Raw genomic sequence first — 230,686 nt, forward strand, 5'->3', positions numbered from 1 at the left:
CCGCTGCGCAAGGGCTGAGCCTTAGCGTCTTCCGGAAACGGCCGTGGGGAATCCCGCGGCCGTTTCCGGGCGTTCAGGCACGCGGCGCGTCGGCGAGCAGATCCAGCGAGAGCCGCCACAGTCGCGCAGCCGCGGCCGGGTCGGTCGCGTGGTCGGCGACGCCTCGCAGCGGCGTCTCGGGGCGGTAGGGCACCGCCTGCTCGCCATCCTCGAAGTACCGACCGCCGATGCCCTCCAGTTGCGGCCACGCGGCGAGCAGCACTGAGGTCGCGGCCCCCTGCTGCGGGGTCTTGAAGTCGTACGCCGGAAGGTTCGCGTAGTCCTCCTCGGTGAGATGCCGTCCCAGGTTGGTGGTGACCGCACCCGGGTTGGCCGCGTTGACGGTGATGCCGTCGCCGGCCCAACGCCGGTTCGCCTCCACCGCGAACAGTGCCGTGGCGGTCTTCGACTCGCCGTAGGCGAGAAGACGGTCATAGGGGCGTTCCCGGAAGTTGACGTCCTCGAAGACCATCGGGGCCTGAACGTGGGCGATGGAACTCAGCGACACCACGCGGGCCCGGCCGGCCCCGGCGAGTGCCGGGTACAGCCCGTTGGCGAGCGCGAAGTGACCGAGGTGGTTGGTGGCGAACTGCAACTCCCAGCCCTGCGCGGTGCGCATCTCGGGGGTCGCCGACACCCCGGCGTTGTTGACCAGGATGTGCAGGGGGCCGTCCCACGCGGCCACGAAGGCGGCGACGGACCGCTGGTCGGACAGGTCCAACGGCGTGACCCGGATCAGCCCGTTCGGGGCCCCGGTGCCGATCTCCCGCGCGGTCCGTTCCCCGGCCCGCACGTCCCGTACCGCCACTGTCACCTCGGCGCCCGCCATGGCCAGCGCCCGGGCGGTCTCCACCCCGATGCCCGACGAGGCGCCGGTGACGACGGCGCGCTGCCCGGTCAGGTCGACACCGGCCACGACGTCGGCGGCGGTGGAACGGGCGTCGAACGGTGTGCTGACGCGTGTTTCCGACATGATCGACTTCCTTCGGTGTGTGTCCTCACGTGGCCGAGCCGGCTCGCCGTACAGGCGTACGGTGTGCCGGCACCGCCCTCCGCACCGATCGTGCGCGGGGGTCTGCGCGGACGGCCAACACGCTCTTCCTGACGTGGCTACAGTCTGTTGCTGTGGCCACGCCTGAGCTGCGACAACTGCGGTACTTCCTGGTCCTCGCGGAGGAGCTGAGCTTCACCCGGGCCGCCGCCCGCCTCATGATCGCCCAGCAGTCGCTGTCGCAGCAGATCACCGCCCTGGAACGCGCCCTCGGGGCGAAACTGTTCGACCGCGACAGCCGCGGCACCACCCTCACCGACATCGGCGCTCTGTTCGTGCCCGAGGCGCGCGCCGTGACCGACCGCGCAGAGCAGGCCGTCGCCGTCGTGGGACGGGCCCAGCGGGGCGAGGTCGGCACTCTCCGGCTCGCCTTCCTGGCCACCATCGCCAACCACCTGCTGCCCCCGGTGGTCCGGGTGGTCCGCCACCACCTCCCCGACCTGCACCTGGCCACCGAGACCACCAGCATCGCCACCCTGGTCCAGGGCGTCCTCGACGGCCGGTTCGACGTCGCCTTCACCCGCACCCCGCTGGTTCCCGGCCTGGAGTCCAGGAGACTGACGACCGAACCGGTCTGCGCGGTGCTGCCCGAGGGCCACCCGCTCGCCGGGCGCGACGAGTTGACGCTCGCCGACCTGGCGAACGAACCGTGGGTCATGACGCCGCGCAGCTCCTGGGAACCCTGGCACCGCGCCTACGAGGAGCAGTTCCGGGAGGCGGGCTTCGCACCGACAGTCGTCCAGGAGGAGGCCGCCGTGCAGAGCCTCCTCGGCCTGGTCGCCGCCGGGATCGGCGTCACCCGGCTCGCCTGCTCGGCGGCCAGCCTCCGCCGCACCGGCGTGGTGTTCGTCCCGTTGGCCGGCGCCTACGCGTACACCGAGATGGTGTGGTTGGCGGGCAACACCGCACCCGCGCTGCACCGGTTCCTGGACGTGGTCACGGAGCTCGCGGCGACGACCGACCTCACCAGCACCGGCTGACGGTGCGTCACCCGGCTCAGCGCGTCGCGAGGTGGTGGGTGGCGCCGTCGGCGACGGCGCGCAGCTTGTCGGGGTTGGCGACGTTGTGGATGGTGGTGATGCGGCCGCCCGCGTCGACGTCGAAGGAGAGGGTGGCGACCACCCGGCCCGCACCGCTGAACACCAGCCCAGGCGCCCCGTTGATCTCGACCAGGGCGGCATGCATGTCGTGCGGCGCAACGCCCTGGTAGGGGACGGTGCTGATGGCCGCGAACCACGCGGCGACCTTTTCGGCGCCCCTGATGGGACGCAGGGCCTGGCGGACCTTACCGCCACCGTCCGTCCACAGCGTGACGTCCGGGGACAGCAGCTCCAGCAGGGTGTTGATGTCGCCGCCGGTCGAGGCGGCGAGGAACCGCTCGGTGACCCCGCGCTGCTGCGATCGGTCCGCCGTGAAGCGTGGTCGCTGATCCCGCACGTGCTCGCGAGCACGGCGGGCGGTCTGGCGGACCGCGGCCTCGGAGCGTTCCACCGCCACCGCGATCTCCGCGTGGCTGAAGTCGAAGACCTCCCGCAGGACGAACACGGCACGCTCGAGCGGGCTGAGCGTCTCCAGCACCACCAGCATCGCCATCGACACCGACTCGGCGTCGGTGACGGCGTCGGCATCGGTCAGGACGGGCTCGGGCAACCACGGCCCCACATAGGTTTCGCGGTGATGCCGGGCCGAGCGCAGGTGCTGCATCGCGAGGTTCGACACGATGCGGGCGAGGTACGCCTTGGGGTCGGCCACCTGGGAGCGGTCGGCCGAGGACCACCTGATCCAGGCGTCCTGCACCGCGTCCTCGGCGTCGGCCGCGCTGCCGAGGATCCGGTAGGCGACCGAGAACAGCAGGTTGCGATGACTGTGGAACACCTGCTCGTCGGCGTCCGGCGGGCGCGTCACCGGGCGTCCCTCAGGCGGGTGAAGCGGCCGCCGCGCGGCCAGAACGCACCGGAGGAGGGCAGCCGCGACATGCGGCGGTAGGTCGGCCAGGGTGAAGCGGTCACGGTCTCCTTGTACCAGACCGCCACCCGCCCGGTCAGATACCCGCGGCGAGGGCTGTCGTCGGGGCGGGTGAACTGCACGACCGCATCGTTTCGGCCCAGGCTCACCGGCTTGTGGTAGTAACCGAACCGGAACGGTCGGGGTTGCCTACCCCGCAGCACGCGGGCGATCGAGAGCGCCGCGTGCACGCCGGTCGGCATGCCGCTCTGGCAGGTGCCGTGCAGCATCCCGTAGCCCTGCCGGATCGCGGCCGCATCGCCGATCGCGTACACCTCGGGGTGCGACACCGACCGCAACGCGGGGTCGGTGACGACACGGCCGCGTTCGTCGACGGTCAACCCGGCGGCGGCGGCCAACGGCGCCACCCGGGTGCCTCCCGCCCAGAGGACGACGTCGGCCGCCACGGTTTCCGCGCCGGCCAGCTCGACCCCGTCGGGCCGGACCCTGGTGACCGCCGTTCCCGTGATCATCTGGACGCCGAGGCGGGTCAGCGCGGACCGCAGGTACGCCCGGGCCTTCGGGTTCATGCTCGCCCCCGGATCCTGCTGGCCCACCAGCGTGACAGCGACCTCCGGGTGCCGTTCCGCGATCTCCGCGGCCGCCTCGACCCCGGTCAACCCGCTTCCGACGACGACGACAGTGCCGGTGCCGAGCCGGGTCAGCCGGTCCGCCAGGGTGGTCGCGCCGCTCGGACTGTCCAGGACGTACGCGTGCTCCTCGACGCCCGGGACCGCCGCCGTGTCCGTCACGCTGCCCAACGCGTAGACCAGGGTGTCGTAGCGCAGCACCCGGCTGTCGTCGACGCGGACGGTCTTCGCGTGGGCGTCCACCGCCGTCACCCAGCCGCACACGAACTGCGCACCCGTCGCGGCCAGCAGCTCACTGATGTTCAGCTCGGCGAGCCGCTGCCCGGTCGCCGTCATGTGCAGCCGGAGACGCTCGGTGAATCGCTCCTGCGCGTTGACCACTGTCACCTGCACGTCGGCCCGCCTGGTCCGGGCCGCGAGCTGGGTCGCCGCGGCCATGCCCGCGTAGCCCGCGCCCAGGATCAGGACGCGGTGCGTGTCCGCCGGGACCTGTCGATGCGATGTGCTCATTGTTTCGCCTCTCTGATCGGGTGACGACCACGAGATGCGTGCCGCTCGTCGGTTCGTGACATGGCGGCCCTGTGACGCCCGCCACGGCCAGCGTGGGACGGCCGCGTTCACTACCCTTGGCGCGGTGAGCCGATCTACCGCCGCCGGTCGGGCTCCGCTCTGGCGGGACCGGACCTTCGGCACGTACTGGATCGCGCAGTCACTCTCGGCGGCGGGCGACTCGTTCGCCTACCTGGCGGTGCCGCTGCTGGTGCTCAAGGCGACCGGGTCGGTGGCGCAGATGGGTCTGCTCACCGCCGTCGCGGGTGCGGCGTCCGTCGTCGCCGGGATCTTCGGCGGGGTACTTGTCGACCGGTACGACCGTCGCACCCTGATGATCGTGGCCGACCTGACCCGGCTGCTGCTCTACGCCCTGGTGCCACTGGCGTGGCTCGCCGGCCCGCATGTCTGGCTGCTCTTCGTCGTGCTGCCGATCTGCGAGGCGGCCGGCATGGTGTTCCAGGTCGCCGCGGTGACCGCGGTCCGCAACCTCGTCGACCGGGACCGGATCACCGAGGCCAACGGCCGGTTGCAGGCGACGTACGCGGCGGCGGCCGTCCTCGGGCCACTGCTCGCCGGTGTGGTGGCGGCCCGCTTCGGCCCGGCCACCGCCATCGCCGTCAACGCGGCGAGCTTCGCGCTCTCGGCGGCCGGCCTGTGGCTTATCCGACTGCGCCCCGTCCAGGCGGACGAGGGGGTGGTTCGGCAACGCCCGCTTGCCGAGTTCCTGGCCGGGGCGCGGTTCCTGTGGCGTCAGCCCGTGCTGCGCGCGCTGACCGTCCTGTTGTCGGTCTTCATCTTCCTCACCTACGGCTTCGTCGACGTGTTGATCTACCACGTCACGCACGACCTCGGCGGCTCGGGGGGCACCGTCGGCACTGTGCTTGGCCTGGCGGCGCTGGGCACTGTCGCCGGTGCGCTGCTGGTGGCCCCGCTGCGCCGCCGGCGCGGCTTCGGCGCCACCTGGATCGGCGCGCACGCGATCTGCGGCTTCGCCGTCGCGGGGGTCGGCATCGCCACGAGCGTGCCCGCGGTCACCGCGCTGACCGCGGTGTACCTGTGCTGTCTCAGCGTCGGTGGGATCTGTTCGATGTCCCTGCGGCAGGAGATCACCCCCGATCACCTGCTGGGCCGGGTCACGTCGGCGTTCTGGAGCACGCACTACGCCCTCGGGCCGGCCGGCGCTGTGGTGCTGACCTGGGCCGCCGGCCGGTACGGTGCGCAGGCGGTCACGCTCGCGGCGGGCGCGGGTTGCCTGCTGGTCGCGGTCGGCGGCCTCTTCACCCCGATCCGCCGCGCCGGCGCGGAGTCAGCCGCCGGACAGCCCGGGCTGCGCCCGGCCCCAGCCGGCGGCTGAGCCCTCCTGGTCGATCATGGAGTTGTGGTGGGCGCGTTGTGAAACCATGCCCCTTTTGCGCACCACCACAAGTCCATGATCGACGCGAGCCGGTGCGGGCCGGCGCGGGCGCGGTCAGAACTCCTGGTACATCACGTGCAGGCCGACCCGGCCGAGGACGGGGTGACAGAACGCGCCCGGCACGGTGCCGACCACCTCGAAGCCCTCCCGCCGATACAACCGCACCGCGGACCTGTTGCTCTCCACCACGGCGTTGAACTGCATGCCGGCGTACCCCCGCTGGCGGGCCCAGGTGAGGGCGTCGCGGCACAGCGCGGTGCCCACGCCCCGGCCCCGCGCGTCGGCGGCGACCATGAAGCTCGCTGTGGACACGTGCGCGCCCGGCCCGGGCCGGTTGGTGCCCATCTTCGCGGTGCCCAGCACCCGCTCGCCGTCGACCGCCACGACGGTTCGCCCCGGCGCCGCCTCGACCCACATGCCGTACGACTGCTCGGCGGTCATCGCCGGGTCGTAGGGGAACGTCTCCTGTGCCCGGATCACCTCCTCGATGATCGGCCACACCTGCGACCAGTCCCGCTCGACGAACTCCCGAATCAGCACCCGGGGAGGTTAGGCCCTGGCCGGAGCCCGGACAATCGGTTATCCGCAGGTGCATCCGCGCGGCCTACCCGCTGCGAAGCATGGATCGTGACGAGACGTCACGGATCCGGTCGCTTCGACGAAAGGCCCGCTGATGAAGATCGCACGAATCGCCGCCCGGATGGCGGTGGGTGCCGTGGCCACCGCGCTGGCCACCACCGCGGTCGCCGTTCCGGCCGCTCAGGCCACCAGCAAGACCAAGCCGCTCGGCACGACGTCGCTCGCCCAGGTGCTCACCCGGGACAGCAGCGGCTTCGACCGCAACTCGCGTGACTTCGACGTGCTGACGGCGGCCGTGCTGGCCGTGCTGGAGGCCAAGCCGAACTCTCCGGTCAAGGTGCTCACCGACGGCACCGTGGCGCTGACCGCGTTCATCCCCACCGACGCCGCCTTCCAGCAGTTGGTCCGCGAGATCACGCAGGCCCGGAAGCTGCCGAGTGAGAGCGCCGCCTTCACCGCCGTGGCCGGGCTGGGCATCGACACCGTCGAGTCGGTGCTGCTCTACCACGTGGTCCCGGGCGCCACCATCGATCGCAAGACGGCGGTGCGGGCCGACGGCACGGACCTGACCACCGCGCTGGGCTCGTCCGTCGAGGTCGACGTGCGCACCTACCTGTACTTCTTCCGGCAGGTGCGACTGGTCGACGCCGACACCGACGACCGTGATGCGCGGGTCGTCTCGTACGACGTCAACAAGGGCAACCGGCAGATCGCGCACGCCGTGGACCGGGTGTTGCGCCCGATCGACCTGCCCTGACCGGGGGCGGGTGGCGTTCGACCACGCGTCGGACGCCACCCGCGCCGGGACGTCAGTCCGAGGTGAGCGCGGCCAGTTCCTCGTCGAGCAGGGCCGCCAGCCGGGCGTGCCGCCCGGGATGGCTACGCGCGGTCATCGCACGGCTGGGCATCTCCACAGTCATCAGCAGGTACAGGTGCAACCGGTAGAGACTGAGCCGGCGGCGCGCCGACGCGTCCAGCACCAGCGGTTCGGCTGCGGTGGCCTGGTAGCCGCGCAGCAGGGGGTGCTCCGGCTCGTCCTCGACGCGCCGGAAGAGAAGCGGCGAGACCAGGTCCAGCAGCGGGTCGCCGTAGAGGAACCGCTCGCCGTCCACCAGGCCGCGCAGCCGCAACCGGCCGTCCCGGTCGGGTGCCGCCAGCACATTGCCGTCCCAACAGTCGAAGTGCAGCAGCGCCGGGCGTCGCACCTCGTCGAGCACGTCGCCGTGCCGCCCCACCAGTGCGTGCAGGCGGTCCGGGGTCACCGGTAGTCGGACGTCCCAGTCGGCCGCGTCGGCCAGGAGCGCGTCGAGCATCGCCGTGAACGCTGCCCGCCAGGTCGGCCCGTTCGCCCGGTCGCCGTCGTACCCGAACCGTTCACCGGTGATCCGGTGCACCGCGGCGAGGGCCACCCCGAGGTCGTACCGCGCCGGGCCGTCGTCGACCGCGACACCGGTCCCGGCCAGGTCGGACAGCGACCGGCCGGGAAGCATCGCGGTGACCAACCACTCGCCGTACGCCGGGTCGGCGCCGCGCCAGAGCACCGGGGGGACGGGCACCTGCGGCGCCCGCTCCGCGACGAGCCGGAAGTACCGCTCCTCGGCGGCGCAGAGCCCGCGCTCGTAGCGCAGCAGCGGCGTTCCGGCCGGCGGTGCCAGCTTCAGCACCACCCGACGGTCGTCGTCCAGCAGCGCCCACCACACCGTCGCGTACCCGCCGCCGGCCAGCGGACCGGCGTCCCGGACCCGGGTTTGTGGCCCGAACGACGCACCGATCAGGTACGCCACGTCGGCGGGTGTGAGGGTCCGCTGGGTCGGACTGATGCCGGTCACGACGTGGTGTCACCTCGCCGTGCCCGTGGCGCGGAATTCGCGGTGGCGCGGGTGGACGGTGGGACGGGTCCGGCGGTGTCGCGGCGGACCAGCTCGGCGGGGAGCACCTCGACCCGGGGCGTCGGGGCCCCGACGCCGAGCACCAGGGACATCGCCCGCACTCCCATGTCGACCAGTGGCAGTCGCACTGTGGTCAGCGCCGGGGTCACGTCGCGGGCGATCGGCATGTCGTCGAACCCCAGCACCGAGATCTGCTGCGGCACCGGCAGCCCTCGCGCGCGCAGGGTGGCGAGCGCGCCGATGGCCATCGAGTCGTTGAGCGCCACGATCGCGGTCAGCTCCGGGTCGGCGTCGAGCAGTCGGGCGGTCGCCTCGGCACCACCGTCGCGGTCGAACTCCGCGTACCGGATGCGCCGTTCGGGCAGCTCACGGCCCTGCTCGGTGAGGGCCTGGCGGAGGCCGGCCAGCCGGTCGGTAGTGGTGGTCAGGATGCGCGGGCCGGCGACCACGCCGATCGCCCGGTGCCCCAGGCCGCACAGCTCCCGCCCGGCGAGGTAACCGCCGGCCCGGTTGTCCGGCATCACCGCGTCACCGGAGTGCTCGTGCCGGCCGATCACCGCCACCCGCCCGCCGGTGGCCTCGTACGCGGCGAGCTTCTCGTTGAGCTGCCGGGTGAACGCCTCGTCGTGGTAGCCCGAGCCGGCCAGGATCAGCGCCGCCACCTGGTGGCCGCGCAGCAGCTCCACGTACTCCAACTCGCGGTCCGGGTCCCGGTAGCTGTTGCAGATCATCAGCAGTCGGCCCTGGTCGGTGGCGACCCGTTGCAGGCCGCGGGTGATCTCGGCGAAGTACGGGTCGGAGACGTCATGCACGATCACGCCGACCGCGCTGCGGTGCGAGCGGGCCAGCAGTTGGGCGTGCGCGTTCGGCACGTACTGCAACTCGGCGACGGCGGCGAGCACCCGCTCGCGCAGCTCGTCGGTGACCGGCTTGCTGCTGCCGTTGATGACGCGGGAGGCGGTGGCGGGTGAGACGCCCGCTCGGCGGGCCACATCGGACAGGGTCGCCATGGCCCGCCCCCTCGATCTGTTGACGGCGTTTCGTCGTGCCGGCTAGCGTCACCGTACCGCAGAGAAAGCCCTTTCCCGCAGGGAGGCCCGGCCATGTCCGATCGCTTCGCGGTACTTCAACTCGACGACCTTCCCGCTCGGCGCTGCTCGTGCGGGACCACCCGCCGGGGGTTCATCGCCGAGAGCGAGGGCCAGGCCAGCGTGCATCTGCTCCAGGTGCAGGACGCGGTGACCCACCACCACCGGATCGCCACCGAGTACTACGTCGTGCTCGCCGGTGAGGGCGAGATCGAGCTGGACGGGGTCCGTCACCCCGCCCGGCCGATGTCCGCGTTCCTGATCAAGCCGGGCTGCCGGCACCGGGCGATCGGCGACCTCACCGTGCTGCTGGTGTCCCTGCCGGCAGCTGACGACACCGACGAGTACTTCGATGCCTGACCGGCCGGCGCCGCTGCCCGGCGGGATCGGGGTGTCCCGGCTGCGCGTCTACGACACGGTGGCCTCGGACGGCCTGGTCGGCGGCACCCCACACGTGCACCTGTGCTGCACCGAGGGGTACGTGGTGACCGACGGCGAGGGAGCGGTGCAGACCCTGACCACCGCCGGTTTCCGGGAGACGCCGCTGCGGCCCGGGGTGGTGGTCTGGTTCGAGCCGGGCACCGTGCACCGCCTGGTCAACGGGGGCGGGCTGAACATCGTGGTGCTCATGCAGAACAGCGGCCTTCCCGAGGCCGGCGACGCGGTGCTGACCTTCCCGCCCGAGGTGCTGGCCGACCCGGCCGCGTACGCCGCGGCGGCGGCGTTGCCCGGCGGGGGAGCGCCGGGCGCGGACGTGCACGCCGCGTACCGCCGACGGGATCTGGCGGTGACCGGCTTCCAGGCGCTGCGGTCCGGTGGGCCGGCGGCGCTGGCCGCGTTCCACGCCGCCGCGATCGCCCTGCGTCAGCCGTTGCTGGCGCGTTGGCGACAGCGGTGGGAGGCCGGCGCGGGCCGTGCCGCCGCCGACACGGCCGGGCAGCTCGACGCCCTGGAGCGGGGGGATCCGGGGCACCTGGGCGACGCCGGGGTGCACGTGGCGGCCGAGCCGGTGGAGCGCGGCCGATTGGGCATGTGCGGCCTCCTCGACACCTACCCGGCATCCAGCTGACCGTCCGTTCGGGACAGCTGCCCGGGTACCCACGCATCGGCGGAAACAGATCGAGGAAAGGCCTTGCCCGGTGCCGAGGTGCCGCCTACGCTCCATCCAGGAAAGCGTTTGCCTGATCCGCTGACCGGCCCGGTCCACGAGTGCGTGCCGGGCCCCGAGGAGGTTCCGCGTGACCGAGAACTCTCTGGACACGGCGGGCCGACAGGCCGCCGCCGAGGCGGAAAGCGGTGAGCGGAGGGCCGCCTCCTCACTCGCACCCGGTGCGCCGGCGTCCGCCGGCGGCTCGGCCTCGTCCACTGTGCTGGGAGCGTCACCCGGCGGTGGCCGTCCACCACGCCCGACGCTCGGTCGTCGGGCGGTGGCCTTCGCCGACTCACTCTGGCGCCCGGCGCTGGTGCTCGCGGTCTTCTTCGCCGCCTGGTGGTTCGTGGCGGCCCGGGAGTACGTCCCGAACTACCTGGTGCCCACCCCCGGCCAGGTCTGGGAGACGATGACCACCCAGTGGTCCGAGCTGGCCCGGCACACACTGGTCACCCTCTACGAGACGGTGCTCGGCTTCGTGCTGGCCGCCGCGTTGGGTCTGGTCACCGCGGTCGCCATCGCCTACTCCCGCACCCTGGACAAGGCGCTCTACCCGATCGTCCTGTTCGCACAGGTCATCCCGAAGATCGCCATCGCGCCGCTGCTGGTGGTCTGGTTCGGCCTCGGCCTCACTCCGAAGATCATCCTGGCGGTGCTCATCGCGTTCTTCCCGGTGGTCATCTCCGGCGTGGCCGGGCTGCGCTCCACCGACCCGGAGCTGCTCGACCTCGCCGCCACGATGGGCGCCGGGCCGTGGCGCACCTTCCGCAAGATCCGCTTCCCGAACGCGTTGCCGCACCTGATGGCCGGCCTGAAGGTGGCCGTCACCCTCGCCGTGGTCGGTGCCGTGGTCGGCGAGTTCGTCGGCGCCAGCGAAGGGCTCGGCTACGTCCTGTTGCTGGCCAACGGCAACCTCGACTCCGCGCTGCTCTTCGCTGACCTGATCCTGATGTCCGCCATCGGCATCGTCCTGTTCGTCCTGGTCGAGATCGCCGAGGCACTGCTCATCCCATGGCACGCCAGCCGCCGGGCCGGCGTGTCCCTCACCACCTCCTGACCGACCCCATCACGGAGGCACCGATGAAACGCACCGCCACCACCATCCTGGCCACTGCCGCCCTGCTCCTCGCCGCCACCGGCTGCGGTGGGGACGACCCCGCCGGCAGCACCAACGCCGACGGCAGCAAGCAGGTCACCCTCACCCTCAACTGGGTGCCCTACGGCGAGCACGCGCCCTTCTACTACGGCCTGCAGAAGGGCTACTACTCGGCCGAGGGCATCGACCTGAAGATCCTGCCCGGCAACGGGTCGGGCAACACCGTCAAGCAGGTCGCCCAGAAGCAGACCGACTTCGGCTGGGCGGACAGCCCGGTGCTGCTCAAGTCGGTGGCCAGCGGGATGCCGGTGCGCAGCCTCGGCGCGTACCTGGAGAAGGGCCCCTCCTCGGTGGAGTTCTTCACCGAGGAGAACATCAAGACCCCGGCCGACCTCAAGGGCAAGACCGTCGGCGGCACCCCCGGCGACGCCCTCTACGCGACCTTCCCGGCCTGGCTGGAGAAGAACGGCCTCAAGAAGGACGACGTCAAGGTGGTCAACGTCGACGCCGCCGGCAAGATCGCCGCCCTTTCCGAGGGCAAGGTCGACGCCATCATGGGCTTCTTCCACGACCAGGCGCCCACCATCGAGAGCAAGACCGGCAAGAAGGTCGACGTGCTGCTCTTCGCCGACTACGGGATGAACCTGCTCGGCACCGGTCTGATCGCCAACACCCAGACCCTGCAGAAGGACCCGGAACTGGCCCGCAAGTTCGTCCGGGCTACCCAGAAGTCCTGGGCCGACGCCGCCCGGGACCCGGCCGGCGCGGTGAGCGCGATGGTGGCCCTGGCCGAGAACGAGCCGGCACCCGAGGTGCTCACCAAGCAGCTCACCCTCAACATGCCGCTGATCGGCGCGGACGGCCCTCCCGGGGTGAACACCGAGGCCCAGTGGACCGAGACCATCGACCTGATGTCCCGCTACGCCGAACTGAAGGACCCGGGCGCCCCCAGCGCGTACTGGGACTCCTCGTACGCGGCGCAGGGGTGACCCGGTGACCGCCGCACCGGCAACCACCGGCACCGCCATCGGGATGTCCGGGCTGACCGTCCGGTTCACCACCCGACGGTCGCAGACCACCGCGTTGGACGACGTGTCGCTGGACATCGAACCGGGCGAGTTCGTCACGATCGTCGGCCCGTCCGGCTGTGGCAAGTCCACCCTCCTGAAGATCGTCGCCGGGTTGGTCAAGCCGACCAGCGGCGAGGTGTCGCTGTTGGAGCGCCCGGTGCGCGGCCCGCAGAAGGAGATCGGCTTCGTCTTCCAGAAGGCCGCGTTGCTGGAGTGGCGTGGCGCGCGGGCCAACATCCTGCTCCAGGCCGAGATGCGCGGCATGGACCGGGCGCAGGCCGCCCGCCGTGCCGACGAGCTGATCGAGATGACCGGCCTGACCGGCTTCGAGAAGGCGTTGCCACACGAGCTGTCCGGCGGCATGCAGCAGCGGGTGGCGCTCTGCCGCGCGCTGCTGCACTCCCCGCCGGTGCTGCTCATGGACGAACCGTTCGGCGCCCTGGACGCGCTGACCCGGGAGCAGATGAACGCCGAACTGCACCGGATCTGGCGGGAGACCGGCACGACCGTGGTACTGGTCACCCACTCCATCGCCGAGGCGGTCTTCCTCGGCACCCGGGTCGTGGTGATGAGTCCCCGGCCCGGCCGGATCATCCGCACCTTCCCGGTCGAGCTGCCGGCGCACCGCGACTACGCGCAGGTGATGTCGGATCCCCGCTTCGACCGGCTCGCCACCGACCTGCGCGGGTTGCTCGGCAGCGCTGCCGCCAACCACTGAGCGCGGATCGGCACGACCCAGCACGACGGAAGGAACACCATGACCCGCAGGTCGATCGGCATCATCGTCAACGGCGTGACCGGACGGATGGGCTACCGGCAGCACCTCGTCCGGTCGCTGCTGGCCATCCGCGAATCCGGCGGTGTGGCGTTGGCCGACGGCACCACCATCTGGCCGGAACCGGTCCTGGTCGGACGCAACGAGACCAAGCTCCGGGAGCTCGCCGAGCGGCACGGGCTGACCGACTGGACCACCGACCTGACCTCGGCGCTGGCCCGCGACGACGTCGAGATCTACTTCGACGCGCAGGTCACCCAGCAGCGGGAGAAGGCGATCCGCCAGGCCATCGAGGCCGGCAAGCACATCTACACGGAGAAGCCCCTGGCCGAGGACACCGCCGCCGCGCTCGACCTGGCCCGGGCGGCCGACGCGGCCGGCGTCCACACCGGTGTGGTGCAGGACAAGCTCTTCCTGCCCGGTCTGCGCAAGCTCAAGCGCCTCATCGACGGCGGCTTCTTCGGGCGGATCCTCTCGGTGCGCGGCGAGTTCGGGTACTGGGTCTTCGAGGGCGACTGGCAGTCCGCTCAACGCCCGTCGTGGAACTACCGCACCGAGGACGGTGGCGGCATCGTGGTCGACATGTTCCCGCACTGGCACTACGTGCTGGAGGAACTGTTCGGCCGGGTCACGGCCGTCTCCTGCGTGACCGCCACCCACGTGCCCGAACGGGTCGACGAGGCCGGTCAGGCGTACGCGGCCACCGCCGACGACGCCGCGTACGCCACATTCGAACTCGACGGCGGGGTGATCGCGCAGATCAACTCGTCCTGGGCCGTGCGGGTGTACCGCGACGAGTTGGTGGAGTTCCAGGTCGACGGCACCGAGGGCAGCGCGATCGCGGGCCTGCGCAACTGCCGGGTGCAGCACCGGGCGGTCACCCCGAAGCCGGTGTGGAACCCGGACCTGCCGGCCACCGAGGACTTCCGCGCCCAGTGGGCCGAGGTGCCCGACAACGAGGACTTCGACAACGGCTTCAAGGTGCAGTGGGAGGCGTACCTGCGGCACGTGGTGGCCGGCGAGCCGTTCCGGTGGGACTTCCTGGCCGGCGCGCGCGGCGTGCAACTCGCCGAGCTGGGGCTGCGCTCGGCCCGCGAGGGCGGCCGCATCGAGGTGCCGGAGCTTCACCCGTGAGCGCGAGGAGTGAGCCGGGTTTGCGAGCCCCGCAGTCGCGAACGAAAGGTGGTTCAGCGACCGCCGAGGTGGTGCTGCCCGGTGGACGGCGACACCGACTGGCCGGGGGAAGCGGCTTCGCCCGACCGGACGCGCCGGCGACCAGCCGGATCGCGTACGCCGCCGCGCACGTGGTCGCCGACCCGGGCGCGGAGAACGTGCCGGGTGCACCGGCGACGGTGGACTGGGACACCACACTGGCCTTCCGGCGCCACCTCTGGTCGTACGGGCTGGGGGTCGCCGAGGCGATGGACACCGCCCAGCGGGGGATGGGGCTGGATTATCCGGCCACCCGGGAGCTGATCCGGCGTAGCGCCGCCGAGGCCCGCGCGGTGGGCGGGCGGATCGTCGCCGGGGTCGGCACCGACCAACTGCCGGTCGGCCCGGCCACAGTGGCCACGGTCACCGCCGCGTACGCCGAGCAGCTCGACGACGTCCGCGCCGCCGGCGCCCGGCCGGTCCTGATGTGCAGCCGACACCTGGCCGCCGCCGCGCGCGGCCCGGAGGACTACCTGCGGGTGTACGACGAGCTGCTGAGCGCCGCCGACGAACCGGTGGTGCTGCACTGGCTGGGTCCGATGTTCGACCCGGCGTTGACCGGCTACTGGGGTGCTGCTGACCTGGACCTGGCCGCCGACACGGTGCTCGAGCTGATCAAGGCGCACCAGTCGACTGTGGACGGCATCAAGGTGTCGCTGCTGGACGCCGACCGGGAGATCGCGTTGCGCCGCCGACTGCCGGCCGGGGTACGCCTCTACACCGGTGACGACTTCCACTACCCGGAGCTGATCCGCGGTGACCAGGTGGGTCACTCCGACGCCCTGCTCGGGGTGTTCGCGGCCATCGCCCCGGCCGCCGCCGCCGCGCTGGCCGCCCTCGACCGGGGGGACCAGACGGCGTACGACGAGATCTTCGCGCCCACCGTGCCGCTGGCCCGGCACCTGTTCGCCGCGCCGACCTGGCACTACAAGACGGGGATCGTGTTCCTGGCCTGGTTGGCCGGGCACCAGGACCACTTCACGATGATCGGTGGCGCGCAGTCCGGCCGGTCCCCGGCGCACCTGGCAACCCTGCTCACCCTGGCCGACGCGGCCGGGCTATTGCCGGACGCCGACCTGGCCGCGTCCCGCGCCCGAGCCTTCTTCACCGTGGCGGGGGTGGAGCAATGAACCTGGAGCGGTTCTCGTTCAACCAGGCCACCGCCCAGCGCTGGCCGCTGCCCGAGGTGGTGGCCGGGTGCGTGGCGGCCGGCGTACCGGGCATCGGCCTGTGGCGCGAGCCGGTGGCCGAGCACGGGTTGGCCCGCTCGGCGAAACTGGTCCGCGACGCCGGCCTCGCCGTCACGTCGCTGTGCCGGGGCGGGTTCTTCTCCGCCGACGACTGGCGGGCGGAGAACCTGCGGGCCATCGAGGAGGCCGCCACCCTCGGCGCCCCGGAGCTGGTGCTGGTCTCCGGTGGGCTGCCCGCCGGCAGTCGGGACATCGACGGCGCCCGGCGCCGGGTCGCCGACGCGATCGGTGAGCTGGCACCGCACGCCGAGGCCGCCGGGGTACGGCTGGCCATCGAGCCGCTGCACCCGATGTTCGCCGCCGACCGGTGCGTGATCGCCACCCTCGGCCAGGCGCTGGACATCGCCGAGCGGTTCGACCCGGCGGTGGTCGGCGTGGTCGTGGACGCGTACCACGTCTGGTGGGACGACACGGTGTACGCGCAGATCGCGCGGGCCGGCGCCCGGATCGCCGCGTTCCAGGTCTGCGACTGGGTGACCCCGCTGCCGGAGGGGGTGCTGCTCGGCCGGGCGCTGCCCGGCGACGGCTGCATCGAGTTGCGTCGGCTGCGCGAGGCGGTGGACGCGGCCGGCTACGCCGGTCCGATCGAGGTGGAGGTCTTCTCCGCCGAGGTGTGGGCGCGTCCGGGCGCGGAGGTCCTCGACGCGGCGATCGCCGGCTACCTGCGCCACGTTGTCTGATCTCCCCGAACGGCGCTGGCCGGCAGCGGTCGGCGCCTGGCTGGGCATCGGTACCGCACCCGCCACGCTGGTGCTCGGCGCGGCGATGGCCGCCCGGCACGGCGGCGGTGCCGGTGGCCGGGCTGCTGGTCGGCGGGACGCTGATGGCGGCCCTGCTCTGGGGACAAGGCCGGATCGGGCTACGCCGGCCACTCGGTGACGGCGGGACGTTGACCGCGGTGCTGCCCGCGTACCTGGGGGACACCTCGCGGCTGCTGCTGGCGGCGGTGCTGGCCGTGTCGATGGTCGGTTGGAACGGGTTCAACGTCGGGCTCGGCGGGGCCTCGCTGGCCGCGCTGACCCACCTGCCGGGCTGGGCTGGGCCGGTGGTGCTGGAGGTGGCGGTCCTCGCCGTCTCCTGGGCGCCGGCCCGACTCGGGAACCGGGTCGCGGTCGTCACCACGCTCAGCGCGGTGGTGCTGGTCGGCTGGTGCCTGACGGTGCTGCCACCGCCCGGCGCGCCGGTCCGCCTCGCAGCCGGTGGGCTCGCCGACTCCGCCGCGCTGATCGGGTACGCGGCCATGTTCGCGCTGCGCGCACCGGACTTCAGCGTGGGCCTCGCCCGAAGGCGGGACCTGGCCTGGTGCGTGGGGCTGCTGATCGGGCCGGCGCTGCTCGGGGTGCTCGCCGGCGCCGGCCTGTGGCTGCGGACCGGCTCGGCCGACGTGGTCGCCCTGCTCGCCGCCGGGTCGGGGTTGGCCGCGTACGCGAATCTGTTCGTCGCGGTGGCGGTCTTCGCGGCGGCGCTGACCACCACGTACTCCGGTTCGTTGGCGTTGCGTGGACTGGCTCCCCGCCTGCCGGCGCGGGCGGCGATGCTGCTCGTCGCGGTGTTCGGCGGGCTGCTGGCGGTGGCGCGGTTCGACCGTCTGGTGCTGCCCTGGCTGACCCTGCTGGCCGCCGCGTTGCCGGTGCTGGTGGTGCCGATGGCAGTGGAGGCGGCGGCCCGTCGGCGGGGTCGTGTCCCGCGTACCGTGCCCGCCTGGTGTTGGGTGCCGGCGGCACTGCTCGCGGTGGCCTGCACCCTCGCCGGGGTGGGTGTCGCCCCGCTGCTCGGGCTGGCCCTGGCCGCTATGTGCACAGTGCTCTGGCGTCGTCGGGCGCGGCCCGGGTGGCCCATGGTGGGGCCTAGCGGGTGGCGTGCGGGCCGTGGTCGCTGACCTGGGCGTCGAACCAGTGGTGCAGGGCATCGCGAAGCCCTGCGTCGTTCGTGGTGTAGGTGGCGCGCGCGCCGTCGGCGATGGCCTCGTACTCGATGGTGATCCGCCCGCCGTGTGCCCGAAGCGTTGCCAGGCCGGGCATTCCGATGCCGTGGATGCGGGCGGGATCGCTGAAGTCGCCGCGCCGGAACCGCTCGACCTCCGCCGTCAGATGCTGTTGGACGAGGGTGATCTGGGTGATGTCCTGCGGGTCGTCGGCGACGACGGTCTGCACCCCGCCGGTGTCGGTCCCGGTGAAGCGGTGCGTGGTGCGGTCCAGGTCGAACGGCATGACCGACGCGCCTCGCTCGGCGACGTCGGCCTGTCGACTGGAGGTCGTCGTTGTCGGTGTCGACGGTGCGGGCTCGTCGGCGCAGCCGCTGCTCAACGCGGTGACAGCGATGGCCGCCAGGAGCAGAGCCCGTTGGGAACGAGGGCGGTCAGAACGGTTCACCGGTGGCCTCCGCGAGGGTCTGGAGCGCACGCACCACTGCCGAGCGCTGGTCGTCGGGGACGCGATCGAGCAGGGCGGTGAGCCGGTCCCGGCGGGCGTCGGCCTGCCGCGCGGCGGCAGTGGTGCCCGCGGCGGTCAGCAGGAGCAGAACACCGCGACCGTCACCCTCGGCTGCTTCCCGGTGCACCCAGCCTCGGTTGACCAAGTTGGCGACCAGGCGGCTGATGCTGCTCTTCTCCAGCCGCAGCCGGCGGGCCAACTCCACCTGCCGGAGCTGCCCCTCCCGGGCGATCTCCACCATGGCGTGTGCCTCCGACACCGGCAACTGTTGTCCGCAGGGAGTCCGGTCGGGCTGATGGAGGCCGAAGTTGCGGACGAACCGCATCAGTGCCTCCTGAGCCGCGTCGAGCTCACCATCCTGCATGGTTCGACGGTACAACCAGATGGTTCGGCCGTGCAACCATTGTGGAGAGAACTCCCATCCGAACCCCACGGGAGGCAAGGCGCATGACAACGGAGAGCGACCGCTACGTGCTCCGGCCCGGCCGAGCCAGCGACGCCGTCGAGCTAGCCCGCCTGCACGCCTCGGTCCAGCTTCAGACGGTGACCGGCGGCCAACCACACGCCGGCATCGCTGCCTGGGTGGAAGACCTGCTGGACGGCCACCCCTCCGTCGTGCCCGACGACTTCCTGGTCGCCGAGGACTCGGCCACCGGCCGCCCGGCGGGAAGCCTGGTGGGGCTGCGGCAGCAGTGGAGCCTTGCCGGGGTCCGGCTGCCGGTGGCCCAGGTCGAGCTGGTCGGTACGGCGCCGGAGCACCGCGGCAACCGGCTCACCAGGCGCAGACCGTCGCGCCGCCCTCGTGACGCACCTCGAGGTGCCCGTGCCAGCGGTTCTGACCGACTAGGACATCGGTTCGGTTCGAGGCCATCCGGTCATGACATGCTGGGCAGGGCCGGGGCCTGGGGTGAGCATCATGATCGAAAACTCCTTAGCTGGCCGAGATGGGCGCCGATAGGGTCGGCGGAGTGATCAATATGGCGGTGCGTGATGACGGCGGTGAGTTCATGGCCCGCGCCGAGGCCGGCGTGAGATGGACCGATGCGTTCGCGGATCTGGACCCCGCCGGTTTCCCGATGCTCCAGGCCTTGACTCCACGGCGATGCGGTCTTCAACCAGCGGCAAGTACCGCTGCTGTTGGCGGAACTGGACCGGCTTCCCGCCGTCCTGGGTGGCGACTGGGTCGGTCAGGCCCGCGAGTTGTGCCGGGTCGTCGAGAGGGGAACACACCTCTATCTGTGGTTCATCGGCGACTGACTACGCCTGAACGGCGTCAAGTGATGGGGCGTAGGTGCTGCTCGATCCTGTCTCGGCGGGGTCGGCGGCGCCCCGCTGCTTGGACTGGCCCTGGCTGGGGCGTCCGCCCTGCTCTGGCGGCCTCTGAAAAAAGTGATCTAGGCGCGGCCGGCAGAACGTGATCTTATACGCACCGGCGATCCGTAACACCGTGCAAACCATCGATTAACCATCGGCGGCTTAGGTGGGGGAGCGCTCCCATCAGCGGATCGCGATCGATGAAAAGCTCCACAAGGGAGCAACCGAAAGGAGCCTCGTGGCTACAGGCACGAGCGGAAACAGGCTGCGAAGACTGGCGATACCTACGCTGGTCGTCGCCCTGATCACCGGTACCACCGGTGTCGCGGGAACGGCGTCGGCGGCACCCGCAGGTTCGCCGGGTAACGGCAGTGGCGCCGGTTACTTCACCGCCGGGTCCGACCAGAAGGTCACCCTGACCGACGGGGCCGACCGCCGACCAGGCGGCAACCGTGCGGCCACGCCGAAGGCAGCCGTCGACGAGACCGGCTCCGGCATGTACGTCGTCGAGTTGGCCGAGGACCCGCTGACCACGTACACCGGTGGGGTGTCCGGTCTGGCCCGGACCCGCCCGGCGGCGGGCAACCGCCTGAACGTGACGTCGGCGCCGTCGCAGGCGTACCGCCGGCACCTCGACACGCAACGGGCCGCCGTCGCGGCCGCTGCCGGGGTCACTGTCAACGCGGTCTACGCCACCGCCTTCAACGGGTTCTCGGCGAAGCTGACCGCCCAGCAGGTGAGCACGTTGCGGGCGGACAAGCGCGTCCGCGCCGTCACCGCGTCGCGGGCGCTCGGCACTCCGGTGACGCCGCCTCCCGCGACCACTTCGACGCCCGCCACCCCGACGCCCGCCACCCCGACGCCCGCCACCCCGACGCCTGCCGCCCCGAGCGGCGCGGACCAGTCGGCGCCGACGGACCGCGCCGGCCGGCCGGCCAAGCCCGGCCCCGGCACGGGCGCGGGCATGGTGATCGGCGTCCTGGACACCGGCATCTGGCCGGAGAGCGCGTCGTTCGCCAAGAAGATGCCCGCTCCCGCGAACTGGCACGGCACCTGCCAGACCGGTGTGGCCTTCGTGGCCGAGCACTGCAACGGCAAGATCGTCGGTGCCCGGTACTTTGCCGACTCGTGGCTCGCCGGCGGTGGCTCGGTGCCCGAGGGTGAGTTCCTGTCCCCCCGCGACGCGGCCGGGCACGGCACCCACACCGCCTCCACGGCGGCCGGCCTGCCGATTGCGAACGTCACGATCGACGGGCGTCGCTTCGGTCCCGTCTCCGGCGTTGCGCCGGATGCTCAGATTGCCGTCTACAAGGTGCTCTGGGGTGGCATGGGCTACGACGCCGACATCATCGCCGGCATCGACGCGGCCGTCGCCGACGGCGTGCAGGTGATCAACTTCTCGATCGGCTCGCAGCTCGGCGACTGGGAGGCCAACACCCCCATCGGCATCGCCTTCCTCAACGCCACCCTGTCCGGGGTGTTCGTGGCGGCGTCGGCCGGCAACACCGGCATCGTGAGCGGGGCCATCAGCAACGCGGCACCCTGGGTGACCACTGTCGGCGCGGCGGTGACGAACCTCGACGAGGCGACCATCAAGCTCGGTGACGGCACGAAGCTGGTCGGCGGCTCCCTGGACGCGTTGCCCGGTGGCGACGCACGGCCGATGGTCTTCGGCGACCAGGCCGGATCGCCGGACCTGGGCGCTGTGTACTGCGAGCCGGGCAGCCTCGATCCCGCCAAGATCAAGGGCAAGGTGGTTGCGTGTGCGCTGTCCGACACCTTCGCTTCTGCCACCGAGGTGAAGGAGAAGGGTGGGGCGGCCATGGTGCTGTTCGACCCGGTCGGCAACTACCGGGTCAACTCCATCTACAACTTCCCGGTGGTCTACCTGCCGACGGAGAAGCAGGCCGGCACGTTGTTCAACTACCTGATGCGCCACCCCACCGACGCGAAGGCGTCCGTGCGCACCGGCGGTGACGGCTCCAGCGTCCCCGGCGTACCCAGCGTCGCGGACTTCTCCTCCACCGGCCCGGACAAGGTGACCTACGGCGTCTTCAAGCCGGACCTGGTCGCCCCGGGGTCGGACATCATCGCCGCGGTCTCACCGGCCGGCAACTTCGGGCGACAGTACGACGCGTACTCCGGCACCTCAATGGCCTCGCCGTACGTGGCCGGCGCGGCAGCGATCCTGCGCGCCACGCACCCGGACTGGTCGCCGGGCAGGGTCGCCTCCGCGCTGCGGACCACCGCCACCGACACCGTTGGCACCAGCAACCCCCTGGACCAGGGCAGCGGCTTCATCAACCTGGCCGGGGCCACCGACCCGGGACTGGTCATCGAGCCGACGGCGGCAGAGCTGACCACGTTCAGCGAGACGGCCGCGCCCGACGGCAAGGAACTCAACCTGCCGGCCATCTCGTTGCGCGAGTACGACGGGACCCAACCGGTGACCCTCACCCGCACCCTGACCAACGTGGGCGAGGCCCGGGAAACCTACCGATCGTCGGTGTCCGGCCTGCCCGGCATGAAGGTCACCGTGTCGCCGGCATCGGTGACGCTGGCGCCCGGCAAGTCCGCGACGGTGACCATCACCGTGCGTCGGGGTAGCGCCCCCTGGGACCGGTACGTGACCGGGTCCATCACCTGGCACGGCAGGACCCACACCGCCCGCATCCCGGTCGCCGCCCGCCCGTGGGGGATCACCGCCCGGCCGTACGGTGACGACGGGGAGGAGTTCGGCCGGATGGCCAACGGCGCCTTCGGTCTGGTCCAGCCGGGCTTCACCGGGCCACTCACCGGCCGCAGCACCGGTTACACCCCGATGCAGCGGGAGTCGTACTCGATTCCGGCCGGCGTCTACGGCGGGGTGTTCGACCCGAAGGCATCCGGCGTGAAGAAGATTGACTTCACGGTGCCGGCGAACACCGCCGGCATCGTCGTCGAAGCCAACACCGACGACCCGAACACGAACCTCGATCTCTACCTGTACAAGGGCGACACCCTGATCTACAGCAGTGACAGGTTCTGGACCAGCGCGGAGCAGGCGTACAAGTTCCTGCCCGAGCCGGGGCGCTACACCGCCTACGTCTTCGCGCAGGTGCCCGGTGGTCCGGTGGTCGATTTCGATCTGGGCTACGCCATCATCGGCCGTAACGCCAAGTACGCGGGTGCCACGCTGACGATGCCCTCCACCTCGGAGCGCGGTCAGGGCTTCAACTTCACGCTGAAGCCGAAGAAGCCGCTGGCCGAGGGCGACTTCTGGGCGTACACCGAGTACCGCACCAACGGCACGGTCGTCCCCGGCAACCTCGTCTACACCCAACAGAGTTCCTGGCAGTAACCGTTCAGCGGGTGTGGGGCGGTGCCGGTGCACCGCCCCACACCTCGACGCCAACGCGCAGGCTCTCGGTCAGTAGTCGTCCACGTAACATCAACCGACCTTCTCATGGAGCGGCACCAGAGCTGTCACGCGATCAGGGAAGCCTCCAGGTCGCGGCGGGTGAGGGCGGCGCGGAGTTGTAGCGCCTCGGCCGCCAGATTCTCACGGCCGCCCTGCTCGCGGTCGATGGCGCAGACCACTGTCTCCACCTGGGCGCCGATGGACCGTAGCTGTGCGCACGATGCCAGTAGTGCTCCGCCTGTGGTGACGACGTCCTCGATCAGTACGACACGCAACCCGTTCACCGGACCGCCCTCGGCGGCCTTGCTGGTGCCGTACTCCTTGGCATGTTTGCGCACGAAGACTGTCGGCAGCCCCGTCAGCTGCGACATCACCGTGGCGAGAGGGATGCCGCCCATCTCCATCCCCGCCAGCACATCGCACTCCGGCAGCATGGCCACCATCGCTTCGGCGACCTCGCGCAACAGGTCCGGCTGCCCTTCGAACAGGTACTTGTCGAAGTACTCCTCGCTGACCTGCCCGGATCGTAGACGGAAATGTCCGGTGAGATGGCAGGTGTCGTAGACGCGGCGCGCGAGCGGGTGAGTCACCTGCTCAGCCTCGCATCTCGCCCGGATCAAGCAATCATGGGCCTTCAGCGCAGCGGGTACGCGATGAGGCGGTCGGCGAGTTGCTTCGGGTGGCTGAGGGGGACCGCGTGGCCGCCCTCAATGTCGTCCGGGACTGTGCCGAGCCGGTCGGCGGCCACCCGGCGCTGGAAGTCCGCTGGGAAGAACCGATCCTCACGTGCGATGAGCACCGTCGTCGGCACGTCTGGCCAGGCGTCCAGGGGCCACGGCTCGTTCCCCTCCGCGCTGACCTGGTCCCGGCTGTGTGTCGCTGCCTCCGCTACCACCTCGGCGGGCACGCCGTTGTAGAACTGCTGCTCCTCGCTGAGCCCTTTCGGGCTCCGGTAACCGGTGTTGGCCCACCAGTCGCCGGGTCTCTCACCGGGCTTGGGGATCATCGGTGTGAGCAGGACGATCCGCCGCACCGGCAGCTTGTCGGCAATGAGTGGCGCGGTGAACGCACCGTACGAGTGTCCGACGACCACGAGATCTCTCCGGTCGCCGATCGCGTCGACGACCGTCTGGCAGAACTCGGGGAACCCCGCGGAGCTGTCCTCGATCGGCAGTTCCGGTACGACCACGTCGTGGCCGCGGCCGGTCAGCTCGGGGACAAGGAGATGCCAGTCCCAGGCGCTGCCCCCGCCGCCGTGGATCAGAACGAAAGTCGCCATGCCCCGGAGCCTCACACACAGGTACGACAGCCACTGCTCGCGGCCTTGCCGATGCGGCTGACGAGAGCGCTTCGGAGCAGTCACATCGAGGCTGAGGTCGGTAGGGTGCCGTCGATGGGATACCGGCCACCCCCGGAGGTCGTCCTCGGCGTGGCCCAGGCGCAATCTAGTGATTCGAAGGAAGCCCGGCATGAGCAGCCCACGCGAAACTTTCCTCCGGCTGGTGAACGGTGTTTGCGACGGTCCGTACGAAGACCTGGCCGACCTGTACGCCGAAAAAACTCATGTCATGCATCCGATCCACCCGCTCAAGCCGCCGCCGCTGCGTAGCCGCAACGAACTGCACGAGCACTTCACCGCGCCGCCTCCGGTCGCCCGGACGCTGATCCGTAAGCCGGTCGACGTGACGATTCATGAGACTGCGGACCCGGAGGTGATTGTCGCCGAGTTTGCCTATCAGGGGCGGGTGGTCGAGACAGGTGAGGCATTCACGGTGCCATGCGTCTTCGTGATGCGTATCCGCAATGGGCTCATCATCGAGTCCCGGGATTACATCGACCCCATCGCCAGCGCGCGGGCCTGGGGTCAACTCGACAGCCTCCTGACCGCGCTCCGTCCGCAGCAAAGCGCCACCATCGAGGGCACGGCCCGACCCTGAATCGCGCCCGACGCCCTGGGTGCGACTACCGCTGCCGGACGTCGCTGCTCTTCCCTTCCGTTGCGCCCCCTCCGCTCCGGGACGGCGGAACGGCCGCCGTCACCTCTCCAACGACTGCGCCGAGGAACTCCGGGATCTGGGCGGTCCGCTTGGTAGCGCCGGCGGGCGGGACGCTCCCGCCCGCCGGCGACCGGGGTCAGCTGACCGTGATGGTCAGGTTGAGCGAGCGGGTCTCCCCGCTGGTGTAGGTGACAGTCACCCGGGCGGTGAAGGTCCCCTTGCGGGGATAGGCATGGGTGGTCGACCGCAGCGTCGCCCCGTGCGTGACGGCGCTGTTGTCGCCGAAGTCCCACGCGTAGTCGGTGATGCTCTGCCCGGACGGCGCCGTCGCCGTGGCGGTGAGCGTGGTGGTCAGGGGCGCGGCGCCGCCGGTCGGGTTGGCGGCCAGGGACAACGTCCCGCCCGGCTCCTGTTTGACCCCGGCACCGTTGAACCGCAGCCAGTCCAGGGCGAGCAGGTCCGGGGTGCCGCCGACCTGGGCGGCGTTGACGAACTTCGCGTACAGGGTGGTCGTGCCGGTGGGCTTGTTGGTCAGCGTGACGGTGGGGGAGACCAGGTTGTCCCACCCGCCCGTCGAGCCGATGGTGGCCGTGCCGATCAGCGTGCCGGTGGGCGAGCCGGTCCGCAGTTCGATGGTGCCGCCGAGGCCGCCGTTGGTCACCCCGAGCGTCACCGAACCGACGTTGCGCAGGTCCGCCGGCCCGAACGCCACCCAGTCGTTGTGGTCGACCTCGCCGAGCCGCTTGCCGGCGCGGGCGGTGGCCCGGTCGTTGACCGTGACGCCGGACTGGGCGCTGAAGTGCTCGGCCTCCTTGCTCTTGGGCTGCAACTGCACGCGGGTCGAGCCGGTCAGCGCCGGTACGCCGGCCGCGCCACCGTCGGTGTACTGCGCGGTGATCAGGGTGTAGAGGTTCTGCCCCGGCCCGTGGCCGTCACCGGCGTCCGCCTCGGTGGCGAGCAGCCCCGAGCAGCCGGTGTAGACGTCCAGCGGGTGGGCGTGCGAGTCGTGGCCGAGCTGCGTCTGCACTGTCACCTTGGCGCAGTCGATGGTGGTCTCCTCCGGGTCGGTGACCGTCACCGTGTACGGGATCTTGTCGCCGAAGTCGAAAAACCCGCCGTCGGGAACGGTGATCGTCACCGTCGGTCGGGTGTTGCCGACCACCACGTCGGTGACCGCGGTGGCGGTCAACCCGTTGCCGCTGTTGCGGACTGTCAGCCTGGCGGTGTGCTTCCCGGCCGTGGCGTAGGTGAAGCTCGGGTTGGCGGCGGTGGAGTCGGTGCTGCCGTCGTTGGTGAAGTCCCAGGCGTAGCTGAGCGCCGACCCGTCACCGGCGGACGACCCGGCCGAGGAGAACGTCACCGCGAGCGGTGTACGTCCGCTGTCCGGGGTGGCGGCGATCTTCGCGGTCGGTGGCCGCCCGTTGGCGACGTAGTCGATCCGGTAGATGCCCGCGCCGGCGTTGCTGCCGCCGCGACCGCTGCCGGTGCCCTCGCCGAAATCGATGACGTAGAGCGAACCGTCCGGGCCGAACTCCGCCTCGAAGGGCTGGATCCAGCTCATGTTGCCGAAGATCCCGTTGATCGACTGGAGGTCACCCACAGCGGTCGGGCCGAAGCGAGCGTTGCTGAAGGTCTGCGCCGTCTTGTGGATCGAGAGCGTCTTGAACCACCTGCGGGTCAGCTCATACGTGATCCACTTGCCCTCGAAGTACTCGGGGAACTTCGTGGTGCGGGTGTTTGCCGGGTCGTAGTCGTAGACCGGGCCGCTCATTGGCCCGCCACCGCCGGTGCCCAGCTCGGGGAACTGCGTGGAGGCGGAGTACGCGTACCAGACCAGGGCGGACTTCGCCGCCGGCAGGGTGGTCAGGCCGGTGTTGTTGGGTGAGTTGTTCACCGGCGCGGCGCAGTTGAACTTCGCCCCCGAGGTGTTGGTGGCGAAGTTGTAGTCGTTGAACGGGATGTTGTTGCCCACGCAGTACGGCCAGCCGAAGTTGCCCGCGCTGGTGATCCGGTTGAACTCGACGGTCCCCTCCGGACCGCGGTTGGGGTCGGCCGCGCGGGCATCCGGCCCGTAGTCGGCCACCAGCACCGCGTTGGTCTGCGGCTCGACGGTGATCCGGAACGGGTTGCGCATGCCCATCGCGTAGATCTCCGGCCGGGTCCTCGCGGTGCCGGCGGGGAAGAGGTTGCCGCTCGGCACTGTGTACGTACCGTCGGCTTGTGGGGTGATCCGCAGGATCTTGCCGCGCAGGTCGTTGGTGTTGCCGGCGGTGCCCTGGGCGTCCCAGGCGGCGCGGCCGGCGCGTTCGTCGACCGGGGTGTAGCCGCTGGAGGCGAACGGGTCGGTGTTGTCACCGATCGCCGCGTAGAGCCGCCCGGCCGCGTCCATGGCCAGCGACCCGCCCATGTGCGAGTTGGCCCTGCCCTCACCCCGGTAGGTGGGGACGGTCAGCAGGCGTTTCTCCGAGGAGAGCGCGACGCTGTTGTTGGCGACAGTGAACCGGGACAGGTTGAGCTGTTTGAGGGTCTTGTCCGACCAGAGCAGGTAGATCCAGCCGTTGCTGGCGAAGTTACGGTCCAGGGTCATCCCGAGCAGCCCGTCGGACTGGTCGGTCATCGCCGAGGTGTACGCGAAGTCCAGCAGCGTGGTGACCTGCAGGGTGTCGGAGTTGACCACCTTCAGCGCGCCGGTGCGCTGGATGTAATAGACCTTGCGGTCCGGGCCGACGGCCAGCTCGAAGGGGTCGGCCAGGTTCTCGGTGACCAGCCCCACCCGTTCGAAGTTGCTGGTCTTGGTGGCCGAGCAGTCACCGGCGACCGCGCCGGCCGCCCACTCGATGCCGTAGCGCAGGTGCTCCAGAAACGTCGGGGTGCTGAACTGGGAACTGGCGTGCCCACCGGCGGTGAACCAGGACCGGCCGCCGTCGTAGCGCTGACACCAGGAGTACGCGTGGTCGACGCCCTCGTCCAGGCCGTTGATCCCGTCGCGCACCTTGATCTGGGCGAGGGTGTGCACGTTGCCGGTCGGGTTGGTCCGCCAGTTGTACCACTCCTCGCTCTGCTCCCAGAGCTCCGGCAGGTTGCGCGTCGACGGGTGCGCCCGGTCGAGCACCTTCACTCGGCCGGGGAAGGTGCCGCCGGTGGACGAGAAGTCGGGGTGGTAGTCGAAGATCGTGCCGACCAGGCCCTCGTACCAGGGCCAGTCGCGTTCGCTGGCCGAGGCGGCGTGCAGGCCGGCCCAACCACCGCCGTTGCGGATGAACGTCTGCAACGCGGCCCGCTGGCTGGCGTTGAGCAGGTCACCCGAGGTCGGGAGCGAGTTGGTGTTGTTGAAGACGAGAACGTCGAAGGTGGCGAGGTTGGCGTCCGTGAAGGCCGCCGCGTCGGTGGTGGCGACGACCTCGAAGTTGTGGGCGGCGCCGAGCTGTTGGATCGCGGCGATGCCGGCCGGGATCGAGTCGTGGTAGAAGTTGGTGATCTTGGAGAAGACCAGCACCCGGAAGCGCGGGGCGGCCTCGGCGGGCAGGGCGGTGGTGGTGCTCACCACGGTGGCGATGGCGAGCAGGATCAGGCAGAACGCACGGAGGTGTCGGGGCATGGGGGCGCTCCCTGTCGGACGGTGAGGGTCGGAAAGCGCTTTCTCGCTGCCCGCATCACGGTACTGACAGCCAGTGACGACCGTCAATAGCCCTCTGGTAAGCGGTTTCCCGGCCTGGCGGCGTCCGCGCGTCGACGGGACCCACGGACCAATGGGTACGGCCTAAGCTGTCCTCTGGATGCGTCCCGTGACGCTGCGAATGCGGCGTGTCCGATCGACCTGGGGAGGTCTCATGACGGTGCCGTCCACGTCGGAATCGCCAGAGGGCCGTGCTGCCGACCGGATCGACACCACGACTGTGCACCCGGCCCGCCGTTACAACTACTGGTTGGGCGGCAAGGACAACTTCGCCGTCGACCGGGAGTCCGGCGACCAGATCGCCGCCGTCTACCCAGGGGTGCGCACACTCGCCCGGGAAAACCGGGCCTTCCTCGGCCGGGCGGTCCGCTTCCTCGCCGAGGAGGTCGGCGTCCGGCAGTTCCTCGACATCGGCACCGGCATCCCGAGCGCCGACAACACCCACGAGGTGGCCCAGTCCGTCGCCCCCGACTCCCGGGTGGTCTACGTCGACAACGACCCGATGGTGCTGGTCCACGCCCGGGCGCTGCTGACCAGCGACCCGGCCGGCGCCACCGCGTACCTGGACGCCGACCTACGCGACCCGGAGAAGATCCTCGCCGACCCGCAGCTGCGCGCCACAGTGGACCTGTCCCAACCGGTGGCCCTGGTGCTGATCGCCGTGACGCACTTCCTCACCGACGACGACCGCCCACACGAGCAGGTCGCCCACCTGCTCGACGCGCTGCCGTCGGGCAGCTGGCTGGCGCTGACCCACTTCACCACCGACCACATCCCCGCCGAGATCGTCAAACGGATGGAGGCCGAGTTCGTCGCCGGCCGGATGAAGCAGGACGCCGTACCCCGAGACCGCGCCGAGTTCGCCCGCTTCTTCACCGGTCTGGAACTGGCCGAACCGGGCATCGCCCCGGTCACCGAGTGGCGGCCGCAGGTTCCACCGACACAGCGTCCGCCCCTGGCAGACGCCTCCATCTACGGTGCGGTAGCCCGCAAGCCCTGACCGGGTCTGTGGGCCGGCACAGCGATCGGCGGACCTGGCCGGCGTCGCGGCACGGACAGGCTCGTCCCCGGTCAGGCGAACGGCTTCGGGTCGAAGCTGATGCCACCCCGATCGGCCATCCGGAGCACCCGCGCGCCGTAACGTGGGGGTTGGCGCAGGTACAGGGTGAAGCCCGATGCCCGGAACCTCAGGTCCAGGTCGCGCCCCTCCAGGTGCCAGCAGGGCTCCCCTGACTGTGAGGGAGCCTCCTGGCGGAGGTTCTTCAACTCGAACGGCTGGCACACGGAGTGCAAGCCGCCGCCGAGGTTCCACACGCTGTGGAAGATCAGCGTTGCCGGCGCGACCCAGAAGTGGACGTCCCGCATCGGCCCCGAATCGACGCGGCGCACGATGTAGTCGAGGTCGAGGTGTAGCTGCAGCGCCGACGGCGCGGTGGGGTCGAGGTCATCCTGCTCCTGGAACTCCTCCGGGGTCAGGTCCTCGGGCGGGCCCTCGTCGTCGGTGACGGCGAGTGCGTGAATGCGGCAGTAGTCCCACGACGTTTCCATCAGATCCTGACCCGTCAAGGTGGCCTTCCGCAGGCCGGACTCACTGTGCGCAGCCGTCGTCATACAACGATTATCGCCAAGCACATCGACAGCGCCAGATGTCAGTCTGTGCGTGCCGGTTCCGCCGTCACCGATGAGGCCGCCTATCAAGCCAGCCTCGGTTGCCGGGCTGGCCGTGGCGCCGGGCACCGGGGGATGCTGCCCTTATCCACCCAACGGCGCGCGAGTTCAGACGGGAGCCCACGAGTGCAGGTCAGCCTGGCAACGAGCGCCGGCAGGGCCCAGCGGCCGAACGAGGACTTCGTCGGGGCGGTTCCCGGCTCTGTCGTCCTCCTCGACGGTGCCGGCATTCCGGGAGCCGAGTCACTCTGCCTCCACGGCGTCGCCTGGTACACGCACCGCCTCGGCGGCATGCTGCTCGGCCACCTGTCGCGCGGCGACGGGCGAAACCTCGCCGCGATCCTCGCCACCGCCATCACCGAGATTGCCGCCGAGCACGGCGACACTTGCGCCGTCGCCGACCCGAGCAGCCCGCAGGCCACCGTCGCGATGGTCCGCGTCCACCAGGACCGCCTGGAGTGGCTCCTGCTCGCGGATTCCTACCTCGTCCTCGACCGGGTCGACGCCAGCCCGCTGGTGGTCACCGATGAGCGTGAGGCGACCGCCCGGCGGGAATGCTCGGCGCCGCTGGCCGGCGTCGTCCCGGGAACACCGGAGTACGACCGGGTGCGGGTGTCCTGCGTCAGCGCGCTACGTGCCCTTCGCAACCAGCCGGGCGGCTACTGGATCGCCAAGGAGGACCCCCACGCCGCGCGGGAGGCGGTGACCGGCAGCCGACCCCTCGCCGGCCTGAACGGTGTCGCGTTGCTCAGCAACGGTGCCAGCCGCATCGTCAGCCCGTACGGTCGGGCCGACTGGCCGGGCGTACTGGACCTGCTGCGCGCCAGCGGGCCGTCCGGCGTCATCGCCCGCGTCCGGCAGGTCGAGGCGCAGGCCACCGCCGGCGCGGATGCGCAATTCCCGGACGACGCCACAGTGGCCCACTGCACGCACCTGCCGCATTGAGTATTTGTCCGCCGAGTGTCGATGATCCGATAGCCCAGGGTGTCCACACTGTACCGATGCAACAATCGCTGCGAAATGGACTGATCAGCGCCTCACCGAGGAGAGCGGGCCAATGCAGGGCGACCTGATATCGCTTGAGTTGAAGGACGAGACGACGTTCGCGGCGTTGGCGATGGAAATCGACTCTGAGGAGGAGGTCTCTCTTCAGTCGCTCAGAATCAAGCTCAGCGACGTGGCCGAACAGGTGGCGAAGGTCGCCGAGGAGATGGTGGAACACGCGCGCAAGGCCGCCCCGACGGAGATCGAGGTCACCATGCGCGTCGGCTTTTCGATCACCAACGGCAAGGCGGTGGCGCTCCTCGTCGATGGAAAGGCCGAGGGGGCGGTGGAGCTGAAGTTGGCCTGGAAGGACCTCGCTGGCTGAGATGGCTGACGTCGAGTCCGGCCGGCATCTGTGGGCGGGGCTGGTCGGCGTTCACCAGGGGTCCGTGAAGCAGACCGGCTTCATGATCGGACCGCGGGCCGTCGCCACGGCCACCCACGGGCTGGATCGGACCGGGCCGGTGAAGATCCGTCGCATCGGCCGGTCCGCCGACGCGGTCGACGAGCCGGCGACCGTCCTGCTCTGGGACAAGCAGCGCGACCTCTGCCTCCTGACCGTGGAGGAGTCGGACGAGTTCTGGTTCATCCCGGACACCCGTCCCCCCGCTCTTGCTGCGGAGTATGTGGTCGTCAGCTGCGTCGACCGGCGCGCCGAGACGACGCTCGTCGTCAACGAAGGGCTCGTCGAGGACGACGGGGTCGCCTGGCTCAAGCTGCGGTCGGGGCAGATCCAGCGGGGATACAGCGGCGCGCCGGTTCTCGACCGCGAGGACGGCCGGCTCGTCGGCATGGTCCGCGTCACGCGGGGACGGCAGACGGATCTGGGCGGACACGCCCTGCTGGGTACGGAGATCGTCCAGATCCGCACCTCGCTGGGCCTGGACACCGACGACCGCCGGATGCAGATCAGGCACGCCGCCAGCGGACTCACCTGGCCTCCGCGCAGTCTGATCCGCGGAGACGCGCCCTCGGAGCTGGTGGACCTCATCGGCCGGGAGGACGAGATCGCCGCGCTGGATTCGCGCGACGGACCCCGCCACCGGCTCGTCGTCGGTGACGCACTCGCCGGTAAGTCGGCGCTGGCTGGCGTGTGGGTGCGCCTCGCGCACATCCCCGCCGGCGACACGGCGTACGTCGACGCGGCGTTGGCCCCTCCGGTCCCCGCGCAGCATCCCGTGGTGGGGATCGTCCTCCCGGTGCTCGGTGTGACCATCCCGCAGGACCCGTTCGGCAGCCGCTCCGACGAGGAGACGCTGGCGTTGGCCTGCTGGACGATCATGCGCGACCTGCGCGGAGGTCGGCTCGTCATCGACCTCCAGCACCAGGTCGTCGACACTGCGGCCGACGCGGATCTCGCGGCGCTCATGAAGGCCGCCGAACAGATGAACGCCGCGGTCGTCCTCGTCGGTCGGGATCTCGGCGACGAGCTGTCCTGCGTCGGACTCTCCACAGCCGTCGAGGTGGGGCCGATCGGTCGTCGGGACGCGGCCACGCTGATCGCACGCGCCACCCTCGGCCGAGTGTCGCGGCAGGAGGCGGAGAACGCGCTGGAACTCATCGACCCGCGGTGCCTCCTCCCCGGGGAGATCCTGGCGGCCTGCCGACAGAACGAAGACGACGACGCGATCGACCTCGCCATCGCCCTGTCCGAACGATTCGATCTGCCCATCCTCGACCCCACCACAGGGCTCCTGGACGACCCGATCGCGGCCCTCGGCGACCCCGGGCTGACGGTCGCCGGTGTCGGAGCCGGCCCAGACGGAGAGGGCTCCCACGACGTGCCGCCGCTCACCGGGCAGGATCTCGAACAGCAGGTGCTGACCTCCGCCCACGACCCACTCGGCATCCGCGCGCCCGCGGCAACCCGCCGGGAACTGGCTCCTGGCGCGTTCAGCGCCGACGCCATCTGGCTCGACGAATGGCCGGGCACCGCCCCGTTCGTCTTCGAGGTTGACGCCCTGACGTCCGCACAGGGGCTCGCCATGCAGGACATCGCTCATCGCGTGTCCAGCCGATCCATGAGACCCGAGTGGGTGGAGTCGCTCTACCGGCAGATCGTCGAGCTCGAAGGCCGGGGGAACGAACGCGGTCCGTCGATGCGGGTCCGCCTTCGGCTGTGGCGCAGCCAGATCCACGCGGGCGACGTGGCCGCCGCCAGCCGCACGTTCACCGAGATCGGCGGGTCACGCACGGTCGACCGCATCGTCGAGACGGGGAGCCACTTCGAGCAGGTCCAGGACGCCCAGGTGCTCGTGCTGGCGTGGTGGCTGGGGGTCGGCGCGGACGATGCCGTCGGCGCCGCGCTCGGGGCGTGGATGAGTGCCGTCGTCGTCGACGAGCACCTGTCCGGCCGCGCCGACGTGCGGATCGTGCTGCACGACGTGCTCCGCGCGGTCACCATCCGGCCGTTGCCCTCCCCGGACGGCCTCCGCGCTGTCGGCGAGTGGTGCCTGTCCCAGCTGGAGGACGACCGCTCCTTCCTGGCCGACCCGGGCACCTGGACGATGTACGTCTCGCTGATCGGTCGCGCCGCCGACTTCAGTGCCGACCAGACGCTCACGGAGGTCTTCCTCACCCGGGCGCTGCGCGCGCTCACGCTGCACGTGGAACTGCTCAAGTCGCTCGCTCTGGCCGGGGACAGCCGTCCCCTGCTGGCCATCGCGCGGCAGCAGCGGCGCCTGCATCGGCTGGAGCGGAGCCGACGCACCGGGGAACCCGGGCGACTTCAGCTCGCGCGCGACCTGCTGACCTGGACCGTGCAGAACGCTCCGACCGCTGACGCGTTCCTGAGTCTGCTCGTCGCCGACTCCACGCTGAAGGTGACCCGGGAGGGCGACAACGCTGTCGACTCCGACCTGCCCGCGCACCGCTCCGCCGAAAGCCAACTCGCGCCGATCAAGCGGGCCTACCGCAGGTGGCGGAAGAGTCACCCGCAGGTCACTCCGCTCATCGTGGAGATCGAGTACCGGTTGGTGCGCACGGAGTGGGCGATCGAGGGTTCCCTGCTGAGGCAGGCGCGGATGTCCGACGAGCGCTGGTTGAACCGCCCGATCCCACACAAGCTGGCCGTGCTCGAACAGCTCGGCGAGGTACGCCGGAGGAGACTCGTCTCCCTGGCGAGGCGGTGCGGCGACTCCGTCGAGGCGGTCGAGCGGGAAGCCCACAACGAGCTCCAGCTCAAGACGGCCCTCGCCATCGTGGCGCACACCCCCCTCGACCTCCGCGCGGTCGACGAGATCCTGACCCGCGGGCGGCGGGCCTTCCCGTCCAGCCCTCGGATGGCACACCTGCTCGCGGCCCACCGCCGGCACCGGCGGCAGTTCCCCGCGGCGGCGGCCGCCTACGTCGACGCCTACCGTCTCGCGCTCGGCGATCCGCTGTTGCGCATGCGGGCCGCCGTGGGCGCGTGCGAATCGCTGTCGCAGGCCTACGCGGCGGGGGAATGCACCCGGGATGAGCTGGTGGTGGCGGCGGCACGAGCCGAACTCCACGAGTCGACGGACTTCTCCGCGTCGATCGTCTGCGCCCTGGCACGGCTCGAACTGCACGGCACCCTCTCGGAGGGTTACGGCAAGCTCGCCCACACGATCGCGCGGGTGGGCAGCTTCTCCCGGCTCGCCACCGACATGCACTCCATCCGGGACGAGATCGCGACCGCCGTCGGGCCGGAGACCGCGCCGTTGGTCGACAGGTTCCTGCACGACTTCACGGACGTCGGCCTGCTCGTCGCGCTCGGGGCGATGTTCGTCCGCTCCCACACACTGTCGCCGAGTGACGGACTTGAGCGGCTCACGGCCGCGCTCGTCCTGCTGGACGGGGTGCGGATCATGGCCGGGACCGTCTGGAACGTACCGTCGGTGAACTTCCAGCAGGGCCGCGCGCTGCTGGTGGCCTGTCAGCAGTTCCAGACGCCGAATCCGATCGGTTGGGACAAGGACCGCGAGCGATCCGACATCGACCTGGCCTTCGCGAAGTTCCAGTCCGCCGTCGACCTGTCCGTCGACTCGTTCCGCGAGATCGTGCTCGGCTTCATGCGTGAGACGGGGGAGCTGCGACAGAGGCTCGGTCGTCCGACCCCTCCGGCGCGGTGATCGGGGCCGCGATGATCCGGCTGGGCACCACCGGCGCGTCCCGGCCGGTGCCGCGCCGGTTGTCGCCGCCGGATGATTCCTCGTGGTAGTCCTGCTCCACGTTGACCGACCAGACGTCGTGGGCACTCCCGGTGGCGATGTTCTCGGCGGTGAGCATCGCGGTGAGCATCGAATGGTCCTGGTTGTTGTAGCGGTGCATGCCGTTGCGGCCCACCGGGTGCACGTTCGGCACCGCCTCGGCCAGCCAGGCCCGGATCACGTCCACGTTGTGCTGATAGCGCTCGTCGTACACCGGGTAGGCCTTGGGCATGCGCACGACGTAGCCGGCCTCCACCACGCCCTGTCGCACCAACCCCAACCGCTCCAGCTCCGCGGTGCCGAGGGCCACCAGGTCGGCATCCGGGGTACGCCACATCTCGTCGTCCTCGAACACGAAGTACTCCAGGCCCAGGCAGGTGCGGCCGTCCTTGACGAGGTACGGCGACCAGGAGCCGAAGTTCTGGATCCGGCCCACCCGTACCTCCGGGTCGTGCACGTAGATCCAGTTGTCCGGAAACGAGAACTCCGCCGGCACGACCAGGGCGACCGTCAGGAAGTCGCGGTAGCGCAGGTCGGCCGCGCAGGCCCGCACCTCCGGCGGTGCCGGCGGGTGAAGCGCGGCCACCAGCTCCGAGATCGGCATGGACGAGATCACATGGTCGGCCGCTTCGGTACGCTGCCCGCCCGCGCCGTTGACGGTCACGCTGATCGCCCGCCGCCGGGCCGGGTCGCGGTGCACGGCGGTGACCCAACTGCCGGTGGACAGCCGACCGCCCCGCTCGCGGACCTGTTCGGCGCAGCGCTCCCACATCATCCCGGGCCCGTACTTCGGGTACTGGAACTCCTCGATCAGGCTGGTCACGTCGGTGCGTCGACGCCGGGGCAGCACGGCGTTGCGGATCGCCGTGGCCAGCGACAGGTTCTTGATCCGTTGCGCTGCCCAGTCGGCCTGCAACCGGTCCGCCGGCATACCCCAGACCTTCTCCGTGTACGTCTTGAAGAAGATCGAGTACAGCCGCCAGCCGAACCGGGCCGACACCCAGCCCTCGAAGTGTGACTGGTCCCGCGGTGGCCGCAGTCGGGCGCGGGCGTACGAGCCGAGGCAGCGGGCGGCCTCCGGCAGACCCAGGTTGCGCAGCGCGTTCATGGCACTGAGCGGGTAGTTGAACAGGGCGCCCCGGTAGAAGATGCGGCTCATCCGGGGTCGGGTCAGGAAGTCCTCGTCCGGCAGGATCTCGTGCCAGAACGCCTCCACCCGGGGCACCTTGGTGAAGAACCGGTGCCCGCCGATGTCGAACCGCCACCCGTCGCGCTCCACGGTCCGACTGATCCCGCCGACCACCTCGTCGGCCTCGAACACCTGGACCGACCGGCCGTGCCGAAGCAGTTCGTATGCCGCGGTGAGCCCGGCCGGCCCCGCACCGATGATCACCGTGCCGTTCTGCTCGCTCATGCTGACGCGCTCCCTGCTCACCGCCATGATTGAGGTGCGGCGTCCACCCGTTATGGGCAGAATGTCACACTTGGCGATAGCTGGTCCTCGCTTCGGCGTGGGCGTGGCGGCGTACCACGAGAAGAGCGACCCCCGCGCGGCCCGCGGACCGGGGAAGCGGGGAAGCGGGGCGGATGGACCGGTGGCGGAGCGGCGCGGCGGCGCTGGCCGCCCGGGCGGTCGCGGCCGGCCGCGGCGGAGCGCGCCTGGCCCGTCGGGTGCCGGCACCCTGGCCGTACGTCATCGGCCTGTTCCTCGGCGCGAAGCTGCTGCTCACAGTGCTCGGGCTTCTGGTCCTGCACGCCTGGGACGGCGTCCCCGGGGCCCCGCCGGCGGACGAGGCGTTGATGTGGGCGCAACAGCGGGAGATCTCCGGACACCGGTGGATCTCCTTCTGGTTCGCCTGGGACTCGCTGCTCTACCTGCGGCTGAGCACCCTGCCCCTGACCGAGCCCTGGCGAGACTTCGGCTTCCCCCTGCTGTACCCGTTCCTGGCCCGGCCGGTCGGCGCGCTGCTCGGCGGCGACAACGCCCTGGCCCTGCTACTGATCAGCAACGTCGCGTTCCTGCTGGCGCTCTGGTACGGCCACCGGCTGGCCGAGTTGCTGCTCGGTGACGCGCACGCGGCCCGCCGGTTCACCAGGTACCTGGTGCTGCTGCCGACCGCGTTCCTGTTCCAGGCCGCGCTGACCGAGTCGCTCTTCGTCTGCCTCGCGCTGGCCGCCTTCTACTACGCCGAGCGACACCGGTGGCTGCTGGTCGGTGTGATCGGCTACTTCCTGGCCATGAGCCGGTCCGTCGGCCTGCTCGTGGTGCTGCCGCTGGCCCTGGTGCTCCTCCGGCAGCACGACTGGCGGCTCGGGCCGCGCGCCCTGCTCGGCTACCTCCGGATCGGCTGGCCGCTGCTGCTGCTCCCCGCCGGGTGGTTCACCTTCATGGCGTACTGCCGGTGGCGGGGTGGGGACTGGTTCGCCTATCAGCACGCCCAACAGACCGGGTGGGGCATCAAGGTGCAGAACCCCGTACCGGTGCTGCTGAACGGGTTGACCGGTGAGCCGCGCGACGCCGCCCGGATGTGGTTCGCCGTGGCCGTCCTGGCCGTGCTGGTCGCGGGGTTCCGCCGCCGGGAGCTGGCTTATCTGGTGTACGGCGTCCTCATGGTGCTGGTGCCGCTGTCGATGGGCCCGCCGGTGTACAAGAGCCTGCTGCGCTACCTGCTCGCCGCCTTCCCGGTGGCGCTGGTGCTGGCCCGCTGGGCCCGCCACGCCAGCGTCGACGTGTGGCTGACCGCGACGCTCGCCCTGGTGCAGGGCGTGTTGTTCGTACTCTGGCTCAGCTACTGGACCCACATGATCATCTGATTGGGCCTGCCGTCGGCCGGGCAACATGGAGGAGATGACCGAGCCACGGGTACGCCTCGACGACCTGGGCGCCTGGCTGATCAAGGGCAACGCGGACCTGGTCGACCTCGCCGCCCGGTTCAACCGTGAGCCACTGGTCCCGAGCTGATGCGTACGCCCCGGCTACCGGGCGCTGTTGATGCGCCCCGGGCAGCCGGTGGTCTTCTGGGCCAGCGGCAGCCGGAGTCGACTGCCGTACGGGGTGTGGGGCGTCGGACGCCGCGCTGCAGACCCACCTGCCGGCGTGAGCGTGAGGGCGGCGTGCCTCGACCAACGTGTCTGTGCGAGCCTGCTAGCGACGAAGCGCACTGAGTGGAGGCCCCGGTGTTCGCCCTGCCGCTGACCGAGGACGTCGAGCTGCGCCCGCTGGAGCCGTGGCGGGCCGAGGAGTTCCTCACCCACCTCGATCGGGCCCGCGAGCACATCCAGCCCTGGGTGTCACCGTCCTTCGTCGCCACCGACCTGCCGTCGGCCCGTGCCGTGTTGCGGCGCTACGCCGACCTCTGGGCCAAAGACAGCGGCGGCATCTGGGGGCTGTGGTGGCGGGGCACCCTCGTCGGCGGGGTCATGTTCGTGTCGTTCGACGTGACCCGGGGCGTCTGCGAGGTCGGCTGCTGGGTGGAACCGGCCGCGCAGGGCAAGGGCATGGTCGCCCCGGCGGTGCGACGGATCGTCGACTGGGCGGTGCGCGAGCGCGGCATCCAGCGGGTGGAGTGGCGCACCAACGCCGACAACACCCGCAGCAAGGCCCTCGCCAACCGGCTCGGCCTGCGCCTGGACGGCACGCTCCGCCAGGTCAGCCCCGGTCCGCACGGTCGGATCGATCTTGAGGTCTGGTCGGTGCTGGCCGACGAGTGGCCCGGCGCGCACGCACCGTCCACTGACGACAGCGAATAGTTGTCATACCCGCGCGGCACCATGCATCCATGGCCGTCCCCGCGCTCACCCCTCATACCGACCCGCCGCGTTCCGTGCCGCTGCGTGAGGCGCGCACCCGGTTCAGCCAGCTCGTCGCGCTGGCCGAGCTGACCGACGCGGTCACCGTCGTCACCCGCGACGGCGATCCCCGCCCGGTCGCCGCGATCGTCCCCGCCGCAGCCGCCCGCAGCGGCGCGCAGGCCCGCGCCGACGCCGACCGGCTCGCCACGGTCACTGCCGGCTGGGCCCGCCGCCTGGAAGAGCAGCACCGACGAAGCAGCCAGCGACACGCCGCCGAGCTGGGCGCGGCCCGCGCGGCATTGGCCGAGGCGTGGGCCGAGCTGGATCGCCGGGTCGTCCCGGGCAGCGACCCGACGCTGGCCCGGCTGCGCGCCGCACACGCCGACCTGCTCGCGGGCTGACCCGCGTCCGCGCCCGCGCCGCCTGGCAACACCGGCTGAGGCGGATGCCGCGCTGCCTGTGTGGCGCTGCATGTGTGGCGGTGTCGTGCCGGCTGCCGGGGTCCGCGTTGGCGCGGCGAGCCGGTCGGTGTCCGCGCGAGCCTGCGCGCCGCTGCGGGCCGGCGTCTGCGCGGGCCGGCATGCGTGCGGGTCGGCGTTCGCGCGGGCCGGCGGCGTTCGTGCGGGCCGGCGGCGTTCGTGCGGGCCGGCGGCGTTCGTGCGGGTCAGCCGGTGGCCGGGTACGCGTGGGTCTCGGTCGCCTTGACCGCCGCCCAGACCCGCTGCCCGGGGATGAGCCGCAGCTGGGCGGCTGCGGCCGGCGTGACGTCAGCGGCCACCCCGATCGGCCCGTCCAGTTGCACCCGCACGTTGTCACCGTGGCGCTGGACGCCAGCCACTGTGCCCGCCCAGGTGTTGCGCGGGCTGCCCTCCGGCCGGGCCGGATGCAGCGCCACCGCGGCCGGGCGGAACGCCACGAACGCCTCGCCGTCCAACCGGTCGGCGACAGTGAGGGTCAGCTCCGGCGAAACCCGCACCCCGTGACCGTCGGCGCGACCCCGGTACAGATTCAACCCCACCAGCCGGGCGACGTAGTCGGTGCGTGGGCGGGCGGTGACGCTCGGCCCGTCGCCCTCCTGCACCACCCGGCCACCCTCCACGATGACCAGACGGTCGGCCAACGCCAGCGCGTCGAGCGGGTCGTGAGTGACCAGCACCGTCGCACCCGCGTGCGCGGACAGGTGCCGGTGCAGCTCCGCGCGGGTGTCCAACCGGGTGCGGGCGTCCAGTGCGGCGAGCGGCTCGTCCAACAGCAGCAGCGACGGTGCCACGGCCAGCGCGCGGGCCAGCGCCACCCGCTGCGCCTGACCGCCGGAGAGCTGCCGGGGTCGGCGCTGCGCCTGCGCGTCGAGCCCCACCCGACCCAGCCACTCCCGCGCCGTGGCGCGGGCGGCCCGCCGCCCGACGCCGTGCCGGCGCGGCCCGAAAGCCACGTTGTCCAACGCGCTGAGGTGCGGAAAGAGCAGGTAGTCCTGGAAGACCACGCCGATCGACCGGCGTTCGGTGGGCACCCAGCCGCCGGTCGCCGGGCGGTCCAGGTCGACGCCGTCGAGGGTGACGTGCCCGTCGGTGAGGGGATGCAACCCGGCCAGCGCCCGCAGCGCTGTGGTCTTGCCGGCGCCGTTCGGGCCGAGCAGCGCCACCACCTCGCCCGGCGCGACCCGCAACGGCACGTCGAGCCGGAAGGTGCCCCGGTCGACGACGAGCCGCGCGTCGAGAAGCGGGTCGCTCATGCGGTGGTCATCCAGCGATCCCGCAACGCGACCAGGATGCCCACCGACACCACGAGCAGCACCAGGCTGAGCACGATCGCGGACTCCAGGTCCGTCTCCAACGCCAGGTAGACGGCGAGCGGCATGGTCTGCGTCCGTCCGGGATAGTTGCCGGCGAAGGTGATGGTGGCACCGAACTCGCCGAGCGCCCGCGCCCAGCAGAGCACCGCCCCGGCGGCCAGACCGGGTGCCACCAACGGCAGCGTGACATGGGTGAAGGTGGTCCACCGGCTGGCGCCCAACGTCGCCGCGGCCTCCTCGTAGCGGTGGTCGGCGGCACGTAGCGCACCCTCCACGGCGATGACCAGGAACGGCATGGCGACGAACGACTCGGCCAGCACGACACCCGTGGTCGTGAAGGGCAGGGTGACGCCGAACGTGGTGTCGAGCCAGCCACCGAGCAGGCCACGCCGGCCGAAGACCAGCAACAGCGCCACCCCACCGACCACCGGCGGCAGCACCAGCGGCACGGTGACCAATGCGCGTACCAGTCGACGGCCCGGAAACTCGACCCGGGCCAGCAGCCAGGCGAGCGGCACCCCGAGCAGCAGGCAGAGCGCGGTGGCCAGGGTGGCGGTCTGCACCGACAACCGCAGGGCGGTCAACGCGCCCGGCTCGGTGAGCCGCTCCGGCAGCGTCGTCCACGGTGCCCGGATCAACAGCCCCGCCAACGGCAGGACGAGGAACAGCAACCCCAGCCCGGCGGGGATCAGCAGCGCGGCCGGCACCCGCCCCCGCCGTCGGCGGGTGGCCGGGCGCCCCCGGGGTGCGTCGTGGTCGCGGACCTGCGTCACGGAACCTGGAACCCCGCCTCGGCGAGGACCGCCTGCCCCGGCGCCGAGCGGACGTACGCGACGAAGGCCCGTGCGCCGTTCGGATTCGGCCCACCCTTCAACGCGACGATCGGGTAGTCGTTTACCGCCCGCGCCGACTCGGGGAACTCCACGCCGGTCACGTCGGCGCTCGCCGCCCGCGTGTCCGTGCGGTAGACCAGTGCCGCGTCGACCTCGCCGAGCTTCACCTTGGCGAGCGCGCCCTTGACGTCCCGCTCCAGGGTGACAGGCGTCAGCGCGACGCCGGCCGCGTCCAGAGCGGTGCGGGCCGCCGCGCCGCAGGGCACCTGAGCGGCGCAGAGCGCCACCTTCACACCCGGGCTGGTCAGGTCGGCCAGGCCGGCCACTGCCTTCGGGTTGCCCCGGGGCACCGCGATCACCAGCTGGTTGCGGGCGAAGACGCTCGGCGTGCCGTCGGCGTCACCCGCCTCGACGACAGTGGTCATGTTCGCCGGGGCGGCCGAGGCGAACACGTCCGCCGGCGCGCCCTGGGTGATCTGGTTGGCCAGGGCGGAACTGCCGGCGACGTTGAGGGTCACGCGACTGCCCGGGTTGGCGGCCTCGAAGTCCTTCCCGATGCGGGTGAACGACTCGGTCAACGAGGCGGCCGCGAACACGGTCACCGTGCCGGTCACCCGGCCGTCGCCGCTGCCACCGGCCGTCCGGTCGTCGACCGCGCCGCAGCCGGCCACCGCCAGGCCGGCCGCCACCAGGACAGCCACCGCCGTACGCCTGCTCCGAGCGTTCATCCGCCCGGCCGTCCGTGCGTTCGTCCGCGCGGCCGTTCCCGTGTTCGTCCGCCCGGTCGTCCCCGTGTTCGTCCGCGCGCCCATTCCCGGGTTCGCCCGCCCGGTCGTGCCCGTGTTCGTCCGCGCGCCCGTTCCCGTGTTCATCCGGCCGACCGTCCCCGCGCCGGGGCGGGTGCGGCCCGCTCCACCACGACCGTGGTCGACTTGATCACCGCGACGGCGACCGACCCGACCCGCAGGTCGAGGTCGTCGACGGCCTCCCGGCTCATCAGCGATACGACCCGGAACGGGCCCGCCTGGATGTCGACCTGGGCCATCACCGTGTCCTTACGAACGTCGACGACGATGCCGCGCAACCGGTTGCGGGCCGAGGAGAGCTCGGCGCCCGCGTCCGGGTCGGCGGCCTGAGCGCGGGCGAACGCCGCCAGGTCGACGCCGTCGACGACCCGGTGGCCGTGCTCGTCGCGCCCGGCCGTCAGGCGCCCGGCGTCCACCCAGCGGCGAATGGTGTCGGCGCTGACGCCGAGCAGGTCGGCCGCCTCCCCGATCCGGTACGTCGTCACCCGCTCACCTTAACGCCCGCATTTGCCATGGCGGAAGGTCGGGATCGGCGGCAGCCGCGCGGACAAACGGGCGTCAAGGCCGGCAGTTGCGTCTCCCGGTTCTGTCTCAGGAAGCCGGCGAGCCCCTCAGGCGGTCCGCAAGATCGTGCTCGAACCAGGAAGTAGTGGTGTCGGTGTATCGATGAGGCCGCTACATCCTGGTTCGAGCACGATCTTGGCGTGGGCCGTGGGCCGTGGGCCGTGGGCCGTGGGCCGTGGGCCGTGGGCCGTGGACCGTGGGCCGTGGGCCGTGGGCCGGGGGCGCCCCAAACTCGCTCCCGGCCGGTCGGACGCGATGGCCGCTTTCAAGATCCGCGCAATATCAGGGATGTTGCTGTCTCATTGGGCGTCGGAGGCAGCAACATCCGGGAAGTTGCGTAGATCTTGGCGCGGGGCGCGGGGCGCGGGGCGCGGGGCGCGGGGCGCGGGGCGCGGGGCGCGGGGCGCGGGGCGCGGGGCGCGAGGCGCGAGGCGCGGGGCGCGGGATGCGGGGGTGCCAGGCGTCGTGGGGCAAAGGCGTGGTCGGGCAGGGCGTGGGGTTCGGGGCGAGCCGGGTGTGGGGATGTGGGGCGGGCGGGCTCGCGGGAGCCCGCCCGCCGTGGGTCAGCAGTTGCGGAGTTCGGGGGACTGGTTGAGCAGTTGGCCGCGGGTCGACACGAAGCGGCGGTAGCGCTCCCCGTCGACGGCCGACGGGCGGAACGCGGCGACGCGGTGGCAGTTCTGGAACGCCAGGCGTACGCCGAAGTGCCGTTCCAGGCCGGCGCGGATCGCGTCGCTGGCCAGGGCCCGGAGCAGTTGCCCCCGGTCGGCGTCGGTGGGCGGCGGGACGACGTTGTCGGCCAGGTCGTCGTCGCCGGCCTCCAGCTCGGCGACCACCCGGCTCACCGTGGCCCAGGCGTACGGGAGTGAGTCACGGACGCAGGCGATGAACGCCTCGTCGTCGATGGGGCCGCGTTCGGCGGCGTCGAGCAGGGCGGGCGGGACAGTGAGCGACATGGTTCTCCTCCGCGTCAGCTAATGATTACCGTTTTCATTAACGGTGTCGACTGAGCAGACCACGTCATCGCAGGGACGTCAACGACCCGCAGGGCGTGCCGCGTGAAAGAACCGCGATCAGAAGGAGGTCAGGGCCGGCGGGGGTGGCCCTTGAGGTGCCGGCCCAGCTCGCGGGCGATCTCCCGGTTGGCGTCGCGCTCGGCCAGCGTCTGCCGCTTGTCGTAGGAGCGCTTGCCCTTGGCGAGGGCCAACTCGACCTTGGCGTAGCCGTTCTCGAAGTACATCGACAGCGGGACCAGGGTCACTCCGCCCTCGCGGACCTTGTCCAGGATCCGGTCGATCTCGGCCCGGTGCAGGAGCAGCTTGCGGTTGCGGCGCGGGGCGTGGTTGGTCCACGTGCCGTAGGTGTACTCGGCGATGTGCAGGCCGTACAGCACGATCTCGCCGTCGCGTTCGTGCGCGAACGCGTCCACCAGCGAGGCCCGCCCCTCGCGCAGCGACTTCACCTCGGTGCCGACCAGCACGATGCCCGCCTCGTATGTGCGCAGCACCGTGTACTCGTGCCGGGCCTTCTTGTTCGAGGCGATCAACCGGCGTGCGGGCGGCTTGGACGGGGTCACCAGGCGACGATATCGGGCCGCCGGGGCGGTCGTAGCGGCCGGCTCAGCCGCGCGCCGGGCGTAGCCGCGCGGTCAGGTCCCGTACCGCGTCCGCGAACGCCTCCTGCGACTCACACGGCCAGTGTCCCAGGATCGGTGGGGGAACGCTGTCGCTGGGCGCTGGCACCACGTCCTGCGGGTCGGTCAACCGCCGGTCCACCGTCGCGGCCGGCCCGGTCAGCGTCTCGGCCTCCCCGGGTCGGTGCGAGGCGAAGATCCATCCGCCGATCGGGTCGGTGTCGCGCCACAGGTTGATCCAGCGCCAGCCGATCCGTTCGCCGATCTCGCGCAGCGCCGGCTCGTCGGCGTACGCCGGAAACAGCCGGGAGTACAGCCGGCCCAGCGGTGACCCGTAGGTCAGCAGGGCGACCCGCTCGGTGATCCGGGTGGGCAGTTGCAGGACCGTGGCGGCCAGCAGCACCGAGCCGTGGCTGTGCCCGGCCAGCAGCACCCCCTGCCCCTGCTCCACCAGGTAGGTGATCCGCTTGGCCAACTCCGGCACGGCCCGCTCGGCGTAGCAGGGCGGCGCGAACGGGTGCGCCGCCCGGGGCCAGAAGGTCCCCAGATCCCAGAGCACCCCCACGTACCGACGGAACTGCGCCGTCCGGTACGCGAAGATGCCGCCCACCACGAGGCCGAGCAGGATCGCGGCGATCGCGTAGCTACCCGAGCCGATCAGAAAGTTGACCATGCCTTCCGGCACTCCGAGGTAGCGCTGCGCCACGTCGCCCGGTAGGAGCTGGAGCAGGCCGAGCAGGCTGGTGGCCAGGCCGAGCGCCGCCAGGCAGGCGTACACCACGGAGAGCGGTTCCAACCGTTCGGTGAAGCGGGCCCGGGCCACCGCCTGCTCGACCCGCCGCAGCCGGTCCGCCGCCTGCGGCGGGGCGTCCGGGAAGTCGGCGGCCACGATCGCCCGCGCGGCCCGTCGCCGCCCGCGCCGGGTCATCCTGGTGACCAGGCCGGCCACCAGCAGGGCGGTCACCACCGCCAGGAAAAACCCGAAGATCGCCCACTTGTACGCCAGGGGAGGGCTGGTCTCCAGGCCGTCCGCGGTCGTGCCGCCGCGATCGAGCAGGTCCGCCACCCGGTAGACCAGCTCGGCGGAGAACGCCACGGCGAGCCCGGCCGAGATTGTCATGAAGACCGGCACTCCCAGCGCGCGCATCGGTGACCTGCGCTGCCCGCCACCCCGCCGCCAGATCACCAGCGCGGCGAGCACGGCCACCAGCACGGTCTGGCTGACGAACAGCCAGGCCACGATCGCGCCGTAACCGGGCAGCGCACCGCCCTGCGGCCACGGCGCCGGGCTGATGACGACGTGCACGATCACCAGCATCGTCAGGCCGCAGGCGATGGTGCGCAGCCCACGGAAGACGCCGTCCACCCGAGGCGACGGGTCGGTGCGGTCGATGCTCGGCACCACGGTGACCAGGGCCAGGCAGCTCAGCAGCACCGCCCCGGTGGCCGTCAGCAGGATCACCATCACCCACGAGCGGTGCTGGCTGGCTCGCGCGGCCAGCAGGCTGGCGCTCAGCGTGGCGAACGCCGCCGCGACGTGGACCGAGCGCAACCGGCCCACCAGCGGCTCGCCGTCCCACTGGCCGACGGCGCTCAACTGGTGCTTCGACGTCGGCGCCGACGGCGTTCGGAACGCGTCGAACGAGTGGCCCGGGCGAGCGCCCAACCACCAGAGGAGCCCGATGGCGGCGACGGGCACGAGCGCCAGCACACCCAGACGCAGCCCGGTCGGGCGCCCGCCGAGCCAGGACAGCCAGCTCCGGCCGGCCAGGCACGACGGGGTGTCCATGCAGCGCCACGCGATCAGGTCCAGCGCCACCCCGACGATGGAGAGCACGTAGAGCGCGGTGAGAGTGAGGGCCAGTACCCGGCACAGCGCCAGGATGGTGTGCTTCGCGGCACGGTTCGCCGGGCGCATCCAGAACGCCACGTTGCAGAGCATGAACGGCAGCAGGAAGACCAGCGACAGCGTCCGGACGGCCGTGCCGGACGGCAGGTCACTCCACCGGTACGCCTCCAGCGTCACCCCGTCCGTCCCGGTGGAGTCCGGATAGCCGGGGCGCGGTCGGTAGAACCCTCCGCTGCGGTCCCCGGCGACCTGGTGCACGTACGGCCGGTCCAGCACCTGGTCCGCCCCCGCGCCGGAGACACCGTGCACCCGCAACTCGACGATTCCGCTCGACGGCGTCGGTGCGGTCGGTGTCGCGTCCGCCATGGGCCCCCCGAGGTGTGCGCGGCAACCGGGCGGGTCGTCGAGGTCCGGCCACCCGCGCGGCTCCCCGGCTTACCCATCCCCGAGGCGGTCAACCGTGAGCCGGGTCCCGCGATGGTGCGGTCGACCCTCGACAGGTGATTTCATGGCGCCATGGCGAACCCGGTGATCCTGACCGTCGACGACGACCCCGTGGTGTCCCGGGCGGTGGCCCGGGACATCCGGCGCCGCTACGGCGACCGCTACCGGGTGTTGCGGGCGTCCTCTGGGCCGGAGGCGTTGGACGCGCTGCGCGAGGTCAAACTGCGCGGCGAACAGGTGGCGCTGCTGCTGGCCGACCACCGGATGCCGGAGATGACCGGCGTCGAGTTCCTGGAAGCGGCCATGGACATCTTCCCGGCCGCCCGTCGCGTGCTGCTCACCGCATACGCGGACACCGACGCCGCGATCGAGGCCATCAACGTGGTCGACCTGGACCACTACCTGCTCAAGCCCTGGCATCCGCCGGAGGAGAAGCTGTACCCGGTGGTCGATGGGCTGCTGGAGGCGTGGGCGGTCACCCCGGACGCGGCCAGCGCGGAGATCCGGGTCGTCGGGCACCGCTGGTCGGCGCCGTCGTTCAAGGTCCGCGACTTCCTGGCCCGCAACCTGGTGCCGTACCGCTGGCTGTTGTCCGACGACCCGGAGGGCGTCCGGCTGCTCGACGCGGCCGGGGCCACCGAGGCGGACGTGCCGCTGGTGGTGACGCCCGAGGGCAAGGCGTTGGTGGCCCCGAGCGAGGCCGAGCTGGCCGCGCTGGCCGGGTTGACAGTGGTGCCGGCGTGCGACTTCTACGACCTGGTGGTGATCGGTGGTGGCCCCGCCGGTCTCGGCTCCGCCGTGTACGGCGCGTCGGAAGGGCTGCGCACCGTGCTCGTGGAGCGACGGGCGACCGGCGGTCAGGCCGGGCAGAGTAGCCGGATCGAGAACTACCTGGGCTTCCCGGACGGTGTCTCCGGCGCGCAGTTGACCGATCGGGCCCGGCGGCAGGCGGTCAAGTTCGGCGCGGAGCTGCTCAGCGCCCGGGAGGTGGTCGGTCTCAGCGAGGCCGGTGGCGCCCGGCTGCTGCGCTTCGGCGACGGCACCGAGATCGCCGCGCACACAGTGGTGCTGGCCACCGGTGTGTCGTACCGGGTGCTCGACGCCCCAGGGCTGGCCGACTTCACCGGCCGGGGCGTGTTCTACGGCGCCGCCGCCACCGAGGCGCCGAGCTGCGTCGAGCAGGACGTCTACATCGTCGGCGGGGCCAACTCCGCCGGCCAGGCGGCGGTCCACTTCTCCCGGTACGCGTCGAGGGTGCACCTGCTCATCCGTGGTGCGGACCTGACCGCCTCGATGTCGCGTTACCTGATCGACCAGCTGGAACGGATCGACCGGATCACCGTGCATCCGCACACCGCAGTGGTCGGCGGGGCCGGGGACGGTCACCTGGAACGGCTCACCCTCTGCGACACCCGCACCGGGGAGGCCCGCTCGGTCGACACCTCCTGGCTGTTCATCTTCATCGGCGCGGAGCCCCGCACCGACTGGCTGGACGGGGTGTTGGTCCGCGACGGGCGTGGGTTCATCGTGACCGGTCCGGATCTGCTCGCCGGGGGTCGGCGGCCGGCCGGTTGGTCGCTGTCGCGCGACCCGTACCACCTGGAGACCAGCGTTCCGGGCGTGTTCGCCGCCGGGGACGTACGGGCCGAGTCGGTCAAGCGGGTCGCCTCGGCCGTCGGCGAGGGCGCGATGGCCGTCTCGCTCGTGCACCGCTACCTGGAGGCCCAGTGAGCCGGTCCTGCGAGCCCCCGCAGTCGCGAAGTAAGGAGACCCAGTGAGCATCGAGTCTGATCGGCTGACACCTGCGGAGTTGCGCACCCTGTTTCTGTTCGAGTCCCTCGACGAGGGGCAACTCGAGTGGCTGGCCGAGCGGGGCCGGGTCGAGCAACGTGCGGGCGGCACCCTGGTGTACGCCGAGGGGGAGCCCGGGACCTGCTTCTTCGTGCTGCTGCGCGGCGCGGTGGCGCTGAGTCGCCAGGTGCGCGGTGACGATGTCGAGGTCAGCCGGACCGATCAGCGCGGGGTGTACGGCGGTGCCGTCCAGGCGTACCTGGGTGACCAGGTCGACCAGATCTACCGCAACAGCATGCGGGCGGTGGTCGACTCGGACTTCTTCGTGCTGCCGGCGGAGGACTTCGCGTATGCCCTGCGGTCCTGGTTCCCGATGCCCATGCATCTGTTGGAGGGGCTGTTCCTCGGCCTGCGGAACAGCCAGGCCATCGTGGGCGAGCGGGAGCGGCTGTTGGCCCTCGGTTCGCTGTCGGCGGGGTTGACCCACGAGCTGAACAACCCGGCCGCGGCGGCGGTGCGGGCCACGTCGGTGCTGCGGGACCGGGTCGCCGGGATGCGGCACAAGCTGGCGATGATCGCCGATGGGCGGCTCGACGGGAGCGCCCTCCATGGCCTGGTCGCGTTGCAGGAGGAGGCGGTGGCCCGGGTGGCCACCGCGCCGAAGTTGACTCCGATGGCCACCGCCGACGCCGAGGACACCCTCACCGACTGGCTGGAGGAGCACGGGGTCGGCGGGGCCTGGGACCTGGCGCCGATCCTGGTCGGCGGTGGGCTCGACGCAGCCTGGTTGGCGCAGGTGAAGGCCGCGGTCGGGGCCGCGGACCTGGAGGCGGCGGTGCGCTGGCTCACCTACACCGTCGACACCGAGCTGTTGATGCGCGAGATCGGCGACGCGGTCACCCGGATCTCCGGGCTCGTGGACGCCGCCAAGCAGTACTCGCAGCTGGATCGCGCGCCGCACCGGGTGGTGGACGTGCACGACCTGCTCGACGCCACGCTGGTGATGTTCAAGGGCAAGATTCCCGCCGAGGTCAAGCTGGTCCGCGAGTACGACAGGGGCCTCCCACCGGTCCCGGCGTACGCGGCCGAGCTGAACCAGGTGTGGACCAACCTGATCGACAACGCGTTGGGCGCGATGGGGGAGAAGGGTGTGCTGACCGTCCGCACCGGACGGGTCGGCGACCAGTTGACGGTGGAGATCACCGACACCGGGCCGGGCATCCCGCCGGAGGTGCGTCCGCGCATCTTCGAGCCGTTCTTCACCACGAAGCCGGTCGGCGCGGGCACCGGACTGGGGCTGGACATCTCGTATCGGATCGTGGTGCACAAACACCACGGCGACATCCGGGTGGAGACCGAGCCCGGCCGCACCACCTTCCGGGTCCTGCTGCCGATCACCGACGGGCCACCGGACGGGCCTCACGACGCGCCGACTACCTAGAGACAGTGGGCGGTCGCGGGCAGTAGTCTCGGGCGGCGTTCGTGATCCCCGTCCCGAGGAGGGTCAGTGGAGTCGATGGCCCGCCAGCGCGCCGCCGCTGAGGACGACGACCAGCAGGGCGAGCCGCAGGCCGGCACGATGCTGCCGGAGCTGGAGGAGCGCGAGTGGTTGCACCACGCGCAGGAGTTCGCCCACACCAGCTTCTGGGCGGTGGCCCGACGGCTGCCCCGGCTGGTCCGCGAGGCGGTCGGGCTGGCCTGGGCCACCAACCGTCGGGACACGGTTGCCTCCATCGGCCTGAACGTCGCCGCCGGGGTGATGACCACGTTCGGCCTGCTCGCCACGACCAGCGTGCTGCGCGAGCTGTTCGCCGCCGGCCCCACCCCGGATCGGGTACGCGCGGCGCTGCCGGCGCTGGTCGTGGCGGCGGCGGCGGTGTCGGCACGCGGCGGCCTGGCGATCGCGGCCGGTTGGGCACAGGCCCGACTGACCCCACAGATCAACTATCAGGTGGAGCTGCGGCTGTTCGAGGCCACCACAGCGGTGGAACTGGCCGCGTTCGACGACGCCGGCTTCGCCGAGGAGATGGACCGGGCCCGCGACCGGGGGATGGCGGAGGCCGCGTACATCGTCGACCACACGGTCAACCTGGTCACCGGCGTGGTCGGCATGCTCGCCACCGCCGTCGCGGTGACAGTCATCCAACCGTTGCTGCTGCCCTGCCTGCTACTCGCCGCGATTCCCCAGGCGATCACCGCGGTACGGATGGCCCGCCGCGAATACCTGGCGATGCTGGCCCGGATCACCAGGCAGCGTCGGATGTGGATGCTGGCCCACCTGATGGCCAACCGGCACACCGCCGCCGAGGTGCGCGCGTACCAGATGCGCGACTTCCTGCTGACCGAGTACCGCGGCGTCATGGCCATCGAGACCCGCGCCCAGCTGCGGCTGGTGCGGGCCCAGACCGGCACGCGGGTGGTCGGCGCGACGGTGGCGGGCCTGGCCACCTTCGGCGTGTACGCGGTCCTCGGCGGTCTCCTGCTGGGCGGGATGGTCGCCCTCGCCGCCGCGGCGACTGCCCTGCTCGCCCTGCAGTCCGCGCGGACCAGCCTCGGCGTGGCGGTCATCGCCACCAACTCGCTCTACGAGGACGCCCTCTATTACCAGGACTACCGGGACTTCCTGGCCCGCGCCCACGCCCGGGTGCCAGTCGGCGGCGACCGGGTGGCCGACACGGTCCGCCTGATCGAGGCGGACGAGGTGAGCCTGAGCTACCCGGACACCGACGCCCCGGCGGTGGACCGGGTCAGCCTGACCATCCGGCGCGGAGAGGTGATCGCACTCGTCGGTGAGAACGGCTCCGGAAAGACCACCCTGGCCAAGCTGATCGCCGGGCTGTACCGGCCCACCGGTGGGGTGATCCGCTGGGACGGCGTCGACGCCGTCGAGCTGGACCCACACGCCCTGGGCAGTCAGGTGGCGGTGATGACCCAGGAGTACTGGAAGTTCCCGTTCACCGCTGGGCAGAACATCCGCGTCGGACGGCACGACCGTCCGCCGGGGCGCTCCGGCCCCACGATTCAGGAAGCGGCCGGCGCGGCCGCCGCCCACGACATGATCATTGGTTTGCCGCACAGCTACGACACCCTGCTGGACCGCGAATTCAAGGACGGCCACGAATTGTCCGGCGGGCAGTGGCAGCGGTTGGTCGCCGCCCGGGGCCTCTACCGCGACGCCGCCCTGCTGATCTGTGACGAACCCTCGGCCGCCCTGGACGCCCGCGCCGAACACGCCCTGTTCCAACACCTGCGCCGCCACCCCGACCGGGCGGTCGTCCTGATCACCCACCGGCTGGCCAACGTCCGGCACGCGGACCGGATCCTCGTGATGGAGCGGGGCCGCCTCGTCCAGCAGGGCAGTCACGACGAGCTGATGGCGGCCGGCGGCCTCTACCGGGAGCTGTTCGAACTCCAGGCCAGCGGCTACCTGACCGGCGCCGACGACGCCCTACCCCACTGACCCCCGGGAGTGCCCGCCACGCGTCTCAGGAAGTGTCGACATTCTTGGCATTGGCCTGCATGGGCGGGCAAGCACCTGTCGAATGTGCGCTGTAGCGTGCGGTGCCATGACGTTGACGCTCCGGCCCGCCGTGCCGGTCGTCGCTGATCCTCCAGCCGGGAAGGCGGGCACAACCAGAAGCAGACGCCGCCGTCGTCGATTCGCCGTGCCCCATGCTCGTCCCCAACGGATGCCCTCTGGGACGCGTCGTTTGCGGCTCCGGGTCGCTGCGGTGCTGGCTACCGCACTGTGTGCTGCCTACCTGTGGTCCGCTACCGGCCAACGCCTCGATCACGGCAACTCATGGTGGCACGGGTCGGACGCCGAGTCTCGCACCGAAGGGCCGACTGAGGTGCGATTCGCCTTCAGTCCGGGGCGGCAGGCCACCTTCGGCGCGTCCATCCGCAACCCGGGGCCATGGCCGGTGACGATCACCGGCATCAATGAGGCTCCTGCTGATCAGCAGGTCTTCACGATCGCGCGGCTGGCGGTGAACCATGCCGAGAAAGCCACTGCCGTCGTGTTCGACCCGGCTGCGGCGGCCCCGTTCCGCTCGATCAGGGTAGCGGCGGGCATGGAGCTGCCTCTCTTCATCACGATCACGATGCCGGACGTGGAGATGGCGTCCGGGTCAGGGCTCTTCTTCGAAGATCTCGTGGTCGACTACGAGGTGCTCGGCCTGCCTCGTCACCAGCGGGTGCCGATGGGCTTCCGCTTGATGGTCCACTCCGCAAACGGCTATGTGCCGCGCTGACCGCATACGCAGGGCGCGGCGAGTCCGGTCCCGTCGATCATGGAGTTGTGGTGCCCAGTTTGGCATCGGGCGGGTGCTTTGTCACCCACCACAACTCCATGATCGACAGGGCGGTGCGGGTTGACGAACAGTTGATCCGTCTGACGCAGCCGGTTGTCCTTTTTGCACCGTTGGCGCGTGGGGTTAGGCGGGGTGGCCGGGGGTGAGGAAGTCGGCGAGTACCCGGGTGTGGGTGGAGAAGGCCAACTCGACCGGGTCGGTGAGCACCAGCCACTCGGTCGCCTCCTCGGTCGGCGCCGACGGTGGCAGGTCCTCGGCCGCCCGCTCGGGCAGCACTCCGAAGACCATCATCGTCCCGCCCGCGGGTGCGCCGTGCACCGCGAACAGGCGGGCGTCCTCGGCCGCCGCGATCAGGCCGGTCTCCTCCCGCAGCTCACGGACGAGCGCGTCGGACCACTCCTCGCCGTACTCGATGAAGCCGCCGGGCAGCGCGAGCAGGCCGCGGGCCGGCTCGATGTCCCGGCGGACCACCACCACACCCAGGCCCTCGGCCGTGCGGACCGGCAGCACCGCGACCGCCACCGGCAGCGGGTTGCGCCAGATGGTTTCGCCGCAGACCGCGCAGATCCGCGGCCATCCGGCGGCCGCCGGGTAGGCGGCGCCGCAGTAGGAGCAGTGCGAGTACGGCGTGCCGGTCATGCCGCAGCACGTTACTCCGACGCTCACTCAGACCGCCGCGCCGCCGCCCCTGCGCTGGGCCGTTGCCCGGGGCCCGCTGCGCCGTCGGCCCGCTGCGCCGTCGGGCGCTCAGGCTGCCGGGGCGCCGGTGTAGAAGGCGGTGGTGCGTTCGGCGGCGGCCTTCGCCTCGTCGGCGTCGGTGCCGGCGGCGATGCTCGCCTCGCACCACAGCTGGCTGCTCAGCTCCATGGCCCGCCGGCCCTCGTCGGAGGCGGTCCACTCGGCGCCCTGCTCCGGGGTGATCCCGCTGCCGTCGCCGGCCAGGTGGGAGGCGAGGCCGAGCAGCCCGAGGTCCCAGCCGACACCGACCGCGCCCGGCCCGAACTGGGCCCACCGGTCCTGGTCGACGTGGGCGATGTGGTCCAGGTCGAAGCGGGTCCGCTCGTCGTCGATCGGGGTGAGGCGCACCTCGATCCAGCTCACCTCGCCGCCCATCTCCCAGGTGGCGGTGAAGCGGTGCGGCGGCTCGCAGCTCTCGACGGTGCCGCCGGCGTTGCCCTGGAGCTGGTACGTGCCGCCCAGCCGCAGGTCGCCGGAGATCGGCAGGAACCAGCGCGGGATGCGCTCGGCGCTGGTGCAGGCGTCCCACAGATCCTCGACCGTCGCCTGGTAGGTCTGGCTGATCGTGGTGACCCGCGCCTCGCCGGCCTCCAGGGTGCGGCTGCCGACCTTCCGCTGCACGGCGTTGATCTGCTCGGTGGCGTCGAACATCAGGTGTTCCTCTCGTCGGGTGGGTCGGCGGGCCCGCGCAGCCGACGCTCGCGTCGGCCCCGGGCCAGCTCGGTGGCGAGTGCCGCCAGGGGTGGGGTCCAGAACCGGCGGAAGTGCTCCAGCCAGCCGTCGACCTCGCGCAGTGGGCGTGGGTCGACCGCGTAGAGCCGCCGGGTGCCCTCCGGCCGCACGGTGGCGAAGCCGTTGTCGCGCAGCACCTTGAGGTGCTGGGACACGGCGGGCTGGGAGATGCCGAACTCCTCGCGGATGACGGTGCTGACCGCACCGGCGGTCTGCTCGCCACCGGCGAGCAGTTCCAGGATGCGGCGCCGGACCGGATCGCCCAGCACGTCGAAGGCGTGCACGCGACAGTTGTATCACCCTCGGCTTATTTAAGCCAAGTTTGATACTCCGATGAGCTTGTCCAGCCGGATCGGCAGCTCCCGGATCCGTACACCGGTCGCGTGGTGCACCGCGTTGGCGACCGCCGCGGCGGCGCCGACGATGCCGATCTCGCCGAGGCCCTTCACTCCGGCCGGGTTCAGCTCGTCGTCGCGCTCGTCCAGCCAGTACGCCTCGATGGACTCCACGTCCGCGCAGCCGGTGATGTGGTACGTGGCCAGGTCGTGGTTGACCCAGTCGCCGTACCGCTCGTCGAGCAGCCCCTCCTCGTGCAGCGCCATCGACAGCCCCATCGTCATCCCGCCGATGAGTTGGCTGCGCGCCGTCGTCGGGTTCACCACCCGCCCGGCCGCGAACACGCCGAGCATCCGGTTCAGTCGTACCTCGCCGGTGTCCGCGTCGACCCGTACCTCGACGAAGTGCGCCCCGTACGCGTACCGGGGCAGCGCGGGCTGCCCGCCCACCTCCTCGGTGGTGTCCGCCTCGGCGGTCACCTCGCCGGTCGGCGGCCCGCCGTCGCGCAGTTTCTCGCGCAGCGCCTGCGCGGCGCGTATCACCGCCCAGCTCCAGCTGGCGGTCCCCATCGAGCCGCCGGCCAGCGCCGCCGCCGGCAGCGCGCTGTCCCCGATCCGGATCTCCACCCGCTCCGGCGGCACCCCGAGGGCGTCGGCGGCCACCTGCCAGATCGCCGTCCGGGCGCCGGTGCCGATGTCGGTGGCGTTGATCTGGACCAGGAAACTCCCGTCGGGTCGGGCGGTGGCCGTCGCCGTGGACGGCCGGGCCCGGGCCGGGTAGCTCGAACCGGCCACCCCCGTCCCGATCAGCCAGCGTCCGTCGCGCCGGGACCGGGGCGACGGATCACGGCCGGCCCAGCCGAATCGCTGTGCGCCCTCGCGCAGGCAGGCCACCAGGTTGCGGCTGGTGAACGGGCGCCCCTGGTCGGGGTCGACAGCGGTGTCGTTGCGGATGCGCAGCTCCACCGGGTCGATGCCGACGGCGATGGCCAGCTCGTCCACAGCGGACTCCAGCGCGTACGCGCCGGGGCACTCGCCGGGGGCGCGCATCCAGAACGGCGTGGGTACGTCGAGGCGGACCAGCCGGTGTGTGGTGCGGCGGTGCGGTGCGGCGTACATGCTGCGGGTGTAGACGGCGGTCTGCTCGGCGAACTCCCGGATGGTCGAGGTCTGGCTGATCGCGTCGTGGCAGATGGCGGTGAGCCGGCCGTCGGTGTCGGCGGCGAGGCGGACCCGCTGGATGGTGGGGGTGCGGTAGCCGACCGGCCCGAACAGTTGCTGGCGGGTCAGGGCCAGTTTGACCGGGCGGTCGACGTGCCGCGCGGCGAGCGCGGCCAGCACCACCGAGGCCTTGGCGTACCCCTTGCTGCCGAAGCCGCCCCCGACGTGCTCGGCGACGACCCGGATCGACTCCGGCGGCAGCTCGAACAGCTCGGCGAGGGTGGCGCGCACCGGCGTCGCACCCTGGGTGGAGTCGTGCACCAGGAGCCGTCCGTCGTGCCACTGCGCGGTGGTGGCGTGCGGCTCCATCGGGTTGTTGTGGTAGGCCGGCGTCCGGTAGGTGACGTCCACCCGCACCGGGGCGGCCGCGTACCCGGCGTCGAAGTCGCCCTCGGCGGTGTCCGTCGGATAGCTGGGGTTGACCTGGTCCGGCTTGTACAGGCCGGGGTGGTCGTCGGTGAGCACCGTGCTGTGCGGGCCGGTGTCGTAGTCGATCCGGACCAGGCGGGCTCCCTCCCGGGCCGCCTCCAGGCTGGTGGCCACCACCACCGCGACGTACTGCCCCCGGTAGTGCACCGCCGGCTCCTGCAACAGCCGCAGCTCCGGCTGCGGGCCGGGCGCCATCCGGGGCGCGTTGCCGTGGTGCACCACCGCCAGCACACCGGGCGACGCCAGCGCGTCCGTCGTGTCGATCCGGGTGATCCGGCCCCGCACCACCGCTGCCGGGACCGCCCAGCCGTAGGTGACCCCGTCCACCGGGTACTCCACCGCGTACCGGGCCGTGCCGGTGACCTTCGCCGGGCCCTCCAGCCGCGGGTACGCCCGTCCGACCGCCCCGGTGGTCACGACGACGCCAGTTCGGTGAGCGCCCGCACGGTGATGGCCCGGGTCAGTGGCAGCTTGAAGCCGTTGTGCCGTAGCGGGCGCGCCTCGGCCAGCTCCGCGTCGGCGGCCCGGGCCGCCACCTCGGGGCTGAACGGACGACCCCGCAGCTCCTCCTCGGCCCGGTACGCCCGCCACGGCCGGTGCGCCACCGCCCCGTAGGCCAGCCGCACGTCGCGGACCACGTCCCCGTCGAGGTCCAGCACCGCGGCCACCGAGCCGGCGGCGAAGGCGAACGAGGCCCGGTCGCGCACCTTGAGGTACGTCGAGCGGCGCGCGGCCGGTAACGGCGGTAGCCGGACGGCGGTGATCAGCGTGCCCCGGGCCAGTGTGGTCTCCCGTTCCGGGTGGGCGCCGGGGGAGCGGTAGAGCTCGGCGATCGGGATGTCGCGGGGGCCGTCGGTCTCGTGCACCTCCACCACCGTGTCCAGGGCGGCCAGCGCGACGGCCAGGTCGGACGGGTGGGTGGCCACGCACTGCTCGGACCAGTCCAGCACCGCCAGGTCGCGGTTCTGGCCGTGCAGGGCGGCGCAGCCGCTGCCCGGCTCCCGTTTGTTGCACGCCTTGCTGGTGTCCTGGAAGTAGACGCAGCGGGTGCGCTGCAACAGGTTGCCGCCGGTGGTGGCCATGTTGCGCAGCTGTCCGGAGGCGGCGGCGAGCAGGGCCCGGGCCAGCACCGGGTAGTCGCGGCGCACCACCGGGTGTGCCGCGAGGTCGCTGTTGCGGACTGTCGCGCCGATCCGCAGGCCGCCGTCGGGCACCTCCTCGACGGCGTCGAGCGGAAGCCGGGTCACGTCCACCAGCACGTCGGGGCGCTGCACCCCGAGCTTCATGAGGTCGACCAGGTTGGTTCCGCCGCCCAGGTAGGCGGCCTGCGGTTCGGCCGTCAGCACGGCGACCGCCTCGGCCACGTCGGCGGGCCGGTGGTAGCGGAACGCCCTCACGAGGACGCCGTCTCGCGCACGGCCGCGACGATGTGTGGGTACGCGGCGCAGCGGCACAGGTTGCCGGCCATCCGCTCGCGGATCTCCGCGTCGGTCAGCTCGGCGGGCGTGTTCAGGTCGCCGGTGACCGCGCTGGGCCAACCCCGGGAGACCTCGTCGAGCATGCCGCGGGCGGAGCAGAGCTGCCCGGGGGTGCAGTAGCCGCACTGGAACGCGTCGTGCGCGACGAAGGCGGCCTGCAACGGGGACAGCCCGTCCGGCCCGGCCAGCCCTTCGACGGTCACCACCGACCGGCCGTCCACGGTGACAGTGAAGACCAGGCAGCTCTTCACCCGGCGGCCGTCCAGCAGCACAGTGCAGGAACCGCACTGGCCGTGGTCGCAGCCCTTCTTCGCCCCGGTCAGGTCGAGGTGCTCGCGCAGTGTGTCGAGCAGTGTGGTGCGGTTGTCCAGGGTCACCTCGCGGGACGCGCCGTTGACCTCGACCGTCACCCGGGACGAGTGGCGCTCGTCGGTCGCCGTCGCGTTCTCCGGTCCGCCCTGCACCGGCCCAGACTAGCTTTGTCGGTATATCTCAGGGCGAATAACGCAAAGGCCCTCGTACGGGAGGGGACGACGATGACCGCCGGACTGCTGCTGGCCGCCGGCGCCGGGCGGCGCTACGGCCGACCGAAGGCGCTTGTCGAGCTGGACGGCGAGCCGCTGGTGCGGCGCGCGATCCGGCTGCTCGGCGACGGCGGCTGTACGCCAGTGCACGTGGTGCTCGGCGCGGGCGCCGACGAGGTGCCCGACCTGCCCGGCGCGGTGCCGGTCCGCCACGACCGCTGGCCCGACGGGCTGGGCTCGTCGCTGCTGCGGGGCCTGGCCTCGCTGCCGGCCGACGTACCGGCCGTCGTCGTGGTCCTCGTCGACCAGCCACTGCTCAGCCCGGTGGCGGTGCGCCGGGTGCGCGCGGCGTACGCCGACGGCGCTGTCGTCGCGGTCGCCACCTACGCCGGTCGCCCCGGGCACCCGATCCTGCTGGATCGACGGACCTGGCCGCTGCTGGGCGGGTACGCCGTCGGCGACCGGGGCGCCCGTGGCCTGCTGCGCGACCGGCCGGACCTGGTGGTCGAGGTGCCCTGCGACGAGGTCGGGTCCCCGGTCGACGTGGACACCCCCGCCGACCTGCTTCGGCTGTGCCCTGTCAGCGACGGGTCAGCCAGCGGGGCAGACCCTCGCTGGTGACCGCGTGATAGGTGATCATGACGATGACGCCGATCAGGCCCAGCAACGGGCTGACGAACCAACCGAGCAGACCGCTGAGGCCGTACAGGATCAGGCCGGTGACCGGTCGCAGCCGCTGCATGCGCACGTACTCGGGGCTGACCCGGCGCTCCAGCAGCGCCGGGTGGCGGTGCAGGTAGCCGAAGAACACCAGCCAGGGGGCCGACATCAGGGCCGCGGCCAGCGCGTACAGGGCGACGGCCGCGCGTTGGTCGTCGGTGTCGCCGTGGGTGAACGCCGACGCCAGCACCGCTGTGGGGAAGGGGATGATCACCGCGCCGAAGAGCACGCCGAGGTTGATCCAGCTCAACGTGAGCGTGGTGCCACGGATCAGCCGCAGCAGCGCGTGGTGGTTGAGCCAGAGCACCCCGATGTAGACGAAGGACACCACGAAGGCCAGGTAGGAGGCGCCCTCGTCGAGCAGACCGTTGAGCAGCTCGCCCTCGTGGTATTCGGGCACCCGCAGCTCGATGACCAGGAGCGTGATGACGATGGCGAAGACGCCGTCGCTGAAGGCCGTCATCCGGTCGGTGGCGGACACCCGCCCCTTGGGATCGGGCTGCTCTACCTCGTCGCGTGCTGCGGACATTGCCGCAGGCTAGCCACTCGGCAACGCGGTCGGTGGCGGTTTCGTCCGATTGGGACGGGAACGGCCGCCCGGGGTCGACACCCCGGGCGGCCGCTCGCGCCGCCCCCGTTCAGGCCACCGGCGTCGCGGTGCCGGTGGTGCGGGCGAGCCGCTGGTGGGCGCGGATCAACTCGGCGTAGCGCAGACCGCTCGCCTTCACCGTCCGGCGCTGGGTGGTGTAGTCGACGTGCACCAGCCCGAAGCGCTTGTCGTAGCCGTACGCCCACTCGAAGTTGTCCAGCAGCGACCAGACGAAGTAGCCGTCCAGGGGAACCCCTCGGGCCACCGCCGAGGCGCACGCGGCCAGGTGCTGCTCCAGGTGGTCGGTGCGCTCCTTGTCCTCCACGGTGCCGTCGGCGGTGACCTCGTCCGGCCACGCCGAGCCGCTCTCGGTGACGATGATCCGGCCCGGCCGGTACTCCTCGTGCACGTCGACGAGGAGCCGCTCCAGGCCCGCCGGGTACATCTCCCAGCCCATCGCCGTCTCCACCGAGCCGGGCACCGGCACCTGCCGGGCGTACGGGGCCGCGCCGGTCGGGTCGTCGACCACCAGCTGGCGGAAGTAGTAGTTCACCCCGAGGAAGTCCGTCGGCGTGGCGATCACCGTGAGGTCGTCGCCGCGGACCGGCGGCTCGACCCCGTAGGTGGCGATCATGTCGGCGGGGTAGCCGCGCCCGTGGATCGGGTCCAGCCACCACCTGTTGACGTGCCCGTCGGCCCGGCGGGCCGCCGCGACGTCCTCGGGTCGGTCGGTTGCCGCCTCGATCGGGCTGAGGTTGAGCACCAGGCCCACCGAGGCCGGCCGGGTGGCGTTGGCGCGGATCGCCTGGGTGGCCAGGCCGTGCCCGAGCAGCACGTGGTGCGAGGCGTGCACCGCCCGGGTGAGGTCCCGCTCGCCGGGGGCCATGTTGCCCTCCAGGTGCCCGATCCAGCACACGCAGAGCGGCTCGTTGACGGTGCACCAGTCGGCGACCCGGTCACCGAGGCGGGCGGCCACCACCGCCGCGTAGTCGGCGAACGCCTCGGCGGTGGCGCGCTCCGGCCAACCACCCCGGTCCTGGAGAACCTGCGGCAGATCCCAGTGGTAGAGCGTGACGAACGGCCGGATCCCGTCGGTGAGCAACGTGTCGACGAGCCGGTCGTAGAAGTCCAGCCCGGCGGCGTTGACCCGCCCGACGCCGTCGGGCATGACCCGCGGCCAGGCCACCGAGAACCGGTACGCGTCCACGCCGAGTCGGCGCAGCAGCGCCAGGTCCTCCGGCCACCGGTGGTAGTGGTCGCACGCCACCGCGCCGGTGTCGCCGTTGTCGACAGTGCCGGGGGTCGCCGAGAAGGTGTCCCAGATGGACGGCGCCCGGCCGTCGACGTCGACGGCCCCCTCGATCTGGTATGCCGCCGTGGCGACACCCCAGAGGAAGTCGGGTGGCAGCTTGGACAGGTCGGGCACGGGACGGTTCTCCTCTGGGGTTGGATGACTCACTTGACCGCGCCGGCGGTGAGGCCGGCGACGAAGTAGCGCTGCAGCGCCAGGAACCCGACGACCACCGGGATGCTGACCACCAGGGAGGCGGCCATGATCTGGTTCCAGTAGACGTTGAACTGGGTGGAGTAGCCCTGCAGGCCGACGGCCAGGGTGCGGCTGCCCTCGTCGGTCATCACCGACGCGAAGAGCACCTCACCCCACGCCGTCATGAACGCGTACACGGTGACCGCGACGACGCCGGGCACGGCGGCCGGCAGGATGACCTGGAACAGGGTGCGCAGCGGACCGGCGCCGTCGACCTGCGCCGCCTCGTCCAGACCCCGGGGGATCGAGTCGAAGTAGCCGACCAGCATCCAGATCGAGAACGGCAGCGAGAAGGTCAGGTACGTGATGACCAGGCCGGTACGGCTGGCGTACAGCTCGATGCCGGTGGCGTTGCCCAGGTTGACGTAGATGAGGAACAGCGGCAGCAGGAACAGGATGCCGGGGAACATCTGCGTGGACAGCACCGTCACCGAGAAGACACCGCGACCGCGGAACCGGTACCGGCTCACTGCGAACGCGGCGAAGATGGCCACCGCCACCGAGCAGACCGCCGCGATGCTGGACACCACAAGGCTGTTCACCAGGTACCGGGCCAGCGGCACGGTGCTCCACATGTCGATGAACGGTTGCAGGGTGGGCCGGCTGGGCCACCAGGTGAAGCCGTTCTGCACGTCCTGCAACGGCTTCGCCGCAGAGGTGACCATCACGTAGAGCGGGATGACGACGAAGAGGGTGAGCAGGGTCAGCACGATGCGCCGGCCCCAGCGCTCACCGGCGGTCTCACGCATGGTCGTCCCTCCGACGGTTGGTGATCAGCAGGTAGGCGGCCGAGACGACGAGCAGGAACAGCAGCAGCGCCACCGACATCGCCGACCCGGAGCCGAAGTCCCAGGTCTTGAAGGAGCTGCGGTAGATGTGGATGGAGATCAGGTCGGCCTGCTCCGGCGCGGAGCCGCCGAACAGCACGAACGGGGTGTTGAAGTCGTTGAACGTCCACAGGAACAGCACCAGCAGCAGCACCAGGTTGACCGGTCGCAGCATCGGCAGGGTGACCGACCGCAGACGGCGCCAGAACCCGGCGCCGTCGATCGCTGCGGCCTCGTACAGCTCGCCGGGCACGTTCTGCAACCCGGCCATCAGGCACAGGAACGCGAACGGCCAGTTGCGCCAGACCGACACGACCAGCAGCGACCAGAAGCTGTTGTCGCCGATCAGCCAGAACGGCCGTTCGTCCATCAGCCCGAGCTGGTCCACGAGCACGTGGTTGACCAGCCCGGTGTCGCGTTGCAGCAGGAAGCTCCAGGTGATCACGGCGGCGTAGACCGGCAGCGCGTACGGGGTGAGGAACAGCGCCCGCAGGATCGCCCGTCCACGGAACGGCCGTTGCAGGACGACCGCCGCCGAGATGCCCAGCAGCCAGGCGAACCCGACCGAGAGCAGGCTGTAGGCCAGGGTGATCCAGAACGAGTGCAGCAGTTCCTTGCCGGCGGCGCTGTTCAGGTCGAGCGTCGCCCGGTAGTTCTCCAGCCCGATGAAGGGCGCTGTGGACCAGTCGCGGATGTGGAACTGGGTCAGCTCCAGCAGGCTCATCCAGACCCCGACCACCATCGGGATCACGTGGATGGCGAGTTCCAGCACGACGGCCGGTGCGAGCAGCAGGTACGGCAGGAGCGAGCGGCGGGGGCCGCGGGGCCGGCGGGCCGGCCCCCGGGCCGGCGACCCGGCCCGGGGTTCGCGCCGGTCGGCGTCCGGCGCGGTGGTGCTGGTTGCCATCGGGGTCCTCTCGGAGGCGGTGGCCGTGGCCGGGCTCAGCGCCCGACCACGGCCACCGGTGACGCCTGGGTCAGCGCATCTTCTGCTGCGCGTCGGTCAGCTTGGCCTTCACCGACTCCTCGGTTACCGGCTTGCCGCTGGCCGCGTCGGCGAACAACTCCTTCATCGCGGTGCCGACCAGGGTCTCGAAGGTGCTCTCATCGGGCACCTGCGGCAGCGGGGCCGCGGTGGTGACGAGGGTCTCCTGGATGGTCTTCTGCTCGGTGGCGCTGAACGCCGGGTCGGAGGCCGCGGTCTTCACCGCCGGCAGCGACCCGTACGTCTTGTTGAGGATCGTCTGCTCCTCGTCGCTGGTCATGAACTTGACGAAGCTCAGCGCGCCGTCCTTGTTCTTGGTGTGCTTGAAGACCGCCATGTTGATCCCGGCGACCATGCTGTTGACCTTCTTGCCGCCGGCCGGCGGGCTGGCCAGGAACGGCACCGGGGCCACCCCGTACGCGTCGGCGGGCATGTTCTGCGTCTTCAGGTTCGACCCGGCGGACTGCCAGAGCAGCATGGCGGCCTTGCCGTTGGCGAAGTCGGAGACCGACTGGTTCTGCGCGTACTCGGCGTTGCTCGGGTTGGTGATCTTGTCGGCGGCCATGAAGTCGATGTACCGCTTGATCGCCGAGACGTTCTGCCGGGTGTCGAAGGTCGGCTTGCCGGCCGAGTCGAACCACTCGCCGCCGTACTGCTGGCTGAAGGTGAAGGCGTGGTGGGCGTTCTCCGACGGGTTGGCCCCCTCGATCGCCAGGCCCCACTTGCCGCCGGTGCTCAGCTTCTTGCCGTACTCGGCGAGCTGCTCCCAGGTGGTGGGCGGCGCGGTGATGCCGGCGTCGGCGAACGACTTCTTGTTGTAGTACAGGCTGTACGCCATGCTGTAGAGCGGCACGGCGGCCGGCGGCTTGCCGGGGGCGCCGGCGGCGGCGAGCGCGGCGGGCACGATCCGGTCCTTGCCACCGACGGCCTGCAGGGCGGCGTCGTCGAACTCGACCAGCGCGCCGGTTGCCTGCAACGACGCCGACCAGGTGTTGCCGATGTTGACCACGTCCGGGCCCTTGCCGGAGGCGGCGGCGGCCAGCAGGCGGTTGAGGAGGTCCGACCAGGGGACCACCTCGACGGTGACCTTGATCCCGGTCTGCTTCTCGAACTTGTCCAGCTCGGGCTGGAGGATGGTCTTGTCGGCCTCCAGGCTGGCGCCCTGGTTGCTGGCCCAGTAGGTGAGCGTCTTGGGCGATGCGGCGGAGTCGTCGCCGGAGCCACCGCAGGCGGTCAGCGAGGCGGCCGCCAGTACGGCGGCGGTGAATATCCCGAGGTGTCGTCTCGACACGGGTCAGCCCTTCCGGTGCGTGGTGGGGGTCCACCGACCTTCGTCGCCGATAGGGGTTGGGCGACGGTGGCCGGCTGCGGACAGGGTTCGGGGGTGTGCCGTCGGGGTCCGTCGGCGTTTCCCGGGAGTTACATCACGGCTTAAATTATGTCGTCATTAAAGTTGCTGGCCGGTGGGTCGTCAAGCACGAGGCGGTTACAGTCGCCTCGAACGGCCGACGGGAACGAGGTGACGAGTGGAGCTGGCGCGTGCCACCAACCGCAGCGTGCGGCTGCGCAATCGGTCCGCCCTGCTGACCAGGCTCTTCCTGGACGGCCCGCTCACCCGGCAGGACCTGGTGCGCAGCACCGGGCTGAGCCAGCCCGCGGTCAGCAACGTGGTGGCCGACATGATCGACGAAGGGCTGGTAGCCGAGGCCGGCGCCGCCGAGTCCGACGGCGGCCGGCCCAGCATGCTGCTGCGGATCGCGCCCCGCTTCGCCTTCCTGATCGGCGTAGACGTCGGCGAGACCCGGGTCCGGGTGGAGCTGTTCGACTTCGCGATGACCCTGCTGGGCAGCGTCGAGTACCCGCTCGACCCGGCCCGTACCGAGCCCGACCTGGTGGCCGGGCACGTGCTGGCCGGCATCGACGCGGTCACCGGGTCGGCCGGGGTGGCCCCCGGCGACGTGCTCGGCGTCGGCATCGGCGTCTCCGGCGTGGTCGAGCAGGGCGCCGAGGCCGTCGTGCACGCCCAGGCCCTCGGCTGGGACCGGGTGCCACTGGAGCGTCTGATCGGCGCCGGCACCGACCTGCCGCTGCACATCGACAACGGCGCGAAGACCCTCGGTCAGGCCGAGATGTGGTTCGGCGCCGGCCGGGGCGCCCGGCACGCCGTCTTCGCCCTGGTCGGCTCGGGAGTCGGCGCGTCGGTGGTGACAAACGGCGCCACCTACCGGGGTGCGTCCAGCAGCGCGGGGGAGTGGGGGCACACCACCCTGGTGTACGGCGGTCGGGCCTGCCGGTGCGGCGCGCGCGGCTGCCTGGAGGCGTACGTGGGGGCGGAGGCGATCATCGACCGCTACCGGGAGGCGCGTCGGGGTCGACCGGTCCCGGGCGAGGACGAGGAGTCCCAGATCGCCGCGCTGGTCGCCGCCGCCGAGACCTCGGCCACCGCCCGACGGGTGCTGGACGACACCGCCGGCTACCTCGGCGCCGGGGTGGCCAACCTGATCAACCTGTTCAACCCGGAGCGCGTGGTGCTCGGTGGCTGGGCGGCGATGGCCCTCGGCGACCTGCTGCCGGCCGTGCGGGAGGCGGCCGGCCGGCAGGCGCTGCGCCAGCCGTACGAGCAAGCGTCGATCGAGCTGTGCCGGCTCGGGGTGGACGCGGTGGCGCTGGGCGCTGCCACCCTCCCGATCGCCCGCTTCCTCACCGAGGGTGGCGTCCGCCGCTGAGCGGGGACGACTGCGGAGCCGTCGGCAAATTACCCAAAAAGAATCCTCGGGATAAATAACGAAGTTATAGATCGATGTCTTGACGCCGTCGCAATCTCGCCGCAACACTCCTACGAGAGCGCTCTCCGACCCGCGACGCCGCATCGGCGGCACCACCCACGGCGCCACGGGGCGAGCCGATCCCATCCGCGCGGCACCCCCGTAACCCCCTATCGACAGGCGATGTCATGACATCTCGTGCAACATCCGTACGCCCGCGTCCTCGGCGCGCCGTCCGGCACCTGCTCGTCGGGCTCACCGTGGCCCTGGTCGCGGCGCTCACCTCGACCGGTGCCACCACGCCCGCGCAGGCCGCCCCCACCCTGCTGTCCCAGGGCCGCCCCGCCACCGCCTCCTCCAGCGAGAACGCCGGCACCCCAGCCTCCGCCGCCGTCGACGGCAACACCGGAACCCGCTGGGCCAGCGCGTTCAGCGACCCGCAGTGGCTCCAGGTCGACCTGGGCGCCCGCGCCACCATCAGCCAGGTCAACCTGCTCTGGGAGGGCGCCTACGGCCGGGCCTTCCAGCTCCAGACCTCCGACGACGGGGCCACCTGGACGACGATCTACTCGACCACCACCGGCACCGGCGGCACCCAGAACCTCACCGTCACCGGCGCCGGCCGCTACGTACGGATGAACGGCACCGCCCGGGGCACCGGCTACGGCTACTCGCTCTGGGAGTTCCAGGTGTACGGCGAGACCGGCGGCACCACGCCGACCTGCGGCAGCACCAATGTCGCACAGGGCAGCCCGGCGACCGCGTCGTCCAGCCAGGACGCCGGGCTCGCGGCATCCGCGGCGGTCGACGGCAACCCGGGCACCCGCTGGGCCAGCGCCGCCAGCGACCCACAGTGGCTGCGCGTCGACCTGGGCAGCACCCGCACCATCTGCCGGGTGGTGCTCACCTGGGAGGCCGCGTACGCCCGTGCCTTCCAGCTCCAGACCTCGGCCGACGGGGCCACCTGGACCACCGTCTACTCCACCACCACGGCCACCGGCGGGACGCAGTCCCTCACCGTCGCCGGCAGCGGCCGCTACCTGCGGATGTATGGCACCGCCCGGGGCACCGCCTACGGCTACTCGCTGTGGGAACTGGCGGTGAACACCACCGGCGGCACCAGTGAACCCCCGGTCGGCACGACCGACCCGTACAACCCCAACCTCGGGCCGAACACCTTCGTCTTCGACCCGAGCACGCCGACGTCGACCATCCAGGGTCGACTGAACACCCTCTTCACCCAGCAGGAGACCAACCAGTTCGGCCCGCAGCGCTACGCGGTGCTGTTCAAGCCCGGCAACTACACCGCCGACGTCAACCTCGGCTTCTTCACCCAGGTCGCCGGCCTCGGCATGAGCCCCGACGACGTCAACCTCAACGGCCACGTGCGCGCCGAGGCGTTCTGGTTCGGCGGCAACGCCACCCAGAACTTCTGGCGGGCAGCCGAGAACCTCTCGGTCACCCTGCCCGCCGGGCAGACCGTGGAGCGCTGGGCGGTGTCCCAGGCCGCACCGTACCGGCGGATGCACCTGCGCGGCGCGCAGAACCAGATCCAGCTCTGGAATGGCGGCGACGGCTGGTCCAGCGGTGGCCTGATGGCCGACACCCGCATCGACGGCCTGGTCGTCTCCGGCTCGCAGCAGCAGTGGTACTCCCGCAACAGCGAGTTCGGCAACGGCTGGACCGGCTCGGTCTGGAACATGGTCTTCCAGGGCGTCAACGGCGCCCCCGCGCCGAGCTTCCCCAACCCGTCACACACCGTCATCCCGCAGACCCCCCAGGTCCGGGAGAAGCCGTTCCTGTACGTCGACGGCAGCGGTGAGTACCGGGTCTTCGTGCCGGCGCTGCGCACCAACTCCACCGGCACCAGCTGGTACAACAAGAGCCCGGCCGGCTCGTCCATCTCGCTGTCGCAGTTCTTCGTGGTCCAGCCGGGCACCAGCGCCGCCACCATCAACGCGGCCCTCGCCCAGGGGCGGCACCTGCTCTTCACCCCGGGCGTGCACCACGTCACCGAGCCGATCCAGGTCAACCGGGCCGACACTGTCGTCCTCGGCCTCGGTCTGGCCACCATCCAGGCCGACAACGGCGCGGTGGGGATGCGGGTGGCCGATGTGGACGGCGTGAAGGTCGCCGGCCTCATGTTCGAGGCCGGCACGACGAACTCGCCGGTGCTGATGGAGGTCGGGCCGTCCGGCTCGTCCGCGAGTCACGCCAGCAACCCGACCTCGCTGCACGACGTGTTCTTCCGCATCGGCGGTCCGCACGTCGGCAAGGCCACCAACACGCTGACCGTCAACAGCGACAACGTGATCGGTGACCACATGTGGCTGTGGCGGGCCGACCACGCCGCCAGCGGAGTGCCGACCGGGTGGACGCTGAACACCGCCGACACCGGGCTCACCGTCAACGGCGACAACGTCACCATGTACGGCCTCTTCGTCGAGCACTACCAGAAGTACCAGACCATCTGGAACGGCAACGGCGGGCGGACGTACTTCTACCAGAACGAACTGCCCTATGACCCGCCCAACCAGGCGGCCTGGATGAACGGGTCGACCCGGGGCTACGCCGCGTACAAGGTCGCCGACTCGGTGACCAGTCACCAGGCGTTCGGGCTGGGTAGCTACAGCTACTTCAACGTCAACCCTGCGGTGGTCGAGGAACGGTCCTTCGAGGTGCCCACCAACCCGAACGTGCGCTTCACCAACATGGTCACCGTCTCGCTCGGTGGCGTCGGCACCATCAACCGGGTGATCAACAACGCCGGTGGCACCGCGAACGCGGCCAACCAGCAGGTGTACCTGACCACCTACCCCTGACCGGGGCGCCCGCGTCGGCCCGGTCCTCCGAGACCGGGCCGGCCGGGTAGCACCCAGGGCCGTGGCCGGCCCGGTCCCGCCGAGACCGGGCCGGCTCGGTCGTGCCGGTTCAGCCGGCCAGCACCTCGGCCGCCGCCCGCTCACCGGCGCGCACCGCGCCCTCCAGGTAGCCACTCCAGCGGGTGGCCGTCTCGGTGCCCGCCCAGTACACCCGCCCCACCGGCGCCCGCAGGTGCGGACCGTACGTCCGCCAGGTGCCCGGGGTGAGCGCACCGGAGAAGCAGCCCCGGGTCCACTCGTCGGCCGACCAGTCGTACTCCACGAGGTCCACCGGGTCCTCGGCGCGCGGCCCGACCACGCTGGCGAACGCCTCCAGCAGGCACTGCCGACGTCGTGCGAGGGACATGCCGCGAAGCGCGGCGGCGTCCGTGGAGTAGCTGAACCCGGTCAGCACCCCGAGCGGCGAGGTGGGGGTGGAGTTGTCGACCGTCTCGGTGAGCGGACCGGCGCTGCTGGTGGCCACCCCGGAGCGCCCGTCGGCCCGCCAGAACGGCTCCGGATAGACGGCGTGCACCTTCAGCGCCGACCCCATTGGCATGCGCTGGGTGAGCCCGTCACGCAGCGGGGGCAGCGGCGGGTCGTACCGGATCCGTCCGGCCAGTGCCGGGGCCAGCGCGACCACCACGGCGTCGCCGTCGACGCGCCCGGTGTCGGTCCACGCGGTCGCGCCGCCGGCGGTCTGTTCGATGGCTCGCACCGGCGCGGCCAGCGTCAGCGTGCCCGGCGGCAGGGCGGTGGCCATCCGCTCCGCCAGCGCAGCCGGCCCGCCCACGATCCGGTCCTGCTGCGCGCCGCCGGCCATCCCCAGCAACGGCCCGGTCCCGCCAGCGCTGCGCAGGTAGAACAGCAGGTGCAACAGGGACAGCTCGTCCGCGCCGGTGGCCAGCAGCCCGCCGGCGAGCAGCCGCCCCAGGTAGTCGGCGGTGTCGTCGTCCCCGGCCGTGGTGGCCAGCCACCCGCCGAGGGTCGTCCGGTCCCACAGGGCGGCCTCCGGCGTCGCCCAGGGTGCGGCCGGGTCCAGACGTGCGGCGTACTCGTCGAGCAGGCCGAGCACCCGGCCCACCTGTGCCGGCGGCTCGGCCCGGCGCTCACCGGCCCAGAGCAGTGAGGGCGCGCCGACAGATGCCGAGGCGAAGGTGGCCAGCCCGTGCTCGGCGACCAACGCGTACATCCGGTCCTGGGTCGGTCCGATCCACTGCGCCCCCAGGTCGAGCTGCGTGAGCTCGGGCAGCCAGCGGGTCACCACTCGCCCGCCCACCCGGTCACGGGCCTCCAGCACCCGCACCTGGGCGCCGGCGCGGGTCAGCGCCAGCGCGGCCGCGAGACCGGAGAAGCCGGCGCCGACCACGATCACCCGCAAGCCGTCGACCACACCGGGGTCTACCCACAACCGTCGCAGGCATGACTACCGGCTCCGGTCGCGGCACTGGCGGACCGTACCCCCGTCCCCCGTTCTTCGTCCTTTGCTCTGCACCCGCCGACGCGCCAGCCGTGCCTGCGCACCCGTCGCATCCGCGGGTGCAGAGCAAAGGACGCCAACACCGGGCCGGGTCGGACGCCGAGAATTTTCCGCCGGCCTGTCGATCTGGGCGGCGCCCGATCGTGTGGAGGATGAGAGGTCGGCGACGGGCCGGCCCCCCGCGAGGAGGAACGATGACGCTGTACCTGCTCAGCCTTCACCAGCCGCAGGGTGAGCTGCCCCCGGACCCGAAGTTTCTGGCCGGGGTGATGCGCCAGCTCGGTGAGCTGCGCGCCGAGTTGGCCCGCACCGGTTCGTGGGTCTTCGGTCAGGGACTGCACGGCCCGGAGACCGCCACAGTGCTGCGCGCCCGCGACGGCGACGTCCTGGTCACCGACGGCCCGTTCGTGGAGGGCAAGGAGTACCTGGGCGGCATCACCATCATCGACGTGCCGGACCTGGACGCCGCCCTGCACTGGGGTCGCCGTTACGCGCTGGCCACCACCCTGCCGATCGAGGTGCGCCCCTTCCAGGGCGGGGCCGGCGACTGACAGTGCCAGACGTGGAGGCGGTGTTCCGCGCCGAGTACGGCCGAGCGGTCGCCGTCCTGGTTCGCCTCCTCGGCGACATCGACCTCGCCGAGGAGGCCGTCCAGGAGGCTTTCGTCGTCGCGGTGGCGCGCTGGCCGACGACCGGCCTGCCGCCCAGTCCGGCCGGCTGGATCATCACCACGGCCCGGAACCGGGCGATCGACCGGCTGCGCCGCGACGCGTCCCGGGTCGACCGGCACGCCCAGGCGGCCCTGTTGTTCGCCGCCGACAGTCCCGTCGAGGAGGGACCGGTGCACGACGACCGGCTACGGCTGATCTTCACCTGCTGCCATCCGGCGCTCGCCCCGAGCACCCGGGTCGCCCTCACCCTGCGGCTGCTCGGCGGACTGGGCACCGCCGAGATCGCCCGCGCCTTCCTGGTGCCGGAGCCGACCATGGCGCAGCGGCTGGTCCGTGCCAAGTCGAAGATCCGAAACGCTCGGATCCCGTACCGCGTGCCGCGCGACGCCGACCTGCCCGACCGGCTGCACGCTGTTCTCGCGGTGCTCTACCTGATCTTCAACGAGGGGTACACGGCCAGCGCCGGGCGACAGCTGGTCCGCGCCGAGCTGTGCGTCGAGGCGATCCGGCTGACCCGGCTGCTGGTCGAGCTGATGCCGGACGAGCCGGAGGCGCTCGGTCTGCTCGCGTTGATGCTGCTCACCGAGTCCCGCCGCGACGCGCGGACCAACGCCGAGGGTGAGCTGGTGGCGCTGCCGAGCCAGGACCGGGCCCGGTGGGACGCCGAGCTGATCACCGAGGGGCAGGCGCTGGTGCGCCGCTGCCTGCGCCGCGACCGGCCCGGCCCGTACCAGATCCAGGCCGCGATCGCCGCCGTGCACAGCGCCGCGCGGCGCGCCGCCGACACCGACTGGGCACAGATCCTTCAGCTGTACGACCAGCTGACGGTCGTCGCCCCCAGCCCGGTGGTAGCGCTGAACCGGGCCGTCGCGGTCGCCGAAATGTCCGGACCGGCGGTGGCGCTGACCGAGGTGGACCGCCTCGACCTGGTCGGCTACCACGTCTACCACGTGGTCCGCGCCGACCTGCTGGCCCGGCTCGGCCGGGGCGGGGAGGCCGTCGAGGCGTACCGGACGGCCGTCGCCCTGACGGACAACGCGGCCGAACGGGCCTTTCTCACCGCACGCGCGACGGCCGTGAGCGCGTGTCTGCCACCGGGGTAGGCCGGGAATCGAGGGAAGCTGTCAACTGATCCAAGCCCAGCGAACCCAGCTCCAGCGCGTGACGATGGAATGCGCGCCGGTCGCCGGGGAAGGACGAGCGGCCTGCCAGCCACACCCGCTCACCCGCCTTGTAGGCCAGCGCTTGCCCCGGCCGCCCCAGGTAGCGCCCGAGCTCGGCGGACGCGTAGGGCCCCTGGTGACAGCGGTCCCGCAGCAGCTGCAGCGCAGCATCAGGCGTCCACACTGCTCCGCCACCGGAGGGCATCGGCAGTCGCAGGTGCAGGCCGATGTCGAGCACGACCCGGGCTGCCCGCAGGAGCTGCATGTACAGGTACCCCAGTCGAGCGCCCGGCTCTTCATAGAGCCCGAGCTCATCCATGAACCGCTCGGCGTACAGTGCCCAACCCTCCTGACTGCCGGAGAGGCCGCCGAGCAGGTTGAGTCTCTGCCCGAGGCCTCCCTGGCAGACCTCGGAGCCGAGGTGGAGGTGGTGGCCGGGAACACCCTCGTGATAGGCGGTGCTGTAGGCGTACCAGGTGGGGAAACTCGTCGCGTCCTCGGGGATGGACCACCAGACCCGGCCCGGCCGCGTCAGGTCCCGCGACGGCCCGATGTAGGCAATGCCGGACGACGTGGTCAACCGCGACTCGATGCTCCGCAGCGGGGCGGGGATGTCGAAGTACACGCCGTCCAGCCGCTCGACGGCGGCTTCCAACAGCTCCTGCAGCCACGCGGCGAACGCCTCCCTGCTGTGCAGGGCGCCTGGTGCGTCGGGGCTGGCGAGCCGGGCAAGCACCTCGGGCACGCTCCCGCCCAGGGCCTTCGCCTCCGCGATCAGCTCTGCCTCAGTCGCTCGGAACTCGTCCCAGCCCCAGTCGTACAGCTCGCGCACATCAGGTTGGGCCGCGAGGAAGGCGCGCACCCAGAGTGCGTACCGCTGCTGGCCGAACGCCTCCTCCTCAACGGCCCGCGGTGCCAGGTCTGCGCTCAGCATCTCGGCGAGTTTCTGATACGCCTCTCGCGCGCCCGTCGCTGCGGCCTGCAACGACGCCCGCTGACGCCCCTCGCCGTAGCAATTCACCACTGCCGCGTCGTTGTCGATCCAGTTTCGGCAGCGCTGCGTGACGAGCTCCACCTGGCGCCGCGCCGGCAGATTGCCGCGCTCCGCGGCGACTAGGAGGCTGCGGGCGTACCCGTCCAGAGCCGCGGGGATCGCGGCCATGCGTGCGCCGACACGAGCCCAGGCCTCCTCGAACGCCGCGCCCTCGGCGCCAGGGCCGGGTACCGCGGCCTCGACGGCCTGGCGGATGAGCTGGAGCGGGCCGGTGGCCGCCGCGTGCAGTTCGCGTAGATCCTCGCCGGCGTCGTGGAAGGCGATACGCGTATGCAGCCGTTCGGCGAGGTGGGAGTACAGCGGGCCCACGGCCGTCAGTGCGTCGCCCAGGGTCTCCAGCTCGCACAGGGCGCGGACTGCGAGGTCGGCGCGGGCCTGGTGGCCCTCCGGGCTGTAGTCGGTAAGCGCGTCGACGTCCTGCTCGCCAGCCTCGACGACCGCTGTGCAGGGGTCGAGGCTGGCCATGTCGCACAGGAGCCGATCCGCGAAGTCCTCGATCATTGGAGCAATGCTAGGGCGCTACCTGGCCTCCGCGTGTTTGTCATCGGGGTAGGCCGGGAACCCGAGGCACCGCCGCAGCAGGGGATGGGAGGGGCCATGGCGTACCGTCCGACGGCCGTCGACACCGCACCCGACCTGTCCACCCTCACCCTCGGCGTGGAGGAGGAGTACCTGCTGCTCGACCCGGGCAGCGGCCGGAACCTGCCGGTCGCCGACCAGGTGCTCGCCGCGCTGCGCGGCCCCGCCCGGGACCAGAGCCGCCAGGAGTTCCGGCACAGCATGGTGGAGATGGTCACCCCGGTCTGCGCCGACCTCACCGAACTGCGCGCACACCTGGTGGCGCTGCGCCGCTCCGCCGCCGAGGCCGCCACGGCGGCCGGGGCCCGGCTGGTGGCGGTCGGCGCCACTCCGGTGGCCGAACCGCAGCGGACGGTCCCCGACGAGCCGCGCTACCACGCGATGTCGCGCCGGTACGGGCCGGTGGCGCACGACCCGGCGGTGTGCGGCTGCCACGTGCACGTCGGACTGCCCGACCGGGAACTGGCCGTGCAGGTCTGCAACCACCTGCGGGTGTGGCTGCCGGTGGTGCAGGCGATCACCACCAACTCGCCCCTGCACGACGGGTACGACACCGGGCACGCCAGCTGGCGCTCGATGCAGCTGGAACGGTGGCCCAGCATCGGACCGACGCCGTACTTCGACTCCGCCGCCGACTACGACCGCACTGTCGACCAGCTGATCGCCGCCGGCATCATGCTCGACGCGGCGATGGTCTACTGGTACGCCCGGCCGTCGCCGACGTATCCGACGGTGGAGGTGCGCGTCGGTGACGTCTGCACCGAGGTGGACGACGCGGTGCTGGTCGCCGCGCTGGTCCGGTCCCTCGTGGCCACCCTCGTCGACGACGTACGCGCAGGGGTGACCGCCCCGGACGTCCGGGACTGCCTGGTCGCCGCGGCGCACTGGCGGGCCGCCCACGACGGTCTCGACGGCGATCTGATCGACCTGCGTGCCGGTGGCACCCGGCCCGCGTGGGCGCTCGTCGACGAGCTGATGGCGGTGATCGCCCCGGCCCTGCTGCGCCACGGCGACCTCGGGTACGTGTTGGCGCAGCTCGCCCGGCTGCGCCGCGACGGCACCGGCGCCACCCGGCAGCGGCAGGTGCTGGACCGCGCCGGTGACCTGCGCGCGGTCCTCGACGACCTGGTCGTCCGCACGGCCGCCGGCTGACCGCGCGTGTGCGGCGGACCGATGCCTCAACGGATGTCGTGGGTCTGGAGCCACAGCTCCAGCAGGCCGAGCTGCCACAGCTTGTTGCTGCCGGCCGCCGCCTCCGCCCGGTCCGGCTCGGCGAGCAGGTGGGCCACGTACTCCGGGCGGAACAGCCCTCGCTCGCGCGCGGCCGGCGCCTGCAACGCCTCGGCGACCAGCTCGCGCACCGGACCGTCCACCTTGCGCAGCGCCGGCACCGGGAAGTAGCCCTTCGGCCGGTCGATCACCTCGGCCGGCAGCACCTCCCGGGCGACCTCCTTGAGCACGCCCTTGCCGCCCTGGGCGACCTTGTGCTCCGGCGGGCAGTGCGCGGCCAGGGTGACCAGGTCCTGGTCGAGGAAGGGCGTACGCACCTCCAGACCCCACGCCATGCTCATGCTGTCCACCCGCTTGACCGGGTCGTCCGGAAGCATCAGGTGGGTGTCCAGACGCAGCACGGCGTCCAGCGCGGTCTGCGCCCCAGGTGCGGCGAGGTGCCCGGCGAGCAGGTCCCGGCTGGCGTCGTGCTCCAGCGCGTACGCCGGGCCGACGATGCGGCGCAACTCGTCGTGGTCGCGGTCGAAGAACGCGGCGGCGAACGTCTCGGCGGCGCCGTGCCGGGGCGCCTCGACCAGTGGCTGGTGGTAGCCGTAGCCGGCGAACACCTCGTCGGCGCCCTGCCCCGACTGGGCCACCTTCACGTGTTGCGCCACCTGCTCGGAGAGCAGGTGGAAGGCGACCACGTCGTGGCTGCCCATCGGCTCGGTCATCGCCAGCACGGCTCGTCGGACGGCGGGCACCAGGTCGTCGTCGGCCAGTCGGATCCGATGGTGGTCGGTGTCGTACGAACGGGCCACCAGGTCCGAGTAGTGGAACTCGTCGCCGGACTCCCCGTCGTGGCTGTCGAAGCCGATGCTGAACGTCCGCAGGTGTTGCTGGCCGGCCTCGGCGAGCAACGCGACGATCAGGCTGGAGTCCAGTCCGCCGGAGAGCAGCACTCCCACCGGCACGTCGGCGACCAACCGTCGGCGTACCGCCGCACGCAGCGCGTCGCCGATCGCGGCCCGCCAGTCGGCGGCGTCCATCCCCGCGTCGGCGGGCTCCCGCACGTAGTCGGGTCGCCAGTAGACCTCCTCGCGGCTGCGCCCGTCCGCCTCGATCACCCGTAGGGTGGCCGGTGGCAGCTTGCGCACGCCGCGCAGCACGGTCCGGGGCGCGGGCACAATGGAGTGCCAGGACAGGTAGTGGTGCAGCGCCACCGGGTCGATGCCGGTGTCGACGTCGCCGGCCCGCAGCAGCGCGGGTAGGGTGGAGGCGAACCGCAGCCGGCCCGGTGTCTCGGCGAGGTAGAGCGGTTTGATGCCGAGCCGGTCGCGGGCCAGGATCAGTCGCCGCCGGACCCGGTCGACCAGCCCGATCGCGAACATGCCGACCAGGTGGTCGACGAACCGTTCACCCCAGTGGGCGTACGCCACCAGGATCACCTCGGTGTCGCTGGTGGAGTGGAAGGCGTACCCGGCCCGGCGTAGCTCCTCGCGCAGCTCCGGGTAGTTGTAGATGCAGCCGTTGAAGACCAGGGCCAGGCCCAGGTCATCGCGGACCATCGGCTGCCCGCCCGCCTCGGACAGGTCGATGATGGTCAGCCGGCGGTGCCCCAGGGTCACCCAACCGTCGGCGAACAGCCCCTCGTCGTCCGGGCCGCGTGAGCGCATCGCCTCGGTCATCCGGGTCACCGCCGCCGCGTCGGGCGAGTGGCCGTCGAACCGCGCCTCCCCGCTGATCCCGCACATCAGCCGGGCCTCCCGTCACCTCGCCCCGACCGGTGCCGGCCGGTCCCGCCGACCGGACGGGGGCGCTGGCTACCCGTGCGCGCGGCGGGCAAACCCGTCAGCCGCGCAGGGTGCGCAGGATGCGGGCCAGCTCGGCGCGGTCGGTGTCGTTGAGGTGGCCGAAGAAGCGGTCGGCCTCGGCCCGGCGCGCGGCCCGGATGGCGGTGCTGACGCGGTCGCCCTCCTCGGTGAGCGCGACAAGTGTCGCCCGGCGGTCGCCCGGGTCGGGTCGGCGCTCGACCAGCCCTCGGGTCTGGAGGTCGTCGACGACCTCGGTCGCCGAGCGGGGCGCGATGCGCAGGTGCTCGGCGAGGGTGCCGGGGCGTACCTCGCCGTGGCGGGCCAGCACGCCGAGGGCTCGGGACTGGCTGGGGGTGACATCCCAGGGCGCCAGTGAGTCGCGGGTCTGCCGGCGCAGACGGGACGCCACGGCCCAGAACGTCTCCGCCAGGCTCTCGTCGTCGGCGCTGTCGACGGTGTGCTCGGTCACCGGAATACGGTAGCAGGATATGTGGTTGCTCCCTCATGATGAGGTAACCTCAGCAATATTGCCGACGAAAGGTAGTGCCCCCTTGGAACCCACCCCGAAGGGCCGCGACCGCGGCCACCGCACCCTCAGCGCCGAAGAGAAGGCCCAGGCCCGTCAGGTGTCGCTGCGCCGCATCGGTCGCCTGTTCACCCCCCACCGGCCCGCACTGGCCGCCGTCACCGCGATCATCGTGGTCTCCTCGATCATCGCGATGGCCAGCCCGTTCCTGCTGCGCGCCGTGATCGACCGGGCCCTGCCGCAGGGCGACGTGACGCTGCTGGTCTGGCTGGTCCTCGGCATGGTCGCCGTCGCGGCGGTGACCTCAGCCCTCGGCGTCGTGCAGACCTGGATCTCCACCCAGGTCGGCCAGCGGGTCATGCACCGGCTGCGTACCGACGTCTTCAGCCACCTCCAGCGCCAGTCGCTCGGCTTCTTCACCCGCACCCGCACCGGCGAGGTGCAGTCCCGCATCACCAACGACATCGGCGGCATGCAGTCGGTGGTCACCTCCACCGCCACCGCCGTCGCCGCCAACCTCACCACGGTGGTCGCCACAGTGGTCGCCATGGTCGCGCTCTCCTGGCAGCTCTCCCTGGTCTCGCTCGTGGTGCTGCCGCCGGCCATCTGGCTGACCCGACGGGTCGCCCGGATGCGCCGCGAGATCACCGCCCAGCGGCAACGCGAACTCGCCGACCTCAACGTCACAGTCGAGGAGGGGCTCTCGATCAGCGGCGTACAACTGGCGAAGACCCTCGGCACCGGCCCCGCGCTGATCGACCGGTTCACCGCCTCCTCGGCCCGCCTGGTCGACCTGGAACTGCGCAGTGAGCTGGCCGGCCGCTGGCGGATGGCCTCGATGAGCATCATCTTCGCCGCCGTACCGGCGGTCATCTACCTCGCCGCCGGGCTGCCCGGCACCGCCGGCACGCTGAGCATCGGCACCCTGGTCGCCTTCACCGCCCTGCAGGGCGGCCTGTTCCGGCCGCTGATGGGGCTGCTCAACGTGGGGGTCTCGCTCACCGCGTCGCTGGCGCTCTTCGCCCGGATCTTCGAATACCTGGACCTGCCGGTCGACGTGGCCGACCCCGCCGAGCCGGTCCGCCTCGACCCTGCCCACGTGCGCGGCCACCTGCGCCTGGAGGACGTCACCTTCGGCTACCCGGGCAGTGACACCGCCGCCCTCGCCGGGGTCACCCTCGACGTGCCCGCCGGCACCAGCCTCGCCCTGGTCGGCGAGACCGGCTCCGGCAAGAGCACCCTCGCCGGGCTGGTCAGCCGGCTGCACGACCCGACCGCCGGCCGGATCACCGTCGACGGCGTCGACCTGCGCGACCTGCGCCTGGCCGACCTCGCCGCGATCGTCGGGGTGGTCAGCCAGGAGACGTACCTGCTGCACACCACCGTCCGGGAGAACCTGCGCTACGCCCGGCCGGAGGCCACCGACACCGAGATCGAGGACGCCGCCCGCGCCGCCCAGATCCACGACCTCATCGCCGGGCTGCCCGACGGGTACGACACAGTGGTCGGTTCCCGCGGCCACCGGTTCTCCGGCGGTGAGAAGCAGCGCCTCGCCATCGCCCGGACGCTGCTGCGCGACCCGCGCATCCTCGTCCTCGACGAGGCCACCAGCGCACTGGACACCGAGACCGAACGCGCCGTGCAGCGGGCGTTCGACGTGCTCGCCCAGGGGCGCACCACGATCACCATCGCCCACCGGCTCTCCACCGTCCGCGACGCCGACCAGATCGCGGTGCTCGACCACGGTCGCATCGTCGAGGCCGGCACCCACGACAGCCTGCTGGACCGCAACGGCCGCTACGCCACGCTGGCGGCCTGAGTTCCCGACTCACAACCGTCTCGAAATAGTCTTGAAACCGTCTCATTATTGTGTGGTCAGGTGGCGGTAGACGGTGGCCCGCGAGACACCCAGTGCGGCGGCGATGGCGTCCACCGAGTGGGTGCCCGCCGCGTGCATCCGCCGGGCCGCCTCGACCTGCTCCCGCCCCAGCGCGGACGGCCGTCCCGGCCGTCGACGCCGGCCCGCCGCTCCGCCGGCCGCGTCCGATGGCGTCGCCGGGGTCGTGTTCCTCGGTGCGGCGTCCCTCCCGGTCCCGGGCGCCGGGGTTTCGCGCGCCGACGCCGGGACCGTCGTGGTCCCGCGCGGCCCGGCCGCGAGTTCGGTGCGCGCCCCGGCCGCGGCGTCCGCGTGCGGTCCGGCTCCCGCGTTCGCGTGCGGCCCGGCTGCCGCGCTCAGGGGCGGCGGGGCTGCGGCGTCCGTGGGCGGCGGGGCCAGCAGTCGGCGTACGCCGTCGAGCATGTCGGCGCGCAGCACCTCGTCCGGCACGTCGGTGAAGAGAACGATCGGATCGCTGCACGCGGCGACCGCCTGCACCGCCCGGACCCGCTCCCGACGCCCGGCGTCCGGCCCCGCGATGACGTCGTTCGCCCGCATCGCAATCGTGATCAATCGATGGTATGTGTCGCCCCGACCGACAAGCGCGATGTCGTGATAGAGCATGCCGAGCGGTCGGCGGTGGGCGAGCATGACGTCCACCCAGCCCTCCAGCACCGTCCACCGGGCCTGCTCGGTCGGCTGTCCCTGTGTGGCGTCGAGCAGCCTCTCCAGGTCGGCCAGCAGTGGCTCGATCAGGGCGGCGAGCAGGTGCTCCTTGGCCGGGAAGTGGTACAGGATGGCGGTCTTGGTCAGCCGTAGCCGCTCGCCGATCTGCCGCAGCGAGGTCCGCTGGTAGCCGTGCTCGGCGAACAGGTCGAGCGCGGCGCGCAGGATCCGGGTACGGGTGTCGTCCGCGGGATCGGCCGTCATGCCGGCCAGCCTAGCGACGTCCTGACCGGTGGGCACGATCACCGTTGATTCTACTGACCAGCGGTCAGTACAGTGGTGACTCTCGACGCAGCCAACGGCAGGAGGGGTCATGCCCGTCATCTCGATCGGCAACCTGGTCAAGACGTTCGGCGCCATCCGGGCACTCGACGGGCTGGACCTGAACGTCGAGCAGGGGGAGGTGCACGGCTTCCTCGGGCCCAACGGCTCCGGAAAGTCCACCACCATCCGGATCCTGCTCGGGTTGCTCCGCCGCGACTCCGGCGACGCCCAGGTGCTCGGCGCCGACCCGTGGCGCGACGCGGTCCGCCTGCACCGCCGACTGGCGTACGTGCCGGGTGACGTCAGCCTCTGGCCCAACCTCACCGGCGGGGAAGCCATCGACCTGCTCGGTCAACTGCGCGGTGGCCTCGACCGGCGTCGCCGCGACGAGCTGCTGCACCGCTTCGACCTGGACCCGACCCGCCGCTGCCGCACCTACTCCAAGGGCAACCGACAGAAGGTGGCCATCGTCGCCGCCTTCTCCTCCCCGGTGGAGCTGTACGTGCTCGACGAGCCGACCTCCGGCCTCGACCCCCTCATGGAGGCGGTGTTCCAGGACGAGGTCCGGCGGGTCAAGCAGGCCGGCGCCACAGTGCTGCTCTCCAGCCATGTGCTCGCCGAGGTCGAGGCGCTCTGCGACCGGGTCAGCATCATCCGCGAGGGCCGCACCGTCGAATCCGGCACCCTCGCCGAGCTGCGCCACCTCACCCGCACGGCGGTGACCGTCGAGACCGCCCGCCCGGTCACCGGTCTGGACGCGCTGCCCGGCGTGCACGACGTGCACGAGGTCGACGGTCGTACCCACCTGGAGGTCGACCCCGCCCACCTCGACGAGCTGCTCGGCCAGCTCATCCGCTTCGGCGTCCGCGCGCTGACCAGCACGCCACCCACCCTGGAGCAGCTCTTCCTGCGCCACTACGGCGACGACCCGGCCGCCGCTGCCTCGGACGCCGGCGCCTTGGACGATCCCGCCGCTGGCGCCTCGGCTGCTCCGGCCGCTGGCGCGTCGGCCGCCGATGCGCACGCTGACGCCCCGCAGGGCGGTGCCCGGTGAGCGCCCTCACCGGCACGACCCGGCTGGCCCGGCTCGTGCTGCGCCGCGACCGGATCCGCCTCGCCATCTGGATCCTCGGCACACCCCTGCTCGGCTACGCCCTCGCCGGCAGCGTCGCCGGCATCTACCCGGACCAGGAGGCCCGGCTGGGTTACGCCACCACCTCGGCATCCAGCCTGGTCGCCCGCGCCTTCAACGGCCCCATCCACGGCACCGACCTCGGTGCCGTGGTGGTCGCCGAGACGTACGTGACGCTGGCCCTGATCGTCGCGCTGCTGAGCACCTTCGCGGTGACCCGGCACACCCGGCAGAACGAGGAGACCGGCCGCGCCGAACTGCTGGGCGCCAACGTGGTCGGCCGGTACGCGTCGCTCACCGCCGCGCTGCTCGTCATCGTCGCGGCGAACACAGTGGCCGCCGCCCTGCTCGCGGTCGCCCTGGTCGGCGCCGGTCTACCGCTCGCCGGCTCTGTCGCGGCAGCGGCCGCGATCGGCGGCGTCGGGGTCGCCTTCACCGCGATCGCCGCGGTCACCGCCCAGCTCTCCGTCACCGCACGCGGCGCCAACGCGCTCGCTGCCGCCATCGTCGGGCTCTCCTTCGTGCTACGCGCCGCCGGGGACGTGCTCGGCGACCAGAGCGCCGACGGCACCCGGGTACGCAGCGCCTGGCCGTCGTGGATCTCCCCGCTCGGCTGGGGCAACCAGGTACGAGCCTTCGACGGTGAACGCTGGTGGGTGCTCGCCCTGCCCGTCGTACTGCTGCTCGCCGGGGTGGCGCTGGCGTACGCCCTCGCCGAGCGACGCGACCAGGGCGCCGGCCTGATCGCCCCCCGGCGCGGGCCGGCCACCGGCGCGCCACGGCTGCTCAGCCCCACCGGGTTGGCCTGGCGGATGCAGCGCGGCACACTGCTCGGCTGGGCGATCGGCGTGGCGGTGCTCGGCCTCTCCATGGGCGTCGCCGCCGACGAGTTCGACGACATGATCGACGCGAATCCGGCCGCCGCCGAAGCGATCAACGCGATGGGTGGCGGAGCCGACCTGATCAACGCGTACCTGGCCGCGATGCTCGGCCTCTTCGCCCTTACCATCGGCGCGTACGTCGTGCAGGCACTGCTGCGCGTCCGCAGCGACGAAGCCGACGGGGTGCTGGAGGCGGCCCTCGCCACGGCGGTCAGCCGTACCCGCTGGCTCGGCACCCAGGTGCTCGCCGCGACGCTCGGCGCTGTCGCCCTGCTGCTCCTCGCCGGCGTGACCACCGGCCTCGGCTACGGCATCGTCACCGGAGACCCGCTCGGCCAGGCCGTCGAGCTTGGCGGCGCCGCGCTGCTGCGCCTGCCCGCCCTCCTCGTGATCGCCGGCGTGGTGACCGCGATCTTCGGGCTGCTGCCCCGCTGGTCGGTGGTGCTGTCCTGGACGGCGCTGCTGGTCTTCCTGCTCCTCGGGCAGCTCGGCGCGGTGCTGGAACTGCCGCAGGCCGCGCTCAACGTCTCGCCGTACACCCATGTGCCGGCCGTGCCCGCTGTCGACCCGACGGCGCTTCCCCTGGTGGTGCTGGCGGCGGTCGCCGCGGCCCTGCTCGCCGTCGGCGTGGCCGCCTTCCGCCACCGCGACGTCCCTTCCTGAGCCACGGCTCGGGCGTCCCGATGATCGCTGGCAGCTCAGCGACTCGACACGCCGACGCCGGCCCTGCTGAGCTGCCACCGATCACCTGATTTAGCACACGAGGGTTCCGGCCGGGCGTTGTACACAGGTCGGTGGCTGTCCACAGAGGGCCGGCTCGTGCGGTTGCGGAGGGCTGGGGTGAGGCTGCACGGTTCCGTGCGTGAACTCGGTGCTTCGGGAACTCGTGGAGCTTGGCGGAGGGCTGGTGACGCTCGGAACGGCCGGGCAGGTGGTGCCGTCATGGACGCTTCAGCAGGCGTGCCGTAACGGCGAGTTGGTACGGGTGCTACCCGAGGTGTTCGTGGCGGCGCACCTCGTCGGTGGGCGACCCGGCGTTCCGGTTCTGAGTCGACTCGATCCTGCGCTGAGTCAGCGGGCGGCTCTCGCCTGGACCGGCGGCTACGGCGCGCTCAGTCATCTCAGCGCGCTCGCCGTGTGGGGATTGCGCCCCGAGGCGGTTGGTGACCTCGTGCACCTGAGTGCGCCGGCGAGCGCGAGTCTGCGCACCCGCCCCGGGGTGATCGTGCATCGACGCCGTGGCCTGACCATCGAAACGCCGCAGGTGACAGTCCGGCGGGGCCTGATGGTCACCCGCCTCGAACAGGCCCTCGTCGACTCGTGGCCGACGGTGCCGCCCGCCGACCGGCAGGCGTTGGTAATCCGGGCGGTCAACGACTGGCTGACGACCCCCGAACGGCTGTCGGCAGCCCTGGAGCGGGCACCGAAGCTGATCGACCGTGCGGCGCTCCGGCATCTGCTGACGAAGCTTGCCGACGGCTGACGCAGCCCGCTCGAAATCTGGGCACACGAGCACGTCTTTACCGGTCCCGGGATGCCGCCGTTCCGCCGGCAGGTGCCGGTCCGTGTCGGGCGCCGCTTGGTGTATCCCGACATGTTCGCCGACCGGGAACGGGTCAACATCGAATTGGACGGGGCCACCACCCACGGCAGCCCAGGCCAGCGGGAGATCGACCTGCGCCGTGATGCCCTACTGGCGGCCGTCGGGATCCTGGTCGTCCGCTTCGCCCACCGCCGCCTCGTGCACGACGTCGACGAAGTACGCCGGGAAACCCTTGCTATCTTGGCGACCCGTCGGACCTGACGCGATGGGCCGGGACGGACGAGGGTTGCCCGGGGCTGGCAGCCTCGACCGCGTGAACGATCTTCTGACGCAGCTTCCGGCGCTCCTCGGCGTCCTGGTTGGCACCCTGGGCACGATCCTCGCCACCTCCCTCGCCGACCGCGCGCGGTGGCGGCGAAGCCAGAGCGTCCGCTGGGACGAGCGGCGGCTCGACGCGTACGTCGACTACGCGCACGCCCTCAAGGAGAGCCACGCGGTGGCGCTGCGCCTGACGGCCGACCACCGGCCGGGATCGCGGAGCCACCCCATCGACCGCGAGGAAGGGCTGGCCCGGCTGGCCGAGGCGGACGCTCGGCGCACCATCGTCTGGGAGAACCTGCTGCTGCTCGGCGACCAGCCGACGGTTGCCGCCGCCGCCACCTGGCGGGATGCGATCTGGCAGGTCGAACGGCTCGCCCGGGGAATCGTCGAGCCGCCGTCGGACGTGATGGAGATGCTGACCCGCGTCGACGAGGCCCGCGACGGTTACTACCGGGCGGCCCGGCACAGTCTCGGGGTGAGCGGGGGATCGGTGGAGCAGTCCGCCACGCTGCGGCAGGCATTGGTCGACCGGTCCACCGCGACGCCGCAGGTGCCTGCCAACTGAGCGCGCCGAGCCGGAGGCGTGTCCTGGCGGTCGTGGCGTCCCGACGGCTGACGTCGACTGACGGGTACCGGACAGCATCGACGGCCGTGCAGGCGGTTTGTCGCACGCTACCGCGACACTGAGGCTTCCTCGACGGAGGAGGTAACTCGTGCCGTACGTCAGGTCCCACACCAGGAAGGGTGGCGCGCGGGTTCGGGCGCACTACCGAAGGCGGCGCACGGGCAGCGTTCGGCGCAGATCGACGGTCCGCCGCGTGGCCGGTGGCGGCAGATCTGCCAACGGCTGGGCTCTGGCGCTGTGCGCCGTCGTCGGCTTCGTCCTCCTCCGCATGGTCATCGATTTCGTGCAGCGGCATCCATACTGGTCCGCTCTCCTGGTGAGCCTCGTCGTAATGGCGGCGGCCACGGTCGGTCTTCTCATCTCGAAGCAGCGTGCCCGCGAGCGGGCCGATCAGGCCCAGCGGGACAGGCTGATCGCGGTGACCGACACGATGAGCGGCCCCGAGTTCGAGCAGTGGTTCGCCCGGATCCTGGTCGCGTCCGGGTTTCGGAACGTGACGGTGTGCGGCGGCCCCGGTGACCGGGGAGCGGACGTCCTGGCGATCGCCCCCGACGGCCGACGCGTCGTGGTGCAGTGCAAGCGGCAGAGCCCCAGTAACCGGGTGGGCAGTGCCGCGATCCAACGGTTCGCCGGCACCTGCCGGGTCATCCACGGTGGCGACATCTGCATGCTCGTGACCAACAGCTTCTTCACCGCGGGCGACGGAATTCAGATAGCCCGGCAGCTCAACATCACGCTCGTCGACCGGGATGCGCTGGAAATGTGGGCCTGGACGGGGAGACCAGCGCTGGGGTCCATCGCGGGAGGCGGATCGCATTGAAGCGCCGGGAAGCGGGTCAAGTCACCGGGCATCTCCGAGTTGCTGATCCGGGTCACCACCGAGGCGCGACGGCTGCTGCGCGGCGCTACTGCCCAAGCTGGGCGGTGCGGGTGGGCGACAACGAGTAGATCAAGTGTGAGGAGGTGTTTCGTCACCTGACGATCGTCGAGTGTCAGGGCCCGCCGTGCACGGCCGATTTCCCGACAGCGTCCGCAGTCCCAACGGCGTACCGTCCCGGGTCAAGTATGGGAGGAGTCGGATGAGTTTCCTGCAGCAGGCAGAACAGTCACCGGACACCGAGCGGATGTTCGATACCGACACGAAGGCGATGGGCTACCTGCCCAACTACACCAGACTGTTCGCCCACAACCCGGCCGTGTACCTGGCATGGCAGCAGCTCAACGGTGCGGTGAAGGCCGGGATGGAGCTGCGCCGCTACGAGTTGGCGACCCTCGCCGCCGCCCGGGCCCTGAAATCCTCCTACTGCGGCCTGGCACATGGAAAGGTCCTACGCGACAAGTTCTTCGACGCGCCGACCGTCGCCGCCATCGCGTCAGACCACGGCAGCGCCGGTCTCTCCGCGCAGGAGGTCGCAGTCGTCAACTTCGCCGGAAAGGTCGCGGCCGATGCGAACTCCGTCACCGAGGCCGACGTCGCGGGCCTGCGTGGCCACGGTCTCGATGACACGGAAATCTTCTCCGTGATCCTCGCCGCTGGCGCCAGATGCTTCTTCAGCACCGTCCTCAGCGCTGCCGGGGCCGAGCCCGATCCGCAGTACAACGAGAGCCTGGACGTGGATCTGCGGCAGGCGCTGAGCTTCGGCGGTTAGACCCAGAGAGAACGCACCGACCGTCCGACATTCCGGCGGCCTGGCGGTTCTCGCCGAGCCAGTGCAGATGACCTACCTTTCTTCAACCTGACCGACTGGTGCTCGGTGATTGCCCCACCAACAGGGTGTCCGACCTGACGCCCACACGTGGCACGGCGGCTGACGCGTGTTCAGGGCGGATGCCCATTCGACGGAGATCGCGGGCGGATCGTCGCGGTAGCGCCGCCGATTGTCGGGAGCCGAATCGCACGCGCCCATGCAAGCCTTCACTGTCACGAACTTCGATGTCCTGGCCTCGGCTCGGCGCGGCACCGATCTGCACTGTGGACATCTATCTGGAGGAGGCTTCATGCGCGGACGCAGATGGGCGACCCTGGTGACGGCGGTGGCGCTGGCGCTGGGCGGATTGGTCGGGTTCAGCGCCGCTCCGGCTGCGGCGGATCCGCCAGGCGGCACGCTGCGCAACGTCTACTCCGACGGTCAGTTCTGCAACAGTTACGGCAGTGAGGGTGTTCGGACCGGCCTGTGGAGCTGGTACTACTGCGAGTACCGCCAGTACGGCCCCAACGCCCCCGGCTTCTATTTCCTCTGGACCTTCACCTACTAGCGCACGCACCTGCTTGGACCGGCGCTCCCGGACCCGATTGGCCGTCGCCGGGGTCGACCAGACCGGCGGCGGCCTTCTGCCATGGGTAGGTAGCTGCCCAGCTGGTCCGTCGGTGCGGGGCGCTCAGCGGCGCGTACCACAGCTGGGTAGGGCTCGGGCCGTCATCCACAGGTGCTTCTGTTGTCCACAGCAACCCCCGCGGGGGTGACGCTCGACGGCAGGGTGGGCCGGTGGACGCGCGCTTGCAATCCCTGCTCGACCGAGGCGGTGGTCTGGCTACCCGACGGGACGTGCTCCGCGTGGCGCCGCCGTGGACACTCCAGGGCGCGTGCCGGGCCGGTCGAGTGGTCCGGGTCCTGCCGGAGGTCTACGTCGATACAGGGCTCGTCCGGGATGTCGACCCTGATCTGCCACCTCTCGCGCGGATCGAACCGGAGCTGGCTCGTCGGGCCGCGCTGGCGCATGCGGGAGGGCGCGGGGCGCTCAGTCGACTGACCGCGCTCGACGTGTGGGGTCTACGGCGTCAACCATCGGGTGAGCCGGTGCATATCGACCTGTCCACCGAATCGGGCATGAGGAGCCTGCCGCATCTCGTGATGCGGCATCGGCCCGGCTTGGCGGTGGAGCCGCCGCACGTGGTGATGCGGGGAGGGTTGCCGGTCACCCGGCTCGACCGGACCCTGGTGGACTGTTGGCCCCTGCTGCCGCCGGTCAACCGATCCAGCCTGCTCATCCGCGCGGTCAACGACCGGCTGACCACGCCGCAACGCCTCGCCGCCGCTCTTGCCGAGGTGCCGAGGTTGCCCGGCCGCGCGGCGGTGCGCGGGTTGGTGGATCGCCTCGCCGCCGGTTGCCGCAGCCCATTGGAGATCTGGGGCCACGACCACGTCTTCACCGGGCCGGGAATGCCGACGTTCACCCGGCAGGCACGGATACGGGTAGGTGCCCGGACGATCTACCTCGACATGTTCGCCGAGGCGGAACGGGTCAACATCGAGCTGGACGGCGCGACCAGCCATGGCGATCCTGCCGAGCGCGAGATCGACCTCCGCCGCGACGCTCTGCTCGCCACCGTTGGCATCCTCGTCGTCCGCTTCAGCCACCGTCGCCTCACCACGGATCCGGCCACGGTCCGCCAGGAGACTCTGGCCATCCTCGCCAACCGTCACGGAAGCCCATGATCACTTGATGCTCAGTAGTTCTCGACAGCCCCGAACAACTACTCACCATCAAGTGATCTTGAAGACGCTTGTGGGGGGACCCGGGTGGTCGGGTCGCTCGAGGGGTTGGCGTGGCGGTGGAGGAGTTCGGCGATCCATCGTGCGGCTTCTCGCTGCGCGGCGAGCATGTGGTCGCGGGCGTCGGCAAGGTCATCGTCGTCCGCGTGATCATCGAGGATCGTCGCCCACTGGCGGCTGAGTTCCTCGGCGTACCGGGCCTTTCGGATCTGCTCGTCGAACTGGTATTCCAGCTTGACCAGGCGGTCGACGTGTGGCTGGAGCGCCGGCATGATCCGTTCGTCGAGGCGTACGGCGGCGTCGGGGCGGCAGGTCAGCGTGATGTCGCCCCGCTGGTAGTGCCACAGGGGATCCTCGGCGAGCGCCCGCTGCAACGCCACCTCCAGGTCACCGGCCCGGTGCGGGGGCAGGTCCCGGGCGGCGTCGGCGGCGAGCCGGGTCAGCCGTTGGATGGCGTTGGCTTGGAAGTACTGCACGTACCAGCTCAGCACCTCCGACCGCAGGCTCGCCGGCGACGACCAGGCGAACGTGGCGCGGATGTAGAACGAGTACACGTAACCGCGTGCGGGGACCGCGATCAGTCGGGGCGCGTCGCGTTGTTCGACGAGGGGACCGGACGGCGACGGCGCGGCAGCGGAGCCGACGGGTGCCTCGTCCTGGAGTGCGGCGACCAGCCGGTCCCAGCTTCGCGCCCACCACCGCCAGCCGCGCACACCGGCGTCGCGGGCGATGGTCAACCCTCGTACACCCCGGTGCCGCCACTGGTCCGCGGGCCTCGGCCTCCCGTCGGGGGCGTCCGTCATGGCACCCCTCCACGGTCACGGATCCGCGTTTCACGCTAACAACCGGTGACCGATATGCCGGTCGCCACGCCGTCACCGAGCAGACCGCATATCGACACGAACCAGACCATGCACCGTCGATGGCGGGGCGGCCGCGCCGGTCCGACATCGCGCCGTCGCCTGCTGATCGTCCGCACGTCGGGTGGCGGTCAGCCGCGGACGACATCCTGCCCGGGTGCGCACACTGCCGACCGTCGTCGCGTACCGGCTGCTCGGGGGCGTCGGTGCCACAGTGTTGTCCGGCGCCGGCCTGGCCGCCGGGGCGCTCCCGGTCGGCGCGCACACGGCCTGGTGGAGCGGGCTGCGGCAGCTCGCGGGGCCGGGTCTGCTCTGCGGGTACGCCGGCCTGACCCTGCTCGTGGCCGCCTGGTGGTGGGCGGGCCGACACCCGCACGCCCCCGACGAGGTCGTCGACCGGCGCTCCGCCGCGCTCACTCTGCTCTGTTGGGCGGGGCCGTTGCTGGTGGCGCCGCCGCTGTTCAGCCGCGACGCGTACAGCTACCTGGCGCAGGGCGCGATGGTCCTCGCCGACATCGACGTGTACCGGCACGGGGTGGCCCAGTTGGGCGGCGCGTTGGCCGGTGAGGTGCCGCAGATGTGGCAGCAGACGCCCGCGCCGTACGGGCCGGTGTTCCTCGCGGTGGCGGCCGTGGTCAGTGGCGTGACGGGCGGCAAGCTGGTGCTCGGCGTGCTCGGTCTGCGCCTGGTGGCGCTGGCCGGGGTGGCGCTGTTGGTGGCGTACCTGCCCCGGTTGGCGCGGCACTGCGGTGTCGACCCGGCTGCCGCGCTCTGGCTGGGCGTGCTCAACCCGCTCGTACCGTTGCACCTCATCGCGGGCGCGCACAACGAGGCGGTGATGCTGGGGCTGCTGGTGGCCGGGCTGAGTCTCGCCTTCGAGCACCGCTACGGCACGGCCACCGTGCTGGTCACCCTCGCCGCGCTGGTCAAGGTGCCGGCGGTGGTCGGGCTGCTGGTGGTCGGGTCGCTCGCCGCGCGCCACCGCGGGCTTCCGGCCTCGGTGGCCCGCACGGCCGGGTTCGCGGTGGGCACCGCCGCCGTGGTCACCTGGGCCACCGGCATCGGGTACGGGTGGGTCGGCGCGCTCGGCACCCCCATGTACCGGCACAGCTGGTCGATCTCCAGCGCGCTGGGTCGGGTGGCGTCGCGCACGGCTGGGCGGTTCGGTCTGCACTTGGGCGACGCCCCGATGCGGTTCTGCCTGGCGCTGGGCGTGGCCGTCGCACTGGCCGTGGCGCTTGGGGTGTGGTGGCATCGGCGACGGCTTGGCCCGGCGTACGCGCTGGGGTTGGTGTTGGTGGCGGCGGCGCTGCTCGGCCCGGCGACCCGGCCCTGGTACGCGCTCTGGGGTCTGGTGCTGCTCGCGGCGGCGGCGCACGGGCGGGCCCGCCCGGCGGCGGCGCTGGGCGCGGTGGTGCTCGCGTTCGTGGCGCTGCCCAGCGGCTTCGGACCCGACGTGGCGCAGGCGGTGCTGGCCGCAGCCGGGGTGCTGGTGGGGTTGCTCGCGGTCGGCTCGCTGCGCCTGCTGGTGCCGCCCGCCACGGTGGGGCTGGCCCGATGAACGTGGGTCGGCGGCGGGTGGCGACGGTGTTCGGCCTGGTCACCGTGCTGGCGGTGGCGATCGCGCTGCTGCCCGGGCATCGGGGCTGGTTCGACGTCGGTGTCTACCACGGCGCGGTCGGGCACTGGGTACGCGGCGGTGACCTGTACGACTGGACCACCGGCAACGGGTACGGCTTCACCTATCCGCCGTTCGCCGCGGTGACCATGCTGCCGATGGCCGCGCTGGCCTGGTACCCGACGATCGTGGCGAACCTGCTGCTCACCGCGCTGGCGGTCGCGTTCCTGTTGCACCTGCTGGTGGACCCGTTGGCCCGTCGGCACGGGTGGACGCGCTGGTACGCGCTGGCGTTGGCCTGCTGTCTGCTGGCCGGGCTCAACCCGGTGCGGGACACTGTCAGCTTCGGGCAGGTCAACCTGTCGCTGGTGGCGCTGGTGTATGTGGACCTGTGGTTGTTGGAGCGGGGCAGTCGGCTGGCCGGAGTGGGGGTGGGGCTGGCCGCCGCCGTCAAGCTGACCCCGGCGATCTTCATCGGGTATCTGCTGGTCACCGGGCGGTGGCGGGCCGCTGCCACGGCCGCCGGCACACTCGTCGGCGCCACAGTGGTCGCGGCGGCGCTCGCGCCGCAGGCCAGCCGCACGTTCTTCGCCGAGGCGTTGTGGGACACCGACCGGGTCGGTGACTTGGCGTACGTGTCGAACCAGTCGCTGCTCGGCCTGGTCGCCCGGCTCGACCCGGCGCACCCGGACCGGCGGGTGTGGCTGCTGCTGGTCGTGGCCGTGTTGGCGGTGTGGGCGGTACGGGCACGCCGGGCGGTGCGTGACGGCGACGAACGGGCCGGCTTCGCGCTGACCGGCGTTGCCGCGTGCCTGGTCAGCCCGGTCACCTGGGTGCACCACCTGGTGTGGCTGGTGCCGGGGCTGGTGGTGCTCGCCGCGTCCACGCTGCCGTGGCCGCCGGTCGACGCGGCGGCTCATCGTCGGGCGCGTGCCGGTGCCGCCGGTTACGTCGTGCTGTGCAGTGGGCTGGTCTGGGTCTTCGCCAACGGGTCGGACGGGCCGTGGGGGTTCGTGGGCGCCAACGCGTACGTCTGGGTCAGCCTCGGCATGCTCGCGTTGCTCCCGATCGGGCGCGCCGAGACAGGTGATCATCCGGGGTTCACCGAGCATTGTGGAGCAGTTGGGGTGCCGAGGGGTGTTGCCGTCGACCGGCAGCGGTGAGACTGGGTCCGGTCCGACACTCACGCGGATCAATGGATCGGATGGTCTGGAGGCAGCCTGTGTCCACCCTCGTGTCCCCACTGGCCACGCTCGGCGCGATCCGCCGGCGTACCACCACGCTCGCCCTTCTCCTCGCCATGGTCGCCGCCGCGCTGGTCGGCCCGTCCGTGGTCTCCCCCCGGTTGACCGACCCGGCCTCGGCGTCGGTCTACAGCTCCTGCACCATGAGCCGCTGCGCGGACGCCCGCACCGCCCGTTCGGGCTGGTCCGCCAAGGGGTTCCCGACCAGCCGAGGCTGGTACTCCTGGAGTGGCGGGAAGTTCAACTTCGCCGGCGGCCAGTTCTACAACTACGAGGGCCAACTGCCCACCAACGCCACCTACTACGAGTACGACGTCTACCCGCGCACCCAGGGCGCCGCCCGGGACGCGTACCGGATCGTGGTGAACCGCAGTACCGGGGTCACCTGGTTCTCGCCCAACCACTACACCGACTTCTACCGGCTCTGAACGTGATGGTCGACGAGCAAGCAGGTCGGGTGCCCGATTGGCTGATCACCTGCCACGACGGCGGCCTCGACGTGCCCGGCGCGGTGGTGCTGGCCGGAGCGACGACGCGGACCAGGGCCGGGCTCTTCGCCGCGCTCGCCGCCGTGCTGGCCCTGCCGGCCTACCTGGGGGAGACCTGGGACGCCCTCTCCGACGTGCTTCGGGACCGGCTCGACGCCGGTCCGCTCGCAGTGCTGATCACCGACGCCGGCCAACTGCTCGTCGACGAGCCGTCCGATCAGTACGGTCTGCTGCTCGCCGTGCTCGGCGACCTCGCCACCAGTGCCCCGCACGCGTTGCGCGTCATCCTCGACGAGGCCGCGCCGTCCTGACCGCCGACGCGACCCCGTCTTCGGCGGCGGTGCCCGGCGGTGCGGGTGGCGTCACCCGCACCGCCGGCCATCCCGGGTCAGTGCGTCGCGGGCGGGATGCTCTGCTCGTACTGGAAGACGTTGTGCGGGTCGTACTTCGCCTTGATCTTGCGCAGCCGGGGGAAGTTGTGCCCCCAGTAGGCCTTCTCCCACTCGGCCATGCCGATGTTCGGCACGTTGACGTAGGCGCCGTCCACGTAGGGCCGCAGCGCCTGGCTGAACTCGGCGATCCAGGTCTGGGCGATCGGGGTGACGGCGTCGTCGCTGTCGGGTTCGCCGCGGGTGCCCCAGCCGACGCCGGGCTCGGAGTAGAAGAGCGCGTCGCGGTGCGGGAAGGCCGCGCCACCGAACGGCTCCTGCCGTTGCGCCCCCCTACCGAAGGCCTGGGTGAAGAAGTTGCTGTCGGGTGAGGGCGACTTCTCCATGAACTCACGGACGATGCTGACCGCCTTCTCCGGGAACGGCTCGCGGGTGAACTGGGAGAAGAACTTCCACTTCGCCGGCTCCTCCTCGTTGGGGATCTGGAAGTCTGCGTAGACGTCGCCCCAGCCGCCGATCTGCACGGTGACAGTGGGGTTGCCGATCGACAGGATCGGTGCCAGCAGCTTCCTGGCCTCCGCCTCGGAACCCTCCGCGAGCACCGCGAACAGCAGGATCTCGTCCGGGTGGACCTCGACCTGGGTGCCGAGGCGGGGGTCGGTGAAGGGTCCGACACGCTGCCAGGCGTCGAAGACCTCGTGCAGGTCGCCGAGACCGGGCCAGGTCACCTGAAGGTAGGCGACGCTGGTGAGCGGGGCGACCTTGTAGGTCAGGGACGTGACGATCCCGAAGTTGCCGTTGCCCGCTCCGCGCAGCGCCCAGAGCAGGTCCGGGTAGTTCCACGGGTCCACCTCGAGCACCTTCGCGCCGTCGGCGCCCGCCGCGACGACGATCTCGGCGCCGATCAGGTTGTCGCAGGCCATCCCGATGTAGCGGGTGAGGAAGCCGAAGCCGCCGCCGAGGGTCGCGCCGGAGAGGCCCACGGTTCCCTCCGTGCCCGTCGTCGCCGCGAGGTCGTGCTCCCCGAGGGCGGTCACCGCCTCCGACTGGGTGAGCCCCGCGCCGACCTTCGCCGTGCGGGTGGCGGTGTCGATGTGGACGTCCTTCAGCTCGCTGACGTCGATCACGATGCCGTTGTCGACGTTCGACCAGCCCTCCAGGTTGTGCCGGCCACTGCGTACCCGCAGCGCGACGTCGTGCTGCCGCGCCCAGGTGAGCGCGTTGACCACGTCCTGGGTCTCCTGAGCGAAGACGATGACCAGCGGGTAGTGCACGAACAGCTCGTCCCAGCCGAGGCTGGCCTCCGCGTAGTTGGGACTCTGCGGGCGGACGATCCGGCCGGTCAGCTGTGCCGGTGGGAACTTCGTGTCGGAGGGCCACCCGGGACCGTCGGCCGCGATGGCCGAGCTGCCGGAGATCATGCTCGGGATAGCGACCGCTCCGGCGCCGACGGCCGTCGCCCTGAGCAGATCACGACGGGAAAGGTCGCGCATGGTCAGAATCCTCTCGATTGGTGACACGGCCGAAAGACGAACCGAGAGGGGCATTTCCTCTCATTCGGCGCAAAACCAACCGTAATGCCCGAGGCTTCCGAACAGATCTGAGAACTTGTCACGGAACCCGGTCGGGTGATCCGGGGACGGGTCAGTTCGGGGCGGGCTGGTCCAGGATGGCGCTGAACCGCTCCTCGGCAAGATCCAGCTGGCCGAAGATGTGCCGCTTCACCGCAGGCGACAACGGCGTGTCCGGCCGGCCGATCAGGTCCCGGAACAGCGGCACCAGCGGCCGGTACTTCCGGGCCGACGAGACCACCTTCGGCCCGACGGTGTGGATCACACCCACGCCGTTGTCGGTGAAGTCCGACACCTTGATCACCCGGGCCCAGGGCTCCCGGTCCAGGCTGACCGCCAGGTGCTCCCGGTACTGCTCGTTGCGGTCCCGCTCGGGGTCGTACACCGGATTGGTGACCGCGGCGACCAGGGTGGCCACCCGTGGTCCGAACCGCGCGGCGAGCGCGGCCAGCGCGGCCCCGGTCGGGTCGGTGCCCGGGTCGCCGTCGGCCAACTCGGTCGGATGGTCCTCCACGGCGTCGTGCAGCAGACCGGCGACGATCACGTCCACGTCGCGCACCTGGTAGTGGTGCATCAACCGGATCGCCACCCGCAGCAGGTGGTTCAGGTACGGCTCACGGACGCGTCGATCGTCGCGGTGCAGCTCGGCGGCGAGGTCGAGCGCGGCGGTCAACCGCGCCCGGGCCTCGTCGTCGAACTGCTGGACCTCCAACCGGAAACGTTCCAGCAGGCCCGGTTCGCCGTGGATCTCGGTGATCGCGTGCATCGGCATGCTGCCCAGGTGCGGCGGGAAGTCCATGCGTCACTTATAGCCGATCTTCACCACATCGATGAGCCCGTACGTCGCCGACCCGACCGCGAGTCGCGGGCGGCCGCTATCCGGTCAGCTCGGCGCGGTACGCGCCGGACGCCCACGGCACCGACAGCTCGCTCGGCAGCGCCCCCCGCTCGGCCGCCCGACGCAACACGTCGACGACGCCCCGCAGGTGGCGGACCCGCTCCCCGCCCTCGCCGAGGGTGGTCACCAGATCGCCGTCGAGCAGCCGAGGCTCCGGCGCGGACCGCAACGCGTCCAGCAGGGCGGTGAACGGCGCGGTACGGGCCAGCGGCGCGATCAATGGCACGCCCGACGGGTCGTCCCGGTGGGCGAGCAGGTTCTCCAGCAACCCCAGCCGCCCCGGCACCCGGCGGGTCACCACGTCGCCAGGCAGGCGCAACCGGTCGGTCGGGTACTCCAGCACCGCCTTCCCCGTCGTACCGGTCACCACCACCTCGCCGGCCACGAACTCCTCGGCGGCCAGGGTCACCGCCACCAGTACCGGCGGCCCGGCCCGGAACCGGACCCGCAGCACTGCGGTGTCCTCCACCTCGATCGGCCGGACCCGGTAGCGTTCCACCTCGATCGCGACCGGCCAGGGCGTCGCCCCGGCGAGCGCCTCGGCGATCGCCAGGCACTGCATCACCGCGTGCGCGAGCGGGTTGGCGAGCGCGCCGTCCAGCACCGGCCGGCCGTCCAGACTCCGTCGACCGGCCCAGGCGGAGCGGGCGTAGTAGGCGTCCGGCCGTTGCCAGGCGGCGACGGTGGAGATGCCGGTGACAGTGCCCAGCCGGCCGGCGGCCAGCGCGTCGGTCAGCGCGGTGAGAGCCGCCGAGCCCAGCGCCTGGAAGCCGACCTGGGCCACCCGGCCGGCGGCGGTGAGGGCCCAGGTCAGCTCCTCGTGCTCGGCCAACGACAGCACCGGCGGCTTCTCCAGCAGCAGGTCCGCGCCGGTGGCCAGGGCGTCGCGGGCGATCGCCAGGTGGGTGTGCGGCGGTGTGCAGATCACCACCACCTCCGGTCGGGTGGCGGCGAGCATCGCCCGGTGGTCGGTGAAGACCGCCACCCCGGGCGGCACCGGGGCGGCCGGGTCGTCCTCCACCGGCCGGACGTCGACCAGGGCGACCAACCGCAGCCGACCGGCGGCGTGCAGGGGCGCGATCACCCGCCGGTGCCAGCGACCGTGCCCGTTCGCCCCGATTACCGCCACCCGGGGCGGCGGCGTCGCCGCGTTCACCACCGACCGGCCCGGGTCGACCCGGTCACCGGCCACCGGCCAGGGTGGCCTCGACGCCGTGCCGCTCCAACGCGGTCAGCCAGGCGATCACGTCGGCGCGGACCTCGTCGTCCTCGGCCACCTCCACCGGGATGACGTCGCGCAGCGCGAAGACCGCGTCGACAGCGCCCGCCGGGCTCTGCACCCCGGCGTCCAGCGCGGCCCGGATCGGCCCGGCCAGTGGGTCCTGGAACGGCAACGGCCGGCCGTCGTCGGCGTACCCCAGCGCGAAGCGCAACCAGGACGCCACGACCAGCGCGCCCCAACGCGCGGACCGCCCGGCCGCACGCAGGTCGGCGATGGTGTGCAGGACGCGCTGCGGCAGCTTCTGGGAGCCGTCGATCGCCACCTGGAAGGTGCGGTGGTGGATCGCCGGGTTACCGAACCGGGCCAGGGCCTGCTCGCCGTAGTCGACCACCCGGACCCCGTCCGGCGGGGTGAAGCTGGCCGCCACGTCCTCGGCGATCAGTCGGCGCAGCACGTCGCGCAGGTGCGGGATCTCCAGCGCGTCGGCGATCGTCTCCCGACCGGCCAACGCTCCGAGGTACGCGGTGGCCGAGTGCACCCCGTTGAGGGCGCGCAGCTTCAACCGCTCCCACGGGCCCGCGTCGTCGGTGAGCACCGCCCCGGCGAACTCCCAACCGGGCCGACCGCCCGGGAAGTCGTCCTCGATCACCCACTGCGCGTACGGCTCGGCGGCCACCGCGGCCAGGTCGGTCACGCCGAGCGCCCGCCGGGCCGCCTCGATCGTCTCCGGGGTGCTGGCCGGCACGATCCGGTCCACCATCGTGCCCGGGCAGGTGACGTTGCCGGCCACCCAGTCGACCAGCCCGGCGGGCACACCGCCGGCCCGCTCGACCGCCTGGTCGAGCATGCCGCGCAGCCGTCGACCGTTGGCGGGCAGGTTGTCACAGCTCACCAGAGCCACCGGCCCGGCGTCCGCCGCGGCCCGGGCGGCCAGCCCGCGCAGCAGCAGCCCCGGCACCGTGGTCGGGGGTCCGCCGCCGGCCAGGTCCGCGGCGAGCGCCGAGTCCGGGGAGAGCTGGCCGGTCACCGGGTCGAGTTGGTACGCCTTCTCGGTGACGGTCAGGGTCACCACGCGCACCGCCGGGTCGGCGAGCAGCGCCACCACGGCGTCCGGGTCGCTGGGCGCGTGCCGGACGCCACTCAGGGCGCCCACCACCCGGGTGGCGCTGCCGGCGGCGGAGAGGGCGCTGACGCTGAACAGGTTGTCCTGCGCGGCGATCGCCTCGACCACGGCGGCGCTGCGCGGGGCGACGGCCACGATGCCCCAGTCACCGCCAGCCGCGCCGACCGCCGCCTCGGTGAAGACCGCCTGGTGGGCCCTGTGGAACGCGCCCAACCCCAGGTGTACGACGCCGGTCGGCACGGTGCCCGGCCGGATCAGCGGGCGGGCCTCGGCGGGCAGTCGGCGCAGCATGCCCAGGCCCAGCCGGGAGGCCCCGACGGTCACCGCCATGCCGGACCGTCCGGGAAGCGGAACTCGGCGATCGACGCGGGCTTCATGGTGGCGCTGTAACCGGGCCGCTCGGGCAGCAGGTAGCGGCCGTCGCGGGTCCGCACCGGATCCACGAAGTGCTCGTGCAGGTGGTCGACGTACTCGATCATCCGACCATCCAGCCCGGTGCCCACCCGCAGGTAGTCGAAGATCGCCAGGTGCTGGACGTACTCGCAGAGGCCCACCCCGCCGGCGTGGGGGCAGACCGGCACGCCGAACTTCGCCGCCAGCAGCAGCTCGGCCAGGACCTCGTTGACGCCACCGACCCGGCAGGCGTCGATCTGCATCACCCCGATCGCCTCGGCCTGGAGCAGCTGTTTGAAGATCACCCGGTTGGCGGCCACCTCACCGGTGGCCACCCGGCAGCGGCCGGCGGTCAACTCGTCGACAGCGCGGGCGATCCGGGCGTGCCCGAGGATGTCGTCGGCGTGGGTGGGCTCCTCGATCCAGTACGGGTCCACCTCGGCCAGCGCCGCCATCGCGGTGATCGCCTCGTCGACGTCCCAGACCTGGTTGGCGTCCATCATCAACAGCGCGTCCGGGCCGATCTCCTCCCGGATGATCCGGGCCCGCCGCAGATCGTCGGCGAGCGGGCCGCCGACCTTCATCTTCATCGCCCGCCAGCCGTCGGCGTACGCCTGCCGGGTCAGCGCCCGCACCTTGTCGTCGGGGTAGCCGAGCCACCCGACCGAGGTGGTGTACGACGGGAACCCACTCTGCTCGAGTTCCGCGAGCCGGCCATCGGATCCGACCAGTCCCTTGTCGAGGATGGCGGCCGCCTCGTCCGGAGTGAGCGCGTCGGTGATGTGCCGGAAGTCGACGCTGGCCACGAGGTCGTCCGTGGGCAGGTCGGCGAGGAAGCGCCACATCGGCTTGCCGGCCAGTGTGGCCCGCAGGTCCCACACCGCGTTGACCAGCGCGCCGGTCGCCATGTGGATGACGCCCTTCTCCGGGCCCAGCCAGCGCAGCTGCACGTCGGCGCTGAGCGAACGCCAGAACGCCACCGGCTCGGCCACGATCTCCTCGACCGTGCGCCCCCGCACGTGGTGGGCCAGGGCGCGCACCGCCGCGCAGGTGATCTCGTTGCCCCGGCCGTTGGTGAAGGTGAACCCTGCGCCGGTCGGGCCGGCGTCGGTGCCCAGCTCCACGTACGTCGCCGAGTAGTCACCCCGATTGATCGCGTCGGAGCCGTCGCCCCGGGCGGCGGTGGGGAACCGCACGTCGTGCACCTCGACAGAGGTGATGGTGACCGTCACTGAACCTGTCCTCCGAAGTTGAAGACCCGCCTGGGCAGCCGGTACGCCAGGTCGACGATGGTCTCGGCGGCCTCGTCCATCGGCAGCCGGTGTTCGGCGACGAGCCGGGCCAGGAAGCCGGCGTCCACCCGGCGGGCCACGTCGTGGCGTACCGGGATGGAGCAGAACGCCCGGGTGTCGTCGACGAACCCGGTGGTGTTGTAGAAGCCGGCGCTCTCGGTGACCGCCTCCCGGAACCGGCGAAGCACCTCAGGGGAGTCCAGGAACCACCAGGGCGCGCCGAGCAGCAGCGCGGCGTACCCGCCCGCGAGGGGCGCCAGCTCGCGGGTGAAGGTGTCTTCGTCGAGCGTGTAGAGCACCAGTCGCAGCCGGGGGTCGTTGCCGTAGCGCTCCAGCAGCGGGGCGAGCGCGTGCACGTACTCGGTGGCCTGCGGAATGTCCCCGCCGACGTCGCGGCCGTGCCGGGCGTGCAACCACCTGTTGTGGTTGCGCACCGCGCCGGGGTGCAGCTGCATGACCAGGCCGTCGTCGAGCGACATCCGGGCGAACTCCATGAGCATGTGCGCCCGGAACGCCTCCGCGTCGGCGGCGTCGGCCTCGCCGCGCCGGCCCCGGTCGTAGAGCCGCTCGGCCTCGGCCGGGGTCAGGTCCAGGGTGCGCGCGGTGGGGTGGCCGTGGTCCGAGGAGGTCGCGCCGGCGGCGATGAACGCGGCGCGTCGGGCCCGCAGCGCGGCCAGGTAGCCGGCGTACGTGCCGGTGTCCTCACCGGCCCGGTCCCCGAGGCGGTCCACGTTTGTCGACCAGCCCTCGAACTCCATGTCCACCACGTCGTCCGGGCGGAACGTGGTGACCACCCGGCCGCCCGGCCCGCCCCACCCGTCCGCGGCGAGCTTGGCGTGCTGCGCGAGGTCGTCCAGCGGCGACTCGGTGGTCGCCAGGACCTCGATGTTGAACCGCTCGAAGAGCGCCCGGGGCCGGAAGTCCGGCTCGGCGAGCCGGGCGGCGATCTCGTCGTAGACGGCGTCGGCCGTGCTCGGGCGAAGCGCGGTATGCACCCCGAACACAGTGCGGAAGGTCTGCTCCAGCCAGAGCCGCGACGGGGTGCCCCGGAACAGGTGCCAGTGCGCGGCGAACCGTCGCCAGATCACCCGGCCGTCGGCCTCCACCGGGCTTCCGTCGCGGGTGGGCACCCCCAGATCCGCCGGGGGTACGCCCTGACTGAGCAGCATCCGCGTCAGGTAGTGGTCGGGCACGATGAGCAGCTGCGCCGGATCGGGGAAGGGGCGGTCCTCGGCGAGCAGGGCCGGGTCGACGTGCCCGTGCGGCGAGATGATGGGTTGCGCCGCGGCCAGGGCGTACAGCTCCCGGGCCAGCGCGCGCTGGCCCGGTTCGGGCGGCAGGAGCAGGTCGGTGTGGTCGAACGTGGGCACGGGGTGGGGCTCCTCGTCTCCTGTGTCAGCGGGGGGTGAGCAGGTCGGCGACGCGGACGGGTTGGCCGGTCTCGAAGGACCTGTTGGCGGCCAGGCCGGTGAGCAGGGCCAACGCGCCGTCGTCGGCGGTCGCGGCGCGGCCCAGCGGGTCGGGTTGACCGCCGAGGAGCACCCCGGTCATCCGGGCGTCCGCGCCACCGTGCCCGTGCCGACTGCGACCCTCCACCGGGATCTGCCGGGGCGGGGCCCAGAACGGGCGCAACGTCAGCGTCGCACCTCCGCCCTCGGCCGGCGCCTCGGCACCGTGCAGGGCGGCGCCCTTGACCGCGCCGGCGGTGCCCCGGTCGACGAAGTCGTTCTCGGCCACGTCCAGCTCCAGTCGGCCCCGGCTGCCGTTGACCATCACCCGGTAGCCCTCCCAGGGCGCGTACGCGGTGAGGTGGTAGGTCATCGTGGCGCCGGTGGAGTAGCGGGCCAGCACCGCCATGTCGTCCTCGATGCTCACCCCGGGGGCGAAGACGTTGCGGTCGCGCTGGTAGCCGTCCTCGGCCTCGGCGTCGAGGTACAGCTCTCGCAGGCGAGGGTGCGCGTCCAGCCGCAGCGCGAACGGGTCGTCGGCGGCGGCGGGGGAGCCGTGCGCCCGGTCGTAGTCGCGGGCGTACCCGTGCCGGCGACCGTCCTCACCGTAGAAGAAGAGTCGACCGGCCGCGTACACCTCGACGGGTGTGGCGGCCAGCCACCAGTTGACCAGGTCGAAGTGGTGGCTGGCCTTGTGCACCATCAGCCCACCGGAGCTGGCCTTGTCGCGGTGCCAGCGGCGGAAGTAGTCGGCGCCGTGGCGGACGTCGAGCAGCCACTCGAAGTGCACCGAGCCGATCTCGCCGACCGCGCCCTCGGCGAGCAGCCGGCGAACCTGTTCGTGCAGTGGGTTGTAGCGGTAGTTGAAGGCGACGGTCACCCGACCGCCGGTCTCGGTCACGGTGTCCAGGATCCGCCGGCAGCGGGCCGCGTCCACTGTCATCGGCTTCTCGGTGACGACCTGCCGGCCGGCGCGCAGCGCGGCCACCACGTACTCGTCGTGGGTGACGTCCACGCTGGTGACCAGAACGACGTCGACACGTTCGGAGTCCAGCATGGCCGCGAAGTCACCGGCCGGGTACGTGGGCACCGGGCGGTGACCCAGCTCGCCCAGCCAGCGGTTGTGCGCGTCCATCCGGGCCTGGTTGACGTCGGCGAAGGCGACCAGCTCGGTGGTGTCGGCGTGGTCGAGCACCAGCGCCCGGACGAACATCTCGGCCCGCGCGCCGGTGCCCACGACGGCGTACCGGGCCCGTGCGGCGGCTCTCGGTGACATGCGGTCACCTCCCGTGATCCTGCAAAGGTTTGCAATGAAGTAATCACGATCGATCCGATCGCGTCAACGACGCCAGCGGGATCGGGGTCATATGTCAGCGTTTGGGAGGTAGCAGGTCACCATGGGGAGCGTTGGTGCAACGAAGCCGTAACCATTGACCGTTGACACTGACGCAACCGTTTGCATTAATGGGCCACACCTGCGTGACCGCCACCACATCGGACGAAGGGGCCGCCGTGCCAGTCACCATCCGGGACGTCGCCCGAGCATCCGGTGTGCACATCTCCACCGTGTCCCGCACCTTCTCCGCACCGCACCTGGTCAACCCGGAGACCCGGGTCCGGGTGCTCGCCTGCGCGGAGGATCTGGGCTACCGGCCGAACCGTGCCGCCCGGGCCCTGATAACCGGGCGGACGCACAACATCGGGCTGATCATCGCGGACATCGCGAACCCGTTCTTCCCGCCGCTGATCAAGGCGGCGGAGAGTCAGGCCCGGCACCGCGACTACCACGTCTTCGTGGCCGACACCAACGAGGACCCGACCGCCGAGGAAGAGCTGGTCCACGCGCTGGCCAAGCAGGTGGACGGAGTGCTGCTCTGCAGCCCTCGGATGAGCAACAGCCTGATCGAGCAGCTCAGCCGCGAGGTGCCACTGGTCGTGGTGAACCGCCAGGTGACCGGCCTGCCCTGCGTGCTGATGGACGTCGGGCAGGGCGCCCGCTCGGCGATCGAGCACCTGGTCGGCCTGGGGCACCGCAGCATCGCGCTGCTCGGTGGCCCACGCAGCTCGTGGACCAACCGGGAGATGCGCCGTGCCGCCGGCGCGGCCGCCCGAGCCGGTGGCGCAGAGCTGACACTGCTCGGCCCCAACGCGCCCACCGAGGTCGGCGGCTCCGCCGTCGCCGAGCAGGTGAAACGCAGCGGCGTGTCGGCGGTGCTCGCCTACAACGACCTGATGGCGATCGGCCTGATCGAAGGGCTGGACGCGCTCGGGGTCCGGGTGCCGCAGGAGGTGAGCGTCGTCGGGGTCGACGACATCACCCTGAGCCGGCTGACCCGCCCCAAACTGACGACGGTGGCCACACCCACCGGGGCCGCCGGCCGGACGGCCGTCGACATGCTGCTGCAACAGGACATCGAGTCACCGCGCGGTGCGCGGGGGTCCGGTGCCGGCACGGCGCTCGGCGTCCGTCGTACCACCGCACAGGTAATGCTCCAGACCGACCTGGTCATCCGCGACTCGACCGGCCCGGGCCCGTACGCCCGACCGGCACGTCCCCTGGCCGCACCACGTGGCCCGGGCCCGCATTGCCCTGCGGACCCGGGCATCCCGACTGCGGCCACCGGTGACGCCGTCGCCTCCTAATGCCGAGGAGTGAGCGCACATGCACCCCGCAACGCCCCCCACCACTGACGCGCCCGTCGGGCGCGCCCACCGTACCCCGCTGCCCCGGCGGCGCCTGCTGCGTGGCCTGCTCGCGGTGACGGTCGCCGCACCGCTGATGTTCGGCGCCGCCGCCTGCGGCGACGACGACGGTGGCGCCGCCGACCCGAACGCCCCGGTGAAGCTCTCCATCTTCTGGTGGGGCGGCGACGCCCGGGCCAAGCTGACCGAGGACGCCCTCGCGCTCTACACCAAGAAGCACCCGAACGTGACCTTCGAGAAGACCTGGCAGGCCAACCAGGGCTACTTCGACAAGCTGGCCACGCTCACCGCCGGCGGCAACCCGCCGGACCTGTTCCAGATCGACGACAACTACCTGGCCGAGTACGCGGCCCGCAACAGCACGCTCGACCTGACCTCGTACCAGAAGTCCGGAAAGCTGGACACCTCCAAGTTCCCGGAGAGCCTCTGGCAGTACGGCGTGGTCGACGGCAAGCTCGCCGGCCTGGCCGCCGGGGAGAACACCCAGGGTCTGGTCTACAACAAGACGCTGCTGACCACTAACAACCTGCCCGAGCCCACGACCGGAATGACCTGGGAGGAGCACATCGCCTGGGCCGAGCAGGTCACCGCCAAGACCAAGGTGCCCGGCACCCAGGACCCGAGCGCCGACTACAAGGCCTTCTGGGTCTGGCTGCGACAGCAGGGCAAGGACCTCTACCAGGGCAAGGAGCTGGGCTTCACCGCCGAGGACGTGACCAAGTGGTTCGACCTGTGGAAGGGCGCCCGGGACCGCAAGGCCACCCCGACCGCCGACGTCATCCACGAGGGCAACTCCAGCGACGTCACCAAGCAGCTGGTGGTCACCGGCAAGTCGGCGACCTCCTGGGTCTGGGCCAACCAGATGCCGGACCTGAAGAAGAACACCAAGGACGAGCTGGGCGTCATCGCCTACCCCGGCGACCCCAGCGCCCAGTGGGCCCGGGCCTCGATGTACTGGTCGGTGTTCAAGGGCAGCAAGCACAAGGACGTCGCGGTCGACGTGATCAACTTCCTGAACAACGACGTGGAGGCGGTCAAGCTGCTCGGCACCGACCGGGGCCTACCGTCCAACCTGGACCTGCGCCGCGTGGTCAGCGACGACACCACCGACCCGGCCATGAAGCAGTCCATCGCCGTCGAGGCGGAGCTGACGCAGAAGTTCGGCAAGTCGCCGCAGGTGCCGATCAAGGGCCACAGCAAGGTCAAGTCCGAGCTGGTCAAGGCCGCCGAGAACGCCCAGTACGGCCGGACCACTCCCGCCGAGGCCGCCGCCCAGTTCGTCGAGGCGTGCAAGTCCGCCATCGCCTGACGCCGTCAAGGCGAGGAGAGGAGCTGTTCGTGGCGTTGACCACGGCTCCCGACCCGACCCGACGCGGCCCCGGATCCGACCGGGCCCACGCTGAGCGGCGTGGGCCCGGACGCTTCCGGAACAGCGAAGGTCTGGCGGGGTACGTCTTCCTGTCGCCGTGGCTCATCGGCCTGATGGGTGTCACGGCAGTCCCCATGCTGCTGTCGCTCTACCTGAGCTTCACCAACTACGACATCCTCACCCCCTTCTCCGAGGTGGAGTGGGTGGGGCTGGCGAACTACGAGCGGATGTTCACCGCCGACCCGTCGTACTGGCACGCGGTGCGGGTGACAGTGACCTTCGCGCTGATCGCCGTACCGCTGAAGCTGGCCGCTGCGCTCGGCGTGGCGCTGCTGCTCAACCGCGCCTGGCGCGGCGTCGGGCTGTTCCGCGGGTTGTTCTACCTGCCGTCCCTGCTCGGCGGCAGCGTCGCGCTGGCCATCGTCTGGGTCAACATGTTCAACCGCGACGGCGCGTTCAACTCGCTGCTGAGCCTCTTCGGCATCACCGGCAAACCGTGGGTCAACGACCCCGACTGGGCCCTCGAAACACTGATGGTGCTGGCCATCTGGCAGTTCGGCGCACCGATGGTGATCTTCCTGGCCGGGCTCAAGCAGGTGCCCACCGAGCTCTACGAGGCCGCGTCGGTCGACGGGGCCGGCCGGTTCCGCCAGTTCCGCAACGTCACCCTGCCGATGCTCTCGCCGGTCATCTTCTTCAACCTGGTGCTGGAGACCATCAACGGCTTCCAGGGCTTCACCGCCGCGTTCGTGCTCAGCAACGGCACCGGCGGCCCTGTCGACTCCACCCTGATGTACACGCTGAACCTCTACATCACCGGCTTCACCGACCTCAACATGGGCTACGCCTCGGCGATGGCCTGGGTGTTCCTGCTCGCCATCGCGGTCATCACCGCGATCTTCTTCAGCACCGGACGGTTCTGGGTGCACTACTCCGACGGGGAGGACCGGTGATGGTGACGGTGACCCCGACGACCGCGGCGCCGACCGCAGCGCCGCCGAACGCGCGCCGACGGCCCGGCGGACGGCCCGTGCTACGACTGCTGATCCTGGTGGCGATCGTCGCCGTGGTGCTCTACCCGCTGATCTGGATGGTGGGCACCTCGCTGAAGTCCCAGGAGGAGATCGTCAACAACGTCGGGCTGCTGCCCGAGCGGTTCACCCCGGGCAACTACACCGCCGGGTGGTCCAACTTCGACGTCAGCTTCGGCCGGTTCTTCCTCAACAGCACCATGGTCAGCCTGCTCACCGTCGTCGGCAACGGGCTCTCCTGCCTGCTGGCCGCGTACGCCTTCGCCCGGCTGCGGTTCCGGCTGCGCGGCATGTGGTTCGCCGTCATGATCGGCACGCTGCTGCTGCCCCAGCACGTGCTGATCGTTCCGCAGTACATCCTGTTCCGCACGCTCGGGCTGGTCGGCGGTGACTGGCCCTACCTGCCGCTGCTCATCCCGCAGTTCCTGGCCACCGAGGCGTTCTTCGTCTTCCTCATGGTGCAGTTCATGCGCGGCGTCCCCCGGGAGCTGGACGAGGCGGCCCGCATCGACGGCGCCGGACCGTTCGGCATCTTCCGGCACATCATCCTGCCGCTGAGCCGTCCGGCGCTGGTCACCACGGCGATCTTCTCGTTCATCTGGACCTGGAACGACTTCTTCCGGCAGTTGGTCTTCCTGTCCCAACTGGAGGACTACACCGTCCCGGTCGCGCTGACCCTGTTCATCGACTCGACCAGCCAGAGCGCTGTCGGCCCGATGTTCGCCATGTCGGTGCTGTCGCTGCTGCCGGTCTTCCTGTTCTTCGTCGCGTTCCAGCGGATGCTCGTCGAGGGGATCAACACCAGTGGCATCAAGGGCTGAACCGGTCGACACCGGCGGGCGGCGGGACTGGCGCGACGTCGCCCGCGACGCCGCCGACCTCGCACTGCTCGGCATCCTGCTGACCCTGGCGGCGGCGCCCCTGCTCACCGCCGCCGCGGCGGCGGGCACTGCCAGTGCGGCGGTGCACGACTGGACGCGCACCGGCAGCTGGCCGTCGGCGCGCACGACAGTGCGCCGGTTCGGCCGTTCGGTGCTGCCCGGTGTCCCGGTCAGCCTGCTCGCGCTCACCGGCGCCGCGCTGCTCGCCGCCGACCTGGCGGCGCTGGCCACCGGCCGGGTGCCGGGCGGCCCGGCGGCGCTGCTGGTGACGGCGCTGATCGCTGCCGGCCTGGCCGGGTACGCCGGGCTGGTCGTCGTCGAGGTGGGCGGCAACGGGGGAGGGCGGTGGCGGGCCTCGGCCCGGTCGGCCGCCCGCGCCTGCCTCGACGCGCCCAACCGCTGGGCCGCGCTCACCGGGGTCGTCGCGCTGGCCGGGCTGCTCGCCGTCCTGGTCACCCCGGTCGCGGTGCCGATCCTCGCCGGCTACACAGTGGCCGCCCTGCACGCCGTCGCCGCCCGCCGGCCGGTCCCGGCCGATCCCACCGCCGGCCGGTCGGTCCCGGCCGCCGCAGTCGGCCGCCGGGAGCTGACGTGAGCGGGGAACCGGTGCGGCTGACGGTCGATGCCACGGAGGTGGCGCGGTACGTGCTCGAACCGGCGCTGGACCCACGGCACGGGCCCCGACCGTACCTGCACCCGGTCCGCACGCTCGGCGGAACGGTGGTCACCGACGCGCTCCCCGCCGACCACGTATGGCACCTCGGCGCGTCCCTCGCGGTGCAGGACGTCGACGGCAGCAACCTCTGGGGCGGGCGCACCTACGTCCGCGACGTCGGCTACACCTGGCGCGACGACCACGGCGTCATCGCGCACACCGGCGAGGTCGAGCGGTCCCCGGGTCGGTACGCCCACGATCTCCAGTGGCGCGACCGGGCCGGCGGGGTGCTGCTGACCGAACGACGAGGGCTCGCCGTGTCGGCGGTCGCGCCGGGCACCTGGCGGCTCGACGTGGACTCCGTCCTCACCGCCCCGGTCGACCGGGAGGTGCGCCTGGGTAGCCCGGCCACCAACGGCCGGCCGGGCGGGGCCGGCTACGGCGGGTTCTTCTGGCGGGCGGTCGCCGACGGCGAACCGGCGGTGTTCACCGCCGACGCGGCGGGGGAGGAGACGGTCAACGGCAGTGCGGCGCCGTGGCTCGCGCTGACCGGGGCCGGGTCGGGCGGCGGGGCGTACACCCTGGTCTTCGCGGGCCTCGGGCCGGACGACCGCTGGTTCGTGCGGACCGGGATGTATCCGGGGGTCTGCGTGGCGTTCGCGTTCGACCGCCCGGCGGTGGTGCCGGCCGGTGGACGCCGGCACGGCCGGTACCGGGTGTGGGTCGCCGACGGAACCCTCGACCGGGAAGGTGCGGCGGCAGTGGTCGCGACGGTGCCGTGAACCCGCGCGGCCCCGGTGGTCAGCTGGACCGGTCGATCAGCTCACGGATCGCCACCTGGTACGCGGCCTGGGTGTGGTACGGCCAGTGGCCTTCGATCGGCGGCGGCACGGTGTCCGCCGGGTCGATGGTCAGGCTGCGGGGATCACGCAGTCGCATGAAGGGCAGCAGCAGCATCGAGGCCGTCCGTACCCCCCGCGCCGGCGGTCAGCGAACCCCAGCGGTACGCCTCGACGGCGACCCCGTCGGTGGCCCCGCCGGCGGTGCCGCTGCCCGGCCGGGGCCGGAAAAAGCCCGCGTGCGTGATCCCGGCGACCCGGGTCACGACCGGGTGGTCGAGGATCCGTTCGCGGTGCGATGAGATGACGTACGTTGCCGGAGGAAGTCGTCAGTGGGGCAGTCACGTCCACGGGGGGTTCCACGATCGTGATGAGGACCAACGCCGCCATGCGGAGCCTGGTCGGCAGCGCGGCCTTCGCCGCCGACCAGCCGACCGTTCCCGAGCTGGAGCAGGACACACTCGACGCGGGCTGGACGGTGGAACCGAGCGGCGCGCTCCTCCTCGTGGCGCATCGGCCGAAGCGCGTGCACGACATCCCGGCGGAGGCGCTCGGGGAAGGCGAGTACGAGATCAACGACGTCCACGTGTCTCTTGACGACCTGGGTAGGGAGAAAGTCGAGTTCCTCCCCAGGGCGGCGTCGCGTGGCCTGTACTTCGCCCGCCGAATGCTGGCGGCGGCGCGTGGCCTGCCGGGCTCGGCGACGCTCCAGGCGGCGGTCGCCATCCACGTCGACGTGGATGACGAGGACTTCGCCCTCCAGGGCGCCACGATCCGCTTCTTCAGCCGGCGGGGGTCCTATCCACAGTGGTTCGAAGACCTGGAGGTCTACACCCATGAGGCGATCGCCGTGCTGGACCTGTCCGCCTCGACAACCTGATCCCCGTCAGGCCCGGCTCCCGAGGGGCGGGTGGTGGCGTCAACGGGTCGGTAGGGCGGCGGTGACTCGGATGGCCTTGACGATCGCCGGGATGGAGCCGATCAACAGCACCAGCCCCCAGATGATCGCGATGATCGCGAAGACCAGCGCCGCCACGTCGTCGACGATGCTGACCAGGATCACCGGCACCAGGTTGTGCAGGAACTCCAGCACGACAGTGCACAACAGGGTGGTGAGGATCAGCAGGACGAGCCCCTTGTTCTGCAGGAAGCGCGGCTGGGCCAGCACCAGCATCCCGGCCCACACCAGTTTGAGTAGCAGCACCAGCCCGAGCAGCATCGCCGCCTCGCCGACCGGGAAGAAGCCCCACAGCGCCAGGTACGCCAGGGTGCCGAACGGGACGGCCAGGAACAGCGACACCATGATGGACAGCTCCACGAACGCGACGACCAGCGCGATCAGCCCGACGATGATCAGGATGATCGAGAAGATCAGGCTGGCGACGCCCTGTACCCGACCCTGGACGCGTTCGGGCAGCAGCAGGCCCAGGCAGAACAGCCCGGTGCTCCAGACCGCCACCGCGTCGATCAACGCCAGGTAGCCGGTGCCCCGGCCGGACGGTTCGCTGACCCCGGACACGTCGTCGAGCTCCACGTCCAGCGCGCCGGCGCTGTCGGTGAGGGCCGCGCCGGCGTCGGCGCCGCCGAGCAGCAGCCCGGCGCCGAGCTCGACCCCGATCGCCAGGACGATGGCGAGCATGGCCAGCAGCAGGAACGGCTTGCGCAGGTCACCCACGGCGGCACCTTCCTTTCCAGTCCGGGTGGGGCCAGGAACGACTCAGGAGGTGGTCACGACGACAGTGCAACCGCCCAGGCCGGGGCAGACCAGGCCCACCTCGGTGGCCTGGTCGACGGCGATCTTCGCCACCGCGCCGGTGCCGTCCGCCGCCGGCTCGACCTCGTCGCGGATGGTGAGGTCGGCGTCCCCGGGAGCTGGGGCGACGACAGTGAACCGGGCCGTGCTGCGCAGCACCAGCGTGCGCAGTCCGCCGGGGTCCGCCACCCGCACCAGGCAGTTGCCGGAGAACGCCAGCCGACCCGTCTCGTCGGCGCAGTCGGCGCTGACCGTCGCCGGATCCACAGCGGACCGCTCGCCGGCCAGCGCGCCCAACCGGTCGACGAACCCGTTCCGGGCCCCCGGATCACCACTGTCGTCGCGGCCCGCGCCGACCGCGACCACGAAGAGCGCCACCAGCAGGACGGCGAGCAGCCCCAGCAGGGCTTTCTGCCGACCACTCATCGCGCCACGGCCTGCGCCAGGATCTCGGTGAACCGGAACGTGTCCACCCCGGCGAAGTAGGAGTTCGTGCCCTGCGTCTTGCCGACCACCAGCAGGGTGACCTGGTGGGGGCCCTTGGTGAGCCGGACCGTGCCGACGTCCAGGAACTCGGTCTTTCGCACAGTCGGCGTGAAGCCGAGGAACGTGCCGCCGACCTGGTTGCCGTCGATGGCGAAGACGGTGTTGGCGTAGTCGAGGGCGGTGGTCCGTACCGTGGCGAAACGCCAGGTGCCGTCGGCCGGGATCTGCACCGTCACGGTGACCTGATCGCCGATCGCCAGCCCCGTGAAGAAGAGCTGCTTGTCACCGGACCAGGTCACCCCGCAGCAGTTGGGCTGCGCGCCAACGGCCGCTTTGCTGTTCTGCGGCGACTTGATCACCGCGCCCTCCACCAGGCTCTCCGCCTCGACGGTGACCACCCGCGGCTCGCCGGGGGCCGGCTCGCCGTCGCGGGTCAGCAACACCACCCCCACGGCGACCACCACCAGCACCAACGCCGCGGCGGCGGCGATCCACAACCACGGGGTACGCCGTGGCGGCGCGACCGCCCGCACCTCGTAGGTGACCCGGCCGCTGGAGCGGGAACTCTCCTCCGGCGCGGTGTTCGCCGAGTACGCGAACCCGGTCATGTCGTAGCGGCGGGGCGGGGTGCCGGCCGGCACGGCGAGCTTGACCAGGAACGACACCGACCCCTGGCCGGGTACCACCCGTTGCGGCTCGGCGACGGTGAACCAGGCCCGCTGGGAGCCGTCGCCGGGCGCCACGTCGAACACCACGGTGTCCGGCGCGTTGCCCGGGTTGGAGACGGTGAAGGTCAGCTCGCCGCTGTTGCGCGGGTCGACTGTGAACTGCTCGGCGGCGGCGACGACCGCCCACTCGGTGGTCATGGCGACTCCTCTTCCAGGACGATCTCGACGGTGGCCGAGGCGGGTTTCTCCGCCTCGACGATGCGGGTGATCACGGCGAGCTGATCGGCGGCGGCGACCGGCACCCGCACCACGACGTGGAAGGCCCGCTCGGCGGGCTCGTCGATGGCGAAGCCCGACATCCCGGTGGCCAGCTCCAGGGCCCGGCGCAATCCGTACGGGGTGCCGCGCCAGCGGGCCAGCAGGGCGGCGTTGGCCACCAGGTCGCGCAGCCGACCCACCGGCAGCGGCAGCGGGGTGTCCGGCCGGGGCGAGGCCACCACGTGGTCCATCGCCACCCAGCGGGTCAACCGCACCACCAGCCCGTCCGGTGCCCGGTACGGGTCGAACAGCGCATCCACCTCGGCGAGGATCGCCTCGTCCGGGGCGTGCAGGCCCTCCATCACGTCCAGCAGCGCCCACAGCACGCTGCCCGGCACGCAGGCCCGCTGGTAGGCGGCGGGCAGCAGCCGTTCAATCGCCGAGCGTCGCATCCTGGCGCACCACCTCGATGTCGTGCTCGCCGGAGCAGAGCAGCCAGGTATCCGGGACGGTCACCACATCGGCGGTGGCCTGGTTGGCGCTGGGCGTCCAGGTGACGGCGTCGGCGCTGCGGTGCACGCCACGTTCGCCGCTGGCCAGGATCAGCCGCTCCGTCGCGCCGGTGCCGCCGGCGGTTGCGCTGCCGGCCGGTGCGCCGCCGGCCGTCGGGCCGCTCACCGCGATGGCGTCGACCGGCACGAACCGGGTCCGGTCCCGCAACGGCAACCCGCAGTTGACCGACACCGCCTGCCACTGCGGCTGGGCGGCCAGGGTGTCCAGCCGCAGCACCCCTCCGCTCTGCGTGGCCGCCACCGCCTGCTGACCGGCGAACGCGAGGTCCCGGCAGGTGCCGCCGATCCACCCGGCCTGCATCGCCTGCCACTTCACGTCGGACTCGAACAGCCGGGTGCGATGGCAGCCCTGGCCGGGCTTCTTCGGGTCCGGTTCGCCGGCGCCGCTCCACAGCAGGGTGGCCGGGCCGTCGTACTGCACGGCGAGGACCCGGTTGTCCACGTTGGCCAGACCGACGTGGGTGAAGCTGCCGGGTCGGCCACCGCTGGTCGACAGGTACACCCCGAAGCTGGCCTGCGCCGCCACCGCAACGCCCGGCGCGCCCCGCTCGGAGACGAACGTGCGGACCGCGTAGAAGCCCCGGTCGGCGTCGGACGGGTCGACCAGGATCTGCAACGGCACCGCCCCGGGCAGCAGCGACACCTCGTACAGGCCGGTGTCGGTGGCCACCAGCAGCGCGCCCGCGCCGTCGCGGTCCAGCCAGGCCACGTCAGTGATCCGCGAATCCAGGTCGGTGAGCAGCGACCACGTATCACCCAGGTCGGTGCTCAGGTGCACCCGGGAGCCACCCGATTCGCGAAGCGTCACCACGGCCACCGAGCCGGGACGGGCGACGATGCCCGGCCGTACCGGGGCAGGTGCGGGCGCCACCCGCAGCACCGTCTCGTCGTCGAAGCGACCGGCCGGTTCCCAACCCGCGCCGCCGTTGCTGGAGCGGAACAGCACCGGGCCGCGCCCGGCGTACCAGGTGCGCGGCTGGTACTGGTCCACGGCGAGGGCGCGGACGTCGGCGTCGGGCGCCTCGTCGACCACGAACCGTACCGACTCGACGTAGCGCACCCCCGGCTCGGCGTGCTCCAGCAGCCGGTACACGTTGGACGCCCGCAGTGGCTCGCCGAACGGCCAGCCGGTCGGGTTGAGCGCGGTGGGCAGCGGGCTCAACGTCTGGTGCAGCCGGTCGTGGATGCGGCGACGGACAGCGTCCACGTCCTCCTCGCGACGGACCACCACCCGGGCCCGCACCGACACCGCTTTGAACCGCGCCCAGCTGGCCCGGGAGCGGATGCCGACCATCCGGCGTTCCTCCAGGTCCGCCTCGACCCGGTGCCGCGCCTCGGGCACCTCGTGTTCGCGCAGCACCGCCACCGGCAGCCGACCGCCCGGTCGGGCCGCCTCCGGCACGTACGGCACCAGCACCACCTCGACCTCACCCGGCCGGGCGAAGCTGTACACCGCCGCGCGGGTGAAGGCCCGCGCCCGCGCCACCGCGCCGGAGCTGGTCGCGAGGACCTCGAAGTCGCGGGCGGTGACCGCGCGCTGCTGGGCGAAGAACTCGTACGGGCCGCGCAGCAGCACCGATTCCAGCGCCTCCACCTCCCGGCCGCCGGCCGCCGGGGCGGGGTTGTCGACGCGTACCCCGGGTAGTGGGTCGCGCAGGCTGGTCAGGGTGCCCGCCGCCACGTTGCCGGTGGGTCCGCCACCGGCGCGGTACCAGAGCCGGATCTGTCGTCCGGCCGGCGGCACCGCCGCGACTGTCACAGTGCTCGCCGGCGTGGCCGTGTCGGCGGTGACCTCGCCGGGCGGGGTCGCCCCGGCGGGGGCCCGCAGGTCGAGGGCCGGGGCGAAGATGACAGTGCCCGAGCAGCGGTCGACCAGGTACGCCTTGGCCTGCGGGCCGAGCCCGGCGAAGCTCTCCACCGGCTGCCAGATCTCGAACGTGCGACCGTCGTGCTCGCGGGCCGCCGCGCCCAGCTCGACAGTGCCGGCCGGCACCTCCACCCCGAGCAGCAGGTCCAGTGCCTCGGCGGTGTGCGTCAGCGGCGCGTGCGCCGCGCGCAGCACCTGCCCCGGCTGGCCGGTGCCCACCCCGAGCAGCTCTGCCTCGACCGGTTCGCAGTGGTGCATCCGTACCGTCACCGACGTCTCGTCGGCGGGCAGCAGCGTCGGTTCGGTGGTGACGAACACGACCGGCCGGGGGTCCGCGCCCCGGGCCGCCGCGACCCGCAGCCCGGCCGGGATCCGGACCGCGCCGCGGTCGGTGCCGGTACGGGTGAACCGGACGTCCGCCCAGGCCGCTGTCGGCGCGTGCCGGGTGACCCCGAGCAGGTTCAGGAACGAGACGTACGCCTTCTCCGGCAACTGGTTCAACCGGTAGATCATCACCTCGGTGAGGTGCGCGAACGTCTCCACCAGCGCCATGCCGGGGTCGTGCGCGGACAGGTCGGTCCACGCCGGGCAGGACTGCCGGATCCGTTCCCGGGCCTCGGTGACCAGGTCGAGGAAGCCGCGATCGTCCAGGTGCGGCACGGGCAGCGTCATGAGGGTCCTCCCTGGGCGGGCTCGTCGGCCGGGAGCAGGTCCACGGAGAAGACCAGTTGCCCAGGTGTCAGGCTGGCCCGCACCCGGTAGTCCAACCGGATCACCAACCGCCACGCGTCGTCCGGGTCCGGCCCGGCGTCCACGTCGATCACCTCGACCCGGGGCTCCCACCGGGCGATGGCCTGCCGGACGTAGTGGATGGCCAGACCGGCAGTGGTGTCGTCGTTGGGCGCGAAGACCAACCGGTGCAGCCGGGAGCCGTACCCGGGTCGCATCAGCCGCTCGCCCGGCGTGGTCGACAGGAGCAGGAACAGCGCCTGCCGTACGCTCTCGTCGCCCTCGGTCATCGCCAGGCCGCCGGCCGCGGTGAGCGCCAACCCGCCGGTACGGCCGGCGTCGAAGCCGGCGCCGACGAAGCGGAACGCCCTCATCGGTCCGCCCCCAGGAACTGCTGGCGGGGGTCGCGCACCGTGTGCTTGACCAGCCCCGGCGGTGTGCCGTTGGTGAACCCCTCCAGGTGCGACAGCACCACCCGGTGCCCGTCGATCCGGAGCCAGTCGCTGTAGCCGACCCGGACGGTCAGCGTCGTCGTGCACGGCTTGATGGTCGGGCCGTAGTTCGGGCAGGCGGTGATCGTGCGTCCCTCCGGGTCGTCGTCGACGAGCACGGGCACGCCGGTGACCGTCACCCACTGCCGCGAGGGTCGGTTCTCGACCCGGCCGTCGTGATCGCAGGTGATCACGGAGTCACTGTGGATCCAGCGCATCAGCCGCCTCCTTGGTGGTGGGCGCGGGCGAGCGAACGGGCCTGCTCCGCCGCGGTGGTCGGGTCCTCGGTCGAGTCGGCGTGCAGGAAGTCCACGCTGCGGGCGCGTACCACCATGGCCCGGCCGGGTGCGGAGATCACCAGGTCGGACGCCGCGTGAAGGGTGGCCAGGTCGGGGGTCAACTCCAGGAAGCTGCCGCCCTCGGTGGCCAGCCGCAGGCTGCGCCGCACGTCGTCGACGACTATCGACTGCCCGCCGGCGGTGCGCATCGTCCAGCGGCGGGCCTTTCCGTCGTCGATGCCCGCGTCGTACGGCTCGACGGCGCCGAACAGCGAACCGAGCACGATGCCCGAGGCCGGCTCGCCGCCGGGCAGCACCACCAGCACGGTGTCACCCGGATCGGGCAGCGCCACCAGGCCCTTGCCCGGCCCCGCCCCTGGGCAGAGCACGGCGAGCCAACCGGCGTCCAGGTCCCCGTACGCCGGCAGGGTCAATCGGACCCGGCCCAGCCCGTCCGGGTCGGCGACGTCGGTGACGGTGCCGAGGGTGACCACCGCCCCGCCGGTCGGGGTGGCCGCTGTGGCCGGCGGCACCGTGGAGAAACGGGTCAGGTGCCCGTTGCCGTCCACCGTGTGCACCACCTCGGTCAGCACGTACGTCCCGGAGACCGGGTCGGGCACCCCGCCGATGTCGACGCGGCGGCCTGGCCGGAGCGCCGGATCGCCCTCGGTCACCCCCTCGGCCGTGACCAGCGTCGCCGCCCGGGTGTCCAGGCGGGCCTGGGCCAGCGCGGCCAACTCGTCGTCGCTGCGTCCGGGCTGGTCCACGGCGGTGCGAACGCCGTCGGCACCCACGTCGGCCGGGTCCGGGCGGTCCTCGGCGGGCCGGCCGCAGCGCGCCTCGTCGACCTGCTGGCTGATCACCTCGGCCCGCTGCGGGTGCCAGCCCAGGGCCGCGCTGGCGCCGCTGGCCTGGTCGGTGTTGGTGGACAGCCGCAGGGTGTGCACCTCCGCGCCGAGCGTCAACGCGACAGGCTCCCCGTAGCCGGCGAGCGTGACCAGCCGGACGCCGTCGCCGTCGGCGACCAGGTGCAGCCCGGCCCGGCCGGCCACCTCGCGCAGCAACTCCAGATCGCTGTGCCGGTGCTGGAGCAGCCGCTCCAACCGAGGGCCGTCGGCCTCGGCGGTCACCGCCAGCCCCACCGCGCCGCACAGCTCCCGGGCCAGCTCGACGGCGGTCACCGAGGTGAAGACCCGCAGCCCCTGCCGCTTGCGCAGCCGGTGCAGCGGGTCGTACGCCCGCAGCCGCAGCACCGCCGCCCCGTCGGCGGCGTACTCCACCTCCACGCAGGTGACCTCACCGGTGAACAGGGCGTCCGCGTGGTCGGCGAGCCGTACGTCGAGCGTCGTGCCGGGGCGTACCGCCGGGTCGAGCGCGCCGGGCCCGACCGTGGTGGCGAGCACCAGCTCGGCCTGGGTGGGCTGGTCGAGGCGGGCCGCCACCCGCAGCGAGCGGACCCGCTGACGGGCCGCGCCGACCAGTTCGGCACCGTCGAGTGCGACGATCAACGCCCGGGGCGCGATGCTGGTCACGGCGTACCGCCGGGGTTTCCGAAACCACTCGCGGTCGGGCCGACGGCCGCGTCCCGCGGCGTGCCGGCGATCGAGGCGCCCACGGACGACGCTCCCGCGCCCACTGCACCGGCCACCGCCCGCGCCAGCCCGGTCACCGCTCCGCCGATGGTCGACCCGCCGCCGGTGCCGGCAGCCGGTGGGACGGCGAGGGTGGTGCCGGCCGGCACGGCGAGGGGATCGGTGATCCGGTTGTGTTCGGCCAGCAGTCGCCACCGCAGCGGCGAGCCGAGCGCGTCGTTGGCCAGCAGGTCGAAGCGCACACCCGAACGACCCGGCTCGGCCGCCCCGTCACCGGCGGCGATCACCGCGCTGCCCGGCGCGGCGGTCGGTGTGCTCGCGGCGGCCAACTCCTCGGCGAAGCCGGCCTCGGCCTGATCGGCCGTCTCTGCCGCGCGGATCAGTTTGAGCCGCAGCCAGGACCGTCGCGGCGACCCGGTGCCGGTGAACGCGTCGAACCGTTCCGCCACCGCGATGATCACACCGGGCACGTTCCAGGTCTTGCCCCAGACCAACCGGACCAGCGGCGGTCGCAGCCAACCGTGCTCGGCGGTGGAGTTCTCCGCCAACATCCACAATGGACGGGTGAGCACCCGGACGTCGGCCGGACGCAGTTGCGCCTCCACGAAGTCGACATCGAAGAGCAGGTCGAGCACCAGTTCGGTGCGGCCACCGCCGGTGAAGACCAGCGGGTCGTCGGCCAGGCCGGCCCCGGTGAGCTGCCCGCCACCGGCACCGCGTTGGCGTACGCCGGCGAGCCGGGTCACCTGAACGGTCTCCGGGTTGAGCAGGCAGTCCACCCTCTCGCCGGAGGAGTCGATGAGGAAGGCGACGCGTTCCATCAGTCGCCCGCCTGTTCCCGGTCCAGCCGGGTCAGCTGGGCGGTGTCCACCGCCGCACCGGCGACCGACCAGAGTGCGGTGTCGTCGGGCAGCGCCGGCCACGGGTCGAGCGCCGTCGTGTCGGCCTGGAACGCCGCGCTCTCCGGCCCTCGCCCGACGCCCGGATCGCGGTGCGCCGAGCCAGTCCACGCGGCACCTGCGGCCCTCGCGGCTGACCCGTTCCGGTCTCTGGCGCCTGGTCCACATCGCTCGCCGACCCGCTGCCCCGACCGTGCCCGATCGTCCGGAAGGGCCGGCCACAGGCCGTCGCCGGTCACCGCCACGCCGCCGGCCGCCGTCATTCCGCCCTCGGTCGACCCCCAGCCTGTGTCTGCCTCGCCGACAGTTGACCGCCCGTGCCGACCCACCCCCCGGTCGGGACTCGCCCCGGCGACGCCGGCGGAGTCAGTCGTGGACCTTGGAAGGTAAGTGCCCCTGGAAGGGCCGAAATCTTCCAAGATCTCGACAGGGGCGGTATGGGCGGTGGGGGTCGGAGGGCTCGCCGGGGAGGTTGGCTCCCCGATTCGGGGCAGCCCTCTCGAGTCGGCGGCCGGGGTGCCGTCCCGCGCCGGTCCTGTCGCGGCGACCCGTCCGAATGGCGGACGCAGACGCCAACCGTCCAGCAGCCGGCCCGGCGAACGTCGGCCCCAATCCGACGCGAGCGGTACCTCGGCGGTCAGCGCGACGGCGAAGGCGTCGCTGCTGCCCCGCGGGCCGGCACCGCTCATGCCTGGGCCGCCGGACCGGTCGGCTGCGCTCGACGGGTGCGCCGACCTCCCGGTTTCGCTCGTCGAGTGCGACCCGTCCGGCCCTCCACCCCCGGTCGCCATCTCCGGCCCGTCGACCCCGTACGCCGTGTCCACCGTTGCGCCGTCACCCACCGTGGCGCGCGTGGCGGACGCCGCGCGGCCACGCCCGTCGGGGTCCCCGGCCAGGCCAGGCCCACTCGTGCTGGTTGCGCGGCCGGGCCGACTACCTACCGTGCCGGGGGCACGACGACCCACGGTGCCGGGGGCACGACCATCCATCGAGTCGGCGGGGAACCCGGCGTCCTCCCCGACGGGCTGCGCCGGTCGGGTCACCGCGGTCCACCGGTCCGGACCGTCCTGATCGAGCCGATCGCCGAAGCCGGGGCCGCCGGCGGGTTCATCGCGCCCCTCCGTCGGTTCCGCACCGGGCGGGTCGAGGTCCAGGTCGTGCAGGAGGCCGGGCGCGTGGGCGGCGACAAGGTCCAGCCAGTGCTGCGGAGGCTCCCCGAAACGGCGTGGTGTCGCCACGGGCGCCTGTGACGGCGGCGAAAGGTGGCCGGCGGGCTCGACCCGCCCGGCGAGGCGCTGCACCGCCCCGGCCGCCGAGCGCAGCCGGCCGGCCAGCCAGCTACGCGGGCGTCGGCGCGGTGGCACCGCCGGTCTCCAGCTCCAGGCCCTCGTAGCGCAGGGTCAGCGAGGCGATGGCGATCTCGTGGCTGAGGGTGTTGAGGTGCGCGCCGCGCCACCGGGTCGGCCAGGCGTCGATCAGGTTCCAGCGCAGCACCTCGGCGGTGCCGACCGAGTCGAGCAGCACCACTGAGACGTTGCGGCGGTTGAGGGTGCCCTGGGCGGTGGCGTTCACCCAGTCCCACAACTCGCGGGAGGCGGTGAGGCCGAAGTGCAGCGTCACCGGCTCGTACTCTGCCTGACCGGGCACCATCCGCATCCGACCCAGGCCGTGCTCCCGGTACGGCTGCCCGGGGATGTTCACCTCCAGGCCGGTCATCTCGGTGAAGTGGCCGTTGGTGACGCCGTTGATGAGCAGCCGGAAGTTGTACGCCCGGTACGGGTCGACCGGGGCCCCGGGTTGCGGGGTGGCGGTGGTGGGCATGTCAGCCTCCGATCGTCTCGGTCTCGGTGCCGCCGGCCCACTGGCTCAGCTTGAACACCACGAATTCGGCGGGCTTGACGACCGCGATGCCGATGTGGGCGATCACCATGCCCGCGTCGCGGACGTCCACCGGGTTGGTCTCCTCGTCGCACTTGACGAAGAACGCCTCCTCGGGGCTGCGTCCCAGCAGCGCGCCGTCCCGCCACACCCGGGTGAGGAACGCCCCGATGTCGCGCCGGATCGAACGCCAGAGAGTGAAGTCGTTGGGCTCGAAGACCATCCACCGGGTGCCGTTGGCGATGGCCTGCTCGATGGCGATGCTGAGGCGTCGGACGTTGAGGTAGCGCCACTCGCTGGCCTCGGCGGCGAGCGTACGGGCGCCCCAGACGCGGATGCCCTCGCCGGCGAAGTAGCGGATCACGTTGACGCCCTTGGGGTTGAGCACGTCGTGTTCCGGTCGGGTGACCAGGTAACCCAGGTCGACGGCGCCGCGCACGGGTTCGTTGGCCGGGGCCTTGTGCACCCCGCGCAGGGCGTCGGTGCGGGCCCAGATGCCCGCCAGGTGCCCGCTCGGCGGGGTGAGTTCCAACTCGCCGCTGATCGGGTCGCGGACCCGCAGCCAGGGGTAGTAGAAGGCGCCGAACTCGGACTGTCGCGGCCGGTACGCGGCCCCCTCGTGGCCGCCGGAGCCGCCCGGCTGGGCCGCGCCGCCACCGGGGCCGGCCGCGCCGCTGCCCGTACCCTCGGCGGGCTTTGGGGGTTTGCCGGAGGACGGCGTGGCGACCCGGGTCAACGCGGAGATGTCGTCGATGTCCGGTGCCGGGTCGCAGATCGCGACCATGGTGCGGGTGCGCTCGGCCATGCTGAGCAGCGCCTCGTGGGACACCACGTCGTGGAAGCCGGGCGCGGCGATGATGGAGATCTCGTCGACGGCCTCCAGCAGTTGCAGGCCGCCGCGCCGCTGCCCGGTGCCGGTGATCGCGCCACCCTCGCCGACGTTGACCACCCAGCAGCGGGCACCTCCGTTGTCCAGGAAGCCGAAGACCGCCCGGGCCAGCGGGGTGCTCTCCACCCGCTCCCCACCGGCGAAGAGCCGCAGGAACTCCGTCCAGTTGTTGACCGGCACCGCCTTGCCCAGGTGGGCGCCGCGGTCCGGGGCGACGCCGACGAAGGCGGCGATGCTGGTGCTCGCCGGCCCGATCGGTCGGGCGCCGCTGGGGACCTCCTCGACATAGATGCCGGGGGAGAAGTAACTGGGCATCGGTCCTCCTGTGCCTGTGGGTGTCAGTGGGTCGGTGGCGCGCAGACGATGACGATGTCGTCCTCGGCCGGGTCGACGTCGGCGGTGAGGACGAGCCCGCGTCCGGTCAGCCGCAGCCGTACCGGGCTCGGGTGCTCGGGGTCGTGCGGGACGCCGACGATCAGGAACCGGCCCTCGGTGTCGGTGCGGGTGGCGGACCCGGTGGCGGGCAGCTCGACCCGCATCGCGGCCAGTGGCTGCTCCTGGGGGCCGACCACCCGCCCACCGAGACTGCGCACGTCGAGTTGCCGCAACCGCAGCGGTTGCAGCACCGGCGGCGCGGCCGGAGTCGGGTGGTCCACCTGCGCCGCCACGTCGATCAGCAGCGCCGGTCGGGGTGCCGTGCCGAAGGCCGTCCACAGTGGGTGGTCGCCGGCCTCCAGCACGACCGGGTAACTGCCGTCGCTGGTCGCGGCGGTGAGCACCCGGTCCAGCCGGGGCAACCCGGCCGGCCCGGTCACGCAGAGCAGGTGGCGGACCGTGAACCGGTACGGTTCGCGGACCGCGCCGCTGGAGCGGGTCTGGCGGGCCGGGCGCAGCTCCATCGGCCAGAGGGTGAGCCCGTCGGCGTCGTCGCACGGGCGGGGCGGACCGACCGGGACGGGTTCCCCCGCCGCGCTGGTCACCCAGGCGACCAGTTCGGCGGTGGCGGTCTCGATCGGTCCGCGCCCGTGGGTGCTCATCGCGGCGGCGTCCCCTGGATCCGGTACGCGATGGCCTCGTTCCACACGTGCGGGTAGACGCCGATCTCGAAGTACCGGGTGAAGCGGTTGATCGGCGCGTTGGTGTGATCGTGGTAGAGCAGCCACACCGGCGCGATGGTGAACAGGACGTAGTTGGCGAGCACCAGCGGGATGTAGAGCGGCCCGAGCAGGCGACCCTGGAAGATGTGCACGTCCTCGTGCCGCTGGATGCCCGAGCTGGAGCCGGCGCAGACGGTGCCGATGGTGGTGGCGTACCGGGGGGAGACCCCCTCCACCACGCTGACCCGACCGCTGTTCAGTGACGTGGGCCGGTCCAGTGAGTGCCCGAAGATCAGGTGCACGGTCAGGTAGATGGCGCCGACGACCGTGTTGAGCAGACTCCAGGTGTGGTCGACGACGAAGAGGAAGATGCCGCGGGCGTCCGAGGCGTACACCCCGGCGGAGGCCACCGACCAGCCGAAGACCGCGCCGACCACCAGGCCCACGACGGCGCCGATCAGCAGCCCGATGGGGCCACCGGCGAGGAAGCCGAGCAGGGCGCCGAAGCCGACCTGAACGGCCGCGCTGAGAATTCCGAAGACCATGACGACACCCCTCAGACCCAGGAACGGAAGACTCGGGGTTCACGACCCTGTGCGACCTGGGTCGGCGACGGTTGGGTCGCCTGCCGGTTGCCGGGCGGGAACTGGTTGACGCCGAGCGCGGCGGAGAAGATGACCAGCGCGTTGAAGAACGCGATGACCCACTTCTCGCCGCCGGCGTCGTCGGCGAACGCCGCGGTCAGGTAGGACAGCAGCAACGCGATGGCGATGGCGATCCACTTGCGGAGCTTGTCGCCGCTCGGGCCAAGCAGCCCGCCGATGACGTTGGTGGCCAGCAGGGTGGCGGCGCTCGCGCCGGCGATGGTCCCCAGGGCTGCCCAGGTGAAGAGATCGTTCATGACGATCCCCCTTCTGCGATGGTGCGACCGGGATGTAGTGGTGGTGGTGAGGTCCGGTGCCCCGCGGGGGAGCACCGGGACCGGTCGCCGTCGTTTCGGGGGCGGCCGGGGCCGGGCGTGGCCGGCTGAGCCGGCCACCAGATGGATCAGCCGGGCCCCGGGGCGCCGGCGGGCGGGCCCGGCGACGGGGTCGGACCGGGCGCAGCCGGCGCCGCGGGGTGACGGCGGCGAACCAGGAGTACGCCCACCGCGGCGAGCACCAGCAGGAGGAGGACACCGCCGACGAGCAGCAGCCAGGGGAACCCGTCGTCCTCCTCGCCGGCGGCAACCGGCGAGGTGGACGGTCGAGGTGGCGCCTCGGCCACGGCCCGCAGTTCGGCCGGCTTCTCCTGGTTGGGGTCGACCTTCCAACTGACCGAACGGCCGTTGACGGTGCCATTGCTGTCGATCACCCGGCCGGGAAATGTCACCGAGATCTCGAACGACATGAGCTTGAGGAACGCCTGTTGGTTTTGCGGATTCTGCTCCGCGACCTTTCCGCCATATTTTTTCGGGTCGAGCGGCAACGTGAAGCGGTACAGATCGCCATCCCTGACCAGTTTCACGCTCTCGGTGTCGAAACCGGCCAGCGGCGCCTTGCGGTAACTGATCTGGGAGCCGTAGAAAGTGTCGTCCTGGTAGAGGGTCTCCTCGCCCGCCGGTAGGGCGGGGATGTTCTGCCGCAACTCCGCGAAGGCCAGCGGGATGTTCTTGTTCCGGGCGGTCAGCACAGACTTCTGGGCCGTCAGCAGGAGCTGCCCGTCGACCGTGTCGTCGGCGTTGACGGTCAACCCCATGTTGAGTTGCATGCAGCCGCTCAGCGCGGCGAGAAGAAGGAGGCACACCGCGACGCGGAGTGCCCTGCCGCGGTTGACTCTCCTGTTCATGGGCTCAGTGTGTGTGATCGCTTTCACCATCAGCAGTCAGCGATCGGTCACAACGAAGTCGCCGATTGTACCGGCGCACTGTCGCCTTTGATTAGCCCCGACGACGACCGGAATGACTATTCTGGAGCTTTGGGGCCACGACGGTTCCTCGTCGGCCGTAGTCTGGTCGGATGAGAATTGTCGCGTGCGTCATGCTGGTGGATCCCGACGGGCAACTGCTGTTGCAACTGCGTGACGGCGACGCGACGCACCACCCGAACGTGTGGGGGCTGCCCGGCGGCCACGGCGAGCCGGGGGAGACGCCGGAGCAGACCGCCGAACGGGAGCTGTGGGAGGAGACCGGCCTGCGGGCCGACGGGCCACTGCACCCGGTCGCCGTGCAGACGCTGCCCGAGCTGGACCGGGTGAAGCACTACTTCCTCGGCAGCACCCGGGCCCGGCAGGAGGACGTGGTGCTCGGCGAGGGTGCCGCGATGCTCTTCGTTCCCGGTGCCGAGGTGCTCGACGGTCGTCAGTGGACGCCGGGCACCGTGGAGGTGTTGACCGAGTTCCTCGCCTCAGCGGAGTACGCCGCCCTGGCCAGCGGCCGGATCGCCGGGCCGGCTCAGCCCGCCGGCGGTCGCCAGTCCGCGTAGCGGGCCATGCTGCGCAGGGCCACCCGGCCCGGGATGAGTCGCAACGCGATGGTCCGCATCGCGAAGGCGATCGGGTTGTGCAGCTGCTGTCCGAACCGCCCGGCGACGTAGGAGGCACGGGCAACGGACTGACTGCGTGGTCGACGCTGCTCGTCGTACGCGGCCAGGGCGGCGGGCACTCCCTCGGCGCCGCCGGCGCAGACCGCGCCGAGCACCGCCGCGTCCTCGATCGCCTGCCCGGCGCCCTGCCCGAGGTTGGGTGTCATCGGATGAGCGGCGTCGCCGAGCAGCGCCACCCGACCCCGCACGTACGAGGGCAGCGGCTCGGCCAGGTAGTGGATGTCGTTGCGCAGCACGACGTCGGGTGGGGTTGCCGCGAGAAGCGCCGGGATGGGGTCGTGCCATTCGCCGAAGTGCTCCCGCACGGCCGCCAGCTCGTCGGGGGCTTGGCCGCCGGGCGGGGCGTTCAGCGCGCCGTACCAGTAGAGCTGGCCGTCGCCGATCGGCACCATGCCGAACTCGGCTCCCGGCCCCCAGGTGATGGCGGCCGGGATCGGATCGGGAAACGCGATGGCCGCCCGCCACGTCGTCGAACCGGCGTACACCGGGCCGGGGTGTTGCGGCCAGAGCTGGGTGCGGACCTGGCTGCGCAGGCCGTCGGCCCCGACCACCAGATCGGCGGTGAGGGTGTGCGGGCCGTCGGGCGCCTGGTAGCGCACCTCGGCGCGGTCCGGGCCGGACTCGACGTGCTGCACTGTGGCGTTGGTGTGCAGGGACGAGGCGGGCAGGGCCTCGCGCAGGGTGCGGTGCAGCGTGGCCCGGTGCACGCCGAGCGCCGTGGTGCCCAGCTGCCGGATCATCTCCGAGGCGTCCACCCGGGACAACCACCGCCCGTGCCGGTTGCGGATTCCACCGGGCGCCTCGCCGTTTCCACCCCGGCGCAGGGCCGGGCCGAGGCCGAGGGCGTCCACCCCGCGTACGGCGTTGGCCATCAGGCTCAGGCCGGCGCCGACCTCACGCAGCTCCGGGGCGCGCTCCAGCACGGTGACCCGCCAGCCGTGCCGGTGCAGGGCGAGCGCCGCGCTCAACCCGCCGATGCCGGCGCCCACCACCACCGCGTGTGAGTCGTCCATGGCGATCCTCCTTCTACATCTGTAGAAGAGCGATACTACCTGCGGACCCCGGAAAGGAGGAGTGCCATGACGGCGCGGGCGAACCGGATCGCGACGCTGACCGACGCGGCCATCGAACTGATCGCCGACGGTGGCATGCGAGCCCTGACCCACCGGGCGGTCGACGCCCGCGCCGGGATGCCGCCGGGCACCACCTCCGCGTACCTGCGGACCCGTCAGGCCCTGATCGAGGCGGTGGTGGGACGGCTCGCCGAGCGGGACCGGGCCGACCTGGCGGCGTACGACCTGCCGACCGGCCCGCCACCCCCGACGCCGGCCCCCCGGCTCGACGGCGACGACCTCGACGCGCTCGCCGCCGGCGTCGCCGAGGTGCTCGACCGCTGGTTGAGCGTCGGACGCAGCCGGAGCCTCGCCCGCTACGCCTGCCTGCTGGAGGCGGTGCACCGGCCCGAGCTGCGCGGCATCCTGCAGCACGGCACCGGCCTGCGGGTGCAGGCCAGGGACCTGCTGACGCGGGCCGGGGCGACCGACCCCGAGCGGCAGGGCGACCAGTTCGTCGCGTTCGTGGACGGGCTGCTCTTCGACCGACTGGCCGGCGCGGGCGCGCTCAGCGCCCCACAGCCCGGCAGCGCGGCCAGCCGCGCCGACCTGAGCGCTGCCGTCCGTACGCTGCTGCGCGCCCTCACCGGAACCTGACCCGACCGCCGCTGGTCGTCGTCGAGCAGGGGCGGGGAGCGGCCCGGTGATCAGGTCCGGCGCGTGATGGGAGACGATCGCCCAGGGATGCCGTGGGCCGCGGCATGGTGCCATGGGCCGGCCCTTTGGAGCTGAATCGTTTACGACATCGAGCCTGATGCGTCTACGGCATCAGCTCGAAAGGGGGAGCGGACTCCATGCTGCCGGAGACCTGCGGCGTGGTGTCGCGTTGGCGGTGTGCCGCCGTGAGCGAGTGTCTGTTGCGACCTGACGGTGCCGTGCGTGATGCGGCGGCGGCGGTGCGGTGGTGTGGTGTCGCGGGTCGGCGGTGTGCCGGCGTGAGCGGGTGGCGAGTGTGGTGAGCTGGCGGCCTGGCGTCGGGCCGGAGCGCGGCGGGCCGGCCGGCGGGGGCGGGAGAGGTTGGGCGATGGTGCGGTTCAGCGGCCTGCGGACGGCCGGCGGGCGGTTGCGGCACGGCTGGCGGCCGGTGCTGGAGGCGACCGTCGCGGCTACCGTGGCCTGGCTGCTGGCCACCCGGCTGCTCGGGCACCCGCAGCCGTTCTTCGCGCCGGCCGCCGCGCTGATCGTCCTCGGTCAGGCCCGGGGGCAGCGCATCCGCCGAGCGGTCGAGGTCGTCCTCGGGGTCGCCGCCGGGGTGCTCGTCGCGGACCTTGTGGTGCAGGCGCTCGGCCCGGGCAGCACCTGGACGGTCTTCACCGTCATCCTGCTCACCGTCCTTCTCGCGGTGGCCTTCGGCGCCACCGGCGTGACGCTGGTGCAGGCGGCGGTCTCCGCGCTCTACCTGGTGGTGGTCGCACCGCCGGACGGGTCGTTGGTGCCGTTCCGCTTCGTCGACGCGCTGGTCGGCGGCGCGGTTGCGCTCGCGGCCAGTCTGCTGGTCGACGCCCGGCATCCGCTGGCCCCGCTGGTCGCCGAGGTGCGGCGGACCTTCGACGAGTTGGCCGGGCTGCTGGGCGGGATCGCCGACGCGCTGGACGACCGCGACGAGCCGGCGGCGGTCGCCGCGCTGAGGCAGGCCCGGGGGATGGACGCCCGGGTGGACGGGCTGCGCGACGGAGTGCTGGCCGCCGGTGAGGCGCTGCGGCTCAACGTCCGTCGACGCCGGCACATCGGTCGCCTGCGCTCGGTGGACGAGTCGATCCGGCAGATCGACTACGCGGTCCGCAACGTCCGGGTGCTGGCCCGTGCGGGCGTGACCCTCAGCCGGCTGCACGCCCCGGCCCCGCCCGAGCTGGGTGCCGCCCTGCGGTCACTGGCCGAGGCGGTCCGTCAGGCCGGTGCCGCACTCGCCGCCGACCTGAACGGGCAGGAGGAGGAGACCGCCGACCAGCATGCCACCCGGGCCGACGAGTCGGCGTTGGCCGCGGTGCACACCGCCGGGCAGCTCTTCGGCTCCACGCAGACCCTCCCCCTGGCGATGATCATCGGTCAGGTCCGGGCCACTGCCATCGACCTGCTGCGCGGGGTCAACCCGGAGGACGACGCCGCCGTCCTCGCCCGCGTCGACGACGCCCTCGGCCTCCCGCCGGTCTGACGTCCGCACCGCTCAGGGGTGGTCCGCTGCCCGTGGGGGATGGGCGGTGAGCCAGGCGATGGCGGAATCACGGATCGGGGTGGGAATGTCGTGGCCGCCGGGGAACTCCTGGTAGGTCACGTCGTAGCCGAGGTCGTGCAGGCGGGGGACGAGGCGGCGGCTGCACACGTCGATGGGCAGCACCCGGTCGTCGACGCCGTGCGAGATGAAGATCCGTGGCTGGCCGTGGGTGACCGGTGGCGCGGCGAAACCGGGGGAGAAGGCCAGCACCGCGTCGACCAGATCCCCGTTCGCCAGGCCCAGCGACAGCGCGTACGAGGCGCCGTCGGAGAAGCCACCGACCGTCACGTCGGACACCGGATAGGTGTCGAAGACGGTCGCCAACAGCCCGTCGATGCGTCCCACGTCCGCCCCGAAGCCGCCGGCGATCAGGTCCCAACTGGCCGCCGACGAATCCGGGGCGACCAGCAGCAGGTGCTGCGCGTCCGCGACCGGCAACAGCAGGTCCAGCCCCTGTCGCGCCGAACCGCCCGCACCGTGCAGGAGCACCACCAACCGGTACGCCGAACCGTCGCTCGCCGGCTCCGGGGCGTACCCCAGGGCCAGCCGGTCCCCGGCGGGGCCGGTCATCGGCACCAGCCCGGTGCGGCCCGGCGCCACCGGCGGGTGGCGGCGGGCGGTCAACCGGCCGTCCCGGGGGCTCGGCGCCGGGTCCCAGTGCGACGGCGCGGAGTCGGACACGGGTCGGCGCTCCTCGCTGTGGACGAAAGGTCCGACGCGGTTACCCGGCCGGTGCGGGGTTAACCGTCGGCGTGCCCAGCTGGGCGTCGATTCAGGCGCTGGCCCGCGCCACCAGAGCGGAGGGGAAGAGGGTCACCGGTGCCGCCGGGCGACCGTCCAGCAGAGCGGAGGCCGCAGCGACGGCGATCCGCCCCACCGGATGACTCGCCGTGGTCAGCGCCGGTGCGGTCATCCCGGCCAGCGGAATGTCGTCGAAGCCGGCCACCGCGACGTCGCCGGGCACCCGCGCGCCGGCGTCCCGCAGGCCCGCGATCACACCGAGCGCGGTGTCGTCGCTGATCGCGTAGATCGCGTCGATGTCCGGCCAGCGGCGCAGCGCCTCGCCGGCCGCCGTCCGGCCGCGCGCCGCCCTGAAATCCCCGGGCAGTATCCGCTCCGGTAGACCGGCCTCGGCCATGAGCCGGCGGTACGTCTGCACCGGGCGTTGTGCGCAGGGCAGCCACCGGGGGCCGGTCACCATGGCGATCCGGCGGCGACCCGAGGCGTACAGGTGGCGCAGCACCGCTTCGGAGCCGGCGGCGTTGTCGACGTCGAACGATGGCACCGTCGCCGAGCCGACGCCGATCGAGACCACCCGACCGCGTAGTGACGGGGGCACCGCCTCCAGCAGATCCTCGGTCGTGTTGACCAGGATCACCCCGCACACGCTGCGATCGCCGTCGAGTTGGTCGAGGCTGCGGGGGTCGCCGAACGGCAGCCAGTGCAGCGCCACCCCGACACCGGCGGGCGTGCACACCCGGGCGGCCGAGCCGACCACCTGGTGCACGTACGGGTCGTCCAGCACCGCGGCGCTGGTCCCCTGGACGGCCACGACAAGGCGTACGCCGACGCCGCGGACCAGCGCCCGGGCGGCCGGATTGGGCACGTAGCCGAGCTGGTCGACGGCTGCCGTGACCTGTTTCCGGGCGGCCGGCGAGGCGAACCCGGTGCCGGCGATCACCCGCGACGCCGTGGACCGGGACACCCCGGCGACCCGGGCCACGTCCTCGAGGGTGGCCGCTCGGTGTGCCGCTGTCGTCATCGTCGCCTCCTGCGGCGGCCCGTCCGGTCGGACCAACGCCTGCTCACATCATGCCCCGGCCGCACCAACAGCGGTAAGGGGCGGTTGCCGGTTGCGGTGGTAGCGCTCTCAGGTGTGCGATCGTGCCAGCAGATCACCCCGAGAAAGAGGACCCACCCCCGTGAGCGCCCCCACCAGTCGACCCGTAGCCCCGGACACCGCATCGCCGACAGTGCGGGCGGTGCGGCTCGCCCGCAACGGCGTCGCTGTCACCTTCACCCTCAACGGGCTGGCCGTCGGCAGCTGGTTCTCCCGCGTCCCGGCGGTCCGTGAGGCGTTGGACCTCTCCGCCGGCCGACTCGGGTTGCTGCTGCTGGCGATGAGCGTCGGCGCGCTGCTCGCCATGCCCACCTCCGGCCTGCTCGCCCAGCGATTCGGTGCGGCCCGCACCGTCACCATGGCCACCGTGGTGGTCGCGGTCGGCCTGACCGTGGCGGGGCTGGGCGCCACGATGACCGGGTCGTTCGCCATCGTCGCCCTGGGGTTGGTCGCCCTCGGCTACGGCTCCGGCGCCTGCGACGTGGCGATGAACGTCGAGGGCGCGGCGGTGGAACGGCGGCTCGGGCGTACGATCATGCCCCGTTTCCACGCCGGATGGAGCCTCGGTTCGGTGGCCGGAGCGGCGCTCGGCGCCGGGGCGGCCCGGTTCGACGTGTCCGTTGGCGCGCACCTCGTCGCGGTGGCGGTGGTCGTGTTGACCGGCACCACGCTCGCCGCCCGGACGTTCCTGCCCGTGGGCAGCGATCACACCGGCGACCCGGCGGACGCCACCCCGGCCGCCCGTCGCCGGGCGCAACTCGCCGCCTGGCGGGAGCCGCGCACCCTGCTGATCGGGCTGTTCGTGCTGGTGGCGGCGTTCACCGAGGGTGCCGCCAACGACTGGCTGGCCGTCGCGTTCATCGACGGACGGAACCTCAGCGAGGCTGCCGGCGCGGCGGTCTTCGCCGTCTTCGTGGTGGGCATGACCGTCGGGCGCACCGCCGGCACCATCGCGCTGGACCGGTGGGGTCGAGTCCCGGTGCTCAGCGGCACCATCGGTCTCGCCGTGGTCGGCGCCGGCCTGGCCGTGCTGGCGGGCTCCGGGCCGGTGGCCATCATCGGCGTCGCACTGTGGGGCCTCGGCGCGTCGCTGGGTTTCCCGGTCGGGATGAGCGCGGCGGCCGACGACGAGGCGCACGCGGCGGTGCGGGTGAGCGTGGTCGCGGTGATCGGCTACACCGCGTTCCTCGGTGGCCCGCCGTTGCTGGGGCTGATCGGCGATGAGGTCGGCACCCTGCGCGCGCTGCTGGCGGTGCCGCTGCTGCTGCTGCCGACCCTGCTGCTGGTGCCGGTGCTGCGCCCGCCGCACCCCGCTGAAACTGCTCCGTCGGTAGATAAAAACTAACCCATTTCGCCGCCGGGCGGTATCGGGTGCGCGGCCGACTGCGCCGCGCGCCCGTGCTGGTTACGGTCGCCCGATGCCAACCGACGAGATCACCGCCGCCGCAGCGGGTAGCTGGACCCTGGGCGACCGCACCGTGCACCGGATGGGCTTCGGCTCGATGCGGATCACCGCCAACCCCGACAGTGACCAGGCAGTGGCCCTGCTGCGCCGCGCCGTGGAGTTGGGCGTCAACCACATCGACACGGCCGCGTTCTACGTCTCACCCGGCGGCACCCTGCGCGTCGGCACCGGCCCGGCCCGCTACGCCACCGAGCTGATCCGCGCGGCGCTCGCCCCGTACCCGGAGGACCTGGTGATCGCCACCAAGATCGGCTTCGGGTACGACCCGGAGGCGGGCTTCACCGAGGCCTTCACCCCGGCGCAGTTGCGGGCCCAGGTGGAGGAGAACCTCCGCCGGCTCGGCCGCGACCAGCTCGACGTGGTGAACCTGCGCCTCGGCCGGGGGCCGGGCGCGGTGCCGGTGGCCGACCGGTTCGGTGCGCTCGCCGAGCTGCGGGCCGCCGGGCTGATCCGGCACCTCGGGCTCTCCAACGTCCGGCCGGAGCAGCTGGACGAGGTGGCGGGCATCGCGCCGGTGGTCTGCGTACAGAACAACTACGGGGTGGACGCCTACCGGGAGCAGGACGCGCTCGTCCGGCTCTGCGGTGAGCGGGGCATCGCCTACGTGCCGTTCTTCGCGCTGGCCGGCACCGGACGGGAGACGGGCGCGAGCACCGCCCAGGGCGAGGCCGTGGAGGCGGTCGCCCGCGCGCACGGCGTCACCCCGCAGCAGGTACGCCTCGCCTGGACCCTGCACCAGGGCCCCCACGTGCTCGCCATCCCCGGCACCTCGGACCCGGAGCACCTGGCGCAGAACATCGCCGCTGGAGGCCTACGCCTGACCCCGGAAGACCTGACCCGTCTGCACTGATCGTCCACCCGCCACCGCTCAGGCCCGCACGACGTGCACCACAATCTCCTGACCGTCGCCCACCGTGCCGGAGAACCCCTCCGACAACGCGTCCGCAACCGTCAACTGGAGCGCGAGGGTCTCGTGCGCGATGAGCTTCTGATGCGTGGAGATCGCCGCCGCGACGTCAGCGGAGGCGGCGATCGACACCGTGATCCGGTCGGAGACCTCGAAGTCGGCGTCGCGGCGGGCCTGCTGGATGATCCGTACGACGTCGCGTGCGACGCCCTCGGCTGCCAGTTCGGGGGTGATCTCGGTGTCCAACGCGATCGTCACGCCGCGCTGGGACTCCACTACCCAACCGCTGCGCGGCACCTCCGTGATCAGGATGTCGTCCAGGCCCACCTCGACCTGCTCACCGTCGACCGACAGTGCGTACGTCCCGTTCGCCCGGAGGCCGTCGACCAGAGCCCCGGGGGCCACGGCGGCGATCGCCTTCGCGACGTGCTGGGTGCGGTTGCCGAACCGGCGGCCCAGGGTCCGGAAGTTCGCCTTGACCTGCACGTCGATGATCCCGCTCTGCGGATCGAGCGGCTGGAGGACCTTCACGTTCAACTCGTCGCCGATGTCGTCCAGCAACGCCTGCGGGAGAACCGTGCCGGCCGGCAGCCCCACGAGCGCCCGGCTCAACGGCTGACGGATCCGCAGACTGCTCGCCTTACGCGCGGACCGCCCCGCCTCAGCCAACGCCCGCGCCGTGGCCACCTGGGCCGACAACTCAGTGCTGATCAGTGTGGTGTCGGGTGTCGGCCAGGTCGCCAGGTGCACCGACTCCGGAGCCGACTCGGCACCGCGCCGGACGACCTGCTGCCACACCTCCTCCGTGACGAAGGGAATGAACGGCGCCAGTAGCCGAGTGAGGATGTCGAGGCACTCGTACAGGGTGGTGAGGGCGTCGGGGTCGCCCTCCCAGAAACGCTGCCGCGACCGCCGTACGTACCAGTTCGACAGGTCGTCGATGAAGTCGGCGAGCAGTCGGCCGGCGCGCGCCGTGTCGTAGTTCTGCATCCGTTCGTCAACGGCGGCGGCGAGGGCGTGGACCTCGCCGACGATCCACCGGTCCAACACCGGTCGCTGGGCGACCGGCTGCGCCAGATGCGGCGCCCACGTCGAGTTCGCCGCGTAGAGGGAGAAGAACGCCGCGGTGTTCCAGTAGGTCATCAACACCTTGCGGACGATCTCGTCGAGTGGGCCGGGCCCGACCCGGCGCGGCGACCACGGTGAGCCGGAGCACGCCATGAACCAGCGCACCGCGTCGGCGCCGTGGGTGTCCATCAACGGGATCGGCAGCAGGATGTTGCCCAGGTGTTTGCTCATCTTGCGGCCGTCCTCCGCCAGGATGTGCCCGAGGCAGACGACGTTCTCGTACGGGGACCGGTCGAAGACCAGGGTGCCCACCGCCATCAGCGTGTAGAACCACCCCCGCGTCTGATCGATCGCCTCACAGATGTACTGGGCCGGGTAGGTGCGCTCGAAGATCTCCCTGCTACCCGGCACGTGGGGGTAGCCCACCGACGCGAACGGCATCGCTCCCGAGTCGTACCAGGCGTCGATCACCTCGGGGACCCGGGTGGCGACCTGGCCGCAGTCCGGGCAGGCGACGGTGATCTCGTCGACGTACGGGCGGTGCGGATCCAGCTCGGACAGGTCGGCGCCGGCCAGCACTCCGAGCTCCGCACGGGAACCGACAGCTGTCACGTGGTTGTCCGGGCATCGCCACAGCGGCAGCGGGGTGCCCCAGTACCGGGAGCGGGACACCGCCCAGTCGATGTTGTTCTTCAGCCAGTCGCCGTAGCGGCCGTGTTTGATGTGCTCCGGGAACCAGTTGGTGTTCTCGTTCTCCCGCGTCAGCTCGTCGCGGACCTCGGTCGTCCGGATGTACCAGGACGGCTGCGCGTAGTACATCAGCGGGGTGTGGCACCGCCAGCAGTGCGGGTAGGGGTGCTCGAACGGCTCGTGCCGGAACAACCGGCCGGACTTCCGGAGACGGTCGATGAGCAACGCGTCGGCGTCCTTGAAGAACACCCCACCGACCAGGTCGATGCCGTCGTTGAACCGCCCGTTCGGGGCGACCGGGTTGACCAGCGGCAATCCGTAGGCGCGGCAGACGGCGAGGTCGTCCGCGCCGAAGGCCGGCGCCTGGTGCACCAGGCCGGTGCCGTCCTCGGTCGTGACGTACTCCGCGAGGACCACCCGGTGCGCGTCCGGGATGTCCACCAGGTCGAACGGCCGCTCGTACCGCAAACCCTCGAGGGCCGACCCCGGTACGGTCGCCAGGATCTCCGCCTCGTCGCCGAGGACCCGCTGGGTCAGCGGTTCGGCGACGACGAACGTGCCCTGCTCGGTGCGGGCGAGGGCGTACGTCACGGTGGGGTGTACGGCGACTGCGGTGTTGGACACCAGGGTCCACGGGGTGGTGGTCCAGATCAGCAGGTCGACACCGCTGTGTCCGCCTACCTCCCCGCGCACCGGAAACCGCACGTACACGGAGGGGTCGGTGACGGTCTCGTACCCCTGCGCCACCTCGTGGTCGGACAGGGTCGTGCCGTCGCGGGTGCAGTACGGCGCGACTCGGAAGTCCTCCACCAGGCGCCCGCCGTCGTGGATCTGCTTCAGTGACCACCAGACGCTGTCCACGTATTCTGCGGACATGGTCTGGTACGGGTGCTCCAGGTCGATCCAGTACCCCATACGTTCGCTGAGCTGGACGAACTCGTCCACGTGCCGCAGCACCGAGGTGCGGCACCGGGCGTTGAACTCCGCGACGCCCAGTTTCTCGATGTCGGGCTTGCCACTCAGCCCCAGTTCCTTCTCCACAGCGAGCTCAACCGGCAGGCCGTGGCAGTCCCACCCGGCGCGGCGCGGCACCGAGAAGCCCCGCATCGTCCGGTATCGGGGAAAGAGGTCCTTGAAGACCCTCGCCTCGATGTGGTGGGTGCCCGGCGTGCCGTTGGCGGTCGGCGGCCCCTCGTAGAACACCCACGGCGGACCGTCGGCCGTCTGCTCCAGACTCCGGTTGAAGACGTTGTTGGTCTGCCACCACTCGATGACCGCACGGTCGATCCCACCGAGGTCGATCTTGGTGGGCAGTGGCACGAATGGCGACTTCGATGGACCGTCCGGCACCGACGTTCTCCCTACACTTCACATCCGCTCGCACGGGCATCAGCTCACTGCCCATGCGGGGACGAAGCGCCGGGCGTATGGCCAGGACTCCGCGGTACCACCCCGCTTGCGCCTCGACGGTGCAGGCGCCGCTCACTTTCGCGACGTGACGTGCCGCTACGTCCGGTTCTACTGGGGCGGCGAACCGCCCGTTCTTCCGGAGGCTCCCCGGTGATGGCCGGATCGGTGCCGATGCCGCCCAGCATAGCTGTCCGCGCGCAGAGCCAGTGGCCGGAATACTAGGCGTGCAACCAGACGCGGAGAAGGCCGGTGGCGGTGAAGCCAGCGGAGAGCGCCGACGGCAGGTCCGTGGTGGTTTCATAGCCGACCAGCGGCGCGTCGGGCACTGTGGCACACACCGCCCGCCAGATGTCCCGGGAGTCGTCGGTGCGGGTGAACAGGTTGGAGACGCCGTACGGGCCGCAGCCGCTGAGCACCGCTCCACCGGTGAGCACACCCCGGTCGTCGTGGCGGGCGAGGATCCGTACCCGGGGGTCGGTCAGGAGCGCGGGGCGGAACAGCTCCCCACCGCCGTGCGCCGCCGCCCAGGCCGCCAACTCGTCGGGTGTGCTGACCGGGGTGAGCGGCGGGACGGGCGGCGGGGCCGACGCCGGCCGGTGGATCCACTGGGCGTCGAAGAGCACCCGAAACCCGTACCCGGACAGGTCGACGTCGGCGAAGCTGTCCTTCACCGACGCGCCGGGACCCACGTCGATCCGGGCCAGCAGGGCCTCGGCGTCGACGCCCGGCCGCACTGTGACAGCGTCCGGGTACCACCGTGGCGAACGGTGGGGGACCGACCAGGCGGCGGCGTCGGTACGGCCGGCCAGTCCATGGCTGCCGCAGACGATGTCGCACCATTCGGCGTTGTTGCGGGCCGCCGCCACCCGCTCGTCCTCCAGCACGCCAGGCAGTCTAGACAGCCGGGGCGCCGGCTCAGGGGGCGTAGACCAGGTCCATCGTGTCGGTGTGCCCGGACCAGCGCAGGTCGAGGCGCCAGCAACCGGCCTCGGGCAGGTCGATGATCGACGGGCCGGGGCCGCCGGCGACCTCCCGGGTCACCCGGGTGTCGGTGCCGTCCAGCCTCGCGGTGATCACCAGGGTCGCCGGCGCCGTCGGGTCGGGCGAGGTAGTGGCGGCGCGGGCCACCCAGAGGATCTTGTTGTTCGACCCGTCAGTGCGAACCTGGCGCAGGGGATGGGCGAACAGCACCGCCACGATGTCACCCTTCGCGCCGAAGACGTGCGGAACCCGCGCGTCCCCACTGAACCCGGCGTCCGCCCAGTCGGGCAGGGACCCCGTCTCGACCCGCGCCGCGCAGGCGGTCGCGGTGCTCGCCGTGGTGGCCGTGGTGGCCGTACCCGCCGCCGGCGAGGCGCTGCCGGTCGTGGGCGTGCACCCCGCCAGCACGATCATCGAGGATGCCAACATCAACCTGCGCCAGGAACCCATCTCGCCCCTTCCGGTACGCGTCGACGACTCGTCGCACCCTTCCGACACCGCCCGCGCCCGCCAGGTTCCTAGCCCAGTGAGCGCGCGATCTCGATCGCCTCGGCCTTGGTGAGGGTGCCCTCCAGCCGGTAGCTCACGTCGTCGTCCTGCCAGATCAGGGTCGAGGCGGCCAACCGGGCGGTCTCCCTGCGGATCTCGCCCGCCCGGTCCACGTAGGACAGGGCGTGTGGGCCGTCGACCCAGACGGCGAAGTGGTCGTTGACCTGGACCCAGTTCGCGCCTGGTGGGGTGACCTCCTTGTGGAAGGCCAGGTCGAGGTGACCGTCGAACGCGTCGACGCGCAACGCGCCTCCGTCGTAGAGCAGCGTCGCCACCCGGTACCGGCCCGTGGCGTCCGGGTCGGCGACCAGCACCTGCTCGGGCGGGCCGAGCCTCGCCGGCAGGCGGATCGGGAACCGCACCGCCCGTTGGGCCTCGTCAAGGGCGACGGTCCGCTGCCCGGGCAACGGTGACGCGGTGCCGGCGGGCGGCATCGGGGTGGGTGAGGTGGCGATGCTGACCCCGGCGAAACGCAGCAGCCCTGTGACGACGTCGGCGATCGCGGCCCGCGTCGGTGGCAACAGCGCCACCAGCAGGGTGACGAGCGCCACCGCGGCGAGCGACCGCCACCGGCGCCGCCGGGGCGCGGGCGTGCTGAGTCGTACGCGGACGCGGGCGGTCACGTCGGGCGGATCGGGGGTGTCCAGCCAGGCGGAGAGGTCACGCAGTTCCCGTTCGAGGTCACCCATGCCGGATCTCCTCACGGTCGAGCAGGCTGCGAAGCTTCGCCAACGCCCGGGAGGTACGCGACTTCACAGTGCCCCGGGGCCAGCCCAGAGCCGCCACCGTCTCCTCCTCGGTGAGATCGAGGAAGTACCGGCAGACGATCACCTCGCGGTCCCGTACCGGCAGTTGCCGCAGCGCCTGCACCAGCGACGCCCGGCGCTCTCCGGCGAGGACCGCGCCGACCGCGTCGTCCTCGACGATCTCGGACGCCGGGTCCGCTGCCGCCGCCCGCAGGACGAGCCCGTCCCGCCGGCCCCGGGAGCGGTGCAGGTTGCGGGTTTCGTTGGCGACGATCGTGAGCAGCCACGATCGGAAGGACGCGTCGCCGCGAAAACGGGACAACTTCCGGTACGCCTTCACGAACGCCTCCTGGATGACGTCCTCGGAGTCCGAGCCCGCGCCGAGCAGCACCGCCGTCCGGTACGCGGACGCGGTGTGCCGGGCGACCAGGAGGTTGTACGCCTCCAGGTCACCTGCCCGAGCGCGGGTGACGAGCGCCTGGTCGTCCAGGGGAGAGACCTCCGTTCGGATCACTGTCATGACACCGCTCACCCGCCGCGGGTTCCACAGGACTTTTCGGGGCAGGTCAGCTGTCTCCCATCCGGCGTGCAGCGTATTGCCAGGAATCGGTGCTGCACTGGAGGGGCGTCGAGGAGAGGGGTGGGGCATGAGCTGGTTCAATCGGCGGTCACGGGGTGCCGAGGCGACCCCGACGAAGCTGGACCGGGAGGCGACCCGCGACGACCTCGCGGCGCTGGAGGCGTTCGTGGCCACCCGGCGCGGGGTGGAGTTCTACCTCGAACCGGAGACGACCGCGACGGACACCACGGTGGTGGCGATCGCCCACGACGGCGAGTGGATCCGTCGTCGTACCGGAACGCCCCGCGCGGCCGGGACCATCGCCCGTAAGCACGCGGTGCCGCTCTACGAGGCGGCGCGCACCGGCTACCCGGAACGGATGCGGACCTGGAGCCGCGCCCACCCGGAACGCCACGCCCGCTGAGGCTCGTCCGCTCAGGCAGCCTCGACGGCTGAGCGGGCCTGCTCGAGCGTCATCGGCTCGGCGTGACTGGAGACGTACCAGTGGTAGGTGTCGTCCAGCAGCCGCCGGACCAGGTCGAGATCGAGGCCGTCCTCCGGCCGGCGCAGATGTGCCGGCGGCGGGTAGAAGCAGTCGCCCAGAAGCATGACCCCCGAGTCGGGCACCAGCACCACTGTCGAATCCGGCGCGTGCCCCCCGCCGACGTGGCGTAGCCGGACCCCGACCGGCAGCTCGTCCACGTCGGTGAAGGTCCGGGTCGGCGGCAGGATGGCGAAGCCCTCCCAGGACGCCATGGCGCGCGCGCGTGCCCGAAAGCTCGGGCGGAGGCGGGGATCGGCGCGTACCTGCTCCTGCAGGTAGTGGTGGCTCCACGGCCGGGTGGCCTCGGCGCGCAGCAGCGACACGGCCGTCTCGTGCCCGACGATCTCCACCCCGGGCCAGGCGCAGGCGCCCCACACGTGGTCCCAGTGATGGTGGGTGTAGACCAGCCAGCGCGGCTCCGGTAGCCCGGCGGCGGCCAGCGCGGCCTGGATGTCGCCGGCGTGCGCGGGGCTCTGCCCGGCGTCGATCATCACACTGCCGCGTTCGTCGGCGACGACGGCGACGCCGGCCTGGACCGCCTCCGGGTCCGGATCGCCCGGACAGAGCCAGACCCGACCGGCGAGGTGGTGGAACTGCGGGGCGACCATGGTGATCGACCTCCGAGATTGATCACGGGCACTGGTGTGGCAATCGCCGATCCTATGTGAGGGTGTCGGCCGGCAACACGCCGCCGGACGATCGGCGCAGGCCAGGGTAGGTGCAACCTCCCTTTGCTCTGCTTACCTATACGCACCGGTGACGCTCCGTGTGTGGTGCACATAGGTAAGCAGAGCAAAGGATGTCGAGCATTGATCTGGGGCATTGCGGCGCGCGGACTCGCGCTCGCACCAATCGCTGAATCTCGATGAGTTCCGTGCGCCTGGTCGAGCCGGACCGGCGTTGACCGGCGGCGCGGCGGTGTGGCAGCATTCGCGGCCTGACGGCAGTGAAGGAAGTCGGTGTGAATCCGACGCGGTCCCGCCACTGTCACCGGGGAGCGATCCCCCCTCGTGAGTCACGGCCGTGTGTCTGCGGTTGGAAGGCCGGGGGAGAGCGTCGATCCGGAAGCCAGGATACTTCGGCCGTCGGGACGTACCCCAGGGCGTGGACACCCGAGGAGGACCCGATGACGCACGGCGTCTCATTCATCGACGAGCATCGTCATGACCTGTGTGCAGGGCGCCGCACCGCGCCCGGAACCGGTCGCGCCCGCACGCCTCGGGCCGGCCGCTGCGGCGTGCGCCAGGCCGCTGGCTTCCGGTACCGCTGAGCCGAGCGCCCGCCGCTGACCGGCCCCGACGCCCGCGTCGATGCGCCGTTCGCCGGGGCCGTCGTACCGGCTGACGCCGTACCCATCCGCATCGTCCCGGTCGCCCCCTCGGCGCCCAGGGCGTCACTTCCCGGAGCCAACCGTGCGCATCCTGCTGCTGTCCACCGCCGACACCGACCTGCTGGCCGCCCGCGCCAGCGGCGCCGACTACCGGTTGGCCAACCCCGCGCGGGTCACCGTCGAGGAGGTGTCCGCCCTGCTCGACGGGGTCGCCCTCGTCGTCGTACGGCTGCTCGGCGGTCGGCAGGCCTGGTCGGACGGCCTCGCCGCGGTGCTCGCCAGCGGCGTGCCGACGGTCGTGCTCGGCGGTGAGGCGCTACCCGACGCGGAGCTGATGGCCGTCTCCACAGTGCCGTCCGGGGTCGTCACCCAGGCACTGGCCTACCTGGTGGAGGGCGGCCCTGACAACCTGGGGCAGTTGGCCCGGTTCCTGTCCGACACGGTGCTGCTCACCGGCGAGGGGTTCGCCCCGCCCGCGCCCACCCCGGCGTACGGCGTGCACGGCGACCGCCCCGCCGACCCGGACCGGCCCACAGTGGGGATCGTCTTCTACCGGGCGCACGCGCTCGCCGGCAACACCGACTTCGTCGACGTGCTCGCGGACGCGGTCCACAAAGCCGGCGGCAACCCCCTGCCGATCTTCTGCGGCTCGCTGCGCGGCCTGACCGCGGGTGCCGGCCCTCTCGGACTCTTCGCCCGCTGTGACGCGCTGTTGGTCACGGTCCTCGCGGCCGGCGGTGCGGTCGCCGCTGACGCCTCCGGTGGCGGCGACGAGGACGCCTGGGACGTCGGTGCGCTGGCCGCCCTGGACGTGCCGGTCATCCAGGCACTCTGCCTCACCAGCACCCGCGCGCAGTGGGCCGACAGCGACGCCGGGCTGTCCCCGCTGGACGCCGCCATGCAGGTGGCCATCCCCGAGTTCGACGGCCGGATCGTCACAGTGCCGTTCTCGTTCAAGCAGATCGACGCCGACGGGCTGTCGGTCTACGCCGCCGACGCCGAGCGGGCCGCCCGGGTCGCCGGGATCGCGGTGCGCCACGCCCGACTGCGGTACGTGCCGCAGGCCGACAAGCGGGTCGCCGTGGTGCTCAGCTCGTACCCCACCAAGCACTCCCGGGTCGGTAACGCCGTCGGGTTGGACACCCCGGCCTCGGCGGTCCGGCTGTTCGCCGCGCTGGCCGAGGCCGGCTACGACCTGGGTGACACGCCACCGCCCGACGACGGCGACGCGCTGATCCACGCGTTGATCGCCGCCGGTGGTCACGACGTGGAGTGGCTCACCCCGGAGCAGTTGGCCGCCGCCGAGGCCCGGATACCGGGGCCGACGTACCGGCGTTGGTTCGACCAGGTCCCGGCCGAGCTGCGCGAGCGGATGCGGGAGCACTGGGGTGAGCCGCCGGGCGAGCTGTACACCGAGGGCGGCGACATCGTGCTCGCCGGGCTGCGCTTCGGCAACGTGGTGCTGCTGATCCAGCCGCCTCGCGGTTTCGGGGAGAACCCCATCGCCATCTACCACGACCCGGACCTGCCGCCCAGCCACCACTACCTGGCCGCGTACCGCTGGCTGACAGCGCCCGTCGTGGACGGCGGCTTCGGCGCGGACGCCGTGGTGCACCTGGGCAAGCACGGCACCCTGGAGTGGCTGCCCGGCAAGGGCCTCGGCCTGGCCGCCGACTGCGCGCCCGACGCGGTCCTCGGCGACCTGCCGCTGGTGTACCCGTTCATCGTCAACGACCCCGGCGAGGGCACCCAGGCCAAACGGCGGGCGCACGCCGTGGTCGTCGACCACCTGGTCCCGCCGATGGCCCGCGCCGAGACCTACGGCGACCTGGCCAAACTGGAGCAACTGCTCGACGAGTACGCGACAGTGCAGGCCCTCGACCCGGCCAAGGTACCCACCGTGCGCGCCCAGATCTGGGACCTGGTGCGCGCCGCCGAGCTGCACCACGACCTGCACGCCGAGGCCATGCCGGACGCGGACGACTTCGACGACTTCGTGCTGCACCTCGACGGGTACCTGTGCGAGGTCAAGGACGTGCAGATCCGCGACGGCCTGCACATCCTCGCCGACGCGCCCACCGGCGAGCCCCGGGTCAACCTGGTCCTGGCGGTGTTGCGCGCCCCGCAGATCTGGGGCGGCGCCCGGGCCCTGCCCGGCCTGCGCCAGGCCCTCGCCGTCGCATACGGGCTTGACGAGCAGGAACTGCTCGCGTCGCCGGGACAGCGGCTGGCGCTGCCCGCGGCGCTGACCGACGTGGTGGAGGGGCCGGCCGGCACCGCCGCCGACGCGATCGACCTGATCGAGGCCCTCGCGCGACGGCTGGTCGTTGGCATGGAGACGCTGGGCTGGGCCGTGGACACTGTCGACGCCGTGGTGACGGAGGTGACCGGTCGGTCGATTCCGGACGTGGCCGCGGTGCTGCACTTCGCCGCCACCGAGCTGGTGCCCCGACTGGACCGGACCACCGACGAGCTGACCCACACGCTCGGCGCGCTGGACGGGAGGTTCGTGCCGCCCGGCCCGTCCGGCTCACCCACCCGGGGCCTGGTCAACGTGCTGCCCACCGGCCGCAACTTCTACTCCGTCGACCCGAAGGCCATCCCGAGCCGCAACGCCTGGGACGTCGGCGTGGCCCTCGCCGACTCGCTGCTGGCCCGGCACCTCGCCGACACCGGCGGGTACCCCCGCTCGGTGGGGTTGACCGTCTGGGGCACCAGCGCCATGCGCACCCAGGGCGACGACATCGCCGAGGTGCTCGCGCTGCTGGGCTGCCGACCGGTCTGGGACGACCGGTCCCGGCGGGTCACCGGCATCGAGGTGGTGCCGACCGCCGAGCTGGGCCGGCCCCGCGTCGACGTCACAGTGCGCATCTCCGGTTTCTTCCGCGACGCGTTCCCGCACGTCGTGGCGCTGCTCGACGACGCCGTCCGGCGGGTCGCCGCCCTCGACGAGCCGGACGAGGAGAACTACCTGCGGGCGCACGTCGCCGCCGACCTCGCCGAGCACGGCGACGAGCGGCGGGCCACCGCCCGGATCTTCGGCTCCAAGCCCGGCGCGTACGGCGCGGGGCTCCTTCCCCTGATCGACGCCCGGACCTGGCGCAGCGACGCCGATTTGGCCGAGGTGTACGCGGTGTGGGGCGGCTACGCGTACGGCCGGGGCCTGGACGGGCGGGAGGCGCGCGCCGACATGGAGCGTTCCTTCGCCCGGATCGCGGTGGCGGTGAAGAACCAGGACACTCGCGAGCACGACATCGTCGACTCCGACGACTACTTCCAGTACCACGGCGGGATGGTGGCGATGGTCCGCCACCTCACCGGCACGTCACCGCAGGCGTACGTGGGTGACTCGGCGATGCCGCACGACGTGCGCACCCGCACGCTGGGTGAGGAGACCCGGCGGGTGTTCCGGGCCCGGGTGGTCAACCCGAAGTGGATCGCCGCGATGCGCCGGCACGGCTACAAGGGCGCGTTCGAGCTGGCGGCCACAGTGGACTACCTGTTCGGCTACGACGCCACCGCCGGGGTCGTCGACGACTGGATGTACGAGCACCTGGCCGCCGCGTACCTCTTCGACGAGACCACCCGGGAGTTCCTGGAGCAGTCCAACCCGTGGGCGCTGCGCGGCATCACCGAGCGGCTGTTGGAGGCCGCCGACCGGGGGCTGTGGGCCAAGCCGGAACCGGCCACCCTCGACCGGCTGCGCGACACGTACCTGGCCAGCGAGGGCGACCTGGAGGACCGGGCATGACCATGACCACGATCTACCCGTTCAGTGCGGTGCTCGGTATGGCCGACATGCGGCTGGCGTTGCTGCTCAACGCGGTGTCCCCGGCGATCGGCGGGGTGCTGGTGCGCGGTGAGAAGGGGACCGCCAAGTCCACAGCCGTCCGGGCCCTCGCCGCTCTGCTTCCCCCGGTGCGCCGGGTGGCCGGCTGCCGCTTCGGCTGTGACCCGGCCGAACCCGACCCGGCCTGCCCGGACGGCCCGCACCCGGCCGACGCCGCCGCCGAGACCCGCCCGGCCCGTCTCGTCGAGCTGCCGGTGGGCGCCGCCGAGGACCGGGTGGTCGGGGCACTCGATCTGGAGAAGGCACTCGGCGAGGGGGTACGCGCCTTCGAGCCGGGCCTGCTGGCCGCCGCGCACCGGGGGGTGCTCTACGTCGACGAGGTCAACCTGCTGCACGACCACCTCGTCGACCTGCTGCTCGACGCCGCGGCGATGGGGCGCAGCCACGTGGAGCGGGAGGGCGTCTCGGTCAGCCACGCGGCCCGGTTCCTGTTGGTCGGCACAATGAACCCGGAGGAGGGCGAGCTGCGCCCGCAGTTGCTCGACCGGTTCGGGCTGACAGTGGAGGTGGGCGCCAGCAGGGACCCGGAGATTCGGGTCGAGGTGGTCCGCCGCCGGCTGGCCGCCGACGCGGACCCGGTCGGCTTCGCCGCCCGCTGGGCGGACGCCGACGCGGAGATCGCCGGCCAGGTGGCCGCCGCCCGCCGCCGACTTCCCGGGGTACGACTGCCGGATGCCGCGTTGCGGCAGATCGCCGAGGTGTGTGCGGCGTTCGACGTGGACGGGATGCGGGCCGACATCGTCACCGCCCGTACCGCCCTCGCCCACGCTGCCTGGCACGGCCGGGACCGGGTCACCATCGACGATGTCCGGGTAGCCGCCCGGTTGGCCCTGCCGCACCGCCGCCGCCGCGACCCGTTCGACACCCCGGGATTGGACGAGAAGCGCCTCGACGAGGCGTTGCAGCGCGCCCAGGACGCCCACCCCGACGACCCGGACGACGACGGCCCCGACGGCGGCCCCGAGGATCGTGGTCCGGACGGCGGCGGCCCGGAGGGTGGCGGCCCGGCCGGCGGTGGCGGCCCGAACGGGGGCGGCCCGAACGGGGGCGGCCCGGCCGGCAGTGGCCCGCAGGGCAGTGGCGATGGCGCCGACCAGGGCGAACCCGAGTCGGTCGGGCACTCGACGGCACGGGACGGCACCGGCCCGGACGGGCGTGCCGACGGGCCGGACCGTGCCGACGGCTGGCCGCAGCACCCGACGGGCGAGCGGGGCGACGACGACGGCTGGTCGCAGCGCTCGGCGGACGATCGGGGTGGTGACGGCCGGGACGCGCGCCCGCGCGGTGGCCGGGAATCGGGGGCGGGTGACGACGATGCGACCCGGGGCGGCGGAAGCTCGCAGCCGGTGGCCGTACCCCGGGGTGGGCTGAAGGCGCGGGTGCTCACCGCGCCGGGCCTGGGAGACGGGGTGCCGGGCCGACGGTCGCGGGCCCGCACCGGGCGGGGCCGCACCACCGGGGCAAGGGTGCCGGCGGGCCGGGTCGGCGCACTGCACCTGCCGGCCACGATCCGCGCCGCCGCGCCGCACCAGGCGGCCCGGGGCCGGCTCACCGGTCCGCTGCGACTGCGCCGGGACGACGTCCGCGAGGCGGTTCGCGAGGGGCGCGAGGGCAACCTGGTGCTGTTCGTGGTGGATGCGAGCGGCTCGATGGGCGCCCGGCAGCGGATGGCCACGGTGAAGGACGCGGTGCTCGCCCTGCTCACCGACGCGTACCAGCGGCGGGACAAGGTCGCCGTGATCGCGTTCCGGGGTGCCGGTGCCCGGACCCTGCTGCCGGCGACCTCGTCGGTGCTGGCCGCCTCGACCCGGCTGGCCGAGTTGCCCACCGGCGGGCGTACGCCGCTGGCCGAGGGCCTGCTCGCCGCCGCGGACCTGTTGCGGGTGGAGCGCCTGCGCGACCCGAAGCGCCGCCCGCTGGTCCTCATCGTCACCGACGGCCGGGCCACCGCCGGCACCCGCCCGCTCGACCGCGCGGCAGCAGCCGCACAGGTCCTGGTCGCGACGAACGCCCCCTGCGTCGTTGTGGATTGCGAATCCGGCCCGATCCGCCTGCACCTGGCGAACCGCCTGGCCACCCAGCTAAAAGCCCCCCGTCACCAACTAGAAGACCTAACCCACGCCCCCGCCCGAGGAGATCTTGGAACGAAACGGCCCCTGGAAGGGCGGCTTCCTTCCAAGATCTCGACCGGCACCACCCTCACGCCCGACAGGAGCGTTGCCTGATGCCGCAGGGACAGCCGAGCAACGTGCCCGCTGACGGGTTGACCACCCGGCAGCGGCGGCACCGACCACTGCTGATCGTGCACACCGGACAGATGAAGGGGAAGTCGACGGCGGCCTTCGGGCTGGCGTTGCGGGCCTGGACGGCCGGGCTGCCGGTCGGGGTGTTCCAGTTCGTCAAGAGCGCCAAGTGGCGGGTGGGGGAGGAGAACGCCTTCCGGGCGCTCGCTGAGGTGCACGAGCGCACCGGCCAGGGCGCACCGGTGGCCTGGCACAAGATGGGCGAGGGCTGGTCCTGGATCCAGCGCGGCGGCGACGCCGACCACGCCGCCGACGCCCTGGAGGGCTGGCGGCAGATCCAGCGCGACCTGGCCGCCGAGCGGTACGGGCTGTACGTGCTGGACGAGTTCACCTACCCGATGAAGTGGGGCTGGGTGGACGTCGACGAGGTGGTCGCCACCCTGGCCGACCGTCCCGGCTTCCAACACGTCGTGATCACCGGTCGGGACGCCGACCCCCGCCTGGTCGCCGCCGCCGACCTGGTCGCCGAGCTGACAAAGGTCAAGCACCCGATGGACGCCGGCCAGAAGGGCCAGAAGGGCATCGAGTGGTGAGCGAGCACTGGGCGCTGCCCCGGGTGGTGGTCGCCGCCCCGGCCAGCGGCCACGGCAAGACCACAGTGGCCACCGGACTGCTCGCCGCGCTGCGCCGTCGGGGCCTGACGGTCAGCCCGCACAAGGTCGGCCCCGACTACATCGACCCCGGCTACCACGCCCTCGCCGCCGGGCGACCCGGGCGCAACCTCGACCCGTTTCTGGTCGGCGCCGACCGGATCGCGCCCCTGCTGCGACACGGCGCGAGCGTCCCCACTCCCGCCGACATCGCCGTGGTCGAGGGCGTCATGGGCCTGCACGACGGGGCGGTGGGCCGCCGCGACTACGCGTCCACCGCGCACGTCGCCCGGGTGATCGAGGCACCCGTGCTGCTGGTGCTGGACACCACAGCGCAGGGCCGGTCGGCCGCCGCGCTCACCCTCGGCATGGCCGCGTTCGACAGGGCGGTGCGGATCGGCGGGGTGATCCTCAACCGGGTCGGCTCACCCCGGCACGAGACGCTGCTGCGCGACGCCCTCGCCGAGGTGGGCGTGCCGGTGCTCGGGGCGGTCACCCGCGCCGCCGAGGTAGCCGCGCCGGCCCGGCACCTCGGGTTGGTGCCGGTCGCCGAGCGGGCACCCGAATCCGTAGCGATCGTCACCGCGCTCGCCGAACTGGTCGAGGCCACGGTGGACCTCGACGCCGTGCTCGACCTGGCCCGGACCGCCCCGCCACTGACCACCCCGGCGTGGGACCCGGTCGCCGCCGTCGGCGGGCCGGCCGGCGTCGAGCGACCACGGGTCGCCCTCGCCGGTGGTCCGGCCTTCACCTTCTCGTACGCGGAGACCGCCGAACTGCTCGCCGCGGCCGGCGCGGAGGTCGTCACCGTCGACCCGCTGCGCGACCCGGCGCTGCCCACCGGCACCCGGGCGGTGGTGATCGGAGGCGGCTTCCCCGAGGCGTACGCCCAGACGTTGGCCGGCAACACGGCGCTCCGTGCCGAACTGGCCGACTTCGACGGGCCGGTCGTGGCCGAGTGCGCCGGGCTGCTCTACCTCGGGCGGTCCCTGGACGGCCTGCCGATGTGCGGTCGACTGGACCTGACCGCCCGGATGACCGACCGGCTCACCCTCGGCTACCGGGAGGCGGTGGCCGTCACCGACTCCCCGGTGGCGCGCGCCGGCGAGCCGGTACGCGGCCACGAGTTCCACCGCACCACCACCGACCCGGGGCACGGCGACGCGCCGGCGTGGCGCTGGAACGACACCGAGCACGGCTTCGTCGCCGGCCGGGTGCACGCCTCCTACCTGCACACCCACTGGGCCGGCCACCCGGAGGCGGCCCGTCGACTGGTCGAGGCGTGCCGATGAACGCCGACGCCACGCTCACCGGGGTCGGCGTCGGCCCGGGCGACCCGGAACTGCTCACCGTCAAGGCGGTGCGTCTGCTGCGCGAGGCCGACCTGGTCTTCGTACCCGTGATGGCGGACCGGGTGGCGCCCACCGCGACCGCCGGTCCGACGCCGCCGGACGCGGACCCCGGGCGGGCCGAGGCGACAGTGCGCTCCCACGTCGCGGCGGACCGGCTGCGCCGGCTGCCGTTCGCGCTCGACGACCGGGGTGGAGTCACCGCGCGCCGGGCGGTGGCCTGGGACGACGCCGCCCGGGTAGTGGTCGAGGCGATCGACGCGGGCGCGCGGTCCCTCGCGTTCGCCACCATCGGCGACCCCAACGTCTACTCCACCTTCGGTTACCTGGCCCAGAGCGTCCGCGCGCTGCGCCCCACGGTGCGGGTGGCGACAGTCCCCGGCATCACCGCCATGCAGGAGTTGGCGGCCCGCAGCGGCACCCCGCTCTGCGAGGGACGCGAACCGCTCACCCTGCTGCCGGCCACTGCGGGCCTGGCGCTCTTCGCCGACGCCCTCGCCGGGCCGGGCACCGTGGTCGCCTACAAGGGCTGGCGGCGGCACCCGGAGCTGCTCGCCGAGCTGCGCCGGCAGGGCCGCCTCGCCGACGCGGTACTCGGACGCAGCCTGGGGCTGCCCGGCGAACGCGTCGGGCCGGTCGACGACACCGAGCACGACCTGCCCTACCTGTCGACGCTGCTGGTTCCGGCCCGCCGCGAGCACCGAGGAGGAAAGCTGTGACCAGCGACGGCACTGTGTGGTTCGTCGGAGCCGGCCCGGGGGCGGCGGATCTGCTGACACTGCGGGCTGCCCGGGTCATCGCCGATGCGGACATCGTCATCTGGGCGGCCAGCCTGGTGCACGCCGACGTGCTCGAGCACGCGCGCCCCGACGCGGAGATCGTCGACTCGTCGCAGCTACCCATCGAGGGGGTGCTGCCGCTCTACCAGCGCGCCGCCGAACAGGGGCTGACAGTGGCCCGGATCCACTCCGGAGACCCGGCGCTGTGGGGCGCGGTGCAGGAGCAACTGGACGTGTGCCGGGCGCTCGGCCTGGCCGTCGAGATCGTGCCCGGGGTGTCCTCGTTCACCGCCGTCGCGGCGATCGTCGGACGGGAGCTGACAGTGCCCGAGGTGGCCCAGTCGGTCATCCTCACCCGCCTCGAAGGCGGCAAGACCCCGATGCCGCCCGGCGAACGGGTCCGCGACTTCGCCCGGCACGGCACCACAATGGCGCTGTTCCTCTCCGCCGCCCGCTCCGGGCAGGTGCAGGCCGAGCTGCTGGCCGGCGGCTACCCGGACGACACCCCGGCCGTGGTGGCGTACCAGGCGACCTGGCCCGACGAACTGGTGGTGCGCTGCACGGTCGGCACCCTGGAGGCGACTGTCAAGCAGCACAAGCTGTGGAAGCACACCCTCTTCCTGGTCGGGCCGGCCCTCGCCGCCGAGGGCACCCGCTCGCACCTCTACCACCCCGGGCACTTCCACACCTTCCGGCGAGCGGAGCCGGCCGCCCGCGCCGAGCTGCGCCGTCAGGCCAGCGCCCGCACCGGGGGGAACGCCACACCATGACGTACGCCGAGCCGCCGCTGCGCGAGCCGGACCTGCCGCGCACCGCGAAGGTCCGGCCTACCGCGCTGCGCACCGGCTGGACCACCGGCGCGTGCGCGACGGCGGCGGCCAAGGCCGCGGTCACCGCGTTGGTCACCGGCACCACCCAGCAGGAGGTGGAGATCGGGCTGCCCGCCGGGCGCCGGGTGCGCTTCCCGGTGGAGCGCTGCGAGGTGACCGGCACCCCACCGGTCCGGGCCGAGGCGGTGGTGGTCAAGGACGCCGGGGACGACCCGGACGTCACCCACGGCGCCGAGCTGACCGCCACGGTGGACTGGACCGACGTGCCCGGCCTGCGGCTGGCCGGTGGTGCCGGCGTCGGCACGGTCACCAAGCCCGGCCTCGGGCTCGCGGTCGGCGGCCCGGCGATCAACGACACCCCCCGCCGGATGATCGGTGAGGCGGTGGCCGAGGTGGTCGACCTCAGCGAGGTCGGTGTCCGCGTGGTGATCAGCGTGCCCCGGGGCGAGATCATGGCCCGCAAGACCACCAACCGTCGCCTCGGCATCCTGGGCGGCATCTCGATCCTCGGCACCACCGGGATCGTCCGCCCGTTCTCCACCGCGTCGTGGCGGGCCAGCGTCGTGCAGGCCGTACACGTGATGGCCGCCCAGGGTGAGCCGACAGTGGTGCTGTGCACCGGTGGGCGTACCGAGCGGGCCGCCCGCGCACTCCTGCCCGACCTGCCCGAGGTCTGTTTCGTCGAGGTCGGCGACTTCACCGGGGCGGCCGTGACCGCCGCCGTCGGTGACGCGATGACCGGAGTGGTATTCGTCGGCATGGCTGGCAAGCTCGCCAAACTCGCGGCCGGCATCCTGATGACCCACTACACCCGCTCCACTGTGGACCTTTCCCTGCTCGGCGCGGTGACCGCCGAGGCCGGCGGTGACCCGTCGCTGGTCGCCGCCGTGACCGAGGCGAACACCGGGCGGCACGCGTACGAGCTGTGGGAGGCCGCCGGGCTGCTCGCCCCGGCCGGCGACCTGCTCTGCCAGCGGGTCCGCCAGGTGCTGCGGCGCTTCGCCGGGCCGACGGTAACGGTGGACGTGGCGATGGTCGACTTCGCCGGAGCGCACGTCGTCGCCTCGTCCGGCCGGTGGCCCCGATGACGCCGATGGCATCGGCGGCGCCCGTGACCGCCGTGACGGTGGTCGGGCTGGACGCGGCGGGCGCGCCGCCGCACCCCGCGCTCGCCCCGGTGCTGGCCACCGCCGGGCTGGTGGTCGGGGCCGCCCGGCACCTGGCCGCGGTGCCCGTACCGGCTGGCGCGGACACCATCGTCCTCGGGCCGCTCGCCCCCGCCCTACGGCGCCTCGCCGAGGCCGTCGACGCCGGAGTGCCGGCCGTGGTGCTGGCCAGCGGCGATCCCGGTCTGTTCGGCATCGTCCGGCGGCTGCGCGCGGCCGGACTGCCACTGCGGGTGGTGCCGGCGGTGTCCAGTGTGGCCGCCGCGTTCGCCCGCGCCGGACTGCCCTGGGACGGTGCCGCAGTGGTCACCGCGCACGGGCGCGACCCCCGAGCCGCAGTGAACGCCTGCCGGGCGCTGCCGTTGGTCGCGGTGCTCACCGCGCCCGGCGCCGGTGCGGCCGAGCTGGGCGCCGGCCTGATCGGCTGGTCCCGGCGCCTGCTGGTCGCCGAGCACCTGGGCGCCGCCGCCGAACGGATCCGCGCGGTGACCCCGGAGCAGGCCGCCACCGAGACCTGGGCCGAGCCGCACGTCCTGCTCAGCCTCGCCGACGGGGCACCCGCCGCGCCCAGCGACGCCGTGCCCAGCGACGCCGTGCCCAGCGACGCCGCGCCCACCGACGCCGCGCCCGATCGGGTCGCACCCGGCGGGATGCGCGCCGACAACCAACCCGCCGCCGCACCGTCCGGCGGCTGGGCGCTGCCGGAGGACCGGTACGCCCACCGCGACTCCATGATCACAAAGTCGGAGGTGCGCGCCCTCGTCGTCGCCCGGCTGCGCCCCCGACTGGGCCGGCTGATCTGGGACGTCGGCGCGGGCAGCGGCTCGGTCGGCATCGAGTGCGCGCTCCTCGGCGCGGCCGTCCTCGCCGTCGAACAGGACCCCGAGGCCGGCGCGACCATCCGGGCCAACGCCGCCGCGCACGCCGTGCACGTCCGGCTGGTCACCGGTCGCGCCCCGGCGGCGCTGGCCGACCTCCCCGAGCCCGACGCGGTCTTCGTCGGCGGTGGCGGCGTCGACGTCCTCCCCGCCGTGCTGGCCCGTCAACCCGAGCGGGTGGTGCTCACCCTGGCCGCACTGGACCGGGTCGCACCCGCCGTGGGTCTCCTGCGCGCCGCCGGCTACACGGTCGAGGGCAGCCAGCTCTCCGCCGCCCGCCTCGCCGACCTGCCCGGCGGGTCGATCCGCCTCGCGGCCACCAACCCGGTGGTCGTCCTCACCGGGGAGCGCCAGTGACCGACCAGAACCCGCCCGCCCGGATCGGCCTGGTGGCGGCCACCGCCGCCGGCCGCCGGCACGCCGACACAGTGACCGCCGCCTGGCCGCACGCCCGGCTGGTCGAGGGGGAGACCGTCGCCGACGCGCTGCGGACCGCCTGGGCCGACTGTGACGCGGTGATCGCGTTCCTGGCCACCGGGGCGGTGGTGCGGATCGTCGCGCCGCTGCTCGACGACAAGCGCACCGACCCGGCAGTGGTGGTCGTCGACGAGGCGGCCCGCCACGCCGTGGCGCTGCTCGGCGGGCACGCCGGCGGGGCCAACGCCCTCGCCGAGCAGGTCGCCGCCCTGCTGGACGCCCGACCGGTCATCACCACCGCCACCGACGCTGTCGACCTGCCAGGGTTGGACACCCTCGGCTGGCCCGTCCAGGGTGCCGTCGCCGCCGTGTCCCGGGCCATCCTGGACGGCGAGCCGGTCCGGCTGATCGCCGACGCCGACTGGCCGCTGCCCGCCCTGCCCCCGAACGTGCGCGCCGCCGCCGAGGACCCGACGGACGACGGGTACCGGCTGCTGGTCACCGATCGCGTGGTGCCACCCGACGAGCGGACCGCAGTGCTGCGGCCGCCGTCGCTGGTCGCCGGCGTGGGCGCGAGTCGGGGCGTACCCGCCGCCGAGGTGGCGGAACTGCTGCACCGGGCGCTGGCCGACGCCGGACTCGACCCGGCGAGCCTGCGCTGCCTGGCCACCGCCGACATCAAGGCCGACGAGGCGGGCATCCGCAGCACCGCCGACGCGCTCGGCGTACCCCTGGTGACCTGGCCGGCGACGCGGCTGGCGGCGGTCGACGTGCCGCACCCCAGCGAGGTGGTCCGGGCCGCCGTCGGCACGCCGAGCGTGGCGGAGGCCGCGGCCCTGCTCGGCCCGGACGGCCGGGCCGACGAGGCGACGCTGCTGGTGGGCAAGACCGCGACGGCGATGGCCACAGTGGCGGTGGCCCGGCACGCGCCCCGCGGCCGGCTGGCCGTCGTCGGCCTCGGGCCGGGTGCCACCGACCTGCGCACCCCGCGCGCGGTGGCCGAGCTGCGTCGCGCCGCCGTGGTGGTCGGCCTCGACCAGTACCTCGAGCAGGTCCGCGACGTGCTCCGCCCCGGCACCCGGGTGCTCTCCAGCGGGCTTGGCGCGGAGGAGGCGCGGGCGCGCGCCGCCGTCGCCGAGGCCGCCGCCGGCCGGGCGGTCGCGCTGATCGGCTCCGGCGACGCCGGGGTGTACGCGATGGCCAGCCCGGCCCTGGAGTACGCCGACGAGCGCATCGACGTGGTGGGCGTGCCCGGCGTGACCGCCGCCCTCGCTGCCGGGGCGCTGCTCGGCGCGCCGCTCGGCCACGACCACGCCTACCTGAGCCTGTCCGATCTGCACACCCCGTGGGACGTCATCGAGCGGCGGGTGACCGCCGCCGCCGAGGGTGACTTCGTGACCCTCTTCTACAACCCGCGCAGCCGGGCCCGCGACTGGCAGCTCGGCAAGGCACTCGACATCCTCGCCGCGCACCGTCCACCGGACACCCCGGTGGGCGTGGTGCGCAACGCCAGCCGCCCCGGCGAACGGGTGCACCTCGCCACAGTGGCCACGCTCGACCCGGCCGTCGTCGACATGTACAGCGTGGTGGTCGTCGGCAGCAGCGACACCCGGCTGGTCGCCGGCCGGATGGTCACACCCCGGGGGTACCGGTGGCGCTCGTGACCATCGACGCCTGCCAGGGCTGCGGCGCCTGCCTGCTCACCTGCCCGACGCACGCGATCCGACCCGTCGCCGGTGGCCTCACCGTCCGCGCCGACCGGTGCACCGGCTGCCTGGAGTGCCTGGAGATCTGCCCGGTCGACGCCATCCGCGTCGTCGAGCCCGACCCCTGTGAAGGAGCCCGATGAGCCGGGTCGTGCACCCCATCGAGGCCGAGTCGTACCGCATCCTGCGCGAGCGCGTCGACCTGACGCACCTGCCGCCGCTGAGCCGCGCCGTGACCGAGCGGGTGGTGCACGCCAGCGCCGACCTCGCGTACGTCGACGAGCTGGTCTGCGACGAGGTCGCCCTGGAAGCGGGGCTGGCCGCGCTGCGCGCCGGGGCGCCGGTGGTCACCGACGTGGCGATGGTCGCCGCCGGCATCACCCGGGCCGGCCTGGAACTGGTCTGTCCGGTCGCCGAGCCGGCCGCCGCCGCCCTGGGCCGCTCGGCCGGCATCACCCGCTCGGCGGCGGCCGTGCGGATCGCACTGGACCGGGTCGGAACCGGAGCGGTCTGGGTGGTCGGCTGCGCGCCCACCGCGCTCGTCGAACTGCTCACAGTGGACGCCGCACCGGCGCTCGTCGTCGGCCTGCCGGTCGGCTTCGTGGGCGCCGCCGAGTCGAAGGCGGCGCTACGGGCCAGCGGCCTGCCCGCAGTGTCCAACGTGGGGGAGAAGGGTGGCTCGGCGGTCGCCGCGGCCGCCCTCAACGCCCTGCTCTACGTCGAGGAGAAGTCATGACCGGATTGGTCATCGTCGGGCACGGCACGCGCAGCGCGGCCGGGGTCGAGCAGTTCGCCGCTCTCGTCGAGCGGGTCCGCGGTCGCGGGGACATCGGCGACGTCGAGGGCGGCTTCATCGAGCTGTCCCGCCCACCGCTGACCGACGCGGTCGGCGCGCTCGTCGCCAGTGGGCACCGGGCGCTGGTGGCGCTCCCACTGGTGCTCACCGGCGCCGGTCACGGCAAGGGCGACATCCCCGCCGCGATGGCCCGGGAACAGCAGCGCCACCCCGGGCTCAGCTACCGCTACGGCCGCCCGCTCGGCCCCCACCCGCTGCTGCACGAAGCCCTCGAACAGCGCATCGACGCCGCACTGGCCGGTGCCGACCGGGCCGGCACGGAGCTGCCCGGTGCCGACCGGGCCGACACGGAGCTGCCCGGTGCCGACCGGGCCGGCACGTGGGTGGCGTTGATCGGGCGGGGGTCCACCGACCCGGACGCCAACGCCGAGGTCGCCAAGGTCGCCCGGCTGCTCTGGGAGGGGCGCGGCTACGCGGGCGTGGAGCCGGGGTTCATCTCCCTCGCCCAGCCGTCGGTGCCGGCCGTGCTGGAACGGCTGCGCCGCCTCGGCGCGCGCCGGATCGTGGTGGCGCCCTACTTCCTGTTCGCCGGGGTGCTGCCGGACCGGATCGTCGCCCAGTCGGCGGAGTTCGCCGCCGCCCACCCCGACCTGGACGTCCGCGTCGCCGAGGTGATCGGCGACTGTGACGCCCTCGCCGACCTCGTCCTGGAGCGCTACGCCGAGGCGCTGGGCGGGGACATCCGGATGAACTGCGACACCTGCGCGTACCGGGTGTTGATGCCCGGCTTCGCCGACAAGGTGGGTCGCCCGCAACGCCCGCACGACCACCCCGATGACCCGGTCGGCCACCACCACCACGGGCACGACCACCACGACCATGACCACGGCTCGGTCGCCGTGGTCGGCGGCGGCCCGGGGCCCGACGACCTGATCACGGTACGCGCGAAGGCGCTGCTCGACGCGGCGGACGTCGTGGTGGTCGACCGACTCGCCCCGCAGGGGCTGCTCGCCGAGCTGCGCCCCGACGTGCTGGTGGTCGACGCCGCGAAGGTGCCCCGTGGCCCGTCGATGGCCCAGGAGGCGATCAACGAGGCCCTGGTGTCGCACGCCCGCGCCGGTCGCCGGGTGGTCCGGCTCAAGGGTGGTGACCCGTACGTCTTCGGGCGCGGCCACGAGGAGGTGCAGGCCTGCGTGGCGGCCGGGGTGCCGGTGACGGTGGTCCCGGGGGTGAGTAGCGCGCTCGCCGCCCCGGCCCTCGCGGGTGTGCCGGTTACGCACCGGGGCGTGGCACACGACGTCACAGTCGTGTCCGGGCACCTGCCGCCCGGGCACCCCGACTCGCTCGTCGACTGGGCGGCGCTGGCCCGGGCCCGGGGCACCGTCGTGCTGCTGATGGCCGTCGACACCATCGGCAAGATTGCCAGCGTGCTGATCGAGCACGGTCGCGCCCCGGAGACCCCGGTGCTGGCCGTGCAGGACGCCGGGCTGCCCGACCAGCGATCGGTACCCGCCCGACTGGACGAGATCGGCGCGGTCGCCGCCCGGGAGGGCGTCGGTCCGCCCGCTGTCTTCGTCCTCGGCCCGGTGGTCGCCCTCACCACCACCGGGCCGACGGCCTGACGGCTACTCGCTGCGGGCGGTCTCCGGCCCGGTGATGCGTTCCAGCAACGGCAGGGTGGAGGCGATGACGCCCAGGCAGGCTGCCAACCCGACCACGACGATCACGTAGAAGCGTGGCTCCGGCGCGATCAGCGTGTAGCCCATCTGCGCCCGTAGGAACAGGTGGGCGGCGAGGAGGCCCATGCCGATGGCGACGGCGGCGACGGCGAGCATCGGCACGGCGCTCTCCAGCGCCACCACCCGACGCAGGACCCGCACCGGAGCGCCGCTGAGGCGCAGCAGGCTGAACGGGCGTCGGCGTTCGGTGAGACCGCCGATGACGCTGACCGCGAGGCTGCACCCGCCGAGCGCGAGGCTGGCGATGATGATGACGTTGGCCAGTTGTTCCCAGCCGCGCAGCGTGTTGGCGAAGTCCGACTCGAAGTCGCCGGGCACGTTCGGCCCGACCCAGAAGGTCGGGAAGGCGACTTCCAGCACGGTGCGGGTGCGCTCGATGGCGGCGGCGGAGCCGTCGGTGCCGACGACCATCGACACCACGGGTAGCCGCTGGAGTTCGTCGAGGGTGAGCGACGCGGCGGGCCAGACCGTCGCGGGCGATGCCGATTCCCGCCAACGGCTGAGGCCCATCGGCACCTCGATGACGCTCGCGCCGTCGGCGCACCGGCCGTACGCGCTCGGCAGGTCGGCGCACGCGATCATCCCGCCCTCGCCACCGTTCATCATGTCCGGGTCTTCCCGGATGGCGGTCGCGGAGCGCACCCCGGTGATCGCCCGCAGCTCGGCGAAGAGCGCGTCGGGCACCGACGGCACCTTCTCGTCGAAGACGGTGGTCACCGTGCCCGCATCGGTCGAACCGACCGGTGCCGGGCCGCGGTTGGCGACGATCGTGGTGATGACGCCGACGGACACGCTCGTGACGAAGAGCGCGAGCATGATGCCGCTGATCGCCCGGAAGCCGGCCTTCGGGTTGTCGGCGAGGCGTCGCGCGGCGATGAGGGTGGCCGGGCGGTTGGCGTACCGGGCCATCACCCGGGCACCGACCATCGTCAACCACGGGCCGGCGAAGACCAGACCGGCCATGATGAGCAGCAGACCGGGCAGGAACACCGCAGTCTGGCCGTCGGACGTTTCCGGTTTGAAGCCGATGGCGAAGACCAGCACGGCGACACCGAGCAGGGCCGGGATCAGCCGGTACGCGCGCGGCGCCCGGGGGGTGACCCGCCGGGTGACGCCCAGCGGCGAGATCCGTACCCGGCGCAGCGAGACCTGGGCGGCCACCGCCGCCCCGGCCGGTACGCCGAGCGCCACCAGCAGGACGTTCAGCACGCCCAGCGACATGTCGCCGGGGAAGAACGGCATGCCGGTGAACGGGATGCTCGCGAGCGGATCGCGGAAGGCGTAGAACAGCCCGAAGCCGACGGCAGTGCCGGCGACCGCCGCGGCGCTCGCCTCCACGGCGGCGACCATCGAGATCTGCCGGGGTGTCGCGCCGACCAGGCGCATCGCGGCGAAGCGTTGCTCGCGGCGGGCCGCGCTGAGCCGGGTGGCGGTGCCGATGAAGATCAGCACCGGGAACAGCAGCCCACCGGCGATGACGCCCAGGATGAGGTTCACAGTGGTCTCGGGGAGGGCGGGGGTGTCGCCGACGCTGGTGACCTGCTTCGCAGCGGGTAGCTTGGCGACCTGGTCGGGGGCGCCGCCGGCGATGACGAGCAGGGTGTCCGGCGAGGTCAGCGCGGCGGGTCCAACGGTACCGAGGTCGCGCCCCGGGTAGCGGTCGCCCAGTTGGTCGGAGGGGTGGGCGGCCAGCAGCTCCCGCAACGCGGGCGAGGCGTAGTACTCGCCGGGACCCGGGGTGGTCGGGATGCCGACCGGGGTGGGCGCACTCGGACCGGTCGCGGCGACGTCGATCCGGATGATCTGCTTGCCAAGAAAGTAGTCCTGCCGGGTGGACCACCACAGCGGGTCGGTTCCGCCGGCCGAGGCACTGGGATACATCGACGCGTACCGGGTGAGCTGGGCGTTTACCGCGTTGACCCCGGCGAGAGTGGTCAGCAGCAGCCCGCTGCCGACCGCGACGGCGGCGGCGATGGCGATCAGGCGGGTGAGCGCCTCACGGCCGCCGGCCACGGCGAGGCGGAGCCCGAAGCGGATCATGAGGCGATCCGGTCCGGCGCGTTGACGCGCCCGTCACGGACCATGACCTCGCGGTCGGCGTACGCCGCGATCCTGGGCTCGTGGGTCACCAGGATGACAGTGGTGCCCTGCTCGCGGGCGGCGCTGACCAGCAGGTCCATCACCTGCTCCCCGGTGAGCGAGTCGAGCGCGCCGGTCGGCTCGTCGGCGAAGAGCACCTGCGGCTCGGCGACCAGGCCGCGGGCCAGGGCGACGCGTTGCGCCTGCCCGCCGGAGAGCTCACCCGAGCGGCGCTGCTCCAGGCCGTCCAGGCCGAGGCGCGCGAACCAGGCTCGCGCCCTGGGGAGCGCCTGCTTGCGGTGTACGCCGCTGAGCAGCAGCGGCAGCGCGACGTTCTCCACAGCGGTCAGCTCGGGAACGAGCTGGCCGAACTGGAACACGAAGCCGAAGCGGTCCCGGCGCAGGCTGCTGCGCTGGGTCTCGGCCATGGCGTCGACCCGCGCCCCGTCGAAGAGGATCTCTCCGGAGTCGGGCACCAGGATGCCGGCCAGACAGTGCAACAGGGTGGACTTGCCGGAGCCGCTGGGGCCCATCACGGCGAGGATCTCGCCCGCCTCCACGGCGACGCTCGCGCCGCGCAGGGCGGGGGTCTGACCGAAGGAGAACTCCACGTCGCGCGCTTCGATCACGACACTCACGGCCGCACCTCTTTCCGCAGGGCGTCCAGTCGGGCACCGGTCATCTCGATCCATCGGAGGTCCGCCTCCAGGTGGTAGAGGCCGTGGTCGGCGAGCAGCGCGTCGACCAGACCGCCGGCGCGCTTGATCTCGGTCAGCTCACGCATCCGGTGCAGGTGCGCGCTGCGCTGGGTGTCGAGGTATTCGGCGGCCGGCCGGTCCAGCATCAGCGCGAGCACGACCTTGGCGAAGAGCACCGTCTGCAGGTGTGGTTCCGGGTCGACCGGTTGGGTCAGCCACTGCTCGACCTCGGTCGCGCCGACGTCGGTGATGATGTAGCGCTTGCGGTCGGGGCCGGAGCCGGGGGCGACGTCGCTGATCACCACCTTGCCGTCGCGGGCCAGTCGGCTGAGGGTGGAGTAGACCTGGCCGAACGGCAGTGGCTTGCCCCGGCCGAAGAAGGCGTCGTAGTCGCGCTTCAGGTCGTAACCGTGGCTGGGCTCCCGTTCGAGGAGGCCGAGAAGAGTCAGTGGCACGCTCATGCCAGCAGACTACACCGAGGGTATACCTCGCGTATATACCCTCGGTGTGTTGCCGACCGACGCCTGGTCCAGGCGTTGGTGTCGGGTGGAAACGGGTGGGGCGCGGCGGGCGCGCGGTCAGCCGGTCAGGGCGCGGGCCAGGGCGTAGCCGGCGGTGGCAGCGGCGAGCCCGGCGGTCACGCTGCCCAGCACGTTGGTCAGCGCGAGGAGCCGATGGCCGCCAGTGGTCAGCCGCAGCGTCTCGTAGCTGAAGGTGGAGTACGTGGTCAGCGCGCCGCAGAAACCGGTGCCGAGCAACGCGCTGACCGCCGGGCCGGCCGGCCACCCGACCACGATGCCGAGCAGCAGCGACCCGGCCACGTTGACGAGCAACGTGCCCCAGGGGAACGCCGAGCCGTGCCGGGACTGCACGGCCCGGTCGGTGAGGTAGCGCAGCGGCGCGCCGACGGCCGCACCCAGGGCGATGAGCAGGACGGTCACCGGGTCGCCTGCCGCAGCAGCCCGGTGGTTGCGGCGTCGCCCACCCCGACCGCGACGAGCGCCCCGAGCACCGTCGCGGCGAGATACGCCAGTGCGGTGCCCGGTGCGCCCACGACGATCGCCTGCTGGACGTCGACCGCGTAGGTGGAGAAGGTGGTGAAACCGCCGAGCACCCCGACCCCGAGGAACGGGCGAGTCAGCGGGGGTCCGCCGTCGAGGTGCCCGAGCACCGCCATCAGCACGCCGATCAGCAGGCAGCCGGACGTGTTGATGGTGAACGTCGCCCACGGGAAGCCGGTCGGTGGGTGCGGAACGGCGTGTTGCAGGCCGGCCCGGGCCAGCGCGCCGAGCACCCCACCGGCCGCGATCGCGGCGAGGATCGTCGCGGGACGCGCGGTCAGTTCGCGGCGGTCGGCGGGGACGCGCAGGTCGACGTCGGGGTCGGTACGCGGTTCGAACGGCTCTGACACGGGTCCTCCCTACCAGCACGGGCATCACTGGCAGGGACCGTTGGCGAGCGGTGTCGCGGTTCTCCCGGCGCGTGCGCGGGACGGCGGGCCCCACCGCCGGGAGTTGTTCAACTCCGACGCCAGCATAACGCCGCCACTGGATCGGCTGTTCAGCGCACCGCCGCGACGACGGCGTCCGGGCCGCCTCGCCAGACCGTGCCGACCTCGCTGAAGCCGGCCGCGGTGAGCGCGGCCAGGTGCCAGGAGACCGGCGGGTTCCACTCGGGGCTGTGCCCGGTCGGGTAGATGGCGTGCCGCTGGGCGACCAGCGGGGCGAGCGTCGGGTCGGCGCCGGCCCGCTCCCACCAGTCCGACCAGGACAGCGTCGAGCCGGCGGCGTACCGGGCGTTGCGCCGGTCCCGGGCGCGGTCCATCAGCCGCTTGGTCAGCTCCGGCAGGGTGTCGTCGGGCATGTGGTCGGCGTTGACGAAGACGCCGCCCGGTCGCAGCACGTCACGCAGTTCGGCGTAGAGCTGCCCGAGCCGGTCGGCCGGCAGCCAGTGCAGGGCGGTGGCGGTGAGGACGGCGTCGAACTCCTGGTGGGGGAGCGCGGAGCGCCACTCGGGGGTGCCGAGGTCGGCCGTGACGATGGTGGCCCGGTCGGCCAGCGAGGCGGCGGCGATGGCGAGCAGCGCCGGGTCGAGGTCGACCAGTGTCGGCTCCGCGGCGGGGAAGCGAGCGAGGGTCCGCAGCGAGATGCTGCCGGTGCCGCCGGCCAGGTCGAGCACCCGCGGCGGCCGGCCGTCGAGGACCGCGTCGACGGTGTCGAGCATGGCGGTGAACCGGTGTTCCCGGTCGGGGAGGTAGGCCTCCTGCTGACGGTCCCAGCTCTCCTGCCAGGCCCAGGGATCCATGATGTAAGGACTCATGGCGATCAGGCTAGTTACGGCACGCGGGCGTTGTCCAGACCTTGTTGCACATCTTTTGCAATTGCGAGACGATTGCAGGGCGATGATCAGAGCGACGCCGGGCCGGGTGAACCGCCCGGCCCGGCGTCCTCCTCCCGGCGGGGTCAGACCGTGCTGTCCACCAGGCTCGCGTCGGCCCGGGCCGGCTCGTCGCGCCGGGCCAGCCGCAGCGCCCCGAGGAGCACACCCAGCCCGATGAGGGTGAGTGCGGCCCCGGCCCAGATCGGCGAGGTGTAGCCGAGTCCGGCGGCGATGGTCACCCCGCCGATCCACGCGCCCAACGCGTTGCCGAGGTTGAACGCGGCGATGTTCGCCCCGGACGCCAGGGTCGGCGCCTGGTGGGCGTACCGCATGATCCGCATCTGCAGCGGCGGCACTGTGGCGAAGCCGAACCCACCCATCAGCACCAGCGCGACGATGGTCAACACCGGGCTCGTGGCGGTCAGCGCGAAGCCGACGAGCACCACTGTGAGCACCGCCAGGACGGTCACCAGCGTGCGCGACAGTGACCTGTCCGCGGCCCGACCGCCGAGCAGGTTGCCCGCGAAGAGCCCCACGCCGAAGAGGACGAGCAGCCACGGCACGGTGCTGCTGGCGAAGCCGCTCACCTCGGTCAGCGTGTAGGCGATGTAGGTGAACGCGCCGAACATCCCACCGAAGCCCAGGACGGTGATCACCAGGGAGAGCCAGACCTGCGGGTGGGTGAAGGCCCGCAACTCGCCGCGCAGCCCGCCGGCCGGGCGGTCGGCGTTGGCGGTCGCGCCGGCCGGGATCAGCAGGGCCAGCCCGATCAGGGCGACCACCCCGATGGCGGTGATCGCCCAGAACGTCGACCGCCAGCCGAAGTGCTGCCCGAGGAAGGTGCCGAACGGCACGCCGAGCACGTTGGCGATGGTCAGGCCGGCGAACATCATGGCGATGGCGCCCGCCCGGCGGGCCGGTGCGACCAGGCCGGCGGCGACCACGGCCCCGATGCCGAAGAACGCGCCGTGGCAGAGCGCGGCGACGATCCGGCCGGCCATCATCACGGCGTAGTCGCCGGCGACGGCGGAGAGCAGGTTGCCGATGATGAAGAGCACCATCAGGCCGAGCAGCACCGGTTTGCGCGGCAGTCGGGTGACAGCCGCGGTGAGGGCGACCCCGCCCACGGCCACGCTGAGCGCGTAGCCGGAGATCAACCAGCCGGCCACCGGCTCGGTGACCGCGAAGTCGGCGGCCACCTCGGGCAACAGCCCCATGATCACGAACTCGGTGAGCCCGATGCCGAAGGCGCCGATGGCCAGCGCGATCAGGCCGGGCGGCAGGGACTTTTGGCGTACGGACATGGTCTTCCCATCGGGAGGGGGCAGTTATGCGGCGCGTGCAACTACGCGCGCCGGCAACTAAATACTTGCACGCGCTTCATATCGGCGCAAGCGTGGTAATCTGGGGTCCGTTCAGATCACACCAAGGAGGCCGGCATGGGCATCGCCGACGACGCGGTCGAGATCCGCGCGCAGGGCTGGCGCACCCTCGCCGCCCTGCACGGGCTGATCGAGACGTCCCTGGAGCGGGCCCTGCAGGCCGGCCACGGGCTCTCCGTCGTCGAATACACGGTGCTCGACGCGCTCTCCCGCCAGGACGGCTGGCACATGCGGATGAGCCAGCTCGCCCGCGCCGCCGCGCTCTCCGGCAGCGCCACCACCCGGCTGGTCACCCGCCTCGAACAGCGGGGGCTGCTCACCCGCATCCTCTGCGCCGACGACCGGCGCGGCATCTACACCGAGCTCACCCCGGCCGGCTCCGAGCTGCTCGCCCAGACCCGCCCGACCCACGACCGGGTGCTCACCGACGCGCTCGCCCAGGCGGAGGCCACCCCCGAGCTGGCCCCGCTGGTCGACGCCCTGCACCGGCTGCCAGCCGCCCGCTGACCGCCCCGCCGGCCCCGGCGAGGGCGGGCGTACGGTACCCGCAGCCCCACCGGGACCGCCGCGCCAAGGAGGCAGCCGATGCAGGACCGCACCCCTCGTCCCGAGGAGCTGGAGCCGATCGAGCGGGCCGGCATCGACGAGCTGCGCGCCCTGCAACGCGAGAGACTGCGCTGGTCGTTGCGGCACGCGTACGACAACGTGCCGCACTACCGACGGGCGTTCGACGCGGTCGGGGTGCACCCCGACGACTGCCGGGACCTCGACGACCTGGCGCGCTTCCCGTTCACCGGGAAGGCGGAGCTGCGGGAGAACTACCCGTTCGGCATGTTCGCCGTACCCCGGGAGCGGGTCGCCCGCCTGCACGCCTCCTCCGGCACCACCGGCCGGCCGACGGTGGTCGGCTACACCCGCGACGACCTGCGCACCTGGGCGCGTCTGATGGCCCGCTCGATCCGCGCCTCCGGCGGCCGTCCCGGCGACCGGGTGCACGTCGCGTACGGCTATGGGCTCTTCACTGGTGGTCTGGGCGCGCACTACGGGGCCGAGGAGCTGGGCTGCACTGTCATCCCGGTCTCCGGGGGCATGACCGAGCGTCAGGTCATGCTGATCCGCGACTTCGAGCCCGAGGTCATCATGGTCACGCCCAGTTACCTGTTGGCCATCGTCGACGAGATGCGCCGCCAGGGCATCGACCCGCGCGCCACCTCACTGCGGGTCGGCATCTTCGGGGCTGAGCCGTGGACCGAGGACATGCGCCGCGAGATCGAGCAGCAGTTGGACATCCACGCCGTCGACATCTACGGGCTCTCCGAGGTGATGGGTCCTGGCGTGGCGACCGAGTGCGTCGAGACCAAGGACGGGCTGCACCTCTGGGAGGACCACTTCTATCCGGAGATCATCGACCCGGTCACCGGGGCGGTGCTGCCCGACGGCGAGCGGGGTGAGCTGGTGCTGACCTCCCTGACCAAGGAGGCGATGCCGGTCGTGCGCTACCGCACCCGGGATCTGACCCGGCTGCTGCCCGGCACCGCCCGGCCGATGCGCCGGATCGAGAAGATCACCGGCCGCACCGACGACATGATGATCCTGCGCGGGGTGAACATCTTCCCCACCCAGATCGAGGAGCTGATCCTGCGCACCCCGCAGCTGTCACCGCACTTCCAGTGCGTCCTCGGTCGGCGCGGTCGGCTGGACACCCTGACGGTGCGGGTGGAGCGACGGGCCGGCGTCGACGTGGACGCCGCCGAGCGGGCCGGCGCCACGCTGGTTCAGCTGGTGAAGAACACCATCGGCGTCAGCGTGGCGGTGGACGTCCTCGCCCCGGACACTGTGGAACGGTCGATGGGCAAGATGCGCCGCATCGTCGACCAGCGGCCCACCTTGATGCCGTCGTCGACATAGGATCGTGCCCATGCGCGTGCTGGTGGTCTCCGCTCCGCTCGTCGGGCACGTCTTCCCGCTGGTCCCGCTCGCTGTCGCGTTGCGTGACGCCGGCCACGACGTGCTGGTCGCCACCGGCGGTGGGGGACTGGCCGCCGCCGACGCCGGTCTGCCGGTGCACGACATCGCGCCGGGCTTCGACTTCGGCCGGATCGCGCGGAGGGTCTTAACCCGCCATCCGCTGATCGCACGGGCGGAAATGGCCGGCACCGCCGGCACCCGGGGCGCCGGCCTGCTGTTCGGCGCGCTCAACGACCAGCTCACCGACCCGGTGGTCGCGCTGGCGGATCGATGGCGACCGAATCTGGTGCTTCACGAGCCGTTCGCGGTCGCCGGTGCGGTGGCCGCCGCGCGGCGCGACGTGCCGGCCGTACGCCAGGAGAACGCCCTCTTCGACGGCCGGGACCTGGTCCGCGCCACCGTCGCCCGCCTCGGCGCCGCACTGCGCCGGCACGGCCTCACCGAGCTGCCGCCGCCGGCCGCCGCCCTCGCCGTGGCCCCGCCCAGCGTAGCCAAGCAGGGCGGTTGGCCGATGCGCTACACGTCCTACGTGGGCGGCGGTGAGCTGCCGGCGTGGCTGCGCGAGCCGGGTGAGCGTCCCCGGATCCTGGTCACCCGCAGCACCCTGACCGGCCCCGGCGACCGGGGGCCGATGCCCGCAGTGGTCGCCGCCGCCGCCGAGGTGGACGCGGAGATCGTGCTGGTCCGCCCCGACGAGCGGTCGGTCCGTTCGTTGCCCGGCAACGTGCGGGTGGTCGATTGGATCCCGCTCGACGAGGCGTTGCCGGCGAGCGCGGCGCTGGTGCACCACGGCGGGGCGGGCAGTGCCCTCGGTGCCCTCGCCGCCGGCCTGCCCCAACTGGCCACCACGGGGCCGGGGGACCGGCGGCACAACGCCGAGCTGGTGGCCCGCCGGGGCGCCGGCCTGGCGCTGCGTCCCCGGGACATCACCGCGCGGGCGCTGACCCAGCTGATCACCGACGAGCGCCTCCGTACCGCTGCCGGGCAGGTCAGCCGCGAGATCGCCGGGATGCCGGCACCGACCGAGCTGGTCGGGCGGCTGGAGGCACTGGTCTGACGCCGACCCCGCGTGGCCACCCTGGATGCGTTGTCGGCTGCGGCAGGATGACCGGATGCCACACGTCGTGCTGTTCCACTCCGTGTACGGGCTGCGGCCCGCCGTGCGCGCCGCCGCCGACCGGTTGCGCGCCGCCGGGCACCAGGTCAGCACGCCCGACCTGTACGGCGTCCCGGCCACCGACACCGTCGAGGAGGGCTTCGCGCTCCTCGACAAGATCGGCCAGGAGGTGGTGCTGGACCGGGCCCGCGACGCGCTGCGTGACCTGCCACCGGAGACGGTGCTCGCCGGCTTCTCGATGGGCGCCGGTGTGGCCGGGGCGCTGCTGGCAGAACGCCCCGACGCCGCCGGTCTGCTCCTGCTGCACGGCACCGGTGGCGCCCCGGACGCGGTCCGATCCGGGTTGCCGGTGCAGCTGCACCTCGCCGACCCCGACCCGTACGACGCGCCGGACGAGGTCGACGAGTGGCAGCAGGCGCTGACCGACGCCGGTGCCGACCTGACGGTCTTCCGCTATCCCGGTGTGGGTCACCTGTTCAGCGACCCGGAACTGGCCGAGTACTCCCCGGACGCCACCGCGGCGGCCTGGCCACGCGTGCTGGCCTTCCTGGCCGCCCGCTGAGCACCCGTCCCACGGACCGCGCCTGCGTGGCGCTCGCCCACCACGCCGGATGGTCGGCCGCGCGTGCTCGGGTCAGGTGGACAGATGTTGGGTGGGGCACCTACGGCTTCAGCACGATCTTGCCTCGCGCATGGCGGGACTCACTCAACTCGTGGGCGGCGGCCGCCTCTTCCATGGAGAACACGGCCGCGACCGGCACTGTGAAACGACTCCGCTCGGCGAGTTCGCTGGCGGCGGCGATTCCTTCGAGAGCCGGTGTGTCCGCGCCGGGGCCAGAGCCGCGCGACAGGTGCACGCCGTAGGCCGCGGCGTTGATGTCGGCGATGCTCACCACCCTGTCCGGGCTCGCGACCAGGCCGACCAGGTCTGGCATGGAGCCAGAGCCGGCACAGTCGAGTACGACATCCACCCCGCCGGGCACCAGTGTGTGGACACGCTCGGCCAGCCTGGGGCCGTAGGTGGTCGGGATCGCCCCGAGCGAGGCGACGAACTCATGGTTGCGGTCGCTGGCCGTGCCGATGACGGCCGCCCCGCGAGCGACAGCGAGCTGGATCGCGGTCGTACCGACCCCGCCGGCCGCGCCCTCGATCAACAGCGTGGTGCCGTCCTTGACGCCCAACCGGTCGAGCACCCGGGTGGCCGTCTCGATGTTGCCCGCCGCGCCCCCGGCCTGCTCCCAGGTCAGGGTGGCCGGCTTCCGTGCCCACGCGGCCAGGACGGCGTACTCGGCGTTCGCTCCGCCCATCTGGGCGTAGTCCGTGATCCCGAAAACCTCATCGCCTACCCGAGCCGTGGTCACCCCGTCACCGATCTCATCCACCACGCCGGCAGCGTCGACACCGGGCACGTGCGGCAGGCGGAGCGGAATCCACTCCTGGAATCGACCGGCGCGAACGTACGTGTCGGCCGGATTGACACCCGACGCCCGAACCGCCACCCGTATCTGGCCGGGTCCGGCGTGGGGTTCCGGTGCCTCCGATACCTCAAGGACACTCGCGGGACCGTACTTCGAAAATTGCAAAGCCCTCATGCATCCGGACGCTAACGCACGCCTCTGTCCGCCTCGCTAAAGTGAGAGTGGTGACCGATCGTTTGCCTCACGCTCTTCGCTCCGACGCCCTGGACAACCGCGAGCGCATCCTCGAGGCCGCCCGCGCTGTCTTCGCCGTTGACGGCCTGGACGTGCCGATGCGGGAGGTTGCCCGGCGCGCCGGGGTTGCACCCGCCACCCTGTACCGCCGGTTCCCGACCAAGGAGATGCTGGTCACCGAGGCATTCGCAGAACAGATGTACGCGTGTCGCGGCGTTGTCGACGAGGGCCTTGCCGATCCGGATCCGTGGCACGGTTTCTGTCTCGTGATCGAGAAAATGTGTGAACTGCACGCACGCGACCGAGGCTTTACCGCAGCTCTCATGTCGACCTTTCCCCATGCAGTTGATTTCGAGGCGCGCCGTGAATACGCGCTCAGAGCGATCGACGAACTGGCCCGCCGCGCCAAGGAAGCGGGTCGACTTCGCCCCGACTTCGTCCTGGACGACGTCATCCTCGTGCTCATGGCCAACAGCGGTATCCGCGTGACCTCGCCGACTGCTCAGGTCAGCGCCTCACGGCGCTTCGCCGCGCTCGCCATCGCGGCCTTCCAAGCCTCCCCGGATGTCTCGCCGCTCCCGCCCGTGGCGCGGTTGGCGCCCCCGGCGTCGGTAGCCAGAGGCAGCCAGGTGGGCTAGTACTCCCGGCGACCCAGCCGCGTCGGGCGAGCCGCCGACTCAGCTGGGTCGGGCGAGCCGCTGACCTTGCTCAGCGGACGCTGGCGCCGATGCGCGGGGGCGTGGCGGTGCCGTGCACCCGCTTCGCGTGCCTGGCGAACAGCCGGGGTGCGATGATCGGCATGAGCAGCCGGGCCGGCAGCGGAGCGTGCGCCAGCACCGCCTTGACCACCTCCGGGTCGCCCTCGTACATGGCCAGGCCGAAGGCCAGCGGGAGCTGCTTCTTCGGGGACTTGCTCATGCCGTGCTCGCCGAGCTGCATCCACTCCCGGGCGGTGACGTGCCGTTCCGCCAGCGGCAGGATCTCGTTCTCCTCCAGGGCCATGTGCTCGATCAGCGCGGCACGTAGCTGCTCCAGGGCGTCCGCTAGCTGCTCACCGCCGCGTCCGGTGCGCCGCCACTGGGGGAGGAGGGCGACCACCGCCGCGTGGGCGTCCTCGATGGCGTGGTGCTGGGCCTCCATGGTGGGGACGATCGCCGCGGCCTCCGCGCCGCCGCGCTCCAACAGCCGGGGCCACAGCAGGAGATCCTCGCCCTCGTGGTGCATGTGCAGGATGTGGCAGAGCATCTCGGCGTGGGCGCCGACGACCTCCGCGCGCGTGGCGTCGCCCGGTGTGACGTCGCGGACGAGCTGCGGCAGCAGGCTGAACTCGCGACGGAGCGCCGAGTGCGCCATGTACATGTCGCGCACGTCGGCCATGGCTTCGCGGTGGTTCTGGTTCACGGTGACCTTTCCGAGGGATCAACTGGCACAGATGTGTTGATCATGCTCGGTGTCGCTTGGAACCGACTTGGAATCCACCAACCGTGACGGTCAGTCGGCCAGGGCCGCCGTCGCCTCGGCCAGCCAGTGCGGCGACTCCCACCGGCGGGCCACCCGGGCGGCGAGGGTGAAGTGCCGGGTCGCCTCCTCGGCGCGGCCCACCAGCCGGAACAGCTCCCCGAGCGTCAACGCGACCGGCCGCACCACGGCCGCGGTGGTGGAGAAACCGGCCAACTGGTCACGTACCGGGAGCAGCGCGTCGATCACCGGCTGGGCCAGGTCCCGTCGACCCAGCGCCACGACGACCATCCCGCGTACGGTGAGCAGCGCCGACTCGAAGTAGTCCGGGCGGTAGGTGTGCCGCCCGATCGGCATGGCCCGCGCCTCGTCCAGGTGTCCGCTTCCGATCAGTGCCAGCGCCAGCAGGTCGTCGACGATCGGGCCCAACGACCCCCGGATCCGCAGGGTCGCCTCCAGGTGCTCGCCGAACCGCCCCTGGCTGATCAGCAGGGTGCCGATGGAGAAGTAGTGGAAGGCCTCGGCGTGCAGGGAGCCCTGCCGCCGCATCTGCACGGCTACCTGGTCGTAGTGCCGCCGCGCGGCGGCGAAGTCGCCGGCGACGTGTGCGAGGGCGCCCAGCGAGCACAGGTTGATCGTCTGCGCCTCGTTCAGCTGGTACGTCTCGGCCAGCCACCCCTGCCGGGCGACGCTGAGGCGCAGTTCGTCCGGCTCGTTGAGCGCGGCAGCGCAGTGGCCCAGCGCCTGCTCGGCGACCGAACGGTAGGTCACCAGCCCGTGCTCGTCGGCGAGGTCGCGCAGCTCCAGGGCGAAGGTCCGGCGCTCCGGCGCCTCCCGCTCGTAGCTCATGGTGCGCAACCGTGCGGCCAGCCCGAGGGCGCGCAGCTCGGGGTCGCCCAGCCGTCGTGAGAGGGCCAGCGCCTCCCGTCCGGCCGCCACGCCTCGCGGATCGGACTCGCCGTCCAACTCCGTGGCCAGCGCCTCCAGCAGCCGACAGCGGGCGACCGGGTCCAGGTCGTCGGCGCGCAGCAGCCGGGTGAGCAACTCGACCACGCGGTGGTCCACCACGCCGTACTCGTGGGTCAGCCACGGGGTGGGGACGGTCCACGCGGTGAACGCCGCGACCAGCAGCTCGTCGCGGCCGGACGCCGCGGCGACGTCGATCGCCCGCGCCCGGGTCTGCCGGGCGGCGGCCACCGCGCCGGCCCGCGCCTGGGCGCGCAGCAACCGTCCGAGCAGATCGACCCGCAGCGCGTCGCGGTCCCCGGCGACAGTGGCGGCGGCCTCGACGGCGTTGCCGAGCAGCTCGATAGCGGCGTCGTACGCGTACCGCCGCTCGGCCAGCTCGGCGGCCCGGATGGCGTAGTCGACGGCGAGCGGCGCGGTGTCGGCCGACGCGGCGCGGGCGTACTGGTGGGCCAGGGCCGGGTAGTCGTCGGGCCGCAGCCGGCGGGTGGCGGCGGCGATCCGGGCGTGCAGGCGAGTGCGGCGCAGCTGCGGCAGGTCGGTGTAGATGGTGTCGCAGACCAGGCCGTGCACGAACCGCACCCGCCCGGGCGCCGGTTCGGTGAGCAGCCCGGCGGTCAGCCCGGCTTCCAGCGCTCGCAGGACCGTGCCCTCGTCGGTGCCGGCGGCGTCGACGAGCGTCCGCACCTCCGCCTCCCGACCGACGGCCGAGGCGAGACGCAGCACCGAGACGGCCGTCAACGGGAGGCGGGAGAGTCGTCGGCGCAGCACGTCGCGTACGCCCTCGGGCACGTCGGAGGTGGCGACCAGCGTGCCCTCGGCCGCGAGCAGCCGCGCCGACTCCCGGACGTAGAACGGGTTGCCCCCGGTCCGCTCGGCCAACGCGGCGACGGTGTCCGGGTCGACGGTGGTCCGGGCCAGCGCGCCGAGCAGTCGTTCGACCTCGGACGCGCTCAGACCGCCCAACGGGATCCGCTGCGGTGACCGGCGGGCCAGGACGGCCATCGTGTCGGCGAGCCGCTCGGCGTTGTCGGCGGGCCGCAGCGCCGCGACGAACAGGACGGTGCCGGTGGTCATCTCGGTGACGCTCTGCAACAGCAGCAACGTCTCGGCGTCGGCGGCGTGCAGGTCGTCGAGGATCACGGCGACCGGCCTGCGGGCCGCGGCGGCGTCCAACCAGGCGCCGACGGCGCGGTGCAGCCGGAAGCGCCCGGCGGTGACGTCGCCGCCGGGCTCGCCGTCGCCGCCTCCGAGCAGCGGGGCTAGCGCGGGTGCGAGGTCGCCCGGCGGTGCCTGCTCGGCGAGTTGCCGCAGCGCCTCGACCCAGGCCCAGGCCGGCGGGGCGCCCTCGACCTCGGGGCAGCGGCCCACGGCGACCAGCCAGCCGTGGGCGGTGAGCCCCTCCCGGAACCGGGCGAGCAGGCTCGTCTTGCCGGCCCCGGCCTCACCGCCGAGCAGCGCGACGCGCGGCCCGCTCGCCACCGCGTCGGCGGCTGCCTGCCGGAGCGCCTCCAACTCGACCTCCCGGCCGACGAAGACCTCCTCCGACATCTGCCGTTCGACGCGTACCGCTGTCGCCGCCACTGGCGGCAGCAGGTCGAGTCGCTGGCCCAGGATGGCGGACTCCACCTCGACCAGCGCCGGGCCCGGGTCCAGTCCGAGCTGGTCGGCCAGGGTCGCCCGGGCCCGGCGCAGTGCGGCGAGCGCGTCGCCCTGCCGACCGGTACGCCACAACGCCAGCGCCAGCAGCCGCCAGCTCTCCTCCCGCAGCGGCGCCTGCCGGGTCAACAGCTCCGCCTCCGGCACCACCTCGGCCGCGTCGCCGCAGCGCACCGTCACGTCGAGCAGCAGCTCCCGGGCGCCGAGCCGCAGCTCCTCCAGGCGCAGCACCTCCGACTGCGCCCACGGCTCACCGGCGAATTCGGCGTACGCCCCACCGCGCCACAGCCCGAGCCCGTCGCTCAACAGCTGACGTGCCCGAGCCGGGTCGGCCGGCCCGACCGCACGCGCCTCGGCGAGCAGCGCCTCGAACCGGCCGGCGTCGACGGCGTCGGCGGGCAGCCGCAGCGCGTAGCCCGGTGGCGCGGTGATCAGGATCCGCGCTGGTGCGCGGGGCTCGCGGGCCGGCTCCAGGAGGCGGCGCAGATGCGAGACGTACGCCTGGAGGGAGGCGATCGCCCGGGGCGGCGCGTCACCCCGCCACAGATCCTCGATCAGCTGACCGACGGACACGACCTCGCCGCGGGCCGCGAGCAGCAGCGCGAGCACGGCGCGTTGGCGGGGGCCGCCGAGGTCGACCGGCCCGCCTGTGTCGACCTCGACCTCAAGCGGCCCGAGCACCCGTAGCAGCATGACGGACCAATCCTAGTCACGCTGGTGGGCGGCTCATCCGTTCCCACGGGACACCGTCCGTCGGCGAGGTCCGCCTCGTGGCGCTGCTGGCCTCGGCGTCCGTGCCGTAGCGGCCAGGGCGGCACCCGGCCCGCCGTCGACGAGGGGCACCCGGCGAGAATGCGGCGTGGAGTTTCTCTGTTACCACAGTGACCGGCCCGGCTCGGCGGCATTGCGCGACGAGCTGTTACCCGAGCACTGGTCGTACATGGACCGGTACGCGGCGGGGATGATCGCCCGTGGCCCGACAATCGTCGGCGACACGCCCACCGGCAGTGTGCACATCGTCGACGTGCCCGACGCGGCCGCCGCGCGGGCGTTCGCCTTCGAGGAGCCGAACTACCAGGCCGGCGTGTACCGGGACGTGCTGCTGCGCCGGTGGCGCAACACGCTGGGCCGCACCATGTGGGACTTCCCCGGCGGCCGGACCGGCGGCAACCGTTATCTGGTGCTCGGCCTCGGCGCCGGGCAGGCCGTCGACCTGGCCGTGCCACCCGACCCGGACGAGCTGATCGCGTACGGGCCCCTGCTGGCCGACGACGGCGTCACCTGGCTCGGCACCGCCGCCCTGCTCCGGGCGCCGCACCCGGACGCGGCGCGCGCCATCCTGACGGTGGACCGGTACGCCGATGTCGAGGTGCACAACTGGCAGTTCGGTGGGCGACCGTCCTGACCTGCCCCGATGCCCACAGTCAGGCAGACGCGGGCAGGCCGTCCAGGCGGATCAACGGTGGGCGGGGTGATGCCCGCACCACGCCCGGCGGAGTGCCGGCGTCGGCGAGTGTCCAGTGCCCAGCCGAACTCGGCGGCGTGGGGCGGATCGGCGCTGCGGCCCGTCCGATGTCCCGGAGTGGGCCCACGCCCGCACCGCGCGGAGGTCGGGACACCGCTGTGGCCGGCGTCGGCGGTACGTCGCCCGCCGAGGCGACGGCGCGGAGCCGGCGTGGGCCCGCCGTACGGTTCGCGCCGGGGCTCGACGCGGCGGGAGGGGCCGCCATCGTCGGGGTGGGATTACCTGGTCTCGCCGCTGTCGTGCCGGTGGCACGGCCCGGCCCCGCCGAGCCCAGCGCCGCGAAGACGGCGTCGAGGCGGCCGGTCCGAGCACCGACGGTGTCGAGGCGCACGATCTCCGCACTCCTTGCCGCCGAGCCGTTGACCGTGCCAGCGGGCGGGTTGGTGTCCCGGTGCACGGTGTCGAGGTGCGGGACGCTGGCGGCCCGGCGTTGAAAGACGGTCCGCAGGGCGCGGGGCAACCGTTCGACGGCGACCTGGCGCAGCGCGGGCGCGGCGAACGCGTACCCGTCGACGTGGTGGGTGAGCAGCAGCCCGGCGGCGACCAGCCGGCGGAGTGCGGGTGCGGACCGGCCGGGCGTCCAGCCGAGTGCCCGGTCCACGGCCGCGCCGGAGATCAGGCCACCGAGGGTGCCGGCGGCCATCAGCACCGCCCGCCGCTCACCGTCGAGGTGGTCCAGCTCCGCGCCGACGGCCCGGCGTACCGCCTCGGGCAGCGGGAGCGCCGCCGGGTCGGCACCGTCCACCAGCGAGGTGACGTACGCCGTCGCGTGCCCGGGGCGGCCCCCCACCAGCGGCAGCAGCCGGTCGACCAGGGCCACCGGCTGCCCGGCCCGGGTGAGCAGGTGGCGCAGCAGTCGTCCGGACTGCACAGTGGCCAGCGGTCCGATCGTCATCTGGCGGGCCGGACCGGGCCGCGTGTCGGTCCACTGCGGCTGGTGCACGGTGAGCAGGGCCAACGGGAGCCCGCGCTCCGTCGCCGCGCCGAACAGCGCGTGCAGGAACCGGCTCACCGCCGGCGCGGCCCGGTCCAGGTCGTCGACGGCCACGATCAGCGGCCGGTGGGCGGCCACCCGCAGCAGGACCTCCCGGCAGATCGCCGCGCCGGCGAGGGCGGCGGCCGAACCGTCCGGGGTGGTCAACATCCGCTGCAGCGCCGGGACCGCGGTGGCCACCCTGGTCGGCGGGAACAGCGGCGTCAGGGCGGCGACGAGGCGGTCGTGGACCGCCGCCGGGCCGTCGCTGTGCCGGATCCCGGCGAGGCCGCGGAGCAGGTGCGCGACCGGCGCCAAGACCTGATCGGGGTACGGTTGGCAGGTCGCCACGCACCAGCGGACCGGCAATCCGTCCACCGTGGTCAACCCACGGGTCAACTCGTGCAGCAGCCGGCTGCGACCACTGCCGGTGGGGCCGACCAGGGAGATCCAACGTGGCGTCCGGTCCCGGATGGCAGCGCCCAGCTGGTCGCGGATGGTGGCCAGTTCGCGGCGTCGACCGATCAACGGGCCGTCGTGCCGGTCGGCACCGGGGCGTACCGGGCCGACGGCGTGCCAGACCGGCACCGGCGGCACCCGGCCGGCGACCGGCACCGGCGTCAGCTGACGCTGGGTGATCAGGCCGGCGGTGGCACGGGCGGTGGCCGCGCAGAGCGCGACGGCGCCGGGCGCGGCGTACTCCTGCAGTCGGGCCGCGGTGGTGATCACGGCGCCGCTGGCCACGCCGTGCCCGCCGGTGACGACGTCGCCCAAGTCGACGACGACCTCGCCGGTGGCGACACCGACCCGGACGCGCAGACTGATGCCGTCGACCATGGGCCGCCGGTCCAGCGCGGCCTGGATCTCGAGGCCGGCGCGCACCGCCCGGTACGCGTCGAAGCCGTCGGAGTGCCGAGCGCCGAAGAGCGCCATCACGGCGTCGCCGACGTACTTCTCCACCACCCCCTGCCAGCGGTGCAGCACGCCGGCGACGGTGTCGAAGTAGGCCCGCTGCAACGCTCGGACGTCCTCCGGGTCGAGCCGGTCCACCAGGGCCGTGGAGCCGACGATGTCCGCGAAGAGGACAGTGACGACGCGCCTCTCCTGAGGTACCGGCCAGAGCGGGGTGACGATCCGTTGCGTGTCGACGATGATGCTGGTGGTCATGGGTATCGCACCGGCCTTTCTCCCCGCTGTTGCCTGATCACCTCCGGAGATTGGCATTCCTCGGCCGACGGGGGATCTGCAGAACGACGTATGTCGGCCACCTGCAACCTTTAGTCGCAAAGTCGACGCGAGGAGTACCACAAGCGGTAGGCGGCCGTAGAACGGTGCGGGGCCCTGTGATTAGGCTGCGTGGCATGGCCAGCGATGTGGACACCGCACCGCTCGTGGGCCGGGCCGAGCTGGTGCAGACGGTTCGGTCCGCGTTGCTCGGTGACGCCGCGCACGGGCAGACCGCAGCGGTCTTCCTGACCGGTGAGAGCGGCGTGGGAAAGACCCGGCTGTTGGGTGAGATCGGCAACCGCCTGCGGGAGCGGGGCGCCGTCGTGCTCACCGGCAGCTGCCTTGACATCGGCGACGCCTCCCCGCTGCACCCGCTGTTGCAGGCGCTGCGCCGGTTCGACACCGAGGTGTCCACGTCGCCCGCCCGCACCTCCTCGGCGGTGCGGGGGCTGTTGCAGATGTTCGCCGACGAGACCGCCGGTCCGGACGGCGCGGGCGCGCTGCTGGAGCGGGTCTCCCGTGGCCTGCACCTGATCGCCGAGGGTCGCCCGCTGGTGCTGATCCTGGACGACCTCCAGTGGGTCGACCGCAGCACCCGGCAACTCCTGCTCTACCTGCTTGCCGGCCTGGGCGATCTTCAGCTGTCGGTGCTGGCGGCGGTGCGTGCCGAGTCGTTGCAGGGCGCGCATCCGTTGCGCCGGGTGCTCACCGAGCTGCGTCGACTCCGCACGGTGCGGGTGCTCGACCTGGCGCCGCTGGGCCGGGCCGACACCGAGACGCTCGCCGCAGCGGTGGTCGGCCGGACGCTGGCCGCCGACGCGGCCGAGCAGGTGTGGCAGCGCAGCGGTGGCAACCCGTTCGTCATCGAGGAGCTGGCGCGTGATCTGCGCGACGGCCGCGACGGCCTGTCCGAGACGCTGCGGGAGATCTTCCTCGACCGGGTCGACGCGTTGCCGCAGCACGCGCACGCCGTGGTGCACGCGGTGGCCGCCGGTGTCGAGCCGGTGCAGCACTGGCTGCTGGCCGAGGTGCTGCGGATGCCGGAGGACGAGCTGATCGCCGCGGCCCGGGCCGCGGTGGCGCACCGTCTGCTGGTCGGCGCCGACGAGGGCTACCGGCTGCGGCACCGCCTCGTGGCCGAGGTGCTGGCGCACGAGTTGCTGCCGGCCGAGCGCTCCGGGCTGCACCGCCGCTACGCCGAGGCGCTGACCACGGCCCCGGGTGAGCTGCACCAGGCCCGACTGGCGCACCACTGGCGGCTGGCGGGCGAGCCGGCGCGAGCCCTGCCGGCGGCGGTGGCCGCCGCCCAGGAGGCCGAGCGGCTGCACGGTTACGCCGAGGCGCATCGGCACTGGTCGGCGGCGTTGCAGTTGGCCGCCGAGCCGGGCCCGCTGACGGTGGACCGGGTCGAGTTGCTCGAGAACGCCGCCGAGGCGGCCCACCACTGTGGGGAGCACGCCCGCGCGTTGGCCCTGCTGGAGGAGTTGGCCACGCTGCGGGGTGGCGAGCCGAGCTGCGCGCTGCACATCCGCCGGGCCCGCTACCTGGCCGCCGCCGGTCGCTCCGCGCTGGCCGAGGAGGAATACCAGCGGGCGCTGAAGGCGGGGGACTGCTCCCCTCGGGACCGGGCGAGCGCCGCCGCCCGCCTCGCCGAACTGCTGTTGCATCTGGGCCGGTACGCCGACGCCGGCGAGCGGGCCCGTGAGGCGCTGGCGTTGGCCGAGAACGTGGAGGGTTCGGCCACCGAGGTGGTGCTGGCCAGTTCGGCGCTGGGCTTCAGCGAGGCGTGTCTGGAAGACCCGGACGCCGGTCTGGCGGTCATGCGCGACGCCCTCGACACCGCCGAGCGTGCCGGTCAGCCCGAGGACGTGGCCTGCGCGTACCTGCACCTGGCGGAGCTGCTGACCGGGCCGCTCAACGTTCTCGAAGAGGGCGTGGTGGTGGCCCGGCGGGGCGCCGAACGAGTGGCCGAGCTGGGGTTGGGCCGCACCTGGGGCACCCGGCTGCTGGCCATCGCCATCAACGGGCTGTTCCGGGTGGGCCAGTGGGCCGAGGCGGAGAAGGTGGTGGCTGCGGCCCTGCGGCACCGACCGTCCGGTGCGGACGCCGTGGAGTTGCTGCTGGCCCGGTGCCGGCTGTCGGTGGGCTACGGCGACATCGAGGCCGCCGGTCGGGATCTCGACGCGGTGGCGACCCTGCTCGCCGGCGGCGGGGCGCGGCACGTCATTCCGCTGCTCACCCTGCGCTCCGGGCTGGCCATGTGGGAGGGTCGGCACGACGTGGCCCGCCAGGCGGTGCAGCGCGGCCTCACCGAGAGCCGTTCCGACGACGTGATGATTCTTTCCGCGCTGGTCTGGCACGGCCTGCGTGCCGAGGCGGAGGCGCACGCCAGCCGCACCGTGGAGGTGGACCCGACGGCGGTGCGCCGGCTGCGGGACGTGGCCGAGAGGGTGGCCCGCAAGAGCGCCGGGGCGGCCCGGCCGGTGCGCTCGGTGGTGGAGGGCTTCCTGGCGCTGTGCGCCGCCGAGGTGAGCCGCCTCGACGGCAGCGACCCGGAGCTGTGGGCCGCGTCGGCCGCCGAGTGGGATCGGCGCAATCACCCCTATCCGGCCGCCTACTCGCGGCTACGGCAGGCCGAGGCGCTGCTGGCTCGGCGCAGCCGGGTGGCCACCGCCGGCAAGCTCCTGCGGGAGGCGTACCGGGTGGCGCAGGGGTTGGGCGCGGTGCCGTTGACCTCGGAGATCCGCGAGCTGGCCGGGCGGGCGCGGGTGTCGCTGGACGAGCGCGACACCACCACCGGCACGCGCGGCGTCCCGGTCGACGCGTCCGACGACGAGTTGGCGGCGCTCACCGCCCGGGAGCGGGAAGTGCTCGCCCTGGTCGCCGAGGGGTTGACCAACAAGGAGATCGGGCAGCGGCTGTTCATCAGCGAGCGGACCATCGGCGTGCACGTGTCGCACATCTTCGACAAGCTCCAGGTCCGCACCCGCGTGCAGGCCAGCGCGATCCAGTTGCGCAACCAACGGCCCTGACCCACCACTGCGTACGTATCCCGGCGCGTGTGCGCGCCGGGATACGTCGTTTTACTGATCCGACGGGCGGGTGTCGGCTGAGAGGCTGGGCCGCGTCGACGACGGCACGGGGGATGCCGCCGACCACGATGGAGGAGAAATGATCGAACCGGTCTGGGGGCCCGTGCACCGGGACATCGTCGACCTGCTCGCCGATCACCCCGCGGACGTGCCGGCCGTGGTCGATCACCTGACCAAGCTCCAGGACATGCTGGTCCGGCTGCCTCCGTTGGAGGCCAGCTGCCCCCTCGCTGACTTCAACAAGCTCTACCTGACCATCACCAGCAGTGTGCTGGACGGGCTGTACGACGACCGCTTCATCGACCCGGTCTTCCTCTCCCGCCTCGACGTCGAGTTCGCCGCCCGGTACTTCGACGCGATGCGGCTGTGGACCGACTCCAGCCCTGGCACCCCGAAGGCGTGGTCGTGTCTCTTCGAGCGGATGCGGGGGCCGGACGCCCGCCCGTTGCCCTCGGCGGCGGCGGGCGTGAACGCACACATCAACTTCGACCTGCCGTTCGCCCTGGTGACCACGTTCGACCACCTGGAGTCGGAGCCGGTCGACGGCAGCGACCAGCACCACGACTACCTCGAGATCAACAACATCTTCGCCGACAAGATCCCCGGCCTGCGCCGTGGCTATCTGGAGCGGTGGCAGCTGCTCATCGACATGCTCAACGGCGACATCGACGACTGGTACCAGGGGGAACTGGTCGAGTACACGCGCGATGTCGCCTGGCGTAACGCGCAGAAGATCTGGCGGTGCCGGCACGATCCGGACGCCCGAGAGTGTGAGCGCACACGGTTGGACGACAACGCCGCGGCGCTCGGCCGGCTGCTGCTCTCGCCCCTCGGGGCGTTCCTGCAGTAGCCGGGACGGGGGGTCCCCGCGCTCCGCCCCGTGGGGGGCGGCGGAGCGCGGGGACGCGTCCCACAGTTCCACCCCGAGTGGCCGACCGAGGTCGGGTCGGTCAGCAGGGGGACAGCCGGTCGGCCCGGGGGGTGTCGACCGTCTGCCACCGTCGGCCGGCCCGGGGGGTGTCGGCCGGCGGTGGGGGAACGCCGGGCGGGGGTCACGTCGAAGGGCGTGCGGATCCGGGGGTGTCGGCGGGCTCGGATCGGGTACGCCCGCGCCATGATTGTCCTGGCCCGGCGTCGGCCCGCCGCCCGCCCCCGGCCCGCGCGTCCCGGCCCTCTGCGGCCGGGTGGCCCGGTGTCGCGGCCCACCGCCCGGCCCGGCGCCCGGTGACCGGCGTCGCGACGCGGTTTCCGTTCCGCTTCGATCCGGTGTTCCGCCCGATGCTGGCGCTGCTCGGGGTCCGCCCGGCGACGGCCTGGGTCGCCGTCACCGATCAGGACCTGATGATCCGGTACGGGCCGTGGCGGCTGCGGACCGACCGGGGCAACGTCACCGCCGTCGAGCTGAGCGGACCGTACCGCTGGTGGCGGGCGATCGGCCCGCACCTGTCGCTTGCCGACGGCGGTGCGACCTTCGGCACCAGTGCGACCGGCGGGATCTGCCTGCGCTTCGGCGTGCCGGTGCCGGCGCTGGTGCCTGGCGGGCGGCCCCGACACCAGGCGGCCACGGTGACCGTCGCCGACCCACCCGCGCTGGCCCGGCTGCTCGCCGTTCCGGACCTGTCCTGAGCAGGCCGTGCAGGTGCCCCGTTCCGCCGTCCGGGCACCGGGGCACCGCCTACCGTCGGATCAGGACCTGTGAGGGTGGGACTGGCGATGGGTGACGAGCACCACCGGGCGAAACCACGACGCTGGAGCGGACGCCGCCACGCGCCGACCGGGCCGGACCCGGCACTGCGGGCGGCCCGCGATCCGGCCCGCCCACACCGGGGCGGCCGGCAGGGGGTCGCGGTGCCCGAACGCGTGGCCACCGCGGCCCGCTCGGCGCCGCCGGCCAGTCCGCTGCGCCGGTGGCTCTTCCAGCACCAGGTGCAGCCGCCCGGTCCCGAGGCGACCGAGGGGCAGAACCGTCGGCACGCCTGGTGGCAGGTGATGTGTCTGACCGGTGTCGACTACTTCTCCACGCTGTCGTACCTGCCGGGCATCGCTGCGGTGGCGGCCGGCGCGCTCTCCCCGCTGGCGACCCTGTTGATCGTCGCGCTCACCCTGTTCGGCATGCTGCCGATGTACCGGCGGGTGGCCCAGGAGAGCCCGCACGGTCAGGGTTCGGTGGCGATGTTGGAGCGGTTGTTGCCGTTCTGGCGGGGCAAGATCTTCGTCCTGGTGCTGCTCGGCTTCGTGGCCACCTCCTGGATCATCACGATCACCCTCTCCTCGGCCGACGCCACAGTGCACCTGTTGGAGAACCCGTACCTGCCGGACGCCCTGCACGGGTCAGTGGTGCCGGTGGTGGTGACTGTGGTGCTGCTGCTCATCCTCGGCGGGGTGTTCCTGCTCGGGTTCCGCGAGGCGGTGGTGGTGGCCATCCCGCTGGTCGCGGTCTTCCTGGTGCTCAACGCGGTGATCGTGGTGGTCGCGGTGATCCGGATCGTCGAGGATCCGGGCATCGTGTCGAACTGGACGGCCGCGGTGACCCAGACCGGTGGCGGACCGGGACACGTGCTGCTCACCGCGGTGCTGGCGTTCCCGCTGCTGGTGCTGGGCCTGTCCGGTTTCGAGACCGGGGTCAGCATGATGCCCCTGGTCGCGGCCGACGGCCCGGACAAGGAGGCTCGGCTCGCCGCCCGGATCCGCAACACGCGTCGGCTGCTCACCACCGCCGCGCTGATCATGTCGGTGTACCTGATCTCGACGACCTTCGTGACCACGGCGCTCATTCCGGAGGAGGAGTTCCGACCGGGCGGCGCCGCGAACGGCCGGGCGCTGGCATTCCTGGCGCACACCTACCTGGGTGAGGTGTTCGGCAGCGTCTACGACGTGAGCAGTGTGCTCATCCTCTGGTTCGCCGGGGCCTCGGCGATGGCCGGGTTGATCAACATCGTGCCGCGCTACCTGCCGTCGTACGGGATGGCGCCGGAGTGGGCGCGGGCGGTACGCCCCGTGGTGATCGTCTACACCGTCGTCAGCGTCGCCATCACGATCGCCTTCCGGGCCGACGTCAACGCCCAGGCCGGGGCGTACGCCACCGGGATCCTGGCGATGATGGTCTCCGGAGCGGTGGCGGTGACGATCTCCGCGGGCCGGCACCACCGGCGTGGTTCCGCGATCGGCTTCACAGTGCTGACCCTGGTGCTGCTGTACGCGCTGCTGGAGAACGTCATCGAACAGCCGGACGGGATCACGATCTCGGCGCTGTTCATCCTCGGCATCATCGCGGTCTCGTTGGTCTCCCGGGTCACCCGGACCACCGAGCTGCGCGCCGAGCGGATCGAGTTCGACGAGGCGGCCCGTCGGTTCATCACCGAGTCGCTGGCGCACGACGGGCAGCTGCACCTGATCGCGAACAAGCGGCAGAAGGGGTCGGTGAAGGAGTACACGATCAAGGAGCGGGCGCAGCGCGGGATGAACCCGGTGCCGGGGGCGGCGGATGTGCTGTTCCTGGAGATCGACGTGGTCGATCCGTCGGAGTTCAGTCAGGTGTTGCGCGTGCACGGGATCGAGGTGGGCGGCTTCCGGGTGCTGCGGGCCAACAGTCCGGCCGTGCCCAACGCCATCGCCGCGATCCTGCTGGCTCTGCGGGACGCCACCGGGGTCCGGCCGCACGCGCACTTCGAGTGGTCGGAGGGGAGCCCGATCGCGCACCTGGCGCGCTACCTCATCCTGGGTCGGGGGGACACCCCGCCGGTGGTGCGGGAGATCATCCGACGGACCGAACGGGACCCGCTGCGTCGGCCCGGCATCCACGTGGGCGGGTGACGTCGATGCCGGTCTGACAGCTTTGAAGATGAAAGAGGGCACTATTCACGTTCACACCCTCCTGTCCGTATTGCGGACCTATCGTGACGTTTGGTAGCCGGCGAACACGTCGAGCCCCCCGCGCCCGAATCGGCGCGCGGTCACGTCACGTACGCAGGAAGGCAGGCACCGTTGATGTCCACGTACCGAGAGGGAGACCGCGCGACCCGACCCAGACGCCGGTCCCGATGGTTCTTAGCCAGTGGCTTGCTGGCGGGGAGCCTGGTCGTGGGAGGGGCCGGCGCGGCCGCCGCCGCCGACCGCGCCCTCACCCTCCCAGGTCTGGCCCGGCTGACCCCGGCGGCCGACGACGACCGACGGGGTACGCAACCCGAAGCGGACGACGCGGAGCGGGCCCGTCCGACCACCCCGGGCACCGGCAAGCGGGGCGTGGTGTCGGTGCCCTGCGACTCCGCGAAGCTGGTGGCGGCGCTGGTCACTGCCAACGCCGAGGGCGGTGGCGAACTTCGCCTCGCGCCCAAGTGCCGCTACACCCTCACCGAGGCGTTCCACGAGACCGACCAGTACGACGGTGGGATCCGTGACGCCCGGGAGGCCGCCGACGCCGCGGAGACCCCCGGGGACGCCGAGGCGCCGCCGCACAACCCGGCCGACGACACCGCCGGCCTGCCGGTGATCTACCAGGCCATCACCATCGACGGCGCGGGCGCCACCATCACCCGGGCCGCCCAGGCCGCCGCGTTCCGCTTCTTCACCGTCCGCGACGGCGGCGAGCTGACCCTGCGCGACGTGGAACTGCACAACGGCCGCTCGGCCATCGAGGGCGGCAGCGTGCACGTGGTGCACGGCGCCACCGCCGTGGTGGAACGGGTCACCGTCACCCAGAGCACCTCGCTGTCGCCCGAAGGTGGCGGCGGCGGCATCTTCAACGACGGCAACATGGTGGTCACCGACTCCACGTTCGTCGGCAACAGCGCCGCCGGCGCCGCGGGCAAGGGCGGGGGCCTGCTCAACGGTGGCGTGCTGACGCTGAAGCGCTCGGAGTTCCACCGCAACAGCGCCAACGCCTACGGCGGCGGGCTCGGCAACTACCGTGGGGCCGCCGACGTGGAGAGCGCCTCCTTCACCCAGAACAGCGCCGCCCAGGGGGGTGGGCTGGCCAGCTTCTCGGCCCGGACCAAGGTCTCCGACACCGAGCTGCTGAACAACACCGCGCAGGTCGGCGGCGGCGCCGCCAACTCCGACGCGGTGCTGGTGCTGCGCACGATGACCATCCGCGGCAACACGTCCACAGTCAACGGCGGCGGCATCTCGACAGTGAAGGGTCTGACGCCGATCGACGACAGCGTGATCGACGGCAACACCACCCACGGCCTCGGGGCCGGCATCTACGCCGAGAAGGCGAACCTGCTGGTCCGCGGCAGCGACGTGACCCGTAACGAGGCCGTCGGTGCCGCGTCGAAGGGGGGCGGCATCTACGCCAACGCGGGCTCGGTGGCGATCTACACCAGCAAGGTCACCCACAACGCGTCGACGCTGAAGCCCGGCGGCATCTTCGGCATGCACGCCCAGGTCAAGATCGACGATGAGAGCGTGGTCGTCGAGAACGAGCCGACCAACTGCGAGGGCAGCCCGGTGCCGATCGCGCACTGCTTCCGCTGAACACACCCGCGCACCCATCCCGAGCGCCAGGCGAACCGCCCCGATGATCAGTCGGGGCGGTTCGCCGCTGCTCGTCCCGGTCAGCCGCTGCCCGCCGGTGTCACCCCATCGCGCGCAGACGGCCGGAGAGGTCGCCGGCGAAGAAGTCGAGGAAGCCGTCCGGGTCGGGGCCGGCGTTCTGCAGGACGATGTGGTCGAAGCCGGCCTCGACGTACGACCGGACCTTGGCGACGTGCGGTTCCGGGTCCGGGCCGATGGCGAAGAGTTGCCGGATGTGCTTCTCCTCGACGTACGCGCTGGCCGCGTCGAAGTTGACCGGGTTCGGCAACTCGCTCATCACCTTCCAGCCGGTGACCATCCACCGGCTCGTCTGCAACACCGCCTGCACCGCCTGTTGTTCGTCGGTGGCCCAGGCCAGTGGCACCTCGGCGTAGCGCGGGCCGGAGCCCTGGGCGTGGCGGTAGTGCTCGACGATCGACGCGTCCGGTTCGGTGGCGAACAGGCCGTCGCCCAACTCGGCGGCGAGCCGTGCCGACGCCTCACCGCTGGCCGCCACCGCGATCACGGGCAGGGTGTCCGGCAGGTCGAAGACCCGGGCGTCCTCCAGTTGCAGGTGTCGGCCCTCGTACGACTGGTAGCCGCCCTGCCAGAGCAGTCGGATGATCTCCAGTGCCTCGCGTAGTCGCTCGTGTCGGCCCCGCACGCTGGGGAAGCCCTGCCCGACAACGTGTTCGTTGAGTCGCTCGCCGGCGCCCACTCCGAGGGTGAACCGGCCGTCGGAGATCAGTGCCATGGTCGCCGCGGCCTGCGCGATGATCGCCGGGTGGTAGCGGACGGTCGGGCAGGTGACGCCGGTGGCCAGGCGCAGGGTGCTGGTCTTGGCCGCGATGGCGCCGAGCACGCTCCAGGTGAAGGACGAGTGCCCCTGCGCGTCCAGCCACGGGTGGTAGTGGTCGCTCATCTCGACGAAGTCGAAGCCGGCCCGCTCGGCCAGGACGGCCTGTCGGATGATCTCCTGCGGGCCGTATCCCTCCGAGGCCAACTTGTAGCCGATCTGCATGCCACACTCCCGATCGCGTTCGCTGGCTGAGGCATCGGCGGTTCCCGGCCCTGGCGCGCACAAACGCCGTCAGGCTGCAAGCCAGCCTCCTAGGATGCCTTAGCGGGTGTGGGGTCCGCGACGTCATGCGCCAACGACCGCCTTCACCCACGGGCCGGCGTCAGCTCGGGCCGCCGTCACCGCACCAGCAGATCGATGACGCCCGTCAGGTCCTCCTCGCCGCTGCCCTCCGCCAGGCGGCGGCGCATCAGATCGAAGTAGGGGCTGAGCAGCTCGGGGCTCACGCCCTGCTGTTCGGCTGTGCTCAGAAAAGTCGGCGTGCCGGCTACCTGCATGGCGAGAGTGGAGACGACCCCCCTTGTGTAGTCCCCGCTGCGCAGCTGGTCGGCGGTCTGGTGAATCGCCGGGATCATCGCGACGAGCCAGTCGGCGAGCAGTGGGGCGAGCGCCGCCGGGTCGATGTCCTCCCGACGGATCAGGGCGAAGGCGTGCGCGGCCCCGGCGAACATCCCGTACATGGCGCTGAGCAGTGCCACGTCGTGCAGGGCCGCGAATCCCGCGTCCTCGCCGACGTAGGTGGTGCCGACCGGGACGCGCAGCGTCTCCCGGTGCCGTTCGAACAGCGCTCGGGAGCCGCTGTAGAAGACGTAGCCGCCGGCTTCCGGGACGCCGATCATCGGAGGGACAGCCATGATCCCACCGGCCAGGTAGCGTGCGCCGCGGCTGCGGGCCCAATTCGCGCGGGCGCGGGCCTGGGCCGGGGTGCTGGTGGTCAGGTTGACCAGGTCCCGGCCAACCAGGTCGGTATCCGCCAACACCTCGTCGACCGCTGTGTCGTCCAACAGGCAGACGACGACCAGGGTGCTCGCCGCGACCGCCTGGGCAGCGGTGTCCGCGACCCTCGCCCCTTCGGGCACGAGCACTGCGGCGCGGGCCGGGGTGCGGTTCCAGACGGTGAGCGGGTAGCCGGCGGCAAGCCAGGTACGCGCCAGCGCGGTACCCATCGCGCCGAGCCCCAGCATCGTGACGGAGGGCTTCTCCACAGTGTTCGGTTCCATGCCGATTAGGCTGGTCGTCGGCCCCCAGCTGATCAAGTACGCACTTCGGAGTGCGTGGTTACCCCGGGGTGAGCGAGCACGTCGGAGGGGTGGGTATGGCGACGGTGAACCGGCCGGGCACCGCGGACGGACACGCCTGCGGTATCGACACCGCGATGGAGGTGATCGGCGGCAGGTGGAAGGTGCTGATCCTCTGGGCGCTGCACGAGTACCCCTCGCGTCGCTTCGGCGAGCTGCGTCGACTGCTTCCCGGGATCACCGAGAAGGTGCTGGCCTCCCACCTACGGGAGATGGAGGCGGACGGCGTCGTGCGCCGCGTCTCCTACGACGAGGTGCCGCCCCGCGTCGAGTACTCGCTGACCGAGGACGGCGCGCGCCTCAACGACGCCCTCGAGCCGCTGGCCGCGTGGGGACGCGACAGGTCGACCGGTCCACGGTTGGGGGAGGAGCCGAGCTAGTGCTCTCCTGCGCGACCTCGCCGAACGGCACCGGCCCGTGCCCCCAACGGGGCACGGGCCGGTCCACGTCTGTTGCCTACTTGGAGGGCTCGGGCAGCTTGCAGTCGACCTTCGGGTTGGCGCCGATGTAGTTCAACGGCCCGGCCACGATGGTGACCAGGATGGTGCCGGCCTCGGCGCAGTTGGTGTCGTCGCCGCTGTAGTAACCGCGCTGGCCACCGGCGATCGCGCCGATCACCAACCAGATCACGACGATGACTCCGAGAATCGAGGTGCCGCGCATCGCTGCCTCCTGAGGTATGTGGTGGATCTGAGGTGCAGCCGTTGTACCCAATCGGGTCGCGCGGCTAACGGTTGCGTGCTAGGACCCCCGCCGGATCCCCCATCCGGCCGATGCGGTCCGCCGTTGCGTACCGCCCGGACATCCGCCACCCGCACGGGGTAGCGCCTGTCGGCTATCGGATCGGCGACCGACCTCGCCACCATCCGGGTGGGTGGACGTAGAACTGCCTCACGGCCCCGCCGAGGAGGACTCATGGACGCCCCGACACCGCCCCTGTACATCGACCGCCCCGAGGACGTCGCGGTCGCGGCCCGCGCGCTGGCTGGCGGCGCGATCGTCGCGGCGGCGTTCGCCAACTTCTACGTCATCGTCACGCGCCCCGACGCGGCCACCGTACGGCGGGTCAACCTGGCCAAGGGGCGGCCTGTCCACCAGGTCGGCAGCATCACCACAGCGATCGGCCGGATCCCGGGAATGTTCGACTGGACGCGGATCTCGCCCCGCCTGCCGGTCGGTCGGGTGCGGGCACTGATGGACGCCCTCTACGGGGCCGGGCCGTTCGGCTTCCGCGGGCCCGCGGCGGATCGGCTCCCCGAGCACCTCACCCAGATCGACCAGGGGATGCGGACCACCCAGGTGATCGCACCGGGTCTGACCTGCCCGTCCAACGCCTTCTTCGAGCGGGCGCTCGCCGAGACCGGATCGGATCACCTCTACATCACCTCGGCGAACCGGTCCCGGCATCTCACCGGTGCGGCGGAGGAACCGGCGCACTGGAAAGCGGGCGCCCTCGCCGCCGACTTCGCCCACCTCGACGATCTGGTGGTGCTGGTCCACCGGGACGAGGCCGCCGCCCGCGCCGCTTACCCGGGCTACCTCACCACCTCGGTCACCCTGCTCTCGTTCCACGCCCCGGAGGGTGACCTCGAAGAACCGCCGGTGCTCACCGTGGACCGGCACGGATCGCTGCACGTGGACGACGTCCGCCGGGCCGCCGCGCCGCTGGGCCTCCAGGTGCGCCTGGCCGGCACGGCCCGGCAACGGTTGCAGGTCCGGGGGTACGCCGGGGCACTGGTGTGAGCGGCTATCGGATCGGCCTGGTGGTACCCAGTTCCAACACCACTATGGAGACCGAGATCCCGACGATGCTGCGCCGACGCGAGGCCGTCGACCCGACGGTCCGCTTCACCACCCACGCCAGTCGGGTACGGCTGCGTCAGGTGACGCCCGACGAGTTGGCCCGGATGAACCGCTCCGCCCTGCGGTGTGCCGCCGAGCTGGCCGACGCCCGCTGCGACGTGCTCGCGTACGCCTGCCTGGTGGCGGTGATGTGCGAGGGCGCCGGCGCGCACGAGCGGGCCGAGCGGCGGTTGGGCCGCGCGGCCGGTCGCGCCGGGCACGACATGCCGGTGGTGACCAGTGCCGGTGCGCTGGTCGCGGGGCTGCGGGCGCTGGGCGCCCGCCGGGTGGCCCTGATCGCGCCGTACCTGCCGCCGTTGACAGCGACCGTCGTCGCCTACCTCGCCGCGTACGGCGTGCAGGTGACCGACTCGGTGAGCCTCTGCGAGCCCGACAACGTGGCGGTCGGACGCATCCCCGCGACGCGCCTGGTCGAGCTGGCCGATCGGCTGGACGTGACCGACGTGGACGCGGTGGTCCTCTCCGCCTGCGTGCAGCTGCCGTCGTTGGCGGCCGTGCCGCAGGTGGAGGCCCGTCTCGGGCGCCCGGTGCTCACCGCGGCGACGGCGACAGTGCATCAACTGCTCACCGGTCTGGGTGTCGAACCGTACGTGCCCGACGCCGGCCGGCTGCTGGCCGGCCCGATTCCGCGGTGAAGGGCGGGTGTGGGTCAGTGCGGCGGTGACGGGGCCTCCGGCGGCTTGCCGTGGCTACGCCGGAAGTCCGCGTAGGCCACGCCGACCAGGACCAGCAGCCCGCCGAGGGAGGCGAAGACCGGCGGCAGGTACAGCAGGGCGGGGGCGATGGTCAGCAGCGCCAGCACCCCACCGGGTCGGGACCACGACACCCGGCTGAACACCTCGTACTCGAACGAGGCCCGGCCGGCCAGGAACAGCGCCGGGCCGCCGAGGATGACCGCCAGCCAGGCCGGCGGCGTCCGCCCGCTCGGCTCGTGCAGCACCAGGTGGAAGCCGGCCGCCGTGGTGACCACGCCGGAAATCATCAACAGGTGGGTGTATGGCGCGCTGAACAGGAACTTGCTGGGCGACTGGGCCGCCTGGATGGCGGTCGGCAGCAGCTCGCCGGACTTGTGCACGTAGATCCGCCAGAGCAGCAGCGTGGTCAGGAACGCCACAGCGAAGGCCCCGATGTTCTCGGCCTCGTTGTGCTCCACGCTGAACATGGTGCCGATCGTCAGGATGGCGTCGCCGAGCGCGATGATGAAGAACTGCTGGTAACGCTCGGAGAGATGCTCCGCGGTGACGTTGCGCTGCTTCTCGGGCACCACCCCGAGCCCCGGCACCGGGTACGCGAGCCGGAAGCCGAGGTAGTCGATGGCGAGCGCGATGGCCCAGCAGACGATCCGGGCGTCGCCGCTGACGAACGCGCCGATGAGCCACGGGATCGCCGACACCGCGAACCAGACGAAGATGCGGGCGGCCCGACGCTGGGTCTGCGGTTCGCGGCGTACGGCCGGCATCAGGAACAGTCCGCGCCCCAGGTGGATCGCCACGTAGGTGCCGGCGAAGACGAGGCCCCGGTCGTTGAACGCCTCCGGGATCGCCGTGGTCATCAGCAGCGCGCCGAACATCACCGCGCTGATCAACAGCTTGATCTCGGTGCGTTCCGGGTTATACAGGTCGGTGACCAGGGTGGTGATCGCCCAGGTCCACCAGACGGCGGCCAGCATGATCAGCGCTTCGGCGGCGCGGTGCCAGTCGAGCTGGTCGACCATTCCCCGCGAGATGAGCGCCAGTGCGACCACGTACACCAGGTCGAAGAAGAGTTCGAGGAGGGTGACCCGGCGCGGACCCTCCGGGTCGCGCACCGGGGGACCGCTGGCCCGTGGCGATCCGGGCTCCGGCGCGGCGAGGTGCACGGGATACTCCTGCGGAACCGCTCGACTCGATGGACCTGTCCGGTCCACCTCTACGGACGGTAACGGGCGGGCGAGCGCGGCATCCCGCGTTCGCCCGCTCGTCCCCCGACCGGGTCGCGTCGGGTGGTTACCCCGCTTGCGGGGATGTCGACGGCTTCTCGCCGCCACGAGGGGCGGCGAGGGCGTCGACCAGGCGGCGGGCCGAGCCGGCCAGGTTCCATCGTTGGGCGAGCTCGAGCAGCCGCTCCGGGTCGGCCGGCGCGCTCGGCAGCGCGGTGGGAAGCGCCGGCAGGGGCACGTCCAGGGCGACCCGGACCACCGTCGGCGCGACGCCCAGGTAGTCGCGCGCCGCGACCAGCTTGGCGCGCAGGCCCGGCGCGAAGGACGAGTCGGAGTCGTCGAGGGCGGCCAGGATGCCGGCGATGCTGCCGTACCGCTCGATCAGCCGGGCGGCGGTCTTCTCGCCGACACCGGCCACCCCGGGCAACCCGTCACTCGGGTCGCCGCGCAGCGCGGCGAAGTCGGCGTACCGGTCGGCGGGCACGCCGTAGCGGGCCCGCACCGCGGCGTCGTCGCAGTCGTCGAGCTTGGCGACGCCGCGCCCGACGTAGAGCAGCCGGACCGGTCGGGCGTCATCGACGAGTTGGAACAGGTCCCGGTCGCCGGAGACCACCTCGACCGGGCCCGGCTGGGTCACCGAGAGGGTGCCGAGCACGTCGTCCGCCTCGTAGCCGGTCGCGCCGACAGCGGTGATGCCCACCGCCGCGAGCACCTCCAGGATCATCGGCACCTGCGGGGAGAGGGTGTCCGGAACGATCTCGCCGCCCTGCGGGGCGACCCGGTGCGCCTTGTAGGACGGCAGCAGGTCCACCCGCCACGCCGGGCGCCAGTCGTAGTCCAGTGCGCAGACCATCCGGTCGGCGCCCCGCACCCGGATGAGGGTGGCGAGCATGTCGAGGAAGCCGCGCACCGCGTTGACCGGGGTGCCGTCCTCGGCCTTGGCGGCGGACTCCGGAATGCCGAAGTAGGCCCGGAAGTAGAGGCTGGCTGCGTCGATCAGCAGGATCGGGGGTCGGTGTGCCACGCCGGACAGCCTGGCACAACCGTCCGACGATCTGGCGTACGCCCGGCCGCCGGTGGTGTCAGCGTCGCTCGTCGGGCCGGTAGACGGTCTCGCGCCGGGCCAGGTGCTGCACGACGTAGCTGGTCACCAGCAGCAGGATCGCGACGACCACCTCGACCCAGGCCGCGACGCCGTCGGCGACGGTGACGCCGATGACCAGCAGGACCAGGCCGACGAGCGCGAGGACCCCGGCCCACAGTTGGCGGCGACGGCGTGTCGCCGCCCGGTTCGCCTCGTTCCCTGCCACGTCGGCCCTCCCGGTGGGGGAGTCCGGGCGGCTCCCCGCTTCCAGGCTATGGCTCGCGGTGGCGTTCGATCAGGGAAACCGGCGTGCGGACCGTGCCGGTGGTCGATGCAGAGCGTTCCAATCCGGAACGGACTATAGTCGGACGGAACCAACGGAGGTAGCGGGTGCGGCGAGAGGATCTTGCCGATGCGGACTGCGGCATCGCGCAGGCGCTCGGCGTACTGGGGGACTGGTGGACGTTCCTCATCGTGCGTGACGTCGCCGGCGGGACTACCCGCTTCGACGCGCTGCAACGTGAGCTGGGCGTCAGTCGTCGGGCGCTGACCGAGCGCCTCGGCGCGCTGGTCGAGCACGGTGTGCTGGAGCGCCGGCCGTACTCACGACACCCACCGCGCTACGACTACCTGCTCACCGCGAGGGGCGAAGGGCTGTTACCGGTGCTGATCGCGCTACAGGACTGGGGGACCAGGCATCTGATGGGTGACGGTGAGGTGACCGCGACGGCCCACGCCGGTTCCGCCGAGGCGCGCCGCTCGCACGACCTGGTGGGCCGGCGGTTGCCCGAGGTGGTACTGCCCGCGGCCGACGGGCAGCCGGTGGCGGTGGCCGCGACGGACGCGTGGATGGTGCTCTACCTGTTCCCCGGGGCGTACGCGCCGGGGACGCACGGCTATCCGCCCGGCTGGGCGGAGATTCCCGGCGCCCGGGGATGCACCCTGGAGTCGACCACCTACGCCAAGCGCCATCCGGAGTTCCTGACCGCCGGTGTACGGGTGTACGGCATCAGCACGCAGCGGCCCGACCAGCTCGCCGACTTCGCCGCGTACGCCGAGCTGCCGTTCCCGTTGCTGTCCGATGAGGACGGCCGGCTGGCCGCCGGGCTGCTCCTGCCCGTCTTCCGCGCCGGTGGGATGACCCGGTTCAAGCGGTTGACACTGCTGGTGGACCCGCAGGCGGTGGTGCGAGCCGTGCAGTTCCCGGTCACCGACCCGGCCGGCTCGGTGCAGGAGATGCTCATGCTGGTCCGCGAGCACGCAGGGATCCCCGGCTGACGCCTTCGCGTCGACCGGGGACCCTACGAGCCGGCTGGTCCGCGGCCCTACGGGCCGTCGACCGGGGCCGTGCGGGTGCGGTGTCAGGCCGGGAGCGTCCAGCGCTGGTTGGCGCCGGCGAAGCAGTCCCAGATCTGCAACCGGGTGCCGTCGGCGGAGCTGTTGTCGCTGGCGTCGAGGCACTTGTTCGACTGCGGGTTGCGCAGGGTGCCGTTGGACTGCGCCTGCCAGACCTGGGCGCCGCTGCCGTTGCAGTCCCAGAGTTGGACCTTCGCGCCGTTGGCGGTGGAGCCGCTGGTGATGTCGGCGCACTTGCCGAGGGCGCGCAGCGTGCTGTCGCTGGCCACGGTCCAGGTCTGCGCGTTGGTGCCGTTGCAGCCCCAGAGCTGGATGGCGGCGCCGTTGGCGGTGCTGGCCGAGGCCACGTCGACGCACTTGCCGGCGATGCCGGTGATCTGGCCGGTGCGACCGGTCGGCGGCGGGGTGGTGCCGCCCATGATGGTGTCGTACATGGCGGAGAGCAGTGAGGTCGAGCCGCTGGTGTCCTGCGACAGCTCCCAGTTCATCACGCCGCCGGCGTTGGCCAGCGCCCACTGGGTCTTGCGCTTGACCGTCGGGATGCCGTTCCAGCACTGCTGGCTGCCGCCGATGGTCGCGCAGTCCCGGTTGGCGTTCGCCGGGTCGAGTCCGACCAGGTACGAGTAGTTGTAGTAGACGGGGCGGCTGTAGAACGGGATGCCGAGGACGGCCTTGCTGGCCGGCAGGCCGCGGGCCTTCCACAGGTTGATGCTGTTGATCGACCAGTCGTAGTTGGCGTGCGGGCTGCCGCCGTCGTACGCCATGATGTTGAGCCAGTCGACCTGGTTGAACACGGCCGTCTGGACGCCCTGGACGCTGCCGCCCTCGGAGACCACGGCGGCGGTGAGCAGCTTGCCGCGACTGTGCAGGGCGCTGCTGAGCTGCGTCATGAGCGCCGTGTAGTTGTTGGCCGAGGCGCCCGCGTCGGGGTACTCCCAGTCCATGTCGACGCCGTCGAGGTTGTACTGGTTGACGAAGTTGACCAGGCTGTTGACGAAGGTGGTGCGGCTGGTGGCGTTGGCGGCGAGCGTCTCGAAGGCCGAGTCGTTGCCGTCGTTCCAGCCGCCGACGGCGATGGAGACCTTGACGTTGTTGGCGTGCCCCTGGGAGACCAGCGAGGAGAGCCGAGCCCCGTCCACACCCTGCAGGGTGCCGTTGCTGTTGGGCAGGATGAAGGCGTAGTTGATGTGGGTGAGCTTGTTGTACTGGATGGTGTTGATGTTGCCGGCCCAGGAGGGCATGTAGCCGACGCTCTTGAAGTTGTTCGGCAGCACGACGGCCTGCGCGGGGGCGCTGGTGACGGTGAGGGTGGCGCCGGCCGTGGCCAGCGCGAGCAGGCCGGCGGCGAGGGCGCGGCGCAGTGGTGAGGACATCGGGGGCCTTCCCGTGGGCGGGGGACGACGCCCGCCCGCGCAGGGTTGTCGCGGGCGGGGGGTGCGGGGACGCAGGGGCGGGTGGGCCTCGAGGCAGCCAAATCTTAAAGAGTGTTAACTGTCCGCGTCAATCAACGTCGATGGATTTTCCGACGATCGGTGTCGATATGGGGTTTGCCCAAACGACCGTTAAGCTGACGGGGTGGGAATCGACGAGCTGTATCCGCCCGACCGGCTGATCGCCGCGCAGCGCGCGACGGCCGCCGCCGGCCTGGACGCCCTGCTGCTCACCCCCGGCTCGGACCTGCGGTATTTGACCGGGTACGACGCCCACGCGGGGGAGCGGCTGACCTGTCTGGTGCTGCCCGCCGAGGGCGAGCCGACCCTCGTCGTGCCCCGCCTCGAACGCCCGGCCGCCGAGGCGTCCCCGGCGCCGGGCACCGGGGTACGCATCGTCGACCACGTCGACGGCACCGACCCGTACCCCCTGGTCGTCGCCGCCCTCGACGGCCCGGTCGCGGCGGTCGGGCTCGCCGACCGAATGTGGGCCGAGCAGGTCCTCGGCCTGCGCGCGGCGCTGCCCGACGCCACGCAACGGCTCGCCGGGGAGGTGCTGCGCGAACTGCGGATCCGCAAGTCCCCGGCGGAGATCGCGGCGCTCGCCGAGGCTGGCGCGGCGATCGACGAGGTGCACCTGCGGATGGGCGAGTGGCTGCGCCCCGGTCGCACCGAGGCCGAGGTCGCCACCGACATCGCCGCGGCGATTCGCGCCGCCGGGCACGTCACAGTCGACTTCGTCATCGTGGCGGCCGGACCGAACGGCGCCAGCCCGCACCACGGCACCTCCGACCGGCCGATCGGCGTCGGCGAGCCGGTGGTGGTCGACATCGGCGGCACGATGGCATCGGGCTACCGCTCGGACTGCACCCGCACCTACCTCGCGGGCGGGTCGGCGCCGGCCGACTTCCTCGACTACTACGCGGTGCTGCGCGACGCCCAGCGCGCCGCCGTCGCGGCGGTACGGCCCGGGATCACCGGCGCGGCGGCCGACGCCGCGGCCCGGGCGCCGATCGCCGCCGCCGGCTACGGTGCCGCGTTCCTGCACCGCACCGGCCACGGCATCGGTCTCGACGGGCACGAGGAGCCGTACCTGGTGGCCGGCAACGACCGACCCCTCGAGGCCGGCATGGCGTTCTCCATCGAACCGGGCATCTACCTGGCGGGCCGGCACGGCGCCCGCATCGAGGACATCGTCGTCTGCACCACGGACGGCGTGCAACGGCTCAACACCACCCCCACGGAGCTCATCGCGCTATGACTGTCGACCGGATCCTCCCCACCGACGAGGCCCACGACCTGTTGGGTCTCGCCACCGAGCTCGCCGACGGCGAGCTCGCGCCGAAGGCCGCGGCCTTCGAGGAACGCGCCGAGTTCCCCCGGGAGGTGCTGCGCACGCTGGGCCGGGCCGGTCTGCTCGGCCTGCCCTACCCCGAGGAGTACGGCGGTGCGGCGCAGCCGTACGAGGTGTACCTGCAGGTGCTGGAGATCCTTGCCAGCCGCTGGCTCGCCGTCGCCGAGGCGGTCAGCGTGCACACCCTGTCCTGCTACCCGGTGGCGGCGTTCGGCAGCGACGAGCAGCGCAAGCTGCTGCCGGACATGCTCGGTGGCGAGTTGCTGGGCGCGTACTGCCTCTCCGAGCCGCAGGGTGGTTCGGACGCGGCGGCGCTGACCACCCGGGCGGACCGGGACGGCGACGCGTACCTGGTCTCCGGCACCAAGGCGTGGATCACCCACGCCCGGACGGCCGACTTCTACAACGTCTTCTGCCGCACCGGCGGGCCCGGGCCGAAGGGGATCTCCTGCCTGCTCGCCGACGCGGGCACTGCCGGCATCACCCCACAGGCGGCCGAGCGGACGATGGGACTGCGCGCCTCCCCGGTGGCGCAGATCGCCTTCGACGAGGCGCGGGTGCCGGCCGACCGGCTGATCGGCGGCGAGGGGATGGGCTTCACCATCGCCATGTCGGCGCTGGACTCCGGCCGGCTGGGCATCGCGGCGTGCGCGGTCGGGCTGGCCCAGGCCGCCCTGGACTACGCGGTCTCCTACGCCCGGGAGCGCCAGCAGTTCGGGCGCTCCATCATCGACTTCCAGGGGCTGGGGTTCCTCCTCGCCGACGCGGCCACCCAGATCTCCGCCGCCCGCGCGCTGACCCTTGCGGCGGCCCGGCTGCGCGACGCCGGCCGCCCGTACGCCATCGAGGCGGCCAAGGCGAAGCTCTTCGCCACCGACATGGCGATGCGGGTGACCACCGACGCGGTGCAGGTGCTCGGCGGCGCGGGTTACGTGGCCGACCACCCGGTGGAGCGGTACATGCGCGAGGCGAAGGTGCTGCAGATCGTCGAGGGCACCAACCAGATCCAGCGGATGGTGATCTCCCGGGCGCTGGCCAGGGACTGACGACGGCACGTCGTGGTGGTGCTGCGGTGGGTGCGTCACTGCCCACCGCGGCCCGCCACTCGGGTACCTCGTCGCCGTGCGGCGGTTTTCCCGGTAGGTTGCACGCCGTGGAGGAGATCGACCGCGCTATCGTCGCCGCGCTGACCGCCGACGGCCGTCTGTCGTACACCGACCTGGCCGAGCGGGTGGGGCTGTCGGTGTCCGCCGTGCACCAGCGGGTCCGTCGGCTGGAGCAGCGCGGGGTCATCAAGGGGTACGCCGCCCGGGTGTCGTTCGAGGCGCTGGACCTGCCGCTGACCGCGTTCGTGGCGATCCGGCCGTTCGATCCGTCGCAGCCGGACGACGCCCCGGAGCGGCTGGCCCACCTGCCCGAGATCGACTCCTGCTACTCGGTGGCGGGGGAGGACTTCTACCTGCTGCTGGTGCGGGTTGCCAGCCCCACCGACCTGGAGCGGGTGCTCCAGGAGATCCGCACCTCGGCGAACGTCACGACCCGGACGACAGTGGTGCTGTCCACCCCGTACGAGAACCGGCCACCGAAGATCAGCTCTGCGGCACCGAGTCGGTCGCGGTCCCGGGCGCCGGAGGAGCCGGCTGGTTCCACCGCAGGATGACCTGCCGGCCGTGTTCGTGACCGAGCGCGCTGACCGTGGCGGTGTCCAGGCGTAGCCGCCCGCCGGCGGACGGGGGCAGGCCGATCCAGCGGGCACCGAGCACCCGCAGGCTGTGCGCGTGCCCGACCAGCGCGACGGTGCCGCGGTCGAGCAGCGGGGTGACGCGGGCCAGCACCCGGTCGAGCCGTTCGCCCACCTGGGCGGGGGACTCCCCGCCGGGGCAGCCGTCGGTCCAGATGTTCCAGTGCGGATCGTCGTCGTGGATGTCGACGGTGGTGCGGCCCTCGTACTCGCCGTAGTTCCACTCGCTGAGGTCCTCGTCGACGGCGTCGACGGTGAGCCCGGCCAGCTGCGCGGTGCGCAGCGCCCGGGAGCGGGGGCTGGTCAGCACGGTGACGAAGCGCCGCCCGGCAAGGAAGGCGGCCAGGGTGCGGGCCTGTCGCTCGCCGTCGGGGGTCAGCTCCAGGTCGGTGTACGAGGTGTGCCGCAGGCTGGCGCTCCAGGTGGTTTCGCCGTGCCGGATCAGCAGGAGCTCTCCCATGCGGTCAGTTAACCATCGTGGGGCGGGGCCGACAGGCGACCCTCCCACTACCTATCTTCCTAGGATGCCCTACCGGGTGTGCCGACCGGCACCACCGGTTTCGGCACCCGGAGACCGGGCAAGCGACCCAGGACAACCGCCAGACCGAGGAGGCGCGATGAGCTTCACCGAGAAGGCCAAGAACAAGGTTGAGCAGATGGCCGGCGCCGCGAGGGAGCGCGTCGGCGACATGACCGACAACGAGCGGATGCGTGGCGAGGGCGCCAGCCAGCAGAGCGACGCGCGTGCCAAGCAGGCCGGTCAGAACGTCAAGGACGCTGGTCGCAACGTGAAGGACTCCTTCACGAAGTGACCTGAGCGGTCCACGGGTCCCCGGGCGCACCGTCGCCCGGGGACCCGTCGCGCGCGGGGCAGTGAGGTGCTTTCGCGTCTGCCATGATCTGCGGCGTGATCCGACCCCGGCTTCGCCCGTTGTGCTGTGGCGTACTGGTTGCGGCGGCCGTTGCGGGCAGTGTCGCGTGCACGGCCTCCCGGGTGCCACCGTTGGAGCGGCCGGTCTTCGTGGGCTCGTCCGCGTCTGCGGCCGCGCCGTCAGCCAGCGCATCGCAGGAGGTTCCGGCGCCAACGGCCTCCGCCACCCCACAGAGCCTCCCGACGCCGACGGTTCCGGCTGTCCCGGGCGCGACGGGGGTGGGGAGCAGGGCGCCTGTGGTGGATCACGGCCCGCGCGTTGGCGCCAAGGTCGCGCTGACCTTCGACGCGGACATGACCGACGGGATGCTGGCCAGCCTGCGGGCCGGCCGGGTGAAGTCGTACGCGAACCTGCGCATCCTCGACCTGCTGGAGCGTGAGCAGGTGCCGGCGACGTTCTTCCTGACCGGCAAGTGGGTGCGGCGGTACCCGGACGTGACCCGGCGGATCGCCGGCAATCCGCGGTTCGAGTTGGCCAACCACACCTACGGGCACGCGGCGTTCACCGCCGGCTGCTACGACCTGCCGCGGCTGCCGGTCGATGAGCTGGCCGGCGATGTGGCGAAGACGTTCGAGGTGATCGCGCCGTACGGGGGTCGGCAGACCCGGTACTTCCGGTTCCCGGGGTTGTGCCACGACGCGGCGGCGCTGGACGCGCTGGCACCGCTGGGTGTGACGGTGGTCGACGGGGATGTGGTCAGCGGCGATCCGTTCGCTACGGCGTGGAAGCCGTTGGTGCGGGCGGTGCTGGACCACGTCCGCCCCGGGTCGGTGGTGATCATGCACGTGACCGAGGCGAACGCGGCGATGACCGATGAGGCGTTGCCGCACATCCTGGCCGGGTTGCGTGAGCGGGGGTTGGTGCCGGCGCCGTTGTCCGAGGTGCTGGCCGGCGGCTGAGGCTCAGCTTTCCCGCACGTCGTCGACAGTCAGGACGATCTTGCCGCGGCGGGATCCGCGTTCGGCCGTCTGGTGTGCGTCGGCCGCCTTCTCAAGGGGGAAGGCGGCGTCGATCGGCACCCTGAACCGGCCCTCGGTGAACAGTTCGGCTGCTGCGGGCAGGCCGTGGCGGCCGTCGGGTTCGCCCGCCAGTTGCCCCATGGACAGGCGGACGCCGTGCGTGGGGGCGGTGAAGTCGGCGAGGGTGACGACCGCTGTCGGGTCGCCGGTGAGGTGGAGCAGTTCGGGCAGGGATCCGGCGCCGGCGACGTCGAGGGCGCGGTCGACCCGGGTCACGCCTAGGTGTACTGCCCAGGGACGTTGGTCAACCTGGTGATGGGTGGTTGGCCTTTGGTGGCGGTGTGGGGTCGGTGGTGGTTGTAGTGGTGGAGCCAGGCGGGGAGGGCTGCTCGGCGGGCGTGTTCTGAGCTGTAGAAACGTCGTTTCGCCCAGCCGTCGGTCATGGTGCGGTGGAAGCGTTCGACCTTGCCGTTGGTTTGGGGCCGGTAGGGGCGGGTCTTCTTCGGGCGGATGCCGAGTTGGTGGCAGGCGTCGCGCCAGGCGTGTGATTTGTAGGCCGAGCCGTTGTCGGACAGGACGCGTTCGGTGGTGATGCCTCGCTCGGCGAACCAGGCGACGGCGTTTTGGAGTACGTCGACCGCGGTCAGGGCGGTCTCGTCGTCGCGGATCTCGGCGTAGGCGACGCGGGAGTGATCGTCGATGACGGTGTGCACGAACGCCGTGCCGATGCGCGGGTCGTAGTGGGTGTTGCGGGCGCCGGTGCGGTGCGCGGTGCTTCGCCGATGGCGTTCGCCCTGGGCTCGGCCGACGTAGCGCCAGCCGCCGCCATCGGGGATGTTGCCGTACTTCTTCACGTCGACGTGCAGCATCGCGCCGGGCCGGTCGTGTTCATAGCGGCGGATCGGCTCGCCGGTGGCGCGGTCGATGTGTGTCAGCCGGTTGATCCGGCAGCGGGTCAGAACGGCGTGCACGGTCGAAGCTGGCATGGCCAGCTGGCCGGCGATCTGCACGGGCCCGAGGCGTTGTTTCCACCGCAGGTGCACGATCTTGCGCACCACGGGCTGGGCTGTCCTCGTGGGGCTGTGGTGCGGGCGCGACGACCGGTCATCCATTGCGGCGGGCCCGTGCTCGGCATACCGCACCGCCCAACGTTTCGCAGTCGGCCAGGACACGTCATAACGTTCAGCCGCCCGGGCGACCGGCCAGCCCTCATCAACGATCAGACGCGCCAGGCGCAGACGTGCACGAGGAGTCAAAGCGGCGTTAGCGTGGGACACGAAGGCCTCCTGTTGCCGGAGCGGTTCCTAGACAGCTCCACTCCACAACCGGAGGCCTTCACCTACCTACGACATCAGATCGTGTCGTCACACAATCTCGACCAACGTCCCTGGGCAGTACACCTAGGGCGTCGAGGCGGTTCGTGAGGTCGGGGCCGTAGGTGAGCGGTGTCGCCCCGAGCTGGCGGAGGAGGTCGTGGTTGTCGGCGCGGGCGGTGCCGATGACGTTGATGCCTCGGGCGGCGGCGAGTTGGATGGCGATGCTGCCGACGCCGCCAGCGGCGCCGTCGACGAGGAGCGTCAGGCCGGGCCGTAGGTCCAGCAGGTCGAGGGCTCGGGTGGCGGTCTCGATGCTGGTGCCCGCCGCGCCCGCCTGGGCCCACGGCATGGTGGTGGGCTTGTGCGCCCAGAGCTGTAGTACCGCGAACTGTGCGCTCGCGCCGCCGAGTCTGGCCAGCTCGACGATGCCGAAGACGTGGTCGCCGACTGTCACACCGTCGACGTCGCCGCCGATCTCGTCGACGATGCCGGCCGCGTCGACACCGGGAATGTGGGGCAGCGGTAGTTGGGCGCTCATCGGGGTGCGGCCGGAGCGGAGACCGACGTCGACGGGGGAGACGCCGGCGGCTTGGACGCGGATGCGGATCTGGCCGGCCCGGGGGTGTGGCGCGTCGGTGGTGCCGAGGTGGAGTACCTCGGGGCCACCGAACCGGTCGTACTGGACGGCGAACATCAGGGGCTCCTCTGCCTGGGGTGATGGGGTGGTGGTCGTACCGTAGGCAGGAAACGGAGCAGCTGTTCCGCTGTGGGGTCAAGTGAGAGGGAAGCTGGCCGAGGATGTCTCAGATCCAGCGTGCCGATGCCCGGTTCAACCGTGATCGGGTGGTGGCGGCGGCGCGGGAGGCGTTCGCGTCGGCCGGGCTCGATGTGCCCATGCGGGAGGTGGCGCGACGGGCGGGGGTGGGGGTGGCGACCCTGTACCGGCACTTCCCGTCGCGTACGGAGTTGGTCGCGACGGTCCTCGCCGAGCGTGTGGCCGACTGTGGTGTGCAGATGCGTCGCGCGCTGGACGATCCGGATCCGTGGCGGGCGCTGTCGGGGGTGGTGCGGGAGTTCGCTGAGCGGCAGATCCATGACCGGGCGCTGAACGAGGCGTTGTTGGGGCCGGGTGAGGTGAGTGCGGCGTTTCAGCGGGAGCGGGGGGAACACGCGCAGGCGTTGAACGTGCTGGTGGTGCGGGCCCGGGCGGCGGGGGTGCTGCGCGGCGGCGTCGACGCGGACGACGTCCGGGCCGGCCTGTTGGCCATCGCGTCGCTTCGGCGGTTGCCGGCAGCGACGAGCGCCCGGGTGATCGGTAGGGTCGCCGATCTCGTGCTCGCCGGTATCCGCGCCTGACCGCGGCCGACGTCGTCGCGGAGAAGTTCCTGGTGGCGTGGCGTCGCCGGCAGGACATTCCGGACGGCGGTGAGGCTCGGCTGTGGCTGTACGGGGTGGGGGTGACGTCGCGGGTCGGCTGCGGGTGGATCGCGGAGTGGCAGCGGGCGCGGGCGAGTGGGGACGAGGCCGGGGTGCGGCGGGCCACCGAGGCGTTGCGCGGCAGCCATGGCTGGCGGGTGCTGCGGGATCTGGACCGGGCCGGTGACTGGTCGGAGGTGTTCTGGGAGTACGCCGACGAGGTCGCCGCGGGGACGGTGCGCGCCGGGTACGTGCAGGCGCTGGACTGCCGGTGACGGGGGACGACGAAGCCCCCGGGAATCCTCCCGGGGGCTTCGTCGTGGGTGGGTCAGTCGTCGCGGTGGTCGTGCCACCACTGCTGGCCGTTGGCGGGGAGGGTGTCGATCGGGTCGTAGTAGGCGTAGCGCTTGTTGAGCGCCTCCAGGTCGGCGGATTCGATGGAGGTGCGGTAGTTCTTGGTCCAGTAGGAGATGCCGCGCTCACGGTCGTAGTCGGTGAGCATGTGCACCCAGCGCTTGCCGACGAAGGGGACGTCGCAGACGATGCGCGGGGTGGCGTAGCCGGGGAGGTAGCCCATGATGTCGTGCTGGAGTTGCTGGGCGTGCCAGACCGGGACCCGCCAGTGTTCGGCGTTGGGGATCATGTCGCACATGTAGAAGTAGTACGGCAGGATCCCGGCTTCGCCTTGCAGGGCGAAGCAGAGGTCGAGCAGTTCCGGGGTGGTGGCGTTGACGCCGCGCATGAGGACGCCCTGGTTGCGGACGTCGCGGACGCCGACGTCGAGGGCGGTCTGGGCGGCCTTGGCGACCAGTGGGGTGAGCGACTGGGCGTGGTTGACGTGGGTGTGGATGGCGAGGTTGACGCCGCGGCGGGCGGCGGTGCGGGCCACCCGCTCCAGGCCCTCGACGACGTCGGGCTGCAGCCAGTGTTGCGGTAGGCCCATGAGGGCCTTGGTGGCGAGCCGGATGTCGCGGACCGTCTCCAGTTCCAGCAGGCGCATGAGGTACGACTCGAGGTTGCGCCAGGGGACGTTGGCCACGTCGCCGCCGGAGACGACCACGTCGCGGACGCCGGGGTGGGCCTTGAGGTAGGCGATGTGGGCGTCGTAGCGGTCGACGGGCTTGAGGGTGAGCTTGAGTTTGTCGACCGCGGGGGTGGAGTTGCCGACGAGGTCCATGCGGGTGCAGTGCCCGCAGTACTGGGGGCAGGTGGAGAGCAGTTCGGCGAGGACCTTGGTCGGGTAGCGGTGGGTGAGCCCTTCGGCGACCCACATGTCGTGCTCGTGGAGGCTGTCGCGGCTGGCGTAGGGGTGTGAGGGCCAGTCGGTGCGGCGGTCGGAGGCGACCGGGATCATGTAGCGGCGGATGGGGTCGGCGAGCAGCGCCTCGGTGGTGAGGGTCGCGAACGGCACCATCGTGTTGATCATTTGTGGGGGCACCAGCATGGACATGGTGGCCATGGCTTTCTGGTCGGCCTCGAGGTCGGCGTAGAAGGTCTCGTCGATGAGGTCGCCGAAGACGGCACGGAGCTGCTTGGTGTTCTTGACGCAGTTGACGCGCTGCCACTGGGCGGATTCCCACTGGTCGCGGGTGACGTGGCGCCAGCCGGGGAAGCGGGTCCAGTCGGGTTCGACCAGGGGGCGGCGGTGGTACTCGTAGGGCTGCCCGGCGGTCGGTACGGCGACCGGGGCGTGACGGGGTTGAGGGATGGTCTCAACCGGTTGGGTCTGGGTCACGGCCCCTCCTCGGTGTTGCGGCTGATCATCGGAGCCCGAAGGCTACTGGAAAATATCCGGCGAAGAAATTAGTCTGCCGTAAGTTTTCCCGTTACGCGAGCCTTGACCGGGGCTTCGGACGGCTGGGCAGGGGAGGTTGGCGTGACGTCACCGGTGGGACTGCACCGCGTCGTGCAACCGGCGGGGGTGCTGCCGCAGGCGGCCTGGCGCCTGGACACGTCGGCGGCGATCGCGCCGAACGAGGTGCGGATCCGGGTGCAGCGGCTCAACCTGGACGCGGCGAGCTTCCGGCAGTTGTCGGAGAAGCACGGCGGCAACGGTGACGCGGTCCGCGCCGAGGTGCTGGAGATCATCGAGACCCGGGGAAAGATGCAGAACCCGGTGACGGGGTCGGGTGGGATGCTGATCGGCACTGTCGAGGAGGCCGGCCGGCGGTCCCCGCTGGGGCTCAAGGCGGGGGAGCGGGTCGCCACCCTGGTGTCGCTGACGCTGACGCCCCTGGTGATCACCGACGGGCTGGCCCGCTGGGACGGGCGCAGCGAGCAGGTGCCCTGCGACGGGTGGGCGATCCTGTTCGCGCGGTCCATCGCCGCGGTGCTGCCCGCCGACGAGGACCCGCAGTTGTCCCTCGCCGTGCTGGACGTGTGCGGGGCGCCCGCGCTGACCGCCCGGGTGGTGTCGCGCTACGTCGAGGAGCGTCGGCGCAGCGGTGATCCGACGCCGGTGCGTGTCGCGGTGATCGGCGGGGCCGGTAAGAGCGGGTCGCTGTCATTGGCGGCGGCGCGACGCGCGGGCGCCGCCCGTACCGTCGGGGTGGTGCCGGTGGCGTCGGAGCACGACGCGCTGACGGCCGCCGGTCTGGCGTCGGTGGTGGCGTTGGCCGACGCGCGCGACCCGGTGGGGTTGTCCACGGCGGTGACCACCGCGTTGGGTGCGCCGGCGGACGTGACGGTGGTCTGCGTGGACGTGCCGGGGTGTGAGCACGGTGCGGTGCTGGCCACCGCGGACGGCGGCACGGTGATCTTCTTCTCGATGGCGACGAGCTTCGCCGCGGCCGCGTTGGGCGCGGAGGGGTTGGCGGCGGACGTGACGATGCTGGTGGGCAACGGGTACGTGCCGGGGCACGCGGAGTTGGCGCTGGGGCTGCTGCGGGCCGAGCCGGGGGTGCGTCAGCTGTTCGCGGCGCGGGTCGCGGCAGACTGAGGTCATGACGAACCCCTCGACGTTGTATCGCGGCGGAGTGCTGCACTGCCCCGCCGACCCGAGCGCCACCGCGCTGCTGGTGTCCGGTGGGCGGATTGTCTGGTTGGGGACCGACGGTGAGGCGCCGCCGGCCGACCGGGTGGTGGACCTGGGCGGGGCGTTGGTGACTCCGGCGTTCGTCGACGCGCACGTGCACGCCACCGACACCGGGTTGGCGTTGTCCGGGCTGGAGTTGTCCGGGGTGCGCTCGGCGGGGCAGCTGCTCGACGCGGTGGCGGGGTTCGCGGCGGGTCTGCCGGCGGACGCGGTGGTGCTGGGACACGGGTGGGACGAGTCGGGCTGGTCGGATCCGACGTTGCCGGACGCGGCGGCGCTGGACCGGGCCGCCGGTGGTCGTCGGGTGTACCTGTCGCAGGCGTCGATCCACTCGGCGTTGGTGTCGTCGGCGTTGCTGGCGGCGTGCCCGCAGGCGGCGCAGGCGGCCGGGTACGACGCGTCGGGCTGGTTGCGGCGCGACGCGCACCACGTGGTGCGGGCGGCCGCGCAGGGGTCGGTGAGTCGGGCGCAGCGGGTCGCCGCGCAGCGGGTGGCCCTGGCCCACGCGGCGTCGTTGGGGATCGCGGCGGTGCACGAGTGCGGTGGCCCGGAGATCTCCGACGAGGAGGACTTCACCGGTCTGCTGGGCATCTCCGGCGCGGGCCTGCCGGAGGTGTACGGGTACTGGGGTGAGTTGGGCGGCGCGGCGCGGGCCCGGGAGTTGGGCGCGGTCGGCGCCGGTGGGGACCTGTTCGCCGACGGGGCGTTGGGTTCGCGCACGGCGCACGTGTCGCAGCCGTACGGCGACGGTGACGGCTGCGGGCACGGGTACCTGTCGGCGGAGCAGGTGCGTGACCACCTGCTGGACTGCGCGGCGCATGGCATGCAGGGCGGGTTCCACGCCATCGGCGACGCGGCGATCGGCACCGTCCTCGACGGGTTCGCGGCGGCGGCGCGGACGGTGGGGGTGGAGCGGTTGCGGGCGGCCCGGCACCGCATCGAGCACGCGGAGATCATGAACAAGCAGTTGATCGCCCGGTTCGTGGAGTACGGGGTGGTGGCGAGCATGCAACCGGCGTTCGACCGGTTGTGGGGTGGCGCGGGCCGGATGTACGAGACGCGGTTGGGGTTGGACCGGTCGTTGGAGTCGAACCCGATGGGTGCGATGCACTCGGTGGGGGTGGCGTTGGCGTTCGGGTCGGATTCGCCGGTGACGCCGCTGGACCCGTGGGGGTCGGTGCGGGCCGCGGTGGCGCACCACAACCCGGCGCAGCGGATGAGTGTGCGGTCGGCGTTCGCGGCGCACACCCGTGGTGGGTGGCGGGCGGTGCACCTGGACGCCGAGGGGGTCCTGGCGTTGGGTGCGCCGGCGACGTTCGCGGTGTGGTCGACGCCGGCGGGGGTGGAGCGGGGTCTGCCGGTGCTGCAGGCCGAGGACCCGGAGCAGCGGGGTCCGGACGACCCGACGCCGCTGCCGGTGTGCCGGCGCCTGGTGCTGCGCGGTGAGGTCATCTATGAGGAAGGGCCGTCGTGAGCGAGCGAGCCATCAGGCACAGGAATGAGTGGATGGTCGATGAGCAAGCTTGATCTTGATCCGGTGCTGGTGGCGCGGGCGCGGGAGTTGGCGCGTCGGGCCGGGCAGCCGGTGGTGGACCTGGCGCGCAGCCACACCACGGTGTCGGTGGAGCGGGCGGTCCTGCGGTTGGCCGGGGTGACCGGTGCCGACCCGGACGGCATTCCGTGGGTGAACCGGCTCGTCGACGCGGTCGCCGCGGATGTGGGGTTGGGTCACGGGGTGGCGGTGCCGGTGTTCGACGCCCTGGTCCGGGAGGGCAGCACCGATGTGACGTTGCTGGCGCAGAAGGCCGCCGCCGGTTCGGTGCGGTTCACCCAGCCCACCGGGCGGGCGGCGACGGCTGCCCGGTCGGCGGCGCGTAAGGCGGTCGGAGCGGGCATTCGTCGCATCGACCGGCGGCGTGCCGAGCGGGATCGTCTGGTGAAGCGCCACGGTGACCCGGCGCAGCGGCCGTGGATCTACCTGATCGTGGCCACCGGTGACATCTACGAGGACATTCCGCAGGCACAGGCGGCGGCGCGGGCCGGCGCGGACGTGATTGCGGTGATCCGCTCCACCGGGCAGTCGTTGCTGGACTACGTGCCCGAGGGCGCGACCCGGGAGGGGTTCGCCGGCACGTATGCCACGCAGGAGAACTTCCGGCTGATGCGCGCGGCGTTGGACGAGTCGTCGAAGGAGGTGGGCCGCTACGTGCGGTTGACCAACTACGCGTCCGGGCTGTGCATGCCGGAGATGGCGACCCTGGCCGGGTTGGAACGCCTCGACATGATGTTGAACGACTCGATGTACGGGATCCTGTTCCGCGACATCAACCCGGTGCGCACGTTCGTCGACCAGCGGTTCTCCCGGCAGGTGCACGCCCGCGCCGGGATCATCATCAACACCGGTGAGGACAACTACCTGACCACCGCCGACGCGGTCGACGAGGCGCACACGGTGACGGTGTCGCAGTTGCTCAACGAGTTCTTCGCGCACGAGGCGGGGTTGGCGGACTGGCAGTTGGGGTTGGGGCACGCGTTCGAGATCAACCCTGAGGTGCCGGAGTCGTTCCGGTTGGAGCTGGCGCACGCGTTGCTGGCCCGGGAGTTGTTCCCGGACGCGCCGTTGAAGTGGATGCCGCCGACGAAGCACATGACCGGTGACGTGTTCCGGGGCAACCTGCTCGACGGGTTCTTCAACCTGGCCGGCGCGCTGACCGGTCAGGGCATCCTGCTGGTGGGGATGATGACCGAGGCGGTGGTGACGCCGTGGTTGTCCGACCGGGACATCGCCCTGCAGAACGTGCGCTACGTCCTGGGCGCGGCCGGTGGGCTGCACGAGGACTTCGTGCCCGCGCCGGGCGGGTTCATCCGCCGCCGCGCCAACCAGGTCCTCGGTGAGGCGCTGGACCTGCTGGACCGCATCGGCGAGCAGACGCTGCTGACGGCGATCGCCGAGGGCACCTTCGGGATCATGAAGCGGCCCGCGGACCGCGGCAAGGGTCTGTCCGGTGTCGCCGCGCACGAGGCCGACTACTGCAACCCGGCCACCGACATCCTGGAGGCCGCCGCGTGAGTAAGCAGATCGTGCGCCCGTACGGGGACACCACCGGTGACGGGATGGTGCAGGTGTCGTTCACCCTGCCGGTGACCCACGACAAGCGCGCCGAGGGCGCGGCAGTGCAGTTGGCCAACAAGATGGGCATCGACCCGGCGATGGTGGTGCACGCCAAACCGATGGGCGACGGGTTCACGTTCTTCGTCGTCTACGGGCGGGTCAACCACCTGGTCGACCTGAGCGCCGTGCAGGTGGTGGAACGGGACTTCGCGCTGCTGTCGGCGAAGGACGTCAACACGGTGATCAAGCAGCGGTTGCGGCGCAAGCTGTCAGTGGTCGGGGCGTGCATCGGCACCGACGCGCACACGGTGGGCATCGACGCGATCCTCAACGTCAAGGGCATCGCGGGGGAGAAGGGCCTGGAGTACTACCGGGAGTTGAAGGTCACCAACATGGGCGCGCAGGTCAGCGTGCCGGAGTTGGTGGAGACCGCCCGGGTGGAGAAGGCCGACGCGGTGCTCGTGTCGCAGGTGGTCACCCAACGCGACGCGCACCTGCACAACACCCGGGAGATGTCCGCGGCGTTCCGGGAGGCGATGCCGGCGGGGCGGCGGCCGCTGCTGATCGTCGGTGGTCCCCGCTTCGACGAGACGATGACCGACGAGTTGGGCGTGGACCGGATCTTCGGTCGGGGCACCACCCCCGGCGAGGTGGCCAGCTACCTCGTGCACGCCCTGATCACGCAACGGAAGGCGATGGCATGACCGACGCACGGCTCGGGTTGACGGTGACGCACCGCCGGTATGTGCCGTACTCGCATGCCCACTACGCCGGCAACCTCGTCGACGGGGCGTACGCCCTCGGGTTGTTCGGTGACGTCGCCACGGAGGTGTGCATCCACACCGACGGCGACGAGGGCCTGTTCGCCGGGTACGCCGACGTGCGGTTCCTCGCGCCCATCCACGCCGGGGACGTGGTGCAGGTCACCGCGCGGGTGACGCGGGTGGGCACCCGCAGCCGCACCCTGGAGCTGGAGTGCGCGGTGGTGTGCCGGGGCCGCCCGGACCGCTCCGCGTCTGCCGCCGAGGTCCTCGACCCGCCGATCGTGGCGGTCACCGCCACCGGCACCGTGGTCGTCCCCGCCGCCAGCGTGAGTCGCGAGGAGTGAGCCGGGGTTGCGAGCCCCGCAGTCGCGAACAGAGGGCTCACCGTGAGTCGCGAGGAGTGAGCCGGGGTTGCGAGCCCCGCAGTCGCGAACAGGGAAACTCGTGACCCTGGCGGTTTGCGCCGACGTCGGCTCCACGTACACGAAGGTGGCGGTGGTGGACCTGGCCGGCGGTGTCCTGGCCGGCGCGGCGGCGGCGCCGACCACTGTGGGCACGGACGTGCTGCACGGCCTGGACGCCGCGGTCGCGGCGGCCACCGCCGGGCTCGGGGTCCGCGACGTGCCCTGGTACGTGTGCTCGTCGGCCGGTGGTGGGCTGCGGCTGGCCGTGATCGGCTACGAGCCGCTGGTCACCGCCCAGGCCGGCCGGCGGGTCGGGTTGTCCGCCGGCGCGCACGTTGTGCACGTGGCGGCCGGGCGGCTCGGCGCCGCCGACCTGACGGCGCTGCGGGCGGCCCGACCGGACGTGGTGCTGCTCGTCGGCGGCACCGACGGCGGCGACGCCGACACCATCACCCACAACGCCACCCGTCTGGCCCGGGCCCGGTGGCGGCGACCCGTGGTGTACGCGGGCAACGCCGACGTACGCGACCAGCTGACCGGGCTGCTGCGCGACGCCGGGGTGCCGGTCACCGACGCCGACAACGTCCTGCCGCGCATCGGGGTGCTCGCCCCGGCGTCGGCGCGGTCGGCGATCCGCGCGGTGTTCCTGCGCCACGTCATCGGTGGGAAACGACTGTCGAGGGGTGCCCGGTTCGCGCGGCTGGTGCGGGCGGCCACTCCCGACGCGGTGCTCACCGGTGTGGAGGTGCTCGCCGACACCCTCGGCGGTGACCTCGCCGTGGTCGACGTGGGTGGGGCCACCACCGACGTGTACTCGGTGCTCACGCCCGACGAGCGGGCCGCCGGGCCGGGCCGGGAGGTCGCCGGCAGCCTGTGGCGGGCCCGCACCGTGGAGGGCGATCTGGGCATGCGGTGGAGCGCCCCCGGGGTGGTGCGGGCCGCCGGCGAGGAGCGGCTGCTCGCCGCCGGGGAGTCCGACGACCTGAGCGCCGCCGCGGCGCGTCGGGCGGCCGACCCGGCGTTCCTGGCCGTCGACGACGTCGAGCGGGCCGTGGACCGGCGCATCGCCACCCTGGCCGCGACGGTGGCGCTGCGCCGGCACGCCCGGGGCGCGGCGACCGGTGAGCGGGCCGGGCGGGACCTGCGCGACGTGCGGCTGCTGGTGGGCTCCGGTGGGGTGCTGCGGCACGCGCCGGCGGACGTGTCGGGGCAGGTGCTGACGGCGGTCCTGGCCGACCACGCCGGCGGGTGGGCGCTGCCCCGCGCGGCCGCCGCGGTGGTCGACGCCGACTACGTGCTGGCCGCCGGAGGGCTGCTCGCCGAGGAGCACCGGACGGCCGCGCAGGCGCTGCTGCGTCAGCATCTGCGCGCGCATTGAGACTCGCCGACCCGACACGCCGTGTCGCAACACACGACAGGCCGGCTGCGGGTTGACAAAAGACGGGGGTCGGCACGTACCGTCTTTGAGTCCTACCACGGGAAGCGGCTGTTGTTCGCTTCGTCCCTTCGTCCGCTGGCCGAGCGACATTTTTCAGCGTCATCGTCGCGGCGGCCAGGTCCAGCGGGCGGGGGTCGGCGGGGCGGCGCGAACCGGCCGCGGTTACCGGTGTACGGGCAGGGTGAGGTGCACGGCCAGTAGACAACGGCCCGGCGGGGGCAGCCAGTCCACGTCCGGTCGGTCCGAAGGTCGTCGTGCCCCATCCTCGCCACACCGGCCGGGAAGGGCCTGGGAGCATCGGGGCGCGGCGCGAGCCGCGCCCCGATTTCATGTCCCCCGGGCGGTTCGTGCCCGACGGCCCAACGCGGCCGGTGCACCCCCCAGCCAGGTAACCTTCGCCCCGTGATCGAGGTGAAGCGGTGACGACCCTGGACCGGGATGAGACGCACACCCCGGCGGCGCTGCCCCGGCCGGTCGTTCCCGGTCGGCCGCTGCCGCTGCGGGTCGCCGTACCCCTGGCCGTGACCGCCGGGCTGGCCCTGCTGGTGGCGTTCCCCCCGTACGGGCTGTGGCCGCTCGCGCCCGTCGGGGTGGCGTTGCTGGCCGCCGCCGCGCACCGGCGGCGGTTGCGCGCCGGCGCCGGTCTGGGCTTCCTGACCGGGGTGGCGTTCTTCGCCCCGCTGCTGGCCTGGACGAACCTGCACACCGGTTACCTGCCGTGGGTGCTGCTGTCACTGCTGCAGGCCGGCTACCTGGCGCTGCTGGGCGCGGCCACCGCCTGGGTGTCGCCGCTGGCCGACCGGGCCCGGTGGGCGTGGCCGGCGTTGACCGGGCTGCTGTGGGTCGGGCAGGAGGCGCTGCGCGACCGCACCCCGTTCGGTGGGTTCCCGTGGGGGCGGTTGGCGTTCAGCCAGGACACCTCGCCGCTGCTGCGCCTGGCCGCGCTGGGCGGCGCCCCGCTGGTCACCTTCGCCGTGGCCCTCACCGGCGGTCTGCTGGTCACCGCTGCCTGGCGGGGTTGGGCAACCGCCCGACGCCACGTGCCCGAGCACACCACGCCGCAGCCCGCTGACAGCCCGCTGGACGGCCCGCCACCCGCCGGGGGTGCGGCGGGACGGCGGTGGGCTCCTGTGGTCGTACCGGCCGTCGTGGCCGTCGCGCTGACCGTCGGGGGTCTGCTGGTGCCGGTCGCCACCGCCGGGTCCGGCGCCACCGTCACCGTGGCGATCGTGCAGGGCAACGTGCCCCGGCTGGGCCTGGACTTCAACGCCCAACGGCAGGCGGTGCTCAACAACCACGTCGACGCCACCATCGAGCTGGCCGCGCGGGTCGCCGCCGGGCAGCAGCGGCAACCCGACCTGGTGGTGTGGCCGGAGAACTCCAGCGACATCGACCCGCTGCGCAACCCCACCGCCGGGGCGCGGATCTCCCAGGCCGCCGACACCGTCGGCGCGCCGATCCTGGTCGGCGCCGTGCTGCTGGGCCCCGGCGCCGGGCAGGTCCGCAACGCGGGCATCCTGTGGCGCCCCGGCACCGGCGCGGACCTCGACCAGCTGTACACCAAACGTCACCCGGTGCCGTTCGCCGAGTACGTACCGCTGCGCGACGTGGCCCGCATGGTCAGCAAGCAGGTCGACCTCATCCGCAACGACTTCGTGCCCGGAAGCACCCCGGGCGTGGTACGCGCCGGCCCCGCCGTGCTCGGTGACGTGATCTGCTTCGAGGTCGCCTACGACGAGGTGGTCCGCGACACCGTCACCGGCGGCGCGCAACTGCTGGTGGTGCAGACCAACAACGCCACCTTCGACGTCGCGGAGGCCCGCCAGCAGATGGCCATGGTGCGGCTGCGGGCGGTGGAGCACGGACGGCCGGCGTTGATGGCCTCCACGGTCGGGGTGTCCGGGTTCGTCGCACCCGACGGGCGGGTAAGCGATGCCACCGGGTTCAACACTCGGGAGGTCGTGGTGCGGCAGTTGCGGCTCGACGACGGACGCACCCTCGCCACCCGCCTCGGCTGGTGGCCGGAGGTGGCGCTCGCCGCGCTGGCCGCGGCGGCCCTGGTCGGCGCGGCGGTGCTGCGCCGGCGGCAGCGGGTCAGGCCCGGATAGCAACAGCCGGTACGCCGGCGGGAGCGGAGGAACCGTGATCCAGGCGACCGATACGATCCGACGCGCGGACGAGGTGCCCGGTGTGGGCCGGGTGCTGGTGGTGATCCCCACCTACAACGAGGCCGACAACATCGCCGTGATCGTGGGCCGGGTCCGGCGCGCCGCCCCGGCGGTGCAGATCCTCATCGCCGACGACAACAGCCCCGACGGCACCGGTGCGATCGCCGACGCCCTCGCCGACGGTGACGCGCACGTGCAGGTGCTGCACCGCCAGGGCAAGGAGGGCCTGGGTGCTGCGTACCTGGCCGGGTTCGGGTGGGCGCGCGAGCGGGGCTACCAGGCGGTCGTGGAGATGGACGCCGACGGCTCGCACGCCCCGGAGGACCTGCCGGCGTTGCTGGCGGCCGCCCGCGACGCGGACGTGGTGATCGGCTCCCGGTGGACCAGGGGCGCGCGGGTGCTCAACTGGCCGCTGCGGCGGCTGTTGCTGTCGCGCGGCGGCAACCTGTACGCCCGTCTGGCGTTGGGCATGCCCGTGTCGGACGCCACCGGCGGTTACCGGGTGTACCGGATCAGCGCGTTGGACGCCATCGACCTGGATTCGGTGACCTCGCAGGGCTACTCGTTCCAGGTGGAGCTGTCCCGGCTGGCGCACCGGGCCGGGGTGCGGATCGTGGAGGTGCCGATCACCTTCGCCGAGCGGGAACGCGGCGACAGCAAGATGAGCCCGAAGATCGTGGCCGAGGCGCTGTGGCGGATCACCGCCTGGGGTGTGCGCGACCGGCGTCAGGCGGTACGCCGGGGCCTGCACGGCACGGCCACCGGTCAGGCGCGGTGGCCGTGAGCGCGGCCGTGTCATGCTGGATGAGCGGAACACGTCCGTGGTGTCCGCAGGAATGGCGATGAGGTGAGATGCGCCGAGGACTGAGGTTCGTACCGTTGGCCCTGTTGCTGGCGGTGGTGCTGGAGCTGGCGGTGTTCGTCGGCGTGGGGCGGGCGCTGGGGTTCGGGGCGGCGGTGCTGCTGGTGTTCGCCGCGTCCCTGCTGGGGTTGGTGCTGCTGCGCCGCGAGGGGATGCGCGCCTGGCGGGGGTTCCGCTCCGCGGCGGCGGCCGGGCAGCCCCCGGGCGGGCAGGTGACCGACGGGCTCGTCGGGTTGGCGGGCGCGATGTTGTTGGCGGTGCCCGGCCTGGTCAGCGGGCTGATCGGGTTGCTGTTGCTGGTGCCACCGGTGCGTCGACTGGCCCGCGCCGGGGTGCGACGCGCCACCGAGCGGCGGGTGTCGTCGATGGTCGCCGGTGACCTGTTCGGGCCCCGCACGGTGCGGGTGCGCCAGGGTGCGCCGCAACCGACCCCGCAGCCGGAACAGCCGGTGGTGGTCGACGGCGGTCGGGCCATCGAGGGCGAGATCGTCGAGCCCCGGCACTGAGACCAGGCCCATCCACCGCGCACAGACAGACACGACGACGCCCCCGGGGTTTCCCCCGGGGGCGTCGTCGTCATGCGTCGTGCGGCTCAGGCGCGGCCGCGGCGGGTCCGAACCTCCTGCAGCCGCTCCTCGAGGATGTCCTCCAGCTCGGCGATCGAGCGCCGCTCCAGAAGCATGTCCCAGTGGGTGCGCGGCGGCTTGGCCTTCTTCTGCTCCGGCTCGCTGCCGTCGACGAGTCGGGCGACGCTGCCGTCGAACTTGCATTCCCAGGTCGTCGGGACCTCGGCGTCGACGGCGAACGGCACCTCGAACTGGTGGCCCTTGGCGCAGAGGTACTCGCGGGTCTGACGCGGCGCGAGCTCCGTGTTGCGGTCGGATTCGTAGCTCACCGCGCCAAGGCGGCTTCCGCGCAGCATACGCTCGCCCATGATCGACTTCCCCTCGTTCGTGGTGCTGGTCTTCTGGGTGTAACGGTGCGTCCCCGTCGAGCCATTCCCGCCCGAGGGCGTGAGGCGTCCACGGGTGGGCCGGGACCAAGGGTAACCGGCCGGGACGCTCACCCGGTGAGGTGATCCCCAGGCGGGTCGGGACAACGGTGTGTGTCCGCTGCCACCGGGGAGGTTAACCGCCCGAGCCTACCGAAGGTTGCGCCACGATCATCAGGTGGCGTCGCTGGGAGTGGCGGCGCCGAGGCGGGCCAACGCCAGCGCCAGGTCACTGACCTGGTCGCCGAGCTGCGCCACCCGCCGCTGGGCCAGGTCCCGGTCGGTCTCGGCGGCCTCGAGTCGTACCGCCAGGGTGGTGCGGTGACCCTCGGCGGTCGCCGCGGCCTGCCGGGCCACCGTCAGCTCGGCGGTGAGCGTGTCGCGCTGGGCGGCCAGCGCGGCCAGCTCCGCGCGCAGCCGCGCGGCCAGCTCCGCGGCCTCCTGCCGGGCCTCGTCGGCCTGCCGGGCGGCGACCTCGGCGCGGTCGCGGGCCCGGTCGGCCTGCTCACGCGCCCGGGCGGCGTCGGCGGCCTCCGCGCGGGTGCGCGCCGCGTCGGCGCGGGACTGCTCGATCTGGCGCCGCACGTCCTGCACCTCGGCCTGCCACCGCCCGGCCCGCTCCGTCGCCTCCGCGGCGGCCCGGGTGGCCCGTTCGGCCTCGGCGCGCAGCGCGTCGCGTTCCACGCCCAGGTCGGCCACCCGCTGCCGCTCGGCGTCGCGTTCGCCGCGCAGGTCCCGCACCTCGGCGCGGGCCTGGTCCCGGTCGCGCTCGGCCTGGGCGCGCAGCGCCTCGGCGGCGCTGGCGTCGTGGCGCGACTGGTCGCGGGCCGCCTCGGCGAGCCGCGCCCGCTCGTCGGCGGCGTCAGCCTGCCGGTGCGCCTGCTCGGCGCGCTGGCGGGCGTCGTCGGCCTCGGCGCGGGCGCCACGGGCCTGTTCACGGGCGCGCGCCGCGTCGGCCGCCGCGGCCTCGGCGTCGTCGCGGGCCTCGTCGCGTTCGGTCTGCGCCGCCGCGATCTCGGTGGCGGCCTCCGCGCGGGCCTGGGCAAGCTGCCGCTGCACACCCACCGGGGACAACTCGGCGTGCAGCGACTCGGTCAACGTCTCGACGATCTGGTCGAGCCGGTCCACCGCCTCCCAGGTGCGGGCCACCTGCCCGGGCAGACCGGGAGCGTTGCGGTGCCGCATCCGGCTGTTGCGGGAGGCGCGCTGGCAGGCGCCGTCGTTGTCGCGGCAGTAGCGAAACGGCCGACCCGCGCCGACACGCTGCGGCACCGGCCGTCCACAGTGGGCGCACGGGCGGGTCTCGGTGGTGCTGGGCTGGGCGTCCATCGAGGGCGAAGTCTAGTGCCGGCCGGTCAGCTCGTCGCCCGGGCCGTCGCGTCCAGGGTGTAGCGGCGTTGCAGCAGCAGCGCCGCGAGCATCGCCACCGCCGGCAGCAACCCGAAGCCGTAGCGGACCGCCGCGAGCGCGGCGTCGGGCTGCACCGGCGACTCACCGGCCGTCGAGGCCACGAAACCACCCACGGTCAGGCACAGCGCGTACGCGTACGGGCCGAGGGCCGCGCCGGTGGCCTCGGTGGCCGTCCACACCCCGGTGTAGGTGCCGGCCCCGGTGCTGCCGGCGGCGCGGATCACGTCGGGCAGCATCGAGAACGGCAGCAACTGCATGCCGGCGAACGCCACCCCGAGCACCGCCACCGCGGCGACCAGCACCGGCAGGCCGGCCGGGCGGCCCACCGCCAGCACCAGCGAGCCGATCGCGAACGCGCCCTGCGCGCCGAGCAGCGCCCGCTGCTTGCCGACGCGTCGGGCCACCACCAGCCAGGCCGGTGTGACCAGCAGCGCCGGCGCGACGAACGCGGCCACCAGCACCGTGGTCAGGCCGGGCGCGCGCAGCTCGTACTCGGCGTAGTAGGGCACCCCGGCGAGCACCAGGTGGGTGGTGGTGGACATCGCCAGGTACGCGGCGACCAGCCACCGGAACTGCCTGTCGCGCAGCGCCGTGCGCAACGCCCGCCACCCGCCGTGCCCGGACGCGGTGCTCACCGGCGCGGACCCGCGCAGCCGGGCGATGCCGGCGACACCGACCAGCATGGCCACCAGCATCCCCACGGCCAGGACCATGCCCATCCGCTGGTAGCCGCCCCGCGTCGCGGCGTCGCCGCCGGTGAGCAGCGGGGCCAGCAGCCCGGAGACGAGGATGCCCACTGTCAGCACCATCATCCGGAAGGCCATCAGCCGGGTGCGTTCGTGGTAGCCGATGCGCAGGTCGGCCGGGGTGGCCAGGTAGGGGACCTGGTAGGCGGCGAAGAGCAGGTTGCCGGCGATGAAGAACACCGCCACCCACGCGGCCGCCGACGCGCCGGTCAGGCCGCCGGGCACGGCGAAGAGCGCGGCGAACGCGACCGGCAGGGCGCAGCCGAGCAGCAGCAGGCGACGCCGGTCGCCGCGTCGGGTCTGTTCGACGTCGGCGCGGTGCCCCACCCAGGGGTGCAGCAGGACGTCGGCGATCTTCGGCAGCAGCAGGGCCAGGCCGGCCAGCCACGGCCCGACGGCCAGCACGTCGGTGAGGAAGTAGAGCAACAGCAGGCCGGGCACTGTCACCCAGACGCCCATGCCGAGCGAGCCGGCGGCGAAGCCGGCCAGGGGGCCGCGTGGCAGCGTCGTGTCGGTGGCGGCCGCGGGCCGCCGGTCCAGCCCGGTCATCGCCGCATCCTCTCCGCAATCCAACGGTTGCTGGATTCTAGGGGCAGAATGACGGTCATGACCATGCCCCGCCGCCGCCCGGGTCGGCCCCGCCGTGACGAGACCCGGCCGACCCGCGAGGTGGTGCTCACCGCGGCGACCGCGCTCTTCGCCAAGCGCGGCTTCGACGCCGTCGGGCTGCGGGAGGTCGCCGCCGCCGCCGGGGTCGACGTCGCCACCGTCGCGCACCACACGGGTACGAAGGCAGCGCTCTACGACGCGTGCTTCGCCCGGGTGTTCGCCGCCGAACGGGACGTGCTGGCCGAGGCCGCCGAGCAGGCCCGCGCCGCTCTCGACGCGGGTCCGGACGCGGCGCGACGGGCCCTGCACGAGCTGGTCGACGTCTTCGTCGACTTCCTGGAGGACCGCCCCGAGACCACCGCGCTGTGGCTGCGCCGCTGGCTGGAACCGCAGCGGCACGCCGAGCTGGACCAGCGCTACGCCGACCCGTTGTACCGGCTGGTCGCGGAGCTGCTCACCGCCGCCGCGGCGGCCGGCGCGCTGGCCGAGCCGACACCGCACATCACCGTACGGAGTCTGGTGTGGGCGACGCACGGGCACGTGGTGGCGTTGGCCGCGGGCGCGCCCGGCGCCCGGGAACGGCGCGAGTTCCGGGCGTTCGTGCATCGCCTGCTCGACGGCCTGTACGGAGCACCGACCCCTTGACGGGCCGCCGCCGCGCGACGATTATCCATCGGACGTTGGATTAATGGGGGCGGCAATGGGCGTACCACAGCGGGTGGCGGTGATCGGGGCCGGCGCCGCCGGGCTCGCCGCGGTCAAGGCACTACGCGACGCCGACGTGCCGACTGTCGGCTTCGAGGCCGCCGAGCAGGTCGGCGGCCTCTGGGTGTACGGGGCGCCCGACTCGCCCGCGTACCGCACGCTGCACCTCAACACCAGCCGTGGTCGTACCCAGTTCGCCGACCATCCGATGCCCACCGACTGGCCCGACTACCCCGACCACCGTCGCGTCGCCGGTTACCTCGCCGACTACGCCACGCGTTTCGGGCTGACCGACACCATCCGACTGCGCCACACCGTCGAACGGGTCACCCGGAACCCCACCGGCACCTGGACGGTGACCGCCAGCGGCCCGACCGGCCCGGTCGAGGTCACCGTCGACGCCGTGGTCGTCGCCAACGGGCACAACCGGGTGCCCCGGCTGCCCGACCCCGGCTACCCCGGCGAGTGCACCGCCGAGCAGATCCACAGCCACGACTACCGGGGCCCGGAGCAGTTGGCCGGCAGGCGGGTCCTCGTCGTCGGCGGCGGCAACTCCGCGATGGACATCGCCGTCGACGCCTCGTACGCCGCCGCCCGCACCCTGCTGTCGCTGCGCCGGGGCGTCTGGGTGGTGCCGAAGTACCTGCTGGGTCGCCCCTCGGACACCCTCAACGGGGCTCTGGCCCGCCGACTGCCGTGGCGTCTGCGCCAACGCATCAGCCAGACGATGCTCAGCGCCACCGTCGGCAACCCCGCCCGCTACGGGCTGCCCGCGCCGACGCACGGTTTCCTCCAGGACCATCCGACGCTCTCCGACGGGTTGCTGTCGCGGCTGACCCACGGTGACGTCGAGGCCCGACCCGGTGTCGCCGCCCTGGACGGCGACCGGGTGGAGTTCACCGACGGGCGCAGCGACAGCGTCGACCTGATCATCTGGTGCACCGGCTACCGGGTGGACGTCCCGTTCCTCGACCCGGCGCTGCTCGCCGGGGGCGCCGACACCCTGCCGTTGTACCGGCACGTGTTCCACCCCGACGCCCCCGGGTTGAGCTTCGTCGGGTTGATGCAGTCCACCGGTTCCGCGTTCCCCCTGGTCGAGGCGCAGGCCAAGCTGATCGCGGCGCACCTCGCCGGCCGGTACGCGTTGCCGGACCCGGAGCGGCAGCGCGCCGTCTGCCGGGCCGAACTGCGGGCCGCTACCGCCCGCTGGGGTCAGCGCCGCCCGGCGATGCGGGTGGACTTCGACGTCTACCTGGCCGAACTGGCCCGGGAGTTGACCGCCGGGACCCGCCGCGCCCGCTCCGGTGCGGCGTCCTCGGTGGGAGCACCCCGGTGAGCGGTCGGTCCCTGGCCGGTCGGCGGGTGCTGGTCACCGGGGCGAGCGGGACGTTCGGCCGCCACCTCGGCGCCGCGCTGAACGCGGCCGGCGCCCGGGTGGTGGGGCTCGACCTGCACGCCCGCCCCGACGACGACGTGCCGGTGCTCGGCTGTGACCTGACCGACCCGGACGCGGTGCCGGCGGCGGTGCGGGCCGCCGTCGACCGGCTCGGCGGGCTCGACCTGCTGATCAACAACGCCGGGGTCGGTGGTCCCGCGCCGGCCGAGTTGCCGCCCGACGAGGTGGTACGCCGGCAACTGGAGGTCAACCTGCTCGCCGCCTGGCGCACCACCGCCGCCGCGCTGTCCCCGCTGCTCGCCGCCCGCGGACGGGTCATCTTCGTGGCCAGCCGGATGGCGGTGCTGCCGCTCCCGCTCGCCGCCGCGTACGGGGTGAGCAAACGGGCCCTGGTCGCCTACGCCGACGCGCTGCGCCACGAGGTCGGCACCCACGTCGGCGTGAGCGTCGTCTACCCGAGCATGGTCGCCTCACCGATCCACGACAGCACCGCCGAGGCCGGGTTGTCCCTGCGGGGGGTGTCCCGCCCCGAGCCCGTCGAAGGGGTGGTCGCGGCGATCCTGCGGACCGCCACCGCCCGGCGGGCGCCCCGTGACGTGGCGACCACCGCACGCGGCCGGCTGGAGATGGCCGTCGGCCGGCACGCGCCCGCGCTGGCCGACCGGCTGGTCCGCCGTACCCTCGCCGCCCGGCTCGCCGCCGGTGACCTGGACGCCGCGCCGCTGGCCGCCGGGATGATCGACCGCCACCGGGGGCGGTGACCGCCCCCGGGTCAGGGAGTGGCGACGGCCGCGCGCGAACGGTCGGCGGCGATGCGGACGGCCAGCGCGGCGAGCGCGGTGCCGGTCACCCACCGCTGCACCCGCAGCCACACCGGCCGGCGGGCGAAGAACCCGGCCAGCGCGCCGGCGCTGAGCACGATCAGCGCGTTCACGCTCAGCGCGACGGCGATCTGGGTCAGCCCGAGCAGCAGGCTCTGCGTCGCCAGGTGCCCGCGGGTCGGGTCGATGAACTGCGGTAGCAGCGACACGTAGAGGATCGCGATCTTCGGGTTCAGCAGGTTGGTGACCAGGCCCATGGTGAACAGCCGCCGCGGCGGGTCCGGCGGCAGCGGCGCGGGCCGGAACGGCGAGTGCCCGCCCGGACGCAGCGTCCGCCAGGCCAGCCAGAGCAGGTAGCCGGCGCCGGCCAGCTTCACCACCGCGTACAGCGTCGGCACCAGGACGAAGACGGTGGCCAGGCCGGCGACCGCCGCCACCAGGTAGACACCGAAGCCGGCGGCCACCCCGAGCAGCGAGATCAGCCCGGCCCGGCGGCCCTGCGCCACCGAGCGGGACACCAGGTAGACCATGTTCGGGCCGGGCGTGAGCACCAGCCCCAACGCCACCAGCGCGATGCCCAGCAGTGCACCCGTACTCACCACGACGATTCCCCCGTTCGGTAGTCCCCACACGGACCGTAATCGGGATGAACATCCTGACCCAGGGCCACCTGGCAGGCCGTGGCCTGCGATCCGGGATGATCCACTCGCGTTCGGTGCAACGGCAGGGCCGTCGGCGGGAATGCTCACCGTGGCGGGCGCGCTGACCCCTGACAAGTGCGTGTCGCCGGCCGGAGGCGGCGCGTTACGGTGTCCAGGGAGGTGCCGCACGGTGACCGAGGCGTGGGAAGCGTCAGTGGAGGCGAAGATCCAGGATGCCGTTCAGCGCGGCGAGTTCGACGACCTGCCCGGCATGGGCAAGCCGATCCCCGGTCGAGGGGCGCCGTACGACGAGGCCTGGTGGATCAAGAGCTTCCTGGAGCGCGAGGCACTCCCCAGTGACCTGCTCCTACCCACGTCGCTGCAACTGCGCCGACGCATCGAGCAGGTCCCCGACGAGGTCCGTGACCTTCCCACCGAACAGTCCGTCCGCGACGTCGTGGGGCAGTTGAACGCGCAGATCGTGGCGTGGCTGCGCTTCCCCGACGACGGCCCCCGGGTCGCGGTGCGCCCGGTGAACACCGAGGACGTGGTCCGGCGGTGGCGCGCCGAACGGGCCCGCCCCAAGGTCACGACGACCGCCGCCGAACCGGCGACCGTTGCGACACCGTCGCGCCGGCCCCGCCGCAGCTGGTGGAGGCGGTGGCGCCGACGGGGCTGACCGCCGGGCCACGACCACGGCAGACTGTGCCGATGCTGATCGAATCGCGGTCACCCGACACGCCCTCGACGCCGGGAGTCGCGCTGCGTCAGTGGTGCGCCGACGACCTGGATGAGCTGGTACGGGCGTACCGGGATCCGGTCCTGCGCCGCTGGACCAGAGCCCCGGTGACCACCGCCGCCGAGGCCCGGCGGTGGCTGGACGGCGCCCTGCGGGACTGGGCCGACGGCCGGCGGTACACCTTCGCCGTCCTCGAGGAGCGGGCCGACGGCCCTCGGCTGGTGGGCAACGTGGTGCTCAAGGGGGTCACGCCGCAGCGCCCGGCCCCGGAGGTGGGTTACTGGACGGCGTCCTGGGCGCGCGGTCGCGGCGTCGCCCCGCGCGCCGTCACCGCGTTGAGCCGCTGGGCGTTCGACCGGTTCCCCGAGGTGACGCGTCTCGACCTGCTGCACCAGGTGGACAACGTCGCGTCCTGCCGGGTGGCGCAGAAGTCCGGCTTCGTGTTCCAGGAGACCCTGCCGGCCCGGCCGCCCTTTCCGCTCGACGGCCACCGCCACACGCTCGACGCCGGCTAGCCGCCCGTCCGCACCTGTCGCGAACGGATCCGAACAGGTCCGAACGCCTGCTCCCGGCCTCGCCAGCGTGAACGCGGATACGGTCTGGCCGAGCGCCCGGACGACCGCCGGCGCGGGAGGGGACGGGGCGAGGTGACCGAGCGCGCCGCGACGTACGCCGAGGTCTTCGCGGTGCGCGAGTACCGCCACCTGTTCGGTGCGTACCTGCTGTCCCTGGCCGGCGACCAGCTCACGGCCGTGACGGTGGCGTATCTCGTCTTCAGCGAAACCGGCTCGGCCGCGCTGGCGGCGGCCGCCTACGCCAGTTCCTACCTGGCCTGGCTCACGGGCGGACCGCTGCTGTCCGGTCTCGCCGACCGGTTCCCCCGGCGAAGCGTGATGATCGCGTGCGACCTGGGCCGCGCGGCGCTCATCCCGCTGGCGGCGCTGCCGGCCCTCCCCGCGCCGGCCCTGGTGGTGCTCCTCTTCGTGGTCAACCTGATGCGGCCACCGTTCGTGGCGGCGCGGGCGGCGTTGATGCCGGAGGTGCTCGACGGCGACCGCTACGCCGTGGCCAACGGCGTGGACAACATCTGCGCCCAGGTCGTGCAGGTGGTCGGCTTCGCCGTCGGTGGGAGTCTGGTGGCGTTGCTGTCGCTGCGCGGCGCCCTGCTGGTGGATGCCGGCACCTTCCTGGTCTCCGCTGTTCTGATCGGGATCGGTGTGCGTTCCCGCCCCGCGCCGCGACCGCCGTCGGGCCCGACCGGCCAGGGCCGGGCGGTCGGGCTGCGGGTGGTCTTCGCCGACTCCCGGCTGCGGTCCTACGTGCTCGTCCTGTGGATGGCCAGCGCCTTCACCTACGCGGCCGAGGGGTTGATGGCACCGCTGGCCCGACAGTACGGCGGCGGCGCCGGCACCGTCGGACTGTTGCTGGCGGCGGCGCCGTTGGGGATGGCCCTCGGCGGGGTAGCGCTCACCCGGTTCTGCCCACCGGCGGCCCGGCCACGGCTCATCCTGCCGCTGGCCGCGATGTCGGCCGGGGTGCTGACGGTGACCTGGCTCGTTCCTCCGCTGTGGATGATGCTCCTGCTGTTGGCGCTGGCCGGCGCGGCGAGCGCCTTCGCCATCCCGCTGAACGCGCTGTTCGGGCGGGCGGTGCCGAGGCAGTACCGGGGACGCGCGTTCGGGGTGGCCATCACCGGTCTCAGTGGGTTACAGGGGACGGCGATGGTCCTGGCGGGTCTGGCCGCCGACCGGTGGCCGGCCACCACGGTGATCGGGTTCAGCGGTTTGTCGGGCGCGGTGGCGGTTCTCGCCGTCGCGCCGCTGTGGCCACGGCGACCTGCCTCCACCCCTGTGGCGTTCGGGTCTCCGGTCGAACAGGCCCGAACGACTCCGAACGCCGACATCCCTAGCGCCGAAGCAGGCAGTGGCCGACGCTGAGGTCAGTTGGCGGGCACGGGGACCGTCACCGAGGGGGAGGAGAAGGGCATGCGCAGCGTTCGCAACCGTGGCATCAGCTGGACCTGACCGGAACGCTCCGACCGGGTGGTCGCCCGGCAGGCGACCACCCGCCCGTCGACGCTGGTGCGAGTCAGTCGACTGCGGCCCGCCAGCTCCAGGACGTGCGGCGGGCGCGGCCGGGCAGCTCACCGCGGCCGGTCATCCAGAGCAGCACCTCGGGTGCCGCACCGGCCGGGGCGTCCGGGAAGAGTCGGCGCAGCACCAGCGCGCTCAGCCGCTGCGGCGGTTGCCACGCCACAGCGAGGCCGAGGGTGATGTCGTGGGTGTGCAGCAGGGTCTCGGCCACGCCCATGGCGGCGAACCCGGCCGGATCGCACGGGCCCCAGTGCCAGGCCCGCGTGTCCGGCGCGGCGGCGTCGACGGCGGCGGCGAGCAGCCCGGCGCAGGCCCGCACCACTGTGAGCACCTGCGTCGGGCTCGCGTCGGGGGAGACCCTCAGGTCGTACGGCAGGTAGCCGTCATCCGGGCGGCCGGTGACCTGCCCCGCGTACGCGAGGAGGTCGTGCGCGACGTGCGCCGCGGTGGTCCAGCAGCTCCAGCTCAGCGAGCCGGCCGGCACCGACCAGTCGCGGTCCCGATGTGGCAGCAGCACCCGGGTCATTTCCTCGGCCGCCTCCCGCAGGTCGGCGCCGGTCACCGCAGACATTCGCCAACCCACGGGGCAGCACCGGGTGTGGGAATCCGGTCATGGGTGAAGAGCGTCGAGGCGTGCAAGAATCCATCCTCGCATACGAGGGGAGGCGAGCCGGGTGTTGCCCAACCAGGTGGTGGACACGAGGGTGCTGCCTCCGGCAGAGCGGTTCGCGTTCTGGTATGCCCTGGTCGCGCAGGAGACGGCACCAGTGCACATCAGCAGCGGCCAGCTGGACAACTTCGTCGCCTACGTCCAGGCCATCGATCTCGGTCGCATTCGGATGACCTCGCTGCGGTACCCGTCCCTGGACGCGATCCGCCCCACCAAACTGGTTCGCAGCGCCGAAGGGGACGTGTACCAGCTCACGCTGCCCCTGACCGGTCACAGCACCCTGATCCAGGACCGCACGGAGTCCACGCTGGAACCCGGCAAGCACTTCACGCTCCTGGACCCCGCGCGGCGGCACGTCGCCCGGCACCGCGCGGACGGCGCCGGTCTCGCCACCACGATCACCGTGCAGATACCGCACGCGGCGCTGCCCCTGGCACCGGATCGGCTGCGCCGCCTGCTGGCCACGCCGATACCGTCGCACCTCGGCGTGGGCGGCCTGCTGGTCCACCACCTGCGCAGCATCGCGGCGCACCCGGAGCAGTTCGAGCCGGCCCAGGCCGAGATGCTGGGTGGGGTGGCGGTGGACCTGCTCACCGCCACGCTCGCTCAGTACCTCGACATCGAGGAAACCCTGTCACCGGAGGCCCGGCACACCACGCTGCGGGCCCGCGTCGTCGACTTCATCGACCGCCACCTCGACAGCAACGAGCTCAGCCCGGGTAGCATCGCCGCCGCCCACCACATCTCGCTGCGGTCGCTGCACCGCCTGTTCGAGGCGGAGGCGACGACGGTCGCGGAACTCATCCGCGCCAAGCGTCTGGAGCAGTGCCGGCGTGATCTCGGCAACCCGCTGCTGCGGCAGCCGGTCCATGTCATAGCCGCCCGCTGGGGTTTTCCGGACCGGGCCCACTTCAGCCGCCTCTTCCGTGCCCACTACGGACGTTCACCACAGGAGTACCGGACGGGCGTTGCTCGCCAGAACGGGTGACCGCCGCCGACCGCTACCGCCGCCGGTCGGTCGGATCGTCCTCGACGAAGTCACTGACAGCGGCGCGGATGCTCTCGCCGTACGGGTCGTCGGGTAGCCGCACCAGGTGTTCGCGGGCTTGGGCGAGGTGCTCCCGGGCCAGGCCGACGTTGCCCAGGCGTCGGTGGCAGTCGGCCAGGTTGAGGTACAGCGACGGCAGGAACGCCTGGACCTGGAGTGAGGGCAGGTATTCCTGGGCGCGTTCGTCGGTCAGCTCGGACACGGCGGCCAGGGCTCGTTCATCCCAGGCCAGTTCCGCCTCGGTGGTGTCCTGCAGGTCGGCGAGGTAGTGCGCCAGGGTGCAGCGGTGCAGGGCGTCACCGGTGGGGCCGAGCTCGTCCCACAACGCGGTGAGCAGTTCACGGGCCCGGGCAGATGCGCCGCTCTGGCCGAGCTGGACGGCCTCGATGATGCGGGTCATGGTCGGGTCGGCGGTCGCTTGGTCGCTCATGTCGCCGATGGTCCGGCCTCGACCCGGTCGAGGGTCAAATTGCTCTCGGTCCGATGGTGCAACGTCTCAGCTCCGCGCCGGTGACCACCCGTCGGCGACGAACCGGGAGGCGTCGGCACCCTCGCCGGAGAAGAGCATGCCCTGCCGGTCCGCCGCTACGACCCGGTCGACGTAGACGCCACGCCCCTGGCCGGAGCCGTCGGTGCTGCTGCTGAACCGCAGGTGGGTGGCCTGATCGGGCAGCGCCACCGTGACCTGCCACCACACCCGACCCCCGTAGCCGGTGACCGCGCCGTCGGCGCTCCACCAGCGGGTGGCGTCGCGGAGCTGCATCGTCGCCGGCGCCCAGGTCTGACCACCGTCGGTGGAAACCTCGACTCGGGCGCTGTCGAAGCGGGGCTCGGTGTCGTACCAGAGCAGGAAGCTCGCCGCCCCGCCACGGCCGGGCCGACGCAGCGGCGCCGTGAGCGTGCTCGTCGCGGAGTCGCGTGGGTCGGCCCGCCAGGCGCTGTCCGAGCGCAGCCGTACCGGCATCGCCTCCGCGAGGTCACGCGCGACGGACCGTCGGGCGACGTTGTTGCTGCCCCAGCCCCGGTCCGGGTGCACCCGGTTGGTGAGCATGACGACGAACGAGTGGGAGAGCGGGTCGATGACGATCGACGTACCGGTGAAGCCGGTGTGCCCGAAGGCCACCGGAGAGGAGAGCCCCATCATGTACCAGTGCTTGTTCAGCTCGAAGCCGAGCCCGCGATCGCTCTCCGGGTAGGCCGACTCAAGCGGCGCGTTGTGATTGACCAGCATCGCACGCACCGTTTCCGAGCGCAGGATCCGCCGGCCGCGGTATTCGCCGCCGTTGAGCAGTGACTGGCAGAGTACGGCCAGGTCCGCGGCCGTGGAGAAGACCCCGGCGTGCCCGGCCACCCCGCCGAGCGACCACGCGTTCTCGTCGTGCACCTCACCCCACACCATGCCGCGTCCGGCGTACGGCTGGTATTCGGTCGCGGCGATCCGCGACCGCCGCTCCGGGCCCGGGTTGTAGCCGGTGTCGGTCATGCCCAGCGGCCCGGTCACGCCGTCGCGGACCAGGTCGGCCAACTGCCGACCGGTTACCCGCTCCAGCAGGACGCCCAGCGCGATCAGCCCCAGGTCGGAGTAGACGTACTGGCTACCGGGCGTTGCCCCGGTGGTGAGCGGCGTGGCGAGCGCGGCGGCGAATCGCTCGGCCGGTGTCGGGTACCTGCTCCACAGTGGTGTGAACGCGGGCAGACCCGATGTGTGGGTGAGCAGCATCCGCACGGTGACCGCCGCCTTGCCGCCGACGGCGAACTCCGGGACGTACCGGACGACCGGCGTGTCCAGCTCCACCCGCCCCCGCTCCACCTGCTGCATGGCGACGATCGTGGTGAACAGCTTCGACACCGACGCCAGGTCGAAGATGGTGTCGGGACGGGTCGGGATCTGCTGGTCGGCGGGGAGTTCCACACCGACCAGGTCGGGCGGTGGCCCCACCGCGGAGTACTTCACCGCGCTGCCCACGGCGGCGTGCTCAACGATCACACCGTCCTTGGCTGCCAGGACCACCGCGCCGGCGTACGCCGGGTAGCCGGGGTGCTCCGGGGTCGGCTGGAGATACGCCGCCAGGTCGGCGGGCAGGCGATCCACCTGGTTGGGGAGCAGTCCGACCTGGCGGGCGCTGCCGCGCCGCAACGTGTCGTGACGGAACTGGATGTCCGCGGGGGTGACGGTCGGTGGACCGGACGTGGGTGTCGCTGCGACCGCCCCGGTGGTGGGCAGCACCGTGCCCAGGATCACCAGAGCCAGGCCGAGCGCGAGTGAGCGGAGCGGACGATGGGTCGACCTGGTCATCACCGCACTCCTCAGTAGAGCAGGTAGGGCCGGCGACGCCGGTTGAAGGTCGCCAACTCCTCGGCCCAGGCGCCGACGACGTCGTCCACGTCAGCTCCGGCATCGATCTGGGTCCGCAGTCGCGGCGACCCGGTGAGCTTGTCGATCCAGTACGGGCGCACGGTGTCCCACGAGTCGCGTCGCCAGGCGAACGCCGGGTACCTGTGCGCCTCCACGAGCATGGCCACGCCGGTGCGGATCGGGTCGTACACCGCCCGGTCGACGACCTTGACCTCGACTCCGGCGCAGAGCTTGTTGAGCAGGTCCGGCTTCTGCCCGGCCGCGGTCGGCGAGAAGTACGCCTCGCGGAACTCGACCCCGGGCAGGTTCCGGGCGTTGAGCCGGTCACCCCAGTGGTGGTCGAAGTCCGTCGCCAGCCCGCCGATCAGCTCGAACGGGCGACACGTGCCGCGCCCCTCAGTGATCGAGGCGACACCCTCGAACAGCCCGGTGCCCGGATAGACCAGAGCGGTGTCCGGGGTGGGCATGTTCGGGCTGGGCATCACCCAGGGCACGCCGGTGTCGGCGGCGAGGGCGTCGCGCTTCCAGTGCCGGCACCGCACCACGTGCAGGTCGACCGGTCGTCCCGCCTCGGCCGGCAGGAACGTGGCGTTGAAGAACCGGGCCAGCTCTCCGACGGTCATCCCGTGCTGCTGGATGATCTCTTTGAGACCCACACCCGAGGTGTACGGGCTGGTCATCATCGGCCCGTAGGCCCGCCCGCCGATCGGGTTGGGCCGGTCCAGCACGACGTAGCGTCTGCCGACCCGGGCCGCGGCGACCATCGAGGTGTACATCGTCCAGATGTAGGTATAGAAGCGGACTCCGACGTCCTGGATGTCGAAGACCACGGTGTCCACCCCAGCCTCGGTGAACATCGCTTCCCACCGGGCCTGCGAGGCGCCGTACGCGTCGTACACCGGGATGCCGGTGCGTGCGTCGACGCCGGTTCCCTCGCTGCCACCGGCCTGGGCGGAGCCGCGGAAGCCGTGCTCGGGGCCGAACGCCGCGACCAGTTGCACCCGACCGGAGCCGTGCATCAGGTCGACGAGATGCCGGTAGGACGCATCGACGCCGGTCGGGTTGGAGACGACGCCCACGCGCTGACCGGCGAGTTCGGCGAACCCGGACGACACCAGCTCGTCGAGGCCGGTGCGGACCCGACGGTCACGGGAGTTGGCCGCCGCCGGTCCGACACCGAGCGCCCCCGCCCCCAGCGCGCCCGCGCCCACCGCGCCGACCAGGAAATTCCTCCGCTGCATGCTTGCCTCCTACCAGCTCAGGCCGTGGCCGAAGGGGTAGAGCACGGAGCCCGCCCCCTCGGCCGTGGGGATCGTGACGGGCAGCCGTCCGCTCGGGGAAAGTTCGCCGTGCAGCGCGCGGACGAGGGCGTCCATCGCCGCACGGGTGTACGAGTACGTCGCCAGGTAGGTGGTGACACCCGGCAGGTACGCGATGTCATACGGGTCGCGGACGGCCACGACGACCACGGGTTTCCCGGCGCCGAGCAGCGCCGCGACGAGGCGCTGCTGGGTGGCCCGCGGGTCGGTGACGGCGGTGTCCCACGCCTTGTTCACGAGCACGACGGTGAGGTCGTGCTCGGCGGCCTGGCTCGCCGTGGCGGTGATCGTCGCGTCAGAGGGCAGGGTCGCCGGTCGGGCGGTGACGCGGGCACCACGCGTGGTGAATCCGGCGGCGACCGTCGCGACCGGGGCGAAGGCGGCGCTGTCCCAGCCGGTGATCAGGACCGACCGGTCGGCGTGGGGCAGGGGCAGCACTCCGGCATCGTTGCGGACGGCGGTGAGCGTCGGGTCGGTGACCTGGGTGACGGCGGCGAGGTGCTCCGGAGCGCCGACGGTCCGGACGGCCTTCTCGACGTCGACCAGCGGCGAGCGGGCGAGTCCCTGGCGATACTTCACGCCGAGGATGCGCCGGACCGACTCGTCGATCCGACGCTCGGTGAGCTCGCCGGTGGCGACGGCCCGCAGCACCGCGTCCCGTGCCAGCGCGAGATTCGGCGGCATCAGGAGCTGGTCGGCGCCGGCCTTGAGTGCCAGGACGGGCACCCGCTCGTCGCCGTACTTCGCCCGCACGCCAGCCATGTTCAGCGCGTCGGTGACGATGACGCCCCGGAAACCGAGCTCACCGCGCAGCACGCCGGTGAGGATCGTCGGCGACAAGGTCGCGGGGTCGCCGGACGGGTCGAGCGCCGGGACCACGATGTGCGCGGTCATGATCGTGTCGACACCAGCGCGGATGGCACGCTTGAACGGCGGCGCGTCGATCCGATCCCACTCGGCGCGGCTGTGGTTGATCACCGGGAGACCGGTGTGGCTGTCGGTGGCTGTGTCGCCGTGCCCGGGGAAGTGCTTCGCCACGGCGGTCACCCCGGCCCGGTCCTGGAAACCGGTGACCTGGGAGGCGGTGAGGTCGGCCACGAGGGTGGGGTCGGCGCCGAAGGACCGCACGCCGATCACCGGGTTGCCCGGGTTGACGTTGACGTCGGCGATCGGCGCGTACGGCTGTTGGATGCCGACGGCGCGCAGCTCGCGTCCGGTGACCTCCGCCGCCGTCCGGGCGGCCCGGGGCGACCGCCCCGCGCCCAGCGCCATCGACCCGGGGAACTGGGCGGCGGGGGCGGGCATTCGCACCACCGCGCCCTGCTCCTGGTCGGTGGAGATGAGCAGTGGCACCCTGCCCTTTGCCCCGTTGCCACGGGCAGCCCTCTGCAGTCCATTGGAGAGGGTCGCGATCTGTCGGGGGCTGTCCAGGTTGTGCGACCAGGAGAAGTAGCAGACGCCACCCAGGTGGTACCGCTCGATCACCTCGGCCGGTGTCTCCACACCGAAGGCCGCGAGGTTCGCGGTCCGGTCCGCGGCGCTGGGGTCCGTGGCGTCATCGCCGTAGACGTAGGTGGCGAAGAGTTGTCCGACCTTCTGCTCCAGGCTCATGTGTCGCAGCGTCGACGTGACCCAGCCGTGCTCGGCGGTCGATGGGCGCACCGGCGTGGCGGCCTGGGCAGGCAGGGGAGCGAGAGTGGCCGCCAGTGTGGCCGCCAGGGCGGTCGCGGTAACGAGTCGGGTCTGCATAGACGCCTCTCAGTCCGGGTGGCTGAAACTTAGCTACACGTCAGCCGCCCGTCAAGAAGAGAACCTACAAATTGCCGCCGGCCGAAACGGGAGACCCCGGGAGTGCTCGAACCGTCGCGAAAGGACTCTC

Annotated in this window: 210 protein-coding genes, 2 pseudogenes and 1 riboswitch (1 of these 213 running past the window's edge); of the genes and pseudogenes, 110 read left to right on the plus strand and 102 right to left on the minus strand. The window is 72.4% G+C overall.

Annotated elements, in window-relative coordinates:
- Positions 1-18, plus strand: partial view of an NADPH-dependent FMN reductase gene (locus tag OH804_RS10100; RefSeq protein WP_196923360.1) — the 3' portion only. 543 nt of this gene lie to the left of the window's left edge; 18 of the gene's 561 nt are visible here — the last part of the coding sequence; its start codon lies beyond the left edge, outside the window; the stop codon is at positions 16-18.
- Between the two features lie 55 nt (positions 19-73).
- Here OH804_RS10100 and OH804_RS10105 read toward each other — a convergent pair whose 3' ends face one another.
- Positions 74-1,012, minus strand: coding sequence for an SDR family NAD(P)-dependent oxidoreductase (locus OH804_RS10105; protein WP_406064565.1), 939 nt, complete (start codon positions 1,010-1,012; stop codon positions 74-76).
- 152 nt (positions 1,013-1,164) lie between these two features.
- Between OH804_RS10105 and OH804_RS10110 the strand changes: the two genes are divergently transcribed.
- Positions 1,165-2,070, plus strand: a complete 906-nt coding sequence (locus OH804_RS10110; protein WP_406064567.1) for a LysR family transcriptional regulator — start codon at positions 1,165-1,167, stop codon at positions 2,068-2,070.
- Positions 2,071-2,086: 16 nt separating this feature from the next.
- Here OH804_RS10110 and OH804_RS10115 read toward each other — a convergent pair whose 3' ends face one another.
- Together OH804_RS10115 and OH804_RS10120 are read right to left on the minus strand one after the other, a co-directional pair.
- Positions 2,087-2,995, minus strand: coding sequence for an RNA polymerase sigma-70 factor (locus tag OH804_RS10115; RefSeq protein ID WP_406064569.1), 909 nt, complete (start codon positions 2,993-2,995; stop codon positions 2,087-2,089).
- On the minus strand, positions 2,992-4,194 hold the full coding sequence (locus tag OH804_RS10120) for an NAD(P)/FAD-dependent oxidoreductase (protein WP_406064571.1): 1,203 nt from the start codon (positions 4,192-4,194) through the stop codon (positions 2,992-2,994). The genes OH804_RS10115 and OH804_RS10120 overlap by 4 nt, the downstream gene beginning before the upstream one ends.
- Positions 4,195-4,318: 124 nt before the next feature.
- On the opposite strand from OH804_RS10120, the gene OH804_RS10125 reads away from it, so the two are divergent.
- The gene (locus OH804_RS10125; RefSeq protein ID WP_406064573.1) at positions 4,319-5,590 is read left to right on the plus strand and encodes an MFS transporter; all 1,272 of its coding nucleotides are present in this window, start codon (positions 4,319-4,321) and stop codon (positions 5,588-5,590) included.
- 114 nt (positions 5,591-5,704) lie between these two features.
- Here OH804_RS10125 and OH804_RS10130 read toward each other — a convergent pair whose 3' ends face one another.
- Complete coding sequence (locus OH804_RS10130) at positions 5,705-6,190, minus strand: GNAT family N-acetyltransferase (RefSeq protein ID WP_406064575.1); 486 nt, start codon at positions 6,188-6,190, stop codon at positions 5,705-5,707.
- 133 nt (positions 6,191-6,323) lie between these two features.
- On the opposite strand from OH804_RS10130, the gene OH804_RS10135 reads away from it, so the two are divergent.
- A complete protein-coding gene (locus tag OH804_RS10135; protein WP_406064577.1) occupies positions 6,324-6,986 on the plus strand; it encodes a fasciclin domain-containing protein in 663 nt (220 codons plus the stop codon).
- Between the two features lie 52 nt (positions 6,987-7,038).
- Here OH804_RS10135 and OH804_RS10140 read toward each other — a convergent pair whose 3' ends face one another.
- Together OH804_RS10140 and OH804_RS10145 are read right to left on the minus strand one after the other, a co-directional pair.
- Positions 7,039-8,058: a phosphotransferase family protein gene (locus OH804_RS10140; protein WP_406064579.1), complete on the minus strand. Its 1,020-nt coding sequence runs from the start codon at positions 8,056-8,058 to the stop codon at positions 7,039-7,041.
- Positions 8,055-9,128 carry a LacI family DNA-binding transcriptional regulator gene (locus OH804_RS10145; RefSeq protein WP_196923353.1) on the minus strand — a complete coding sequence of 358 codons (1,074 nt, stop codon included), beginning with the start codon at positions 9,126-9,128 and terminating at the stop codon, positions 8,055-8,057. The genes OH804_RS10140 and OH804_RS10145 overlap by 4 nt, the downstream gene beginning before the upstream one ends.
- A 93-nt stretch (positions 9,129-9,221) precedes the next feature.
- On the opposite strand from OH804_RS10145, the gene OH804_RS10150 reads away from it, so the two are divergent.
- The 9 genes from OH804_RS10150 (at position 9,222) to OH804_RS10190 (ending at position 17,638) form a co-directional block, all read left to right on the plus strand.
- Positions 9,222-9,566, plus strand: a complete 345-nt coding sequence (locus tag OH804_RS10150) for a cupin domain-containing protein (RefSeq protein WP_091398731.1) — start codon at positions 9,222-9,224, stop codon at positions 9,564-9,566.
- Positions 9,559-10,275 (plus strand): cupin domain-containing protein, encoded by a 717-nt coding sequence (locus OH804_RS10155; protein ID WP_406064582.1) that lies wholly within the window; start codon positions 9,559-9,561, stop codon positions 10,273-10,275. The genes OH804_RS10150 and OH804_RS10155 overlap by 8 nt, the downstream gene beginning before the upstream one ends.
- Before the next feature lie 169 nt (positions 10,276-10,444).
- A complete protein-coding gene (locus OH804_RS10160; protein ID WP_406064584.1) occupies positions 10,445-11,413 on the plus strand; it encodes an ABC transporter permease in 969 nt (322 codons plus the stop codon).
- Between the two features lie 23 nt (positions 11,414-11,436).
- Positions 11,437-12,441, plus strand: a complete 1,005-nt coding sequence (locus OH804_RS10165; protein WP_406064586.1) for an ABC transporter substrate-binding protein — start codon at positions 11,437-11,439, stop codon at positions 12,439-12,441.
- A gap of 43 nt (positions 12,442-12,484) precedes the next feature.
- Complete coding sequence (locus OH804_RS10170) at positions 12,485-13,240, plus strand: ABC transporter ATP-binding protein (protein ID WP_231394252.1); 756 nt, start codon at positions 12,485-12,487, stop codon at positions 13,238-13,240.
- A 39-nt stretch (positions 13,241-13,279) separates the two neighbouring features.
- Positions 13,280-14,431 (plus strand): Gfo/Idh/MocA family protein, encoded by a 1,152-nt coding sequence (locus OH804_RS10175; RefSeq protein WP_406064588.1) that lies wholly within the window; start codon positions 13,280-13,282, stop codon positions 14,429-14,431.
- A 98-nt stretch (positions 14,432-14,529) separates the two neighbouring features.
- On the plus strand, positions 14,530-15,639 hold the full coding sequence (locus OH804_RS10180) for a dihydrodipicolinate synthase family protein (protein WP_406066496.1): 1,110 nt from the start codon (positions 14,530-14,532) through the stop codon (positions 15,637-15,639).
- A complete protein-coding gene (locus OH804_RS10185; RefSeq protein WP_196923347.1) occupies positions 15,636-16,439 on the plus strand; it encodes a sugar phosphate isomerase/epimerase in 804 nt (267 codons plus the stop codon). Before OH804_RS10180 ends, OH804_RS10185 begins: the two co-directional genes overlap by 4 nt.
- A 113-nt stretch (positions 16,440-16,552) precedes the next feature.
- A complete protein-coding gene (locus OH804_RS10190) occupies positions 16,553-17,638 on the plus strand; it encodes a hypothetical protein (RefSeq protein WP_406064590.1) in 1,086 nt (361 codons plus the stop codon).
- On the opposite strand, the gene OH804_RS10195 is transcribed toward OH804_RS10190, so the two are convergent.
- Both OH804_RS10195 and OH804_RS10200 read right to left on the minus strand, forming a co-directional pair.
- Entirely contained in the window at positions 17,607-18,131 is a 525-nt protein-coding gene (locus OH804_RS10195) for a hypothetical protein (RefSeq protein ID WP_406064592.1), read from the minus strand. The genes OH804_RS10190 and OH804_RS10195 overlap by 32 nt on opposite strands.
- Positions 18,118-18,555: a MarR family winged helix-turn-helix transcriptional regulator gene (locus OH804_RS10200; protein WP_196923344.1), complete on the minus strand. Its 438-nt coding sequence runs from the start codon at positions 18,553-18,555 to the stop codon at positions 18,118-18,120. Before OH804_RS10200 ends, OH804_RS10195 begins: the two co-directional genes overlap by 14 nt.
- An 83-nt stretch (positions 18,556-18,638) precedes the next feature.
- Between OH804_RS10200 and OH804_RS10205 the strand changes: the two are divergent.
- Positions 18,639-18,974 (plus strand): annotated as a pseudogene (locus OH804_RS10205) (GNAT family N-acetyltransferase); the annotation flags it as partial.
- A 769-nt stretch (positions 18,975-19,743) separates the two neighbouring features.
- Positions 19,744-22,845, plus strand: coding sequence for a S8 family serine peptidase (locus OH804_RS10210; RefSeq protein ID WP_406064595.1), 3,102 nt, complete (start codon positions 19,744-19,746; stop codon positions 22,843-22,845).
- 125 nt (positions 22,846-22,970) lie between these two features.
- Here the strand turns inward: OH804_RS10210 and pyrE are convergent, their stop codons facing one another.
- Together pyrE and OH804_RS10220 are read right to left on the minus strand one after the other, a co-directional pair.
- Positions 22,971-23,495, minus strand: coding sequence for an orotate phosphoribosyltransferase (gene pyrE, locus OH804_RS10215; RefSeq protein WP_406064597.1), 525 nt, complete (start codon positions 23,493-23,495; stop codon positions 22,971-22,973).
- Between the two features lie 44 nt (positions 23,496-23,539).
- Positions 23,540-24,184 carry an alpha/beta fold hydrolase gene (locus tag OH804_RS10220; protein WP_406064599.1) on the minus strand — a complete coding sequence of 215 codons (645 nt, stop codon included), beginning with the start codon at positions 24,182-24,184 and terminating at the stop codon, positions 23,540-23,542.
- Positions 24,185-24,374: 190 nt separating this feature from the next.
- Here OH804_RS10220 and OH804_RS10225 point away from each other — a divergent pair, with 190 nt between their 5' ends.
- Positions 24,375-24,842, plus strand: coding sequence for a nuclear transport factor 2 family protein (locus OH804_RS10225; protein ID WP_406064601.1), 468 nt, complete (start codon positions 24,375-24,377; stop codon positions 24,840-24,842).
- A gap of 196 nt (positions 24,843-25,038) precedes the next feature.
- Here OH804_RS10225 and OH804_RS10230 read toward each other — a convergent pair whose 3' ends face one another.
- Positions 25,039-28,500 (minus strand): ThuA domain-containing protein, encoded by a 3,462-nt coding sequence (locus OH804_RS10230; protein WP_406064603.1) that lies wholly within the window; start codon positions 28,498-28,500, stop codon positions 25,039-25,041.
- Positions 28,501-28,732: 232 nt separating this feature from the next.
- On the opposite strand from OH804_RS10230, the gene OH804_RS10235 reads away from it, so the two are divergent.
- Entirely contained in the window at positions 28,733-29,578 is an 846-nt protein-coding gene (locus OH804_RS10235) for an SAM-dependent methyltransferase (protein ID WP_406064605.1), read from the plus strand.
- Between the two features lie 71 nt (positions 29,579-29,649).
- On the opposite strand, the gene OH804_RS10240 is transcribed toward OH804_RS10235, so the two are convergent.
- Entirely contained in the window at positions 29,650-30,315 is a 666-nt protein-coding gene (locus OH804_RS10240) for a hypothetical protein (protein WP_406064607.1), read from the minus strand.
- A 57-nt stretch (positions 30,316-30,372) separates the two neighbouring features.
- Here OH804_RS10240 and OH804_RS10245 point away from each other — a divergent pair, with 57 nt between their 5' ends.
- The 3 genes from OH804_RS10245 to OH804_RS10255 all read left to right on the plus strand — a co-directional run bounded on the left by OH804_RS10245 (position 30,373) and on the right by OH804_RS10255 (position 35,384).
- Positions 30,373-31,191, plus strand: coding sequence for a hypothetical protein (locus tag OH804_RS10245; protein WP_406064609.1), 819 nt, complete (start codon positions 30,373-30,375; stop codon positions 31,189-31,191).
- A 112-nt stretch (positions 31,192-31,303) separates the two neighbouring features.
- Entirely contained in the window at positions 31,304-31,615 is a 312-nt protein-coding gene (locus OH804_RS10250) for a CU044_2847 family protein (protein ID WP_196923331.1), read from the plus strand.
- A 1-nt stretch (position 31,616) separates the two neighbouring features.
- On the plus strand, positions 31,617-35,384 hold the full coding sequence (locus tag OH804_RS10255; protein ID WP_406064611.1) for a serine protease: 3,768 nt from the start codon (positions 31,617-31,619) through the stop codon (positions 35,382-35,384).
- On the opposite strand, the gene OH804_RS10260 is transcribed toward OH804_RS10255, so the two are convergent.
- Entirely contained in the window at positions 35,323-36,876 is a 1,554-nt protein-coding gene (locus OH804_RS10260) for an NAD(P)/FAD-dependent oxidoreductase (protein WP_196923329.1), read from the minus strand. The genes OH804_RS10255 and OH804_RS10260 overlap by 62 nt on opposite strands.
- Before the next feature lie 173 nt (positions 36,877-37,049).
- Here OH804_RS10260 and OH804_RS10265 point away from each other — a divergent pair, with 173 nt between their 5' ends.
- The 3 genes from OH804_RS10265 (at position 37,050) to OH804_RS10275 (ending at position 39,655) form a co-directional block, all read left to right on the plus strand.
- Positions 37,050-38,276 (plus strand): hypothetical protein, encoded by a 1,227-nt coding sequence (locus tag OH804_RS10265; RefSeq protein ID WP_196923328.1) that lies wholly within the window; start codon positions 37,050-37,052, stop codon positions 38,274-38,276.
- Between the two features lie 363 nt (positions 38,277-38,639).
- Positions 38,640-39,212: a GNAT family N-acetyltransferase gene (locus tag OH804_RS10270; protein WP_196923327.1), complete on the plus strand. Its 573-nt coding sequence runs from the start codon at positions 38,640-38,642 to the stop codon at positions 39,210-39,212.
- 29 nt (positions 39,213-39,241) lie between these two features.
- Complete coding sequence (locus tag OH804_RS10275) at positions 39,242-39,655, plus strand: type II toxin-antitoxin system Phd/YefM family antitoxin (protein WP_406064614.1); 414 nt, start codon at positions 39,242-39,244, stop codon at positions 39,653-39,655.
- 263 nt (positions 39,656-39,918) lie between these two features.
- Here OH804_RS10275 and OH804_RS10280 read toward each other — a convergent pair whose 3' ends face one another.
- The 7 genes from OH804_RS10280 to OH804_RS10310 form a co-directional block, all read right to left on the minus strand.
- Positions 39,919-40,986: an ABC transporter ATP-binding protein gene (locus OH804_RS10280; RefSeq protein ID WP_406064616.1), complete on the minus strand. Its 1,068-nt coding sequence runs from the start codon at positions 40,984-40,986 to the stop codon at positions 39,919-39,921.
- A complete protein-coding gene (locus OH804_RS10285) occupies positions 40,983-41,819 on the minus strand; it encodes an ABC transporter permease (protein ID WP_196923324.1) in 837 nt (278 codons plus the stop codon). The genes OH804_RS10280 and OH804_RS10285 overlap by 4 nt, the downstream gene beginning before the upstream one ends.
- Complete coding sequence (gene modA / locus OH804_RS10290; protein ID WP_196923323.1) at positions 41,816-42,607, minus strand: molybdate ABC transporter substrate-binding protein; 792 nt, start codon at positions 42,605-42,607, stop codon at positions 41,816-41,818. The genes OH804_RS10285 and modA overlap by 4 nt, the downstream gene beginning before the upstream one ends.
- A gap of 140 nt (positions 42,608-42,747) precedes the next feature.
- Positions 42,748-43,170: a molybdopterin-binding protein gene (locus OH804_RS10295; protein WP_196923322.1), complete on the minus strand. Its 423-nt coding sequence runs from the start codon at positions 43,168-43,170 to the stop codon at positions 42,748-42,750.
- Positions 43,171-43,812: 642 nt separating this feature from the next.
- A complete protein-coding gene (locus tag OH804_RS10300; protein WP_179783419.1) occupies positions 43,813-44,205 on the minus strand; it encodes an SCO5389 family protein in 393 nt (130 codons plus the stop codon).
- Positions 44,206-44,333: 128 nt separating this feature from the next.
- Positions 44,334-44,825, minus strand: a complete 492-nt coding sequence (gene smpB / locus OH804_RS10305; protein WP_124822617.1) for an SsrA-binding protein SmpB — start codon at positions 44,823-44,825, stop codon at positions 44,334-44,336.
- A 43-nt stretch (positions 44,826-44,868) separates the two neighbouring features.
- Entirely contained in the window at positions 44,869-47,097 is a 2,229-nt protein-coding gene (locus tag OH804_RS10310) for a hypothetical protein (RefSeq protein WP_406064619.1), read from the minus strand.
- Positions 47,098-47,247: 150 nt separating this feature from the next.
- On the opposite strand from OH804_RS10310, the gene OH804_RS10315 reads away from it, so the two are divergent.
- From OH804_RS10315 to OH804_RS10330, 4 genes are all read left to right on the plus strand, one after another.
- The gene (locus tag OH804_RS10315) at positions 47,248-48,906 is read left to right on the plus strand and encodes an FAD-dependent oxidoreductase (protein ID WP_196923320.1); all 1,659 of its coding nucleotides are present in this window, start codon (positions 47,248-47,250) and stop codon (positions 48,904-48,906) included.
- 49 nt (positions 48,907-48,955) lie between these two features.
- The gene (locus tag OH804_RS10320) at positions 48,956-50,407 is read left to right on the plus strand and encodes an ATP-binding protein (RefSeq protein WP_406066498.1); all 1,452 of its coding nucleotides are present in this window, start codon (positions 48,956-48,958) and stop codon (positions 50,405-50,407) included.
- A 75-nt stretch (positions 50,408-50,482) separates the two neighbouring features.
- Positions 50,483-52,426, plus strand: a complete 1,944-nt coding sequence (locus tag OH804_RS10325) for an ABC transporter ATP-binding protein (protein WP_406066500.1) — start codon at positions 50,483-50,485, stop codon at positions 52,424-52,426.
- A gap of 391 nt (positions 52,427-52,817) precedes the next feature.
- The gene (locus tag OH804_RS10330; protein WP_406064621.1) at positions 52,818-53,219 is read left to right on the plus strand and encodes a hypothetical protein; all 402 of its coding nucleotides are present in this window, start codon (positions 52,818-52,820) and stop codon (positions 53,217-53,219) included.
- A 183-nt stretch (positions 53,220-53,402) separates the two neighbouring features.
- Here OH804_RS10330 and OH804_RS10335 read toward each other — a convergent pair whose 3' ends face one another.
- The 6 genes from OH804_RS10335 to OH804_RS10360 all read right to left on the minus strand — a co-directional run bounded on the left by OH804_RS10335 (position 53,403) and on the right by OH804_RS10360 (position 58,622).
- Positions 53,403-53,918 carry an NUDIX domain-containing protein gene (locus tag OH804_RS10335; RefSeq protein WP_406064623.1) on the minus strand — a complete coding sequence of 172 codons (516 nt, stop codon included), beginning with the start codon at positions 53,916-53,918 and terminating at the stop codon, positions 53,403-53,405.
- Positions 53,919-54,026: 108 nt separating this feature from the next.
- Positions 54,027-54,668 (minus strand): SRPBCC family protein, encoded by a 642-nt coding sequence (locus OH804_RS10340; RefSeq protein WP_196923317.1) that lies wholly within the window; start codon positions 54,666-54,668, stop codon positions 54,027-54,029.
- The gene (locus OH804_RS10345) at positions 54,668-55,033 is read right to left on the minus strand and encodes a helix-turn-helix transcriptional regulator (protein WP_196923316.1); all 366 of its coding nucleotides are present in this window, start codon (positions 55,031-55,033) and stop codon (positions 54,668-54,670) included. Before OH804_RS10345 ends, OH804_RS10340 begins: the two co-directional genes overlap by 1 nt.
- 27 nt (positions 55,034-55,060) lie before the next feature.
- Positions 55,061-57,151 (minus strand): xanthine dehydrogenase family protein molybdopterin-binding subunit, encoded by a 2,091-nt coding sequence (locus OH804_RS10350; RefSeq protein ID WP_406064625.1) that lies wholly within the window; start codon positions 57,149-57,151, stop codon positions 55,061-55,063.
- Entirely contained in the window at positions 57,148-58,131 is a 984-nt protein-coding gene (locus OH804_RS10355; protein ID WP_406064627.1) for an FAD binding domain-containing protein, read from the minus strand. The genes OH804_RS10350 and OH804_RS10355 overlap by 4 nt, the downstream gene beginning before the upstream one ends.
- Complete coding sequence (locus OH804_RS10360; protein ID WP_406066502.1) at positions 58,128-58,622, minus strand: 2Fe-2S iron-sulfur cluster-binding protein; 495 nt, start codon at positions 58,620-58,622, stop codon at positions 58,128-58,130. Before OH804_RS10360 ends, OH804_RS10355 begins: the two co-directional genes overlap by 4 nt.
- Positions 58,623-58,748: 126 nt before the next feature.
- On the opposite strand from OH804_RS10360, the gene OH804_RS10365 reads away from it, so the two are divergent.
- Positions 58,749-59,357, plus strand: a complete 609-nt coding sequence (locus tag OH804_RS10365) for an NTP transferase domain-containing protein (protein WP_406064629.1) — start codon at positions 58,749-58,751, stop codon at positions 59,355-59,357.
- On the opposite strand, the gene OH804_RS10370 is transcribed toward OH804_RS10365, so the two are convergent.
- The 5 genes from OH804_RS10370 to OH804_RS10390 all read right to left on the minus strand — a co-directional run bounded on the left by OH804_RS10370 (position 59,317) and on the right by OH804_RS10390 (position 64,694).
- Positions 59,317-59,985, minus strand: coding sequence for a TMEM175 family protein (locus OH804_RS10370; protein WP_196923313.1), 669 nt, complete (start codon positions 59,983-59,985; stop codon positions 59,317-59,319). The genes OH804_RS10365 and OH804_RS10370 overlap by 41 nt on opposite strands.
- 109 nt (positions 59,986-60,094) lie before the next feature.
- Positions 60,095-61,471 (minus strand): GH1 family beta-glucosidase, encoded by a 1,377-nt coding sequence (locus tag OH804_RS10375; protein ID WP_196923312.1) that lies wholly within the window; start codon positions 61,469-61,471, stop codon positions 60,095-60,097.
- A 29-nt stretch (positions 61,472-61,500) separates the two neighbouring features.
- A complete protein-coding gene (locus OH804_RS10380) occupies positions 61,501-62,340 on the minus strand; it encodes a carbohydrate ABC transporter permease (RefSeq protein ID WP_091398610.1) in 840 nt (279 codons plus the stop codon).
- A complete protein-coding gene (locus tag OH804_RS10385; protein WP_406064632.1) occupies positions 62,333-63,325 on the minus strand; it encodes a carbohydrate ABC transporter permease in 993 nt (330 codons plus the stop codon). The genes OH804_RS10380 and OH804_RS10385 overlap by 8 nt, the downstream gene beginning before the upstream one ends.
- Positions 63,326-63,395: 70 nt before the next feature.
- Positions 63,396-64,694, minus strand: a complete 1,299-nt coding sequence (locus tag OH804_RS10390) for an extracellular solute-binding protein (RefSeq protein ID WP_406064634.1) — start codon at positions 64,692-64,694, stop codon at positions 63,396-63,398.
- Positions 64,695-64,929: 235 nt separating this feature from the next.
- On the opposite strand from OH804_RS10390, the gene OH804_RS10395 reads away from it, so the two are divergent.
- Entirely contained in the window at positions 64,930-66,129 is a 1,200-nt protein-coding gene (locus OH804_RS10395; protein WP_406064636.1) for an ROK family protein, read from the plus strand.
- A 227-nt stretch (positions 66,130-66,356) separates the two neighbouring features.
- The gene (locus OH804_RS10400) at positions 66,357-68,990 is read left to right on the plus strand and encodes a discoidin domain-containing protein (protein ID WP_406064638.1); all 2,634 of its coding nucleotides are present in this window, start codon (positions 66,357-66,359) and stop codon (positions 68,988-68,990) included.
- A 109-nt stretch (positions 68,991-69,099) separates the two neighbouring features.
- On the opposite strand, the gene OH804_RS10405 is transcribed toward OH804_RS10400, so the two are convergent.
- The gene (locus OH804_RS10405) at positions 69,100-70,422 is read right to left on the minus strand and encodes a flavin monoamine oxidase family protein (RefSeq protein WP_406064640.1); all 1,323 of its coding nucleotides are present in this window, start codon (positions 70,420-70,422) and stop codon (positions 69,100-69,102) included.
- A 281-nt stretch (positions 70,423-70,703) separates the two neighbouring features.
- On the opposite strand from OH804_RS10405, the gene OH804_RS10410 reads away from it, so the two are divergent.
- Positions 70,704-71,060: a YciI family protein gene (locus OH804_RS10410; protein ID WP_406064642.1), complete on the plus strand. Its 357-nt coding sequence runs from the start codon at positions 70,704-70,706 to the stop codon at positions 71,058-71,060.
- Positions 71,061-71,062: 2 nt separating this feature from the next.
- Positions 71,063-72,283 carry an RNA polymerase sigma factor gene (locus tag OH804_RS10415; protein ID WP_406064644.1) on the plus strand — a complete coding sequence of 407 codons (1,221 nt, stop codon included), beginning with the start codon at positions 71,063-71,065 and terminating at the stop codon, positions 72,281-72,283.
- Here OH804_RS10415 and OH804_RS10420 read toward each other — a convergent pair.
- Positions 72,237-73,898: a DUF885 domain-containing protein gene (locus tag OH804_RS10420; RefSeq protein WP_406064646.1), complete on the minus strand. Its 1,662-nt coding sequence runs from the start codon at positions 73,896-73,898 to the stop codon at positions 72,237-72,239. The two genes, OH804_RS10415 and OH804_RS10420, sit on opposite strands and share 47 nt — an antisense overlap.
- Before the next feature lie 96 nt (positions 73,899-73,994).
- On the opposite strand from OH804_RS10420, the gene OH804_RS10425 reads away from it, so the two are divergent.
- Positions 73,995-75,128 carry a glutamate--cysteine ligase gene (locus OH804_RS10425; protein WP_406064648.1) on the plus strand — a complete coding sequence of 378 codons (1,134 nt, stop codon included), beginning with the start codon at positions 73,995-73,997 and terminating at the stop codon, positions 75,126-75,128.
- A 26-nt stretch (positions 75,129-75,154) separates the two neighbouring features.
- Here the strand turns inward: OH804_RS10425 and OH804_RS10430 are convergent, their stop codons facing one another.
- Both OH804_RS10430 and OH804_RS10435 read right to left on the minus strand, forming a co-directional pair.
- Positions 75,155-76,939 carry an N-acetylglutaminylglutamine amidotransferase gene (locus OH804_RS10430; RefSeq protein WP_406064650.1) on the minus strand — a complete coding sequence of 595 codons (1,785 nt, stop codon included), beginning with the start codon at positions 76,937-76,939 and terminating at the stop codon, positions 75,155-75,157.
- A 97-nt stretch (positions 76,940-77,036) separates the two neighbouring features.
- Complete coding sequence (locus OH804_RS10435) at positions 77,037-77,468, minus strand: MarR family winged helix-turn-helix transcriptional regulator (RefSeq protein WP_196923302.1); 432 nt, start codon at positions 77,466-77,468, stop codon at positions 77,037-77,039.
- 82 nt (positions 77,469-77,550) lie between these two features.
- Between OH804_RS10435 and OH804_RS10440 the strand changes: the two genes are divergently transcribed.
- Positions 77,551-79,344 carry an ABC transporter ATP-binding protein gene (locus OH804_RS10440; protein WP_196923301.1) on the plus strand — a complete coding sequence of 598 codons (1,794 nt, stop codon included), beginning with the start codon at positions 77,551-77,553 and terminating at the stop codon, positions 79,342-79,344.
- 45 nt (positions 79,345-79,389) lie between these two features.
- Here OH804_RS10440 and OH804_RS10445 read toward each other — a convergent pair whose 3' ends face one another.
- Positions 79,390-80,331: a TetR family transcriptional regulator gene (locus OH804_RS10445; RefSeq protein ID WP_406064653.1), complete on the minus strand. Its 942-nt coding sequence runs from the start codon at positions 80,329-80,331 to the stop codon at positions 79,390-79,392.
- A gap of 109 nt (positions 80,332-80,440) precedes the next feature.
- On the opposite strand from OH804_RS10445, the gene OH804_RS10450 reads away from it, so the two are divergent.
- The 9 genes from OH804_RS10450 (at position 80,441) to OH804_RS10490 (ending at position 88,330) form a co-directional block, all read left to right on the plus strand.
- Positions 80,441-81,445 (plus strand): ATP-binding cassette domain-containing protein, encoded by a 1,005-nt coding sequence (locus tag OH804_RS10450; protein WP_406064655.1) that lies wholly within the window; start codon positions 80,441-80,443, stop codon positions 81,443-81,445.
- Positions 81,442-83,067: an ABC transporter permease gene (locus OH804_RS10455; protein WP_406064657.1), complete on the plus strand. Its 1,626-nt coding sequence runs from the start codon at positions 81,442-81,444 to the stop codon at positions 83,065-83,067. The genes OH804_RS10450 and OH804_RS10455 overlap by 4 nt, the downstream gene beginning before the upstream one ends.
- A gap of 199 nt (positions 83,068-83,266) precedes the next feature.
- The gene (locus OH804_RS10460; RefSeq protein ID WP_406064659.1) at positions 83,267-83,887 is read left to right on the plus strand and encodes a hypothetical protein; all 621 of its coding nucleotides are present in this window, start codon (positions 83,267-83,269) and stop codon (positions 83,885-83,887) included.
- 51 nt (positions 83,888-83,938) lie between these two features.
- A complete protein-coding gene (locus OH804_RS10465; RefSeq protein ID WP_406064661.1) occupies positions 83,939-84,208 on the plus strand; it encodes a DUF559 domain-containing protein in 270 nt (89 codons plus the stop codon).
- Positions 84,209-84,260: 52 nt separating this feature from the next.
- Entirely contained in the window at positions 84,261-84,833 is a 573-nt protein-coding gene (locus OH804_RS10470) for a hypothetical protein (protein WP_406064663.1), read from the plus strand.
- A gap of 253 nt (positions 84,834-85,086) precedes the next feature.
- Positions 85,087-85,713 (plus strand): restriction endonuclease, encoded by a 627-nt coding sequence (locus OH804_RS10475; protein ID WP_406064665.1) that lies wholly within the window; start codon positions 85,087-85,089, stop codon positions 85,711-85,713.
- Positions 85,714-85,972: 259 nt separating this feature from the next.
- Complete coding sequence (locus tag OH804_RS10480; protein ID WP_406064667.1) at positions 85,973-86,542, plus strand: peroxidase; 570 nt, start codon at positions 85,973-85,975, stop codon at positions 86,540-86,542.
- Between the two features lie 349 nt (positions 86,543-86,891).
- Positions 86,892-87,149 carry a hypothetical protein gene (locus OH804_RS10485; protein ID WP_406064669.1) on the plus strand — a complete coding sequence of 86 codons (258 nt, stop codon included), beginning with the start codon at positions 86,892-86,894 and terminating at the stop codon, positions 87,147-87,149.
- A 230-nt stretch (positions 87,150-87,379) separates the two neighbouring features.
- Positions 87,380-88,330 (plus strand): DUF559 domain-containing protein, encoded by a 951-nt coding sequence (locus OH804_RS10490; RefSeq protein ID WP_406064671.1) that lies wholly within the window; start codon positions 87,380-87,382, stop codon positions 88,328-88,330.
- Between the two features lie 38 nt (positions 88,331-88,368).
- Here the strand turns inward: OH804_RS10490 and OH804_RS10495 are convergent, their stop codons facing one another.
- On the minus strand, positions 88,369-89,190 hold the full coding sequence (locus tag OH804_RS10495) for a hypothetical protein (protein ID WP_406064673.1): 822 nt from the start codon (positions 89,188-89,190) through the stop codon (positions 88,369-88,371).
- A gap of 214 nt (positions 89,191-89,404) precedes the next feature.
- Here OH804_RS10495 and mptB point away from each other — a divergent pair, with 214 nt between their 5' ends.
- From mptB to OH804_RS10515, 4 genes are read left to right on the plus strand one after another with little or no spacing between them, the layout of a single operon-like run.
- The gene (mptB, locus tag OH804_RS10500) at positions 89,405-90,808 is read left to right on the plus strand and encodes a polyprenol phosphomannose-dependent alpha 1,6 mannosyltransferase MptB (RefSeq protein WP_406064675.1); all 1,404 of its coding nucleotides are present in this window, start codon (positions 89,405-89,407) and stop codon (positions 90,806-90,808) included.
- Complete coding sequence (locus OH804_RS10505; RefSeq protein WP_406064677.1) at positions 90,805-92,028, plus strand: glycosyltransferase 87 family protein; 1,224 nt, start codon at positions 90,805-90,807, stop codon at positions 92,026-92,028. Before mptB ends, OH804_RS10505 begins: the two co-directional genes overlap by 4 nt.
- Before the next feature lie 59 nt (positions 92,029-92,087).
- Positions 92,088-92,537 carry a ribonuclease domain-containing protein gene (locus OH804_RS10510; protein WP_406064679.1) on the plus strand — a complete coding sequence of 150 codons (450 nt, stop codon included), beginning with the start codon at positions 92,088-92,090 and terminating at the stop codon, positions 92,535-92,537.
- A gap of 29 nt (positions 92,538-92,566) precedes the next feature.
- Positions 92,567-92,908: a barstar family protein gene (locus OH804_RS10515; protein WP_406064681.1), complete on the plus strand. Its 342-nt coding sequence runs from the start codon at positions 92,567-92,569 to the stop codon at positions 92,906-92,908.
- Between the two features lie 77 nt (positions 92,909-92,985).
- Here OH804_RS10515 and OH804_RS10520 read toward each other — a convergent pair whose 3' ends face one another.
- The 7 genes from OH804_RS10520 to OH804_RS10550 form a co-directional block, all read right to left on the minus strand.
- The gene (locus tag OH804_RS10520) at positions 92,986-94,479 is read right to left on the minus strand and encodes an FAD-binding oxidoreductase (RefSeq protein ID WP_406064683.1); all 1,494 of its coding nucleotides are present in this window, start codon (positions 94,477-94,479) and stop codon (positions 92,986-92,988) included.
- A gap of 151 nt (positions 94,480-94,630) precedes the next feature.
- Positions 94,631-95,356: an HD domain-containing protein gene (locus OH804_RS10525; RefSeq protein ID WP_196923267.1), complete on the minus strand. Its 726-nt coding sequence runs from the start codon at positions 95,354-95,356 to the stop codon at positions 94,631-94,633.
- A 76-nt stretch (positions 95,357-95,432) separates the two neighbouring features.
- Positions 95,433-96,647, minus strand: a complete 1,215-nt coding sequence (locus tag OH804_RS10530; protein ID WP_406064685.1) for a Gfo/Idh/MocA family protein — start codon at positions 96,645-96,647, stop codon at positions 95,433-95,435.
- Positions 96,637-98,130, minus strand: coding sequence for a mannitol dehydrogenase family protein (locus tag OH804_RS10535; RefSeq protein ID WP_406064687.1), 1,494 nt, complete (start codon positions 98,128-98,130; stop codon positions 96,637-96,639). Before OH804_RS10535 ends, OH804_RS10530 begins: the two co-directional genes overlap by 11 nt.
- Complete coding sequence (locus OH804_RS10540; RefSeq protein ID WP_406064689.1) at positions 98,121-99,425, minus strand: enolase C-terminal domain-like protein; 1,305 nt, start codon at positions 99,423-99,425, stop codon at positions 98,121-98,123. The genes OH804_RS10535 and OH804_RS10540 overlap by 10 nt, the downstream gene beginning before the upstream one ends.
- Positions 99,422-100,855: a glucuronate isomerase gene (uxaC, locus tag OH804_RS10545; protein ID WP_406064690.1), complete on the minus strand. Its 1,434-nt coding sequence runs from the start codon at positions 100,853-100,855 to the stop codon at positions 99,422-99,424. Before uxaC ends, OH804_RS10540 begins: the two co-directional genes overlap by 4 nt.
- A 25-nt stretch (positions 100,856-100,880) precedes the next feature.
- Positions 100,881-102,209 carry a Gfo/Idh/MocA family protein gene (locus OH804_RS10550; protein WP_406064692.1) on the minus strand — a complete coding sequence of 443 codons (1,329 nt, stop codon included), beginning with the start codon at positions 102,207-102,209 and terminating at the stop codon, positions 100,881-100,883.
- Positions 102,210-102,445: 236 nt separating this feature from the next.
- Here OH804_RS10550 and OH804_RS10555 point away from each other — a divergent pair, with 236 nt between their 5' ends.
- Genes OH804_RS10555 through OH804_RS10580 form a run of 6 tightly spaced genes read left to right on the plus strand, consistent with a single transcriptional unit; the run spans position 102,446 to position 108,354 of the window.
- On the plus strand, positions 102,446-103,576 hold the full coding sequence (locus OH804_RS10555; protein WP_366341598.1) for a LacI family DNA-binding transcriptional regulator: 1,131 nt from the start codon (positions 102,446-102,448) through the stop codon (positions 103,574-103,576).
- Between the two features lie 19 nt (positions 103,577-103,595).
- The gene (locus OH804_RS10560) at positions 103,596-104,945 is read left to right on the plus strand and encodes an ABC transporter substrate-binding protein (protein WP_406064694.1); all 1,350 of its coding nucleotides are present in this window, start codon (positions 103,596-103,598) and stop codon (positions 104,943-104,945) included.
- Positions 104,946-104,974: 29 nt separating this feature from the next.
- Positions 104,975-105,958, plus strand: coding sequence for a carbohydrate ABC transporter permease (locus OH804_RS10565; protein WP_196923260.1), 984 nt, complete (start codon positions 104,975-104,977; stop codon positions 105,956-105,958).
- On the plus strand, positions 105,958-106,857 hold the full coding sequence (locus OH804_RS10570) for a carbohydrate ABC transporter permease (RefSeq protein WP_231392662.1): 900 nt from the start codon (positions 105,958-105,960) through the stop codon (positions 106,855-106,857). The genes OH804_RS10565 and OH804_RS10570 overlap by 1 nt, the downstream gene beginning before the upstream one ends.
- Positions 106,841-107,512, plus strand: a complete 672-nt coding sequence (locus tag OH804_RS10575) for a hypothetical protein (RefSeq protein ID WP_196923259.1) — start codon at positions 106,841-106,843, stop codon at positions 107,510-107,512. Before OH804_RS10570 ends, OH804_RS10575 begins: the two co-directional genes overlap by 17 nt.
- On the plus strand, positions 107,509-108,354 hold the full coding sequence (locus tag OH804_RS10580) for a PmoA family protein (protein ID WP_406064697.1): 846 nt from the start codon (positions 107,509-107,511) through the stop codon (positions 108,352-108,354). Before OH804_RS10575 ends, OH804_RS10580 begins: the two co-directional genes overlap by 4 nt.
- Before the next feature lie 19 nt (positions 108,355-108,373).
- Here the strand turns inward: OH804_RS10580 and OH804_RS10585 are convergent, their stop codons facing one another.
- Positions 108,374-108,529 (minus strand): hypothetical protein, encoded by a 156-nt coding sequence (locus tag OH804_RS10585; protein WP_406064699.1) that lies wholly within the window; start codon positions 108,527-108,529, stop codon positions 108,374-108,376.
- Between the two features lie 252 nt (positions 108,530-108,781).
- Between OH804_RS10585 and OH804_RS10590 the strand changes: the two genes are divergently transcribed.
- Positions 108,782-109,291 (plus strand): hypothetical protein, encoded by a 510-nt coding sequence (locus OH804_RS10590; protein ID WP_406064701.1) that lies wholly within the window; start codon positions 108,782-108,784, stop codon positions 109,289-109,291.
- A gap of 39 nt (positions 109,292-109,330) precedes the next feature.
- On the opposite strand, the gene OH804_RS10595 is transcribed toward OH804_RS10590, so the two are convergent.
- From OH804_RS10595 to OH804_RS10670, 16 genes are all read right to left on the minus strand, one after another.
- Entirely contained in the window at positions 109,331-110,086 is a 756-nt protein-coding gene (locus OH804_RS10595) for a hypothetical protein (RefSeq protein WP_406064703.1), read from the minus strand.
- A gap of 42 nt (positions 110,087-110,128) precedes the next feature.
- Positions 110,129-110,590 carry a hypothetical protein gene (locus OH804_RS10600; RefSeq protein WP_406064705.1) on the minus strand — a complete coding sequence of 154 codons (462 nt, stop codon included), beginning with the start codon at positions 110,588-110,590 and terminating at the stop codon, positions 110,129-110,131.
- Positions 110,587-111,516 carry a hypothetical protein gene (locus OH804_RS10605; RefSeq protein WP_406064707.1) on the minus strand — a complete coding sequence of 310 codons (930 nt, stop codon included), beginning with the start codon at positions 111,514-111,516 and terminating at the stop codon, positions 110,587-110,589. Before OH804_RS10605 ends, OH804_RS10600 begins: the two co-directional genes overlap by 4 nt.
- Positions 111,513-112,028: a phage tail protein gene (locus tag OH804_RS10610; protein ID WP_406064709.1), complete on the minus strand. Its 516-nt coding sequence runs from the start codon at positions 112,026-112,028 to the stop codon at positions 111,513-111,515. Before OH804_RS10610 ends, OH804_RS10605 begins: the two co-directional genes overlap by 4 nt.
- The gene (locus tag OH804_RS10615; protein ID WP_406064711.1) at positions 112,009-114,687 is read right to left on the minus strand and encodes a putative baseplate assembly protein; all 2,679 of its coding nucleotides are present in this window, start codon (positions 114,685-114,687) and stop codon (positions 112,009-112,011) included. The genes OH804_RS10610 and OH804_RS10615 overlap by 20 nt, the downstream gene beginning before the upstream one ends.
- The gene (locus tag OH804_RS10620) at positions 114,684-115,118 is read right to left on the minus strand and encodes a GPW/gp25 family protein (protein ID WP_124823053.1); all 435 of its coding nucleotides are present in this window, start codon (positions 115,116-115,118) and stop codon (positions 114,684-114,686) included. The genes OH804_RS10615 and OH804_RS10620 overlap by 4 nt, the downstream gene beginning before the upstream one ends.
- Positions 115,115-115,453 carry a hypothetical protein gene (locus tag OH804_RS10625; protein WP_196923251.1) on the minus strand — a complete coding sequence of 113 codons (339 nt, stop codon included), beginning with the start codon at positions 115,451-115,453 and terminating at the stop codon, positions 115,115-115,117. The genes OH804_RS10620 and OH804_RS10625 overlap by 4 nt, the downstream gene beginning before the upstream one ends.
- Positions 115,453-117,045 carry a contractile injection system protein, VgrG/Pvc8 family gene (locus OH804_RS10630; protein ID WP_196923250.1) on the minus strand — a complete coding sequence of 531 codons (1,593 nt, stop codon included), beginning with the start codon at positions 117,043-117,045 and terminating at the stop codon, positions 115,453-115,455. Before OH804_RS10630 ends, OH804_RS10625 begins: the two co-directional genes overlap by 1 nt.
- Positions 117,042-117,926: a hypothetical protein gene (locus OH804_RS10635; protein ID WP_196923249.1), complete on the minus strand. Its 885-nt coding sequence runs from the start codon at positions 117,924-117,926 to the stop codon at positions 117,042-117,044. Before OH804_RS10635 ends, OH804_RS10630 begins: the two co-directional genes overlap by 4 nt.
- Positions 117,926-118,267, minus strand: coding sequence for a hypothetical protein (locus OH804_RS10640; protein ID WP_406064713.1), 342 nt, complete (start codon positions 118,265-118,267; stop codon positions 117,926-117,928). Before OH804_RS10640 ends, OH804_RS10635 begins: the two co-directional genes overlap by 1 nt.
- Positions 118,268-119,342: 1,075 nt before the next feature.
- Positions 119,343-119,825 (minus strand): phage tail protein, encoded by a 483-nt coding sequence (locus tag OH804_RS10645; RefSeq protein ID WP_030327509.1) that lies wholly within the window; start codon positions 119,823-119,825, stop codon positions 119,343-119,345.
- A gap of 1 nt (position 119,826) precedes the next feature.
- Positions 119,827-121,086 (minus strand): phage tail sheath family protein, encoded by a 1,260-nt coding sequence (locus tag OH804_RS10650; RefSeq protein WP_406064715.1) that lies wholly within the window; start codon positions 121,084-121,086, stop codon positions 119,827-119,829.
- Positions 121,087-121,109: 23 nt separating this feature from the next.
- Entirely contained in the window at positions 121,110-121,808 is a 699-nt protein-coding gene (locus OH804_RS10655; RefSeq protein ID WP_196923246.1) for a carboxypeptidase regulatory-like domain-containing protein, read from the minus strand.
- Positions 121,805-122,413, minus strand: coding sequence for a glycine zipper family protein (locus OH804_RS10660; protein WP_406064717.1), 609 nt, complete (start codon positions 122,411-122,413; stop codon positions 121,805-121,807). Before OH804_RS10660 ends, OH804_RS10655 begins: the two co-directional genes overlap by 4 nt.
- Before the next feature lie 11 nt (positions 122,414-122,424).
- Complete coding sequence (locus OH804_RS10665; protein WP_141909604.1) at positions 122,425-122,769, minus strand: hypothetical protein; 345 nt, start codon at positions 122,767-122,769, stop codon at positions 122,425-122,427.
- A 146-nt stretch (positions 122,770-122,915) separates the two neighbouring features.
- Entirely contained in the window at positions 122,916-123,695 is a 780-nt protein-coding gene (locus OH804_RS10670; RefSeq protein ID WP_406064719.1) for an LppM family (lipo)protein, read from the minus strand.
- Between the two features lie 170 nt (positions 123,696-123,865).
- Between OH804_RS10670 and OH804_RS10675 the strand changes: the two genes are divergently transcribed.
- A complete protein-coding gene (locus OH804_RS10675) occupies positions 123,866-124,330 on the plus strand; it encodes an NUDIX domain-containing protein (protein ID WP_196923242.1) in 465 nt (154 codons plus the stop codon).
- On the opposite strand, the gene OH804_RS10680 is transcribed toward OH804_RS10675, so the two are convergent.
- On the minus strand, positions 124,300-125,463 hold the full coding sequence (locus OH804_RS10680; RefSeq protein ID WP_406064722.1) for an FAD-dependent oxidoreductase: 1,164 nt from the start codon (positions 125,461-125,463) through the stop codon (positions 124,300-124,302). The two genes, OH804_RS10675 and OH804_RS10680, sit on opposite strands and share 31 nt — an antisense overlap.
- 66 nt (positions 125,464-125,529) lie before the next feature.
- Here OH804_RS10680 and OH804_RS10685 point away from each other — a divergent pair, with 66 nt between their 5' ends.
- On the plus strand, positions 125,530-126,159 hold the full coding sequence (locus tag OH804_RS10685) for a TetR/AcrR family transcriptional regulator (RefSeq protein WP_196923240.1): 630 nt from the start codon (positions 125,530-125,532) through the stop codon (positions 126,157-126,159).
- A 427-nt stretch (positions 126,160-126,586) separates the two neighbouring features.
- Complete coding sequence (locus tag OH804_RS10690; protein WP_406064724.1) at positions 126,587-127,714, plus strand: FUSC family protein; 1,128 nt, start codon at positions 126,587-126,589, stop codon at positions 127,712-127,714.
- 12 nt (positions 127,715-127,726) lie between these two features.
- Here OH804_RS10690 and OH804_RS10695 read toward each other — a convergent pair whose 3' ends face one another.
- Both OH804_RS10695 and OH804_RS10700 read right to left on the minus strand, forming a co-directional pair.
- A complete protein-coding gene (locus OH804_RS10695; protein ID WP_406064726.1) occupies positions 127,727-128,455 on the minus strand; it encodes an alpha/beta hydrolase in 729 nt (242 codons plus the stop codon).
- A 91-nt stretch (positions 128,456-128,546) separates the two neighbouring features.
- Positions 128,547-129,536, minus strand: coding sequence for a LacI family DNA-binding transcriptional regulator (locus OH804_RS10700; RefSeq protein WP_406064728.1), 990 nt, complete (start codon positions 129,534-129,536; stop codon positions 128,547-128,549).
- Between the two features lie 160 nt (positions 129,537-129,696).
- Here OH804_RS10700 and OH804_RS10705 point away from each other — a divergent pair, with 160 nt between their 5' ends.
- Positions 129,697-130,959, plus strand: coding sequence for an MFS transporter (locus tag OH804_RS10705; protein WP_406064730.1), 1,263 nt, complete (start codon positions 129,697-129,699; stop codon positions 130,957-130,959).
- Between the two features lie 73 nt (positions 130,960-131,032).
- A complete protein-coding gene (locus OH804_RS10710; protein WP_406064732.1) occupies positions 131,033-131,929 on the plus strand; it encodes an aldo/keto reductase in 897 nt (298 codons plus the stop codon).
- 18 nt (positions 131,930-131,947) lie between these two features.
- Here the strand turns inward: OH804_RS10710 and ileS are convergent, their stop codons facing one another.
- The 5 genes from ileS to OH804_RS10735 form a co-directional block, all read right to left on the minus strand.
- Positions 131,948-135,094: an isoleucine--tRNA ligase gene (gene ileS, locus OH804_RS10715; RefSeq protein WP_406064734.1), complete on the minus strand. Its 3,147-nt coding sequence runs from the start codon at positions 135,092-135,094 to the stop codon at positions 131,948-131,950.
- Between the two features lie 278 nt (positions 135,095-135,372).
- Positions 135,373-136,038, minus strand: coding sequence for a hypothetical protein (locus tag OH804_RS10720; protein ID WP_406064736.1), 666 nt, complete (start codon positions 136,036-136,038; stop codon positions 135,373-135,375).
- A 31-nt stretch (positions 136,039-136,069) separates the two neighbouring features.
- On the minus strand, positions 136,070-136,549 hold the full coding sequence (locus OH804_RS10725) for a hypothetical protein (protein WP_406064738.1): 480 nt from the start codon (positions 136,547-136,549) through the stop codon (positions 136,070-136,072).
- Positions 136,550-136,653: 104 nt separating this feature from the next.
- The gene (locus tag OH804_RS10730; RefSeq protein WP_406064740.1) at positions 136,654-137,373 is read right to left on the minus strand and encodes a hypothetical protein; all 720 of its coding nucleotides are present in this window, start codon (positions 137,371-137,373) and stop codon (positions 136,654-136,656) included.
- Entirely contained in the window at positions 137,366-137,950 is a 585-nt protein-coding gene (locus OH804_RS10735) for an RNA polymerase sigma factor (protein ID WP_406064742.1), read from the minus strand. The genes OH804_RS10730 and OH804_RS10735 overlap by 8 nt, the downstream gene beginning before the upstream one ends.
- Positions 137,951-138,077: 127 nt before the next feature.
- On the opposite strand from OH804_RS10735, the gene OH804_RS10740 reads away from it, so the two are divergent.
- Positions 138,078-138,413, plus strand: a complete 336-nt coding sequence (locus OH804_RS10740) for a hypothetical protein (RefSeq protein WP_196926555.1) — start codon at positions 138,078-138,080, stop codon at positions 138,411-138,413.
- A gap of 11 nt (positions 138,414-138,424) precedes the next feature.
- Here the strand turns inward: OH804_RS10740 and OH804_RS10745 are convergent, their stop codons facing one another.
- The gene (locus tag OH804_RS10745) at positions 138,425-139,141 is read right to left on the minus strand and encodes an MBL fold metallo-hydrolase (RefSeq protein WP_196923230.1); all 717 of its coding nucleotides are present in this window, start codon (positions 139,139-139,141) and stop codon (positions 138,425-138,427) included.
- A 341-nt stretch (positions 139,142-139,482) separates the two neighbouring features.
- Positions 139,483-139,612: riboswitch (cobalamin riboswitch) on the plus strand.
- A gap of 333 nt (positions 139,613-139,945) precedes the next feature.
- Here OH804_RS10745 and cobN point away from each other — a divergent pair.
- From cobN to cobA, 12 genes are read left to right on the plus strand one after another with little or no spacing between them, the layout of a single operon-like run.
- A complete protein-coding gene (gene cobN / locus OH804_RS10750) occupies positions 139,946-143,614 on the plus strand; it encodes a cobaltochelatase subunit CobN (protein WP_406064745.1) in 3,669 nt (1,222 codons plus the stop codon).
- Positions 143,611-145,938 carry a magnesium chelatase subunit D family protein gene (locus OH804_RS10755; RefSeq protein ID WP_406064747.1) on the plus strand — a complete coding sequence of 776 codons (2,328 nt, stop codon included), beginning with the start codon at positions 143,611-143,613 and terminating at the stop codon, positions 145,936-145,938. Before cobN ends, OH804_RS10755 begins: the two co-directional genes overlap by 4 nt.
- Positions 145,938-146,549, plus strand: coding sequence for a cob(I)yrinic acid a,c-diamide adenosyltransferase (cobO, locus tag OH804_RS10760; protein WP_406064749.1), 612 nt, complete (start codon positions 145,938-145,940; stop codon positions 146,547-146,549). The genes OH804_RS10755 and cobO overlap by 1 nt, the downstream gene beginning before the upstream one ends.
- Positions 146,543-147,898, plus strand: coding sequence for a cobyrinate a,c-diamide synthase (locus OH804_RS10765; RefSeq protein WP_406064751.1), 1,356 nt, complete (start codon positions 146,543-146,545; stop codon positions 147,896-147,898). The genes cobO and OH804_RS10765 overlap by 7 nt, the downstream gene beginning before the upstream one ends.
- Positions 147,895-148,674, plus strand: a complete 780-nt coding sequence (cobI, locus tag OH804_RS10770) for a precorrin-2 C(20)-methyltransferase (protein WP_406064753.1) — start codon at positions 147,895-147,897, stop codon at positions 148,672-148,674. The genes OH804_RS10765 and cobI overlap by 4 nt, the downstream gene beginning before the upstream one ends.
- Complete coding sequence (gene cobM / locus OH804_RS10775) at positions 148,671-149,504, plus strand: precorrin-4 C(11)-methyltransferase (RefSeq protein ID WP_406064756.1); 834 nt, start codon at positions 148,671-148,673, stop codon at positions 149,502-149,504. The genes cobI and cobM overlap by 4 nt, the downstream gene beginning before the upstream one ends.
- Positions 149,501-150,652 (plus strand): cobalt-precorrin-5B (C(1))-methyltransferase, encoded by a 1,152-nt coding sequence (locus OH804_RS10780; RefSeq protein ID WP_406064758.1) that lies wholly within the window; start codon positions 149,501-149,503, stop codon positions 150,650-150,652. The genes cobM and OH804_RS10780 overlap by 4 nt, the downstream gene beginning before the upstream one ends.
- Complete coding sequence (gene cbiE / locus OH804_RS10785; protein ID WP_406064760.1) at positions 150,649-151,965, plus strand: precorrin-6y C5,15-methyltransferase (decarboxylating) subunit CbiE; 1,317 nt, start codon at positions 150,649-150,651, stop codon at positions 151,963-151,965. Before OH804_RS10780 ends, cbiE begins: the two co-directional genes overlap by 4 nt.
- Complete coding sequence (gene cobJ, locus OH804_RS10790) at positions 151,962-153,689, plus strand: precorrin-3B C(17)-methyltransferase (protein WP_406064762.1); 1,728 nt, start codon at positions 151,962-151,964, stop codon at positions 153,687-153,689. The genes cbiE and cobJ overlap by 4 nt, the downstream gene beginning before the upstream one ends.
- Entirely contained in the window at positions 153,677-153,874 is a 198-nt protein-coding gene (locus OH804_RS10795; protein ID WP_112588067.1) for a DUF362 domain-containing protein, read from the plus strand. Before cobJ ends, OH804_RS10795 begins: the two co-directional genes overlap by 13 nt.
- Positions 153,871-154,467, plus strand: a complete 597-nt coding sequence (locus OH804_RS10800) for a precorrin-8X methylmutase (protein ID WP_196923221.1) — start codon at positions 153,871-153,873, stop codon at positions 154,465-154,467. The genes OH804_RS10795 and OH804_RS10800 overlap by 4 nt, the downstream gene beginning before the upstream one ends.
- Complete coding sequence (gene cobA, locus OH804_RS10805) at positions 154,464-156,149, plus strand: uroporphyrinogen-III C-methyltransferase (RefSeq protein WP_406064765.1); 1,686 nt, start codon at positions 154,464-154,466, stop codon at positions 156,147-156,149. Before OH804_RS10800 ends, cobA begins: the two co-directional genes overlap by 4 nt.
- 3 nt (positions 156,150-156,152) lie before the next feature.
- Here cobA and OH804_RS10810 read toward each other — a convergent pair whose 3' ends face one another.
- From OH804_RS10810 to OH804_RS10840, 7 genes are all read right to left on the minus strand, one after another.
- Positions 156,153-158,306 carry an FtsX-like permease family protein gene (locus OH804_RS10810; protein WP_196923219.1) on the minus strand — a complete coding sequence of 718 codons (2,154 nt, stop codon included), beginning with the start codon at positions 158,304-158,306 and terminating at the stop codon, positions 156,153-156,155.
- Positions 158,303-158,983, minus strand: a complete 681-nt coding sequence (locus OH804_RS10815) for an ABC transporter ATP-binding protein (RefSeq protein WP_196923218.1) — start codon at positions 158,981-158,983, stop codon at positions 158,303-158,305. Before OH804_RS10815 ends, OH804_RS10810 begins: the two co-directional genes overlap by 4 nt.
- On the minus strand, positions 158,980-159,504 hold the full coding sequence (locus tag OH804_RS10820) for a PadR family transcriptional regulator (RefSeq protein ID WP_099853936.1): 525 nt from the start codon (positions 159,502-159,504) through the stop codon (positions 158,980-158,982). The genes OH804_RS10815 and OH804_RS10820 overlap by 4 nt, the downstream gene beginning before the upstream one ends.
- Positions 159,505-159,621: 117 nt before the next feature.
- Positions 159,622-159,984, minus strand: coding sequence for a fluoride efflux transporter CrcB (gene crcB, locus OH804_RS10825; RefSeq protein WP_196923217.1), 363 nt, complete (start codon positions 159,982-159,984; stop codon positions 159,622-159,624).
- Positions 159,981-160,454: a fluoride efflux transporter FluC gene (locus OH804_RS10830; RefSeq protein ID WP_406064769.1), complete on the minus strand. Its 474-nt coding sequence runs from the start codon at positions 160,452-160,454 to the stop codon at positions 159,981-159,983. Before OH804_RS10830 ends, crcB begins: the two co-directional genes overlap by 4 nt.
- A 149-nt stretch (positions 160,455-160,603) precedes the next feature.
- Complete coding sequence (locus OH804_RS10835; RefSeq protein WP_406064771.1) at positions 160,604-161,362, minus strand: class I SAM-dependent methyltransferase; 759 nt, start codon at positions 161,360-161,362, stop codon at positions 160,604-160,606.
- A gap of 143 nt (positions 161,363-161,505) precedes the next feature.
- Entirely contained in the window at positions 161,506-162,726 is a 1,221-nt protein-coding gene (locus OH804_RS10840) for an MFS transporter (RefSeq protein ID WP_406064773.1), read from the minus strand.
- A gap of 135 nt (positions 162,727-162,861) precedes the next feature.
- Between OH804_RS10840 and OH804_RS10845 the strand changes: the two genes are divergently transcribed.
- From OH804_RS10845 to OH804_RS10860, 4 genes are all read left to right on the plus strand, one after another.
- Positions 162,862-163,311, plus strand: coding sequence for a MarR family winged helix-turn-helix transcriptional regulator (locus OH804_RS10845; protein ID WP_145788570.1), 450 nt, complete (start codon positions 162,862-162,864; stop codon positions 163,309-163,311).
- A 78-nt stretch (positions 163,312-163,389) separates the two neighbouring features.
- Entirely contained in the window at positions 163,390-164,712 is a 1,323-nt protein-coding gene (paaK, locus tag OH804_RS10850; RefSeq protein ID WP_406064775.1) for a phenylacetate--CoA ligase PaaK, read from the plus strand.
- A gap of 10 nt (positions 164,713-164,722) precedes the next feature.
- The gene (locus OH804_RS10855; RefSeq protein WP_406064777.1) at positions 164,723-165,829 is read left to right on the plus strand and encodes a nucleotide disphospho-sugar-binding domain-containing protein; all 1,107 of its coding nucleotides are present in this window, start codon (positions 164,723-164,725) and stop codon (positions 165,827-165,829) included.
- Positions 165,830-165,884: 55 nt separating this feature from the next.
- Entirely contained in the window at positions 165,885-166,451 is a 567-nt protein-coding gene (locus OH804_RS10860) for a dienelactone hydrolase family protein (protein WP_406064779.1), read from the plus strand.
- Between the two features lie 100 nt (positions 166,452-166,551).
- On the opposite strand, the gene OH804_RS10865 is transcribed toward OH804_RS10860, so the two are convergent.
- Positions 166,552-167,481: an NADP-dependent oxidoreductase gene (locus OH804_RS10865; RefSeq protein ID WP_406064781.1), complete on the minus strand. Its 930-nt coding sequence runs from the start codon at positions 167,479-167,481 to the stop codon at positions 166,552-166,554.
- A gap of 50 nt (positions 167,482-167,531) precedes the next feature.
- On the opposite strand from OH804_RS10865, the gene OH804_RS10870 reads away from it, so the two are divergent.
- The gene (locus tag OH804_RS10870; RefSeq protein WP_406064783.1) at positions 167,532-168,179 is read left to right on the plus strand and encodes a TetR/AcrR family transcriptional regulator; all 648 of its coding nucleotides are present in this window, start codon (positions 167,532-167,534) and stop codon (positions 168,177-168,179) included.
- Positions 168,180-168,249: 70 nt separating this feature from the next.
- Here the strand turns inward: OH804_RS10870 and OH804_RS10875 are convergent, their stop codons facing one another.
- Positions 168,250-168,942 (minus strand): hemerythrin domain-containing protein, encoded by a 693-nt coding sequence (locus tag OH804_RS10875; protein ID WP_196923209.1) that lies wholly within the window; start codon positions 168,940-168,942, stop codon positions 168,250-168,252.
- Between the two features lie 90 nt (positions 168,943-169,032).
- The gene (locus tag OH804_RS10880; protein ID WP_406064785.1) at positions 169,033-172,317 is read right to left on the minus strand and encodes a BTAD domain-containing putative transcriptional regulator; all 3,285 of its coding nucleotides are present in this window, start codon (positions 172,315-172,317) and stop codon (positions 169,033-169,035) included.
- 166 nt (positions 172,318-172,483) lie between these two features.
- On the opposite strand from OH804_RS10880, the gene OH804_RS10885 reads away from it, so the two are divergent.
- Positions 172,484-173,029, plus strand: coding sequence for a YciI family protein (locus OH804_RS10885; RefSeq protein WP_196923207.1), 546 nt, complete (start codon positions 172,484-172,486; stop codon positions 173,027-173,029).
- 19 nt (positions 173,030-173,048) lie between these two features.
- Here OH804_RS10885 and OH804_RS10890 read toward each other — a convergent pair whose 3' ends face one another.
- Entirely contained in the window at positions 173,049-175,289 is a 2,241-nt protein-coding gene (locus OH804_RS10890; protein WP_406064787.1) for an AAA family ATPase, read from the minus strand.
- A 194-nt stretch (positions 175,290-175,483) separates the two neighbouring features.
- Here OH804_RS10890 and OH804_RS10895 point away from each other — a divergent pair, with 194 nt between their 5' ends.
- From OH804_RS10895 to OH804_RS10915, 5 genes are all read left to right on the plus strand, one after another.
- Positions 175,484-178,381, plus strand: a complete 2,898-nt coding sequence (locus OH804_RS10895; RefSeq protein ID WP_406064789.1) for an AAA family ATPase — start codon at positions 175,484-175,486, stop codon at positions 178,379-178,381.
- A 139-nt stretch (positions 178,382-178,520) separates the two neighbouring features.
- Complete coding sequence (locus OH804_RS10900) at positions 178,521-179,291, plus strand: DUF5995 family protein (protein ID WP_091398349.1); 771 nt, start codon at positions 178,521-178,523, stop codon at positions 179,289-179,291.
- 416 nt (positions 179,292-179,707) lie between these two features.
- Positions 179,708-180,067 carry a hypothetical protein gene (locus tag OH804_RS10905; protein ID WP_307788712.1) on the plus strand — a complete coding sequence of 120 codons (360 nt, stop codon included), beginning with the start codon at positions 179,708-179,710 and terminating at the stop codon, positions 180,065-180,067.
- Positions 180,068-180,154: 87 nt separating this feature from the next.
- Entirely contained in the window at positions 180,155-182,254 is a 2,100-nt protein-coding gene (locus OH804_RS10910; protein WP_406064792.1) for an amino acid transporter, read from the plus strand.
- A 174-nt stretch (positions 182,255-182,428) separates the two neighbouring features.
- Positions 182,429-183,916 carry a hypothetical protein gene (locus tag OH804_RS10915; RefSeq protein WP_406064794.1) on the plus strand — a complete coding sequence of 496 codons (1,488 nt, stop codon included), beginning with the start codon at positions 182,429-182,431 and terminating at the stop codon, positions 183,914-183,916.
- A gap of 100 nt (positions 183,917-184,016) precedes the next feature.
- Here the strand turns inward: OH804_RS10915 and OH804_RS10920 are convergent, their stop codons facing one another.
- Entirely contained in the window at positions 184,017-184,976 is a 960-nt protein-coding gene (locus OH804_RS10920; RefSeq protein ID WP_196923201.1) for a TIGR03557 family F420-dependent LLM class oxidoreductase, read from the minus strand.
- Positions 184,977-185,152: 176 nt separating this feature from the next.
- Entirely contained in the window at positions 185,153-186,034 is an 882-nt protein-coding gene (locus tag OH804_RS10925; protein WP_406064796.1) for an NAD(P)-dependent oxidoreductase, read from the minus strand.
- Positions 186,035-186,129: 95 nt separating this feature from the next.
- On the opposite strand from OH804_RS10925, the gene OH804_RS10930 reads away from it, so the two are divergent.
- Complete coding sequence (locus OH804_RS10930) at positions 186,130-186,492, plus strand: helix-turn-helix domain-containing protein (RefSeq protein ID WP_196923199.1); 363 nt, start codon at positions 186,130-186,132, stop codon at positions 186,490-186,492.
- Positions 186,493-186,568: 76 nt separating this feature from the next.
- Here the strand turns inward: OH804_RS10930 and OH804_RS10935 are convergent, their stop codons facing one another.
- Positions 186,569-186,775: a hypothetical protein gene (locus tag OH804_RS10935; protein WP_007460667.1), complete on the minus strand. Its 207-nt coding sequence runs from the start codon at positions 186,773-186,775 to the stop codon at positions 186,569-186,571.
- Positions 186,776-187,027: 252 nt separating this feature from the next.
- Here OH804_RS10935 and OH804_RS10940 point away from each other — a divergent pair, with 252 nt between their 5' ends.
- Both OH804_RS10940 and OH804_RS10945 read left to right on the plus strand, forming a co-directional pair.
- Positions 187,028-187,855, plus strand: a complete 828-nt coding sequence (locus OH804_RS10940) for a hypothetical protein (protein ID WP_406064799.1) — start codon at positions 187,028-187,030, stop codon at positions 187,853-187,855.
- Between the two features lie 20 nt (positions 187,856-187,875).
- Positions 187,876-188,610: an Asp/Glu racemase gene (locus OH804_RS10945; RefSeq protein ID WP_406064801.1), complete on the plus strand. Its 735-nt coding sequence runs from the start codon at positions 187,876-187,878 to the stop codon at positions 188,608-188,610.
- Positions 188,611-188,624: 14 nt separating this feature from the next.
- On the opposite strand, the gene OH804_RS10950 is transcribed toward OH804_RS10945, so the two are convergent.
- From OH804_RS10950 to OH804_RS10960, 3 genes are all read right to left on the minus strand, one after another.
- On the minus strand, positions 188,625-189,833 hold the full coding sequence (locus OH804_RS10950; RefSeq protein ID WP_406064803.1) for a low temperature requirement protein A: 1,209 nt from the start codon (positions 189,831-189,833) through the stop codon (positions 188,625-188,627).
- 127 nt (positions 189,834-189,960) lie between these two features.
- Positions 189,961-190,917, minus strand: coding sequence for a 5'-3' exonuclease H3TH domain-containing protein (locus OH804_RS10955; RefSeq protein WP_406064805.1), 957 nt, complete (start codon positions 190,915-190,917; stop codon positions 189,961-189,963).
- A gap of 58 nt (positions 190,918-190,975) precedes the next feature.
- Positions 190,976-191,203: a hypothetical protein gene (locus tag OH804_RS10960; RefSeq protein WP_196923194.1), complete on the minus strand. Its 228-nt coding sequence runs from the start codon at positions 191,201-191,203 to the stop codon at positions 190,976-190,978.
- Positions 191,204-191,367: 164 nt separating this feature from the next.
- On the opposite strand from OH804_RS10960, the gene OH804_RS10965 reads away from it, so the two are divergent.
- Complete coding sequence (locus OH804_RS10965) at positions 191,368-192,255, plus strand: winged helix-turn-helix transcriptional regulator (protein ID WP_406064807.1); 888 nt, start codon at positions 191,368-191,370, stop codon at positions 192,253-192,255.
- A gap of 83 nt (positions 192,256-192,338) precedes the next feature.
- Here OH804_RS10965 and OH804_RS10970 read toward each other — a convergent pair whose 3' ends face one another.
- Positions 192,339-193,706 carry a glycosyl hydrolase family 18 protein gene (locus OH804_RS10970; protein WP_196923192.1) on the minus strand — a complete coding sequence of 456 codons (1,368 nt, stop codon included), beginning with the start codon at positions 193,704-193,706 and terminating at the stop codon, positions 192,339-192,341.
- Positions 193,707-193,908: 202 nt separating this feature from the next.
- Between OH804_RS10970 and OH804_RS10975 the strand changes: the two genes are divergently transcribed.
- The 3 genes from OH804_RS10975 to OH804_RS10985 all read left to right on the plus strand — a co-directional run bounded on the left by OH804_RS10975 (position 193,909) and on the right by OH804_RS10985 (position 196,777).
- Positions 193,909-195,024, plus strand: a complete 1,116-nt coding sequence (locus OH804_RS10975; RefSeq protein WP_406064810.1) for a M24 family metallopeptidase — start codon at positions 193,909-193,911, stop codon at positions 195,022-195,024.
- Positions 195,021-196,163, plus strand: a complete 1,143-nt coding sequence (locus tag OH804_RS10980; protein ID WP_196923190.1) for an acyl-CoA dehydrogenase family protein — start codon at positions 195,021-195,023, stop codon at positions 196,161-196,163. The genes OH804_RS10975 and OH804_RS10980 overlap by 4 nt, the downstream gene beginning before the upstream one ends.
- A 107-nt stretch (positions 196,164-196,270) precedes the next feature.
- Positions 196,271-196,777, plus strand: coding sequence for an Lrp/AsnC family transcriptional regulator (locus tag OH804_RS10985; protein WP_091398289.1), 507 nt, complete (start codon positions 196,271-196,273; stop codon positions 196,775-196,777).
- Here OH804_RS10985 and OH804_RS10990 read toward each other — a convergent pair.
- Positions 196,707-197,318 (minus strand): histidine phosphatase family protein, encoded by a 612-nt coding sequence (locus OH804_RS10990; RefSeq protein WP_210785778.1) that lies wholly within the window; start codon positions 197,316-197,318, stop codon positions 196,707-196,709. The two genes, OH804_RS10985 and OH804_RS10990, sit on opposite strands and share 71 nt — an antisense overlap.
- Before the next feature lie 157 nt (positions 197,319-197,475).
- Here OH804_RS10990 and OH804_RS10995 point away from each other — a divergent pair, with 157 nt between their 5' ends.
- Both OH804_RS10995 and OH804_RS11000 read left to right on the plus strand, forming a co-directional pair.
- Positions 197,476-197,670, plus strand: coding sequence for a CsbD family protein (locus tag OH804_RS10995; protein ID WP_088989634.1), 195 nt, complete (start codon positions 197,476-197,478; stop codon positions 197,668-197,670).
- 359 nt (positions 197,671-198,029) lie between these two features.
- Complete coding sequence (locus OH804_RS11000; RefSeq protein WP_406064814.1) at positions 198,030-198,689, plus strand: polysaccharide deacetylase family protein; 660 nt, start codon at positions 198,030-198,032, stop codon at positions 198,687-198,689.
- 3 nt (positions 198,690-198,692) lie between these two features.
- On the opposite strand, the gene OH804_RS11005 is transcribed toward OH804_RS11000, so the two are convergent.
- The 3 genes and pseudogenes from OH804_RS11005 to OH804_RS11015 form a co-directional block, all read right to left on the minus strand.
- Positions 198,693-199,025, minus strand: coding sequence for a zinc-binding dehydrogenase (locus OH804_RS11005; protein WP_406064816.1), 333 nt, complete (start codon positions 199,023-199,025; stop codon positions 198,693-198,695).
- A gap of 2 nt (positions 199,026-199,027) precedes the next feature.
- A complete protein-coding gene (locus OH804_RS11010) occupies positions 199,028-200,026 on the minus strand; it encodes an IS481 family transposase (RefSeq protein ID WP_406058104.1) in 999 nt (332 codons plus the stop codon).
- A 124-nt stretch (positions 200,027-200,150) separates the two neighbouring features.
- Positions 200,151-200,759 (minus strand): annotated as a pseudogene (locus OH804_RS11015) (NADP-dependent oxidoreductase); the annotation flags it as partial.
- 104 nt (positions 200,760-200,863) lie between these two features.
- On the opposite strand from OH804_RS11015, the gene OH804_RS11020 reads away from it, so the two are divergent.
- Together OH804_RS11020 and OH804_RS11025 are read left to right on the plus strand one after the other, a co-directional pair.
- Positions 200,864-201,421, plus strand: coding sequence for a TetR/AcrR family transcriptional regulator (locus OH804_RS11020; RefSeq protein WP_406064817.1), 558 nt, complete (start codon positions 200,864-200,866; stop codon positions 201,419-201,421).
- Positions 201,422-201,453: 32 nt separating this feature from the next.
- Complete coding sequence (locus tag OH804_RS11025) at positions 201,454-201,756, plus strand: hypothetical protein (protein ID WP_406064819.1); 303 nt, start codon at positions 201,454-201,456, stop codon at positions 201,754-201,756.
- Between the two features lie 53 nt (positions 201,757-201,809).
- On the opposite strand, the gene OH804_RS11030 is transcribed toward OH804_RS11025, so the two are convergent.
- Complete coding sequence (locus OH804_RS11030) at positions 201,810-203,216, minus strand: KamA family radical SAM protein (RefSeq protein WP_406064821.1); 1,407 nt, start codon at positions 203,214-203,216, stop codon at positions 201,810-201,812.
- A 153-nt stretch (positions 203,217-203,369) separates the two neighbouring features.
- Between OH804_RS11030 and OH804_RS11035 the strand changes: the two genes are divergently transcribed.
- The 9 genes from OH804_RS11035 to OH804_RS11075 all read left to right on the plus strand — a co-directional run bounded on the left by OH804_RS11035 (position 203,370) and on the right by OH804_RS11075 (position 213,769).
- Positions 203,370-204,419 (plus strand): zinc-binding alcohol dehydrogenase, encoded by a 1,050-nt coding sequence (locus tag OH804_RS11035; protein ID WP_196924966.1) that lies wholly within the window; start codon positions 203,370-203,372, stop codon positions 204,417-204,419.
- Between the two features lie 4 nt (positions 204,420-204,423).
- Entirely contained in the window at positions 204,424-205,989 is a 1,566-nt protein-coding gene (locus OH804_RS11040) for an amidohydrolase (RefSeq protein WP_406064823.1), read from the plus strand.
- A 39-nt stretch (positions 205,990-206,028) separates the two neighbouring features.
- Positions 206,029-207,585: a lysine 5,6-aminomutase subunit alpha gene (locus OH804_RS11045; RefSeq protein ID WP_406064825.1), complete on the plus strand. Its 1,557-nt coding sequence runs from the start codon at positions 206,029-206,031 to the stop codon at positions 207,583-207,585.
- Positions 207,582-208,331, plus strand: a complete 750-nt coding sequence (locus OH804_RS11050) for an OAM dimerization domain-containing protein (protein WP_307788711.1) — start codon at positions 207,582-207,584, stop codon at positions 208,329-208,331. Before OH804_RS11045 ends, OH804_RS11050 begins: the two co-directional genes overlap by 4 nt.
- Positions 208,328-208,735, plus strand: a complete 408-nt coding sequence (locus OH804_RS11055; RefSeq protein WP_406064827.1) for a hotdog domain-containing protein — start codon at positions 208,328-208,330, stop codon at positions 208,733-208,735. The genes OH804_RS11050 and OH804_RS11055 overlap by 4 nt, the downstream gene beginning before the upstream one ends.
- 100 nt (positions 208,736-208,835) lie before the next feature.
- Complete coding sequence (locus OH804_RS11060; protein WP_406064829.1) at positions 208,836-210,173, plus strand: glutamate mutase L; 1,338 nt, start codon at positions 208,836-208,838, stop codon at positions 210,171-210,173.
- Between the two features lie 479 nt (positions 210,174-210,652).
- Positions 210,653-212,341 carry an apolipoprotein N-acyltransferase gene (gene lnt / locus OH804_RS11065; protein ID WP_406064831.1) on the plus strand — a complete coding sequence of 563 codons (1,689 nt, stop codon included), beginning with the start codon at positions 210,653-210,655 and terminating at the stop codon, positions 212,339-212,341.
- Between the two features lie 34 nt (positions 212,342-212,375).
- The gene (locus tag OH804_RS11070) at positions 212,376-213,185 is read left to right on the plus strand and encodes a polyprenol monophosphomannose synthase (RefSeq protein ID WP_307788710.1); all 810 of its coding nucleotides are present in this window, start codon (positions 212,376-212,378) and stop codon (positions 213,183-213,185) included.
- Between the two features lie 68 nt (positions 213,186-213,253).
- Complete coding sequence (locus tag OH804_RS11075; protein WP_196923180.1) at positions 213,254-213,769, plus strand: FxsA family protein; 516 nt, start codon at positions 213,254-213,256, stop codon at positions 213,767-213,769.
- An 86-nt stretch (positions 213,770-213,855) separates the two neighbouring features.
- Here OH804_RS11075 and OH804_RS11080 read toward each other — a convergent pair whose 3' ends face one another.
- The 3 genes from OH804_RS11080 to OH804_RS11090 all read right to left on the minus strand — a co-directional run bounded on the left by OH804_RS11080 (position 213,856) and on the right by OH804_RS11090 (position 216,959).
- Positions 213,856-214,197, minus strand: a complete 342-nt coding sequence (locus OH804_RS11080) for an RNA polymerase-binding protein RbpA (protein WP_030327608.1) — start codon at positions 214,195-214,197, stop codon at positions 213,856-213,858.
- Positions 214,198-214,428: 231 nt separating this feature from the next.
- Entirely contained in the window at positions 214,429-215,583 is a 1,155-nt protein-coding gene (locus OH804_RS11085) for a hypothetical protein (RefSeq protein WP_406064834.1), read from the minus strand.
- A 26-nt stretch (positions 215,584-215,609) separates the two neighbouring features.
- Positions 215,610-216,959, minus strand: a complete 1,350-nt coding sequence (locus OH804_RS11090) for an MFS transporter (protein WP_406064836.1) — start codon at positions 216,957-216,959, stop codon at positions 215,610-215,612.
- Positions 216,960-217,016: 57 nt separating this feature from the next.
- Between OH804_RS11090 and OH804_RS11095 the strand changes: the two genes are divergently transcribed.
- From OH804_RS11095 to OH804_RS11105, 3 genes are read left to right on the plus strand one after another with little or no spacing between them, the layout of a single operon-like run.
- Positions 217,017-217,664, plus strand: coding sequence for a TetR/AcrR family transcriptional regulator (locus OH804_RS11095; protein ID WP_406064838.1), 648 nt, complete (start codon positions 217,017-217,019; stop codon positions 217,662-217,664).
- A 55-nt stretch (positions 217,665-217,719) separates the two neighbouring features.
- Positions 217,720-219,060, plus strand: coding sequence for a flavin-containing monooxygenase (locus OH804_RS11100; RefSeq protein ID WP_406064840.1), 1,341 nt, complete (start codon positions 217,720-217,722; stop codon positions 219,058-219,060).
- Positions 219,057-219,881: an SDR family NAD(P)-dependent oxidoreductase gene (locus OH804_RS11105; RefSeq protein WP_406064842.1), complete on the plus strand. Its 825-nt coding sequence runs from the start codon at positions 219,057-219,059 to the stop codon at positions 219,879-219,881. The genes OH804_RS11100 and OH804_RS11105 overlap by 4 nt, the downstream gene beginning before the upstream one ends.
- Before the next feature lie 11 nt (positions 219,882-219,892).
- On the opposite strand, the gene OH804_RS11110 is transcribed toward OH804_RS11105, so the two are convergent.
- Complete coding sequence (locus OH804_RS11110) at positions 219,893-220,543, minus strand: LysE family translocator (RefSeq protein ID WP_196923175.1); 651 nt, start codon at positions 220,541-220,543, stop codon at positions 219,893-219,895.
- Between the two features lie 229 nt (positions 220,544-220,772).
- On the opposite strand from OH804_RS11110, the gene OH804_RS11115 reads away from it, so the two are divergent.
- The 3 genes from OH804_RS11115 to OH804_RS11125 all read left to right on the plus strand — a co-directional run bounded on the left by OH804_RS11115 (position 220,773) and on the right by OH804_RS11125 (position 223,258).
- Positions 220,773-221,261, plus strand: coding sequence for a DUF1992 domain-containing protein (locus OH804_RS11115; RefSeq protein WP_406064845.1), 489 nt, complete (start codon positions 220,773-220,775; stop codon positions 221,259-221,261).
- Between the two features lie 32 nt (positions 221,262-221,293).
- On the plus strand, positions 221,294-221,836 hold the full coding sequence (locus tag OH804_RS11120) for a GNAT family N-acetyltransferase (RefSeq protein WP_406064847.1): 543 nt from the start codon (positions 221,294-221,296) through the stop codon (positions 221,834-221,836).
- 132 nt (positions 221,837-221,968) lie between these two features.
- A complete protein-coding gene (locus tag OH804_RS11125; protein WP_406064849.1) occupies positions 221,969-223,258 on the plus strand; it encodes an MFS transporter in 1,290 nt (429 codons plus the stop codon).
- 151 nt (positions 223,259-223,409) lie between these two features.
- Here the strand turns inward: OH804_RS11125 and OH804_RS11130 are convergent, their stop codons facing one another.
- A complete protein-coding gene (locus tag OH804_RS11130; RefSeq protein ID WP_406064851.1) occupies positions 223,410-223,985 on the minus strand; it encodes a maleylpyruvate isomerase N-terminal domain-containing protein in 576 nt (191 codons plus the stop codon).
- A gap of 103 nt (positions 223,986-224,088) precedes the next feature.
- Here OH804_RS11130 and OH804_RS11135 point away from each other — a divergent pair, with 103 nt between their 5' ends.
- Positions 224,089-225,072, plus strand: a complete 984-nt coding sequence (locus tag OH804_RS11135) for a helix-turn-helix domain-containing protein (protein WP_406064853.1) — start codon at positions 224,089-224,091, stop codon at positions 225,070-225,072.
- A 13-nt stretch (positions 225,073-225,085) separates the two neighbouring features.
- Here OH804_RS11135 and OH804_RS11140 read toward each other — a convergent pair whose 3' ends face one another.
- From OH804_RS11140 to OH804_RS11155, 4 genes are all read right to left on the minus strand, one after another.
- On the minus strand, positions 225,086-225,562 hold the full coding sequence (locus OH804_RS11140) for a hypothetical protein (RefSeq protein ID WP_196923169.1): 477 nt from the start codon (positions 225,560-225,562) through the stop codon (positions 225,086-225,088).
- Positions 225,563-225,628: 66 nt separating this feature from the next.
- Positions 225,629-227,428 carry a serine hydrolase gene (locus OH804_RS11145; RefSeq protein ID WP_406064855.1) on the minus strand — a complete coding sequence of 600 codons (1,800 nt, stop codon included), beginning with the start codon at positions 227,426-227,428 and terminating at the stop codon, positions 225,629-225,631.
- 11 nt (positions 227,429-227,439) lie between these two features.
- The gene (locus OH804_RS11150) at positions 227,440-228,729 is read right to left on the minus strand and encodes an exo-beta-N-acetylmuramidase NamZ domain-containing protein (protein ID WP_406064857.1); all 1,290 of its coding nucleotides are present in this window, start codon (positions 228,727-228,729) and stop codon (positions 227,440-227,442) included.
- 9 nt (positions 228,730-228,738) lie between these two features.
- Complete coding sequence (locus tag OH804_RS11155; RefSeq protein ID WP_406064859.1) at positions 228,739-230,556, minus strand: glycoside hydrolase family 3 protein; 1,818 nt, start codon at positions 230,554-230,556, stop codon at positions 228,739-228,741.
- Positions 230,557-230,686 lie beyond the last annotated feature (130 nt).

The organism is Micromonospora sp. NBC_00860 (assembly GCF_045207375.1).
Lineage (GTDB): Bacteria > Actinomycetota > Actinomycetes > Mycobacteriales > Micromonosporaceae > Micromonospora > Micromonospora vinacea.

Bases quoted from the DNA above. Each gene is read 5' to 3' on its own strand.
- OH804_RS10675 (WP_196923242.1), top strand. From the start codon at position 123,866: ATGAGAATTGTCGCGTGCGTCATGCTGGTGGATCCCGACGGGCAACTG.
- OH804_RS10590 (WP_406064701.1), top strand. From the start codon at position 108,782: ATGAGGACCAACGCCGCCATGCGGAGCCTGGTCGGCAGCGCGGCCTTC.
- OH804_RS10365 (WP_406064629.1), top strand. From the start codon at position 58,749: ATGACCGCCGGACTGCTGCTGGCCGCCGGCGCCGGGCGGCGCTACGGC.
- OH804_RS10200 (WP_196923344.1), bottom strand. From the start codon at position 18,555: ATGCAGGATGGTGAGCTCGACGCGGCTCAGGAGGCACTGATGCGGTTC.
- OH804_RS10900 (WP_091398349.1), top strand. From the start codon at position 178,521: ATGATCGAACCGGTCTGGGGGCCCGTGCACCGGGACATCGTCGACCTG.
- OH804_RS10170 (WP_231394252.1), top strand. From the start codon at position 12,485: ATGTCCGGGCTGACCGTCCGGTTCACCACCCGACGGTCGCAGACCACC.
- OH804_RS10800 (WP_196923221.1), top strand. From the start codon at position 153,871: ATGAGCCGGGTCGTGCACCCCATCGAGGCCGAGTCGTACCGCATCCTG.
- OH804_RS10880 (WP_406064785.1), bottom strand. From the start codon at position 172,317: ATGCTGCTACGGGTGCTCGGGCCGCTTGAGGTCGAGGTCGACACAGGC.
- OH804_RS10225 (WP_406064601.1), top strand. From the start codon at position 24,375: ATGAGCAGCCCACGCGAAACTTTCCTCCGGCTGGTGAACGGTGTTTGC.
- OH804_RS10430 (WP_406064650.1), bottom strand. From the start codon at position 76,939: ATGTGCGGGATCAGCGGGGAGGCGCGGTTCGACGGCCACTCGCCCGAC.
- OH804_RS10105 (WP_406064565.1), bottom strand. From the start codon at position 1,012: ATGTCGGAAACACGCGTCAGCACACCGTTCGACGCCCGTTCCACCGCC.
- OH804_RS10725 (WP_406064738.1), bottom strand. From the start codon at position 136,549: ATGATCGTGCTGGCGGGGTGCACGCCCACGACCGGCAGCGCCTCGCCG.
- OH804_RS10335 (WP_406064623.1), bottom strand. From the start codon at position 53,918: ATGACCGGCACGCCGTACTCGCACTGCTCCTACTGCGGCGCCGCCTAC.
- OH804_RS10820 (WP_099853936.1), bottom strand. From the start codon at position 159,504: ATGAGCGTGCCACTGACTCTTCTCGGCCTCCTCGAACGGGAGCCCAGC.
- OH804_RS10980 (WP_196923190.1), top strand. From the start codon at position 195,021: ATGACTGTCGACCGGATCCTCCCCACCGACGAGGCCCACGACCTGTTG.
- OH804_RS10740 (WP_196926555.1), top strand. From the start codon at position 138,078: ATGAGCTGGTTCAATCGGCGGTCACGGGGTGCCGAGGCGACCCCGACG.
- OH804_RS10685 (WP_196923240.1), top strand. From the start codon at position 125,530: ATGACGGCGCGGGCGAACCGGATCGCGACGCTGACCGACGCGGCCATC.
- OH804_RS10920 (WP_196923201.1), bottom strand. From the start codon at position 184,976: ATGCAGATCGGCTACAAGTTGGCCTCGGAGGGATACGGCCCGCAGGAG.
- OH804_RS10835 (WP_406064771.1), bottom strand. From the start codon at position 161,362: ATGAGTCCTTACATCATGGATCCCTGGGCCTGGCAGGAGAGCTGGGAC.
- OH804_RS10925 (WP_406064796.1), bottom strand. From the start codon at position 186,034: ATGGAACCGAACACTGTGGAGAAGCCCTCCGTCACGATGCTGGGGCTC.
- OH804_RS10325 (WP_406066500.1), top strand. From the start codon at position 50,483: ATGGCCCGCCAGCGCGCCGCCGCTGAGGACGACGACCAGCAGGGCGAG.
- OH804_RS10280 (WP_406064616.1), bottom strand. From the start codon at position 40,986: ATGAGCGACCCGCTTCTCGACGCGCGGCTCGTCGTCGACCGGGGCACC.
- modA (WP_196923323.1), bottom strand. From the start codon at position 42,607: ATGAACGCTCGGAGCAGGCGTACGGCGGTGGCTGTCCTGGTGGCGGCC.
- OH804_RS10155 (WP_406064582.1), top strand. From the start codon at position 9,559: ATGCCTGACCGGCCGGCGCCGCTGCCCGGCGGGATCGGGGTGTCCCGG.
- OH804_RS10935 (WP_007460667.1), bottom strand. From the start codon at position 186,775: ATGCGCGGCACCTCGATTCTCGGAGTCATCGTCGTGATCTGGTTGGTG.
- OH804_RS10220 (WP_406064599.1), bottom strand. From the start codon at position 24,184: ATGGCGACTTTCGTTCTGATCCACGGCGGCGGGGGCAGCGCCTGGGAC.
- OH804_RS10175 (WP_406064588.1), top strand. From the start codon at position 13,280: ATGACCCGCAGGTCGATCGGCATCATCGTCAACGGCGTGACCGGACGG.
- OH804_RS10610 (WP_406064709.1), bottom strand. From the start codon at position 112,028: ATGCGACGCTCGGCGATTGAACGGCTGCTGCCCGCCGCCTACCAGCGG.
- OH804_RS11090 (WP_406064836.1), bottom strand. From the start codon at position 216,959: ATGACCGGGCTGGACCGGCGGCCCGCGGCCGCCACCGACACGACGCTG.
- OH804_RS10990 (WP_210785778.1), bottom strand. From the start codon at position 197,318: ATGGGAGAGCTCCTGCTGATCCGGCACGGCGAAACCACCTGGAGCGCC.
- OH804_RS10660 (WP_406064717.1), bottom strand. From the start codon at position 122,413: ATGGTCTTCGGAATTCTCAGCGCGGCCGTTCAGGTCGGCTTCGGCGCC.
- cbiE (WP_406064760.1), top strand. From the start codon at position 150,649: ATGACGCCGATGGCATCGGCGGCGCCCGTGACCGCCGTGACGGTGGTC.
- OH804_RS10615 (WP_406064711.1), bottom strand. From the start codon at position 114,687: ATGACGCTGCCCGTGCCGCACCTGGACGATCGCGGCTTCCTCGACCTG.
- OH804_RS10710 (WP_406064732.1), top strand. From the start codon at position 131,033: ATGCCAACCGACGAGATCACCGCCGCCGCAGCGGGTAGCTGGACCCTG.
- OH804_RS10625 (WP_196923251.1), bottom strand. From the start codon at position 115,453: ATGCGCTGGATCCACAGTGACTCCGTGATCACCTGCGATCACGACGGC.
- OH804_RS10230 (WP_406064603.1), bottom strand. From the start codon at position 28,500: ATGCCCCGACACCTCCGTGCGTTCTGCCTGATCCTGCTCGCCATCGCC.
- OH804_RS10265 (WP_196923328.1), top strand. From the start codon at position 37,050: ATGGACCGGTGGCGGAGCGGCGCGGCGGCGCTGGCCGCCCGGGCGGTC.
- OH804_RS10745 (WP_196923230.1), bottom strand. From the start codon at position 139,141: ATGGTCGCCCCGCAGTTCCACCACCTCGCCGGTCGGGTCTGGCTCTGT.
- OH804_RS10690 (WP_406064724.1), top strand. From the start codon at position 126,587: ATGGTGCGGTTCAGCGGCCTGCGGACGGCCGGCGGGCGGTTGCGGCAC.
- OH804_RS10680 (WP_406064722.1), bottom strand. From the start codon at position 125,463: ATGGACGACTCACACGCGGTGGTGGTGGGCGCCGGCATCGGCGGGTTG.
- OH804_RS10145 (WP_196923353.1), bottom strand. From the start codon at position 9,128: ATGGCGACCCTGTCCGATGTGGCCCGCCGAGCGGGCGTCTCACCCGCC.
- cobI (WP_406064753.1), top strand. From the start codon at position 147,895: ATGAACGCCGACGCCACGCTCACCGGGGTCGGCGTCGGCCCGGGCGAC.
- OH804_RS10665 (WP_141909604.1), bottom strand. From the start codon at position 122,769: ATGAACGATCTCTTCACCTGGGCAGCCCTGGGGACCATCGCCGGCGCG.
- OH804_RS11120 (WP_406064847.1), top strand. From the start codon at position 221,294: ATGCTGATCGAATCGCGGTCACCCGACACGCCCTCGACGCCGGGAGTC.
- OH804_RS11140 (WP_196923169.1), bottom strand. From the start codon at position 225,562: ATGAGCGACCAAGCGACCGCCGACCCGACCATGACCCGCATCATCGAG.
- OH804_RS11095 (WP_406064838.1), top strand. From the start codon at position 217,017: ATGACCATGCCCCGCCGCCGCCCGGGTCGGCCCCGCCGTGACGAGACC.
- OH804_RS10910 (WP_406064792.1), top strand. From the start codon at position 180,155: ATGGGTGACGAGCACCACCGGGCGAAACCACGACGCTGGAGCGGACGC.
- OH804_RS11080 (WP_030327608.1), bottom strand. From the start codon at position 214,197: ATGGGCGAGCGTATGCTGCGCGGAAGCCGCCTTGGCGCGGTGAGCTAC.
- OH804_RS10380 (WP_091398610.1), bottom strand. From the start codon at position 62,340: ATGCGTGAGACCGCCGGTGAGCGCTGGGGCCGGCGCATCGTGCTGACC.
- OH804_RS10520 (WP_406064683.1), bottom strand. From the start codon at position 94,479: ATGCGCGACCTTTCCCGTCGTGATCTGCTCAGGGCGACGGCCGTCGGC.
- OH804_RS10570 (WP_231392662.1), top strand. From the start codon at position 105,958: ATGGTGACGGTGACCCCGACGACCGCGGCGCCGACCGCAGCGCCGCCG.
- OH804_RS11040 (WP_406064823.1), top strand. From the start codon at position 204,424: ATGACGAACCCCTCGACGTTGTATCGCGGCGGAGTGCTGCACTGCCCC.
- OH804_RS10600 (WP_406064705.1), bottom strand. From the start codon at position 110,590: ATGAGTGGTCGGCAGAAAGCCCTGCTGGGGCTGCTCGCCGTCCTGCTG.
- OH804_RS10300 (WP_179783419.1), bottom strand. From the start codon at position 44,205: ATGTCGCTCACTGTCCCGCCCGCCCTGCTCGACGCCGCCGAACGCGGC.
- OH804_RS10400 (WP_406064638.1), top strand. From the start codon at position 66,357: ATGACATCTCGTGCAACATCCGTACGCCCGCGTCCTCGGCGCGCCGTC.
- OH804_RS10495 (WP_406064673.1), bottom strand. From the start codon at position 89,190: ATGACGGACGCCCCCGACGGGAGGCCGAGGCCCGCGGACCAGTGGCGG.
- OH804_RS10730 (WP_406064740.1), bottom strand. From the start codon at position 137,373: ATGGGTGACCTCGAACGGGAACTGCGTGACCTCTCCGCCTGGCTGGAC.
- OH804_RS10255 (WP_406064611.1), top strand. From the start codon at position 31,617: ATGGCTGACGTCGAGTCCGGCCGGCATCTGTGGGCGGGGCTGGTCGGC.
- OH804_RS10445 (WP_406064653.1), bottom strand. From the start codon at position 80,331: ATGACGGCCGATCCCGCGGACGACACCCGTACCCGGATCCTGCGCGCC.
- OH804_RS11075 (WP_196923180.1), top strand. From the start codon at position 213,254: ATGCGCCGAGGACTGAGGTTCGTACCGTTGGCCCTGTTGCTGGCGGTG.
- OH804_RS10585 (WP_406064699.1), bottom strand. From the start codon at position 108,529: ATGCTGCTGCTGCCCTTCATGCGACTGCGTGATCCCCGCAGCCTGACC.
- OH804_RS10120 (WP_406064571.1), bottom strand. From the start codon at position 4,194: ATGAGCACATCGCATCGACAGGTCCCGGCGGACACGCACCGCGTCCTG.
- OH804_RS10840 (WP_406064773.1), bottom strand. From the start codon at position 162,726: ATGTCCGTACGCCAAAAGTCCCTGCCGCCCGGCCTGATCGCGCTGGCC.
- OH804_RS10485 (WP_406064669.1), top strand. From the start codon at position 86,892: ATGCGCGGACGCAGATGGGCGACCCTGGTGACGGCGGTGGCGCTGGCG.
- OH804_RS10930 (WP_196923199.1), top strand. From the start codon at position 186,130: ATGGCGACGGTGAACCGGCCGGGCACCGCGGACGGACACGCCTGCGGT.
- OH804_RS10505 (WP_406064677.1), top strand. From the start codon at position 90,805: ATGAACGTGGGTCGGCGGCGGGTGGCGACGGTGTTCGGCCTGGTCACC.
- OH804_RS10315 (WP_196923320.1), top strand. From the start codon at position 47,248: ATGGCGAACCCGGTGATCCTGACCGTCGACGACGACCCCGTGGTGTCC.
- OH804_RS10135 (WP_406064577.1), top strand. From the start codon at position 6,324: ATGAAGATCGCACGAATCGCCGCCCGGATGGCGGTGGGTGCCGTGGCC.
- OH804_RS10755 (WP_406064747.1), top strand. From the start codon at position 143,611: ATGACCATGACCACGATCTACCCGTTCAGTGCGGTGCTCGGTATGGCC.
- OH804_RS10260 (WP_196923329.1), bottom strand. From the start codon at position 36,876: ATGAGCGAGCAGAACGGCACGGTGATCATCGGTGCGGGGCCGGCCGGG.
- OH804_RS10385 (WP_406064632.1), bottom strand. From the start codon at position 63,325: ATGGCAACCAGCACCACCGCGCCGGACGCCGACCGGCGCGAACCCCGG.
- OH804_RS10915 (WP_406064794.1), top strand. From the start codon at position 182,429: ATGTCCACGTACCGAGAGGGAGACCGCGCGACCCGACCCAGACGCCGG.
- OH804_RS10645 (WP_030327509.1), bottom strand. From the start codon at position 119,825: ATGCCCACCACCGCCACCCCGCAACCCGGGGCCCCGGTCGACCCGTAC.
- OH804_RS10810 (WP_196923219.1), bottom strand. From the start codon at position 158,306: ATGATCCGCTTCGGGCTCCGCCTCGCCGTGGCCGGCGGCCGTGAGGCG.
- OH804_RS10865 (WP_406064781.1), bottom strand. From the start codon at position 167,481: ATGAGGGCTTTGCAATTTTCGAAGTACGGTCCCGCGAGTGTCCTTGAG.
- OH804_RS10635 (WP_196923249.1), bottom strand. From the start codon at position 117,926: ATGGAACGCGTCGCCTTCCTCATCGACTCCTCCGGCGAGAGGGTGGAC.
- OH804_RS10450 (WP_406064655.1), top strand. From the start codon at position 80,441: ATGCCCGTCATCTCGATCGGCAACCTGGTCAAGACGTTCGGCGCCATC.
- OH804_RS10550 (WP_406064692.1), bottom strand. From the start codon at position 102,209: ATGTCACCGAGAGCCGCCGCACGGGCCCGGTACGCCGTCGTGGGCACC.
- OH804_RS10370 (WP_196923313.1), bottom strand. From the start codon at position 59,985: ATGTCCGCAGCACGCGACGAGGTAGAGCAGCCCGATCCCAAGGGGCGG.
- OH804_RS11100 (WP_406064840.1), top strand. From the start codon at position 217,720: ATGGGCGTACCACAGCGGGTGGCGGTGATCGGGGCCGGCGCCGCCGGG.
- OH804_RS11045 (WP_406064825.1), top strand. From the start codon at position 206,029: ATGAGCAAGCTTGATCTTGATCCGGTGCTGGTGGCGCGGGCGCGGGAG.
- OH804_RS10700 (WP_406064728.1), bottom strand. From the start codon at position 129,536: ATGACGACAGCGGCACACCGAGCGGCCACCCTCGAGGACGTGGCCCGG.
- cobO (WP_406064749.1), top strand. From the start codon at position 145,938: ATGCCGCAGGGACAGCCGAGCAACGTGCCCGCTGACGGGTTGACCACC.
- OH804_RS10150 (WP_091398731.1), top strand. From the start codon at position 9,222: ATGTCCGATCGCTTCGCGGTACTTCAACTCGACGACCTTCCCGCTCGG.
- OH804_RS10890 (WP_406064787.1), bottom strand. From the start codon at position 175,289: ATGACCACCAGCATCATCGTCGACACGCAACGGATCGTCACCCCGCTC.
- OH804_RS10425 (WP_406064648.1), top strand. From the start codon at position 73,995: ATGGCGTACCGTCCGACGGCCGTCGACACCGCACCCGACCTGTCCACC.
- OH804_RS10165 (WP_406064586.1), top strand. From the start codon at position 11,437: ATGAAACGCACCGCCACCACCATCCTGGCCACTGCCGCCCTGCTCCTC.
- OH804_RS11150 (WP_406064857.1), bottom strand. From the start codon at position 228,729: ATGCAGCGGAGGAATTTCCTGGTCGGCGCGGTGGGCGCGGGCGCGCTG.
- OH804_RS11145 (WP_406064855.1), bottom strand. From the start codon at position 227,428: ATGACCAGGTCGACCCATCGTCCGCTCCGCTCACTCGCGCTCGGCCTG.
- OH804_RS10340 (WP_196923317.1), bottom strand. From the start codon at position 54,668: ATGTTCGACGCCACCGAGCAGATCAACGCCGTGCAGCGGAAGGTCGGC.
- OH804_RS10605 (WP_406064707.1), bottom strand. From the start codon at position 111,516: ATGACCACCGAGTGGGCGGTCGTCGCCGCCGCCGAGCAGTTCACAGTC.
- OH804_RS10480 (WP_406064667.1), top strand. From the start codon at position 85,973: ATGAGTTTCCTGCAGCAGGCAGAACAGTCACCGGACACCGAGCGGATG.
- OH804_RS10535 (WP_406064687.1), bottom strand. From the start codon at position 98,130: ATGGCGGTGACCGTCGGGGCCTCCCGGCTGGGCCTGGGCATGCTGCGC.
- OH804_RS11055 (WP_406064827.1), top strand. From the start codon at position 208,328: ATGACCGACGCACGGCTCGGGTTGACGGTGACGCACCGCCGGTATGTG.
- OH804_RS10860 (WP_406064779.1), top strand. From the start codon at position 165,885: ATGCCACACGTCGTGCTGTTCCACTCCGTGTACGGGCTGCGGCCCGCC.
- OH804_RS10995 (WP_088989634.1), top strand. From the start codon at position 197,476: ATGAGCTTCACCGAGAAGGCCAAGAACAAGGTTGAGCAGATGGCCGGC.
- OH804_RS10970 (WP_196923192.1), bottom strand. From the start codon at position 193,706: ATGTCCTCACCACTGCGCCGCGCCCTCGCCGCCGGCCTGCTCGCGCTG.
- OH804_RS10420 (WP_406064646.1), bottom strand. From the start codon at position 73,898: ATGATCGAGGACTTCGCGGATCGGCTCCTGTGCGACATGGCCAGCCTC.
- OH804_RS11155 (WP_406064859.1), bottom strand. From the start codon at position 230,556: ATGCAGACCCGACTCGTTACCGCGACCGCCCTGGCGGCCACACTGGCG.
- OH804_RS10855 (WP_406064777.1), top strand. From the start codon at position 164,723: ATGCGCGTGCTGGTGGTCTCCGCTCCGCTCGTCGGGCACGTCTTCCCG.
- OH804_RS11130 (WP_406064851.1), bottom strand. From the start codon at position 223,985: ATGTCTGCGGTGACCGGCGCCGACCTGCGGGAGGCGGCCGAGGAAATG.
- OH804_RS10650 (WP_406064715.1), bottom strand. From the start codon at position 121,086: ATGCCCAGTTACTTCTCCCCCGGCATCTATGTCGAGGAGGTCCCCAGC.
- paaK (WP_406064775.1), top strand. From the start codon at position 163,390: ATGCAGGACCGCACCCCTCGTCCCGAGGAGCTGGAGCCGATCGAGCGG.
- OH804_RS10670 (WP_406064719.1), bottom strand. From the start codon at position 123,695: ATGAACAGGAGAGTCAACCGCGGCAGGGCACTCCGCGTCGCGGTGTGC.
- OH804_RS10845 (WP_145788570.1), top strand. From the start codon at position 162,862: ATGGGCATCGCCGACGACGCGGTCGAGATCCGCGCGCAGGGCTGGCGC.
- OH804_RS11085 (WP_406064834.1), bottom strand. From the start codon at position 215,583: ATGGACGCCCAGCCCAGCACCACCGAGACCCGCCCGTGCGCCCACTGT.
- OH804_RS10780 (WP_406064758.1), top strand. From the start codon at position 149,501: ATGACGTACGCCGAGCCGCCGCTGCGCGAGCCGGACCTGCCGCGCACC.
- cobA (WP_406064765.1), top strand. From the start codon at position 154,464: ATGACCGGATTGGTCATCGTCGGGCACGGCACGCGCAGCGCGGCCGGG.
- OH804_RS10465 (WP_406064661.1), top strand. From the start codon at position 83,939: ATGCCGCCGTTCCGCCGGCAGGTGCCGGTCCGTGTCGGGCGCCGCTTG.
- OH804_RS10275 (WP_406064614.1), top strand. From the start codon at position 39,242: ATGGCCGTCCCCGCGCTCACCCCTCATACCGACCCGCCGCGTTCCGTG.
- OH804_RS10235 (WP_406064605.1), top strand. From the start codon at position 28,733: ATGACGGTGCCGTCCACGTCGGAATCGCCAGAGGGCCGTGCTGCCGAC.
- OH804_RS10525 (WP_196923267.1), bottom strand. From the start codon at position 95,356: ATGGACTTCCCGCCGCACCTGGGCAGCATGCCGATGCACGCGATCACC.
- OH804_RS10735 (WP_406064742.1), bottom strand. From the start codon at position 137,950: ATGACAGTGATCCGAACGGAGGTCTCTCCCCTGGACGACCAGGCGCTC.
- OH804_RS10560 (WP_406064694.1), top strand. From the start codon at position 103,596: ATGCACCCCGCAACGCCCCCCACCACTGACGCGCCCGTCGGGCGCGCC.
- OH804_RS10310 (WP_406064619.1), bottom strand. From the start codon at position 47,097: ATGGCGGACGCGACACCGACCGCACCGACGCCGTCGAGCGGAATCGTC.
- OH804_RS10620 (WP_124823053.1), bottom strand. From the start codon at position 115,118: ATGAGGGCGTTCCGCTTCGTCGGCGCCGGCTTCGACGCCGGCCGTACC.
- OH804_RS10410 (WP_406064642.1), top strand. From the start codon at position 70,704: ATGACGCTGTACCTGCTCAGCCTTCACCAGCCGCAGGGTGAGCTGCCC.
- OH804_RS10250 (WP_196923331.1), top strand. From the start codon at position 31,304: ATGCAGGGCGACCTGATATCGCTTGAGTTGAAGGACGAGACGACGTTC.
- OH804_RS11020 (WP_406064817.1), top strand. From the start codon at position 200,864: ATGTCTCAGATCCAGCGTGCCGATGCCCGGTTCAACCGTGATCGGGTG.
- OH804_RS10640 (WP_406064713.1), bottom strand. From the start codon at position 118,267: ATGACGGCGGCCGGCGGCGTGGCGGTGACCGGCGACGGCCTGTGGCCG.
- OH804_RS10655 (WP_196923246.1), bottom strand. From the start codon at position 121,808: ATGAGCACCCACGGGCGCGGACCGATCGAGACCGCCACCGCCGAACTG.
- OH804_RS10185 (WP_196923347.1), top strand. From the start codon at position 15,636: ATGAACCTGGAGCGGTTCTCGTTCAACCAGGCCACCGCCCAGCGCTGG.
- OH804_RS10940 (WP_406064799.1), top strand. From the start codon at position 187,028: ATGGACGCCCCGACACCGCCCCTGTACATCGACCGCCCCGAGGACGTC.
- OH804_RS10895 (WP_406064789.1), top strand. From the start codon at position 175,484: ATGGCCAGCGATGTGGACACCGCACCGCTCGTGGGCCGGGCCGAGCTG.